Consider the following 215192-nt stretch of genomic DNA (forward strand, 5'->3'; position numbering starts at 1 on the left):
GGTGCGGGGGGGGGGAGGGAAGGAGGGGGGGGTGGGGGGGGAGGGGGGGGTTTGGCGGGGGGGGGGGGGGGGGGGGGGGGGGGGGGGGGAAACGCGGCGGAGCCGTACGCCGCCGGCGGCCGGCTTGCCGATCGGCGATTCGCCACCCTGGTTCAGCCGACCGTCCGAACGCCGCCACCGCACATTCACACCGATCTTCCAACGGTCCCGCCGATCCCGTTACGCTCGCCAACCAGAACTCCTGATCGATTTGCACCACGCGAGCGACGAGGAGCGACGAGAACGGCCTCCGGGCACTGGCGTTCATACGGTTAGACTCACGCGCGACCGCACTGGGAAGACAGGGGAGGAAGTGGCGGATGGGGCAAGCGAGAAAGATCGTGCTGTACGCGGTCGCCGTCTTCGTGCTGTACACGATCATCACGTCGCCTGCCAGGGCCGCCGATCTTGTCCAGGTAGGGTTCGAGGGCATATCGAGCGCCGCCCAGGGTGTGGGCGAGTTCATGTCCGAGCTCATCAACTGATCGACACTCGGCCACGGCCACGGCCCCGCACGCACCCCCTCTGTCTCTTCTCCGCGTCCCCCAAGGAGTGCCCGTGATCCGCCACCTGGTCCTCTTCAAGCTCAATGAGGGTGTCTCGCGTGAGGAGCCGCGCGTCGTCGCGGGGGTGAAGGCCTTCAAGGAGCTCGACGGGCAGGTGCCCGAGCTGGAGGTCTGGGAGTGCGCCTGGAACATCAGCGACCGCCCGATCGCCTATGACTTCGCCATCAACGCGGCGGTCGCCGACCACGCCGCGCTCCAGCGCTACCTGGACCACCCCGCGCACCAGGCGGGCGTCGCACAGTGGCGTGAATTCGCCACCTGGGTGATCGCCGACTACGAGTTCTGAGCCGTCCGCCTCCTCGCCCCACACCCATTCGGTGTGGGGTTTTTGGGTTTATTGCTCCATCTTGCCGTCAACACGGTTTTTTCAGGTGCTTGCACACAGTGGACATGTCTTGTGATGCTATGACCGCTTTTGACGGATGAGTTGACGTAGTCGACCGCAAAGGGGTGGCGTCACCGTGCCGGCCAGTACTACGCCTCAACTGCTGCCCCAGATCGAGACCGAGCCCCGCCCCGCGGCGCAGAGCCGCGGCGCGGACACCAGGGCACTGACCCAGGTCCTCTTCGCCGAGCTGAAGGGGCTGGAACCGGGCAGCGAGGAACACACCCGGGTACGCGGAGCGCTCATCGAGGCGAATCTGCCGCTGGTGCGCTACGCGGCGGCCCGGTTCCGCAGCCGTAACGAGCCCATGGAGGATGTCGTCCAGGTCGGCACGATCGGTCTGATCAACGCCATCGACCGGTTCGACCCGGACCGCGGGGTGCAGTTCCCGACCTTCGCGATGCCGACCGTCGTCGGCGAGATCAAACGCTACTTTCGGGACAATGTCCGGACGGTCCATGTCCCGCGGCGGCTGCACGAGCTGTGGGTACAGGTCACCGGCGCGACAGAGGACCTGACGACGGCCCACGGCCGCTCCCCCACCACCGCCGAGATCGCCGAGCGGCTGAAGATCTCCGAGGACGAGGTACTGGCCTGCATCGAGGCGGGGCGCTCGTACCACGCGACCTCGCTGGAGGCCGCCCAGGAGGGCGACGGACTGCCGGGCCTGCTGGACAGGCTCGGCTACGAGGACCCGGCGCTGGCCGGGGTCGAGCACCGCGATCTGGTGCGGCATCTGCTCGTACAGCTGCCCGAGAGGGAACAGCGGATCCTGATGCTGCGCTACTACAACAACCTGACGCAGTCGCAGATCAGTCAGGAATTGGGGGTTTCCCAGATGCACGTGTCAAGGCTTCTGGCCCGAAGCTTTGCACGACTGCGATCCGCAAATCGGATCGAGGCGTAACCCTCAGGGGTAGACCCACTTCGACTCCCCTTCACGGTCCGAAAAGCCCCACACCCCCTCTTTCCAGGGCGGATTCAGCGCTTACTTGTCGACATGTCACTACAGCGTGTTGCCGACATGTGACATTCTGCTGGAACCGCGTTTGCCGCAGTCCCGGCTCCGGTATTCAGGTGGAGGCTGCGTTCCACCGACGGGAGCGGCCGACGCGACCGTCCGCGACCTCAAGGGGGTGGCATGTCCGTAGAACAGGGCAGCTCGAAGGTGCTCACGCTCACAAAGAGCGCTCCCGCGCCCGATGCTCTCGACCACGTGGTCCAGCCGCGTGTGTCCCAGCCGGAAGCCATCGACACCCGCACTCTGTCCCGCTCCCTGTTCCTGCGGCTCGCCGTGCTCGATCAGGACAGCCCGGAGCGCACCTACGTACGTGACACCCTCATCGAGCTGAATCTGCCGCTGGTGCGTTACGCGGCGGCCCGGTTCCGCAGCCGTAACGAGCCGATGGAGGACATCGTCCAGGTCGGCACCATCGGCCTGATCAAGGCGATCGACCGGTTCGACTGCGAACGCGGCGTGGAATTCCCGACGTTCGCGATGCCGACCGTCGTCGGCGAGATCAAACGGTTCTTCCGGGACACCTCGTGGTCGGTGCGGGTGCCGCGCCGGCTCCAGGAGTTGCGGCTCGCGCTGACGAAGGCCAGCGACGAGCTGGCGCAGAAGCTCGACCGTTCGCCGACCGTCCCCGAACTCGCCACCGTACTGGGCGTGTCGGAGGAGGACGTGGTCGACGGCCTCGCGGTCGGCAACGCGTACACCGCTTCCTCGCTGGACTCGCCCTCTCCGGAGGACGACGGCGGGGAGGGCTCGCTCGCGGACCGGCTCGGCTACGAGGACATGGCGCTTGAGGGCGTCGAGTACCGCGAGTCGCTCAAGCCGCTCCTCGCCAAACTGCCGCCTCGCGAGCGGCAGATCATCATGCTCCGGTTCTTCGCGAACATGACCCAGTCGCAGATCGGCGAAGAGGTGGGCATCTCCCAGATGCATGTCTCGCGGCTGCTGACCCGTACGCTCGCGCAGCTGCGGGAAGGGCTGATCTCGGACTGAGGCCCGCGGACCCCGCCCCTCGCCCGTTCTCGGGCGATGTCGCGGGCGGGGTTCGGAGACGACCGTAGGTACGGGAACGACCCGACGTACGGGAACGACCTGGGAGCCGGGAATGACCCGGCACTCGGAGACGACCCGCGATGCGGAGACGAGGAAGCGTCAGGCGAAGGCCAGCCAGGCCACCACGGCCAGAACCACGACGGCCGCGACCACGCCGACGATCACTCCGACCTTCGGCCCGCTCTGCTGGGGCGGCGCCTGCCGGCGCTGCGGCTCGCCGTCGTCGACGAACGCACGGAACATCTGGGTGCTGCCCGCGGGGTCGGGATTGCCCTCGGGGCCCTGCGGGGCATGGGGGTTGTGTGCCATACGCCAGGACCCTAGCGAACGCGCGGATCCCGTCCAACGCCGGGCCCGCCGCTGACTGATCTGGCGCCGCCCCGTCCGCCGCCCGCCCGCCGTCCTGTCCACCGCGCCGGTCATTGACTTCGCCCATGCAAAGCCTTTTGGGTTCCTTTACTCCACTCGGCCCGATTTCGTTTGCCTGCAGCAACCAACGGCTTCTATGGTTCTATGGTTGCCCCAAGCAACAAGATGTCGGGAGGGCCCATGGCCGCAGCACACAGTCAGTACGCGGAGCTGGCCCGACAGATCAGTGCCATCGGCGCCGTCAAACGGGGGCTGGCGCGCATCCTGCCCGCCGAGTGCCCGGCCGGCACCGCCGCCGTACTGACCCTGCTCGACCGGCACGGCGAGATGCGGATGAGCCGCCTCGCCGAGCTGCTCGCCGTCGACATGTCGGTGACCAGCAGGCATGTCGCCCACGCCGCCGAGCGCGGCTGGATCGAACGGTCCCCCGACCCCGCGGACAAGCGCTCCCGCATCCTGCGGCTCACCCCGGCGGGCCAGGAGCTGATCGACGAGCTCGCCCGGCGGACGACGGAGATGTTCGCGCGCACGCTCGACGACTGGACCGACGACGAGGTCGGGCAGCTGGTCACGATGCTGGAGCGGCTGCGCAGCAGCTTCGGCGACTGCCGGGACTGGCGTTACCAAGATTCGTACACCCGTACACCCATGCGGCAAGAGACGTAAGACAAGGAATTCAATGGCTACGACCACACCAGCGGGTGTGCGGGGCGGCCACGCCAAGCACGGAGGCGGCGCCCCCGCCTCCGCGAGCGGCGCGCCGATGACACACCGTCAGATCATGGAGGCGCTCTCCGGGCTGCTTCTGGGCATGTTCGTCGCGATCCTGTCGTCGACGATCGTCTCCAACGCCCTGCCGGAGATCATCTCCGACCTGGGCGGCGGACAGAGCGCCTACACCTGGGTGGTGACCGCGTCGCTGCTGGCGATGACGGCGACCACCCCGCTGTGGGGCAAGCTCTCCGACCTCTTCAGCAAGAAGCTCCTGGTTCAGATAGCCCTGATCATCTATGTCTCGGGCTCGATCGTGGCCGGCCTCTCGCAGAACGCCGGGATGCTGATCGCCTGCCGGGTGTTCCAGGGCATCGGCGTCGGCGGTCTCTCCGCCCTCGCCCAGATCGTCATGGCCGCGATGATCGCCCCGCGCGAGCGCGGCCGGTACAGCGGCTACCTCGGCGCGACCTTCGCCGTCGCCACCGTCGGCGGTCCGCTGCTCGGCGGCGTCATCACCGACACCTCGTGGCTGGGCTGGCGCTGGTGCTTCTACGTCGGCGTCCCGTTCGCCGTCATCGCGCTGATCGTCCTCCAGAAGACCCTCAAGCTCCCGGTCGTCAAGCGCGAAGGAGTCAAGGTCGACTGGTTCGGCGCCTTCTTCATCAGCGCGGCCGTCTCGCTGCTGCTGGTCTGGGTCACCTTCGCGGGCAACAAGTACGACTGGATCTCGTGGCAGACGTACGCGATGGTCGGCGGATCGGTTCTGCTCGGCGCCGTGTTCATCCTCGTCGAGTCGAAGGCGCGCGAGCCGATCATCCCGCTGCGGCTCTTCCGCAACCGCACGATCACGCTGGCCTCGCTGGCCTCGCTCTTCGTCGGTATCGCGATGTTCGCCGGCACGGTCTTCTTCAGCCAGTACTTCCAGCTGGCCCGCGACAAGTCGCCGACGATGTCCGGTGTCATGACCATCCCGATGATCGGTGGTCTGTTCATCTCCTCCACCGTCTCCGGCATGATCATCACCAAGACGGGACGCTGGAAGATCTGGCTGGTCAGCGGTGGTGTGCTGGTGACGGCCGGGCTCGGGCTGCTGGGCACCCTGCGGTACGACACCCCGTACTGGCACATGGCGATCTACATGGCGCTGATGGGTCTCGGCGTCGGCATGATGATGCAGAACCTGGTCCTGTGCACACAGAACCAGGTCTCGCCCGAGGACCTCGGCGCCGCCAGCTCCACCGTCACCTTCTTCCGCTCGCTGGGCGGTGCGGTCGGTGTCTCGGCGCTGGGCGCGGTGCTGGGCAACCGGGTCACGCACTACGTCAAGGAGGGGCTGGCCGACCTCGGCCCGCAGGGCGCGGCCCTGGGCCATGGCGGCACCGGTGGCGGCGGCATCCCGAACCTGGACACGCTGCCCGCCCCGATGCGGCAGGTCATGGAGGTGGCGTACGGCCACGGCGTCGGCGATGTCTTCCTCTACTCGGCACCGGCCGCGCTGATCGCGCTGCTGCTGACGCTGTTCATCAAGGAGGTCGCGCTGAAGACGCGCGCCGGCGGGGAGACCGCGGAGGTGGCGGCTACCGCCGCGCCGACCGGGCCTGTCGCGACGACCGCCGAGATACCCGCGATATCCGCGATACCCGAGGTGGCGGCGGTACCCGCGGCGAGGGGGTCTGGAATGGCGGGGTCTGGAATGGCGGGCCCCGGAATGGCGGGCTCCGGAATGGCGGGCTCCGGGATGACAGCGGCTTCTGGAGGGACCATGGCAGCTGGACCGGCCGAATCGGCTGGATCACCGTTCGCGGCGGCATCCGCGCCGGGCACCGCCGTACAGGGTGTGGTGCTCGGTTCCGAGGGCACGCCGGTGCCCCGCGCCGCCGTCACCCTGATATCCCTGGCCGGGCGCCAGCTGGCCCGCTCGGTCGCCCAGTCCGACGGCGGCTATGTCCTGGACGCGCCGGGCGCCGGCTCGTACGTACTGATCGCCTCCGCCGACGGCTTCCAGCCGCAGGCGTCCACGGTGGTCGTCGGGGACGGACCGCTCTCGTACGACATCCTGCTCTCCGGTACGAGCGGCCTCACCGGGGTGGTGCGCGCCGCGGACGGCGGGTACCCGGTCGAGGGCGCGATGGTGATCGTGACCGATGTGCGCGGCGATGTGCTGGCCACCGGGAAGTCGTCCGAGCAGGGCGAGTTCGGCTTCAGTGAGCTGGTCCCCGGATATGTGACCGTCGCGGTGAACGCGACTGGCTACCGCCCGCTGGCCCTGCCGGTGGAGATAGGCGGCCAGGGCGTCACCCGTGTCGAGGCGGTCCTCCTCTCCGGCGCCCTGGTGCAGGGCACGGTCAGGGCGGGCGCGGCCCGCCGCCCGGCGCATGACGCCCGGGTGACGCTGGTCGACGCGGCCGGAAACGTGGTCGCGACGGCGACGACCGGCGAGGACGGGGCGTACGCCTTCGCCGACCTGGACTCCGGCGAGTACACGGTCATCGCGACCGGCTACCCGCCGGTGGCGGGCTCGCTGACGGTCACCGGCCGCGGGGTCGACGGCCACGACATCGAACTCGCCCACCCCGGCGAGTAGTCGAAACCCCCCGGACCGCGCGGCGCTTGTAGCGGGCGGCGCGCCGGTCGGGTGCGGAAACGGGCTCCGGTTGCGGGGGCGGCGGTGGGCAGGGGACGGCCTGTCGTCGCACCCCGGCCGGGGCCCGGCTCTTTGTGGGACTGACCGAGGGACGAGGGAGAGAGAAACGGGATGGGCGGGACGGGCGGAATGGGACTTCGCGGACAGGTACGGACGCGGGACGGCTGGGCCGTACAGCACGCGGTCGTGACCATGACCGATATGAGCGGTACGCAGGTGCTGCGGCAGGACGCCGACGAGAACGGCTCGGTACGGACCGACGCGGCGCTGGCGCCGGGCCCGTACACCGTCGTCGTGACGGCCGTCGGCTACGCGCCCGTCGCCTCCACGGCGCTGGTCACGGCGAGCGGGCGTGCCGAGCTGGGCACGGTCATCCTCGCCAGGCAGGGCGGGGTCGAACTGCCGCCACCGGGCGCCTGGAGCCTGGATCCGGCGCATTCCGCGGTGAGCGCGGTGGCCCAGCACCTGGGGATCTCCAGCGTGCGCGGGAGGTTCACGGAGTTCGGCGGACGGATCGAGATCGCGGAGGGTACGGCGGGTGCGGCGGGCACGGGGAGCGCGGGGAGCGCGGGTGCCTCGGGGGGCGCGGGCGGCGCGTTCGGAGTTGAGGCGTCGCGCGTCGACGCGGTCATCAGCGCGGCGAGCATCGACACCGGCAACGCGCTGCGGGACAAGCACCTCAAGTCGCCCGACTTCCTGGACGTGGAGCGCTTCCCGGAGATCACGTACAGCAGTACGGGGCTGACTCCGGCGGGCCCGGACCGCTGGACCGTGCACGGACAGCTGTCGCTGCACGGGGTCGTACGCGAAGTGGACCTGGACCTGAGCTACCTGGGCACCGGGCCCGACCCGTGGGGCGGGGTACGGGCGGCCTTCCGCGCGACCACGGAACTGCACCGGGAGGACTTCGCCATGAACTACAACCAGGTGGTGCAGGCGGGGATCTCCGCGATCGGGACGACGCTGCGGGTGGAGCTGGACATCCAGGCGGTACAGGGCGAGAGCCTGCCGGGTGTGTGATCGCGGGGCGGGGGGCAACTCGGGCGAGAGGGAGTGGGCAGTGGGTGGTTCGCGGCGGCTCGCGCGAGGGGCATGGTTCGTGGCGGGGGGTTCGTGGCGGGGGGTTCGCGGCGGGGGGTTCGCGGCGGGGGGTTCGCGGCGGGGGGTTCGCGGCGGGCGGGCTCCCAGGTCGTAGGCTGCGCGGCATGGCATCGAATATCGCAACGAATACGGCCGTTGACCTCGCCGGGCTGCTGGAGTTCGTACGCCCCAGGCACCGCGCGATCCTGCTGACCACCCGTTCCGACGGCCGGCCGCAGGGCTCGCCGCTCGCCTGTGGGGTCGACGACTCGGGCCGGATCGTCGTCTCCACGTACCCCGAGCGCGCCAAGACGCGGAACGCCAAGCGGGACGAGCGGGTGAGCGTGATCGTTCTGTCGGACGACTGGAACGGCCCGTGGGTCCAGGTCGACGGTACGGCCGAGGTGATCGACTCCCCGGAGTCGGTCGAGCCGCTGGTCGAGTACTACCGGAACATCGCGGGCGAGCACCCCGACTGGGACGAGTACCGGGAGGCGATGGTGAAGCAGGGGAAGTCCATCATCCGGATCACCCCGGAGCGCTGGAGTCCACTCGCCACCGGCGGCTTCCCGGCCCGTCTCGTCTCGTAGTCCCCGGGCATGGGGCTCCGTCCCGGGCCCCGTGCCCCTCGCGTCGCGGGCCCGTACCGGCTGTGCGTCCCGGGCCCGTGCCCCTCACTTCCCGGGCACCGTACCCGCTCGCGTCGCGGGCCTCGTACCCGCCCGCGTCCCGGAGTCGTCCGTGCCCGCCCGTGTCGCGGAGTCGTCCGTGCCCGCCTGCCTCCCGGGGGCTATGCCCGCTCGCGTCGCGGAGCCCGTCCTCCGGGCTCGGCGCCGGGTCCGTCCTCCGGCTCGGCGCCGGGTCCGTCCTCCGGAGCGGCACGGGGCGCGGCGGCGGCCCGGTCGCGATCCCGCATCGTCTCGATGCCCGCGATGAGCAGCTCGATCGCGAACGTGAAGTCGCGTTGGCGCATCTCCGCCACCGTATCGCCGCCACGCGCCTCCATCAGTTCGTCCGCGCTCTCGAACGATTCCTGGAACCGCGGCTGTTCGTTGATCGCGCCCATCGCCTGCCGGAAGTACTCGTCCTGGCTCAGCCCGGCGTCGGCGCAGCGCTGTACGAAGTGGCCCTCGATCGTGCCGAATCCGTAGACGAACTGGAAGACCGCGGACAGCCCGCCCATCCGGTCGTGCGGCGCCAGGCCCGTCCTGTCCATGACGGTCTGGACGGCCGCCGAGAAGGCCATCGAGTGCGGGCCGATGTTCAGATATCTGCCGACGAGCGGCGAGACCCAGTGGTGCCTGACCAGCACCGCCCGGTAGCTGGTGGCCAGTTCGCGCAGCTGGTCGCGCCAGTCGGCGTCCTCGTCCGTCATATCGGGGACCAGGACCTCGCCGAAGACGGAGTCCAGGGCGAGTTCGAGGAGGTCGTCCTTGGTGTCGACGTACCAGTAGAGGGACATGGCGGTCACCCCCAGCTCCGCGGCCAGCCGCCGCATGGAGAACTTCGCCGGGCCCTCCGCGTCGAGGAGCCGTACCGAGACTGCTGTTATGCGGTCGCGGTCCAGGCCGGCGGGATGGTCCGAGTTCTCGCTTCTGCGGCCGCGGCCCGCGGGCTTGCCCTCCAGCCATACGCTGGTACGGGTCGGCCGCTTGTCGCGATCGGCTTCCGGCACCATGGGTGAGCCTCCTCGGTTCCCGTCGGCCGGGCTTCGGCCGGACTCCGCTTTCTTGGCCGGCTCGGGCTCCCGGCCGGCCAAGCCCCGCCGGCGACGACCAGGTCATCGATAGCGGGAGCCCGGACGCCTGCCGCTCTTCCGATGCTATGCCGCTCCCGACACGGAGTCCGACGAGGCGCCGGACGCGGATCCGGCCGGAGACCCGGACGCGGACCCGGACGAAGACCCGGACGTGGACCTGGGCCGGGACCCGGACGGCGAGGCCGACGAAGCGCCCGGCGAAAAACCCGAGGCGCCAGCGGCTCCCGGGGCACCAGGGGCTCCCGGGCCCCCCGGCGTGGGCCTCGCGCGCTCGGCCCTGCGCAACAGCAGCGCGGCCAGCAGACCGCCCACCAGCACGGCCACGGCCCCGACCAGCTGGCTCGTCTCCAGGCTCGACGCGAACGCGTCGGAGATGCTCAGCCGCTCCCCCTCCCCGTCCGCCGCCGCGAGCGCGGCAGGCAGCGAGGCGCCCCCCACCGCCGCCGGGACGAGCGCGGCGAAGCGGGAGTTGAGCACGGCGCCCAGGACGGCGACCCCGAGACCGTTGCCGAACTCGCCCAGCGTGCCGTTGATGCCCGCGCCGACCCCCGCCTTCTCCGGCGGGATCGCGCTCATGATGGCGTTCGCCATGGCCGGCATGGAGAGGGCGACACCCGCGCCCATCACGACCAGGCCGAGAAGCATCCCGCCGTACCCATGGGCGCCGAGCACCGCGATCGCGGCGAGCCCGGCGGACACCAGGACCATGCCGAGCGCGATGGTGCCCGGGGTGCCCAGCTTGCGCACGGCCAGCGCGCCGACGCCCACGAGGTTCAGGACGACGACGCTGACCGCGAGCGGCGCGGTACGCAGACCGGCGTCCAACGGCCCGTAGCCCAGTACGAACTGAAGATGCTGGGTCAGCAGGAAGAGCGATCCGGTCATCCCGAAGGAGACCAGGATGGCCCCCGCAACCGCCCCGACGAAGCGCTGGTCGCGGAAGAAGTGCATGTCCAGCATCGGATACGGGACGCGCAGCTCCCAGAGGACGAACAGGCCGAGAACGAGCAGGCCGAGGGAGGCCGAGACCAGCACCTGACCGGAGTGCCAGCCGTGGTCGGGCCCCGAGATGATCGCGTAGACGACGGCGGTCATGCCGATGGTGGAGAGCAGCGCGCCGAGCAGATCAGGACGGTCGCCCTCCTTGCTCTTCGACTCCGGTACGAGCGCGACGACCGCGATCACTCCGAGCACCGCGACCGGGATGTTGATCAGGAAGATCGCTCCCCACCAGAAGTGGTCGAGCATGGCCCCGCCGATCAGCGGACCGGCGGCCCAGCCGACGGAGTTGACGGTCGACCAGATACCGATCGCCCTCACGCGCTCGGTGTCGTCGAACAGCTGGACCACGACGGCGAGGGTCGTGGTGATCAGCAGCGCGCCCCCGACGCCCATTCCGGCGCGGGCCGCGATCAACTGGCCGCTGGACTGGGCGAGTCCGGCGGCCAGCGAGCCGATCCCGAACAGTACGAGACCCACGATCAGCAGTTTCTTGCGGCCGTACCGGTCGGCGGCGTTGCCCGCGGTGAGCAGCAGGCCCGACTGGACCAGGGAGTAGGCGTTGATCATCCACTGGATGTCGGCGGTGGAGGCGTGCAGTTCACGGGTGAGGGACGGGATCGCGACACCGAGGACGGTGTTGTCGAGCAGCACGGTGAGCTGGGCGAGACAGATGACACCGAGGATCAGCCAGCGCTGCGGGTGTCGTGCGGGGGCGGTGTGGTGCTCGGCGGCTGTCGCCGTCATGAGGACTCCTTGTACGGTGTACAGGAACAGTCGCTGTACACCGTACAAGAGCCTCCTTTACGTCGTATAGCTTCTCTTTCCGCCAGCGGGTGCCGGCCCACCGAGTGCCGGCCTACCGGCGCCGGCCCACCGAGTGCCGACCTGCCGGGTGCCGGCCGGCTGGGGGCCTCGCCGAGACGGTTCCCTGCCCGCCGGGACCGTGCCGGACAGACCTGTCAGGCCTCCTGGGTCAGGTCGTAGAGGGTCGCGCCGTCCACGGTGACCTTCTTGAAGGTGGACTCCACCCAGGTGGAGATCGCGGAGTTGGAACCGCCGAAGCCGCCGCCTCGGCCGCCGCCACCGCCTCCCCCACCCTCGACTCCAGTGCCGCCACCGCTGCCGGCGCCACCGCTCTCGCCCTCGCCGCTCGACAGGAAGTAGTGGATCTTCCCGTCCGCGACGTACTGCTTGAACTGGTCGAGGGTCGGGGACGGATCGCTGCCATTGAAGCCGCCGATCGCCATGACGGGCTTCTCGGTGGCGAGTTGGTAGCTGGCCGCGTTCTGGGAGCCGATGGTCGCGGCGACCCAGGTGTAGTCGGACGCGTCCTTCTTGAGCGCGGCCTCGGCCTCGGAGCTGACGGACTGGCCGTTGAGGAGGCCGCCCATGCCGCCTCCACCACCTCCGCCGCCCCTGCCGCCCATACCGCCCTGGCCACCCTCAGGCAGCGCGCCGTTCGGAGGCAGCTGGGGCCCGCCGCCCGCGACCGGGGTTTGTCCCTGCCCCTGCGCCTGCCCCTGCGCCTGGCCCTGCCCCTGGCCCTGCCCTTGACGCTGCCTCTGGCCCTGGCCCTGGCCTTGTGCCTGCCCCTGTCCCTGGCCCTGTGGGGCCTGGCCCGCTGCCTGCTGGCCGGGAAGCACCGTCCCGGCCTCACCGGCACCACCGGCACCACCGGCGAAACGAGGCCCGCCGCCACCGCCGAAGCCGCCGCCACCCCGCGCGACGGCCGGTCCCGCCGTGATGATCGAGCCCCGGTACGCGGTGTTGACCGTGGTCAGCGTGTACGCGAGTGGCCCGGCGAGCGAGGCCGCGACCGCGAGACCCGCCGCCGCGAGCGCGAGCGGCCGGCCCAGCCTGCTCGCGCCGAGCAGTCCCACCGCCGCCAGCAGACCGCCGATCAGCACCGCCCAGCGCAGCCACGGCACATAGTCCGGAGTCCGGCCGAGCAGTACGTACGCCCACACCGCCGTCCCGGCCGCCGCGATCGCCAGCGTCGCCGACGCCGCGATCCCGGCGCGCTCCTCCCACAACACGGTGACGCCCATGCCGATGACAGCCGCGACGTACGGCGCCAGTGCCACGGTGTAGTACTCGTGGAAGATCCCGGCCATGAAGCTGAAGACCGCGAGGGTCACCAGCAGCGAGCCGCCCCACACCAGAAACGCCGCGCGGGCCGTGTCCGTACGCGCGCTCCGCCGGGTCACCACGAGTCCGACGACGAGCAGCAGCAGAGCGGCGGGGAGCAGCCAGGAGATCTGGCCGCCGATGGACTCGCTGAACATCCGGCCGATTCCGGTCGCGCCGCCGCGACCGCCTCCGCCCCCGCCTCCTCCGCCGACGCTGCCGGTCTCCTCGCCGTTGATCCGGCCGAGGCCGTTGTAGCCGAAGGTCAGTTCGAGGAAGGAGTTCGTCTGGGAGCCGCCGACGTACGGGCGTGAGGACGCGGGCCACAGCTCCACGATCGCGACCCACCAGCCGCCGGAGACGACGAGCGCGAGACCGGCCAGCGCGAGCTGGCCGAGCCGTCGCCGTACGGACGTGGGCGCGCACACCGCGTACACCAGCGCCAGCGCCGGCAGGATCAGAAACCCCTGGAGCGTCTTGGTCAGGAACGCGAAGCCGATCGCGATCCCCGCCCACACCAGCCACTTGGTCCGGCCGGCCTCCAGCGCGCGCAGCACGCAGTAGACGGCGGTGGTCATCAGCAGCGCGAGCAGCGCGTCCGGGTTGTTGAAGCGGAACATCATCACGGCGACGGGCGTGAGCGCCAGCACCACGGCCGCCGTCAGTCCGGCGACGGCGCTGAAGCGGCGGCGTACGGCGGCGTACAGCACCGCTACCGTCCCGAGCCCCATCAGTACCTCGGGCACCAGGATCTGCCAGGATCCGAGCCCGAAGAGCCGCACGGACAGGGCCATCGGCCAGAGCGCCGCCGGGGGCTTGTCGACGGTGATGGAGTTCCCCGCGTCGGACGAGCCGAAGAAGAACGCCTTCCAGCTCTCGCTGCCCGCCTGGACGGCGGCGGAATAGAAGGAGTTGGCGTAACCGGAATCGCTCAGATGCCACAACTGAAGCAGTCCGGCGACCAGCAGGACGGCGAGCAGGGCCGGGCGTACCCAACTGGCGTCCTCGGCCCTGCCCCGCCAGAAGCGGAGGGCGCGGCCGGCGGCGCGATGGCGCTGGTGACGCGCCGCCGCCGGAGGCCCGTCGGGCTGAAGGGTCATGGTCATCAGGCGGTCCTTGAGTCGTGGTCGGTGGTGTCGGCAGCAGCGAAGACCGGCGCGGAGCCCGTATCGGAGACGGGCGCGGAGGCCGGAACGGAGACGGGCGCCGAGGCGGAGACGGGCGCGGAGGCCGGAGCCGCGTCGCGGGCCGGGAGATCGTCCGTACGGCGCTCGGGGAAGACCCAGGCGCGCAGCAGGAGGAAACGCAGGACCGTCGCGGCGAGGTTGGCGGCGATCAGCACGGCCAGCTCGGTGGAGTGGGAGGGGGAGCCCGTGGCCGTGTCGAGCGCCGCCAGTGAACCGCTGGTCAGGGCGAGTCCGATGGCGAAGACGACCAGTCCCTGGGCCTGATGGCGTACGGCGCGCTCCCGGCCCCGCACCCCGAAGGTGAGCCTCCGGTTGGCGGCGGTGTTGGCGATCGCGGAGACCAGCAGGGCGCCGGCGTTGGCGAGTTGTGGACTCGCCGTTGCACGGAAGACGGAATAGAGCAGAAGATAGAAGAGCGTGGACAGGGCGCCCACGAAGCAGAAGCCGACCAGTTGCCGGGCGAGTCCGCCGGGCACCCCACCGATCCGGCGGTCTCTCGGGTCATCCCCGAATGGCCTGGCCAGCCGGTCCAGAGGCAGCGCGCCCACCGCCAGTGCCCGCCCCACCCGCCAGACGCCCTTGAGATCCTCGGCCGCGGTCTTGACGATATGGACCGTGCTGTCGGGGTCGTCGATCCAGTCCACCGGGACTTCATGGATCCGCAGTCCGGCGCGTTCGGCGAGCACGAGCATCTCTGTGTCGAAGAACCACCCGGTGTCCTCGACCATCGGCAGCAGCCGCTGGGCGACGTCACGCCGTATGGCCTTGAACCCACACTGCGCGTCGCTGAAGCGCGCGGAGAGAGAGGACTTGAGGATGAGGTTGTAGGCCCGCGAGATGAACTCGCGCTTGGGGCCGCGTACGACCCGTGACGAACGGGACAGCCGTGACCCGATCGCCAAATCGGAGTGGCCCGAGATCAGCGGCGCCACGAGCGGGAGGAGTGCGTTGAGATCCGTGGACAGGTCCACGTCCATATAGGCGAGGACGGGCGCGTCGGAGTGGGACCACACGGTACGGAGCGCCCTGCCCCGGCCCTTCTGCTCCAGGCGGTACGCCCGTACCTCCGGGATCTCGGTGTCGAGTCGGGCCGCGACCTGCGGGGTCCGGTCGGTACTGGCGTTGTCGGCGATCGTGATGCGAAAGCTGTACGGGAAGGTGCGGGCCAGGTGTTCGTGCAGGCGCCGCACACATGGTTCGAGGTCCTGCTCCTCGTTGTAGACGGGGATCGTCACGTCAAGTACGGGGGCTTCGGTCACCTCGACCGGGAGATGCTCCCGGGCCGGGAGTGTGCCCCATGAAGTGTCGGTTCGCATGACTCGACATTCGCGAGGCGCGCTGTCACGGCAGTGTGGTGAAGCTGTGCCCCGTCTGTGAGTCACGGCCGGTTCCCAACGGCAGCCGCAGGGACTGATGCTGCCGGTGTGAGGAGTGGACCTGCCCGTGTGAGGAGTGGACCTGCCCGTGCGTGGGCGGGCCGGGCAGGAGTACGGAGAACACGGTCCGGCCGGGGACGCTCTGTACGGCGACGGTCCCGCCATGCGCGGTGACGACGGCTTGGACGATCGCCAGGCCGAGGCCGGTGGAGCCGGCCGCGCGCGAGCGTGACGCGTCACCGCGTGCGAAGCGTTCGAAGACATGCGGCAGCAGGTCGGGCGGGATGCCGGGGCCGTCGTCCCGCACTTCGAGGACGACGGAGGATCCGCCGCCCGCCCCGGCGTCGCACGCCCCGGCGTCGCACGGCCCGTCGCCGCCACTCGGCCCGCCGTTTGGTCCGCCGTTTGGTCCGCACCCCGGCCCGCTCCACGGACCGCCCCACGGTCCGTCGACGCCCGCGTACCCGCCGTCGTTTCTGCGGACGCGCGCGGTGACGGTGGTGCCGGGCGGGGTGTGCGTACGGGCGTTGGCGAGGAGATTGACAAGCACTTGATGGAGACGGGAGGCATCGCCGTACACCGTGGCGGAGGGCTCATCCGGCTCGGGCAGTTCAAGGCGCCAGTGATGGTCCTGCCCGGCGGCATGAGCATCGCTCACCGCGTCCACGACCAGAGGGGAGAGATCAGTGCTCTCGTACGAGAGCGGGCGTCCGGCATCGAGCCGCGCCAGCAGCAGCAGGTCCTCGACCAGGCCGGTCATCCGTTCCGCCTCGGCCTCGATACGTCCGAGCGCGCGCCGGGTGTCGGGGCCGGTCTCCTCGCGCCCGCGCCGGGTCAGCTCGGCGTACCCCCGGATGGAGGCGAGCGGCGTACGGAGCTCATGACCGGCGTCGGCGACGAACTGCCGTACCCGCGTCTCGCTCTCCTGCCGGGCCGCGAGCGCGGAACCGACATGCCCCAGCATCCGGTTGAGCGCCGCACCGACCTGCCCGACCTCGGTGCGTGGATCCGCCTCGGCGTCGGGGACCCGTACGAGCGGGGCCACCTCACCGCTGTGCAGCGGCAGTTCGGAGACCCGGGTGGCGGTCGTGGCTACGCGCCTGAGCGGCCGCAGCGCGACGCCGACGAGCGCACTGCCCGCGATACCGGCGGCGACGAGCGCGGCGACGGTGACACAGATCTCCACGAGCACAAGGGTGTTGAGACTCTCCTGCACTTCGGCGGCCGGTATACCGACGAGGTAGGCGCCGTTGACGCCGTCGACGTACTGGACCCGGTAGTCGGCGCCCTCGGGCAGCGTGACGGTGTGGGCCGCGTCGTCCCGCGGTACGGCCGCGATGGCCGCCTTCTGCGCTTCGCTGAGCGGCGTCTCCCTGATCGGCGGCCAGGTGTTCTCGTTCTCCTGCAGGGCGCTCATCAGCCCCCGGCCGACGGAGCCGTCGGCCGACAGCTCGACACCGACCGTACCCACGGGCGCGCCGCCGCCCGTGACGATCTTCATCGGGTCCCTGCTCTCGGGGGCGGCGTCGGGCAGCCGGTCGCCCTCGCCCGTACCGTTCCCCGGCCCGTTCCCCGCTCCGCTCCCTGCTCCGCTGCCCGCCCCGCTCCCCGGCCCGTTCCCCGCGCCGCTCCTCGCGCCGTCCCCCTGCCTGTTCTCGGCGTTGTTCGCCGCCTTCCCCGGCGGCGGTCCCGAGGCCCGCTTGGCGATGGCCTGCACCTGCGCGTCCAACTGGCCGTACAGATACGAGCGGTACGCGATCGTCGTGACCGCCCCGATCACCGTCCCGACGATCGCGATCAGCGTGACCGCCGACACGACGAGCCGGTTCCGCAAGGACCGGGTCCGCTTCGTCGCCCCCCGCAAGCGTCCCTTCATCGCGGGGCGTCACCGGGCTCACCGGGCTCACCGGGCTCACCGGGCTTGATCAGATACCCGGCCCCGCGCCGCGTGTGGATCATCGGCGCGCGCCCCGCGTCGATCTTCCGCCGCAGATAGGAGATGTACAGCTCGACGACATTGGCCTGGCCGCCGAAGTCGTACGACCACACCCGGTCCAGGATCTGCGCCTTGCTCAGCACCCGGCGCGGATTACGCATCAGATAGCGCAGCAGCTCGAACTCGGTCGCGGTCAGATGGATGGACTGCCCGTCGCGGGTGACGTCATGACTGTCCTCGTCGAGCGTCAGATCCCCCACGACCAGGAGCGACTCACTGCGCACGGCCGCCGCGCCGGACCGCCGGATCAGCCCGCGCAGCCGCGCCACGACCTCCTCCAGGCTGAACGGCTTGGTGACATAGTCGTCACCGCCCGCGGTCAGCCCGGCGATCCGGTCCTCCACGGAGTCCTTCGCGGTGAGGAAGAGCACCGGCACCTGCGGCAGTTCGCGGCGCAGCCGCCCCAGGACCGCCAGCCCGTCCATGTCGGGCAGCATCACGTCCAGTACGACCGCGTCGGGCCGGAACTCCCGCGCCGAACGCATGGCGCCCATACCGTCACCGGCGCTGCGCACCTCCCACCCCTCGTACCGCAGGGCCATGGACAGCAGCTCGGTGAGCGAGGTCTCGTCGTCGACGACAAGCACGCGGACGGGGCTCCCGTCCGGCCTGAGCATTTCGGTGCGCCCCCGGGGCGAGGTGATGGTCATGCTGTTCACCCTGGGGACGGCCTCTGAGATTGGTCTTTCCGCTTCCTGTGAAATCCCTGAGAAACGGCCGCGGGCGAGGGCCTACGCCCTGTCCCCGATGTCTCGCCCGTCCGGATCGCCCGGTTTCCGGTCCTGGCGGCCCCGGGCGGCGCCGTCGATCCCGAAGAGCCGGGCCCCGTTCCCGTAACAGACCGCCCGCAGCCACGCGTCCCCCAGTCCGAGCCGCTCCAGGGCCTCCAGCTGATGGACGTACGGATAGGGGATGTTCGGGAAGTCCGTCCCCAGCAGGATCCGGTCCCCCAGATCCGCCAGCCGCGCCCTCGCCTCTCCGGGGAACGGCGCGAAGCCCTCGCTGAAGTCCGTGAACGCCATGGTCGTGTCCAGCCTGACCTCCGCGTAGCGCTCGGCGAGGTCCAGGAAGTCCACGTACTCCGGCATCCCGAGATGCGCGACGATCAGCCGCAGCCGGGGATGGCGCGCCAGCAGCCGCCCCACCGGCTCGGGCCCGGTGTACTTGCCGGGCGCGGGGCCGGAGCCGCAGTGCATCACCACCGGGACGGCGGCCTCGGCGAGCAGCCCCCAGACCCGGTCGAGCCGCTCGTCGTTCGGGTCGTACGCGCCCACCTGGAGATGCGACTTGAAGATCCGGGCGCCGCCGCCCCCCGCGCCCCCGACTCCCGCGCCGCCGGCCCCTTCACCGCCGGCTCCCGCGCCGCCCGCTCCCGCGCCGCCCTCGACGGCCTCACGTACGTACGCCTCGACGCCGTCCTCCGGGAAGAGCGTGGCCGTCCGCAGACAGTCCGGCGTACGGGCCGCGAACCCGGCGGCCCAGCCGTTCAGCCACTCCGCCATCCCCGGCTTGTGCGGATAGAGCATCGAGGTGTACGCCCGCACACCGAACGCGCGCAGCAGGGCGACGCGTTCGGCCTCCTCCCGCCGGTAGGAGATGGGCCACTCCCGCCCGATGAGCGGACCGGCGGCGTCGAAGTAGGCCCAGACCTTCCTGAGGACCCGCTCCGGCATGAAGTGCGTATGTACGTCGACGAGGCCCGGGAGCCCTGTCCGCTCCCGGAACCGCCGCACGGCCTCGATCTCGTCCTCGTGACCGCCCATACCACCCACACCATCCATTCCAGCCCACTCTCCCTTCAGAAGAGCCCGTCCTGCACACCCACATCGCCGCCGTGCACCTCCCGGACGGGCACGGTGACCGCGCCCGTACCCCCGCCACCGCTCCCGCCCTCACCCGTGCCGCCGCCCGCGACCGCGGTCAACTCCCACCCGCTCATCAGCCGGGTGTCCAGGACGATCACCCGGCCGTCCGGCGCGGCGAGATGCAGATCGGGCCCGGCGGCAGCGACCAGCCGCCCCGTGACACACCCGCCGTCCACCAGCTCCACCACCACGCCGACGGCCGGCGCCAGCCCGTCCAGGCCGAAGGCCCCGGCATGGTCGACGGCCACGAACGCCATCCGCTCCAGCGACTGCGGCCACCCTTCCAGCGCCACCGCACGTACGTACAGCCGCTCGATCTCGGCCACCCGCTCCGCCAGGACCGGCAGCGCGGCCCGTACGTCCCGCTTCCGCGCGTACGGGATACGGTCCGGCACCCCCAGCGCCCTGCGCAGCAGTTCCTCGGTCCGCCGCGCGGCCATCAGCGGCCCGCGCCCGAGCCAGCTGAACGCGACCGCCCCCTGCTCCAGAAGGCGCGCGGGCCCGCGTTGCTCCGCGGTGATCCCGACCTTCACCATCCCGGGCCCGAACCACGCGAGATAGACGCGGTACGTCCGCGGATCGTCGGCGATGGTGTCGGCGGCCACGGAGTGCGCCCGGTCCAGCCGCGCGCACTCGGCACACTGTCCGCCCGTACCGCGCCCGGCGATCACCGCCCCGAGGGGGCACACATTCCCCCGCGCCCCGACGCACGTACGCGCCCCGACGGCACAAAACCCCAGGTCACGCCCGTACTCCAGCACGCTCTCGCGCCGGTCGCCACCCCCGCCCCGCCGCCACCCGAGCGCGGGCACCCCCTCGCTCCAGCGAAGGCCCTGGCACTTCCACCTCATAGCGCTCAGGATGACAGGCACGGACGGACGACATGGGCGGGACGAGGCGCGGGGGGCTGTCGGGTGGAGATGACGTACGTACGGTTCCAGGGCACGGTCCGCAGCCCGCGCGGCCACTTCCCCGGCGTTTTCGCCCTGGCCAACGGCCTGGCCCGGCAGGGCGTCCTGACCGACGAACAGTGGAGCTTCTGGCGGGCCGGCAACGACTGGTACGACGCCAACTACCCCGACCCCTCCACCGTCGACCCGCAGGTCTACGACCCCGAACTCCACCCGGGCGCGGTCGCCTGGTTCAAGACCTCGGCCCCGGCCGCGGAACTGGTCAAACGCGTGGACGGCTACCTGAAGATCCTCACGGCCCACGGCGTCGAGTGCCACATGATCCGCTCGACGGACCCCGGCAAGGTCGTCTACGAGGACGAATACCAGGTGGTCGCGGTACCCCACACCCCCTCGCGCCCCACCCCAACGCCTCACCCGGCCTGAGACACCACCGACCGCCCCCACCAACTCCCGCGCGGCGCCCCGCCCATACGACACCCCCGGCCCGCACCCCGCGCCACCGTCCACCCTCCGTGCAACGCAGAAGGCCCCCGGATTTCTCCGGGGGCCTTCTGGCGTGCTGTGCACTCGGCAGGATTCGAACCTGCAACCTTCTGATCCGTAGCTCTAGCCGGATCGGTCGGTGGCGGTCATTCAGGCTTCTGCCGGGTTCCTGACGAACATCGCGAGACACGACGGGTTGCCGTGGTTGCTGTACTTCGCTGCTGTACCGCAACACAGCTCGCACCCAGGTTCCGTGAAGGCGGTGACGGGGTCCGGAGCACCCTGCGGTGTCCCGCGCGGATGAAGCGCCAACGAAGCTGCCAGCACAGCGCGGCGCTGGAGGACGGCGGCGCCACGGAGCAGAACCAAACCGGGCACGGCGCGCCAGCATCTGACCAAAGGTCCGATACCAAAGACCACTTTGAGAGATCAACCAGGATGGTCAGCTTGTCCGTATGGAGCTGGCAGATGGTTGACGATTCCCTTCCAACCTGCCTCAGCAAGTAGCTGAGCATCCTTCAATCCACGACCGCAAGTCATCGAACCTGATCAGTGCCACTGCACATACAGAGACCGCCTACGACGGTAGATACCTGATCTGCTCACTCAGCCCAACTCGGTCCACGTTCACAGCCAAACGAGAACGGAGGCCGGGCCGGCGGAAGTTTCATGATCACCGCATCTGCACGCTAAGGTGTCGCCGTGAACTCTAAGCTGCCTGTAGTGAGTCTATTTTCCGGGGCTGGCGGCCTCGACTGCGCTGTTGAACGCTGCGCTGAGACTCCCCTAAGCCACGACGGCACGGGATCACCTCTTCGCGTAGCTGTCGCAACAGACCAAGACGAAACCGCTCTTCAGACTCTCAGCCTAAACTTCCCCCACACTAAGACCTTGTGCGCAGACATTCAAACCACATCAACAGAAGAGATTCTTGATGTTGGCGGATTGCGAAAAGGGGAACCAACTCTTGTGGTGGGCGGACCACCATGTACACCGTTCAGCAAGTCGGGTTTTTGGATCGAAGAGAAAAGAAACAGTTCAGACCCGAACGCCTCACTACTCGATGATTATGTTCGAGTCGTACGCGAGAGCCAGCCAGAAGCCTTCATTCTCGAAAACGTTCAAGGACTCACATACAAGACCCACAAAAAGCAGTTCGACCGACTTATGGCAGGCCTTTCAGACGCAGGATACAACCCAACATATAAGGTTCTTCTCGCCGCAGAATACGGGGTGCCCCAACTTCGACGTCGGGTTTTTGTCGTCGGCCGACGTGACGGAAAAACCTATCGATTTCCCGAAACGACTCACTCCGGCGAGTCAGAAAGGGATCGATCTATTGATCACAGCAAACTTCCTTTTGTGGGAGTTAAGGAAGCTCTCGAAGGGCTAGCCGAATGCGCACCTGAGCCGGGTGAACTAGCCGAGGGAACTTTCGGCGAACTGGCTGCAGAAGTGCCACCGGGACAGAATTATTTGTGGCACACCGACCGTTACGGCGGGAGGAACGAGTTTCGTTGGCGAAGCCGATACTGGACATTCCTTTTGAGGGCCGATCCCGATAGGCCCTCTACAACTCTTCAGGCCCAGCCCGGCCCCTGGGTGGGCCCCTTCCATTGGGAAAACATCCCCAATCAAAATGGAGAGATGAGGGCACGCAGACTGCGAATTCCAGAGATGAAGCGCATCATGACTTTCCCCGACGAATTTCAATTCGTCGGGGGTCGACGCGAGATGATGCGACAGATCGGCAACGCCGTTCCCGTCGAACTAGGAAAGGTGGTCGTGCGCTCCTTGATGGAGCAGTTGGGGCACATTAAATCCGATACAGAAGAAAGCCCCACGCAAGAGCAACTCTCGTTCGGGTAGGAGGAATTGTGGGAATCACAATTGAAAAGAACAAGGCGCATCAAGTGGTCAAGGAGGCTCATTTCGCAGCGCTGAGCTATGCCGATTCTCCTAATGAATGGGCCGAGCTTGCCCGTACTCTCCGAGAGGACAAAGCTCCACGAACTTACACGGCTGCCCTAGGGGCATCGTTGCTGGCCCGAGCCTGTACACGGGAAGTCGACCCCCTTTCAATCAAAGAGAAACATAGCGATAGATCATTCTCACTTCGCACTCTATGCCACACAGTACTCGTGCCGGCCTCGGTTGAACTTGGCTTCGACATCGGCGCCACGGGGCGGGAGCCGATAAACAACCAACCATTCTTCAGATACGACCACTATGACGAAGTTGAGAGAATTAAGAGCAGTGCCCGACCGTACTTCAAGCGGCTACGTGATGCGCTCGCCAGTACGGAAATGTACTCAGAAAGGGAATCTTTTCACGCTCTGGTAGCGGTTCTTAGCGTCTGCATTGAGGCAGCCCAGAAGAAACAAAGAGCCGTTGCAGGCAGTTCGATAGTTGAATCTAGTCTCATCCGCCATACACAGAATTTTGTAACCTCTGGGCCAGACATCCCTCGCAAACTACAAGCTTGCGCGGCAGCTGGCCTCGACATGGCGTATGATCACGTCACCTCACGGAGAATCAATGATCCTTCACGGGACATCCCCGGTGACGTTCATGTTTTCTCAAATGATTCACCCACCTTGGCAGTGGAAGTTCGAGGGAAGGCTGTTACAGCATCCGAGCTAGAACAATTCGTACGTAACGTAGCCGCCGCGAATATCCCCAGGGCCGCCCTTTTGGTTGACAACAACCACCATGCCAAATTGCCATTGGACGACCTGGCAATTGACCTGGAGGATAGGTTCGACTGCCTAGTAAAAATTAACGAAAGCGTATCTTCGTTTTTGCGGGATGTGTTTGTTTGGTCAACTCAAGACACTGTGCACATTCTGGGCACCTTCCCTCAGCGCATGTTTGTCCGCATGTCGGAAATCGAAGTACGCCAATCAGAAATCGATCGCTGGGCAGACTATTTCCCTTCTGACGAGTAGGTCGGCGGAGGGGCTTTGGTCGGTGTCCTGCCTGGTTTGGGGTCGGGCATGATCAGGGGGCCGTACGCTGGCCGGCAACTCGGGCAGGCTGTGATCCTGCCCGGAATTTGAACGAGTGGCCCTCTGGTCTTGCTCGACGCGGGACCCGGACCGGGGAGGTGGCTAAAGCCGTGGAGTCGGCCGCCCCAGCCACAGAGGGTTTCTCCGCACCACTGGCGTTCGCTCTTGCCGCGCGACCGGCGGAGCCGGGGCCCGGAGCGGGGCGGAGACAGGAGCGGCGGGGCCCGGCGGGGAGCCGGGGAGCGCGCGGTGAGCGGAGCGAGTCGCCTTGAAGACGTAGAGAAAGTTGTTACTCAAGGCAGTTCGACGGGGTGGTAGTCGGTGAGGCGCAGGAGGAGTTGGCCGGCGCGGACCCAGTTGATGACGGGGTCGTCGAAGGAGATGCCCACCGCGTCGACCGCTACAGGCTTCGGTGTTGCGGGGCGGTAGAGGGCGCCGCGTACTCCGGCCCGTTCGACGTGGCGGACGCGCAGGGCTACGTACTGCTCGCGCAGGTGTGGGCATGCGCTGACCGAGATGCGGGCGCAGGGCAGGCAAAGGGGCGGGTGCGCGGTGAGTATGCCCTCGTGGTCGGTGGGGACAACGGGGTCCTGGGGGTCGTCGCCGAGGAGCCAGAAGGTGCCGTCCCGGTTGCGGTCGGCGGGGCCTCCGCAGACCTGGCAGAGGAGTCGTTCCATCGCGTTGCGCTGGCGGATGGGGTGGACCTGGCCGTACTCCGGTCTCCCCTGCCCGGCTGGGAAGGGGTCCTGGTCCACAGGACTCCGGTGCTGTCTCGGTCGTAGGGGCGTTCGTCGGCGAAAGCGAGGCGGCCCCGGCGCACGACCATGTCGCTGCGCGGTGCCCGTTCCCCGCTCCACTGCGTGATGTACGGAACGATCTGGGGCCGGCCTCCTCGCGGGACGTTCAGCACGGGGCCGCCTCCCGCGACGAGGTGGCGAGCTTGACCGCGACCGTGTGTCCGAGCAGTCCGCAGGTGATCCGGACGTGATCGGCGAGAAGGTGGACGATCGCCAGCCCTCGGCCGTGAGCGGCAGCGTCGTCCGGATGAACGACGCGAGGGTGCCCCGTACCGCCCCCTCGGTCGGTGACCGTGAGCGTCAGGTCGCGACCCTCCCGCCGGACGGTGAGACGGAAATCGGGGCTGGCCGCGTGGGTGACGGCGTTGGTGATCAGCTCGGTGACGATCAAGGCCGCGTCGTCCGCGCGGGGATGGCCGCTGAGCACGTCGCCGGTCCAGCGCCGGGCGCGGCCCACCGCTTCGGGGAGACCTGGGCCAAGGAGTTCCCAGACTTGTTGCGCTCTCATATACTCGTGCATACAAGTTCCTTTACGCTGATGGGCGGCCATGGACCGTTGTTCAGTGCTAGATGAGTTTCACGCCGTCGTGGGCACGCACGGCGGGCGGCGACATCGCGTCCAACGCGTCCTGGACGCGGATCGCGTACGCCTCGTCGGCGAGTTCGGCGACCTCTTCGCGGGTGACCCAGCGCAGCGCGCGGGTCTCGGGACCGGTGGTCAAGGTGCCGTCGGCCATCTCGCAGCGGAAGACCAGCGAGACGATCAGGCCCGTCATGTTCTTGTAGACGCCGGTGAGGGTCGCCGGGAGGGCGATCTTGATGCCCGTCTCCTCCAGAACCTCCCGCTGCAACGCGTCGAGCAGGGTCTCACCGGCCTCGACCACACCGCCCGGCGGCTCCCAGTGCCCGTTGTCGCGCCGCTTGATCAGCAGGGCTTGACCGTGGTCGTCCACGATCACCCCGGCGACGCTCACGGAGTGGGGGCGTTCGGCAAAGATCACGTTCGGCTGTCCTCGTCCGGTCGGCTGGCTAGGCTCTCACCGTAGCAACTGGACTCAGCCTCTTGTCTAGATATCCAAAGGAGTACACATGGCCGCGCTTGCCCCCGGTCTACTCGGCTCGCTGGACCCGACCAGCGACCGCGCCGTCTTCCGGCAGATCGCCGACCACCTGCGGGAAGCCATCGACAAGGGGCGCTTCGCCGAGAGTTCCAAGCTGCCCTCGGAATCGGAACTGGTCGAACACTTCGGCGTCTCACGCATGACCGTGCGCAACGCGCTCTCCATCCTCCAGAGCGAAGGGCTCGTCTCCTCCGAGCATGGCAAGGGGGTCTTCGTACGCCCCCGGCCCCCAGTGCGCCGTCTGGCTTCCGACCGATTCGCCCGACGCCACCGCGAGCAGGGGAAGTCGGCCTTCATCGTAGAGGCGGACGCCGCCGGCAGCCGTCCGGAGGTGGACAACCTGGAGGTCAGGGAGGAGCGTCCAAGCCCGGACATCTCCGCGCGGCTCGGCGCTCCCCGGCGCGTACTCGCCAGGCGCCGCCGATACCTGCTGGACGGGCGACCCGTCGAGTTCGCCGTCTCCTACCTGCCGCTCGACATCGCCCGGGACACCCCCATCGCTCAGCCCAACCCCGGCCCCGGCGGCATCTACGCCCGCCTCGAAGAACTCGGCCACCAGCTCGACCACTTCGAAGAAGAAATCCGGGCCCGGATGCCCTCCCCGGTGGAAGTGAAGACCCTCCGGCTCGCCTCCGGAGTCCCAGTGATCCATCTCGTCCGCACCGCGTACGACACCAAGGGCCGCGCCGTCGAAGTCTGCGACACCGTCATGGCCGCCGACGCCTACGTCCTCAACTACCAACTCCCCGCGACATGAAGGCGATTGGAGCGGCAGGCACACCCCCGGAACGGCGTCTCCTTGGGACTCGTACACATCGAGAAGCCAACTCGTATAGACGAGTGGCCAAGATGTATGGCACAGTGATCCGCGTTCCAGCAGTTCCCCGATCCACCACGCAACTTGTCTACACGACTAGGTGTATCGGATTGGGGGTGACCCCGAGGAGACAGATCACATGCGTTCCATCCGAGTTGAGACCTCCACCGCGACGATCCTGCTGACGGAGGCGCCCGAGCCGAAGGTGCGTGACCGGCAGACCGGGGAGATCGCCAAGGACGCCGTGAGCGGAGAGGCGCTGATGAAGATCGGCGTCGTCTACATCGATGAGGGCGAGTCGTCGCTCATCCACGTCACGGTTCCCGAGAGCGGAGTGACCAACGGCCTGGTCCTGGGTGCGCCGGTCTCGCTGCCGGGGCTGGTCGCCCGGCCCTGGGAGTCGGTGTTCAACGGGCAGCAGCGTCACGGCATCGCGTACCGGGCCGCCGCCGTGACCGCTGGTGCCATCCCCGCCATGGTCGGCACGGGAGCCTGACGTGTCCGACCTGCTGACGCTCGCGGTGCTGGGCGGTCTCCTCGTCGCACTCGGCGTCGGGGCCGCCTGGGCCAGCGCGCACCGACCCGTCTGGTACTGGTGGGCCTTCGGCCTGCCGCTCTCCGTCGTACGGCTGGTGACCTCGTACGTCTCCGTCATGAATGCCTGCGGACTGACCGTCCCTCCGTCGCGTCTGCGTGGCTTGGCGGTACGGGTCGCCACCCGGCGTGAGATCCGCCCCGTACCGCCCCGGCGTGGACTGATCCGGCCCACATCGACCGGGTTGCGGTTCAGGCTCCGGCTCGCCCCCGGGCAGGAACCGGCGGACGTCGCCTCATCCTGCGAGCGGCTGCGTCACGCGTGGGCCGTCCACGCTGTCCACGTCACCGCCGAAAAGCCGGGAGCGGTCGAAATCCGCCTGGTCGGCTTCGACGTGCTGGGCCGCGTCCGGATGCCAAGAGCCGCACCAACGGAGTCGCTGCGGGTGCCGGTGGCTCTGCGGGAGGATGCGCAGCCCTTCGTACGGGACTACCTGGTCGTCCCGCATCAACTCACCCTCGGGGCAACGCTGTCGGGCAAGTCGATGTACTTGCGCAACCTGATCAGCGGTCTTGCCCGGCAACCGGTGGCCCTGGTCGGCATCGACTGCAAACGCGGCGTCGAACTCGCACCCTTCGCGCCTCGTCTGTCCGCGCTCGCCACCAACCCCGACGAGGCGGCCGAACTGCTGCCCGTACTCGTCGCCGAGATGGAGAACCGGTACGACCTGATCAAGGCCCGTCAGGGCATCGCCTCCGGCACCCCGGACGAGGACATCACCTCGGACCTCTGGGGTCTGCCTGAGCACCAACGGCCCGTGCCTGTGGTGCTGTTCGTGCACGAGGTGGCCGAACTCTTCCTCATCGCGACCAAGAAGGACGAGGAACGGCGGGACGAGATGGTCACCCAGCTCATCCGGCTCGCCCAGCTCGGCCGCGCCGCCGGCATCTTCCTGGAGATCTGCGGGCAGCGCTTCGGCTTCTACCTCAGCGAAACCGTCCTCGCCCCCGCCATCGACTCGGGCACCCGCACCGGCGTCGACGTCGTCAACCGCACGCATCAACCCTGAGCGACCTGCCGGGGCGGCCTCGATACCGCCAAGCATCCGCCGCCCCCGGCAGGCCCATCCCCTTCGCCCGGACACACATGTCAGACAAAGGAGAAGCGCCATCATCCCCCGCGCCACCACCCCAGCACAGGCCGAACTACGTCGCCTGGCTCAAACCCGCCAGCTTCCCGGCCTCCTCCGGCAGCTCTCGCCCCTCGGCGGCTGCGCCCGTCCCATCCGCCTGACCGGGCACGGTACGGAACACCACGTCGACACCCGGACCGGTGAGATCGGCCCCGTCCTGCACCACCTCGACTCGGCCTCGCTCCCCGCCGGACAGCTCCTCGTACGGTGCAACAACCGGCGCGTCACCCGCTGCGCCTCCTGCGCGGAGACGTACCGCCGCGACACCTACCACCTGATCACCGCCGGACTGCGCGGCGGCAAGGGCACGGGCGAACAGGTAGCCACACACCCCCGCGTCTTCGCGACCTTCACGGCACCCAGCTTCGGCCCCGTCCACAACCGCCCCACCGGCCAACCCGCCTGCCGGTGCGGCACAGCCCACCCCGCCGACGATCCCGCCCTCGGGACACCGCTGCACCCCGACTCGTACGACTACGAAGCCGCGGTGCTCTGGAACGCCCACGCGGGCGCCCTGTGGCGGCGCTTCTCCATCTACCTCCGCCGCGAGATCGCCAAGCGCGCCGGACTCACCCAACGCGCCCTCCGACAGCACGCCCGCGTCTCCTTCGCCAAGGTCGCCGAGTACCAACGACGCGGCGCCCTCCACTTCCACGCCGTCATCCGACTCGACGGCCACGACGGCGGCAACACCCAACCCCCCCGGCCTGGGCCACCCCCGAACTCCTCACCGACGCCATCGAATCCGCCACCCGAACCACCGCCGTCACCGGCCCGACCCTCGACGGCCACGCGCACCGGTTCACCTTCGGCCGCCAGCTCGACGTACGCGTCATCCGGTCCGCCGACTTCGCGGACGGCACCGAACTCACCGACCGAGCCGTGGCCGGCTACATCGCCAAGTACGCCACCAAGGGCGCCGAAGCAGCGACGGGCACCCTCGACCACCGCATACGGCTCCTGGCCGAACTCGCCCACACCGACCACGCCCGCCGCCTCGTCCGCACCTGCTGGAACCTCGGCGCCCGCCCCGACCTTGGACACCTCCGGCTCCGCGCCTGGGCCCACATGCTCGGCTTCCGGGGCCACTTCTCCACCAAGACCCGCCGCTACTCCACCACCCTCTCCGCCCTCCGCCAGGCTCGCGCCGAATGGCAACGTCTCCAATCCGCCCTCACACGCGGCGAAGACGCCACCGCCCCGGCGCCCACCACCCTCGTGCTCTCCCGCTGGGACTACGCCGGAACCGGACTCACCAGCGGCGAAACCTGGCTCAACGACGTACTCCACACCGACCGCACGGAAGGAGATGCGTCCTCATGACCACTGTCGCCATCACACCGAAGTGGCACACGACCGCCGAGGTCGCCGCGATGCTCGGCTTCGGTCTGTCCAAGACCAAGCTGCTGGTGCTCACCGGAGAGATCCGCTCGGTGAAGGTCGGCCGCAACCGCCGCATCCTCCCGGCGTGGGTGGACGAGTACGTCCAGCGCATCGCTACCGACGCCGAAGGGCAGGCAGCATGAGCGGCAAGCGGAACAACGGCGAAGGCTCCATCTACCCCTACAAGAACGGCCATGCGGCCTATGTCTGGGTCACCAAGCCGGACGGCAAGCGCGCCCGGAAGTACGTCTACGGCAAGACCCGCGACAAGGTCCACGACAAGTGGATCAAGCTCCACACTGAGGCCAAGAAGGGACCCGTCGCCACGCGGCACCGCACTCTCGCGGCATTCCTGACGTACTGGCTCGACTCGATCGTCAAGCCCAACCTCGCCCCGCTGTCGTACGTCTCGTACGAGGGATACGTGCGGCTCTACATCGCTCCCCACCTCGGCGCCAAGCGGCTTGACAAGCTCACCGTGCGGGACGTGCGCGAGTGGCTGACCAAGCTGGCGACCATCTGCCAGTGCTGCGCCCAGGGCAAGGACAGCAACAGGGCTCGCGACCGTCAGAAGTGCTGCGCGATCGGGGAGTGCTGCGAGTCCTACCCGTCCCGCCGAGTGATCCAGGGCTCTCGCGACGCGCTCCGCGCCGCCCTGACCCACGCGGTCGGCGAAGAGGAGATCGGCAAGAACGTCGCCTCCCTCGTCAAGGTGCCCAAGCCACGCCGCCGCCGGATCAAGCCGTGGTCCGTGGCCGACGCCGGCCAGTTCCTCACGGATGCGGCGGCCCGGGACGACCACCTCTTCGCGGCCTGGGTCCTGGTGCTGACCCTCGGGCTCCGCCGTGGCGAGGTGCTGGGGCTGACCTGGAAGTCCATCGACTTCAAGACGGGCGAGCTGTACGTGGATCATCAGATCCAGCGGGCAGGACGCCAGATCCTCCACCGCGAGACCAAAACGGAGGAATCGGACGATTTCCTGCCCCTGCCCGAACTCTGCCTCAAGGCGCTACGGATGCGCCGCGCTCAGCAGACCGGCGACCGGAAGGCCGTGGGTGAACTCTGGCAGGACACGCACGGCCTGGTCTTCACCACGAAGCATGGAACTCCGATCGAGCCGGGGAACCTGACCCGCATGTTCGCCCTGCGGGCCCGCAGGGCCGGCCTTCGGGTGATCCCGCTGCGGAACACCCGGCACACGTGCAGCTCGCTCCTGGTCGCCCTCAAGGTGCATCCGAAGATCGCTCAGCGCATCCTTCGGCACTCTCAGATCGCCATGACGATGGAGGTCTACGCGGAGGCGAGCGAGGACGAGGTGCGTGCGGCCATCGGCAGGCTTTCCGAAGCGATGGGCGGCGCCGACTGACGTTCACCGGACGCGTTGCTGTACTTCGCTGCTGTACGGCCCAACGCGAGAGGCCCCCGGATTTCTCCGGGGGCCTCTCACCTGTGTGCACTCGGCAGGATTCGAACCTGCAACCTTCTGATCCGTAGTCAGATGCTCTATCCGTTAAGCTACGAGTGCTTGGCGTTCCGGGCTTTTCTTCCCGGTCGGCGTTGCGGGAACAACATTACATGACCTGTGGCGCCAGGTGAAATCCATTCGCCAGACCCCTGCTGACCTGCGAAAACGCCTCAGATTCGGCTCAGATTCGGTCTCGGGACCGCGCGTCGGTGACCGTGCGGACGATCACTCGTGGGGGCGGTCACTCGTACGGGCCATCGCTGCCGGAACGGCCGAAGCCCCGGCCGTGGGGCCGGGGCTTCGGTGGTTCACGCGCGGAGGCGGAGGGATTTGAACCCTCGATGGGCTTTAAGACCCAAACCGCATTAGCAGTGCGGCGCCATAGACCGGACTAGGCGACGCCTCCAGCACACCCGCGCGAGCGCGGATGGTGCGTGCAGATGATGACACAGGCAGGTGGGGTGTCACCAATCGCTTCTCACGGTACTAGGCGGGTGGCCCACAGAGCAAAGCGCTTCCGCGTCCGCAACGCCGGGGCTTGACGCGCGTTAGAGAGGGCGGGGCGTTGGCCCCGGATCCGTCACCCGTCAGGAGCTTCCATGCTGCGTCGCCTCGTCCTCACCGCCGCCGCTTCCGTCGCCGCGTCCGCCGCCATGCTGGGTGCCGTCGCGCCCGCCGCCTCCGCGGACGCCTCGGCCCGCGCCGACACCGGCGCCTTCGTCGAGTCCGCGGACTTCACGCTCACGCGGCTCGCGCCCGTACCGCTGCCCCTGCCGCTGCCGTCGGGCGAAGACGCCCCGGACGAGTTCACCGTCACCGTCGCGGACTCCGGGCTCCGGGGTGCCGACGGCACGTACCGGCTGAAGTGCCGGCCTGCCGGTGGGACGCACCAGCAGGCGCGGGCCGCGTGTGACCGGCTGGCGCAGCTGGCGAGCGAGCAGCGGGACCCGTTCGCGCCGGTGGCGAAGGACGCGCAGTGCACGATGCTCTACGGCGGTGACGCCACGGCGCGCATCACCGGCACCTGGCAGGGGCGCGCCGTCGACGCCACGTTCAACCGGAAGAACGGATGCGAGATCGCCCGCTGGCAGACGCTGGAGCCGGTGCTGCCGAGCACCCGGGCGTAAGCCGTCGCAAGCCGTCACCAAGCCACCGCCAAGCCGTCGTGAAGCCGTCGTGAAGCCGTCGCCAAGCCGTCGTGAGCCCTCGTGAAGCCGTCGCGGGCCGCGCAAGCCGCTCCCGGTCCTTACAGAGGCGACGGAGGCGTACGGATGCGTACGGATGCGTATGGCGGCGCACGGAGGCGTACGCGGCACCGGCCCTGCCTCTTGTCGGCTCGTACGCGCCTGCCCCGGGCCGTCTGGGCAGGCGCGTACGCCCGGCAGGCGCCGCCGGTCCGGCAGGCGCTCGACCGGGCGGTACGTTCCCCCATGAGGCAATTGCGAGGTGCGGAACGTCGCGTGAAAGACCAGTGGCACAGGCCATTCGCACACAACCCCTGCGAGAGCTCCCGCTCATCCGCCGTCGCGGCCGCCTCCCCAGCCTTTAGACTCCCTTCCGTGACATGCCGGAACCCGAGGGGCAAGATGGGTGCCGCGGTCCGCAAGGTGCAGTGGTTCAGGGAGGAAGCGTCGTCGTGAGCAGCAGGCCATCCCGAGGCGCTGCTCGCCTCGCGGCGATACTCGACGCACTCCCCGACGGCTTGGTGCTCGTCAACGCCAACGGCACGGTCGTCAACGCCAACACCATCGCGCTGGAGATGTTCGAGACCCCCGGCACCGCGCTGGTCGGTCGCGGGCTGCTCGATCTGCTGCCCGAGTTCGACTCCAAGCTGATCCCCGGTTCGATGCGCCGCCCGGAAGCGGCGGACGCGCGCGGCCGTACGAAGCCGACGCGGATGATCGCGCGGCGCACGGACGGCGGTGAGTTCCCGGCCGAGGTCACGAGCGCGAGCCTGGAGGACGGCCGGGACGCGTACAACGACTCGCACAGCTACACCGGCGACGAGCTGCTGATGCTGGTCGTCCGTGATCTCTCCGGCACGATGGACACGGAAGCCGAGCTGGCGCGCTCGCAGCGGCAGACCGAGATGATCCTGCGGGCCGCGTCGGAGGGTGTCGTCGGTACGGACACCGACGGCCGTGTCGTCCTCGTCAACCCCGCCGCCGCGCAGATCCTCGGCTTCCGTGCCAGCGATCTCGGCGGCCACCAGCTGCACCCGCTGATCCTGCACTCGCGCGCGGACGGCGAACCCTTCCCGTACGAGGACTCCCCGCTCGCGGACACGCTCAGGTCCGGCCGCAAGCACCGGGTGCGCGGGCAGGTGCTGTGGGCGAAGAGCGGCAAGAAGGTGCCGGTCGATCTGACGACGGCGCCCGTGCGGGACGGCGATCAGCTCGTCGGCGCCGTGATGACCTTCACCGACCGGCGTCCGTACGACGAACTCACCGAGCAGCACGCCGCCGAGCTGGCCGCCGCGGAGGAACAGCACGCCGCAGAGCTGACGGAGACGACCGAGCGCCTCACCACCGAGCTCACGGACACGACCGCACGCCTCCGCGCCGAGCTGGCGGAGACCACCGAGCGGCTGCGCGCCGAGCTGGACGAGGCGACCGAACGGCACGCGGCGGAGCTCGCGGACCGCAGCGACCGGTACGCGGCCGAGATCGAGGAGCTGACGGAGCGGTACGGCGAGACGTCCGGCCGGCACTCCCAGCTGACCGCGGTGCTCGGCGAATCGCTGCGCGGGCCGCTGGTCGAGCTGCGCGGCGAACTGACCACGCTCGCCGCCGACCCGGCCGGACAGCTCTGGCCCGAGGCCAACCAGATCCTGCACCATCTGGCCGCCGGCTACTCGCGGATGACGACGCTCGTCGACAACGTGCTCGGGTATCAGCGGCTCGACGCCGGTATGGAACAGCTGATCAAGACGAACACCCTGCTCGACGGGGTCGTGGCGGCCGGTGTGGAGGGCGCGGTCGAGCTGATCGGGCCGGGCCGCGCGCAGTTCGCGGTGCACGCCCCGCCGATCGAGGCAGAGGTGGACCCCGGCCGGCTGGCGACGGCGCTCGCGCATCTGATCGCCGATGTGGCCGGGGTCGACTCGACGGGCCGGGCCAGGCTGGTACCGGGCGGCGGATACGTCGACTCGACGATCGTGGTGGCCGCGGCGCAGCGCGGCGATGTCGTACGGATCGAGGTGCGCGGGCCGTTCGCCGGGGGTGATCCGGTGCACGAGCCGATCGTGCGCGGGATCGTACGGGCGCACGGCGGGGTGCTCCAGACGCACGAGATGCCGGGCATGGGCGGCAGCGCGTATGTGCTGGAACTGCCGCTCGGCGAGGGCGCGGGTACGGTCAAGCCGCCCGCCGGGATGCCGGGGTCCGCGCAGCCCGCCCTGCCCGCGCAGGCAACGGACACCGGAGCGGGCACGGGCACGGGTACGGGAGCGGGAGCGGGAGCAGATACGGGGACGGGCGCTTCGGCTTCGGGCGGCGGCGGCAGGCGACGCGCGCGGCGGTCGTCCACGGACGCGTTCCTGGCGTCCGCGACGGAGAACACCGGGGAACCTACGGGACGACGCCGGGCGCGCGCGGCCGAGCCGGGAGCGGAAGCCGGGACGGCCGGATCGGGGACTTCTGGATCGGGGACTCCTGGATCGGGGATTCCTGGGTCATCGGGGATTCCTGGATCGGGGACGGAGGGCGCCGGTTTCGGGGGGCCGGGAGTTCGGCAGGACCTGATCCCGGCGCAGGACTCCGGCGGGGGCAGCGGCACAGGCCGTCGGCGCGGGCGTCCGAGCCCCTCCGACGATGCGGCGGCGGCCGCGGGGCCGGGTACCGGCGGAGCGGGTGCCGCGGGGCCGAACCCGGGGTCCGCTGTCGCGCTGCCGGCCGCCCCGGCTTCCGAAGGGTCGGTCGTGACGGCCGCCGAAGGTGCGCATCCGACCGGACGGGCGGCGCTCGGGCAGGCCGTTCCGCCCCAGGGTGTGCCCGCGGAAGCCGCCGCCGGGACGGGGCGCCGGGCCCGGCACGGTGGTCAGGGCGGACAGGGGGCACAAGGTGGACCGGGCGGTCAGGCCGGTCAGGGAGGGCAGGGGCAGCGCGCGCTGCCGGCTCTGCCGGCCGGGCCCATGACACCCGCCGCTCCGATGGCGCCCGCCGGCCCCGTATCCGCGCCCGTACCGCCGACCGCTCCGGCGGGCGCCGCGTCACCGGGACCGGGACGAGGGCAGGGACCGGCGGGACAGGGAGCCGCTCCGGCCCAGGCCCCGGCCCCGGCCCCGGCTCAGGCGCCCATGCCGATGCCTTCCGCTCCCGCTCAGCCGACGCCGCCGGCCGGGCGCCGTGCCCGCCGCGCGCTCGCCCCCGCACAGGAGCGGCACATCCCCGTGCCCGCCGAGCCGGAGGGCGCGCGCAGTCCGTTCGCGCTCCCGCCCGCCGAGGCCGATCGCGCGCCCGGCCCGGGGCACGGTCCCGTCCCTCCCGCCGCCCCGCCCGCGCCGCGCCGCCCGATGCCGGGCCGCCATGACGCCGTACGGACGAATCCGGACGACGACCACACACCGCCGCAGCCCCACCCTCTGCCGTCCGGGCGCAGGGGGGCCTTCGCCGGAACCGGGGACGCCCCGAACGCGAACCCGAACGCGAACCCGAACACCTGGGGAAGCCCCGACCCGACTCCCCCCGGCCGGTCCGCCACCGACCATGAGTACGAGTACGGCCGTGGCGCGGGCACGGCGTCCCACCCCGGCCCTGCGTCCGGTACCGGCCCGGCGTCCGGTACTGGCCCGGCATCAGGTACCGGCCCGGCATCAGGTACCGGCCCGGCGTCCAACGGCCGGGGGATGCCCACGACTTCGGGCTTCGGCACGATGGCCCCGCCCCCGGGCTGGCCCGACGATCCCGCCACGGGCAACGCCACCGGCGGCGTGACCGTCCCGCCGACTGCCCGTACCTCCTCGGCGCCCGAGGCCGCACCCGAGGCCGCGCCCGAGGACTCTTCCGCGCAGCGCGCGTCCTCGTCCGCCGACATCGCCGTCGTACCGAACCCCCGGAGCGGCGCCCATCAGCCACTCCCGCCCGCGCAGCCACTGCCCGAAGAGGCTCCGGTCTCGCCGGACTCCACGCAGGGGCGGGCCTTCAGCGTCCGTACCCTCGGCCAGGGGGTCCCGTTCACGCAGCAGCCCCCCCACCACCAGAACCAGCCCCCGGGCCAGGTTCCGGTCCACATCCCGGGCCAGGCTCCCAATCAGTCCCCGAACCAGCCGCAGTCGCTCGGTTCCGGCCGTCGCCGCAAGCTGGGCACCCCGCCCGACGGCACCGAACGCCCCGACCTGACCGGTCCTGGCGCGGGGCCCGGTCACGGCACGGGGCCCGGTCACGGCACGGGAGCCGGTCACGGCACGGGCTCCGGCTCCGGGGCGCACCCCGGCGTCGGCGCGTCACAGCAGGGTGGCTCGCGTCTGCCCCACGCCCACCCCGAGGGACGCTCGTACGCGATAGGGGCGCCCGACGAGGGCGCCGAGGGCCCCGAGCCGCTGGACGGCCCCGGCGGCGCGGTCGAGGTGGCCAACCGCCCCCAGCCGCGGCCCGTCGACGACGAGCTTCCCCCGGAGCCGCTCGACAACCCGCGCCGGCTGCTCGTCTGGCCCGCGCCGGACGTCTCCACCCAGCAGGCGCTGAGCGACCGCGGCTACCGTCCGGTGGTCGTGCACTCCCGCGAGGAGGTCGACGCGCAGATCGCCGCGTTCCCGGCGGCGCTGTTCGTCGACCCGCTGACCGGACCGATCACCCGTACCGCGCTCCAGTCGCTGCGCCAGGCCGCGGTCGCCGCCGAGGTCCCCGTCCTGGTGACGGCGGGTCTCGGGCAGGCCACCCGCGAGGCGGCGTACGGCGCCGATCCGGCCGTACTCCTCAAGGCCCTGGCCCCGCGCGACAGCGAACAGCACCCCTCGCGCGTCCTGTTGATCGAGGAGAACCAGGAGATCGCGCTCGCTCTGACGGAGACGCTGGAGCGGCGCGGCATGCAGGTCGGGCGGGCGGCCACCGACAACGAAGCGGTCAGCCTCGCCACCCAGATGCGGCCGAACCTGGTGGTCATGGACCTGATGCAGGTACGCCGCCGACGTGCCGGGATCATCGACTGGCTGCGGGCGAACGGCCAGTTGAACCGGACGCCGCTGGTGATCTACACCTCGGCGGGAATCGACCGGACGGAGCTGCCGCGGCTCGCATCCGGGGAGACGGTGCTGTTCCTGGCCGAGCGCTCCACCAGCGACGAGGTGCAGTCCCGGATCGTGGACCTGCTCGCGAAGATCGGGACGAACTAGACAGGTATGTCCGGGTGCGGCGCCGGGATGGGGCCCCGCACCGGCCGGGGGTCCTCACCGGCCGGGGGCCCTCACCAGGGCCCACAGCCGGGGCGCGGCGCCACACCAGCCGGGTGGGGCGCCGCGCCGGCAGCAACCCCACCCCACCCCACCCCAGCGCCGAGCACCGCTCCCGGACGCACCACCACTCGTCCGTACGCGGCCCAGGTCCTGCCCGGTCGGACAGGACCTAGACGCGGGTGACGTCCAACTCCCCGTCCGCGTACTGCTTGCGGATCACCTTCTTGTCGAACTTCCCGACGCTCGTCTTCGGCACGGCGGACACCACCGTCCACCGCTCCGGGAGCTGCCACTTCGCGATCTTCCCCGCGAGGAACTCCTTCAGCGACGCGTAGTCGGCCGTCGCCCCGTCCTTGAGGACGACCGTCGCGAGCGGCCGCTCGCCCCACTTGTCGTCCGGTACGGCCACGACCGCCGCCTCCGCCACCTCCGGATGAGCCATCAGCGCGTTCTCCAGTTCGACGCTGGAGATCCACTCGCCCCCGGACTTGATGACGTCCTTCGCGCGGTCGGTGAGCGTGAGATAGCCGTCCGGGCTGATGGTCCCCACGTCGCCGGTCTTGAGCCAGCCGTCCTCGCTGAACTTGTCCGCGGGCTTGATGTGTTCACCGCCCGCGCCCCCGTAGTACGCCCCGGCGATCCAGGGTCCCCGTACCTCCAGCTCGCCGGCCGACTCACCGTCCCAGGGCAGGAAGTCGCCGCGGGGCCCGGCCAGCCGGGCCTCGACACCGGCCGGGAAGCGGCCCTGGGTGATGCGGTACGGCCACTCCTCCTCGACGGTGAGCCAGGCGGGCGGGTTGGACATCGTGCCCAGCGGCGAGGTCTCCGTCATGCCCCAGGCGTGGCAGAGCCGTACGCCGAGTTTGTCGTACGCCTCCATCAGCGACGGCGGACAGGCCGCGCCGCCGATGGTGACACGGGCCATCGAGGTCAGATCGCGCGGGCGGGCGGTGACCTCGGCCAGCAGCCCCTGCCAGATGGTGGGGACCGCGGCGGCGTGCGTGGGCTTCTCGCGCTCAATCATCTCGGCGAGCGGGGCGGGCTGGAGGAAGCGGTCGGGCATCAGCATGCCGACGCCGGTCATGAAGGTGGCGTGCGGCAGTCCCCAGGCGTTCACATGAAACTGCGGGACGACGACCAGCGTGATGTCCTTGTCCGTCAGCCCCATCGACTCGGACATGTTGACCTGCATGGAATGCAGATAGATGGAGCGGTGGGAGTAGACGACGCCCTTGGGATCGCCGGTGGTGCCGGAGGTGTAGCACATCGCCGCGGCGGACCGCTCGTCCAGCTCGGGCCAGTCGAACGTGGTGGGACGACCGGCGATCAGCTCGTCGTAGTCGTGCACCCGCGCGGTCGCTCCGTCGAGCAGGGCGCGGTCGCCGGGACCGGAGACGATGACGTGCTCGACGGTCGGCAGATGCGGGAGGAGCGGGGCGAGCAGCGGCAGCAGCGAACCGTTCGCGAGGATCACGCGGTCTTCCGCGTGCTGGACGATCCAGATCAACTGCTCCGGAGGGAGCCGGAGGTTGAGGGTGTGGAGGACCGCGCCCATCGAGGGGATCGCGAGATACGCCTCGACGTGCTCGGCGTTGTTCCACATCAACGTCCCCAGAACACTTCCCTCGGCCACTCCGAGTTCGTCGCGCAGGGCGTTGGCGAGCTGTGCGGCGCGGTCGCCGATCTCGGCGAAGGTACGGCGCTGGGGTTCCGCTTCGCCGGTCCAGGTGGTGACGGTCGACCGTCCGTGGATGGTCCGGCCGTGCTCCAGGATCCGGCTGATGGTGAGCGGTACATCCTGCATTGTGCTTCGCACAGCATCCTCCCGGTGGGCGCTGTCGCTCCGTCGCGACAAGTGGGAAGATTCTGCGCACATACCGCTCGGTATGTCACTACCCGAGAGTAGAAACCCTGGTCGGACGCCGGAACCTGCGACCGGCGCGGGAGACCGGTCCGGTCGAGCCCCGTCGAGTCTGATCCGGTCGAGCCCCGTCGAGCCCCGTCGAGCCCGATCCGGTCGAGTCGAGCCTGGTCCACCCCGGCCCAGTCCGGTCGAGCCCCGTCGAGCCCCGTCGAGCCCGATCCGGTCGAGTCGAGCCTGGTCCACCCCGGCCCAGTCCGGTCGAGTCCGGTCGAGTCCGGTCCTGCCAGGTGCGGCCCGGTCCAGCCGGCCGGTCATCAGTGGACGGGCGAGAGTTCCGGGTCCTCACGGAGCTTTCCGAGCGCGCGGGACACCGCGCTCTTGACCGTGCCGATCGAGACGCCGAGCACCTCGGCGGTCTGGGCCTCGCTGAGATCCTCGTAGTAGCGCAGGACCACCATGGCCCGCTGGCGGTCGGGAAGCCGCATCACCGCACGCCACATCGCGTCGTGCAGCACCTGCCGCTCGGCCGGATCGGGCTCCGGCTGACCGGCGGGCTCGGGCAGCTCCTCGCAGGCGAACTCGTCGACCTTGCGCTTGCGCCACTGGGAGGTCCGGGTGTTCAGCAGGGCGCGGCGGACGTAACCGTCCAGTGCCCGCTGGTCCTCGATCCGGTCCCAGGCGACATACGTCTTGGTGAGGGCCGTCTGCAGCAGGTCCTCGGCGTCGCACGGGTTGGAGGTGAGCGAGCGCGCCGTACGCAGCAGTACGGGCCCCCGCGCCCGTACGTACGAGGAGAACGACACGAAGGGCGGGTAGGGCGAGAAGCCCGCGGTGCCGGTGTGGCCGCTGTGTCCGGTGGCCGGCGGGTGACTCGGGCACGACGAGTGCGCGGCCGGCTTGGCGGCTTGAGAGGCGCTCGTGCAGACAGGCGTGGTCATGGCTCCACGCTAGGAGCGAGGCCACCTCGGGGGATCGGCCCCAGGTCCCGAAGCGGTCTCCGCCTCAGGGTGTAGTGATGGTGCCTCCTCCACCTCCTGTAGGTGGAGGAGGGGACGAGGAGATCATCAGGGTCATCCCCGGGAAGTACGGGTCCGCGACCGTACGGGAGCGACCAGTCGCGCGAGGCGATCGGCGCCGCGCGACCGTCCGGCGCGGGCGGGGCGCGGGGCGGGACATGGTTTGGGACGTGCGGCGGGATGCGGTTCGGGACGCGCGGCGGGATGCGGTTCGGGACACGGAGCCGGACGCAGGGCGGGACACGGAGCCGGACGCGGTTCGGATACCGGCGAGGCCGCTGGCGGCACCGCTGACGCGGCTCTCGGCGCGGTCGGCGCAGTCGGCGGAACCGCTGGTGAGCGGGACGCCGGTGAACGCGGAAAAACGCCCTGCGCGACGGCACCGGAGCACCGCCGCGCAGAACGTACCTCACCCCTCAGTCACGCCCCCCGTCGGGCCGTACTTCACCACCACAGGTTGTTGAAGGTCACCGAGACGTTCTCGTTGGACTGGTCGATCGCCGTGAAGCCCGAACCGATCACATTCGCGGTGTTGTTCTGATTGGACGCCCCGGCGCCGGTCGCCACCTGCTGCGTCGTCGTCGAGTTGCCGAGGTTGTGTCCGCCCACCCCACTGCCGCTGATCGTGGCCACGGTCGCGTTCGACCCGGCACCCGAGAAGGCGCCGTTGTCGGCCTGAGCAACTCCGGTGAAGAGCGCGGCGGCGAGGGGCAGCGCGGCGACAGCGGCGAAGGCACGGGCGGTACGGAAGTTTGCCATGACATTTCCTCCAGGAACCATGAAGTACGGCTTGTTTCCGAGGCAGTTGGCCGACTGTCTCGGTCGCGGTGACGACGTCGCGACCTCAGAATTGCCCACCGAATCCCCCGCGAACCACCCCGGAGAGCCTGATTCCCTCGCAAGCGTGAGGACATGTCGATAAACCCCCAATGCGCCCTCAAAGCCCTGGTCCGCCCTCGCCCGGCTGCCGCGATCCGCCTCACGAGCCTGTCCGCCACAAAGGAAGAAGCGTTTCTGCGCCCCCCCTCACCCTCGCCCTCGAACCACCCCCTCTTCCCTTCTTCGAACACCTGTACGAACATAGGCCCATGGCCATCACCGCCCGGCACACCGCCACCCTGGCCCTCGCGCACGCGCTGTCCGCCGCCGAGCGTGGGCTCCCCGTCTTCCCCCTGTCCCCCACCAAGCTCCCCGCACTGCGCTCACCGCACAGGGGGGAGCCCGAGCCGGTTCTCTGCCGGGGCGAGTGCGGGCGTCCGGGCCACGGGGTGCACGACGCCACCGCCAATCCCACCGGCGTACGCTCCCTGTTCGCCGCCGCGCCCTGGGCGACCGGCTACGGCATCGCCTGTGGCCGGCCGCCGCACCACCTCATCGGAATAGATCTGGACGTCACCCCGGGACCGGCGCCGGACTCACCGCTCGGCTCGCCCCCCGACTCACCGCTCGGCTCGCCCCCCGACTCGCCCCCCGACTCGGTGGCCGCGCTTCAGCAACTCGCTCTCCAGCACCTGTTCACGCTGCCGGAGACCGTGGTGATCCTCACCCCCAGCGGCGGCCGCCACATCTGGCTGACGGGCCCGCCGAACGTCGTCGTACCGAACTCCGCGGGCAGACTCGCCCCCGGCATCGACGTACGCGGCGCGGGCGGCTATCTCGTAGGCCCCGGCTCGGTCACGGCGCGTGGCGCCTACCGGCCGGCCCCCGGTACGGCCGACCTGGCGCCCGCTCCCTGCCCCCGCGCCCTGCTGCGTCTGCTCACACCCCCTGCGCCCCCTGCGCGCGGCCAGCACCACCGGCACCGCTCCGGCGCAGCCGAGGAACAGCCCGCGCGTGGCCACGGCCTGGTGCGGTTCGTACGCGCGGCGCACGCGGGCCAGCGCAACACCCGGCTGTTCTGGGCCGCCTGCCGCGCGTACGAACACGGCTTCGGCGAGACCCTGACGGAACCCCTCGTCGACGCCGCCCTGCACACCGGCCTGACCGAACAGGAAGCCCGCGCGACCATCGCCTCGGCCGCCCGCCTCACCGCTGGCCCCTGACCCGACGACACCGGAAGCCCGACCGACACCGGAGGGCGCCCTCGCGCGATGCGAGGACGCCCTCCAGGGGGTCGCAGCCGACGAAGGCAAGGTCTAGCCGCGGCTCTTGAACTCGGCCGCACCCAGCGTGGTGAACCAGCCGCGCATCTTGTCCACGTCATCGGTGGCCGCGAGGGAGAGCAGGAGCAGGATGCGCGCCTTCTGCGGGGTGAGGTCCGCCGCGCCGATCAGCGGGCCGTCCGCCGCGTCGTCGTAGACGGCCCCGTTGCCCGTACGAGTCGTGGAGGCGAACACCACGCCCTTCTTGACCGCTTCGGTACGCGCCTTGCTCATGGCCGGGGAGATGCCGCCCGCGCCCGTACCCGCCGTCACGACGCCGGCCACGCCGGAGTCCGCGAACGCCTTGACGGCCTCGCCGCCCGCGTCCTGGTAGCTGTAGGCGATCTCCACCTTCGGCAGGCTCTTCCCCTTGCCCGCGATCTTGTCGAGGTCGAACGGCGTCTTCCAGCTCGCCTTGCCGCACTTGTCCACCCGCGCGGGCGCCCGGTTGATCCGGACCCGGTCCTGGTCGACCACGCCCAGGACGCCGCCGGCACCGCTGTTGAACGTATCCATGCGCAGCGCGTCCGTCTTGCGGACCTCACGAGCGGCCTGGATCTCGTCGTTGAGCATGATGACGCTGCCGAAGCAGGTCGTCCTGCGGCCGGCGGCGAGCTGGATGGCGTTGTACAGGTTCGCCGGACCGTCGGTTCCGATGACGGTCCACGGGCGCATCGCTCCGGTGAGGATCACCGGCTTGTCGCTGCGTACGGTCAGGTCGAGCCAGTACGCGAACTCTTCCATCGTGTCCGTACCGGTGGTGACGACCGCGGCGTCGTTCGAGCGCAGCGCCTTGTCGACCGTTTGGGTCAGCTTGCGGTAGTCGGCTATGGAGTAGCCGCTCGAACCCTGGTTGCCGAACTGCACGGTGGAGACGTCCGCGACCCGGTTCACCTCGGGCTTGAGGTCACCCACCAGCTCGGATATGGGGATCTTGCCCGCCTGGTAGTCCTGGAAGTCCACCCGGCTCTCACTCACCCCGGCGATCGTCCCGCCGGTGCCGATGACGGCGACCTTGGGCCGCTTGACCGGCGCCTTGGTCTGCTCGGCGGCGGCGGCCGTACCGGCCGTCAGGGCCATCACGGCCGTCAGCAGGACGGTTCGACGCAGGATTCCTCGCATGCTGCACACCCCTTCTCCGGGATCGACAAGACTGGCTGGGCTGCCGGGATCGCCGGGAATGCCGGGAATGCTTGATGGGATGGATCAATCAGGGTCCGGGAGAAAAGGTGACCGAATCGCGTTTCGCGCCACGGCCCGCCCAGTTAATTCGGCGTTTCCCGATGCCGACGCCAGGAGGCCGCTCAGCGGCCGGGGACGGGACCATGGAGGCATGGAGGCATGGAGGCATGGAGGGATCGTGGACGGGACCATGCACGGGATCGTGCCCGGCGCCCTTCCCTTCCCTTCACTTCACTCGGACTGGGCGATCAGGTCCGCGATGTCGCGCGCGGTCCATCGGCCGGCCGCGCCCGGGCACGCCGCGAGATAGCGGGCGACGGTGTTCGCGTCCCAGGCGCCCGCCTCCAGCAGACCGGAGCCCAGGAGCCTGAGGTAGGACGCCGAAGGTTTGCTCCACTCCAGTTCGTCCACGCCCCACGGAGCGGTGAAGGTAAGCACCGGGATCCCGTCCATCGCCCCCAGGCAGACGAGCGTTTCGTACCGCCCGCCCCCGAGCACCGACCGCCCCTCGCCCAGCGCTTCCGCGAGGTCGAGATCAGCCCCCGGCTCCCGGTACATCTCCTGCGCGGCGATGTCCGAGAACTGCCCTACCGAGACCAGGTGCGCCCTCGCCAGCACCTTTCCGCTGACGCCGGGATCGTAGAACGCCCTGCCGCCTCCCCAGACGGGCGACTCGGTGGCGAAGTACATGACACCGCGGAGCTCCACGGGCACGGAGGCGCTCGGCGGTCGCTTGTCCCGGCATCCGGGATACGTCCGGGCGGCCCCCGGCGGCCGTCCGCCGGCGATGTAGCACGAGAGCCGCTCACGGCACGTATTGGAACCGTACGACGTGTACCAGACCTGACGCGGCGGGGCGCCGCCGGTCTCTCGCCGCTGAATGGCGCGGGGACTGATCATGCTCACCGCACCAGGGCGTGCCACTGAACGTGTATCTGAGCCTGCATCTGGGCCTCCCGCACGGCCGACCGCCACTTCGGCTGCGTCACTTCGGCTGCGTCACTTCGGCTGCGTCACGATCTGGATCAGGTTGCCGCAGGTGTCGTCGAAGACAGCGGTGGTGACGGCGCCCATCTCCAGGGGCTCCTGGGTGAAGCGGACGCCGAGGCCGAGCAGGCGCTCGTGCTCCGCCTTCACGTCGTCGACGGTGAACTGGGCGAGCGGGATGCCGTCCTTGACGAGCGCGTCGCGGTAGGGCTTGACGGCCGGGTGGCCGGCGGGCTCCAGGAGGAGTTCGATGCCGCCGGGCACGTCGGGCGAGACGACGGTCAGCCACCGGTCCTTCTCGCCGAGCGGGATGTCGTGCTTCTTCACGAAGCCGAGGATCTCGGTGTAGAAGCGCACGGCCTCGGCCTGGTCGTCGACGAAGACGCTCGTCAGATGGATCTTCATGGGGTGTTCTCCTCTCGTTCTGATGTCCCGGGCACGAGCCATCGCTCGACGATATGCCGCAGCGGGGCCGCGTTCAGGTCGTGGAACTTGTAGCGGCCCTCGCGCCTGGTCTCGACGATCCCCGCGGCCTCCAGCACCGCGAGATGCTGGGAGACCGCCTGGCGCGAGATGCCGAGCTGATGCTTCACGCTCAGGCGCGAGCAGATCTCGAACAGTGTCTGTCCGGACTTCTCCGCGAGCTCGTCGAGGATGGTACGGCGGGTGGGGTCGGCCAGGGCTTTGAAGAGATCGTCGGCCACGACCCCAGAATAGGCAAGCATTCACTTGCCTATCAAGACGGGCCACTTCCCCACCTGGTCGGTTCCCACCGTCCTGGGGGTCGAGGGCATTGGCCGGGTAGCGGCGGTGGGCGACGGAGTGCGCTACGCCGATCAGCCTGCGATCCCGGCGGCCTCCCTGGTGGAGGCGACGGCGAGGCCAGAGCGCACGCCGACCTGGAATCGAGCGGCGCGACCGGGAAACTACTGCTCCTGCCGTGACGGCGAGGGAAGGATGAGGGAAGGATAGGGAGTCCGGAAGAAGGCAAGGACGCTCCGGAGATCCCGGTGGAGCCGGCCTTCAAGGGAGTCCTTCCGCACACTTCACCGAACACCCGCCGCGCGGCACCATGCCCCACTTCCCCCTCGGTGGGACGCGTCGGCCTGCCGGTTGGCCGTCAGCCGCCGATCGGACCGGACCGCAGCCGCATGATCCCGACGTCGAGCGCGGCCCGTAGATGTGTGGACTGGCCCGTGGACAGCATGATTGACACGCCGCCCTGAATACCCGCCAGCAGCGCGGCCGCGGACTGCTCCACATCCAGGTCGGCTCCGACCAGACCCCGATCCTGCAGCGCGCGGATCCCCGCTGCGAGGTACTGCTGCCACTGGCGCATCAATTCGACCACGATCGCCCTGGCTCCGGGATTCGAGCGGCCGACCTGCAGGAACAGCGACCCCAGTGGGCACTGGTCGCCTTGCGCCTCGTAGCGCTCGACGACCGCGTCCCGCCACCGGTACCAGGTCTCCCAGGAATCCAGGCAGCCCAGATGGGGCTGCTGGTCGTCCAGGACACGGTCCGCCTCGTACTGCGCCACCGCCAGCAGCAATTGGTCTTTGCCGTCGGGAAAGTAGTGGAACAACTGGCTCTTGCTCGTGCCCGTCCGCGCCCGTACGTCATCCAACGTCGCGAGCGCCACACCGCGCTCGCGCAGCACCTGGGCGGCGCCCTCGATGATGCGCGCCCGGGTGGCCTGCCCCTTCGGCGTCAGCACGCCGCCCATCGACCCACCTCGCATACTGGACCAGCCAGTCCACCGTAGCGGAGGGCCGACTCACCCGGAACCAGGACCGGCTGGGCAGGCGCCCCACTCAGTGTCGTGGGCCGGCGAGGGGAGATCGAGTCCCCCGGAGCCGCTCACGGCGACCGAGGCCAACCCCTGCCGCAGCTCGCGGCGCTCGGCGCTCGGCGCTCGGACAGGGGCACCGCCGGATCCGTTACGAAGTACCTCGCACCCCTCCAAAAACCGCCCGCCACCCTGCCGACGCCACCGTCCGGCTCGCCTTCATCCGCTACGCGTCCCGCGCGAAAGCCCAGCGGCAACCAGTCCGGAGTCCGGCCGGCTCGGGTTCGTGTCCAGACTCCTGGCGAGTGGACGACCGAGCTGGCCCGGACCTGGGCGTGCGAATCATCGCTCAGGGGCGGCCCGAGGACGAGAAAATCCTCCGCGCTCGTGGCGCCACCTGGTTCGTATCGCGCGACAAGAACCTGAGCGACGCGGTGCGCCGGTTCGCATCGGAAGGCGTGAACGGCGTACTCGACGCGGCGGCACTCGACACCCCCGCGCTGGCGGCTGTCCGCGAGGGAGGCGTCTTCGCGTACTGGTGCCGTGAGCGCCGGGTCATCCACGGAGGACAGAGAGGGACCAGCGTTCGGATCGAGCGTGCTCTCAACGCTACGGGCGGCCAGGCCGGGGCCCTGATCCGGCCGGAATTGCTGCGGTGGGTGTGGGATTTGAACCCACGGTGACATCGCTGCCACGACGGTTTTCAAGACGGTGCGGATTGCGCGGTGCCCATGCCTTCTGACCTGTGCGAATGGTACTTGGCAACCTCCGAGGCAATGCCTCGGACCGCAAATGGACCGCTGACGAGCGTTCCCCTCAACAAGGCAATGGGCCTTAGCGATCGGGAGACCATCCCGCTGCAATAGCGGGCGGAGTCGCGCAAGGTCCCCCGTGCCCTTAGCGCTCAATTGCGCACACACGTGCAGTGGTTAGGCAGGCGCGTTGTGGATGTGGGCGCGGGGTCAGGCAGTTGTGTTGGGTGTCTGGTCGGGGGTGGGCGTGCCGGTCCAGCTGGCCAGGATGCTGATGGCTTCGGCGGCGGGTGAGGCCGGTTCCGGGGTGTAGATGACGAGAGTCTGCTCGGGGTCGCCTTCGACGGCCAGGACGATGTAGTCGAGGGTGAGGTCGCCGACGAGCGAGTGGTGCAGGCGTTTGGTGCCGGTGGTGTGGGCGAGGACGTCGTGGTCGGCCCACATGCGGCGGAAGGTGTCGCTGTGCAGGGACAGCTCGCCGATCAGTTCGGTGAGCTGCGGGTCGTCCGGGTGTCGTCCGGCGTAGAGGCGCAGGGTGGCGACGCAGTCGCCGGCCACCCGTTCCCAATCGCGGTACAGGACGCGGGCGGCTTCGTCGAGGAAGACGAAGCGAGCGGCGTTGCGGTCGTGGTGCGGCCGGGCTTCGAAGTCGGCGATGAGGGCGTAGCCGAGTCGGTTGGCCGCGAGGATGTCCATGCGCCGACCCTGGACAACCGCGGGAACGCTGAGCGCGTCCAAGGCGCGGTAGAGGGCGGGGCGGACCTTCTGCGGGGCGAGGGGCTTCTTACGGCGGGTCCGCCCGGTGGCGGGCTGGGCCAGGTCGAAGAGGTGGGCGCGTTCGGTGTCGTCGAGTCGCAGGGCGCGGGCGACGGCCTCCAGGACGGTTTCGGAGACGCCTTGGGTGCGTCCGCGTTCCAGCCGGATGTAGTAGTCGACGCTGACTCCGGCGAGCTGGGCGACTTCCTCGCGGCGCAGTCCCGGAACACGGCGAGCACCGGTGTGAGGGGCGAGGCCGGCCTGCTCGGGAGTGATGCGGGCCCGGCGGGTACGCAGGAACTCGCGGATCTCGCTGCTGCGGTCCATACGTCCACCGTACGGCGGGGTCCGGGTGCCTTTCAGGCGGCGTGGGAGGTACTGGCGGACCCCCGGTGGAGCGGTACTCCGTACGAGGGTCCGGACGACTCCGCCGGGTGATTGCCTGGATGGCGGGCCCACTGAGCCGCCGATCATGGCACTCGCAGGGTCCTCCCTCACCTGGCGTGACGACCTGCGGGCCGCGCCGTACATCCGGAGGAAAGGACTCCACCCCCCATGGCAACGAATCTGACCGGCACCGTCGCGCTCGTCACCGGCGCGAGCAGCGGTATGGGCGCCGCCACCGCCCGCCGGACAGGACCCGCGGCGGGTCGCCGACATCATCAACATCAGCTCGATCGCCGGCCGCCAGGCATGGGCGAACTACGGCGTCCGCAACCTCACCAAGTTCGGCGTGAACGGATTCACCGAGTCCCTGCGCCAGGAGCTGGCCCAGCGGCATGTGCGGGTGAGTGTCCTGGAGCCGGGCGCCGTCGACACCCAGCTCGGTTCACACAACAAGACTCCGTCCACACCCAGATCCTCGAACCGTTCAACGCGCGGCACGAGCGCCCCGCCCCCGCCGACATCGCCGACGGGATCACCTATATCGCGACCCGGCCCCGACATGCCTCGATCGCCGAACTCTGGGTCATGCCCACCGACCAAGCCTGACGGCCGTACGAGAAGGAGTATCCGATGAAGCACGTATCACTGGGCGGGCTCGATGTATCGCGCATCGGCCTGGGAGCCATGACCATGGCCGGCACCTACACGACGGGCGGCGGCCTCGATGACGACGAGTCCATCCGCACCATCCACCGGGCGCTGGACCTCGGGGTCACCCACATCGACACGGCCGAGATCTACGGCCCCTTCCACAGCGAGGAGGTCGTCGGCAAGGCCATCAAGGGCCGGCGTGACGACGTCGTCGTGGCGACGAAGTTCGGCATGGTCTCCCACTCCGGTGGCGGCCCCGGCGTGATCGACAGCAGCGCAGGCAACGTGAAGACCGCGGTCGAAGGCTCCCTCAAGCGCCTCGGCACCGACCACATCGATCTCTATTACCAGCACCGCGTCGACCCGAACACCCCCATCGAGGAGACCGCCGGCGCGCTGGCGGAACTGGTCGCCGCAGGCAAGGTCCGCCACATCGGGCTCTCCGAGGCCGGCCCCGCCACGATCCGCCGTGCCCATGCCGTGTACCCGGTCGCCGCGCTCCAGACGGAGTACTCGCTGTGGACCCGCGATGTCGAGGCGGAGATCCTCCCGCTCCTACGAGAGCTCGGCATCGGCTTCGTCCCGTACTCGCCGCTCGGGCACGGACTGCTGACCGGCCAGATCCGCAGCGTGGACGACTTCCCCGACGACGACTGGCGCAAGACCAACCCGCGCTTCACCGGGGAAAACTTCCAGCGCAACCTGCGCATCGTCGACGAAGTACAGGCCATCGGAGCCGAGATCGGAGCGACCCCGGCCCAGACCGCGCTGGCCTGGCTGCTGACCCGCGGCGACGACATCGCCCCCATCCCCGGGACCCGGCGGGTCTCCCGCGTCGAAGAGAACACCGCCGCCGACAACATCGAACTCAGCGCCACCCAACTCGACCGCCTGAACAACCTCACCCCCGCCTCGGGCGAGCGCCACAACGAGGCGAACATGGCCAGCATCGACCGCTGAGCGGCGCGGCACCGAGCGGCAGATCGGCTTGCGGCCGTCCAATGCGGCGGACGGGAGGTTCGGGCAACTCGCTTTCCTCATGTTCGCCTGAGGGTTCGAGGTGTGTGGGAGCGTCCTGACCTGCGGCCCGATAGGTGTGGGGGATGCTCCTATACCTCGTCAAACCCTTCACACTCAGCGTCCTGCTGGCACGGCCGCGCGCACACCTGCGCCGCAGACCGCCGACATCCGGCCGGCAGAAGCGACCGATCCGGCTCGGCGACCTGACCGTGGACACCACCGCCCGGCGCTGCTTGCTCGCTGGGCGGGACATCGCACTGCGCCCCAAGGAGTTCGAACTCCTCGCCGTCCTCGCCCGGCACGCGGGCGCCGCGGTGTCCCGCGAAGCCCTCATGGCCCAGGTCTGGGAGGAGAACTGGTTCGGCCCCACGAAGACGCTCTACGTCACCCTGGTCTCCCTGCGCCGCCGCCTCCACCAGGCAGAGTCCGACGCACCCGACACCACGCGACTCCCGACGATCACCACTCTGCGCGGCCACGGCTACCGGCTCGACCACGCGAGCCGGGCCCTGGGGCGGAGCACGAGGCGGGCGGCTGAGACTCGCGGGGCGGCATGCCACGCCGCGCACACCACCAGAGCTTCCCGCCCGCGCCGTCATTCGGTCGCTTCCCGCCCGCGCCGTCATCCGGTCGCAAGACGCACTCGATCAATCCGATGACAGTGGCCCGCTACTGCGAGCGGCGCACCGCGGTGCCCGCGCGAAGTCCGACCACGCTGACGCTGCCCAACATCCTGCGGACCGACGTCGGCGGGCAACGGCCGCTGCCCGCCGACTCCGAACTGGTCCGGGCGATTCGCGGTCCTCGCCCGCGCCCAGCAAGACACGGAGCGGAACCGTGCCCTCGTGCGAGTCGCCCTGCGCAGATCCGGACGTTAGCGGAACATTGAGCTCTCGGTGGACCGGCTACCGTCCGGCTGGGGACGAAGGTCACCAAGGGGGCAGCAGGGCCGACGCCTTGGCGATGGTCTTCAAGCTCGTCGAGTCCGCTGAGACCCGCCGGCGAGCCGTGAACGCACCCCGCCTCGTCGCCCCCGTCCGGGCCGGAGCCCGCTTCGAACGCGGCGAGTTCCTCGATGCCATCGAGTTCAACCGGTGGTGTGCGCGCCTAACGGTTGGCCCGCAGACCGTATTCAGCGGGTCTGGTCGGTCGGTCGGATCAGGATCTCGTTGACGGCGACATGCTCGGGCTGGGTGAGCGCGTACAGGACGGCGCCGGCGATGTCCTGGGACTGAAGAGTCCGCATGGAGTCGGCGTAGTTCTTGGCGAGGGCCTGCATGGCAGGGTCGGTGATATGGGTGGCCAGCTCGGTCGCGACCATTCCGGGCTCGATGACGATGACGCGTATGCCCTGCGCCGTGACTTCCTGCCGCAAGGCTTCCGAGAAGGCGGTGATGCCGAACTTTGTCGCGGCGTACACACCACCGCCGGCAGATGCGGTGCGCCCTGAAGTCGAAGAAATCTGCACCACGGCGCCCCTGCTCTCCAGCAGGTGAGGCAGGGCGGCATGGGCTGTGTACATCGATCCCAGGAGGTTGGTGTCAATCATGCGCGTCCACTCAGCGGTGTCCGCATTCAGGATCGGTCCGCTGAGCATGACGCCAGCGTTGTTCACAAGGGCGTCAAGGGTGCCGAAGTGCTCGACGGTCGCCGTAACCGCGTCCCGCACGGACTCGCGGTCGGTGACATCGAGCTCCAGGACCAGCATCTCGCCGGGGCCGTCCTGCGCGAGCGACTTCAGCCTTTTGGTCCGACGAGCCCCGACCGCCACCCGGGCGCCGGCTGTGGACAGGGCAAGTGCGGTGGCCTGTCCGATGCCCGAGGAGGCGCCGGTGACCAGGACGACCTTTCCGTCAAGGGTGTTGCTCATGTCTTCCTCCGATGGATACGTGGTGAGGGCGGTAGCCCGCCAGGTGTCTTGACGACAGTCGGCGGTTGATCCAGCAGAAAGTGACCGCTGGGTCATGTTGAGCGTACAGCAAACATGACTGCCCGGTCATGTTGCTGGTAGGCTCGTGCCTGTTCGATAGGGGGCGCGTATGAGTGAGACGACAGGCACCGCGGGCCGGCGGGCGGACATGCTGCGTAATCGCCGCCTTCTGCTCCAGGCCGCGACGGAGGCGTTCGCCGAGCTGGGGACGGACGTATCGATGGGCGAGATCGCCCAACGCGCCGGACTGGCCAAAGGCACTGTGTTCCGGCACTTCGCATCGAAGGAAGACCTGCTTGCCGCGATCATGCTGCAGCTTGTCGACCGTCTGATCGGCACAGCGGAGCGCCTTGCCGAGGCCGACGATGCAGATGCGGCGCTGGTTGAGTTCATGGCAGAGAGCATCGAGACCCTGGCCGCTGACCGGGCGTTCTGCGAAGTGATCGGGCGGCCGTCACTGGACCACGCCGGCGCCCGGGACGCGATCGGCCGCCTCTGCGGCGCCGCCGGGGCACTCACTGGCCGGGCACAGGAACAGGGAACCGTCCGTAGCGACGTCACGGGCACGGACATCGTGCTGCTACTCGCGGGCATCCATCAAACGGCAGCGCCTCTGCTGGCCGCACAGCCGCAGGCATGGCGCCGTTACCTCGAACTGGCTCTGGACGGGCTCCGCGCCACCGGGACCCGCGAACTGCCGCATCTGCCCGGTGACCTGCACCTCGGTGAGCATTCCGGGAAGAGCTGACCTGCGGACGCCGCCATGGCCCTTCGCCGCGCAGCAGTCCAGTGCGTCGTGCGGACGTCGGGGACAGGACCCGCCGCCGCGACGCACAGCCATCGATCCGTTCCGGAGGCACCGAGGTCTCCGGAGGCCGACAGTGCCACAAGCTTTCACGAAACTCGCGCGTCGTTGCACAATCCTCTCGCCGCTGGGCGATCGCCGCAGCTTCTGTGATGCACTCGTAGCATGTCTCTGGACGAGCTTCGCGTACTGCTGGACCGGCATGCGCGTCCCGATCTGACCACGGCGATCGACGGTGTCCGGATCTGCAAGGTCGACCACGCCGCCGCACCGGAGTCCTCGATGTCCGGGACAGTGCTGGCGGTGATCGCCCAGGGCGGCAAGCGTCTCGCCCTGGGCGACAGCTTCCACGACTACCGCGCCGGACAATATCTCGTCGCCTCCGTCGACGTCCCGGTGACCGGACACGTCATGGACACCGCTCCCGGCAGGCCCACACTCGGATTCGGGATGGCTCTCGAACCTGGCGTCATCGCGGACCTGCTGCTGCAGGCAGGGCCGGGAGATCTGCCGAAGTCTCCGGGCACCGCGCGGCCGGGGCTCGGGGTGAGTGACGCACCGGGCGAACTGCTCGACGCCGTCGTGAGACTGCTGCGCCTGCTCGACCGTCCACGGGACCGAAAGGCACTCGCCCCGCTGTGCGAGCGCGAGATCCTCTGGAGGCTGATGACCGGGGAACAGGGTGATGCCGTCCGCCAGCTCGGTGTGGCCGACAGCAGCCTCACACACGTCAGACGCGCCGTGCGGTGGATCCGGGACAACTACACCCAGCCGTTCCGGGTCGAGGAGGTGGCGCGGCTCTCGGGGATGAGCGTCTCCGCCTTCCACCGGAACTTTCAGGCGGTGACGGCGATGAGTCCGATCCAGTTCCAGAAGAACATCCGGCTGCAGGCCGCGAGACTGCTGCTGGCCAACCATCCGAGCGACGTCACCGGCGTCGGCCAGCGTGTCGGATACGACAGCCCGTCCCAGTTCAGCCGTGAGTACCGGCGCCAGTTCGGCGCCCCGCCCAGCGTCGATGCGGCGCGCCTGCGCGGCCGAGTGGAGTCCGCCGCGGCGCTGCCGTGATCCGCCCGTACGAAACGAGGATTGGGCAGATACGCGAGAGGATCTTGCTAGCCCCGGCGCCGCGCCTGCTGGTTTGCTGAACGTAGTGGAAATTTCCACGCATTCCGCGCAAGCCAACCCATGGCATGGGAGGCGGGTATGACGAACGACGCAGTCGTCCGCGCCCTCGACATCGGCCCGGAGTCCTCTGCGGCCGAACGCACCATCGACATCACCACGGTGGGCAGGCGCAGCGGCGCCCTCCGCCGCATTGAGGTCTGGTTCCACCACATCGACGGCCGCTGGTACCTGAGCGGCGTGCCCGGCCCTCGCAACTGGTACGCCAACTTGCGGGCCGATCCGCGCTTCGTCGTACACCTCAAACACAAGGTCATCGCCGACCTGCCCGCGACCGCGAAGCCAGTCGACGAGGCGACCCGGCGGCGGGTGATCACCGAGATCCTCGATCTGCGGAACCGGCCCCAGCTCGCAGCGCGGGTCGGCCGACGGCAGAACCTCGATGAGTGGCTCGCAGGCAGTCCGCTGGTCGAGATCGTGTTCGACGACGAGCAGCTGCGGACACGGACGTAGCGGCATCGCCGCTCACCGAACGCGCCACGCTCCGAAGGAGAGAGACATGAAGTACCGCACGCTGGGCCGGACCGGAATCCAGGTCAGCCCGTACGCACTGGGCACCATGATGTTCGGGACGGCGGGAAACCCCGACCATGACGACTCGATCCGGATCATCCATCGGGCCTTGGACGCGGGGATCAACTGCGTGGACACCGCCGACGTGTACTCCGACGGCGAATCCGAGGTCGTCGTCGGTAAGGCGCTCAAGGGCCGCCGCGACGACGTCGTGCTCGCCAGCAAGGTGCACTTTCCGATGGGCGACGATCCCAATCACCGGGGGAATTCCCGGCGCTGGATTATGACCTCGGTCGAGAACTCCCTGCGCCGCCTGCGGACCGATCACCTCGACCTCTACCAGATCCACCGCCCCGACCCGACGGTGGACGTGGAGGAGACATTGTCGGCGCTGTCGGATCTGGTCCACAGCGGCAAGGTGCGCGCGATCGGCGCGTCGACCTTCCCGGCCTCGGACATCGTTGAGGCGCAGTGGGTCGCTGAACGGCGTGGCCTGGAGCGTTTCCGTACAGAGCAGCCGCCGTACTCGATCATCAACCGGAGCATTGAGCGCGAGGTGCTGCCGGTCACCCAGCGCTACGGGATGGGCACGCTGGTTTGGAGCCCGCTCGGCCAGGGATTGCTCACGGGCCGCTACCGCAAGGGCAAGCAGACCGACAGCCACCGTGGCGGCACCATGCCGCAGCACTTCGGCGACGAGCGCAAGCTCGACGTGGTCGAACAGCTGATCCCGCTCGCCGAGAAGGCCGGCCTACCGATGACCCACCTCGCGATGGCCTTCGCGATCGCGCACCCGGGCGTCACCTCGGCGATCGTCGGACCGCGCACCATGGAGCAGCTCGACGACCTGCTGGCCGGCGCCGACGTCACCCTGGATGACGAGATCCTCGACCGGATCGACGAGATCGCTCCTCCCGGAACGGACGCCGGCCCCAACGACGTCGCCTACACTCCGCCGGCCGTAGCCGACGCGAGCCTGCGCCGGCGAGCGGTCACCCGGCGCTCCGCCGCCTGAACGATCGACCGGGGCCGGGGTCCGGGGGAGTCCGGCGGACTGAGTGCGTGTGCTGTCTCATGATCCGTATCTGCCGAATCCTGATGTGCGCCATTCGCGGCCGTCGGGCAGTACGGCGAGTGCCTCGTGGTCGTCCAGTGTCTCCAGCCAGTCCCGTGCGCCGTCGCCTCTGGCGAACGCCGCGGTGGCGTAGGCGTCGGTCGTGGTCAGGCGGGGCCCGACGAGGGTGAGGGAGGCGAACGCGGTGGCGGGTGTGCCGCTGTGCGGGTCGAGGATGTGGGCGCCGCGTTCGGCGGTGCCGGAGGTGGCGACGGCCAGGTCGTGGCCGGCGGTGATGACGGTGGCCAGTTCGCCGGGGCGCAGCGGGTGGGTGATGCCGATACGCCACGGGGTGCCGGCGGCTGCCCGGCCGCGGAGTTGGAGGTCGCCTCCGCCGTTGACGCAGGTGTGGTGCGCGCCTGCTTCGCTGAGCAGTTGGGACGCGGCTTCGGTGGCCCAGCCCTTGACGAGGCCCGAGGGATCGAGGGTTCCGCCGGGTCCGCCGGGGACGATGCTGAACCAGCCGTCGGTGACGTCGGCCACTCCCGCGCACAGGGAGAGGACTTCGTGGACTTCGGGAGGGCAGTCGTCCAGCCGGATGTCGCCCCGGCCGAGGCGGCTGATGTGGCTGTCGGGCCGGTAGGTGGAGAACACGGCATCGACGTCGTGCAGTTGGCGCACAGCTTCGGCGAGGGCGTCGTGGATGGCGGTGGTGGGCTTGTCGCGGATGTCGAAGGAGAAGACGGTGCCCATGACGTGTTCGACGTGGCGCAGTCCGTGTGCGGTGTCAGGCATGGGCTTGGTCCAAGGCGCTCTGCAGGGACTGGATGTAGCCCTGGCTGGTGTAGCTGGCTCCGGAGACGGCGTCGATGTGCGCGCTCTGGGCGCCGATCACCTCCTGGGTCAGGCGGGGCAGGGCGTAGGAACTGATCTGCTGGTCGCGGCCGTTCTGGTCCGGCGCCCGGACCACCTTGACGGCGGTGATCTTTCCCTGGGAGAGGGTGACGGCGACCTGCACGGTTCCGTACCGGGTGTCGATGGGATCCCCGGTGAACGTCCCCGTCCCCGTCCCCGTCCCCGCCGACGTGCCCGACGTGCCCGACGAGGAGGACGTGGGGGAACGTGGTGCGACCCCTGCGAGGGTGGGGAGTTGGTGGGGTTTGAGGGCGAGCAGCGCGACGATCAGGGCGCTGGTTCCGGTGGTGACGAGGATGGCTCGGCGCATGGCGGTTGTCCTCAGAACGCGAACGACTCGTGGTGGATGCGCCGTGCCGGGACGCCGGCTTCGCGCAGGGCCGGGACGGCGGTCTGTGTCATGCCGGCCGGGCCGCAGAGGTAGACGTCGTGTGCGGCCAGGTCCGGCACCAGGGTGGTCAGGCCCCGGGCGGTGAGGGGTGAGGAGTGTCCGGGGGGTTCGTCGACGACGTAGTGCACGGTGGCCTGCCGTCGGGCGGCTATGGCGTCGATCTCACCGCGCAGGGCGAGGTCGTCGGGGCGGCGGGCCCGGTAGACGAGGGTGACCTGGCCCGGCAGCGTCTCGAAGAGCGTGCGCAGGGGGGTGATGCCGACGCCACCGGCCAGGAGCAGGACCTTGGGGGCCGTGCGGCGGTTCGCGGTGAAGCCGCCGTACGGTCCCTCCGCCCACACCCGGGTGCCGGGCGCGAGGTGGGCGAGCGCGGCGCTGTGGCCACCGGCGGTTTTCACGGTGATACGCAGGTGGTGGGGGTGGGCGGGGGAGGAGAGGGAGTACGGGTTGGCGGTCCACCACAGGCCGCGAGTCAGGAACCGCCAGCGCAGGAACTGCCCCGGCTCGCCTCCCAGTTCGTCGAGACGTTCGCCGGTGAGGTGGACGGAGACCACGCCCGGTGCCTCGGGGTGGACCGCGGTGACGCGCAGGCGGTGGCGCACTCCGCGCCGGACGGGGACGGCGAAGCGGTACCAGGCGACCAGCGCGGCGACGCCGAGGAAGAGCGTGTACCAGGCCGCCTGGGCGGCGCCGTTGCCGACGAAGTCGGCTCCGTTGGAGAGCTGGTGTCCGAAGGTGAGGAAGACGGCCAGGTAGGTGGCGAAGTGCAGGTAGTGCCAGGTCTCGTAACTGAGCCTGCGGCGGGCCGCGCGGGCCGAGAGGACTCCGGTGGCCAGGAACAGCAGAAAGCCGGCGGTGCCCTTGAGGAGGTCGGGGTAGTTCAGGACGAGCGTGGAGGTCTGGCCCACCACGCCCGTGTGCGAGGCCAGTGAGTAGCCCCAGATGATCAGCAGGGTGTGGGCGAGGGCCAGGGAGACGGTGCAGCGGCCGCCCAGGGCGTGCCACCGGGCGAGCCGGTCCGTGCCGATCGTGTGGTCCAGGAGCGGCATGCGGGCCATCAGTGCCAGCAGGACCGCGCAGGCGTAGCCGGCCAGAAGCCCGGTGATGCGGCCCGCGCCGGTGAGCCAGCCCGCCGGTCCGATCACCGAGGTGGTGTCGCTCCACCACAGGGTGAGGACCCCCGCGGCGCCGGCCCAGATCACCAGCGGCGCCAGGAGGGGCACGGCACTTCGGCGCGGACGCCGGTGGCGCAGCCCGCGGCTCGCGTACGTGGTCGTCATGAGGCTCCTACGGATGAGCCGGACAGGAGACTGGCTCCGGCGACGGGCGGCCAGCCTCACAGCCCAACCTCTGCGTACCTTCTGAAACCACCCCGCCGGCCTGTCCCCGGGCCCGCCTCAGGGCCGATTCAGAGGAAACTCAGAGCTACGGGGCTCACCCGTCGCCCGCCCGCGGCGGGGGATGCTGAAGAAACCATGGACGAGCCGCGTACGACATCCCTTCCGCACCACCCCGACACCGCCCGTGCGGCCGAGGTGGCCGGGCTGCCGCTCGCCAGCGGCGAGATCGCCATGCCGGGACCACTGCCCGACACCGACCCCCGTACCGAGGTCGGCCAGGTCGGCACCGCCCTCAACCACATGCTCGGCCACGTTGAGGACGCCCTCACCCAGCGTCAGACAAGCGAGGAAAGGCTCCGGCACTTCGCCGCCGACGCCAGCCACGAACTGCGCACCCCCGTCGCCAACATCCGCGGCCACGCCGAACTCTCGCTGCGCCACCGCGGCCCCGTCCCCGCCGAAGTCCGCCATGCCCTGGAACGTATCGATGGCGAGTCGCAGCGCATGACCCTCCTCGTCGACGACCTCCTTTCTCCTCGCCCGCCTGGACGCGGGACGCCCCCTCGAACACGAGCCGGTCGATCTGACCCTGCTGATCCTGAACGCGACCGACGACGCACGCGCCGCCGGCCCCGGCCACCGCCGGCTCCTCGATCTCCCCGAAAAACCGGTCACCGTCACCGGCGACGCCCACAGGCTCCAGCAGGCCGTCGGCAACCTCCTCGCCAACGCCCGCACCCACACCCCGCCCGGCACCGAAGTGACCATCACGCTCACCACCGATCAGGCCGGCACCACCGTGAGCGTGAGCGACAACGGATCAGGCATCCCCGAAGAACTCCGGCCCGAAGTCTTCGGCCGCTTCGTCCGCGCCGACCACTCCCGCTCCCGAAGCACCGGAAGCACCAGTCTCGGCCTCGCCATCGTCCACGCCGTCATCACCGCCCACGGCGGAACCGTCACCGTCACCAGCAGCCCCGGACACACCACCTTCCGCCTGACACTCCCCGCCTGACACCGGCTTGCGGGACCAGGCGCGCCACCACCAGCGTGTTGCTGACGCATCGCCAGGCGGGCGACTGGCGGTCTTGGCGGGCGGACCCTGGCACCTTCGGACAGCACATTTCGCGCCGGGTTGTGTCAGGGGAGGCAGGTCTTCTGCCATTCCACCGATGTCATGTTCAACGCGGCTTCGGCCAGTTCTTGGGCGGATGCGGTCTTGAGCTTCTGGAGGCTGCTGTCGATCCATCCTTGGACGTTCGAGTAGCCCTGTTCCCGGTACTCGACGCCGTGGATGAGGCATTCGAGCTTGTCTGCGTCGTGGGCGCAGATCACTTCGAGTGAGTCGCGGCCTCGGCCGGCCCAAACGCCCCGCGCTGCCCGGTCTTGGACTCCTTCACCGGAAACGTCCTGCACGTCACCGACTACCGCACCCCCGAACCCTTCGCCGGGCAGCGCGTCGTAGTGGTGGGCGCAGGCAACTCCGCCGTGCAGATAGCGGCGGAACTCGCCCCGCGCTCACGCGTCACCCTCGCCAGTCGGACACCCGTGAAATGGTTCAAGCAGCGCCCGCCGGCGGGGAAGGACCTGCACTTCTGGCTCAGGGTCACCGGCCTGGACACCGCGCCGCTCGGCCGCTTCCAGAAAGCCCCGGCCACCATGGCCGTCATCGACGACGGCCGCTACCGCGCGGCCCTCGCATCCGGGGCCCCCGACCGGCGCCCGCTGTTCACCGGCATCAACGGCGCCGTACTGACCTGGCAGGACGGCATGACCGAGCACATCGACACGATCGTCCTGGCCACCGGATACCACCCTGATCTCACCTACCTCGCGCCACTGAGCGCCCTCGACGGACAGGACCGCCCCCGCCATCGCGACGGAGCCTCCCTCACCCATGGCGCTCTGGCGTACGTGGGACTGGAGTGGCAGCGCAGCCTCTCCTCCGCTTCCCTGCGCGGCGTCGGCCGCGACACGCAGCGCGCCGCCCGCCGGCTCGCGGCCCACCTGGCCCTCGCATAACCGCCCGGCGGCGGCAGCCCCTGGGCGCTTGGTTCGACGTGTGTCAACATAGACGTATGTCGAATGTGCAGGTGTTGCCGCTGCTGGAGCCCGAGGCCGACGTCGCGCCGTGCTGCCCGCCGCTGAACGAACGCCCCTTCAGCGCTGAAGAGGCCGAGGTGGCCGCCAAGATGTTCAAGGCGCTCGGCGACCCGGTCCGCCTCCGGCTGTTCTCCGCCGTCGCCTCTCACGAGGGCGGCGAGGCGTGCGTGTGTGACATCTCCGACGTCGGTGTCTCCCAGCCGACCGTCTCCCACCACCTGAAGAAGCTCAAGGACGCCGGACTGCTGACGTCCGAACGCCGCGGCACCTGGGTCTACTACCGGGTGGAGCCGAGCGTACTGAAGGCCATGGGCCTGCTGCTGACCACCGCGGCCGGCACCTGATCGTCGCCCCGGCCCAAGGAGCAACACCGTGTCCACCCCCGTCGGACGGGCGCCGGCCGTCATCGTGCCGCTCCGGGCCGCGCATGCCGACGCAGTGCTGGCGATCTACCGGGCCGGCATCGACGAGGGCAACGCGACCTTCGAGACCTCACCGCCGTCCTGGGAGTCCTTCGATACTGCGAAACTGCCCGAGCACCGCTTCGCCGCCCTCGACGATGACGGCACGGTGGTGGGCTGGGCGGCCGTAGTACCTGTATCGAACCGCCCTGCGTACGCGGGAGTTGTCGAGCACTCGGTCTACGTTCATCCCGGCGCCCGGGGGCGTGGTATCGCCTCTGCACTGCTCGGGGAGCTGATCGAATCCACCGAGGCCGCCGGCATCTGGACCATCCAGTCCGGCATCTTCCCCGAGAACACCGCCAGCCTCGCGCTTCACCGACGAGCCGGCTTCCGCGTCATCGGCACCCGCGAACGCGTCGGCCGCCACCACGGAGTCTGGCGCGACGTCCTGCTCATCGAACGCCGCAGCCCCGCCGTTCTCTGACGGCCGGCGATTCGGACGGTCAGCGCAACAAGGCGGCGATCTCGCGTGCCGCGTCTCGGGCGGGGCGGCCGACGCCGATGAGGGTGGCGGAGGCGGGGCCGGTCCAGTCGCCGTAGCCGAGCAGGTGGAGGCGGGGTTCGCCCACGGCCCGTGTGCCGTTCGTGGGGATGTGGCCGCGTGGCCCGCGCAGCGCGAGCGGGGCGAGGTGGGACAGGGCGGGGCGGAAGCCGGTGCACCAGATGACGGTGTCGGTCTGGGCCCGTGTGCCGTCGGACCACTCGGCGCTGTCGGAGGTGAGGCGGGTGAACCTGGGCTGGGCTTTGAGCAGTCCGGCGTCGCGTACCTCCCGTACGGGAGGTACGGCGACGATGTCGCCGAGCGAGGCGACGCCGCCTGTGTCCGTGCGGCCTTCGTCGAGGGCGCGGCAGCGGGCGGTCGCGGTGTCGAACAGGGCGCGGCCGTCGATGTCGTCGGCGAGGAAGCGCGGCGGGCGTGAAGTCACCCAGGTCAGCTCGGTGTTGTGGGCGAGGTCGGCCGCGATCTGGGCGCCGGAGTCGCCTCCGCCGACCACGACGACGCGCTGTCCGGCGAAGTCGGCCGGACTCCGGTAGCCGGCGGTGTGGAGCTGGCGGCCGGTGAAGGCGTTCATGCCGGGGACGGCGGGCAGGAACGGCCGCCACCAGGTGCCGGTCGCCGAGATCACGGCCCGTGCGGACCAGGCGCCGGAGTCCGTCTCCACCCGCAGCCAAGTTTCATCACGCCGTACGGTGTTCACCCGTACCGGCCGGTGTACGGGCAGGTCGTAGCGGTGTTCGTTATCGGTGAGGTAGTCCACGACGTGGGCGGCGTCCGGGTATTCCTGACCGGGTTGCGGGGGCATGAGGCGGCCGGGCAGTGAGGAGTACGCCGCCGGGGAGAACAGGCGCAGCGAGTCCCAGGCGTGCTGCCAGGCGCCGCCCGGCCTGGACCGGGCGTCGAGGACGACGAAGTCCAGGCCGAGTCGGCGCAGGTGGTAACCGGCGGCGAGCCCGGCCTGGCCGCCGGCGATCACCACCACATCGGCCGTCGCGGTCACGGGCCCGCCGGCCAGTTGCGAGGGCGCATCAGTTCGTCGTGTTCGTGGCCGTGCTGGTGGTGATCGCCGTGGGTGCGAACTTCCGCCGCCAGGCCAGGGAGACGTAGACGAGCCCGATGAGGACGGGGACTTCGATGAGGGGGCCGACGACGCCGGACAGTGCCTGGCCGGAGGTGACGCCGAAGGTGGCGATGGCGACCGCGATGGCGAGTTCGAAGTTGTTGCCCGCCGCGGTGAAGGCCAGGGTCGTGGTGCGGTCGTAGGCCAGGCCGATGGCCTTGCCGAGCGCGAAGGTGCCGAAGAACATGATCGCGAAGTACACGAGCAGCGGGAGCGCGATCCGGGCGACGTCCATGGGCTGTGAGGTGATCGTCTTTCCCTGGAGGGCGAAGAGGATGACGATCGTGAACAGCAGCCCGTACAGGGCCCAGGGGCCGATCTTCGGCAGGAACGTGGCTTCGTAGGACTCGCGGCCCGTCTTCTTCTCGCCCAGACGGCGGGTCAGGAAGCCGGCCAGCAGAGGGATGCCGAGGAAGATGACGACGTTCAGCGCGATCTTCCACATGGAGATGTCGAGCCTCTCGCCGTCGCCCAGGCCGAGCCAGCCGGGGAGCAGGTCGAGGTAGAGCCAGCCGAGCAGGCCGAAGGCGATGACCTGGAACACGGAGTTGAGGGCGACGAGGACGGCGGCTGCTTCGCGGTCGCCGCAGGCCAGGTCGTTCCAGATGATGACCATGGCGATGCAGCGGGCGAGGCCGACGATGATCAGGCCGGTGCGGTACTCGGGCAGGTCCGGCAGGAAGATCCAGGCCAGCGCGAACATGACGGCCGGGCCGACGATCCAGTTGACCGCCAGGGACGACGCCATGAGCTTGCGGTCGCCGGTTACGGCGTCCAGCTTGTCGTAACGCACCTTGGCCAGTACGGGATACATCATGATCAGCAGGCCGACGGCGATCGGCAGGGAGATGCCGCCGATCTCGACCTTGGCGAGCGCGTCGTTCAGTCCTGGGATCAGCCGGCCGAGTCCGAGGCCCAGGGCCATGGCGAGCAGGATCCAGACGGCCAGGAACCGGTCCAGCGTCGAGAGCTTGGCGACGACCGAGGCGTCCTCTCCGCTCTGCGGAGTTGTGGCGGCGGCGGTCGGTTCGGTGGTCACGGGCACGCCCTCTTGATGTCGGCGGCCTGGTTCACGCGGGCGGTCGAAGCCAGCGTGGCGAAGGAACCGGCGAGGCTTTCGATGACCTCCGGACGCAGCTTGTAGTACGTGAACCGCCCGCAGGGCTCGGTGTCCACGACCCCGGCCTCGCGCAGGACACGCAGGTGGTTGGAGAGGTTCGTCTGCTTGGCGCCGGTCTCCTCGACCAGGTGCGTGGTGCAGAGCGTCTCGCGCGCGAGCAGGGTCACGATCTGGAGTCTGAGCGGGTCCGCGAGAACGCGGATCAGATCAGTGTCGACTGACGTCATCATGGAGTGATACTTTCACATCAGTGGCGACTGACGCCACCAAGTACTGATATCACCGGTGCCTGACTTCATCGTGAACAAGAGAGATCTCGATGCCTGAGAAGCCTTCCGTCCTGTTCGTGTGTGTCCACAACGCCGGCCGTTCGCAGATGGCCGCCGCATGGCTGAGTCACCTCGCAGGGAACCGCGTCGAGGTCCGCTCGGCCGGATCGAACCCCGGCAACGCCGTAAACCCCGCCGCCGTCGAGGCGATGGCCGAGGTCGGCATCGACATCTCCGCGGAGACCCCGAAGATCCTCACCGTCGACGCGGTCAAGGAGTCGGACGTCTGCATCACCATGGGCTGCGGCGACACCTGCCCCGTCTTCCCCGGCAAGCGCTACCTCGACTGGACGCTCGACGACCCGGCCGGCCAGGGAGTCGAGGCCGTACGCCCCATCCGCGACGAGATCAAGAAGCGCGTCGAGGTCCTGATCCAGGAGATCGCGCCGGAGAAGACGGCGTGAGCGAGATACGCGACGTCATCGTCATCGGCTCCGGCCCCGCCGGCTACACCGCCGCCCTCTACACCGCCCGCGCCCAGCTGAAGCCTCTGCTGTTCGGCAGCTCGATCTTCGTCGGCGGCGCCCTGACCACGACCCGCGCACCGAACTCTTCACCGGCCGGCTGGAGCTGGACCACGAGGGCTACCTCAAGGTCGAGGCCCCCTCCACCCGCACCAACATCCCCGGAGTCTTCGCCGCCGGCGACGTCGTCGACCACGCCTACCGCCAGGCCATCACCGCAGCCGGAACCGGCTGCGCCGCCGCCCTGGACGCCGAGCGCTACCTCGCCGACCTCACCGACCTCGCCGCCCTCACCGACACCCAGGGCGAGCAGACTCCCGAGCCTGGTGTGGCCTGCACCAACGAACTGACCGCGTGAGCTCCGAGGTGCCGATTCGCGCTGGTTCCTGCTGGCCGGGGCGCTGTTGATCCTCTGCGTCGCCACCGGGGTACTCCTGGTCGCCCTCCCTGGGCGAACGCAGGCGACGCAGGCCCGTCCGGGCAGCTACTCGGCGAATGCGGGGTTCTCGCGGGACATGACGACCATGACGACCCGCGAGCAACTCGGCAGACTGCGAGCCGCCAAAGGGCGGAAGGCCGAAGTCCTGTACCTCCAGCTCATGATTCCGCACCACCAAGGTGGCGTGGCGATGGCGAAAGCGGCGATGAAACAGGCGAGGGGCCGTCAGGTAGTGGCCCTCGCTGACGGCATGGCTCGCGCCCAGCAGACCGATATCCGGCTGATGCGAGACATGCTCAACCAGCGAGGCGCGCCTCGGCCTGAAGCACCGGCGCCCGCCTTGACACATCACTGAGGGCAGGCGCAGCAGACACGGAATCTCCGGCCCCTTCCGCGCCCGCCTGCGCCGCTCTCTGCTGCAGCGGGCCACCCGTGGCCGACTGAAGTGGCCTTCTCAGATGAGAGAAGGCCACTGACACACCGCCCAAGCCTGCTGGACCGTGGGCCGACCTCACCGCGAGCCTGAACGGCGTCCTCGCTGACCCCGTAGTCCTGATCACTCCGCACGGACAGTGCGGGCCGACGCGACATGCCGCACGTGGAGTAACGAGCCACTCCGGCGGCTTCGCAGGTCACGTTGCGTCAGCTTCCCCCAGGGCATACGAACGTCCTGACCTCTTTATGCGGTCAGGGCCTTCGCTCTGCCGGGCGGTGTTCCGTTCGATCCGGGTGGCGGGGCTGCCGGACCGGGTTCCGACCAGGACGCAGCGCTGCCCGGGACGCCGGTGTTACGGGCAGCGTCAGGCCAAGGTCGTTGGGTTCCCCAGTCCGGCGCTGCGGCGGTGCTCGGCGTTGATGCGCTGGGCCTCTTCGAGCTGGTCTTCGAGGATGACGATGCGGCAGGCGGCCTCGATGGGGGTGCCCTGGTCGACGAGCTCACGGGCACGGGCGGCGATGCGCAACTGGTAGCGGGAGTAGCGCCGGTGGCCACCCTCGGAACGCAGCGGGGTGATGAGGCGGGCTTCGCCGATGGCGCGGAGGAAGCCCTGGGTTGTGCCGAGCATTTCGGCAGCGCGGCCCATGGTGTAGGCGGGGTAGTCGTCGTCATCGAGCCGGCTGAACGAGTCGTCTGCTGTCATTTGCACCTCTCTGTGGAACACGCTGGAGGGGCCTTGGTGCCATATGGCACCAAGGCCCCGAAGGAACTGCTACACCATCTGCCGGCCCTGGTACTGCGCCGGCCTTCTGTTTCCGCCGACCCGGCCTGGAAGTTGCCGGGGATGCGGGGATCGCGGTTGCTTGACCGGAGACCACCTCACTATCGATGTCCTGCGGTACCCGGGCTCAAAACTTCCGCCCGGGCGATCCTGATGGCGCTCAACTCCTCCGTTCTTCCCTCTTGATCAACACATGTGCACTGCTGCTACTGCGAACTGCTCGTGGCCTCGAACGGCGCCACTCTTTCGGCAGCCAGCCCCGTCGCCCGTCCTGCGTCTGCTCTGGCTTGGAACCCCACTGCCGAACTTCCCGGTGCGCGCGTCCGCAGCCGACGCCTTCACCGAGGTACCGCTCTGACTTCACTTCACTGCTGGGCACTGCTCACGGCGGCCCCTGATGACTGCGGGCCACCCGGTCCGGTCGTCAGCCCCGTCGCCGTCCTGCAACCGCTCTGGCTTCGGAACTCCACCACCGCACCGCCCTGCTGAACTGCAACCACTGTTCTGCGATGTTGCCGACCGGCAGTTCGTCTCTGCCAGGTCCTGTGCCTCTCTGCGTTACGAGAGAAACCATAACCACACCACCACCCAATGTCTACTCCAGCCGTCATAGATTTCCGAGTGTTCGACGGGTAAGTAATCGGCCTCGAACGCGGCGTGAGTCCGGGCGCAAGGCGGTTATCACCGGGTTGATCACGGCAGGGCCGGGGCATAAGCACCCGGCAGGCAAGCCCGGGCATGGGACGATCCAGAGACCAAGGTGGCCGTGATGGACATGATGAGCGTCAGCGTCGCTGCCCCCCGTTCGGCCGCCGGCGCACGCGAGAGCGCCCGGGACTTCCTCGGCGGTCTCGTCCACCCGGTCACGGATGAGGCCGCCGACACCGTGGTCCTGGTCGTCTCCGAACTCGTCACCAATGCTCTGCGCCACGGGGGCGGTACCTTCACCCTGGACCTGACCGCACATCCGGACGGCATCGAGGTTTCCGTACACGACCCCAGCTTGCGGGTGCCGCGCATGCGCACCCCCGACCTGAACGACGGCACCGGAGGCTTCGGCTGGCCCATGGTGAACCGCCTCGCCCGCACCACCGCGGTCACTCCCGGGCCCTCCGCCGGCAAGACCGTCACCGCCCTCCTCCCCCGCTAGCACCAAGGCGCCGGGCGGCCCTGTGGGGGCCGAAGCGGGACTGAATCTGTCCCGAAGTGCTTCGCGGGAGCCCGCTGTCTGCTGCGGCGGGAGGGCCGGCGGCGATTCGCCGGAGCATGAGCGTGATCGCGGCCCAGGTGATCAACGACTCCGAATGCCGGCAAGGGCGACGCCAAGATTCCGGTGAACTCCGTGGGCGCTGCTCAGGGCCCTGAAGTCAGAGGCGCGGGCGTGGCGTAGCTGCCGGGCGGACCCTGCGGGTGCGGACCCTACCGGTAGGTATCTCCCCATACACCCCGCCCGCAGGAAGGCCGGCCGGCCGCATTCCCAACTGACTCGCTCATCACGCCCTGCGCCGCTGATCGGCTCCGGACCGGTCGGTGACAGGGCGGGTTGTGCGTGAGTGCGGACCTGGGGTCGCGCTGGCCGCGATGGGCATCAGCTGTGTATCTGCGGGCAGGTCGGCGGTGCGGCGCAGCCGCCACACGAGTACGTCGCTGACGGAGTCGGCGGTGTCCAGCTCCCGGCGTCTGCTGGCGTCGGCGAGCAGCGTGGCGGGTTGGGTGCCCGGCGGCTTCGGCGCCGGCGAGAGTGGCGGCGAGGGCGTGCCAGCCGGGTTCGGCGAGGATCTGCTCGGCCAGCTCCGGCACCCCCGCGCGTAGGTGCGCGGTCTGTCGCTGGAGCCGGGGCTGGGTGAGGCCTTGGCCTCGCTGGTGGAGTACGGCCATCGCGTGCTGGGCGGCGGCCCGGTAGGCGGTGCGCAGGTGCTGGGCGCTCTGATGGGCGGCGGCAGCCTGCTGGGCGTGGTTCTTCCTGGCGTGCCAGTGGACGGCGGCGGTGACGAGGAAGAACGCCATGTCGATCACCATGGCCGTGGTCGCGCCGTCCTCCCCGTTCCCGAGGGCGGGTCCGTTGCGGACGAGGTCGCGGGCGGTCTGGCGAAGTGCCTGGTCGTGACCGTGAGCGGCTTGGGTGTGGGAGCGGGTGGGGCGCTCGAACAGGAAGGCCGCTTGGCACAGTTCGCTTCTGGTGGGGGCGGCGGAGGTGGTGGCGAGTGCGTCCAGGGCTTCCCCTGCCCCTGTGATGCGGGCGGCGATCTGCTCGTCGATGCCGTGATCGATGACCAGCAGCGCCTGCCACATGGCGGTCGCAGCCCGCCGCCTTGCCCCTGCGGGTCCGGGCCATCGGGCGCCTGTGGTCGCGTGACCTCCAGGTTCTGGCTGGCTGGTGATCCACCGCTCGCGGATCTTGGGGAGGGAGAGGTCGGAGGCGAGGGTGGACCCGGCGTAGTAGACGGGCTCACCAACCTGGTTGCGGTCGTCCGGCAGTGCGACCTGGTAGCCGAGGAGGTCGCCGGAGGGCGCGACACGTTGGTGAATCAGGAGGCCGGCGGCGGTGAGGCGGGTGAAGAACTCGGTCTCGTTCATGGTGCTGGCTGCCGCGTGGCGGACGGTTTCGCGTAGTTCCTCGCGTGGGGTCTGGGGGCGGTTCTCGCGTGCGGCTTTGTGGCGCTCCGCGCTGGTGGGGCGTTTCGCGGCGGTGCCGTCGCCGGGGTTGAGCTGTCGCAGGCCGTATTCGGCTTCGAGGACGCGTGCTTCGGCCTGGGCGCGGGCGGCGTCGTTGTTCAGCCGTGGTCTGCGGCCGTCCTCGCGGACGAGGGTGGCGACGATGTGGATGTGGTCGTCCGCGTGGCGTACGGCGGCCCAGCGGCAGGCCGTGTCGTCGCCGGTGGGGGCGATGCCGGTGGCGGCGACCATGCGGCGGGCGATGTCGGCCCACTGCTCGTCGGTGAGCAGCGGGTCCTCGGGGCTGTTGCGTACGGACAGGTGCCACACGTGCTGGTCGGGGCGGCGTGAGGGGGGCAGGGCGTCGACGGGCTGGTCCAGGAGTTGTGCGAGGTCGGCGTAGGTGGCGTCCGGGTGGCGGCCGGGGTCAGGGGCGAAGGCGTCCCAGGCGGCGACGAGGTGGGGGTCGGTGTGCTCCTCGCACCTGCCCGGCTCGTACAGGTAGAAGATCAGGCCGACCGTGCGGCTGCCGCGCTTGTGAACACGGGGAATCATCCGGACCGGTTCTCGCCGGTGAGGTACTGCTGGGTGAAGGCGTCCACCCGCCGTGCGGCGCGTTCGACGGCGTCCAGAACAGCGGTGGCGTGGCGTGCGTCGGCGCCGGAGTTGGCCGCTGCTGCGACTTGGTTGAGGTTGTTGCCGATCTGGCCGAGATGCCGGCGCAGCGCGAACAGCTCGCTCACCACTTCGCGTTCACCGGCCACCTCGGCGGCGGTGCGCTCCAGGTCTCGGGCGGCGTTGAGACCGGCGCGGGCGAGGAACGCGGCGATGCTCATACCGCAGGCGGCAGCGCCACGTGCCAGACGCTGGTACTCGGTGTCGTTCATACGGCAGCTCGGCTGGTGCATACGCTTGTCGTCGTCACGCAGACGCTCACGCTGCTTCACACGCGGCTTCAACGGCCGGCGCAGGCGTGCTCACACGACGAACGACGGCACGCGTGCTGCTGCTCCTGCTGTTCCGGATGGAGGCCGCCCTCGGCCCCATCCGGACCGGCCGGCGCCCCCTGGCGCCGACCGGCTCCCGCCACCCCCGGGGCGGGAGCCGCGTGAGCATTGCTGCCATCGGAAGCGATGCTCACGCGATAACGTGCTCCGCCTGAGGTCGAGTTGGAGTCCTCCTGACCGGACTGGTGGACGGGAGTGTTCCGCGGGTCTGTCATCGGATGAGGTTCCTCGTCGTGCGTGATTGTCGGATGTCAGATGGTGGTTTCGGTGCGCAGTTCGTGCAGGACGAGGCCGAGGCGCTCGTTCCGGCCGCCCTTGAGGCCCTCGTTGCGGAGGATCTCCCGCACCTGAACCCGGGTGACGGTCTCATTGCCGTCCCGCTCCAGCAGCGCCGGAACATGGGGCCGGACCCTCGTGACGAGTTGGTCCACCGATAGCACCGGTCCCCTCGACGGGTTTTTCGACTGCCCTCGGGACCGGTTCCGGTTGCCTTTCCCCTTCTGCTTTCGCCGCGCGGGTCCCGAGCCAACATGCCCCGGTCCCCGCCACGGCCGGTCCCCGACACGGTTCCGGTCCCGGTCCCGGAGCCGGTCCCGGTCCCCGTGTCGGTCCCGCTCGGTCCCCTTCCCCGTGTCGGTGCCGGTCCCCGGCTCGGTCCCCGCGTCCTGGCGTGGGTTTCCGGGGACCGGTCCCCTTCCGGTCCCCACGTCGGTCCCCGCAACGTGGTTCTCGGTCCCCACGCTGTGGTTCGCGTTCTCGGGGACCGGTCCCCGTTCGGTCCCGGTTGCCCGGTCCCCGACGGGTTCGGTATCCGTGTGGGGACCGTCGTCGGGGACCGTGGGGTTCCAGCCTTCTGGTGAGGGGACTGTGCCGGCCTGCCCGCTGTCGTGGTGTGGGGACCAGGGGGAGGGAAGGGCGACGGTGGCGAGATCGTATGCGTGCCGTCGGGCGGCGAGCTGGTCGAGCAGCTGCGTGCGCTGCGTCGGGTCGGTGCCGACCGAAGCTCGTCCTACGGCCTTCGACAGGCGGTGTGCGAGTCTCCTCCCGCGCCACCGTTGCCGCAGGGCGGGTGTGTGTTCGGCGAGACGGGTGGCGAGGGTGACGGCGCGGGTGGTGGCACGGTCACGGGTGATCTGCGCGGCGTCCCGGTCGCGGGCGGCGATACCCAGGCGGGACAGCAGCCGCTCGCGTGCTTCACGCCCGAGCGAGGCAAGCAGACCCTGCGAAGCGGCGTCCGGCTTGTGGAGGCGCAGTTCGATGCCCATGGCCAGGTGCCAGAGCATCGCGGCCATGACGGGGCCGACGAAGGCCCGCACCGTGCCGCCGACCGGACCGGACTCGGCGTACGCCGGGATGATCTGCACCCCGGTGATCACCCAGACCAGGCTCCCGGGCAGACCGGGTGTGCCCTGGGCGTTGAGGTTCTGCCGGGCCATCAGCGCGGTCGCGAACAGGGCCAGTTCCGCGGCGCCGAGCATCATCGCCCGCTCCACGGTCCCCGCCACGTCGAGATAGTCGGCGGCGAAGCGCCAGCTCGTGTCGGCGCTGTAGGCAGTGCAGCCGACCGCGGCGAGCGCCGCGACCTTTACCGCCGGCCTGCCCGACCGACGCTCGCTCTGTGTGGAACGCCGTTGGCGGGCCCATCCCGCTGCCGCGAGGGCGACCACGCCGGTGACCGCGATCCCTACCGCGAGAAGCGCGGGCAGGTCGGTGATCGAACCGGGTGACAGGAAGTTGTTCATGCGGCCTTTCCGATAGGGGAGTTCGCGGTGTCAGCCGAGGGCTGGCGGGTCACCGGCTCGTCCGTACCGGGTCCGTTGGGCGCGGGCTGGCTCCTGGTCGGACTCGGCCTCGGCCTTGCCTGCCGGAGGCCGTCGCGGGCTCCTGTGCCTGCCACGCGGCGGCGGATTCGAGGCGGCTCGGGTGGGGTGTGGTCCGTGGCGCGTTGCCTCTGGCTCCGCCATCGGGGCCGACCCGCCTGCTGCGGCAGGGCTTTCCCTCGGGAGCGTGGCACCAGTCGCAGCGGACCCCGAGGGCGTCCGGTCGGCCCTGTGCAATGGCCGTCTCGCGGGCCGCGCGGGCGGGCCGGTAGGTGGCCAGTTGCGTGCGGACGGCCGGGGGTATGCACGAGCCGACCGCTCGCAGCCGCGCCTCCAGTGCCCGGTCGATCCCGTCACGCCCGCTGGTGATGGCCCGGTGCTGGGCGGGCTCGGCGCTGCCGGTGGCCACGGCCCTTCGTGTACGGGCCAGTTCGGCGGTCCAGGCGACCTGGTCGTCCGGATCGGCGGACGGGGTGGGGTCCGTGTGCCGCTGGAGACGGTCCCGGCGGTAGCTGCTCCACCGGCGGGCGATGTCGGCGGGGAGGATCGGGTACGGCGAGTTGAGGATGTGCTCCCGGGCGACGAGGCGGGTGTCCCACCCGTGCCCGGTGTCCAGGGGCACGTCGCCGAGCAGGTGGTGCCACTGGGCTATCTGGTCGCGTGCTTCGCCGGTGTCGGTGCGGATGAGGCGCGGGTCGAGCCGGCCGAGATAGGCCAGTAGACCGCCGACTTCGTAGGGGGTCACCGGGGTGCTACTCCGTTCCGTTCCGTTCGGCTCGTCGAGCGCGGCGCGCAGGGCGGCGGTGTGGGCCTCGGTCCGGGTCAACCCTCCAGCGGGGGAAGGGCCTTGACCTGGCAAAGCGTAGGGGTTCGGGCGGCTGAGTGTGGGGTTGTGCTCGCGGGCGATCCAGGACCGCCAGTCGGCCGCCCACGCTCCTGCCGTGCGGGGCTGGAACTCGGCACGGTGTGCACGCCACTTCGCGTCGGCGGCGGCGAGGCCCTCCTCACCGAGCCGGTCGAGGTGGCCCTGTTGGCGGGTCCAGGTGTGGGTGTCCGGTTCGACCTGCCACGCGGTGGCCGGGATGAGGGCAGCAGCACCACTGCTGCTGTACCTACTTCGGTTCACCTGCGGTTCACTACGGTTCTGGGGGTCAGTTTCTGACCCTTCCGGGGGTCGGGATCCGACCCGTCGAGGGGTCGGATTCTGACGTGAGGGGGCAGATTCCGACCCGGTCGGAATCTGACGGCGGGGGTCGGATTCCGCCCCGCCCTTGGGCCAGATTCCGTGCTTCCGCAGCCGCTTCCCGTCCACCTCGGGCACTGGATCGGAGGCGGCCGGCGGCTCGACGTACGCGTCGAGGTCGTCCGTCGTGGCCGCGGCGACCTCGGCGAGCCACGCGGCGGTATGCGGCAGCCGGTACACCGTGCTGCGCTGCGGACCGGTGAACGTATCCAGCGTCTCCAGCTCACCGCTCTCCGCGAGGCCGGTCAGAGCGCCCCGCACGGCGTTACGGCTCGCGTTCGTCCGCTGCATGAGAGACGCGATCGAGGCCCAGGCGACGCACTGCTCGTCGGGCACCCGGTCGGCGATCGACAGCAGAACCAGGCGCGCGGTTCCCCGGCTGGAGCTGTGCTCCCACACCCATTCACGGGCGTCCTTGCTCATCGGCTGCCCCGGCGGGCTGCCGCGGAGGCCGGGACGTTCGGCCTATAACGCAGGGCAGAGGGAATAGAACGCTCCTCCTGTGGTGCAGCGGCACAGGTGTATACCCCGCGTGAAGGGCCGGTGCGGTGATACGGGTAAACCTCCAGCCCTTGCACGGGTGCGAGTGCCTGTGAGCATTCGGCGTCCGGGAGTTCACCTCCCGAGCGTCGGCGCCGTTTTCGGGTCGGATACCCGCCCCGATTCTCCGCTCCGCGCAACATTCACTCCCCACCATCGACCCTCGTCGGGCGAACTGCCCGGCGAGCGACGACGAACAGTAAATGCAAGGCGTGACTAAAGTCCAGACTTGGTTCTAGAACTCTCCACAAGTCGCAGCGCAGTACGCGCAATTTGACCTGAGAAACCTGCTGGTGCTGAAGAGAACGGGCCGGGTGGACCGCTCGCCCGGAGACCGAACTCGTCAAGGCCGGATCTCCGCAAGCGGGTTCAGCAGGGCCACCGGAGTCAGCGCATGGCGTACGCGCCGACGCCTCTCCTTCGCAAGGAGGTACTCGCTCTCATGGGGAAACCCGATGTCCGGCCCGACGGCACCGACTCTCTGCCGCCCATGGGCATTTCACATGGGTTCGCCCACGGCAGACAGGAAGAGAGGCGGAGGGACTGGAACGTTCTGCGAGACCATGTCAACGTACAACGTCCCCCGAAAACACCAGGTCGGAGCAGCCGTGAGGGACTGTGCAAGCGACCTCAGCACCTGTCGGGGTGCCAAGTGCGGCGGACCCTATGTAGCCGACGATCGCCGGTTGGCCAAACCGGCGATCCTGCAGACCATTGATGGAGTTCGCACCCAACACCTGCGGGTCGAACGGACAACACCCCCGGGCTCATTCATGGGCCCGGGCGTCGCACAACCGACTCTCCACCCTGGAAGGAACACGTCACTCGTCGGCTTCGCGTCACCTCGACTCAGGACGCGCATCTCTTCCAGGCCGTCCCTAAGGAATAACCCGTGCCGCATTCCCTCATCCTCCACGCCCGAAAACGGAGTTGCCCAACTCTGGCCGCCTGGAGAAACCGCGAAAGGACCACCTCCGACCTCAATCTCATCCTCACCGCCGAAGATCAGACGGCATACGCCGAAGCCGAAGAAGGAGTCTGACAGTGACCGCCTCATCTTCCAGTCGCAATCAGACTCTCACCCTGGCTGAGGTGCTGACCGAAATCCGGATGTCGCGCGCCGCTTTCTACCGGATGCGTGCTCTGGGCAAGGCACCGAAGTGCCTGAAACTGCCGAACGGTCAGATACGGGTACGCCGATCTGATCTCGATTCCTGGTGCGCCGACTGCGAGGAGATCGCTTGCTGACATACGACGTGCAGGTTTGGAGCGTTGACAAGCGGCCAGACCGCTCCAAGCTGTTTCGCCTCCGCTGGAGAGTCGGCTCGCAGACCTTCTCGAAGAGCTTCCGGCTCAAAGCTCATGCGGACGGGCGCCGTTCGGAGCTGATGGCCGCTCTGCGCAGCCGCGACCAGTTCGACACGGACACCGGTCTCCCCGGCTCGGAGGTTCGGGAACTCAACTCAGCTACCTGGTACGTCCACGCGCGCGCGTACGTGGCAATGAAGTGGCCCGACGTCTCGGCCAAGCACCGTGCGAGCATCGCCGACGCTCTGGCCACGGTTACCCCAGCCCTCGTGAGCGACAGCCGGGGCGCCCCCGCTCCCAACGTGCTCCGCCGGGCGCTCTACGCGTGGGCCTTCCGCCTGGCCAAGGACTCCAACGGTGTCTGGCAGTTCCGCACCGCAGTGGTGAAGCCTCCTGAGGACGTCGCGTCGGCGCTGACGTGGATCGAGCGGAAGTCGGTGAAGGTCGCAGAACTCGACTCTGCTCCGTTGCTGCGCCTGGCGCTCACCGCGCTGTCCCTCAAGACGGACGAGACAACGGCGGCGCCGAACACGGTTCGGCGGAAGCTGCCGGTGTTCAGTAACGCCCTTCGGTACGCGGTGGAGTGCGAACTCGTGACCGCCGTCCCTCTGAGCAAGGTCGACTGGAGCCCGCCGGAGACGGACGACGAGGTGGACTTCCGCTTCGTGCCCGGCCCCAGTCTCGCCAGAAGGCTCATCGCCTCAGTCGGCACTCAGGGCAGGCGCGGCGAACACCTGGAAGCCTTCTTCGGCTGCATGTACTACGCGGCCATGCGCCCGGCCGAGGTCACCGATCTGCACCTGAAGGACTGCACTCTGCCCGCAGAGGGCTGGGGCGAGTTGCTGCTCTCCGGCAGCAAACCCGTTGTCGGCTCCGGCTGGACGGACACCGGTGAGTCCTTCGACACCAGAGGCTTGAAGAAGCGCGCGAGGAAGACCACTCGCCCCGTGCCCATCCCGCCGGTCCTGGTGGCCATGCTGCGCGAGCACCTCAAGAAGTACGGCGCGGCCAAGGACGGCCGGCTGTTCCGTGCCAGCCGCGGTGGCCACGTGCTGTCCAAGGAGTACGGCGAGATCTGGCAGGCTGCCCGCCACGCTGTACTCGAAGAGTGGGAGGTGCCCACGCCGTTGGCCGGGTACCCGTACTTGCTCCGTGCCGCGTGCGTGTCCCTGTGGCTGGCGTCCGGGGTGGCGCCGGCGGAGGTTGCCCGTCGGGCCGGCCACAGCATCGCGGTCCTCTTCCGCTTCTACGCCAGGGTCATCCACGGCAGTCAGAGCAGTACCAACGCTCAGATCGAGCGTGCTCTCAACGCTGCCGACGACCAGGTCGAGGACCCTGGTCCAGCCTGAATCTGGAACACAAATGGACCACTGACGCTGGTCAGAGGTGGGATACAGGCAGAACAGAACGAGACAGACACAAACGGAAGGGGTGTCTCCAATTCGGAGGCACCCCTTCTGACCTGCACATACTCTGACCTGGGCGGTGGGTGTGGGATTTGAACCCACGGTGACATCGCTGCCACGACGGTTTTCAAGACCGTTCCCTTAGGCCGCTCGGGCAACCCACCCACGCCCCGCCCACCAGCGACGGAGCGGCTACAGCCTACCGGGCCCGACCGGTCTCGGGGGCCGTTGGTCCGTCCCCTGTTCCGTGCACCGGCTCAAGTGCTTCGTCGTAGGGCCGTTCCAGCGCCCGCGGTGCCTGCGTAGCGGCCGACGGCCCCGGCCGGTGATCATCAGGTGATCGGCGATCAACGCCGTTTCGCTCATCAGGTGCGAGGTCAGCAGCAGAGGCACCGGCCCGTCGTACGCCGTGCGTGCCCCTGAGGTCGCTGCTACGTGCTTGCGGGCTTCGGCTCGCTCATCCGTCGCGCTGCCTCGACGACTGCCGAGCGGTGCAGATCCAGCCGCTGCGGCGACCAGGACTGGCTGACCTCCTTGGGGTCCATTCCCTCGGCGGCCCAGAACCAGGCCTGGGCCGCGGCGAGAACCATGGTCAGGAGGTCAGCAGGCTCCATCCCCGCCGCGATCTCGCCGCGCCGCTGCGCGTCGGCCACCTCGGCGGTTTTGTGCTGGAACGCGTCCGGTTCGAGTCCGGTGGCGGAGGGGCGTTCCAGCAGTTTCCACAGGCGCAGGCGCATCAGGTCGGGCCGGGCGACGAGGTGGTCGAAGATCGCGCCCGCGTATCCGGGCAGATCCTCGACGTCGAACGGCACCGACTCGGCGCCCGCCGTCATCGCCCGTTCCAGAACCGCGTCGAACAGCTGTTCCTTGTTGCCGAAGTAGACATAGATCAGCCGCTTGTTCGCCCCCGCGGACTCCGCGATCCGGTCCACTCGGGCACCGGCGATGCCGTGGGCGGCGAATTCGGTGAAGGCGGCGTCGAGCAGCCGGGCCTTGGTGGCGCTGGAGTCCCGTGGCATGCCTGCCACTCTAGCAAGTAACTATCTAGTTATTGACACGAGCGCCCCGTCCGCCTACCGTATGAATCTATCCAGTTAGTTACTAAGTACGTCACGAAGCGAGTGAGGGAACCTCATGGATCAACGCGCACTGGGCGGCCAGGGCCTGACCGTCGGAGCCCAAGGCCTCGGCTGCATGGGCATGAGCGCGTTCTACGGCGCCGCCGACGAGAGCGAGTCGCTGGCCACCATCGACCGCGCGCTGGAGCTCGGCGTCACCCTGCTGGACACCGCCGAGAGCTACGGACCCTTCATCAACGAGCGGCTTCTCGGCAAGGCGCTGGCAGGGCGCCGGGAGGCTGCCGTGGTCGCGACCAAGACCGGCGTGGAGATCGCCGACGACGGCCGGGTGCTCGGTCTCAACGGCCGGCCCGAGTACGTACGCCGGGCCCTCGAACGCTCACTGCGGCACTTGGGCACCGACCACATCGACCTGTACTACGTGCACCGCATCGACCCCGGGACGCCCGTCGAGGAAACCGTCGGCGCCCTGGCCGAGTTGGTCGCCGAAGGCAAGATCCGCCACATCGGCCTCTGCGAGGCCTCCGCGCAGACCATCCGGCGTGCCCACGCCGTCCACCCGCTCACCGCCGTCCAGACCGAGTACTCGCTCTTCGAGCGCGGCATCGAGCACGACGGGGTGCGCGACACGCTGCGGGAGCTGGGGATCGGCCTGGTCGCCTACTCCCCGCTCGGGCGCGGCTTCCTGTCCGGCGCGATCACCAGCCCCGACGACTTCGCCGAGGACGACTGGCGCAGGACCGACCCCCGGTTCCAGGGCGAGAACTTCGACCGCAACCTGGACGTCGTCCGCGAGGTACGCCGCATCGCGTCCGGCAAGAACGTCACACCGTCGCAGCTGGCGCTCGCCTGGGTCCTGCACCAGGGCGCCGTCGCCATCCCCGGCACCAAACGCCGCCGCTACCTTGAGGAAAACGTCGCCGCGACCGGGACGACCCTGACCGGCGACGACATCGCCGCCATCGAAGCGGTCGCCCCGCACGGCGTGGTCACAGGCGACCGCTACGCACCCGAGCTGATGGGGACGCTCAACGGCTGAGAGCCGACCAGTTCCCCACCCAGACCCCCATCGCGGGGCCAGAACGTCCCGCCGAGGCGCCGAACGCGAGCGCGAACGCGAACGCGATCCACGCCTGAGCCACACACCTTGCCTGCGGCCCCCGGTCCTCTCACATCAGGAGACTCACCTCATGTCCGTACCTCAGACGCCCCACGTGTTCGGGGCAAGCACCACCGCCGCCGAGGTAATCGACGGCGTCGATCTGCACGGCCGCAAGGCCGTGGTGACCGGAGCCAGTTCCGGAATCGGGGTGGAGACGGCTCGCGCGCTCGCCGCGGCGGGCGCCGATGTCACCCTGGCCGTACGGGACACCGACGCGGGTGCCCGCGTGGCGGCGCGCCTGGAGGCTGAACTTCCCCCGGAAGCAGGGAAGTTGACAGTCGGACGGCTTGACCTGGCCGACCGGTCGACGGTCGCGGCGTTCGTGGCCGCCTGGCACGGCCCATTGCACATTCTGGTCGGCAACGCCGGAGTGATGGCCCCGCAGGAACTCATCCGCACGCCCGACGGCCGGGAGCTGCAGTTCGCCGTCAACCACCTGGGCCACTTCGCCCTCGCCGTCGGTCTCCACCCGGCACTCGCGGCGTCGGACGGCGCGCGGATCGTCTCGGTGAGTTCCATCGGTCATCTCTTCTCACCGGTCGTCTTCGACGACCTGGACTACCGCTTCCGCCCCTACGACCCGTGGACCTCCTACGGGCAGTCGAAGACCGCCAACGCCCTGTTCGCCGTCGGTGCCGCGGAGCGATGGGCCGACCACGGCATCACCGCCAACGCTCTGATGCCGGGCAACATCGGCGAGACGTCCCTGGCCCGGCACATGGACCCGCACCAGGTGGCCGACTTCATCGCCGCCGGCGAACTCGCGCTGCCGCCGCAGAAGACTGTGCGGCAGGGCGCCGCGACCTCGGTGCTGCTGGCCGCCTCGCCGACCGTGGAGGGCGTCACCGGGCGCTACTTCGAGGACTGCGCGCAGGCCGAGCCGGTAACCGAGCGGGCCGGTGCCGTCACGGGCGTCGCGCCGTACGCCCTGGACCGGGAGAACGCGGCACGGCTGTGGGCCCTGTCGGAGACCCTCGTCCGTTAGCGTTCCGGGGGATCGGGCTCCCGGGAATCAAGTTCCGGTGCATCGGGTTCCCAGGAATCGGGTTCCGGAGAATCAGATACCGGACCGGGCCGGGGACTCGGACGGCAGACCGTGGGACGAATCCGGGCCCACCTCCGGCGGGACCGGATTCGGGACTGAATTCGGGACCGGATTCGGGACCGGCTCGCCGTCGTGTCCGTACGGGTTTCGCCTTCTTCGTCGGTTCGCGTAACGGCGCGGCGGACGTTCGTAACGTCGCCCTCATGCCGTCGAATCCCACCTCCCTGAGAGTGATCTTCGCGGAAGGTTCATTCCGCATGCCAGAAGCGCTCAGGGGAGATGTTCGTGCTGATACGACGCGCAGGCTCGTTGCTGCGCACCTCACTGTTCACTCAGGTCGCCGTCGCCCTACTGCTCGGGGTGCTGGTCGGGAAGGTGTGGCCGGAGGCCGGCGCTGCCGTGCAGTGGGTCAGTGACGGCTTCATCCGCCTGATCAAGACGATGATCGCGCCGCTGGTCTTCTGCGTCGTGGTCACCGGGATCGCCAAGGCGGGGGACCTGCGGGCGTTCGGACGGATCGGGGTCAAGGCGCTGGTCTGGTTCGAGGTGGCCAGTACGATCGCGCTCGTCCTCGGGCTCGTCGCCGCCAATCTGGTGTCGCCGGGGGCCGGGATGAACGTCGATCCCGCCACCCTGGACCCCGACGCCATCGACGCCAAGACCGGCGGGGGCGAGCTGGCGTCCACCTCCGACTTCGTTCTGGAGTCCCTTCCCACCAGCTTCGTCGGCGCGTTCGCCGAGAACTCGATCCTGCAAGTGCTGGTCCTGGCCTGTCTGACCGGCGCCGCTCTGCTCCATCTCGGGCCCAAGGTGCCCGCCATCCTGCCCGCCGTCGCCCAGGTGGAGACCGTCGTCTTCACGCTCGTGGGATACGTCATGCGGCTGGCGCCCCTGGCCGTGTTCGCCGCCTCGGCCGGCCTGATCGGGCAGTACGGGCTGACGGTCATCACCACGTACGGCAAGCTGATCGCGGTCTGCTACCTGGTCGGGCTGCTGTTCCTCGGGCTGCTCGCGGTCGCGCTGCGGCTGCTCACCGGGATCAGCCTCTGGCACTTCGTCCGCTACACGCGCGCCGAGCTGCTGCTCGCGCTCGGCACCGCCTCCAGCGAGAGTGTGATGCCGCGCATGATGGACAAGCTGCGCAAGGCGGGCTGCCGGGACGACGCGGTGGGGCTCGTGCTGCCCACCGGCTACTCCTTCAACCTCGACGGCGCGTCCATCTATCTCTCCGTCGGCACGCTCTTCATCGCGCAGGCGGTCGGCGTGGACCTGAGCCTGGGCCAGCAGGTGACGGTCGTACTGGTGCTGATGCTCACCAGCAAGGGGATGGCGGGCGTGCCGGGCTCGGCCTTCCTCGCCCTGTCCGCCACCGCCTCGTCGCTGGGTGTCATCCCGGCGGGCGCGGTCGCGCTGCTGCTCGGCGCGGACCGGATCATGGACTCGATGCGGGTCGTGGTCAATCTGCTCGGCAACTGCGCGGCGGTGTTCGTGGTCTCGCGCTGGGACGGTGCCCTCGACCTGCCACTCGCCCGCCGGGTTCTGACCGCCCCGCCGGGTGCGTCGGTGACGGACAGGTCGGTGACGGACAAGTCGGTGACGAATGAGTCGGTGACGGACGAGTCGGTGACGGACGAGTCCGAGACCCGTACGTCCGAGGCCCGTACGTCCAAGGCCGGTACGTCCGTGACCCGTACGTGCGAAGCCGGTACGTCCGAGACCCGTACGTCGGAGACCCGTACGTCCGAGACCCGTACGTCCGAGACCCGTACGTCCGAGGCCGATAAGCCCTCGACCGCCGAGTCCGTGACCACCGACTCGGCCGGCGGTACCCCTGACCAGACCCCCGCCGACACGACGGCCGGCGGTTGAGCGCGCTCCACGCCCTACCGCCGGCCTCCGGACACAGGCCCGGTGTCGAGTACGGACCCGCCTGTCAGCTCTCGCCCTGGCGCTCGCCCAGGGTGACCTGGGCCGTGGCCTCCTTGCCGTCGCGCTTGTAGGTCAGGGTGACCTTGTCGCCGGGCCGGTGGGTCCAGATCTGGCCGATGAGGGTGGGGCCGCTGTCGATCGGGGTGCCGTTGAACTTGGTGATGACGTCCCCGGCCTTCAGCCCCGCCTTGGCGGCCGGGCCGTTCGGGACGACTGCCGGGCTGCCGCCCTCGCCCTGCGCCGAGATCGTGGCGCCTTCGCCGCCCTCGGCCATCGTGACCGTGGCGCCGATCACGGGGTAGACGGGCTTGCCCGTCTTGATGAGCTGGTCGGCCACGTTCTTCGCCTGGTTGATCGGGATGGCGAAGCCCAGCCCGATGGAGCCGGCCTGGGACTGCCCCATGCCGCCGCTGCCCGCCGACTGGATGGCCGAGTTGATGCCGATGACCGCGCCCCGCGAATCCAGCAGCGGGCCACCGGAGTTGCCCGGGTTGATGGAGGCGTCGGTCTGGAGGGCGCTCATGTACGAGTTGCTGGAGCCGGAGCCGTCACCCGACGCGACCGGGCGGTTCTTGGCACTGATGATGCCTGTGGTGACCGTGTTGGAGAGACCGAACGGTGCGCCGATCGCGATCGTAGAGTCCCCGACGGCCACCTGCTCCGAGTTGGCGAGCGGGAGCGGGGTCAGACCGGGGGGCGCCTCCTTCAGCTTCACCACCGCCACGTCGTAGCCCTCGGCCCGGCCGATGACCTCCGCGTCGTACTTCTTGCCGTTGGAGAAGGTCGCCGTGAGGTCACCTCCGTTCGCCGCGGAGGCCACCACGTGGTTGTTGGTGAGGATGTGGCCTTCCCTGTCGTAGACGAAGCCGGTGCCCGTACCGCCTTCGCCGTTACCGCCCTGCGCCTCGATGGTGACGACGCTCGGCAGCGACTTGGCGGCCACCGAGGCGACCGTACCGGCGTCTCGCTTGACCTCCTTCGGGGCGTCGGCCGCGGAGACCGTCGTCGAGCCGATCGAACCCTCGTCGTTTCTCTCGGCGGCCCAGTAGCCGACCCCGCCGCCCACGCCGCCCGCGATCAGCGCGGCCGCGAGCACGGCGGTGATCAGCCCGCTCGGGCGCTTGCGCGGCGGGCGCGGCTCGTGTCCCTGCACCGGCGCGCCCCAGCCCGGACCGCCGTTGCCCACTCCCTCGTCGCCCGCTCCGCCGTACGAGCCGTACGAGGGGAACTCGGGCGGCGGCGGGGGCCAGCCCGCGTCGGCCGCACGCGGCGGGGCGGCGGCGGCATGGTCCGGCGCGGGCCCGTACTGCGAATGAGGCTGAGGATGCGACCGCGGATGCGACTGCGACTGCGACTGCGACGACGGGTACTGGGGGTCTGACTCGGGGAAACGGCCCGCCTGATCGGCCCTCGGCGCCACCGGCTCATGCGGAGCCTGCTCATGCGGAGCCTGCTCATGCGGAGCCTGCTCATGCGGAGCCGACTCACGCGAAGCCGGCTCGTGCGCTGTCGGCTTGTGCGCCGTCGGCTCCGGCGCGGCCCCTCGCGGAGCGGACGCGGGCGTGCCCTCTGGAGCGGCATCCGGCACGGGAGGTACGGACGGGTCGGCGGGGACCGCGTTGCCCTCGTTCTCAGTGCTCACAGCTCTTTCTCCTCGGTTCCACGTCGTCTTCGGCAAGAGTCCGCTGTGCAAGTGTCCGCGGTCAGCTTTTCCCACAGCACGTCAGGCCACTGTAAGCAGGACCTGTGCATCTGTCCGTCATCCTTTACACCGGACAAAAAGAACGCACCTGGACCGACCGGCCATGAGACACCAACCGTTCACTCACGTACCCCCTCACGATGACACCATGACGCGGTGACTCAAGCACGCCAGCACAGCATCCAGGTCGTCGCCCATCGCGGAGCCTCGGAGGACGCCCCCGAGCACACCCTGGCCGCGTACACGAAAGCCATCGAGGACGGCGCCGACGCGCTTGAGTGCGATGTACGGCTCACCGCCGACGGCCATCTAGTCTGCGTCCACGACCGCCGGGTGAACCGCACCTCCAACGGCCGCGGTGCCGTCTCCGCCCTGGAACTCGCCGATCTCGCGACCCTCGACTTCGGCTCCTGGAAGGACAGCGAGGAGAGCCCGGACTGGCGCGACCCGGAGTTCACCTCCGTACTGACGCTGGAGCGCCTGCTCGAACTGGTCGCGGACGCCGGCCGCCCCATCCAGCTGGCCATCGAGACCAAGCACCCCACCCGGTGGGCCGGGCAGGTGGAGGAACGGCTGCTGCAACTGCTGAGGCGGTTCGGGCTGGTGGACGACTCCGCGCGCGGTGGCCGGACCCCGGGTGCCGGCACGCGGGGCGGCCGCTCCCCGGGCGGCACGTCGCCCGGCGAGCCCTTCCGGGGCCGGTCCGTGCCGGGCGGACCCGTTCCCGGCGAGTCGCCCGTACGGATCATGAGCTTCTCGGCGCGCTCCCTGCACCGGATCGCCTCCGCGGCGCCCCAGCTGCCGACCGTTTATCTGATGCAGTTCGTGTCACCCCGGCTGCGCGACGGACGGCTTCCCGCGGGGGCCAGGATCGCGGGCCCCGGGATGCGGATCGTCCGTAACCACCCCGGATATATCGCCCGACTGCACAGGGCGGGCCACCGTGTCCATGTCTGGACGGTGAATGAGCCGGAAGATGTCGATCTCTGTGTCCGCCTCGGAGTGGAGGCGATCATCACCAATCGCCCCAAACAGGTTCTCTCCCAGCTGGGCCGTCTCGGCTGACATTTCCTGACTCCGCCTCACGGACAGTGACGAAGAGCGCACCGGCGCGTTCGTTCCGTGTTCGAACGTCATGAGTGCGTCAATGGCCTTCCTCTGGCCGGTTTCCGGTCCAGGCCATTGGGGCATCCACACGGTGGCGTGGGGCAAAGGAGGTCTCGGGGGTGGCGTTTGTGGTGGCACAGAAAGTGCCCACGTCGTCGTGCATGGCCGTACCCCATGGCCCTGCGGGCGTGGGTGAAGCGCGACACCGGATGCGCGAGCAGTTGAGGCGCAGCGGAATGTCGGACTCGGTGGTGGACGACGCCGTACTGATCCTTTCCGAACTGCTCAGCAATGCCTGCCGGCATGGCAGACCGCTGGGGCGTACGGAGATCGGTGACGGTGATGTCCGTGCCGCCTGGCGCGTGGACAAGGCGGGCCGGCTGACCGTCGAGGTGACGGACGGCGGTGGTCCCACGCGGCCCATCCCCGCCACGCCCTCGGTCACGGCACGCGGCGGGCGCGGGCTCAACATCATCACGGCCCTCGCCCAGGAGTGGGGGGTACGGGACAGCGCCTCCGGAGAAGTCACGGTGTGGGTCATCGTCACGGAAACGGAAGGGCATCGTCACGACAATTTCGCTACGCGCGTCACATCGCCCCGCCAGGGGCTGGAGAGCCGTGACGGCCTGGAGGAACTGGACGGACGACTGGACGGGTTGGAGGGGCTGGACGGGTTGGAGGGGCTGGACGCGCTGGAGGGTCTCGACGGACTGAGCGGTCTGGACGGGCTGGACGGGCTGGAGAGGCTGGACGGACTGGGGCAGGGTCTGACGGAGGTCCTGGAGGACAGGGACTGACCGCCCCTCCGTCTCGTCACGCATCCCCGTGGGGCCTCGTCGCCTCGTCGGCGCATCGTCCGGCCGACCCGCCGCCTCGTCACGCATCGGCCGTGCCGCCTCGTCGGCGCGTCGACGTGCCACCCCTCCGCCTCGTCGGCGCATCGTCCGGCCGACCCGCCCTCTCGTCAACGCGTCGCCCGGCCGACGCGCCGTCTCGCCCGTTCGCGCGGGCGCATCGCACCCCCGGCAATCCCCGTACGGCTAGGCTCGCGCCGACACCGCATCGCCGCTACCGGGAGAAAGCCACACCATGGCCAAGAAGCGCCCCCAGACGAAGGCCGCGAAGGCTCAGCTCAAGGACGGACCTATTCCGGTGGTGGGGGCCCGTGAGCCCTGCCCGTGCGGGTCGGGCCGTCGCTACAAGGCCTGTCACGGCCGGGCCGCCGCGCACGCCGTGACCGAGTTGGTCCAGCGCCCCTTCGAGGGGCTCGCCGGGGAGTGCGACTGGGTCGCGCTGCGCGAGCTGGTGCCCGCCGCGACCGCCGAACTGACCCTGAAGGACGGACTGCCCGAGGGAGTTCCGTCCGTGACCCTCGCGACGGTCCTGCCGATGGCCTGGCCGGCGCTCCGCCGCGACGACGGCTCCGTACTGCTCGCGCTCCAGAACGACACCTCGTCCGGTGATCTGAGCCGCGATCTCGCCGACACGCTCCGGCGTGCGCTGACCGCGGAGCCCGGCAATCCGGTGGCCGCCGAGCGGGTGCCCGCCGACGGTCCGCGACTCCAGGACCTGCTCGACCCCGACGCCGCCTTCACACCGGTCGTCCACTCCGGATTCGAGTTCTGGGTGCCGGACGCGCAGAACGCCTCGGCCGAGGTGACCGCCTCCCTGGAGCGCGCCAACGCAGCCGCCATCCCCACCGCGCTGCTCTCGGGGACGGACGCCGCGTACTGGTGCGAGACACCGGAGAAGAACCACCTCCGTTGGGTCATGCCGTACCCCGAGGAGAAACTGCTCGACGCGCTGGCCCGGCTGCACGCCGCGGGCACATCAAGCCTCGGTGAGGGCACCCGGCTGGTCGGCTCCTTCCGGGCGCACGGGCTCACCGTGCCGGTGTGGGACCTGCCGAGCGCGATGGGCGCGGAGGAGTGCGAGAAGCCCGCGGCGGAATTCGCCGAGCGGCTCACCGCGGCGCTCGCCGTCGACGAGCCGCTGACCGGGGACGAACGCCGGGCGCGCGGCGGGCTCACCAACCGCCAGGTGACGCTGAGCTGACAGTCCCAACGGACTGTGACGCGTTCCACGGAAGTCGGTGACACCTGTCACAACTTCCTCTACCGGCAGGTAATTCATTGTCCGAATACACCGGATCGAATTTGCTAACCGCCGATCTCTTGTTACGGTTCTAGAAGCCCGGTCGCTGGTGCATCCCCCGTCGCCAGCGACCGGGCGTCTGCGTTCCCGGACGCCCCCGGCGTGTCAACGAGCCGCCGGAGCCGGTGAGTTGCTTCCCGACCTCAGCAGCAGCGGCTCGATCTCCGCGCTTTCGACGCCGTCTCCCACGGCCTCCCTGCCGTTCCTGTCGGTCCAGCCGTTCCCGCCGGTCCAGCCGTTCCCGTCGTTCCCACTGTTCGCGGGAGCGGAGAACTCCGCCACCGCCATGTAGGCGGTGTGTTCGCCCCGGGACGGCTCGCGCGGTGTCTCGCAGATCGCCGGTTCGTCGTCGGCGTCGATCGGGCAGTGGGTCTGTACGGTCCGCCCGTACGGCCCCATCAGGCTCAGTACGGCGAGCAGTTCACCGCCCGTCTCGTTGCGGTAGTAGGTACGCGCCCACGTGTCGAGACCGACGGACCTGCCAGACGTGCCAACCGCGCCAGACCTGCCGGGGCGGCCGGTGCTGCGGGGGTTGCCGGAGTTGCCGGGCTCGGCCGTCCTGTCGCGTGCCGCGGTCAGGACGCAGGTCTGCGCCTCGACTCCCTCGGGAGAGATGACCTCGGGACCGCATCGCTCGGTCGTTCGTCCCGCGGGGTACATACCATCCCTACCGGTGGTCCCAGCGATCTCAGCGCTCGCAGCCATGGCGGACCCTTTAATTCCGGACACAGACGAAAGTGCCGTCTTCGCATCCGCAAGGACCCTGGCCGCGCCGCTCGCCGTACCGCCCTCTCTGCCGCCCATCGCAGTCGTACCGCCCACCGCAGTCGTACCGCCCGTCGCAGTCGTGGCACGCGTCGCAGTCGTGCCGCTCGTCGCTCCCGCGTCGGACAGAGGGCCGTCCGACGGGCCGGCTGAGGCGGCGAGTGGCAGCAGTGCCGTGAACACCACGACGGCCGCGAGCCCGATCATGCGGAGATTCATGGTGGGGCCCACCTGTCACTGCCGGGGAATTGCGGACGGTGGGCCGAAGATATCGACGGAATGAGGCGCCCATGGACCCCGCGCGCCCAATTCCCCGGCAACTCGGCCCTACTCGCACCCATACGAGTGACAGAGCGTGAACGCGCCCCGGTCCGGGTCAGTCCGGACCGGGGCGCGAAGAGCTCTCAACAACGCCGCGGCGGTACACGCGCCGCCGTCAGCACGCGTGCCGGCGGTCGCCCGTACGCGGGACCGACTGTCGCCCCGTACGCGGGACCGACTCTCGTCAGCAGTCCCGTCAGTACGCGAGCCGGCTGCCGCCGTCCGGCGCGCTCGTGCTCGCCTCGACGAGCGCGTCCACGACCGCCTCCACATCCGGCAGCCAGGGCGCCGCGGAGCCCTCCAGAGGCGCCCGCTCCCAGCGGACCTGTCCGCCGGCCGCCTCGGACGGCGGCAGCATCAGATAGCCGCCCTCACCGTGGAATCGCAGCGAACTGGGCACCCAGTCCTTGCTGTAGAGCAGCTCACCGAGCTGTTCGAGGCTGTACGGGGCCACCAGCAGCGACCAGCGGGTCGGGGTCGCGACAACCGGCCCCAGCCGCATGCCCATCCGGTCCAGCTCCACCAGCGCACGCGCACCGGCGACCGCGGGGAGGCTCACCGCGCACGGCGCGCTGTCGCCCGTGGCCAGCACGATCGGGGCCGTGGGGCGGTTGCCCCACCACCAGCGCACCATGCGCTCGTCGGTGGTGGCGGCGAGCAGCCCGGGGTCGAAGGGGTGCGCGCCGGGCACGACGCATTCGAGGTCGGGGCAGGCGCACGCGTGGCCGCGCGTCCCGCGTCCGCCGGCCGACGTGAGTCCGGCGCCCGGCAGTACGGGCCATCTCCACGCAGTGGCGTAGGTGAGCGCCGCGTCGAGCTGAGCAGCCCTCCCCTTGCGCCGGAACCGGAGCCTGCGTCGCCTTCCGAGGATCTCGCGCATGAGCGCTCGTTCCTTTCCGTTGAACGCCGCCACATGACACTGACACCATGTGTGTGCATCACTTCACCGTGCGTACATTTCGACGCGTGGCCGCCCCTTGCCCGAGGCACGGACAGACCTTCTCGGCCGTGGTGCGTCGCACCGTCCCTGAACCGAACCCGGACTGTCTTCATTAAACGCGTGGCGAGGGGTGGCGTGCGCATGGCGCTTACTGTCCCGCTGCCGTACCGCTGTACTCTTCCCGCCACTCCGGGGGATGGGTGTGAGTTACGGCGGTTAAGACGCCGAAGCCCGTCGGCAGGTTCCGAGGCGGTCCCAACTGCCCCTGTCCGTCACCGTTTACGTACCCATCACGTTCGAAATGACGCTCCACCCGGGTCGTACTCGAACTCAGCCCTGAAGGACTCCCAGTTGAGCGCCCTCAGTCGACCGCAAAACCACATCACCAGGGTCATTTTTTAGCCAAGTTCAGCGTCTCATAGACACCTGCCGTTCCTCTAGGACAATGCTGGACATCACATCAGCTGTACGTGTAGATGTGGATCTATTGATAGCTGCGCAGAATGACATGGGGGTTTGCGATGCTATTGAGTGAAATGACCCGTCTCGGAAGTCGGCTGCTATGAGCGCTCCGCACATGCCGAAAGTGGCTGGAATCAACTCCACGGTCCCTGCCCCCACGCAAACTGCCTCGCCCCTCGACGCCCTACCGCCCGCGCCAGGCGCACCGATCCAGGACCGGTTGGCGGGCTGGGTCTCCGATCTCACCACCCTCCATGAACTCACCGAACGCCTGGCCAGGGCCCGTTTCCTGGACTGCGCGCTGCACGAACTGCTGCGCGCCGGCGCGGCCCTGGCCGGTGCGCGGCGGGGCCTGGTCCTGTTCGAACCGGCGGACGGCCTCGGTCCGGTCACCACCCTCGGGCTGGGACTCAGCCACGCCGATCTCGGCCACCTGGAGACCGTGCCGCGCCGCGCCACCTCGTACGGCAGGCTCCTCGACGGCGTCGGCGGACCGGCCGAACCGGTGGCTGTCCCCGATCTCCTCGCCGACACGGGTGCCGACACGGGGGCGAGTGCGAGTGCGGGTACGGGTACGGGTAGAGGAGCGGGAACGGATAGAGGTACGGGAACGGATAGAGGTACGGGAACGGATCCGCGCCAGCGCGAGGTGGCGGCACGGCTCGGCCTCGGCGCCAGTTACGCCGTACCGCTCCTGGTCAATGGCGCGGAGGGCCCGCCCGCAGAGCCCTCTCATGCCACGCAGGCCCCACATGCCCCTCTGCCCACTCACGCCCCTCAGGGCCCACATGCTCCTCTGCCCATTCAGGCCTCTCAGCGCGCACAGCTCGGTGCCGCCGTCTGGTGGTACGACGAACCCACCGAGCCGACCGAACGGCAACGCCATCTGATCGGTCTCTACGTCCGTTACGCCGGCGAACACCTCTCCCGTCTGCTTGAGCTGGAACGGGCCCGCACCCATGTGACCACCCTCACCCACGAGCTGCTGCCCGGCCGGCTGCCCCGGATGCCGGGCGTACAACTCGCCGCGCGCCACCGCGCCGCGCCGGACGGCGGAGGCGACTGGTACGACGCGCTGCCGCTGCCCGAGGGCGCCCTCAGCCTCGCCGTCGGCTCCGTCAGCGGCTCCGGTCCCGCCGCGCTGGCCGCGACGGGACAGCTGCGCGCCGCCCTGCGGGCGTACGCGGTGATGGAGGGCGAGGACCCCATCGCCGTCCTCTCCGATCTGGAGCTTCTGCTACGGCTGACCGAGCCCGCGCGTACGGCCACCGCGCTCTTCGCGTACGCCGAACCCGCCCGGCGCACGCTCGTCCTGGCCGGAGCCGGACACGCGCCCCCGCTGGTTGTCGGGGACCGGCGCACCGAGTTCGTCGAGACGTCGCTGTCGGCGCCGCTCGGAATGCTGTCCTGCTGGCAGGCGCCGAGCGTGGAGCTGGTGACCGCGCCCGGAGAAACGGTGCTGCTCTATACGGACGGCCTGCTGCGCCGTACGGGCGAGCCCATGGACCGGGCCTTCGCCCGGCTGCACGCGGCGGCCGCGAGTGTCCCCGCGACCGCCAGGGACGATCCGGGAGCGGTCGCCGACCACGTACTGCACGCCCTGCCGCCCGCCGGACCTGGGCCGGCCGGCCCCCCGGAACCGCACGAGGACTTCGTTCTGCTCGCCGCCCGGTTTGAGTGATCATGACGGATTCCTCATAGAGAGCCGGAGCCTTCCGCCCCTCGCACATACGATGGAAAAGATGGCCCAGATCCCCAGATGGTCCAGATCCGTAATCGGTACCCGTAGTCGGTATCGGTAGTCGTATGAGTCGTATGAGGAGAAGACGTGGCTGAGGAGCTCACCCCGGAGACCCCGGAGCCGGAGACCCCTGAAACAGATGAAGCATCGATCAAGCCGAGGAAGAACGGTCTGTACCCGGGCGTGTCCGACGAGCTCGCAGAGAACATGAAGTCAGGCTGGGCCGACACCGAGTTGCACGGCCTGGAGCCGATCGCGCAGGCGTCCGAGACCGCCGCCCGCCGCGCCGCGCTCTCCGCGCGCTTCCCCGGCGAGCGCCTGGTGATCCCCGCGGGCAACCTCAAGACCCGCTCCAACGACACCGAGTACGCCTTCCGCGCCTCCACCGAGTACACGTACCTGACCGGCGACCAGACCCAGGACGGCGTCCTCGTACTGGAGCCGAAGACCGGCCCGTCCGGCCAGGGCGGGCACGACGCGACCGTCTACCTGCTGCCGCGCTCCAACCGCGAGAACGGTGAGTTCTGGCTCGACGGCCAGGGCGAGCTGTGGGTCGGCCGTCGGCACTCCCTCACCGAGGCCGAGCAGCTGCTCGGCATCCCCGCCAAGGACGTACGGGAACTGCCCGCCGCCCTCAAGGACGCCACGGGCCCCGTCCGCAACGTCAGGGGACACGACGCGGGCATCGAGGCCGCGCTGACCGACAAGGTCACCGCCGAGCGCGACGAGGAACTGCGCGTCCACCTCTCCGAGGCACGCGCCGTGAAGGACGCGTTCGAGATCGGCGAGTTGCAGAAGGCCGTGGACTCCACCGTCCGCGGCTTCGAGGACGTCGTGAAGATCCTCGACAAGGCCGAGGCGACCAGCGAGCGCTATATCGAGGGCACGTTCTTCCTGCGCGCCCGCGTCGAGGGCAACGACATCGGGTACGGCTCGATCTGCGCGGCGGGACCGCACGCCACCACCCTGCACTGGGTGCGCAACGACGGTGACGTGCGCTCCGGCGACCTGCTGCTGCTCGACGCGGGCGTGGAGACCCACACCCTCTACACCGCCGATGTCACGCGCACCCTGCCGGTCAACGGCCGCTACAGCGAGATCCAGCGGAAGATCTACGACGCGGTGTACGACTCCCAGGAGGCCGGCATCGCGGCGGTGCGGCCGGGCGCGAAGTACCGCGACTTCCACGACGCCTCGCAGCGGGTCCTCGCCGAGAGGCTCGTCGAGTGGGGGCTGCTCGACGGACCGGTCGAGAAGGTCCTGGAGTTGGGCCTCCAGCGTCGCTGGACGCTGCACGGCACCGGCCACATGCTCGGTCTGGACGTCCACGACTGCGCGGCCGCGCGCCGCGAGGCGTACGCGGACGGAACGCTGGAGCCGGGGATGTGCCTCACCGTGGAGCCCGGTCTCTACTTCCAGGCCGACGATCTCACCGTGCCCGAGGAGTACCGCGGCATCGGCGTCCGGATCGAGGACGACATCCTCGTCACGGAGGACGGGAACCGGAACCTGTCGGCCGCGCTGCCGCGCCGGGCCGACGAGGTCGAGGCGTGGATGGCGGCGCTCAAGCAGGCCTGACCCCGGTCCCTGGTGGAGGGCGTTCCGCTCGGCCGTAGGGCGTTCCGCTCGGCGCTCACATGGCCCTGAGCAGGGCGCCCTCGCGCCATTTGAGGATCTTGTCGAAGCTGATCACCGCGCCGTGCCCAGGCCGGTTCCCGAACTGCACATGATCGGCGAGCTGCTCGATCAGCCCCAGCCCCCTGCCGTTCTCGGCCGTGAGCGCGGGCGCGGGGGCCGTACGCTGCACCACCCGCCGGGCGGGAAAGCCGGGGCCCGAGTCGGCCACTTCGATACGGCATCTCTCCCCGTCCAGATAGGCGGTCACCCGGTACGCCCCGGGTGGCTCGCCGGACGTCTCGCCCCCGCCATGCTCAACGGCGTTCGCACAGGCTTCACTGAGCGCGACCGACAGGTCGAAGGAGATGTCCGGGTCGACACCCACGGTGTCCATGGCGCCGAGCAGAAGGCGGCGGGCGAGCGGAACGCTCGCGGCTTCGCGCCGCAAGTGGAGAGACCACCAGATGCTCATGCTCCAGCCTCCAGGCTGCGGCTCGACATACCGGCGCTCGACATATCGAGGCTCGACATACCGATACGTATTGCCCCGGACCTCCGGTCGTAAGCACGAGGTTGACGTGATAACCCTCATTCGGCGGACGCGTCCGCGGCGCATCGCGGTGTATGGAACGGAGCCCGGCGGCGGATCGGAGACGGGCCAAAGGCGGGCCAAAGGCGGGTCGGAGACGGGGCATGGATGGGGCGGGGACGGGGCGGGGACGGGGCGGGGACGGGGCGGGGACGGGGCGGGGACGGGGCGGGGACGGGGCGGGGACGGGGCGGGGACGGGGCGGGAATCGGCACGAGGACGGCTCGGAGACGGGGCTGAGACGGCACGGAGGCGGGACGGAGATCGGACAGAGGGTGACCTTCCGGACCTGCCCTACGGCGCCCTGGGGCGCAGTGCGATGATGACCCGGCCATGTCCAGACCCGCCCGCATGTACGCCGGAGCCGCCCCGCGGCTGCTGAGGGCCGCGGTGTTCACCGCGGTCTGCGTCGTGCTGTCGGCGACCGGGCATGTACTGGCCGCCTGCGCGCCGGTCCCCTGGTGGACCTTGCTCCTCGGCTTCCTGGGAGTGTTCGCGGTCGCCGCGCCACTCGCCGGACGCGCGCGGTCGACCGGCTCGATCGTCGTCGCCCTGATGGGCGGTCAGCTCGGCCTGCACAGCCTGTTCGGCCTCGGCCAGCAGCACCTCAAGGTGCCGGCGGGCACGGACGACGCGTTGATCAGGATGGCCGCGAAGCTGGTCTGCGGAGCGGGTCCCGCCTCACTCAGCGCGGTCGACGCACAGCGGATCGTCGCCAACGCGGGTATCAGCCCGGTCGGTTCGACGACGGCCGCTCATCAGCACATGCCGGCCGCCTTCGGGCCCGCGGCCTCGAACGCCGCAGCGGCCACCGCCGCCGGTGAGGGGCTGCTGCCCTCCCTCCCCATGGTGCTCGGGCATCTGCTCGCCGCCCTGGCGACGGGCTGGCTGCTGCGCCGCGGGGATCTCGCGCTGCTCCGGCTCAGCCGGCTGTCGACGCAGGGCATCGGTGAAGTCACCGACAGTGCCGTGCTGCGCGCCCTGCGCGCGGCTCTCGCCCTCGTACGGGCGCTGCGCGCCGGGCTGCCCTGCGTACCCGCGCCGCGACCGCGCGCCTCTCACGGCTCGTACCGCACTCCGTCCCCACCGGCCGGGGAAACTCTCCAGCACACGGTGATCAGACGCGGGCCGCCGGCCGTATTCGCTCTCGCAGCCTGACGCGACACCCTCCGTGCTTCCGCGCGCCGATGGACATCGGACACGGACCGGGGTGAAGTCGCTGTGCCGTCGCGCACCCGCCGCCGCGGCACCCCCTTCTGATCACCTCTCTTTCTCTTTCTCTCGCACCGTGGAGTGTTCTGTGTTCTCAGCCAAGAACGTCACCCGCGTCTCCGTCGCCGGCGGTATCGCCGCGACCGCCCTTCTGCTGCTGGCCGGTCCCGCCTCCGCGCATGTCAGCGTGCAGCCGCAGGGCGAGGCCGCCAAGGGCGGTTACGCGACGATCAACTTCAAGGTCCCCAACGAGCGCGACGACGCCTCCACCACCAAGGTCGAGGTGAACTTCCCGGACGACCACCCGCTGGCGTCCGTGCTGCCGCAGCCCGTACCGGGCTGGAAGATCGAGGTCGCCAAGACCAAGCTCGCCAAGCCGCTGGAGATGCACGGCAACACCATCACCGAGGCTGTCTCCAAGGTCACCTGGACCGCGGACGGCGGCAAGATCGGACCGGGCCAGTTCCAGCAGTTCCCCCTCTCCGTCGGACAACTCCCCGAAGACGCCGACCAACTGGTGTTCAAGGCGATCCAGACGTACGACAACAACAACATCGTCCGCTGGATCGAGGAGCCCAAGTCGGACGGCACGGAGCCCCTGAGCCCCGCGCCCGTGCTGAAGCTCACCGCGGCCACCGGCGACGAGCACGGCGCCTCGGCCGGGAAGGACGCCGCCGGGGCCGACGCGAAGGCCGCGACGGCCTCCGCCGACACCAGTGACACGACCGCCCGTGCCCTCGGTCTCATCGGCATCCTCGTCGGCATCGCCGGGGTGACCTTCGCCGTGCTGGCCAGCCGTCGCCGTACCGCCTGACGCCCGCCTCCCCCCTCCTTTCCCTACGTCCTTACGCACCACGGCAGCGCGCACCACGGCGCCGCCCACCACGTACCCGAGGCACTGAGGCGCCGGAGACGCGCGGAGCCGGAAGACAACCCCGGCCCGCGTGTCCGGTGCCCGTACTCCACGACCAGGAAATTTCCCCATGCGCACGAAGACAGTGACCTCCCGCACGAAGACGGTGGCTTCCGCCGCCGCTCTCGTCGCGGCCCTGGCACTCACCCTGACCGCCTGCGGCGGTGGCGGCGACGACTCCGCGAAGCCCGTCGCCGATATCTCCGCCCAGCCGAAGACCCAAGCCGCGACCGTGCTCGACACACCGTTCAAGAAGCCGAACCTCGTCCTGAAGGACACCAAGGGGAAGTCGTACGACTTCCGTGAGGCGACCAAGGGCAAGCCGACGCTCATCTACTTCGGCTACACCAACTGCCCGGACGTCTGCCCGACGACCATCAGCAACATCGCCATCGCCCGTAAATCGCTGCCCAAGGCCGACCGGGACAAGCTCCAGGTCGTCTTCGTCACCACCGACCCCGAGCGGGACACCTCCGCCGAACTCGGCAAGTGGCTGGCCAGCGCGGGCGACGCGTCCTTCGTCGGACTCACCGGCGACTTCCCCACCATCCAGGCGGGCGCGCGTCAGCTCGGCATCGGCATCGACGCGCCCAAGAAGGAGAAGGACGGCACCGTCGTCTCGATGCACGGCGCGCAGGTCATCGCGTTCTCACCGAAGACCGACGGCGGATATGTCCTCTACGGCGAGGACGCCTCCTCGGACGACTACGCCAAGGACCTGCCGAAGCTCATCAGGGGTGAGAACCCGTGAACCGCCGTACCCTTCCCGCTCTCGCCGTCGGCCTGACCGCCGCGCTGACGCTGGCAGGCTGCTCCTCGGCGTCATCAGCTTCCTCCTCCACTTCCTCGTCCACTTCCTCGTCCGATTCCGGCTCTTCGTCCGACTCCTCCGCCAAACCCCCGGGCAACGCACCCCAGTTGAAGGTCAGCGGGGGCTATATGCCGCGCCCTGTCGGCGATCTCGCGGCGGGCTTCCTCGTCGTCACCAACAGCGGTGGCGCCGCCGACAAGCTCACCTCCGTCACCAGCGACATCTCCGACGACGTCACGATCCACAGCAGCGAGAACCAGAAAATGCGGAAGGTGAAGTACTTCGACATCCCGGCCGGCGGCGAACTGAACCTCGCGCGTGGTGGCAACCACATCATGTTCATGGGTCTCAAGGAGCAGCCGAAGCAGGGCCAGAAGATCGGCATCGAACTGCACTTCGAGAAGGCCGACCCCATCAAGGTCGAGCTTCCCGTGAAGGAGATCAACTACAACCCGGCCCAGCGATGAGGGACTGACACGCCATGACAGCCACCGCCCCGCGCTTCGGATCCGCACCCTTGGTGCGGCTACTGCTCGTTGCCACGGTGCTTCTCGGCACCGTCTTCACCGTGCTCTCCGGCACGGCGTCGGCGCATGCCGCACTGACCGGGAGCACCCCCGAGGACGGGGCGGTGGTCGCCACCGCTCCCAAGGACATCAGCCTCACCTTCTCCGAACAGGTCGCCATGGGCGACAACTCGATCCGTGTGCTCGATCCGGACAACAAGCGCGCGGACACCGGGAAGATCCGCGATCTGAGCAGCGGCGGCACCGTCGCCTACGGCATCGGCCTCCACGCGGGGCTGCCCGACGGCACCTACATCGTCGCCTGGCAGGCGGTCTCCGCCGACAGCCATCCCATCTCCGGCGCCTTCACCTTCTCCATCGGAGCGCCCTCGAAGACCACGGCCGCCGTGCCCAGCGAGGAAGCGGGCGGGGGACTCGTCGGGACCCTCTACGGCATCGCGCGCTATATCTCGTACGCCGGTTTCATCCTCCTCATCGGTGGCGCGGCCTTCATCCTCGGCTGCTGGCCGCGCGGCGCGTCCGTACGTCCCCTGCAACGGCTCGTCGTGCAGGGCTGGCTCACCCTCACCGCCGCCACGCTCGTCCTGCTCCTTCTGCGCTCCCCGTACACCGGCTCGGGCAAGCTGGGCGACGCCTTCGACCTCGGCGGACTCCAGGACGTCCTGGCCACCAAGACCGGAGCGGCACTCGTCTCCCGGCTGCTGCTGCTCGGCGCCGCCGCCCTGTTCGTCGCCGTCCTCTTCGGCGCGTACGCCAAGCGGGAGACGCCACAGGACGGGGAGGAGAACGAGGAGCAGAACAAGGAGAGGAAGGACCTCGCCTTCGGACTCGCCGTGGGCGGGGCGGTCGTCGCGGCAGGGATCGCCGGCACGTGGGCGCTCGCCGAGCACGCCTCGACCGGCATCCAGACCGGTCTCGCCATGCCGGTGGACGTCCTGCATCTGCTGGCGGTGGCGACCTGGCTCGGCGGGCTCACGGCGCTGCTCGTCGCCCTCTACCGGGCGCCGTCCCTCGGCAACGCGGCGGTGCGGCGCTTCTCCCGCGTCGCCTTCGTCAGCGTCGTCGTACTCGCCGCGACCGGGCTCTACCAGTCCTGGCGTCAGGTCGGATCGTGGTCGGCGCTCTGGGGCACGTCATATGGGCAACTCCTTCTGGTCAAGGTCGGGCTCGTCGCTGTACTGGTCGGTATCGCTTGGTTCTCCCGGAGGTGGACGGGACGGCTGGAGCAGCGGGCAGAAGCCGAGGCCGGGGCTGGGGCCGGGGCCGGGGCTGAGGCTGGGGCCGAAGCCGCGACGGGATCGGAGACCGGTGAGGAAACCGAGACCGCCGCGGCGACGACCGTCGTGGGTGACAGGACCGTCGTTGCTGACAGTGAGAGAGCTACCCAGCTCGCACGGCAGAGAGCGGCACTGGCGACAGCTCGCCAGAAGCGGATTCGCGATGCCGATCCGGGGCGAATCGGACTACGCCGTTCCGTACTCGCCGAAGCCGGAGTCGCCGTGGTGCTCCTCGCCGTCACGACCGTACTGACCTCCACGGAGCCGGGCCGTACGGCCGAGCAGGAAGCCGGCGCGACCGGTGGCACGGCCGCCGCCACCGCGCCCGCGACCGAAGGCCCCCTCGCCCTCACGCTGCCCTTCGACACCGGCGGCGAGAACGGCAAGGGCACCGTACGGCTCACCCTCGACCCCGGCCGCTCCGGCGCCAACGCGATGCACATCTACGTCGACGGTCCGGACGGACAGCCGCTGGACGTGCCCGAGGTGAAGGCCGCCTTCACTCTCACGGCCCAGAAGATCGGTCCGCTGCCGATCGTCCCCGAGCACTTCGCTCCCGGACACTGGAGCGCGGACGCCGTACAGATCCCGATGCCGGGCGAGTGGCAGCTCCAGCTGACCATTCGTACCTCCGACATCGACCAGACAACCGTCGACAAGAACGTGAAGATCGGCTGACCCATCGTGAGCGAGACGACCCGGCAGGACCACGACAACCGGAACGGCCGCGACGGCGGCCGCTCCCGGCACCTCCGCGATAATCCCGAGGACGGGACCCCCGCGAACGGGACCCCCGAGGAGGGATCCGGGCACGCCCCGCTCACCGGGATCTCCAGGCGGCGGCTGCTCGGCTCCGCGGGCGCCGCAGGTGCCACCGGACTCGCCCTCGGAGCGGTCGGCGGAGCCGGCGCGTACGCGGCGAGCCGCCCCGCGCCGGCGACCGCGCTGACCAGCGTCGGCACGGACTCCGTCCCCTTCCACGGCGCGCACCAGCCCGGCATCACCACTCCCCTGCACGCCCGTGGCCATCTGATCGCCTTCGACCTGGCCCCCGGCGCGGGACGGAGGGAGGCCGCCGCGATGCTGCGCCGCTGGTCGGACACGGCACGGACGCTGATGGCGGGCGAACCGGCCGCGGGGGGCGGCGCGGGAGCCGCGGGAGCGGACGGCGGCCACGACACCGGTATCGCCCTGGACGCCGGGCCCTCCTCCCTCACCGTGACCTTCGGATTCGGCCGCACCTTCTTCGGCCGTACGGGCCTGACCGCCCAGCGCCCGGCCGCCCTCGATCCGCTGCCCGCCTTCTCCTCCGACCATCTCGACGCCGCACGCAGCAACGGCGATCTCTGGATCCAGGTCGGCTCCAACGACGCGCTCGTCGCCTTCCACGCGCTGCGGGCGCTCCAGAAGGACGCGGGCACGGCGGCACGGGTGCGCTGGCAGATGAACGGCTTCAACCGTTCCCCCGGCGCCACCCCCCACCCCATGACCAGCCGGAACCTGATGGGCCAGATAGACGGCACCGGCAACCCCAAGCCGTCGGAGCCGGACTTCGACCGGCGGATCTTCGTCCCGGCGGCACCGCCGGCCGGCACCCCGTCCTGGATGGCGGGCGGCTCCTACGCGGTCGTACGGCGTATCCGCATGCTCCTGGACGACTGGGAGAAGCTCACGCTCGCCAAACAGGAGCAGGTCGTCGGCCGGCGCAAGTCCGACGGGGCCCCGCTCACGGGCGGTACGGAGACGACCGATCCGGACCTGGACCGGCTGGGACTGGACGGCAAGCCCGTCATCCCCGGCAACGCGCACGCCCGGATCTCGACGCCGGAGGCCAACGGCGGGGCCGCGATGCTGCGCCGTCCCTTCTCCTTCCACGACGGTATCGCGCCGGACGGGACACCGGACGCGGGGCTGCTCTTCATCTGCTGGCAGGCAGACCCGCTCAAGGGCTTCGTACCGGTGCAGCGCAAGCTCGACCGCGGGGACGCGCTCTCGGCGTTCATCCGCCACGAGACGAGCGGTCTCTTCGCGGTGCCCGGGGGCGCGCGGGAGGGGGAGTACGTGGGTCAGCGGCTCCTGGAGTCCTGAGCCCGCGCGCCCCCCACCTCGGGGTTTATCAGGCCGGATCCACAAGAGCCGTCGGCGCATTAGGGTGACCGTATGTCGGCCACGCGCTACACGTATCTCGGCCCTGAGGGCACCTTCACGGAAGCGGCCCTCCGTACGCTCCCGGAATCCGCCACGCGGGAACTCGTCCCCATGGTGTCCGTACCGGCGGCCCTCGACGCCGTACGGAACGGGGAGGCCGCGGCCGCACTGGTTCCGATCGAGAACTCGGTGGAGGGCGGGGTCACCGCGACCCTCGACGAGCTCGCTTCCGGCGAGCCGCTGATGATCTACCGCGAGGTGCTGCTGCCGATCACCTTCGCCCTGCTGGTACGGCCGGGGACGAACCTGTCGGATGTGAAGACGGTGACCGGTCATCCGGTCGCCCAGCCGCAGGTGAGAAACTGGCTGCGGACCCATCTGCCGGACGCGCTGTGGGAATCGGCCGCCTCGAACGCGGACGGGGCGCGGCTGGTGCAGGAAGGCCGGTTCGACGCGGCGTTCGCCGGTGAGTTCGCGGCGGCGACGTACGGCCTTGAGGCCCTGGTCACCGAGATCCATGACGCGGAGAACGCGGAGACGCGCTTCGTCCTGGTGGGACGCCCGGCCCGGCCGGCGGCGCCGACGGGTGCGGACAAGACGTCGGTGGTCATCTGGCTGGGCGAGGACCACCCGGGCGCGCTGCTCGAACTGCTCCAGGAGTTCGCGGTGCGCGGGGTCAACCTGATGCTGATCCAGTCGCGTCCGACAGGCGCGGGCATCGGTAATTACTGCTTCGCGGTCGACGCCGAGGGCCATATCTCGGACCGGCGGGTGGGTGAGGCGCTGATGGGGCTGAAGCGGATCTGCCCCAAGGTGCGGTTCCTCGGCTCGTACCCGCGGGCGGGGATGTCCGCGGCCGATGTGCCGCCGCTGCGGCCCGGGACCTCGGATACGGCGTTCATCGAGGCGTCGGACTGGCTGGCGCGCAGCCAGGACGGCCGCGCCTGAGGCCCTGTCCTGTGTGCCGGCCTCTGGTCGGGCCGTGGGGCCTGTGGATGTATCGCAGAGTTATCCACAGGCTCACCCCTCACCCTGGGGACAAGTCGACAACACCGGCCAGCACAGTCGACAAATCGCTCCTGCCACCCCCCGCCCGTCCACAGGATGCCGAGGAGTCCCGCGTCACCTCAATTCCCGTGATCAACTCGTTAGAGCGAGCAATTCCCACCCGAATGAGTGTGTAGAGCGGGTTTGGGGAGAGAATTCTCCGGGCCGGCCGTGACTTCCGAGACGACCACTCCACTGATCCACAGATCTCCCACACAGCCTGTGGATAACTCTGGAACCCTGTGCATTTCTGTGGACAACATGCGCCCTCATGCGACCCAAGTCCCGTGCCCCACAAGGGAAGTGAGTCAAGACGCCAACATCGGAATGCCTCGTTCCGGGGAATTGCATCCCCTTTATTGACGAACACCGAGCAACTGGCGAGGGTTTTCCCGACAGGTTTACCAATTCCGGCAATTAGGACAAAGAGGTACGCCTGTTGATATCGGGTGGGGCGGTGTCAGCCTGCACCGGTAGCCTGGTGGGGTGATTGACCTTCGCCTGCTCCGTGAGGACCCCGACCGTGTTCGCGCCTCCCAGCGCGCCCGTGGAGAGGACGTCGCCCTTGTCGACGCCCTGCTCTCCGCCGATGAGCGGCGCCGGTCGTCCGGCCTGCGCTTCGATGAGCTGCGCTCCGAGCAGAAGTCGCTCGGCAAGCTGATCCCCAAGGCGTCCCCGGAGGAGAAGGCGGAGCTTCTGAGGAAGGCGGAGCAGCTGAAGACGGACGTCAAGGCCGCCGACGCCGAGCAGCACGAAGCCGACGAGGACGCCAAGCGGCTGCTCCTCCAGATCGGCAACATCATCCACCCCGACGTCCCGGTGGGCGGCGAGGAGGACTTCGTCGTCCTGGAGACGCACGGCACGATCCGTGACTTCGCGGCGGAGGGCTTCGAGCCCAAGGACCATCTGGAGCTCGGCGAGGCGCTGGGCGCCATCGACGTCGAGCGGGGCGCCAAGGTGTCCGGCTCGCGCTTCTACTACCTGACGGGGGTCGGCGCGCTGCTGGAGCTCGCTCTCGTCAACGCGGCGATCGCGCAGGCCACCGAGGCCGGCTTCATCCCGATGCTCACGCCCGCGCTGGTCCGCCCGCGCGCCATGGAGGGCACGGGCTTCCTCGGCCAGGCCGCGGAGAACGTGTACCACCTGGAGAAGGACGACTACTACCTGGTCGGTACGTCCGAGGTGCCGCTCGCCGCGTACCACATGGACGAGATCATCGAGGCCGACAAGCTGCCCCTGCGGTACGCGGGCTTCTCACCGTGCTTCCGCCGCGAGGCCGGGACCTACGGCAAGGACACCCGGGGCATCTTCCGGGTCCACCAGTTCGACAAGGTCGAGATGTTCTCGTACGTCGACCCGGCCGAGGCGCAGTCCGAGCACCAGCGGCTGCTGGACTGGGAGAAGCAGTGGCTGACCGGCCTCGGGCTGCCCTTCCAGGTGATCGATGTGGCCACGGGCGATCTGGGTGCCTCGGCCTCGCGCAAGTTCGACTGCGAGGCATGGATCCCGACCCAGGGCAAGTACCGCGAGCTGACCTCGGCGTCCAACTGCGACGGCTTCCAGGCCCGTCGGCTCTCCGTCCGGATGCGGGACGGCAAGCAGGTCAAGCCGCTGGCGACGCTGAACGGCACGCTGTGCGCCGTCCCGCGCACGATCGTGGCGCTTCTGGAGAACCACCAGCAGTCGGACGGTTCGGTCTGGGTGCCCGAGGTGCTCCGCCCGTATCTGGGCGGCCGTGAGGTACTGGAACCGATCGCCAAGTGAGCACGGAACCCTCGGCAGCGCCCGCGCCGGTGCCCTCGCCGTCGCCGTCCTCCGCCGCGCTCTCCTCGGCGCCGTCGTTCCCGTACCGGCTGGTCGCGACCGATCTGGACGGCACGCTGCTCCGCGAGGACGGCACGGTCTCCGGGCGTACGCGCGAAGCGCTCGCCGCCGTCGCCGCGGCGGGCGCCGCGCACATCATCGTCACCGGCCGCGCCGTGCCGTGGACCCGGCACATACTGGACGACCTGGGATACGACGGTCTCGCGGTGTGCGGCCAGGGTGCGCAGGTCTATCACGCCGGTGAGCACAAGCTGCTGACGTCGCTGACGCTGGACCGTCAGCTGGCCGGGCTGGCGCTCGCCAAGATCGAGGGAGAGGTCGGCCCGCTGGCGCTGGCCGCGAGTCGGGACGGACTCGACGGCGATGTGCTGGTCGGCCCCGGCTACCGGGTGCAGGAAGGCCCGCTTCCGGCGGTCCTGGTCGACGATCCGGCGGAGCTGTGGTCGGCGCCGCTGAACAAGGTGTACATCCAGCATCCGGAGCTGGACGACGACGCGCTGGCACAGGCCGCGCGGGCGACCGTCGGGAGCCTCGTGGACGTGGTGATGGCGGGCCCCGGTGTCGTGGAGATCCTCCCGCTGGGCCTGAGCAAGGCCACCGGACTCTCGCTGGCGGCGCGCAGGCTGGGCGTCAAGGCGGCGGACACGATCGCCTTCGGCGACATGCCGAATGACATCCCGATGTTCGGCTGGGCGCGGCACGGCGTGGCGATGGCCAACGCGCACGAGGAGCTGAAGGCCGTGGCGGACGAGGTCACGGCGTCGAACGAGGACGACGGCATCGCGCTGGTGCTGGAGAAGCTGCTGAGCCGGAGCCGGGCCTGATCCGGAAGACGGCGCCAGGGGCTGTTGGTTCGGACGGGGACGAGGGCTTCGGCGGGACGCGGGGACGAGGCCAGAGGCAGGAACAGGGACGTCGGCGGAGGATGCGCGGATCGAACGCGCGCGGGCTTGCGCCCGGCTGCGGCTCAGCAAGCCGTTGCCTTACCACTCGGCCAATCCTCCGGGAAGGGGCGGCCCGCGCGGATGCGCGCTCGAAGCGGCCGCCCCTGGGCAGCGCCGGCGGCCGCACGGAGTGGTGATGAATACTCCGGTGCCTACGCGGTGCTGCCCCGGTGGGAACTCGACGGACTCGGCCTCCCGGTCATCGCCGCGTTCCGCTCCCGGTCTGTGGTGTGTGCCGTGACACAACTACTCTGACCGGCCGGGCGGTTCGGCGCCACCGAATATTCGCGGCCCGGCCCGGCCCGGCCTCCGCGCTCGGCCCGCGCCCGCCCGTGGGGGTGTGTTCACAGACGGACGCGGGCCGGCCCAGGAGGATCAGCGGCGCTTGCGCCCGCGCCGCAGATCCCTCAGCTGATGAACGACATCGTCCACCCGGGCGTCCACGCGGTGGATGTCCGCGGACATCTCGCACAGCCGGTTACTGATGGCGGCGACAACCCTGTTGGTGGCGTCGAGCCGCCGGTCCAGACTGTCGAGCCGATACGACATCCGGTTCAGGACCGGCCCCAACTCCCGCAGGGCGACCCCGACCCCACCGAGGCATGCCTCGACGTCGGTGACCCGCCGGTCGAGGTCCGCGTACCCCTTCCGCCAATCCTCCTCGGCGTCGAGAAGATAGGTGCGGACACATCGCGCAATGTCGCTGTCGCGCAGAAGCATCGCGATGTTGAGGACGGCGCGACGGGTGTAGAGCGTGAGGCTGGAACGCCTCTGTGGATAACTTCCCTCGGCCCCGGATGAGAGTGACATCTTGTCACTCTGATATTCCCGCAGGTCAGAGCCCCGCAGCACATGCATCCCGTTCTCGGACAGCTCCGCGCGATGCCTCGCGGTCAACTGCCTGATGACGTCTGTGGATACTTCGAAGTAGCGCGCGACGCCCTCGGTCGCGATGTGTACGCCGTCGTGCAGCAGCCGCAGCGCCTTGACCTTGTCGAGGGCCTCGACCCGCCCCCCAACGCTGTCGCGCATCGTGCGCGATTCGAGCAGAGCACCTTCAGGTGGCATGGAAATGCCTTCCCCTTGTAGAACCGATGATGGTCGGCCCTGTCCCCGGGCTTCAGGGGCGGAGGTCGGCTCACGGTGGCTACTCACTCAATGACCGGTGCGGCTTTCGAGCCGGCACCGGCAATCCCCAGTTTCACAAAGGCTCGACGCTACGAATCCCAGTTGCCTCCACGCACCCCGAACAACGAGCCGATAAGCGTACAGTTACGCCGCAACCCCCACCCATCGGGCAGGGGTTGCGGCATAACGACGGCGTACGTCAGAGGACGTGTTGGCAGGCGGAAGCCTTCGGCTCACTCCTCGCCCGCGAGCGTCAGCGTCCGCAGTTTCTGTCCCGCGTACCAGGTCGCGACCACCGAGACGCCCACCAACAGGACCACCGCCAGCGGCAGTCCGACGTCCGACGTGATGGTCGTCCCGTCGCCGATCTTCTGGGCGAGCGCCAGGGACCACTGCTGGACGCTGAGCGTGCGCGCGCCCGCCACCAGGCTGCCGAAGAGGGTTTCCCAGACCAGCGCGTAGACCAGTCCTATGACCACCGCGTGCCGGCTGACCGTACCGAGCAGCAGGAACAACGCGCTGTAGGCGATCGAGGCGACAAGCGCCGCGACCGTGTAGGCGATGGCGATCTGCTGGCCGTTGCCGTTCAGGATGTAGCCGGCGATGAAGGTGGGGATCGCGGAGAACGCCATGGTCACGGCTATCGCCACGATCAGTTTGGTGACGATGATCGTCGACCGTTTCACCGGCTTGGACAGCAGATAGACGATCGAGCCGTCATCGATCTCGGGCCCGATCGCGCCCGTCCCCGCGATCACGCCGATCAGGGGCACCATCGTGGCGAGGGCGAAGCCGCCCAGTACATCGGACGCGACTTGGTCGTCCAGTCCCCTGAAGCCGCGGACGGCCGCCGCGATGAGGATCAGCAGCGCGGGCAGTACGAAGAGGATCGCGGCCCGGCGCCTGCCGAGCAGGGCCCGGTAGGTGAGCCGGGCGACTGTGGGGTTGTACATGACGTCACAGCTCCTTTCAGGCCGCTCAGGCCGCTACGAGGTAGGAGAAGACCGATTCGAGGGACTCGTCCGAGGGCGAGACCGCGAGCAGCCGGATGGAGTGCTCGCGGGCGACCCGCGGCAGCAGTTCGGTGAAGCGGCCGAAGTCGACCGCCTGGATGCGCAGTGCGCCCTCGGCGACGTCGACCTCGATACCGGCCGTGGACGGGTCGGCGATCAGCGCGGCGGCGAGCGCGCGGTCGTCGCTGGACCGTACGAGATAGCGGTGCGGCCGGTCGGTCATGAGGCGGCGGATCTTGCGGAAGTCACCGGAGGCGGCATGGCGGCCGGCCACGATCACCTCGATGTGCGAGGCGAGTTGCTCGACCTCCTCCAGGATATGAGAGGAGAACAGGACTGTCCGGCCCGTGGCGCCCATACGCCGCAGCAGATCCATCAGCTGCATCCGCTGGCGCGGGTCCATCCCGTTGAACGGCTCGTCCAGGAGCAGCACCGACGGGTCGTGCACCAGCGCGGACGCCATCTTCACGCGCTGGCGCATGCCCTTGCTGTACGTCGCGATCTTGCGGTCCTGCGCGTACTCCATCTCGACCGTGGCGAGCGCCGCGCGGGCCGCTTTCGCGCCCAGTCCGTGCAGTTCGGCGTTTGCCACGACGAAGTCGAGACCGGTGAGGAAGTCGTACATCGACTCCCGCTCCGGCACGATGCCGATCTGCCGGTAGACGGACTCGTTGCGCCAGATCTGCTTCCCGTCGAGGGTGACGGTGCCCGTGGAGGGGGCGAGGAAGCCGGCCATCATGTTGATGAGGGTGGACTTTCCCGCGCCGTTGGGGCCGAGCAGGCCGGTGACGCCCGGACTGATCGTCATCGTGACGTCGTTGACGGCCACCACATTGCCGAACCAGCGCGAGGTGTGCTCGATATTGATGGTGGTCACAGCCCGACCTTCCGGTAACGGCGCATGAGAACGGCGTACGAGCCGAGGACGAGCGCGAGTACGACGAGCAGATAGATCACGCCGACGGCGGCCGAGGGCCCCGCCTCGCCGGGGAAGGCGGAGGTGGCGCCCAGGAAGGCGGTCTGTACGCCGTCGATGAGCGTGATCGGCGAGAAGAGGCCGAGCCACTTGACGGCGCCGAGCGCGTCCGTCTGCCAGGCGATCGCCTGGATGGTGGAGACCGCGCCGTAGGAGATCGTCAGGGTGGCGATGACCGCGGCGACACCGAAGCCGCGGCGCGGCGTGAGCGCGGCCATCACGAGGCCGATCCCGCCGAAGAGGAGCGAGAGCAGCGCGACCGAGATCACTCCCTGGCCGAACCCCTTGGTCTGGTCGACGAAGTCCATCTTGGCCAGCAGAGAGCCCACATAGAGGATGACGAGCGGCGCCGCGGTCAGTACGAAGAGCGCGGAGGCCATCGCCGCGTACTTCGCGACGACGTAGTCGACCCGCTCGATCGGCCGGGAGAAGTACAGCGGCACTGTCTTGAAGCGCAGATCCCGCGAGACGGACTGCGGGGCCTGGGCCGCGAGATAGAGGCCGATGACGGCCTGGGTGACGATCGCGTAGCGCGTGTAGTCGAGCGGCAGGGACTTCAGGTTGGTCGAGATGGCGACCGCGACGATGATCGCCGCGGGCAGGCACATCACCGCGAAGAGGATCATCGGCAGGACCTTGGACTTGGCCGAGCGGCCGAGCCCGTACGCGCCGCGCAGGGACTGCGAGTACAGGGAGCGTCGGGCGTAGGCGCGGCCGAGCCGCGGCCCGTCGTAGTTGCGGTACCCGATGTTGTGGATCCGGGTGGCTCCGGCGCCTGCCCCGGTGCCGGCCTCGGTCTCAGTGCTCATCGCGGGCGCCTCCCTTCTGCAGTGCGTGATCCGCCTCGTCGGCGCCCTGGCCCGGCTGGGCCCCTTCGGCGGACGATTGCGGGCGGAAGACCTCCGCTATGTGGTGGCGGCGCTGTTCCATCCGTACGAGCCCCAGGCCGAGCCCGGCGACAGTGTCGCGGACGACGTCGTACGTCTCCTCGCCCTTGGCCTCGATCAGCAGGATGTGGCCCGCTCCGGGCAGCCCTTCCTCCATGCCCTCGTGGAGCGTGAGTCCGGCGGCGGTGAGGGCCTCGCGCAGGGACTGGGTGCCGTCGGGGTGCGCGTCCGTGTCGGTGACCTCGACCGCGAGGGTGGTGGTCGTCTGCGTGAAGTCGCTGGTGGAACTGGAACGCAGAAGCGTTCCGCCGTCGATGACGACGACATGGTCACAGGTGCGTTCGAGCTCGCCCAGGAGGTGCGAGGTGACCAGGACGGAGATGCCGAAGTCGGTGTAGACGCGCCGGATGAGGCCGAGCATCTCGTCGCGGCCGACCGGGTCGAGACCGTTGGTCGGCTCGTCGAGGAGGACCAGTTGCGGGTCGTGGACCAGCGCCTGCGCGAGCTTGACGCGCTGCTTCATGCCCGTGGAGTAGCCGCCGATGGGGCGGTAGCGCTCCTCGTACAGGCCGACATGGCGCAGCGTGTCGGCGGTCCGCTCGCGGGCCGCGGTCGGTGGAAGTCCGGACATGCGCGCCATGTGGACGACGAACTCGGTGGCCGAGACGTCAGGCGGCAGGCAGTCGTGCTCGGGCATGTATCCGACGCGCTCGCGGATGGCGCCGCCGCTGGTGGCGACATCGAGCCCGAGCACCGTGGCCCGGCCTTCCGTGGCGGGGGACAGACCCAGCAGGATCTTGATCATGGTGGACTTGCCGGCCCCGTTGGCACCCACCAGACCGGTCACACCCGGTCCGATGTCCAAGGAGAGCCGGTCAAGCGCGGTTACCCGGGGGAACCGCTTGCTCAGGCTTTCTAGCGCGATCACAGTCACGGGTCGACGGTAGTGGCGCGGCCCGCGGTGAGCGTCAGACCAGGCGGCTGTATCCATGTCAGCCTCCAGACGTACGGAACCCGTAAGGGCACCGGGGCCGGGCGGTTATCCACAGGAACGCCCCGGCCCTTGACGTCGCCGTCAACCATTGTCACATTCATCAGTGTCACGTTACGGACACGTACCGCACACGGAAAGGGGTGGGGGGACGGGCGGGGAGCGTCGCGGGGGAAGCGTCGCGGTGACGGAGACGACGTGGCGAACGGAGAGCGGCGGAGTGACGGAGGGGACGCGATGACGGAGGGGACGCTGTGACGGAGGAGACGCTGTGACGGTGGTACGGCGGACCGCGGAGCTGCGGGGGTTCAGGGAGGTGCAGCGCCTGGCGTACGCGTGCGCGGAGGCGGTCGCCGCGCGGCTGCGGCCGGGGGTGACCGAGCGCGAGGCGGCGCGCATGCAGCGCGAGTGGCTCCGTGCCCGTGGTGTGCGCGACTGGTTCCATCTGCCCTTCGCGTGGTTCGGGGACCGTACGGCGTTCGCGGGCTTCCGGATACCGCTGCAGTTCTTTCCCACCGGCCGGCGGCTGGAGGCGGGCATGCCGTTCATCCTCGATCTGGCGCCGGTCCACCGCGGCTTCACGGCCGATGTCGGCTACTCGGGCTGTCTGGGACCGAACCGGCTGCACGGCAAACTGCTCACCGATCTTGAGGCGCACCGCGAGCTGATCCTGCGGGAGGTGCGCGAGCGGCGTCCGCTGCGGGAGATCTACCAGGACGTGGACCGGCTCATGGTGCGGCAGGGATACGCCAACCGGCATCGCGCGTACCCCTTCGGAGTCATCGCCCACAAGATCGACCGGGTGAAGGAGCGCCGCTGGTCGCCCCAGGTGTTCGGCTTCGGCACCCAGTCGCTCAAGGGGCTGGCGAGCGACGCACTGCACGGCCATCGGGACGGCTGGTCGCCGCTGTGGAGCCCGTACAGATTCTCCGACCACCCGCCGAAACCGGGGCTGTGGGCGGTCGAACCCCACCTCGGATTCCGGGGTACCGGCGCGAAGTTCGAGGAGATCCTGGTGGTCACCGACTCCCGGGACCCGGAGCAGAGCGCGTTCTGGCTGGATGACGATCTGCCGCATGTGCGGCGTTGGGCGGAGGCCGTATGAGTAGCCGCATGAGTAACGGTGCGGGTGACCGGAGCGGCGGCGATACGAACACGGGCCTGGGCCTGGCGGGCGCGCGGGAGCGCCGCGTACGTACGGGCGGGATCGAGCTGTGCGTCGCCGAGCTGGGCGATCCGGCGCGGCCGACCGTCCTGCTGGTGCATGGCTATCCGGACAGCAAGGAGGTCTGGTCGGAGGTCGCGGAACGGCTCGCGGGCCGCTTCCATGTGGTGCTGTACGACGTACGGGGTCACGGCAGGTCGACGGCGCCGGTCCCGCTGCGCGGAGGGTTCACGCTGGAGAAGCTGACGGACGACTTCCTGGCGGTCGCCGACGCGGTGAGCCCGGACAGGCCGGTCCATCTGGTCGGCCACGACTGGGGTTCCGTGCAGTCCTGGGAGTTCGTCACGGTCGCGCGGACCGAGGGCCGGATCGCCTCCTTCACCTCGATGTCGGGACCGTCCCTCGACCATCTGGGGCACTGGATCAAGCGGCGCGCCGCCCGGCCCACTCCGCGCCGGGCCGCCCAGCTCCTCGGGCAAGGCGCCAAGTCCTGGTACGTCTATCTGCTGCATACGCCCGTGCTGCCGGAGCTGGCCTGGCGCGGGCCGCTCGGCAGACGGTGGCCGAAGATCCTCCAGCGGGCCGAGAAGATCCCCGGCGGTAGGTACCCGACGTCCTCGCTGCCGCAGGACGCGGCGCACGGCGCGTGGCTCTACCGGGACAACGTCCGCGCCCGGCTGCGCAGGCCGCGCGCCGACGCCTACGCGCACGCCCCGGTGCAGCTGATCACGCCCACCGGCGACGCCTTCCTGTCGGAACGGCTCTACGACGATCTGGAGCAGTGGGCTCCGGGCCTCGTGCGGCGCACGCTGCCCGCGAAGCACTGGGTCCCCCGTACCCGCCCCGACCAACTGGCCTCATGGATCGGTGACTTCGTCATGGCCCACGAGGACGGCGGGCTTCCGGACCGTGGTTCGGTACCGCGCGGTCCGTACGCCGAGCGCTTCGGCGGGCAGCTGGTGCTGGTCACCGGCGCGGCCAGCGGCATCGGCCGGGCCACGGCCTTCGCGTTCGCCGAGGCGGGCGCGCGGGTCGTCGTGGTCGACCGGGACGCGGAGGGGGCGGCCAGGACCGCCGAGCTGGCACAGCTGATCGGCGCCCCGGAGGCCTGGGCCGAGCCGGCCGACGTCGGCGACGGGCAGGCGATGGAGGAACTCGCCGAGAAGGTCGCCGCGGAGTACGGCATCGTCGATGTGCTGGTGAACAACGCCGGGATCGGGCTGTCGGGAGCGTTCCTCGACACCACCGCCGAGGACTGGAAGAAGGTCCTGGACGTCAATCTGTGGGGCGTCATCCATGGCTGCCGGCTCTTCGGCAAGCAGATGGCCGAGCGCGGCCAGGGCGGTCATATCGTCAACACCGCTTCCGCGGCCGCGTATCAGCCCTCAAGGGCGCTGCCCGCGTACAGCACGTCCAAGGCGGCCGTGCTGATGCTCAGCGAGTGTCTCCGTGCCGAACTGGCCGGGCAGGGCATCGGGGTCTCCGCCATCTGCCCCGGCTTCGTCAACACCAACATCACCTCCACCGCGCGTTTCACAGGGGTCTCCGCCGAGGAGGAGGAACGGCGCAGGAAGAAGTCGTCCCGGCTGTACGGTCTGCGCGACTACCCGCCCGAGAAGGTCGCCGACGCCGTACTGCGCGCCGTCGTACGCAACCAGGCCGTGGTGCCGGTCACTCCGGAGGCCCGTGGTGCGCGGCTGCTGTCGCGGATCGCGCCGCGCGCGCTGCGTGCCCTCGCACGGGTGGAGCCGCCGCTGTGAGCGCCGAGTTGGACGGGCGTCGCCCCATCGCGCCGCGCCGGGTCTCATTCGACTGGCGCGGGACCCCTTTGCACTGGATACCGGACGAGCCGACCGCCACCCATGTCTTCAATGTGCTCCATCTGTTGCTGCCCGCGGGCGAGCGGTGGTTCGTGCGGGTCTTCAAGGAGGGCCTCCCGCTGGTCACCGACGCGCGACTGGCCGAGGACGTCAAGGGGTTCATGGGGCAGGAGGCCACGCACAGCGTGCAGCACTCCTATGTGCTGCACCACCTGGCGGAACAGCGGCTGGACACCGACGCGTACACGCGGCAGGTGGACTTCCTCTTCGAGCGGCTGCTCGGCGAGAAGCCGCCCTGGGGGATCCCTCTCCCGGCCAGGAAATGGCTCTGCTACCGGCTGGCGTTCGTCGCCGCGATCGAGCAGTTCACGGCGGTCCTCGGCGACTGGGTGCTGCGTGCGGAAGGGCTGGACCGCGCGGGCGCCGACGCGGTCATGCTCGATCTGCTGCGCTGGCACGGCGCGGAGGAGGTCGAGCACCGTGCGGTGGCGTTCGACATGTACCAGCACTGCGGCGGGTCCGGTCCTGCCCGGTACGCCCGGCGGATCGGGACGATGTGCGTCACCGCGCCGGTGCTGCTGTGGCTGTGGGCCAGGGGCACCACCTATCTGATCCGGCGCGACCCCCAGCTCACGGGCCGGCCGCGCTACACGCTGCGTGACCACAACAGGGCGATCGGCAAGGGGCTGCTGCCCACCTGGCGGGAGCTCGGCTCCGCGATACCCCGCTACTTCCGGCGCTCGTACCATCCCTCCCAGGAGGGCTCGTCACGGAAGGCCACCGACTATCTCGCGACCTCGCCGGCGGCGCGAGCGGCTGCCCGAGCGGCGACGGACGCGGCGCGGCGCGCGGCCCGGGGACGGAAGGAGTGAGCGTGTCAGGGTTCGTTCCGGAGTCCGCGCCCGGCGCCGAGTACCGGATCGACGGTCTGGCGCGGGCGAGCGGCGCCACGGTCCGTACGATCCGCGCTTACCAGGACCGCGGACTGCTGCCCAGGCCGGAGCGGCGCGGCCGGGCCAATGTGTACGACGGCGCCCATCTCGCCCGGCTGCGGCAGATCGCCGATCTGCTGGAGCGCGGCTACACCCTCGCGTCCATCAAGGAGTTGCTGGAGGCGTGGGACGCCGGGCGGGGTCTGGGCGGGGTGCTCGGGCTGGTCGCCGAGGTGCATGGGCCGTGGACCGACGAAGAGCCGGCCAGGATCTCCCGGGCGGAGCTGGTCGAACGGTTCGGCACACGCGATGACGCGGCCGTCGAGGAGGCCGTGGAGCTGGGGGTGCTGGAACGCATCCCGGACCGCGACGACGCCTTCCTCGTTCCCAGCCCTCAGGAGCTGGCCGTGGCGGTGGAGTTGCACGCGGCAGGGGTGCCGCTCCCGGCAATCTCCGGTCAGCTGCGGGAGCTTCGCGGCCAGGTCGAGCACATCGCCTCCCGTTTCCTGGAGTTCACCACCGAGCATGTCTTCGCCCGCTGTCTCGGCCACCGGCCGCCGACGGACGCGGAGGCGGCCGAGGCCGCCGCTCTGGTGCGCCGGATGCGACCGCTGGCGCGGCAGTCGGTCGATGCCGAACTGGCGCGTGCGATGCGGCTGTTCGCCACCCGTCACCTCCAGCGGCAGCTGGAGGCGGACCCGCCTCCCGTCGCCCGGTCCGCGACCCGGTCCGTCCAGTTGCCCGCCGACACGATCGGCGCTGTGGAAAGCCTGGTTGGCCGGGAGGGGGTGTCGGCCTTCGTCGCCGCTGCCACCGAACGCGAGCTGTGCGCAAGGACCTTGGACGACCTCACTTCAACCCATCGACAAAACAGTCAAATTAACCGAATAGGTTAAAACGCCAGCCAGTTGTCCACAGATTCGCCAAATAGCCTGTGGATAAACCGAATTGACTGTGGATCAAACCTTCGGACCGTCAGCATTTTGAAAGGAGTGGCGCCGAACGGCACCACCGGTCACGCTGTTGCGATGACCGGAGTATCCGATGAACGACGCATCGTGAAGGTGTCGAAGTACCTCGCCAAACATCTGCGCCACCAGCCCGAACGGATCGGCATCACGCTCGACGCGAACGGCTGGGTGCCGGTCGACGAACTGATCACCGCGGCCGCCGCGCACGGCTTCCGGCTGACCCGCCCCGAACTCGACCATGTGGTCGCCGTCAACGACAAACGGCGCTTCACGATCGACGGCGACCGGATCCGCGCCAACCAGGGCCACACCGTCAGCGTCGATCTGGAGCTGGCCCCGGCGCAACCGCCCGCGTACCTCTACCACGGCACGGTCGCCCGCAACCTGGACGCGATCCGGGACGAGGGACTGCGCCCCATGGACCGCCACCACGTCCATCTCTCGCCCGACCGCGAGACCGCGACCCGGGTGGGTGCGCGCCGCGGCCGGCCCGTCGTCCTCCCGGTGGACGCGGGAGCGATGCACCGCGACGGGCTGGTGTTCCACGTGAGCGCCAATGGAGTCTGGCTCACCGACTCCGTACCGCCGCGATACCTGCGCTTCCCCGGCTGACAGCCAGCAGCTGACAGCCGACGGCCGGCTGCTGACGCCGGACAGCTGACGGCCGACAGCTGACGCCGGACGGCCGATGGCTGACGGCTGACGGCTGACGGCCGACCGGCCGACCGGCCGACCGGCCGACCGGCCCCGGGCGGACGCTAACGCCGGAGCTGGGCCGGGGCCTCGGTGGCGATCCGTTCGTAGACCCGCTGGTCGGCGGCGAATTCCGAATCCGGGATGGGGGCGTGCACCGCGATCTCGGTGATACCCAGCTCGAAGTGCCTGCCCGCGAAGTCCACGAACGCGTCGAGCGACTCCATCGGTCCGCTCCGGTCCGGGGTGAAGCCCGTGAGCAGGATCTTCTCCACCTCTGACGCCTCCCGCCCGATCTCCGCACAGGCCTTGCTCAGCCGGTCGATCTGCCCGCTGACAGCGGCACGCGACTGCTCCGGCGTACCCGTCTCGAACAGCTTCGGATCCCCCGTCGTCACCCATGCCTGACCGTGCCGGGCGGCGAGCCTCATCCCGCGCGGCCCGGTGGCCGCCACCGCGAAGGGCAGCCGGGGCCGCTGCACACACCCGGGGATGTCACGCGCTTCGACCGCCGAGTAGTACGTCCCGTCGTACGTCACAGAGTCCTCGGTCAGCAGCCGGTCGAGCAGCGGCACGAACTCGGCGAACCGGTCCGCCCGCTCTTTCGGCGTCCATGGCTCCTGCCCCAGCACCGTCGCGTCGAAGCCGGTGCCGCCCGCGCCGATCCCGAGCGTGATCCGGCCGTCCGAGACATCGTCCAGCGAGATGAGGTCCTTGGCGAGCGTCACCGGATGCCGGAAGTTCGGCGAGGTGACGAGGGTCCCCAGCCGCAGCCGCTCGGTGACGGCGGCAGCCGCGGTGAGGGTCGGCACCGCCCCGAACCAGGGCCCGTCGCGGAAAGTCCGCCAGGACAGGTGGTCGTAGGTGTACGCGGTATGGAAACCGAGCCGCTCGGCTCGCAGCCATTCGTCACGGCCACCGTCGTGCCAGCGGCGGACGGGCAGGATCACGGTACTCAGGCGCATGCCCCCGACGATACGGGTGTGGCCGGCGCGGACGTCCGGCCGGGCATGGAGCCCCCCTGCGGCCAGGCATGGAGCCCACATCCGGCCGGGCGCGGAGCCCGTGGCCTGCCGGGCATGGAGCCCAGATACGGAGGGGCATGGAGCCCGTGTCCCGCCGGGCATCGGAGCCGCCGGCACCCGCCAGGCCCACTCAGATGTGCGCCCCTCCGCACGCTCGTGCGTATCCGTACGGGAGAATGGACGCGTGACCTCGCCCAATGGACCCGCGCCCGCGCCCGACGACTCCCCGCTCCCCGCCAGACCCCGGCTGATCGCCACCGACCTCGACGGCACACTGCTGCACGACGACAAGTACGTCTCGGACCGTACGATCGCCGCGCTCGCCGCCGCCGAGGAGGCCGGTATCGAGGTCTTCTTCGTCACCGGCCGGCCGGCCCGCTGGATGGATGTCGTCAGCGAGCATGTGCACGGCCACGGGCTGGCGATCTGCGCCAACGGCGCGGCGGTCGTCGATCTGCACGCGGGCGGAAAGCTGTTGCAGGTCCGCCCCCTGGAGCGCGATACGGCCCTGGCCGTCGTCCACGCGCTGCGCGACGCCGCGCCCGGCACGACCTTCGCCGTCGAGCAGAGCACCGGCATTCATTACGAGCCGACGTATCCGCCCTTCCACCAGGACCCGGGCGCGACCGTCGCCACCGCGGAGAAGCTCCTCCAGGTACAGGAACGGGTCCAGGAACAGGCACAGGGAGAGCAAGCGGAGGACGGGTCCGCCGCCCCCGTGCTGAAGCTGCTCGCCCACCACCCCGATCTGACGCCCGACAACTTCCTCGCCGTGGCCCGTACAGCGGTGGGCGACCGCGCCACCATCACCCGCTCCAGCCCGAGCGCGCTTCTTGAGGTCAGCGGCCCCGGAGTCAGCAAGGCCAGCACGCTCGCGCTCTGCTGCGCCCAGCGCGGCATCTCGTCCGACGAGGTCGTCGCCTTCGGCGACATGCCGAACGATCTGGAGATGCTGACCTGGGCCGGGACGTCGTACGCGATGGGCAACGCCCACCCGGACGTACTGGCCGCCGCCTCGGGACGTACGGTCACGAACAACGAGGACGGCGTCGCGATCGTCATCGAGCAGATCGTGGCCCGCCGCCTGGCAGACGGACGCTGAGCAGAGACGGACGCTGAGCCGGCGGGCACAAAGCCAACGGGCTCAGAACAGCCGGGCACACAGCAGCAGGACACACAACAGCCGGACACAGAACAGAGCGGCACAGAACAGCCGGGCACCGCACGACCGGCACGAGCGGCGGGGCGGTGGCCCGGCTCGCGAAGAAGAGCGCCCGCAGCACCCGCCCCCTACAACGGAACCTCCCACACCACCGTCGTGCCGCGCCCGCGCTCCCCGAGTCCCGGCTCGCATGTGCTCGATCCGCCCAGCGAATCCGCCCGTCGCCCGAGGTTGCGCAGCCCGCTGCGCCGCCCGCCCGCCGGGATTCCCACCCCGTCGTCGGCGACCGACAGCCGGACCGCGCGCCTGCCGTCGGGAAGCCGGGCGGTGGAGTCGACGACGACTTCGATCCGGGTGGCGTGCGCGTGCCGGAAGGCATTGGACAGGGCCTCCCGGAGCGCCGCAATCAGGTTCTTCCCGGCGAGTTCGCCGACGGAGTCGACCGGACCGACGAAGCGGTGGGCGGGCCGGAAGCCCAGGGGCACGGCCGCCATATTGATCTCCCGCAGCACCCGGGTGCGCATCCCGGGCGGGGCCTCTGCCGGTGTCTGCTGGAGCGCGAAGATCGCCGTACGGATCTCCTGGATCGTCACGTCCAGTTCCGCGACCGCCCTGTCGATCCCGTGGTGCACCTCCGGCGCCACCGTCTCTCCGCGCTGGGCCCGCTCCAGCGTCATGCCGGTGGCGAACAGCCGCTGGATGACCAGATCGTGGAGGTCACGGGCGATCCGGTCGCGGTCCTCCAGTACGGCCAGCCGCTCCCGGTCCCGCTGCGCCTCGGCCATCATCAGGGCCAGTGCCGCCTGCGCGGCGAACTGGGTGGCCAGCGCGCGTTCCCGCCGGCTGAACGGGCGCGCCCCCCGCGTGCGCGGCATCACCAGCGCGCCGAGCACCCGCCCGTCGGTCCGCAGCGGCAGCAGCATGAGAGGTCCGAACCCGGAGGCCAGCCCGGTCACCAGCCGCGGGTCGTTGGAGGCGTCGTCCATGAAGACGGATTCGCCGGCCAGCAGAGCCGCGACGGCGGGGGCCGCGGCCGGGACGCGGGAGCCCACGCGCAGCACCGGATGCTCCGCGGACACGGCCACGACCTCCAGGCTGCCGTTCCGCTCGCGCAGCAGCACCGCGCCCAGGGCCGAATCCGAGAGTCTGCGGCCCTGTTCCGCGACGACGGAGAGCGCGTCGTCGGCGTCACCACCGGAAAGGAGGGTGGTGGTGACGGCGACCGAGCCGTCGATCCACCGCTCACGCTGCCGGGCCGCCTCGTACAGCCGGGCGTTGCCGATGGCCACCCCGGCCTCGGTGGCGAGTACCCGCAACAGGCGCAGATCACTGTCGTTGAACTCGCCGCCGCCCGCCTTGTCCGCCAGATAGAAATTGCCGATCGTCCTGTCCCTCAAGCGGACGGGGACGCCGAGGAAGGTCCGCATCGGCGGGTGGCCCAGCGGGAATCCCACGGCGCGCGGATCGGTCGTCAGATCGGTGAGCGCGATCGGGCCGGGGTCCCGGAGCAGTGCGCCGAGGAGGCCGCTCCGTCCGTCCGGTCTGCGCCCGATCCGCCGGGCCACGTCCTCGCTCGCCCCGTAGGTCACGAAGTCCGAGAGGCCCTCGCCCTCCTCGTCGACCACACCGATCGCCGCGTACCGGGCGTCGGCGAGTTCGGCCGCGGTCTCACAGATCCGGTCGAGCGTGGAGTGCTGCCCGAGACCGGTGCCGGCCGAGCACATCGCCTCCAGCAGTTGCGGCACGCGCGCGGCGGTCTCGGCGGACAGGCCCTCAAGGCTGGTCGCCGCGCGGGCGGCGGCTTCGAGGGGGTCCTTGGGCTCGGGCACGTCCATGCCCATGAGCCTAATAAGTCCTATTTGACAAGGAAAGTCGACTTCTGGGCTTCCAGGAGGTCTCCGGCTCGTTCGCGTTCGAGCATCCGCCGCAGCGGCCCCTCGCCGGCGGCCAGTTCGGCGTAGGAGCCGCGCTGTACGGGGCGACCGCCGTCGAGGACGATCACCTCGTCAACCGCGTCAAGGCCCCGCAAACGGTGGGTGATGAGCAGCGTCGTCCGCCCCTCGGTCGCCGCCAGCAGATCGGTGGTCAGCGCGTCGGCCGTCGCCAGGTCCAGATGTTCGGCGGGCTCGTCGAGCAGCAGCACGGGGAAGTCGGCCAGGAGCGCGCGAGCCAGCGCGAGCCGCTGCCGCTGGCCCCCGGAGATCCGTGCGCCGTGCTCGCCCACAAGCGTGTCGAGCCCGGCGGGCAGGGCGTCGACCCAGTCGAGCAGCCGGGCCCGGCGCAGGGCGTCGCGCAGCTCGTCCTCGGTCGCGTCCGTACGGGCGAGCCGCAGGTTCTCCCGTACGGAGCTGTCGAAGAGATGCGCGTCCTGCGCGCACAGCCCCACGAAGCGCCGGACGGTGTCCCCGTCGAGCGTGGCCGTGTCCGTACCGCCGAGCCGACAGCCGCCCTCGCGCGCGTCCAGGAAGCGCAGCAGTACCTGAGCCAGCGTCGTCTTGCCCGAACCGGAAGGCCCGACGACGGCGACCCGCTTCCCAGCGGTCAGCGTCAGATCGAAGCCGCTGAGCGCGTCCCACCGCTGCCCCGGGTACCGCGCGGCAAGCCCGCGCACCTCCAGCGGGAACGGCGATACGGGAGCGGCGGCCGGCCGCTCGGGCTCCCGTACGGGTACGGGCGCGTCCAGCACCTCGCACACCCGCTCCGCGCTGCGCCGGGAACGCTGCCGGTACCGCACCGCGAGCGGCAGCCCCGCGACCGCCTCGAACGCGGCGAGCGGGGTCAGGACGACCACGGCCAGTTCGACGCCCGCGAGCCGTCCGTCCGCCAGGGCCCCGACCCCCACGTACGCGGCCGCCGCGACGGTCAGCCCGCAGACCAGGGCGGTGAGCCCGCCGCCCAGCGCGTTGGCGCTCGCGCCCCGCGAGGCGATGGCCGTCAGCGTCCTGTCCGCCTCGCGCATCCCGCGCATCCGGTTCGTCAGCGCGCCCGCGACGGTCAACTCCGCGAGACCGCTGAGCAGATCGGCGACGCGCGTGGCCAGCAGCCCCCGCGCCGGGGCGAGTTGCCGCTCGGTCCTGCGGGCGCCGGCACCGCTCAGGAGCGGTACGCCCACGCCGGCGACGAGCAGCCCACCGGCCAGTACGGCGCCCGCCTCGGGCAGCAGCCACGCGGTGAATCCGACGGCCCCCACCCCGACGAGCAGGGCGGAGCCGACCGGCAGCAGCCACCGCAGCCAGTAGTCCTGGAGTTCGTCCACATCGGCGACCAGCCGGGACAGCAGATCGCCGCGCCTCGTCTCGCGCAGTCCGGCCGGCGCGACGCGCTCCAGCCGCCGGTACACGGAGACCCTGAGGTCGGCGAGCATCCTGAGCACCGCGTCGTGCGACACGATCCGCTCGGCGTACCGGAAGACGGCCCGCCCGATGCCGAAGGCGCGGGTCGCCGTCACCGCGACCATCAGATAGAGAACGGGCGGCTGCTCGGAGGCGCGCGAGATGAGCCAGCCCGACACGGCCATGAGCCCGACGGCGGAGCCGAGCGCGCAGCTCCCGAGGACCAGCGCGAGGACGAAGCGGCCACGGAGCGCGCCGACGGCGGCCCGCATCCGCGCGAGCGGAGCCCGCGCCGCGGCGCTTCCCCCGTTCCTGCGGTTTCCGGCGCCCCCGCCGTCCCTGCCTCCGCCTCCGCCGTCCGGCGCGCCGAAGGCGGCGGGCACGGCGCGTTCTTCGTCGGCCGGAGGCAACGCGGGAAGGTCACCGAGGCCGAGACCCGGCCCGGCCTCCTCGATCGCCGACCCCACCGACGCCATGGACGCCACGGGGGTCGGCGGCGTCAGGGGCCGGGCCATGGATATCGGCGGCCCGGACAGCTCCGGCCCCGCGGATCCCGCCGTATGTTCGAAGGACCTCGCCCCCTCCGTGAGGAGCGGCCGCGCCCGCTCCGTGAGGGTCACCACCCGGTCCGCCACCGCGAGCAGCGCCGGCCGGTGGACGACCAGCAGCACCGTACGGCCCACCGCCAGGCGCCGTACCGCCTCGACGATGCCCTCCTCCGTCTCGCCGTCGAGCGCCGCCGTGGGCTCGTCGAGCAGCAGCAGCGGCCGGTCCGCGAGGAAGGCGCGGGCCAGCGCGAGCCGTTGCCGCTGGCCCGCGGAGAGCCCCGCCCCGTCCTCACCGAGCACGGTGTCCGGTCCGGCCGGGAGAGCCACCACGAAGTCGTACGCCCCCGCGTCCCGCAGCGCGTCCCGTACCGCCGCGTCGTCCGCGTCCGGCCGGGCCAGCCGTACGTTCTCCGCGACCGTCCCGGCGAAGAGATACGGCCGCTGCGGCACCCACGCGATCCGTTCGCGCCAGCGCTCCGGGTCGAGGGAGGCCAGCTCACGGCCGTCCACCCGCACCCGGCCCTCGTCGGGTACGGCGAAGCCGAGAACCACCTGGAGCAGGGTGGTCTTGCCGACACCGCTGGGGCCGACCAGAGCGACGGTCTCCCCCGGCTCGACGGTCAGCGTGGCCGCGTCCAACGAGGGCTCCGTACGGCCCTGATGGCGGACCGTCACCCCGTCCAGCTCCAGCCGCAGCGCGCCCGGCACCTCCCCCGTACCGCCCGCCGGAGGTTCGGTCTCCAGCACCGTGAAGATCTCCTCGGCCGCCGCAAGCCCTTCGGCCGCCGCGTGATACTGCGCCCCCACCTGCCGGATCGGGAGATATGCCTCGGGTGCGAGAACCAGCACCACCAGCCCGGTGTACAGGTCGAGTTCGCCGTGGACGAGCCGCATCCCGATGGTGACGGCGACCAGCGCCACCGACAGGGTCGCGAGCAGCTCCAGCGCGAACGACGACAGGAAGGCGATCCGCAGCGTACGCAGGGTGGCCTGCCGGTACTCCGAGGTGATCGTACGGATCGACTCGGCCTGTGCCTTGGCCCGGCCGAAGACCTTGAGGGTCGGCAGCCCGGCGACGACGTCCAGGAAGTGGCCCGACAGCCGGGAGAGCAGGCGCCACTGCCGGTCCATCCGGGCCTGGGTGACCCAGCCGATGAGCACCATGAACAGCGGAATCAGCGGCAGGGTGACCACGATGATGGCCGCCGAGACCCAGTCTTCCGTGACGATCCGGGCCAGGACCGCCACCGGCACCACCACGGCGAGCCCCAGTTGCGGCAGATAGCGCGCGAAGTAGTCGTCCAACGCGTCGACCCCGCGGGTGGCGAGCGCGACCAGCGAACCGATGCGCTGCCCGCTCAGCCACCCCGGGCCCAGCTCGGCGGCCCGCTCCAGCAGCCGTCCGCGCAGTTCCGACTTGACCGCGGCGCTCGCCCGGTGCGCGGCCAGCTCGGTCAGCCAGGAGACCAGAGCGCGCCCGGCGGCGACCGCCACCAGCAGCAGGAGAGGCGTACGCAGGTCGGAAGCGTCGAACCCGCGCTGGAACGCCCCGACCACCACCTCGGCGATGAGCATCGCCTGAGCGATGACCAGCCCCGCGCCGGCCACCCCGAGAACCACCACCGCCACCAGGAAGAAGCGGGTGTCCCGGGCATACCGGAGCAGACGAGGGTCGATTGGTTTCACGTGAAACACCTACTCCTACTGCTCTGCCGCTACTGCCCTGCCTGCGCCCCGGCGCCCTGTGGTCCGCCGGCTTACGGTCCGGCGCCGGGTGGTCCGGCGCCTTCACCACGGCTACTCGGCGATGTGCTGCGTACCGATCCGCTTGCGGAACACCCAGTACGTCCAGCCCTGATAGAGCAGCACGACCGGAGTCGCGATCCCCGCGCACCACGTCATGATCTTCAGCGTGTACGGGGTCGATGAGGCGTTCGTCACCGTGAGGCTCCACGCCTCGTTCAGCGAGGAGGGCATGACGTTCGGGAAGAGCGTCAGGAAGAGCATCGCGACCGCGGCCACGATCGTGACGCCGGAGAGCGCGAACGACCAGCCCTCACGCCCCGCCGCGATGGCCCCGATGGCGGCGACCAGCGCCGCCACGGCGACGACCATCGCGACCAGGCTCTTGCCGTCCCCGTTGTCCGCCTGGGTCCAGAGCAGAAAGCCGAGCGCCAGCACGGCGGTGACCGCTCCGAGACCGAGGGCCAGCTTCCGCGCCCTGAGCCGGATGTCCCCCACCGTCTTCAGCGCGGCGAACACCGTGCCATGGAAGGTGAAGAGCGCCAGGGTCACCAGCCCGCCGAGGATCGCGTACGGGTTGAGCAGATCGCCGAGGGTGCCGACGTACTCCTTCTGCGCGTCGATCTTCACGCCCCGCACGATGTTGCCGAAGGCGACGCCCCACAGGACCGCGGGGATCAGGGAGGTCCAGAAGATCGCGTTCTCCCAGTTGCGCTGCCAGTTCTCCTCGGGCCGCTTGGCCCGGTACTCGAAGGCGACACCGCGCACGATCAGACAGACCAGGATGAGCAGCAGCGGCAGATAGAAACCCGAGAAGAGCGTGGCGTACCAGTCGGGAAAGGCGGCGAAGGTGGCCCCTCCGGCGCTCAGCAGCCAGACCTCGTTACCGTCCCATACGGGCCCGATGGTGTTGATGAGGACCCGTCGCTCCTTGCGGTTCCGGGCCAGCAGCTTGGTCAGGACTCCGATACCGAAATCGAACCCCTCAAGGAAGAAGTAGCCGGTCCAGAGGACGGCGATCAGGACGAACCAGACGTCGTGGAGTTCCATCGTTCCTCAACTCCTCAGTACGAGAAGGCCATCGGCCGGTCGGCGTCCGTGGGGTCGCCGCCGATCTTGGTGGGCGGGTTGAGGTCGGCGTCCGTGAGCTGCGGCGGCCCGGCCTTGACGTACTTGACCATCAGCCTGACCTCCACGACCGCGAGGACCGCGTACAGCAGGGTGAAGACGATCATCGAGATGAGCACCTCGGCCTGGGAGACACTGGGGGAGACGGCGTCGGCGGTGCGCAGCACTCCGTACACCACCCACGGCTGGCGTCCCGTCTCGGTGAAGATCCAGCCCCAGGAGTTGGCGATCAGCGGGAAGAGCAGCGTCCAGAGCGCGGTGATCCAGTACCACTTGGCGAATCTGGGACTGAGCGCCTTCTTCCGGAAGAGCACGAGATTCGGCACTTCGTCCTCGCCGGTCCGCAGCGCGGGTGGCAGCAGGAACTTCTTGCGCGTCAGCCACAGCCCGACCATGCCGATGGCCAGGGACGCCATACCGAAGCCGATCATCCAGCGGAAGGCCCAGTAGGCGACCGGAATGTTCGGCCTGTAGTCGCCGGGACCGTACTTCTCCTGCTCGGCCTTGTTGATGTCGTTGATGCCGGGGACGTGCGAGCTGAAGTCGTTGTTGGCGAGGAAGGAGAGCATCCCGGGGATCTCGATGGCGACGTCGTTGTGTCCCTTGTCGACGTCCCCGTAGGCGAACACGGAGAACGGCGCGGGCGCCTCGCCCTCCCAGAGCGCCTCGGCCGCGGCCATCTTCATCGGCTGCTGCTTGAACATGACCTTGCCGAGGGTGTCGCCGCTGACGGCGGTGAGCAGTCCGGCCACCATGACGGTGATCAGACCGAGGCGCAGCGAGGTGCGCATCACCGGGATGTGGCGCTTGCGGGCCAGATGGAAGGCCGCGATACCGACCATGAAGGCACCGCCGACGAGGAAGGCGGCCGTGATCGTGTGGAAGAACTGCGTGAGCGCCGTGTCCTGGGTGAGCACCGCCCAGAAGTCGGTGAGTTCGGCCCGGCCGGCTTCCTTGTTGATCCGGTAGCCGGTCGGGTGCTGCATCCAGGAGTTGGCCGCCAGGATGAAGTACGCGGAGAGGATCGTGCCGATCGAGACCATCCATATACAGGCCAGATGGATCTTCTTCGGCAGCTTGTCCCAGCCGAAGATCCACAGCCCGATGAAGGTGGACTCGAAGAAGAAGGCGATCAGCGCCTCGAAGGCGAGCGGGGCTCCGAAGATGTCTCCGACGAACCGCGAGTAGTCGGACCAGTTCATCCCGAACTGGAACTCCTGCACGATGCCGGTGACGACACCCATCGCGATATTGATCAGAAAGAGCTTGCCCCAGAACTTCGTGGCCTTGAGGTACTTCGGGTTCTCCGTGCGTACCCACGCCGTCTCCAGCCCCGCGGTGAGCGCGGCGAGCGAGATCGTCAGGGGAACGAAGAGGAAGTGGTAGACGGTGGTGATGCCGAACTGCCATCGCGCCAGGGTCTCCGGCGCCAGAGCGAGGTCCACGTCATCTCTCCTTACATCGCGTCGCCATGGTCACAGCGGCGGCCTGCCCCATTTGCCCTGGACGTAACGCCAGGAACCGGGGCACGCTTGTGAACGCGTTCACATTCACAAGCATTATGTCGCACAGCTTTCCGGATCTTCGCGTGGGGGGTACCCCTCTACGGAGAGACCCAAGGGCCGCCTGCGAAGAGGGTCCCGGCAACGCCGAAGGGCGGTCCCGAAGAGACCGCCCTTCGCTCCAAGACTCCGGCTCCGGCCGCAGCCATAGCTCCGGAGCCGGAGCCGGAGCCGGCTTCAGCCGCAGCGACGCCTCCGCCTCCGGCCGGCCGGACTCCATGACTGCATCCCGGACTACATCTCCTTGCGGAAGGCCTCGGCGGTCCGCAGGAAGAGGTCATTGGCCTCATCCTCGCCGACCGTGACCCGTACGCCCTCGCCCGCGAACGGCCGTACGACCACGCCGGCCGCCTCGCAGGCCGCAGCGAAGTCCAGCGTCCGCGCGCCCAGCCGCAGCCACACGAAATTGGCCTGCGTCTCCGGCACGGTCCAGCCCTGCACGACCAGTCCCCGGTAGACCCGCTCCCGCTCGGCGACCAGCGAGCCGACCCGCCCCAGCAGCTCGTCCTCGGCACGCAGCGAGGCGACCGCCGCCTCCTGTGCGATCTGGCTCACACCGAAGGGGACCGCGGTCTTCCGCAGCGCGGCCGCCACCGGCTCATGGGCGACCGCGAAGCCGACCCGCAGGCCTGCCAGCCCGTACGCCTTGGAGAAGGTCCGCAGCACGGCCACATTCGGCCGGTCCCGGTAGATGTCGATCCCGTCCGGAATCGCACCGTCGTCGCCCTCGCCGGCCCGGATGAACTCGCGGTACGCCTCGTCGAGCACCACCAGCACGTCACCGGGCACCCGGTCCAGGAACCGTTCCAGCTCGGCCCTGCGCACCACCGTGCCGGTCGGGTTGTTCGGGTTGCAGACGAAGATCAGCCGCGTCCTGTCGGTGATCGCCTCTGCCATCGCGTCCAGATCGTGCGTCTCGCCCGCGGTCAGCGGCACCTTTATCGAGGTGGCGCCGGAGATCTGCGTGATGATCGGGTACGCCTCGAAGGAGCGCCAGGCGTAGATGACCTCGTCACCGGCGCCCGCGGTGGCCTGAAGCAGTTGCTGGGCGACGCCCACCGATCCGGTGCCGGTGGCCAGATGCGAGACGGGCACCCCGAAACGGTCGGCCAGCTCGTTCATCAGGCCGGTGCACGCCATGTCGGGGTAGCGGTTGAAGACGCCCGCGGCCGAGATCGCCTGCTCCATGACCCCGGGCAGCGGCGGATACGGGTTCTCGTTGGAGGACAGCTTGTACGCGGCCGGTCCGCCGGACGCCGCGGGCTTGCCCGGCTTGTACGTGGGGATGCCGTCCAGCTCGGCACGCAGCTTGGGGCTCGTCTCGCTCACCGCAGGTCCTCCTCGGCCGTTCACGGGTCCTTACCTCTTCAATACTGCTCACCCTATGAGGATTCGCGGCCCCTGCGAATGGCGGGCACCGGGAAAGCCCGCGAGAGTGGGGCGCGCTCGCCATCCTGGCGCGCGCCGGTGGCCCGCGCCGTGGCGCGCATCCCCCGTAGAGGTGAGTTGAGACCTCTTCGAAACATGGGCCCTTCGACAGGTCCATGCCGCTCCTCACATGCCAGACCAATGCGAAACCCACCAACGCCCTTATCTTCCAAGCTCGTTGATGATTTTGGATCATGCAGAAACGTGCCTGCTGCCGGGTGCATATGCGACCGGCCCCACCGCCCCTCAGCGCCCTACTATCGGCTCGCCATGACAGCAGCAGGGAAACACCAGGTGAGCCGGACGGACACAACCCGCCGGGGAAGCCGGCAAAGTCGGGCGGGCATCCGGGACGTAGCCGCCGCAGCCGGTGTCTCCATCACGACTGTCTCGGACGCGCTCAACGGCAAGGGGCGGTTACCCGACGCCACCCGACGCCATGTCCGAGAAGTCGCAGAGCGCCTCGGCTACCGGCCTTCCGCCGCGGCCCGAACCCTCCGTACCGGCAAGTCAGGACTCATCGGCCTGACCGTGACCACATACGGGGATGAACCTTTCACCTTCACCGAGTTCGCCTATTTCGCCGAGATGGCCAGGGCCGCGACCTCCGCCGCGCTCGCACGCGGCTACGCCCTCGTCATCCTCCCCGCCACCTCCCGCCATGACGTCTGGTCGAACGTCGCCCTCGACGGCACCGTCGTCATCGACCCCTCCGACCACGATCCGGTCGTCACCGAACTCGTCCGCCAGGGCCTTCCCGTCGTCTCCGACGGCCGGCCCGCGGGCACCCTCCCCGTCACCGCCTGGGTCGACAACGACCACGAGGCGGCCGTCCTCGAACTTCTCGACCATCTCGCCGCGGCCGGAGCACGCCGGATCGGCCTGCTCACCGGCACCACCACGGACACCTACACCCGGCTCTCCACCACCGCCTATCTGCACTGGTGCGAGCGCGTCGGCCAGGACCCGGTCTACGAGTCCTATCCCGCCCACGACCCGTGTGCCGGGGCAGTCGCCGCCGACCGGCTGCTGGCCCGCCCCGACCGCCCCGACGCCGTCTACGGGCTCTTCGACCCCAACGGCACCGATCTGCTCGCCGCGGCCCGGCGTTACGGGCTGCGCGTCCCCGAGGATCTGCTGCTGGTCTGCTGCAGCGAGTCCACGGTGTACGCCGCGACCGAACCGCCCATCACCACGCTCTCGCTCAAGCCTCGCCGGATCGGCACCGCCGTCATCCAGCTCCTCATCGACGCCATCGAGGGGATCGACACCGGCCGGCCGGTCGAGCAGGTGATACCGACCGAACTGATCATCCGGACCTCCTCCCAGCGGCGGCCGCCGCGCACCACGGTCAGCGCGCCCCGGTCCCCCGCGGGCGACTGACCGAAGGCGGAGGCAACGGACGATACGGTCCCCGGGTCCGTGGAGCTTCCCGGGGACCCGCGAACGGCCCCGGGGACACACCGGGCAGTCCCGGGGACACGTCGGGCGGCTCGGAGGATCCGTCAGGCGGGCCCGCGGGGCCGCCATACGGTCCCGACGACTCGCCGAGCGGCCCCCGGTACACCCGCAAGACGGTGCCGGACAGTGCCGGAGACTCGCCGCCCCAGGGGCCGAAAGAAGGACCAGACCTTTTCGCATTTCGGGCGATCGGCGCGAAAACAGCCGCTGAACCCGAGGTCCCGCCGAATTCTCCCCCCTGGTGCGTCACAGAGCGGGAGCGGCGTTCCTATGATGGGCGCACGACACCACGGACCTCGTCCTACCTGCGATGGCTCACCCCCATCCAGCCGGGCGGGCCCGAGAGGTGTACGGCGGCGCGACGGTGGTGGAGGGGTCGATGACACAGGGGGCCGGCGAGGGACCCGTGGTGCGGACGGCGACGTTGCGCGACTTCCGCGTACCGCCGTACGCGCAGGTTCCCGTGCAGTCCGGAGAGCCCGGACCGTCCGGACCGCCGGCCGACGGCCCGTCCGGGCATCCCGGCAACGCGGTCCCGGACCACGAACCACCCGAGGGCTACACCCCCACCGAACGCGACCTCCCGGTGATCAACCGGGGGGACACCGTCCAGGTGCGGGTCGACCCCGTGGAGCCGCCCGCGCCCGACGGCCGCGGCCCGCTCTACGTCGTCGGCGACGTCCACGGCTATCTCGACGAACTCCTCGCCGCGCTGGCCGCGCAGGACCTCATCGACGCCGACGGCCAATGGGCCGCGGGCAACGCCCGGCTCTGGTTCCTCGGCGACTTCACCGACCGCGGCCCCGACGGCATCGGTGTCATCGACCTCGTCATGCGGCTCTCCGCCGAGGCGGCGGCGGCCGGCGGCTACTGCAAGGCCCTGATGGGCAATCACGAACTGCTGCTCATCGGCGCCAAGCGATTCGGCGACACGCCCGTCAACTCGGGCGCCGGCACCGCCACTTTCCAGGCCGCCTGGCTGCTCAACGGTGGCCAGCGGACCGATATGGAGCGCCTCCAGGACGTCCATCTGCAGTGGATGTCCCGGCTCGACGCGGTCGTCGAGGAGGACGAGCATCTGCTGATGCACTCCGACACGACGGCCTATCTGGACTACGGATCCACCATCGAGGACGTCAACGACACCGTCCATCAGATCCTCACCCGCAATGACGCCGACGAATGCTGGGACCTCTTCCGCAAACTCACCAAACGCTTCGCGTTCCGTGACGACGGCGGACCGCAGGCCGTGCGCGAACTCCTCTCCCAGTACGGCGGAAAGCGGGTCGTCCACGGCCACAGCCCCATTCCCTATCTGCTCGGCGAAGTCGGCACAGAAGACGCTTCGGACGACGAAGGCGACACGGGCCCGGTAGTGGAAGGGCCACACGTATATGCCGACGCGCTTGCCATCGCCATGGACGGTGGCGTCACCATGGCGGGAAAGCTGCTGGTCGTACAGCTTCCACTGGAAAACTGAATCAATGTGTGACAGGTGATTTCCCCAAACCCCCTGTCACGCCCCGCCACAACGGCTCTACCATCGCCTTATCCGTAGCAGGCTCTCCTCCGTTTCCGCCAACTGCCCGTCCACACGGGCGGACCGGCCCTACGGAGCATCGGGGGATGCACATGAACAGCGCTCCACACCTGCTGAGCGAGGATCGCGCGGATTTCGAGCGGATCCTCGACGAGGCACTGCGCCAGGCACACGACCACGCGGAACTCTCCGCGGCCGGACAGCGGCTCAACAGCGAGCAGCTGCGCACGATGGCCCTCGGCGCCACGGCGCTCATCACCACATCCGCCGCCGCCGAGTACGCACACTTCGCGAAGATCCGCGAGGAATTCCGCTCACCGGCGCCCTCGTCCTCGTCCTCATCCTTGGCTTCGTCTTCGTCTTCGTCGGTGCGTGACACCGCCTCGCCCCCGTCGGGAAGCGAGACTCCGGAGGCCGGAGCGGGGCTCGCGGCCGTCATCGCCGTGCTGGCCCCGGTCCTCGGCGGCACCGCGGCGGTGATCTTCCTGCTCGTCGGCTACCTCCTCAAGGCGCTCAGCCCGCCGCCCGCCTTCGCCCGCAGCATGGTCGCGGTCGGCTGGTTCTTCGCCGCCGTCACCGTCGTCGGCCTCCTGGTCGCCGCGACAGGTCTGCTCGTCACGGCCCTGCGCAACACCGCGACCCAGCTTCCGGCCGAGGAAGGGTGGGGCGACGAGCTGCCCGAGGAGGTGGCCCGCGCACGGGACGCCTGGCGTCAGGCCCTGCTGGAGCGCGGCGTCCTGCCCTTCCTGCGGGCCGCGCTGGCCGACCCGAGCGCCACCCCGGCCGCCCCGCCGGCACCGCGCCCGGCGCAGCCTGCGAAGCATCTGCCCAAGATCGGCTACAGCCGCCCCGACTTCTCCAGCCCCGACGAGGGCTCGACCGGCGGCCGGCGCCCGACCTTCAGCAGCCCGGACTTCTCCAGCCCCGACTTCGGAGGCCCGGAACACCGGCCGGAGTAGCCCTCCGGCCGGTGCGCGAGGGTACGAGTGCCCGACGGTACGGGCCGGTGCGCGGCCCCGTTACGGAAGCACTGCGGAGGCGCCGGGGAGGCGCCGCGGAGGCAGACGCCCCCGCGACACCCCGCGCCCGCCCGCGACAGACGCTCACTCAGTCCACGAGCGGCAGATACACCCGGTTGCCCGCCGCGGCGAACTCCTTGGACTTCTCCGCCATGCCCGCCTCGATCTCGGCGGACCCCAGCTCGGCAGACCCCGTCGCCGCCGGCTCCGTACCGGCCGACTCCATCTCGCCGCCGTGCCTGCGCCTGATGTCCTGCGAGATCTTCATCGAGCAGAACTTGGGCCCGCACATCGAACAGAAATGCGCCGTCTTCGCCGGCTCGGCCGGCAGGGTCTCGTCATGGAACTCCCGTGCCGTGTCCGGGTCGAGTGCCAGATTGAACTGGTCCTCCCACCGGAACTCGAACCGGGCGTCCGACAGCGCGTCGTCCCACTCCTGCGCCCCCGGATGCCCCTTGGCGAGGTCCGCCGCATGGGCCGCGATCTTGTACGTGATGACACCGGTCTTCACGTCGTCGCGGTCCGGCAGACCGAGGTGCTCCTTGGGGGTGACGTAGCAGAGCATCGCGGTACCCCACCACGCGATCATCGCCGCGCCGATGCCGGAGGTGATGTGGTCGTACGCCGGGGCCACATCGGTCGTCAGCGGGCCGAGCGTGTAGAACGGCGCCTCCTCGCAGATCTCCTGCTGAAGGTCGATGTTCTCCTTGATCTTGTGCATCGGGACATGCCCCGGGCCCTCGATCATCGTCTGCACGCCCAGCCGCTTCGCGGTCGAGTTCAGCTCGCCCAGCGTGCGCAACTCGGCGAACTGCGCCTCGTCGTTGGCGTCCGCGATGGAACCGGGCCGCAGACCGTCACCCAGCGAGTACGTGACGTCGTAGGCCGCGAGGATCTCGCACAGCTCCTCGAAGTTCTCGTACAGGAACGACTCCTTGTGGTGCGCGAGACACCAGGCGGCCATGATCGAACCGCCGCGCGAGACGATGCCCGTCTTGCGACGGGCCGTCAGCGGCACGTACCGCAGCAGCACTCCGGCGTGCACCGTCATGTAGTCGACGCCCTGCTCGGCCTGCTCGATGACCGTGTCCTTGTAGATGTCCCAGGTCAGCTCCTCGGCCTTCCCGTCCACCTTTTCGAGCGCCTGGTACAGCGGGACGGTGCCGATGGGGACGGGGGAGTTGCGCAGCACCCACTCCCGGGTGGTGTGGATATTGCGGCCCGTGGAGAGGTCCATGACCGTGTCCGCGCCCCAGCGGGTCGCCCAGGTCATCTTCTCCACCTCCTCCTCGATGGAGGACGTGACGGCGGAGTTGCCGATATTGGCGTTGACCTTCACCAGGAACCGCTTGCCGATGATCATCGGCTCGATCTCCGGGTGATTGACGTTCGCCGGCAGTACGGCCCGCCCGGCGGCGATCTCCTCGCGGACGACCTCCGGGGGCACGTTCTCGCGGATCGCGACGTACTCCATCTCCGGGGTGATGTCCCCGCGCCGGGCATACGCGAGCTGGCTCACCGACTGCCCGTCCCGGCTCCGCCTGGGCTGACGCGGCCGGCCGGGGAAGACCGCGTCGAGACCGCGCAGATCGGTCGATCCGCTCCGGAGCAGTCCTCCGCGCGGTGAGGTGTGCTTGAGCCCGTCGTCCTCGGGGCGGACCGGCCGGCCCGCGTACTCCTCGGTGTCGCCGCGACCGATGATCCAGTTCTCGCGCAGCGGTGCGAGTCCGCGGCGTACGTCGGTTTCGACGCCGGGATCGGTGTACGGACCCGACGTGTCGTACAGCGTGACGTCCTTGCCGTTGGTGAGATGCACCTGACGGACGGGCACCTGGAGGTCCGGGCGTGAACCCTGGACGTATCCCTTGTGCCAGCCGATGGACTTTCCCGCCTCGCTCGGCTTCCCCGAATCGGAGGCAGACGGATGTGCGGCCTGAACGGTCATGAGACCTACTCCCTACGCCGGCATTACCCGGTAACAGGTTCAGCGGTCGGCGCAGCGCAGGTGTCCGGGGATGTGATCCCGGGCACACAGTCAGCGCCCTCTCAGCCCGGTGCTCCGAGCTCCCGCGTGTGCAAAGGTTGCCTCCACGCTAGCGTCATATCCGGCGTGCTGAACAGAGGGCCCCTTCCTTCTTGCGATGATCGGTCGGTGACCCCTCCCCAGCAGACTCACGAAGCGCACGGCCACTCGCACAGCCATGGCCCGGCCGCTCCGGTCTCCCAGCACCTCCGCAAGGTCATCGCGGCGGTGCTGATTCCGTTCGCGGCCGCCGTGGCTGTCGGACTCGCCGTGCTCTGGCCGGGCGGTACTCCGGCACACGAGCGCACCGGCGTGGGCTTCGACCGGCAGACGGAGCAGGGCCAGGTCGTACGGATCGAACGAGTCGACTGCAAGGACGTCAACGCCTCCCAGCTCCCGTCGACCGGCGACACCACAAAGCCCCAGGGCCGTGAGGCGCAGCAGGCGGAGACCGGGGAGTGCAAGAAGGCCACGGTCGAAGTCACGACCGGCAAGGAGAAGGGGCGGACCTTCGTCGAGGTCGTCCAGCCGGACGCGCCGCGGCAGTTTCACGTGAAACAGGGCGTCGTGGTGGCCTACGCCCCCGACGCGCCGCGGGATCTCCAGTACTCCGTGACGGATGTGGACCGTAAGTTCCCGCTGACGCTGCTGGCGGGGATCTTCGCGCTCGTGGTGGTCGTGGTGGGGCGGATGCGCGGCGTCATGGCGCTGGTCGCGCTCATCGCCTCGTTCGGCGTGCTGACGCTCTTCATCCTGCCCGCGATCCTCCAGGGATCGAATCCGCTGATCGTGGCGGTCGTCGGCGCCAGCGCGATCATGCTGATCGCCCTCTATCTCTGCCATGGTCTGACGGCACGCACCTCGGTCGCGGTGCTGGGCACACTGATCTCACTGCTGCTGATCGGACTGCTGGGGTCGGTCTTCATCGGCTGGGCGAGCCTGAGCGGCAACACCGACGACAACACCGGGCTGATCCACGGCCTGTATCCCGAGATCGATATGAGCGGTCTGCTCCTGGCGGGCGTGATCATCGGTTCGCTCGGCGTGCTCGACGATGTGACGGTGACCCAGACCTCGGCGGTCTGGGAGCTGCGTCAGGCGGATCCGACGATGGGCCCGCGCGCGCTCTACCGGGCGGCCATCCGGATCGGCCGGGACCATATCGCCTCGGTGGTCAATACGCTCGTGCTCGCTTACGCGGGCGCGGCGCTGCCGCTTCTACTGCTCTTCTCGATCGCGCAGTCGAGCATGGGAACGGTCGCGAACAGCGAGCTGGTGGCGGAGGAGATCGTCCGTACCCTGGTGGGTTCGATCGGACTGGTCGCCTCCGTACCGGTCACGACAGCGCTGGCGGCGCTGGTGGTCTCCGCCGACCGGCAGGCCCCGGAGGCGCCCGCCATGGCACCGTACCCGGCGCCCGCGGGACCGGGCCCCGGCCCGGGTTCGGGGCCCGCTTCCGGCCCGGGTTCAGCGCCCGGACGCGGTTCAGCGCTTGAACAGGGTTCTACGACGGCCACCTCGCTGCCGGCGCAGAACGCGCTGACCCGCAAGCTCGGTGGCAGGGGACGCCGGCGCAAGAAGTGACCGTGATGGCGCGCGGCCGGATGGGCGGTCAGCCGGCGTTCTCCTCGGCGAGGATGCGGCCGAGCGCCTCCTCCAGATTGCCCTCGAAGTCACTGAGCGTGCGCTCCTGACCGAGCGGGACCAGTCGGTCCGTACGGTCGAGGAAGGCCACCAGCGGCGCCGCGCTGACCCGGAAAAGGGCGTGATCGTCGCCGACCTGGAGCCGCATATGGACGTCGGAGAGGTCCTCCGGCGTGGTCGGCGCGATATGCACATCGCCGTCCCCACTGGGTGTGTTGATTCCGTCGAGCAGCAGTTCGCGGCCGAAAGTCCAGGTCACGGGGGCATCGCCGGGCAGATGGAAGGTCATCCGCACGGCGTAGGGATCCCGCATCTCGTAGTGGAGTTCCACCGGGATTCGGAACGAGAGCTCCTCGGAGACGAGGAAGCTCATCAGGACCTCGGCCTGGACCGACTCGCGCATCGTGTACTCCGGAGTAGATGAAGCAGTGGCTGGGAATGATCCCATGGACCCTCTTGACGCCATCGTGCTGTAAGCGCTAGCAGATCACAAGGAGTAATTTTTCAGATACTGATAGAGAGGGCGAGAGAGCTCGCCAGCGATTCGATCTCTCTGCGTAACCGCTCGACCGCCGGAAGCAGCCGCTCCTGCTGATGGAGTGGTATGGAAATGGCCACGGCGCCCGCGGCGGCTCCGGCCTCGATCGGTACGGCCGCGTAGACGGTGCCGAGCCGGTACTCCTGCCGCTCCACCACCGGCTCCGCGGGCCCCAGGGAGCCGAGGCGTTCCAGCAGCGTCCCGCGGTCCGGCACGGAATAGGGCGTGAGCGGGCGGACGGGGTGGCGATCCAGATGATCGCGGCGGGCTTCCTCGTCGAGCCGGCTGAGCAGACACTGCCCGAGCGCGTGCGCGTGCCCGCTCTCGCGGATGTCCGCACCGTCGGCAACGGCCGGGGCCTCGGGGCTGTCCGCCACGGAGACGAGATCGATCTCACCGTTGTCGTAGACCGCGAAGTACACCGGGGCCCCGGTCGCGTCGTGCCATCGGCCGAGCGATTCGATGATCTTGCTGCGACGATTCTGCGGGCCGACGCCGTGCGCCAGCCGCTGTACGGCGTCACCGAGGACGAAGACGCCCTTCTCGCGGCGGAGATAGCCCTCGTACGTGAGCGTGCGCAGCAGGTGGTAGGCGGTGGGGAGCGGAAGTCCGGCCTCGCGTGCGAGCTGCTTCGCGGGTGCCCCGTCCGGATGGGAGGCCGCCGACTCCAGCAGTCGCAGCGCTCGCTGTACCGAACCGATCAGAGTTGGGGCTGCGGTACGTGTAGCTGTGGCCAAAGGTCACCCCCAGGCGTGCTGACGGGCCAGAGCCCGCCCGCGGGGGCCGCCCCCGCGCGCCCGCCGCACTCCTGAGGGAACCGAGGGACCGAAGGAACCTTGAGGCGGACCCGAGGAACCTTGAGGCCCCGCCCAGAAAAATCGCACAAACCAATGGTCAGGGCGATCGTCGATGGTGTTTTCCCAGGGCGCGGCAGTGGTTTGCCACTCTAAGGGCAGGCCGGGGCGAGGGATGATTTCCCCTTCACCTTTCCCTCGCGCGGGCTAACGGCCGTTCGAGCGACGAGTTCTACCAGTCGCCGCGCGACGAGGAGGACGCGGAAGACATGAACTTCCGTACGAGATAGACCAGTCCGCCGACCAGAGCCACCAGGATCAGCACCTTGAAGAGCAGGCCGACCACGATCGAGATGACTGTCGTGATCAGTCCGCCGAACACGACGAGAACGATCACGGGAACCGCGATCCACTTCACCCACCAGGGAAGCCCTGTGAGTACGTCCCGAACCGCCATCGTCCTTACCTCGCTTCGCCGAAAGCCCGAGTATGCCTCTTGCTCCCTCGATGCTAGAGCCGAGGGAACGTGCACGGAGGCCCCGCGGCCCCCGATGTCCCCTGATCCGACCCTGAGGCGGACCTGAGGGTCGGACGGCGGACGGACGGGGACGGCGAGGCGGCGGGACGGACGGTGGGGGAAGCGGCGGGCGGATGGACGGGAGGGACAGGAAGGGAGGGGCGGGGAGGGGAGGAAGGGCGGGAACGGCGCGGGGGCGGCGGTCAGCCCTCGGGCGGCGAGAACACGACCATCACCCGCAGGTCCTCGCTGATGTGATGAAACTTATGCGCGGTTCCGGCCGGGACGTACACCACACTTCCCCGGCTGACCTGTGTGGTCTCCATCCCGACGGTGAGCGAGGCACGGCCGCTCACGACGAAGTACACCTCGTCCTGCCGGTGCGGCTGCTGCGGATCGCTCCCGCCGGCGTCCAGCGCGTACAGCCCCACGGACATGTTGCGTTCCCGCACAAACTGCAGATACGCCCCGTCATTGGCGGCACGTTCCGCCTCCAGCTCATCCAGTCGGAATGCCTTCATGCCACGATCAGACACATGAAGAATTTCCTCGTCAAGACGATCGCCAACGCGGGCGCCCTGGCAGTCGCGATCTGGCTGATCCAGAGCATCACCCTGACCGGCGACAGCACCGGCAAGAAGGCCCTGACGCTGGTGCTCGTCGCCCTGCTCTTCGGCCTGATCAACTTCATAGTCAAGCCGGTGGTGCAGTTGCTGACACTGCCGCTGTTCATTCTGACGCTCGGGCTGATCACGCTGGTGATCAACGCCCTGATGCTGCTGCTGACCTCGTGGCTCGCGGACACGCTCGACCTGGGCTTCCATGTCGAGGGCTTCTGGACAGCCGTACTCGGCGGCCTGATCATCTCGATCGTGTCGTGGGCGCTGAACATCGTGCTCCCCGACGGCAAGGACTGAGCGGCCCCATGACCTCTCCCTACCGCGTCTGCTTCGTCTGCACGGGCAATATCTGCCGCTCGCCCATCGCCGAGTCCGTCTTCCGCGCACGCCTGACGGAAGCCGGTCTCGACGGCCTGGTCGAAGTGGACAGCGCGGGCACCGACGGCTGGCACGAAGGTGACGGCGCGGACCCGCGCGCCGTCACCGTCCTCGACGCGCACGGCTACGGCAGTGACCACACCGCACGGCGGTTCCACGCCTCGTGGTTCCCGCGGCTCGACCTGGTGATCGCACTGGACGAAGGGCATCTGCGCGAGCTGCGGCGCCTCGCGCCGACGCCGGAGGACGCGGCGAAGGTACGCCTGCTGCGCTCCTACGACCTGTCCCTCGGTCCCGCCCCCGATCCTTCCCGCGGCCTTTCGGGCGAACCGTCCGGCGGCCTCGGCGTACCCGACCCGTACTACGGCGGGAGCGCCGGGTTCGAGGAGTGCCTGGAGATGGTGGAGGCGGCGAGCGAAGGGCTGCTCGCCACCGTACGGAACGCGATCGAGAAGGCGGCATGAGCGAGCGAGGAGACGGCATGAGCATCGGGGACGGCACCCGAGCGGTACGGGCCGGGCTGCCCGACCCCGTGAAGTACGAACCGACCCTGCCTGGACCGGTCTTCGCCGCCCACTACCATCTGCCGGGCGAGCCGACGGGACCGTACACCTACGGCCGGGACGAGAACCCGACCTGGACCCACCTCGAACGCGCCATCAGCGAGCTGGAGGCGCCGGGGGAGCCGGCCGAGACCGTCGTCTTCGCCTCCGGGATGGCCGCGATCTCGGCGGTGGCCTTCTCCCAGCTGCGGGCCGGTGACGTGATCGTTCTGCCGGACGACGGCTACCAGGCCCTGCCGCTGCTGCGGGAGCGCCTGGAGGCGTACGGCGTGACCGTACGGACCGCGCCGACCGGTGCGGACGCCCAGCTACGCGTTCTGGAGGGGGCGCGGCTGCTCTGGATCGAGACACCGTCCAACCCCGGCCTGGACGTCTGCGACATCCGGCGGCTGGTGAAGGCTGCGCACGCCGTGGGCGCGCTGGTCGCCGTCGACAACACCCTCGCCACCCCGCTCGGCCAGCGACCGCTGGAACTGGGCGCGGACTTCTCGGTGGCCAGCGACACCAAGGGCATGACCGGCCACGGCGACATCCTGCTCGGCCATGTCACCAGCGGGAATCCGGAACTGGCGGCGGGTGTACGGCGCTGGCGCAAGGTCGTCGGGGCGATCCCCGGGCCGATGGAGGCCTGGCTCGCGCACCGCTCACTGGCCACGCTCCAGCTGCGCGTCGACCGGCAGTGCGCCGGCGCGCTGGTACTGGCGCGAGCGCTGGAGGCGCGCGCCGACGTCGAAGGGCTGCGCTACCCCGGCCTGCCCGGCGACCCCTCGTACCGCGTCGCCTCCCAGCAGATGCGGCGCTTCGGCTCCGTGGTGTCGTTCGTGCTTCCCGACCGGGAGTGGGCCGAACGCTTCCTGGACGGACTGCGGCTGGTCGACGACGCGACGAGCTTCGGCGGCGTACGGTCCACGGCGGAACGGCGCGGACGATGGGGCGGCGACGCCGTACCGGAAGGCTTCATCCGCTTCTCCGTCGGAGCCGAGGATCCCGAAGACCTGGTCGCGGATGTACTGCGGGCGCTGGACGAGGCGGCTCCCTGAGCACAGCCCCTGTGGCATGCCCCCCACGCCACCCCGCGCGCTCTCCGGGTCCGCTGAGCCCGCTGGATTCCGCGCGTGACGCGCGCTCTCCGGGCCCTTCGGGTCCTCCGGGTCCTCCGGGCCCTTCGGGTCCTTCGGGTCCTCCGGGTCCTCCGGGTCCTCCGGGTCCTCCGGGCAGACGGTCCGAGCCTCCCCCCTCATGGCTCGGACCGTCCCAGGTTCCACGCGCGGAGAACCATTTGCCCAAGGCTAGTTGACTCTGCGTCAGTGTCCAATCACAGTAGCGACAGCGACCTATCGACTTATTTATAGTTGACTGTCCGGAGTTGCCGCGGGGGCCGGAGGCTCAAGACGGGAGAGCGGGAACATGGACCTGGCCCTGCTGCGCACCTTCGTCACCGTGCACCGCGCAGGCTCCTTCACCCGCGCCGCGGCCCTGCTCGGCCTCTCCCAGCCCGCGGTGACCGGCCAGATCAGAACCCTGGAACGACAGCTCGGCCGGCCCCTCTTCCTGCGCCAGGCGCGCGGCGTGACCCCCACCACCATCGGCGACGAACTAGCCCAGCGCGCCGCGCCCCATCTCGACGCGCTCGTCGAGATCGCCGAGACCGGACTCGACGAGGAATCCGGCGTACGGACACTCCACCTGGCCGGACCACCGGAGTTCACCTCCCTGCGAGCCCTGCCCGCGCTCACCCCGCTCACCACCCAGGGCCTCGCCCTGCGCACCTCGTTCTTCGGCAACCCCGAAGAGGCCCTGGAAGGGCTGGCCGCCGGACACCACGATCTGGCCATCACCACCACCCGGCCACGCGGCGGACTGCTCACCTCGACCCCGCTCTGCGACGAGGAGCACGTACTGATCGCCGCACCCCGCTGGGCCGCGCGGCTGGGCCACGACGTACTGCGCGAGGGCCAGGTGGTGCTGGAACAGCTGCCCGTGGTGGAAGTGCACGAGTCCCTCCCGCTCGTCTCCCGCTACTGGGCGAGCGTCTTCGAGTCCCAGCCGGCCGCCGCCGGCACCGTCATCGCCCCCGACCTGCGGGCCGTCCTCGAATGCACGGCGGCGGGCGCCGGACTGGCCGTACTGCCCCGCTACCTCTGCGAAGGAGCGCTGGAGCGCGGAGAAGTGGTCGCACTGCTCGATCCGCCCGTGCCCCCGCTGCGCACCTACTTCCTGGTCGTACGCACCGGCACCCTCACCCTGCCGCCCGTCGCACGGGCACACGAATGGCTGCTGCGCGCCGCGGAGGAGTGGTAAGGGAAGAACCGGCGGGAGTTTCAGAAGGCGAATCCCGGGCGAACCTCTTCCCATGACCGAAAGGCCCGTGGTCAAGCGCACCGCACGCGCCGTCCTGCTCGACGGCGACGAGCTGATTCTGATCAAACGCACCAAGCCGGGAGTCGATCCCTACTGGCTCACCCCCGGCGGCGGAGTGGAGCCGACGGACGCCACCGTCGTCGACGCACTCCACCGCGAAGTCCACGAAGAGCTCGGCGCCAAGGTCATGGATGTGGTGCCCTGCTTCGTCGACACCGTGGAACACATCGCCGACGGCGGCGTGACCGGCGTCAAAGTGCAGCACTTCTTCGTCTGCCGGCTGGCGTCGATGGACCCCTCGCAGCGGCACGGCCCCGAGATCGAGGAGCCCCACGGGGAGTACGAGATCGTCCGGGTGCCCTTCAGCCGCGTCGGGATCGCCGCCGTCCACCTCGTACCGCTGTCACTGCGGCACTACCTGGACGGCAATATCGAGGGCGTACGCGCGATGCACGCCCCCGACCTGGGCTGAGACCGGCGCGGCCGGCCCCAGGCCCCTCTCCCACCAGGCAGGACCTAGCCGATCGCCGCCACCAGCTCTTCGAGGGAGTCGTGACGGATCCGCTCCAGCGGGATCCCGGCTCCCTTGAGCGCGTCGAGACTGCTGCGGATCATCCCCGGCGGCCCCGACAGATACGCGTCGTACTCATGCCAGGGGCCGTAGTCGCGCACCGCCTCCGGAAGCCGCCCCGTAAGCCCCTGGCTGGGCCCCTCCGCGACCACCGGACGCACCGCCAGCCACGGATGCACGCTCTGGAGCCGCAGCATCGTCTCGATGTCGTACAGATCCTCGTCATGGCGCGCGCCGTAGAAGACCTCGACCGGGCGCCGGTGCCCGTGCTCGGCGACATCCTCGACGAGCGCCTTGATCGGCGCTATGCCCGTACCGCCGCCCAGACAGAGCAGACCGTTGTCCGTGCTGTGGTCGACCGTCATCGAACCGGCAGGCGGGCCGAGACGCAGAACGTCGCCGGGACGGGCGTGATGGACCAGCGCGTTGGAGACCCAGCCCGCCGGAACCGCCTTCACGTGGAAGGACAGCAGACCGTCCGGGCGAGGCGCGGAAGCGAACGAGTAGTGCCGCCAGACCCGCGGCCACCACGGCGTCTCCAGGCTCGTGTACTGCCCCGCCACAAACGGATACGGCTGGTCGGGGCGGACCGTGACGACAGCGATGTCGGACGTGCGCAGATCGTGCGAGACCACCTCGGCCTGCCACCACGCCGGCGCGTGCCGTTCGTTCTCAGCCGCCGCGTCGATCATGATCTGCGAAATCGTGGTGTACGTCCTGACCCAGGCGCCCTCGGTCTCGTCGTCCCAACTGGCGGAGGCATAACGGGACAGCGCGCCCAGCAGCGCCTCGCCGACGGCGGGATAGTGCGTGGCCTGTGTGCCGTACTTCCGGTGCCCCCGGCCCAGCTGCCGGAGATAGCCCGTCAGCACGTCCGGGGAGTCCATATGCTCGGCGGCGGTCAGCAGCGCCTTGAGGAGCCGGTCGCGCTGCGCGTCCATGGCGACGGGAAACAGCGCGCGCAGATCCGGGTGACGGACGAAGAGCAGCGAGTAGAAGTACGAGGTGACCTGGTCGGCGACCGGAGCGATCTCCGCCAGCGTACGGCGGACAAGGACCGCGTCCGGAGAAGCGTTCGGGTCGTCCGCGGGAGCGGAAGGGCCGGCGGAAGCGGAAGGCGTGGCCGGGGCCGGGGTGGACGGCTGTGGCGCCGGAACCTCGGGAGGCAGCGCGCCCGACACCGGTGCGCCCGACGCCGATGAGCCCGCCTCCACCGCTCCTGGCGGCACTTCTTCCGGCAGGGCCACGGAGGCCGGTTCAGCGCCGCTGCCGGCCGCCGTGACGGGATCGGTAGCGGCTACGGCGGAGTCTGCGACGGCCGTGACGGGATCGGCGGGCTCGGCGGGATCCTCGTGGACCGGCGGATGAGGAGCCGGTCCGTCCCCGCCGCGTACCCCCTTGCCGCGCGGCCGGAATGCCTCGGGCACATCATCCACGGGCCCCGGCTGCCGTCCGGCCGCCGTATCCGTCCGTGCCTCATGTCCCGTGGCGCGTTCACGCGAAGAAGGAGCGGAACGAGCCGCCCCGGAGCCCACCGGGCGTATGGAGGCAAGCGAGCGAATCGGGACGGGTATTCGCTCCCGGCCCGTTGCCTCCTCCGCGCCGCCCGTGGTCCCGGAGTCCGGCCGGCTCTCGCTCTTCGGCGCCCTACGGGGGGCGAACCAGCCGCCTCCTCCGCCGTCTCCAGAAGTGCCGTTGTCGGCCGACGTGGTGGTCGGAGCGTCCATGGTGTGCCTCGCCTCGAACATCTTTCGGTCGGTCTGCGCACTTCCGCTGGCCCGGAATACGCTAGCAATTCCCCGCTCTGACTAGGACTGTTGATACCTCACGTTAACCTCCCCCGAAGCCCCAATCCGGGCACAAGGTGAAGGAGTGCGACATTGTCCGCAACGCCTGCACACGCAGCATGACATGCGAACTCGCCACAGGGGACAAAGAGCGCGAAGTCCGGGCATCCACACCGGATTTACCGTTAGGCTGCATCGCTCCTGTGCTCATTCGCCGAATTCCGGCCGCGTTTCCCGCGGCACCTCCGGGTCAGAGTATTACTGCCGCCGCCGTACCGGTTCACTGGAGGCGGACCAGTTCGTAGACCTCACGCAGATCACCCCCCGTGTACGTGTGTGTGGCGAGCCCCGACAGATGGTGGTCCGCATTCACCGCCACCGCCCGGGGCACCGCGGCGAAGATCTCCGCGTCCGACATCGAATCACCGTAGGCGACACAGTCGTCCAGGCTCACCCCGAACTCTGCACACAGCCGGTTCGCGATCTTCACCTTGGCGGCGGGGTTCAAAATGCCCGCCCGGTCCACCGGCTCGGTGAAAGGCAGCACCGGCCAGCGGGAACCATACGCGGCATGGGCACCCCACTCCAACAGCCGCGCGACAAAGAAGTCGGGCGACAGGGAGATAACAGCGCAGTAATCCCCCCGCTTCCGGATATCCGCCCAGACCTCACGGATACCCAACAGCCAGGGCGCACCCTCGAAAGCCGCCGCCACCTGCACCGTAGTGAGTTCGGCCCACAGCTCCCGGGCCCGCACCGCGAACTCGTCCGGCGCCAGCCCGAGGGACAGGAACTCACGCTCCAGCTCCGCGATTTCGGCCCCCAGTCCCAGCTGCCGCGAAATCTCCACGGCCGCCGCCGAACCACGGATCAGCGTTCCATCGAGATCGAAGAGATGAAGTCTGCGCACGCTCGCCATGTACGCCGAGGTTAGTACGCACGGTTACTCCCACGGGCAGACGCCCCCAGGCCCCGCCGCCAGGCACCGTGTTTCACGTGAAACAACTCAAGCGGCGCCCGCGCCGGGCCCTCCTCGTCACGCATGTCGCCACATCCGTGAGCTGGCTGGGACTCACCCTCGGCCTCCTCGCCCTCGGCGTCACCGCCTTCATCACCGACGACGCGACCACCACACAGGCCGCCTACCGCGCCATGAAGATCTTCGCCGACTGGCTGATCATCCCCATCGCCCTGCTCGCCCTCCTCAGCGGAGTCCTGCTCTCACTCGGAACCCCCTGGGGCCTGGCCCGACACCGCTGGGTGTGGACCAAGTTCTGGCTCACCCTGATCACCCTCGCGGCAACCGTCTTCGCCCTGCGGCCGGGCATCAACGACGCCGCGGCCGCCGGACTCCCCGACAGCAGCCTCGTCGCCGCGCCCATAGTGGCGAGCTGCGCCTATTTCTTCATGACAGCGATCTCCGTCCTCAAGCCCTGGGGACTCACACGGCGTGGAAGGAGGCTGCAGCGCCCCGCTACATCCCGTCGGATCACTTCTCGTAAAGCGGTGGACGAACGATCATCTGCTCCGACAGCCTGACCCTTATGCCGACACCGCTCTCCGCACAGCCGATCCGCCGTCTGACCATGAGCGACCTCCAGTCCTGCGCAGACCTCGCCGAGGACCGCGACTGGGCACGCGAGGAGCGCAGATGGGGCCTGCTGCTCGCGGCGAGCACCGCGTACGGCATCGACGACCCGACGGGCAACGGACTGGCCGCCGTCTGCGTCGTCACCTCGTACGGCCCCGCGGACCGTCCGGAACTCGCGGCCATCGGCATGCTGCTCGTCGCCGGACGGCACGCCCGACAGGGGCTCGGGCGGCGCCTCATGAACCACGCGCTGCACGAGGCCGGAGACACCCCGCTCACGCTTTACGCCACCTCGTTCGGACGCCCGCTCTACGAGAAGCTCGGCTTCACCGACATCGGCGAGGCCGAGACGCTCCTCGGACACCTCCGGTCACCGGAGCACCCGCCACAGGTCGCCACTCGCCCCGCGTCCGCCGGCGACCTGCCGGCCCTTGTACGCCTGGATACCGAAGTCCTCGGAGCGGACCGCACCCATCTCATCGCGCGGCTCCCCGCCTTCGCCGACCGAATCAGAGTCGCGGAGGAAGGCTCCACCCTCATCGGATACGCGGCGATCTGGCCCACCCCGGCCGCCGATGTCATCGGCCCCGTGATCGCCCAGGACACCGAGACCGCGAAGGCGCTGATCTCCTCGCTCGCCACCGGCTCGGACCGACCCGTACGTACCGTCATCGACCTGCGCCACACAGAACTGCTGAACTGGCTCAAGGACCACGATCTGAAGCCGGTCACCCTCACCACACTCATGGCATACGGCGACCGGGGCCTGCCCGGCGACCGATCCCGGCGGTTCGCACCGCTGAACATGGCCACCGGCTGAGTCTGCCCGTCCTGCCCGTCCGGCCAGGACGCCCGGAAGCCACACGGCGCCATGGTGCAGGCCACCGGGCCGCAGACCGGTCACAGCCTCCGTCCGAGTCCTGCCGCCGACCCCAGGCGTACGCTGCGGATCATGAGCGATCTGAACATACGGCCTGCCCTCCCCGACGACATCCCCGCCATCGTGGCGATGCTCGCGGACGACCCTCTGGGTGCCCAGCGCGAATCACTCGACGACCTGGCCCCCTACACCGAGGCCTACGAACGACTCGCCCGCGACCCGAACCAGCACGTGGTGGTGGCGGAACGCGACGGCCAGGTCATCGGCACGCTCCAGCTCTCGATCATCCCTGGTCTCTCCCGGCGCGGCGCCACCCGCTCCATCATCGAAGCCGTACGCGTCCACGCCGACGAGCGCGGCAGCGGACTCGGCACCCGCTTCATCGAGTGGGCGGTCGATGAATCCCGCCGCCAGGGCTGCCAGCTGGTCCAGTTGACCTCCGACGCCAGCCGCACCGACGCCCACCGCTTCTACGAGCGGCTCGGCTTCACCGCCTCACATGTCGGTTTCAAGATGAATATCTGAGAACCGCATCCTTGCCGATGACACCTCGTCGCCTGCTGCGAAGCCGGCGAAACCGTCATCCGGGCGGTGATCCACGGTCACCGGAACGAACTCACGTCAATCCGAGCGTGCGGCTTTGAGCCGCACGCGCTCTACCGCCGACTGACCGGCACGCCCGGTTTCACGTGAAACATCGCGGTCGCCCTACTCCCCGAAATCCCCGAGGCCGAGCCAGCCCCTCGCGTCCACACCCCCGGGCACCGCGTCGCCCGGCTCATACGGCTGACGCGTAAAGACAAACGACCCGAGGTCGAGATGGCTCACCGAGCCGTCAGGGCGCCGCACCACCCGCAGGGTCTCCCCCGCGTAGTAGCCATCAAGCCCTCGCCAGTCGCCGTCCGGCCGCACCACGAAGCGGGAACCACGTCCGCCTCCGCGTAGCAGGGTCAGCTCCAGGCCCCGGTCCGACGACCACTTCAGCGCGTAGGGCTGCGTGCCCCAGTACCACGGCCCGGTGAGAGCCAGCAGCTCCGGCCGGGCCTCGGGCAGCGGACGCCACGGTTCGGGCATGCGAGGCTCCGCGTCCGCCACAATGCCGATGAGCTCGGCCGCGACCGCCCCGGCATACGGCCCCGAGGTGACATTGGCCAGCACCACCGCGGCCACGTCCTCCTCCACGCTGACCCACAGACCAGCGACAAAGCCGGGCAGCGAACCCGTATGCCCCACCAGCGTCCGGTCCTCTCGCCAGACAAGCTGCGTTCCGAGCCCGTAGCCGCCGTTCCGCTCCCCGGCCTCGGGCGGCACGGCCGGAGTCCGCAGCTCTCGTACGGATTCCGCGCTCAGGACCCTCTCGTCCCCCTCCGAGAGGAAGACCGCGAAGCGACAGAGATCGGCGGCCGTCGACCAGAGCTGACCGGCGGGGGCCATCAGCCCCAGATCCTCCACCGGCTCCGGCAGCATCACATCGGCCCAGGGATGCACGGCCCAGCCACCCGCGTGCGGAGCCACCGGCTGAGCGGACGTACGGCCCATGGACAACGGCTCAAGAACCTCGCGCCGCAGCACCTCCTCCCAGGACGCCCCCCGCACGGCCTCCACCAGCGAACCGAGCAGCGTGAAGCCCGGATTCGAGTAGTGGTGGCGCCGCCCCGCCGGGTGCACCACGGGCCGCTCACCGAGGACGTCCGCGAGCTCCGGACGGAGCGAACCCGGTGTCCGCTCCCACCAGGGCGCCGGAGCCTCCGCACGCAACCCCGCGCTATGCCCCAGGAGCTGAGCGATCGTGACCTCGCCCACCCCGGTACCCGGAAGGTGCTTCTCCAGCGGGTCATTCAGATCGAGCAGCCCCTCATCACGCAGCCGCAGCACCAGCACGGCGGTGAACGTCTTGGTGATCGACCCGATCCGGTACTGCGTATCCGCGTCCGGAGCATGCCCCTCCATGCAACTACGGGCCCCCGTCCACACCATCCGCCCTTCCCGCGCCACCGCGGCGACCAGCGACGGGGCGCGGCCCTCGGCCTGAGCTCGGGCGATGCGATGCGACAGAGCTCGACGCGTGCTGGGCAAGAGCTCTTCGGGAGATGAGGTCATGCTCCACATCTACCGGCGACAGCACGTCCAGTCGACTTCTTTTCGCACCACGGAATCATCTGGACAGAAACGGCCGGAATGATCAGAGTGACCGCATGACATCCCTGGTACGCCACATCACCATCGACTGTGCGGACGCCTACGCCCTGGGCGGCTTCTGGGGCAAGGTCCTCGACGCCTCCCTGGCGGACGACGACCAGCCCGGGGACCCGGAAGCACTGCTCGTGTCAGAGGGCGCCGCGTTGCTGTTCATCCAGGTGCCCGAGGGCAAGTCCGCCAAGAACAGGGTTCATTTGGACCTCCAGCCCCAGGACCGCACCCGCGACGAAGAGGTGGACCGTCTCCTCGCCCTCGGCGCCACCCTCGTGGGCGACCACCGCCGCCCCGACGGCAGGGGCTGGGTCACCCTCGCGGACCCGGAGGGCAACGAATTCTGCGTAGAACGCGGCGCCGCGGAACGAGCGGCCTGACCCACCATCCCGACCAACCATGACGTGAGGAGCACTGTGCACTACCGCGAGCTGGGACGCAGTGGACTGTCGGTGTCCGAGATCGGCTACGGAGCCTGGGGCATCGGCGAGTCCGGCTGGGTGGGCGCCACGGAGGACGAGTCCGTACGCGCGCTGCACCGCGCCATCGACCAGGGCGTGAATTTCATCGACACCGCGCGCGGTTACGGCGAGAGCGAGCGGATCGTGGGCCAGGTGGTCCGTGAGCGGGCCGGCGACCAGGTGTACGTGGCGACCAAGGTGCCACCGAAGAACCGCGTCTGGCCGGCCCCCGACGGGCTGGACCCCGCGGAGACCTTCCCCGGCGCGCATATCCGCGACAGCCTGGAGACCAGCCTGCGCGTCAGCGGCCTGGACCACTTCGACGTACTGCAGTTCCATGTCTGGAGCGACGAATGGGCCGGGCGCGGCGACTGGCTGGAGACCATCGCCGAGCTGAAGCAGCAGGGGAAGATCCGCCTGTTCGGCGTATCCATCAACGACCACCAGCCCGACAATGCCCTCGCCCTGGTCCGCAGCGGCGTGGTGGACACCGTCCAGGTCATCTACAACATCTTCGACCAGGCCCCGGCCGACACCCTGCTTCCCGCCTGCCAGGAACACGGAGTCGGCGTGATCGTCCGGGTGGCCCTGGACGAAGGAGGCCTGACGGGGCGCATCACGGCCGGAACCACCTTCCCCGACGGCGACTTCCGCGCCCGCTACTTCCGCGACGACCGTCCCGCCCAGGTCGAGCGGCATGTCAACGCCATCACGACCGAGATGGGCATCGCCCCCGATGAGATCGCGGAAACCGCGCTGCGGTACGTGCTCAGCGCACCCGCCGTCTCCACCGTCATCCCCGGCATGCGCACCGTACGGAACGTGGAGCGCAACACCGCCGTGAGCGACGGGCGCCTGCTCACCGACGACCAGCTCACCCTGCTCGCCAAGCACCGCTGGCAGCGCAACTTCTACGCCTGACCCCAGGGCCGCCTTGGCCCCAGCCGGACGGCTGCCCCGGTGGGGACGCGCAACGCGCGCCCCCCGGGGACATCGGACTCCCGGACCAGGGACACGCGATCCGGCCGCCCTTCCGTCGAAAGGTCCTCGATCGTCTTGACCAGGCCGTAGCGGCATGGTTTCCCATGGGTCCGTCGGCGCGTCCGCGTCGCCGGAAACCCGGGTCTGAGGGATGTCGTGGGATGAAGTACCAGTCAGCTCGCTGAACTCGCCGGCACGACGTTGCGCGCGATCCGCCACTACCACGAGGTCGGCCTGCTCGCCGAGCCCGAGCGCCGGGCCAACGGCTACAAGAGCCACGGCGTGGCCCACCTCGTCCGCGTGTCGCGGATCAAGCGCCTGACCCAGCTCGGGCTCTCGCTGAAGCAGATCGCCGAGCTGGGCGATGCCGACGAACTCCCCCGAGGACGCGCCGCGCGTGCTGGACGCCGAGCTGGCCGCGACCATCGAACGGCTGCGACGGATACGCGTCGAGCTCGCCCTGCTCCTGCGCGAGACCGCGCCGACCGATCTCCCGCCCCGGCTGGGCAGAGCCGTCGCCGACGCGGACATCTCGGCAACCGAACGTTCGCTGGCCGTCGTGCCGGCCCAGGTGCTCCCTCGCCCTCGCCGTCGCCGCGATGGCGGCGGCCGCGATCCCGGGGGTGTCGGCAGCCGCGACGCCCAACACCGTGCGATGGGGCCCGTGCCCGGCGGATGTCGCCTTGCCCGGTCTGGAGTGCTCGACACTCGACGTCCCGCTCGACTACCGGAACCCGGACGGGCGGAAGATCGCGATCGCGATCGCGATCGCGATCGCGATCTTCCGCGTGGCGAGCAAGAAGCCGGCGCAGCGCCGCGGCGTCCTGTTCACCAATCCGGGCGGGCCGGGCGGGACAGGGCTCAATTTCCCGGCCCTTGTCGCGGCAGCCGGTCTCCCGCAGAGCGTGCTGGACGCCTATGACGTGATCGGGTCCGACCCGCGCGGCGTCGGCCACAGCACACCGGTGACGTGTGATCTGACACCGGAGCAGAAGGCACGGGGCAACTTCCCGCCGTACGCGCACACCGCGGCCGACGTCGCGAAGCAGGCCTAGTATGCGAAGACCATCGCCGGGCAGTGCGCCAGTCGGGGACGGCGTGGATGCTGCCCTACACCACCACCGCGAGCACCGCGCGTGACATGGACCGGATACGGGCGGCGCTGGGCGAATCGAAGCTCTCGTACCACGGTGTCAGCGTGACGTCGCGGTCGACCGCGTCCGGTACCCGATGCTGGGCGGGTCAACGGCCGGCATCGGGCCGTGTGCGTACTGGCCCGACCCGATCGACGAGCCGCAGGTGACCATCGGTGACCGGGGCCCGTCGGACGTGCTCATGGTGCAGAATCTCCGCGACCCGGGGACACCGCTGGCCGGCGCCCAGAAGCTGCGGAGGGCATTCGGTGACCGGGCCAGGATGGTGACGGCCGACCAAGGCGGCCACGGTGTCCACCCGTTCGGCCGGAACACGTGCGCGAACAACGCGGTGACGGCATTCCTGACCACCGGACAACGCCCCGCGCGCGACCTCGCCTGCGCGGCAGAGCCCGGCCCGCGGGCTCAGGCGAGGGCGGCGGCCAGCAGGGCGAAGGCGGCGATGATGACGGCGACGCGGACGTAGTGGAAGCGGTCCCAGCGGTTCATCTGCTCCTTCCAGTCGGCCGGCAGGCCGTCGGCGGTCCACGTCTTGACCCGGTTGTTGATCGGGACGAGCAGCAGGAGCGACATGATCACGCTCAAGATCAGCAGCGCGGCGGCGGTGACGACGAGGCCGGCGCCATGGTGATGCCATCCGGCGACAGCCCAGATGGTGGCGAGGACGAGCGAGCCGATGTACCAGAACGGCATCACGGCGCCGAGCATCCGGGCCCCGTGGGTGCGGCCGCGCAAGCCGTTGTCACCGGGGAGTCCGTTGAGGATCCGGTTGATGACGAAGGCGACGGAGAACTCCACCCCCACCATCAGGCCGACGACCACGGTGGTGAAGACCCCGAGTGCGTTGAGCATGATGATCCCTCCTAGAATCTAGTGTTGCTAGATGATGAGGCAACGCTAGATCTACTGTCGCTCGATTGTCTAGCGATGCTAGGATCGCATCATGTCGGTACAGGAACGCAAGGAGCGCGAACGGGCGGGCCGCGAGCGCCTCATCGTGGCGACGGCCCGCGAACTCGCCGAGCAGCAGGGCTGGGACGCGGTCACGACCCGCCGGCTCGCCGAGCGCATCGAATACAGCCAGCCCGTCCTCTACAGCCATTTCCGCGGCAAGCGCGAGATCATCGGCGCCGTCGCCCTTGAGGGCGCCTCCGAGATGGCCGCGGCGCTGCGGGCCGCGACCTCCGCCGCGGACGGCCCTCGCGACCGGGTCACCGCCCTCGCTCGCGCTTACCTCGACTTCGCCGAGCACAACCCGGCGGTCTACGACGCCATGTTCCAGCTCGACGGCGGCCTGGCGTTCGCGCACGAGGACACCCCGGAGCAGCTGAAGGACGCCTTCGCCGCCCTGCTGGATAGCCTCGGCGAGGTCGCCGGGGACGGAGTCCACCCGGCACTCTTCACCGAGGTGTTCTGGGCGGCCCTGCACGGGCTGGCCACCCTGACCCGGGCGGGACGGCTGCCGCCGCCGGACGCCGAGCGGAGGATCTCGCTGCTGGTGGACCGGCTCGCCATGCTCTGACACACCGTCCGAACGGACAGGCAGCCGTAGGGTCTCGCCGCCGATGCCATGTCGATCTACTGTGACCTGCTGGTTCTCTGTTGTCTCACCGCGATGTCACTCAAGATCAGTCTCAGATCGATGCCATTTCCTCGGCGGAACGATGAGTCCGCGGCTGAGCCACCGAGCACGAGGACTACAGGTGAACTCAGGGCGCACCAATGAGTTTCCCGCGCCGCGCCGGTCTGTACGCGTGAGACCGACTCACGGAAGGCTGGCGCCATGCGGAAACTGATCTACGGCATGAACCTGTCCCTGGACGGCTACATCGCCGCGCCCGGCGACGACATCGGCTGGAGCGTGCCGAGCGACGAGCTGTTCCAGTTCTGGTCCGACCAGTTGCAGGCAACCGACCTGACGCTGTACGGGCGCAAGCTGTGGCAGACGATGAGCTCCTACTGGCCGACCGGCGACCAGCAGCCCGACGCCACCCCGGCGGAGATCGAGTTCGCGCGCCGCTGGCGGGACATGTCGAAGGTGGTGTTCTCCTCGACGGCCGACAAGGTCGACTGGAACACCCGCCTGGTCACCGGCGACGCGGTCGCCGAGATCACCCGGCTCAAGGCCGAGGACGGCGGCCCGATGGACATCGGCGGCGCGACGCTCGCCGGGGCGGCCATGCGGGCCGGGCTGATTGACGAGTACGTGCTGGCCACCGCGCCGGTCCTGGTGGGCGGCGGCACGCCGTTCTTCACCGCGTTGGACAGCTGGGTGAACCTGAACCTGGTGGAGACGCGGACGTTTCCCGGCGGCGTGGTCCTGACCAGGTACGAGACGAGGCGCTGAGCAGCTACCCGCTGTCTCACGGCTCGGATGGGTGTTTCCTCGGCTTCGTCGGCGGTGCGGAGGGCGGTGTGGTGGCTGGCTCCGCGCCGTGACGGGGATCCGCTCATGCTCCTGACTCACGAAGACGGCACAAGTGCCACCGATGTGCCATCGAGTCTGAGATTGTGCCGCGAAATTTGAGACCCTACACAGCCGGGGCTCAGGTCTGGGCCATGTCCACGAAGCGCGAGTAATGGCCCTGGAACGCCACCGTGATCGTCGCCGTCGGGCCATTACGGTGCTTGGCCACGATCAGGTCGGCCTCTCCCGCGCGCGGTGACTCCTTCTCGTACGCGTCCTCGCGGTGCAACAGGATCACCATGTCCGCGTCCTGTTCGATCGAACCCGACTCACGCAGGTCGGAGACCATCGGCTTCTTGTCCGTACGCTGCTCAGGACCACGGTTCAGCTGCGACAGCGCGATGACCGGCAGCTCCAGCTCCTTGGCCAGCAGCTTCAGGTTTCGCGACATGTCCGAGACCTCCTGCTGGCGGCTCTCGGCCCGCTTCGAGCCACCCGACTGCATCAGCTGCAGGTAGTCGATGATCACCAGCTTCAGCTCGTTCCGCTGCTTCAGCCGTCGGCACTTCGCCCGGATCTCCATCATCGAGAGGTTCGGCGAATCATCGATATAGAGCGGGGCCTGCGAGACATCCGGCATACGACGAGCCAACCGGGTCCAGTCCTCGTCCGTCATCGTGCCCGAGCGCATATGGTGCAGCGCCACCCGCGCCTCCGCCGACAGCAGACGCATCGCGATCTCATTGCGCCCCATTTCGAGCGAGAAGATCACACTCGGCAGATTGTTCTTGATCGACGCGGCCCGCGCGAAGTCCAGAGCCAGCGTGGACTTACCCATGGCGGGACGGGCCGCGATGACGATCATCTGGCCGGGATGCAGCCCGTTCGTGAGGGAGTCGAAGTCCGTGAAGCCGGTCGGCACGCCGGTCATCTCGCCGCTGCGTGAGCCGATCGCCTCGATCTCGTCGAGCGCGCCCTCCATGATGTCGCCGAGCGGCAGATAGTCCTCACTGGTCCGCTGCTCGGTGACGGCGTAGATCTCGGCCTGGGCGGAGTTGACGATCTCGTCCACATCGCCGTCGGCCGCGTATCCCATCTGCGTGATCTTCGTGCCGGCCTCGACAAGCCGCCGCAGCACCGCCCGCTCATGGACGATCTCCGCGTAGTACGAGGCGTTGGCCGCCGTGGGCACCGACTGGACCAGCGTGTGCAGATACGACGGCCCGCCGACACGGGTGATCTCGCCCCGCTTGGTCAGCTCGGCCGCCACCGTGATCGGGTCGGCCGGCTCCCCCTTCGCGTAGAGGTCGAGGATCGCCTGGAAGACGGTCTCGTGCGCGGGGCGGTAGAAGTCATGCCCCTTGATGATCTCCACCACGTCGGCGATGGCGTCCTTGGACAGCAGCATGCCGCCGAGAACCGACTGTTCGGCATCGAGATCCTGTGGCGGCACCCGCTCGAACCCAGGAGACCCGCCGTCCCAGGCGCCACCGTCCCGGCCGCGCTCGTGCTGCTCGTCGCGGCCCCGGCCCTCACCACGGCGCTGCCGGGAGACAGGCAGACGGTCGCTGGGACCGGCGTCGGTCCAGGGGTCGTCCAATGGCTCGGGAATGCTCACCGGCCACCTCCTCACGTCCGCTCAGCGGACCTCGCCGTGCCACTCTTTCTACGGCACGACACTGACAAAACGAGAGGCCTGACTCCGGTTCCGGCGCGTCGGACGCCGGTCCACGGTAGGCCCGCGGGCACCGTCAGCCAATCTGGTTATCCACAGGCCATGTGGACGACCGATCAGATGCTGTGGAGAACCCCGGCGAACCTGTGCACGGACCGGGGGACAGCACTGTGGACAAACTCATAACGACCCCGCCACACCCACTCTGAGCTGGGGTTTTTCCGTCCACCGGCTGTGGGGGAGAAAAACTTTCCCGACTGGACCAAGATCAGAACAAACGGCACACAGCCGAGCCTTCACCGGGCACCCCAGTAAGGATCCCTGACGCCTTGCAGCACTTACCTGTGGAAGATTAGATTGAGCGCATGACAAAGGCTCCCGCGATATCCAGGACTGCCCCACGACGCCACGATCGCGAGATCATCGCCCTCGCCGTTCCCGCCTTCGGCGCCCTCGTCGCCGAGCCGCTCTTCGTGATGGTGGACAGCGCGATCGTCGGCCATCTCGGCACTCCCCAACTCGCGGGCCTGGCGATCGCGGCGGCCCTGCTGACGACCGCGGTGAGCATCTTCGTCTTTCTCGCCTACGCCACCACCGCGGCCGTGGCCCGGCGCGTCGGCGCCGGCGATCTCCAGGCCGCCATACGCCAGGGCATGGACGGCATCTGGCTCGCCCTCCTGCTCGGTGCGGCGGTCATCGCCGTCACACTGCCCGCCGCGCCGTGGCTCGTCGGCCTGTTCGGGGCGTCGGACACGGCCGCCCCGTACGCGGTCACCTATCTGCGGATCTCCAGTCTCGGTATCCCCGCCATGCTGGTCGTGCTGGCGGCCACAGGTGTACTGCGCGGACTCCAGGACACCCGGACACCGCTGTATGTCGCCATCGGCGGGTTCGGTGCCAACGCGGTGCTCAATGTCGTGCTCGTCTACGGTGCCGGTCTCGGGATCGCCGGTTCCGCCTGGGGGACGGTGCTGGCCCAGTGCGCCATGGCCGCCGTCTATCTGATCGTGGTGGTCCGGGGAGCGCGCCGGCATGGCGCGTCGTTGCGACCCGACGCGGCGGGGATACGGGCGAGTGCTCAGGCCGGCGTGCCGCTGCTGGTTCGTACGCTGTCGCTGCGCGCGGTTCTGATGATCGCCACGGCGGTCGCCGCGCGTCTGGGAGACGCGGATGTCGCGGCCCACCAGATCATTCTGTCGCTGTGGAGCCTGATGGCTTTCGCGCTCGACGCGATCGCCATCGCGGGGCAGGCGATCATTGGCCGCTATCTGGGGGCAGGTGACACTCAGGGCGCCCGGGATGTCTGCCGTCGCATGGTTCAGTGGGGTGTCGCGGCGGGCGTGCTGCTCGGCGTACTGATCGTGGCGGCGCGTCCGCTGTTCATTCCGCTGTTCACCGGTGACCAGGTGGTGCAGGACACGCTGCTGCCGGCTCTGCTGGTGGTGGCCGTCACTCAGCCGGTCTCGGGGATCGTTTTCGTGCTCGACGGTGTACTGATGGGCGCCGGGGACGGCCCGTATCTGGCGGGAGCGATGCTGGTGACGCTGGCGGTCTTCGCCCCGGTCGCTCTGCTCGTTCCTGCCTGGGGCGGCGGACTGACGGCCCTGTGGTGGACGATGGGGCTGATGATGGGCGTCCGCATGCTGACGCTCTGGCTACGTACCCGGTCGGGTCGTTGGCTGGTCACGGGCGCCACCCGCTGACCGGAGAGCGCGATTCACGTTTCACGTGAAACGTCCATGTTTCACGTGAAACATGGATCGCAAACGCATACGCGCACAGTCCCGGATCTCGGGGCGACGGAAGCAACTGCGAGAGGGCCGCACCCCCAGGGGATGCGGCCCTCTCCTGTACTGCGTACTGCTGAGCGCGGTGCTCAGGCGGCGATGACCTCGACGCCGAGCTTCGCAGCGACCTCGGGGTGCAGCCGGACGGACACCTGGTGCGAGCCCAGGGTCTTGATCGGCGAACCGAGCTCGATACGACGCTTGTCGACCTCCGGGCCACCGGCGGACTTGATCGCCGAGGCGAGGTCGGCCGGGGTGACGGAGCCGAAGAGGCGGCCGGCGTCGCCGGAGCGAACAGCCAGACGCACCTTCACGCCTTCGAGCCGGGCCTTGATCTCGTTGGCCTGCTCGATGGTGGCGATCTCGTGGATCTTGCGGGCGCGGCGGATCTGCGCCACGTCCTTCTCGCCGCCCTTGGTCCAGCGGATCGCGAAACCGCGCGGGACCAGGTAGTTGCGAGCGTATCCGTCCTTGACGTCGACGACGTCGCCGGCGGCACCGAGGCCTGAGACCTCGTGGGTGAGGATGATCTTCATGATTCGGTCACCCTCCCCTTATCGCGCGGTGGACGTGTAGGGCAGCAGCGCCATCTCACGGCTGTTCTTGACTGCCGTGGCGACGTCACGCTGGTGCTGCGTGCAGTTGCCGGTGACGCGGCGGGCACGGATCTTGCCGCGGTCGGAAATGAACTTCCGCAGCATGTTCGTGTCCTTGTAGTCCACGTACTGGGTCTTGTCCTTGCAGAATGCGCAGACCTTCTTCTTAGGCTTGCGCACAGGCGGCTTCGCCATGGTGTTTCTCCTGTGTGATCAAGAAGTGGGGTGCGAGCCCGCCCTAGAAGGGCGGCTCATCCGAGTAGCCGCCGCCAGAGCTTCCGCCCCAGCCGCCTCCATTGCCCCCGCCGCTCTGCGGCTGCTGCTGACCGCCGCCGGCCGGCGCGCTGGTGGCCCACGGGTCGTCGGCGGGTGCTCCGCCGCCGCCCTGCTGGCCACCACCACCGGGGCCGCCGCCCCAGTTTCCGCCGCCCTGCTGGCCGCCGCCGTAGCCGCCCTGGCCACCACGGCCGGTGGTCTTGGTGACCTTGGCTGTGGCGTTCTTGAGACTGGGGCCGACTTCCTCGACGTCCAGCTCGTAGACCGTGCGCTTGACGCCCTCGCGGTCCTCGTAGGACCGCTGCTTCAGCCGGCCCTGCACGACAACGCGCATGCCTCGCTGGAGCGACTCGGCGACGTTCTCCGCCGCCTGACGCCAGACCGAGCAGGTCAGGAAGAGGCTTTCGCCGTCCTTCCACTCATTGGTCTGACGGTCGAAGGTGCGGGGAGTGGACGCGACGCGGAACTTCGCGACCGCCGCACCGGACGGGGTGAAGCGCAGCTCGGGGTCGTCGACGAGATTGCCGACGACCGTGATGACGGTCTCGCCTGCCATGGGTGAACCTCTCGGCGGGGATTGCTTCTGGCTGCTTGCTGCTGCTCGGACCCGATGACCTCTGAGCTAGGAGCTCAGTGGGTCTCGGGACGGAGGACCTTGGTCCGGAGGACCGACTCGTTCAGGTTCATCTGTCGGTCGAGCTCCTTGACGACTGCGGGCTCGGCCTGCAGGTCGATGACCGAGTAGATGCCCTCGGGCTTCTTCTTGATCTCGTAAGAGAGACGACGACGGCCCCAGGTGTCGACCTTCTCGACCTTTCCGTTGCCCTCGCGGACGACGGAGAGGAAGTTCTCGATCAGCGGGGAGACAGCGCGCTCCTCAAGATCGGGGTCGAGGATGACCATCACCTCGTAGTGACGCATGTGGAACCCACCTCCTTTGGACTCAGCGGCCACGGTCGTTCCGTGGCAGGAGGGTCGTGATGCGTAAGCAACGGTATCCGCCGCCACTGACAATCCTGCTCGCCGGGCGAGGGGATCGTTTTCTGGCGTGGGCAGACACCGGCGCAGACCGTACAGACTACTCACAGACCGGCTTCCGGTTGAAATCCGGCCGCCCTCGGACGCAATCTGTACACATCGGGTGTGCGCGGCGCTACGATGCGCCGCCTTCCGGCAAGGCCAGGAGGTGCCAGATGGCACAGGCAATGCGACCGAACTCCGCCACTTCTCTCTTCTCCACGGACGGCAAGCGCCATCCGCTCCAGGACACCCTGGTCGCGGTGACGCTGACGCTGGGCGTGCTCGCCTTCGTCTCGGCTTTCTTCCACGATCTGCATCTGCTCAGTTCATGGGCAGGGCTGGTGGGGATCCTGACGGGCGCGTACGGGCAGTTCATCTCCGTGACGACGCGTGAACGGTTCCTGACCATCATCGGACTCGGCGCCTCGGCGGTCGGGTTCTTCCTCGGAATGGCGCACGGCGGATTGTTCGGTGGAGTCCTCGGATAGCCGGACGCTCCGCCCACAGCCAGACGGGGCGCTCCATCGGCGCAGTAGGCTTCGGCGCGAGAGCCGGAGCCCCTGTATCGATGGGGACACACCTGCCGAGGAGCGCCCCGCATGAGCCTGACCCTGAGGACCATCAGTCGAGAGCAGCATCTGGCGTATATCCAGAGTCTGCCGGCGGCGAGTCACTGCCAGGTCCCGGCATGGGCTGACGTCAAGACGGAGTGGCGTTCGGAGAACCTGGGCTGGTTCGACAAGAACGACCAGTTGGTCGGCGCGGGTCTGGTGCTCTACCGTCAGCTGCCTAAGATCAAGCGGTATCTGGCGTATCTGCCCGAGGGGCCGGTGCTGAACTGGTACGCCCCGAATCTGGACGAGTGGCTGCAGCCGATGCTGGCGCATCTGAAGCATCAGGGCGCCTTCTCGGTGAAGATGGGTCCGCCCGTGGTGATCCGCCGGTGGAACGCGGGTGCGATCAAGTCGGGCATCCAGGATCCGGATGTGAAACGTCTGCGGGATGTCGAGGCGACACATATCGAGCCGCGCGCGTTCGAGGTGTCCGACCGGCTGCGCAAGATGGGCTGGCAGCAGGGGGAGGACGGCGGCGCGGGCTTCGGCGATGTGCAGCCGCGTTATGTCTTCCAGGTGCCGTTGGCGAACCGGTCCCTGGATGATGTCCTCAAGGGCTTCAACCAGTTGTGGCGCCGCAATATCAAGAAGGCCGAGAAGGCCGGCGTCGATGTGGTGCAGGGCGGTTACGAGGATCTCGGTGAGTGGCAGCGGCTGTACGAGATCACGGCTGAGCGGGATCATTTCCGGCCGCGCCCGCTGTCGTACTTCCAGCGCATGTGGACGGTGCTGAACACCGAGGATCCGAACCGTATGCGGCTGTATTTCGCCCGTCACGAGGGTGAGAACGTCGCGGCGGCGACGATGCTGATCGTCGGTGGTCATGTCTGGTACTCGTACGGCGCGTCGGCCAATCACAAGCGTGAGGTCCGGCCGTCGAACGCGATGCAGTGGCGGATGCTGCGTGACGCGTACGCGATGGGGGCGACGGTCTACGACCTGCGCGGGATCTCCGACTCGCTCGACGAGACGGATCACCTCTTCGGTCTGATCCAGTTCAAGGTGGGTACCGGCGGCGAGGCCGTCGAGTACATCGGTGAGTGGGACTTCCCGCTCAACAAGCTGCTGCACAAGGCGCTTGACATCTATATGTCGCGCCGCTGACGGCGGCCGCTCGTTTCTTTCTCCTCCCTTCTTTTCGTCTCCTCCCTCGTCCTTCCCCCTCGTTCATTCATCTCTTCGATTCACCGCAGCCGAGAGAAAGGTTCCGGACCGGCATGGCGCTCTCCCTCTACGTCGACACCGCGCGCTGGCGGGCGCACCAGAAGTCGGTCATCGAGCAGTTCCCGGGGGTTGTCCCGGTCTGCAAGGGCAATGGCTACGGCTTCGGGCATGAGCGTCTCGCGGACGAGACCACGCGCTTCGGCTCCGACATGCTGGCTGTCGGAACCATCTACGAGGCGGCCAGGATCAAGGACTGGTTCAGTGGTGATCTGCTGGTTCTCACGCCGTTCCGGCGGGGTGAGGAGCCGGTGCCGCTGCCCGACCGGGTGGTGCGTTCGGTCTCGTCCGTCGACGGTGTGTTCGCGCTGGTGGGCGCTCGTGTGGTCATCGAGTGCATGAGCTCCATGAAGCGGCATGGCGTGAAGGAGGAGGAGCTCGGCCAGTTGCACGCGGCCATAGAGGACGTGCGGCTGGAGGGCTTCGCCCTGCACCTTCCGCTGGACCGTACGGACGGTTCCGACGCGGTGGAGGAGGTCATCGCGTGGATGGACCGGCTGCGTGCGGCGCGGCTTCCGTTGCACTCGATGTTCGTGAGTCATCTGCGCGCCGCGGAGCTGGCCAGGTTGCAGCAGCAGTTCCCGCAGACCCGTTTCCGGGCTCGTATCGGTACGCGGCTGTGGCTGGGGGATCATGACGCGACCGAGTACCGGGGCTCTGTTCTGGATGTCACTCGCGTCTCCAAGGGAGACCGGTTCGGCTATCGCCAGCAGAAGGTCGCTTCCGATGGCTGGCTGGTGGTTGTCGCCGGAGGGACGTCCCATGGGGTGGGTCTGGAGGCTCCGAAGGCGCTGCACGGCGTGATGCCGCGTGCGAAGGGTGTCGCGCGGGCGGGTCTGGCCACGGTGAACCGCAATCTGTCGCCGTTCGTCTGGGACGGGAAGCAGCGCTGGTTCGCCGAGCCGCCGCATATGCAGGTGTCGATCCTGTTCGTGCCGTCGGACGCGCAGGAGCCCAAGGTCGGGGATGAGCTGGTGGCGCATCTGCGGCACACGACGACGCAGTTCGACCGTCTCGTCGACCGCTGAGCGAGACGTCACAGGAAAGGCCGCGGAGCGTCCCTTGGGGCGCTCCGCGGCCTTTTCCCGACAATGAACCCCGGGGGGTGGCGTCGCGGGCTCGCAGGCCGCTCAGGCGGCTCCTGGAGGCCGTACTCCCCATTCGACCCGGGGCGCCTCCACCGACTGCGCGGCGTGCTGTGTCGGCCGGGCCGCCCCGCCGAGTACGAATCTGTCCTCCGCGCGGTCCAGTACTCCGCCCGACGGGTCGTCGGAGCCGTCGGTGCGCACGCCGTCCTTCTCGGGCATCAGGATGTCCCGTACGACGAGCCCGCACAGGTACAGCGTCCCCAGCAGATGCAGGGCGATGGCGAGCTGGTAGCCCTCGGTGGGCAGTCCCTTGTGGGCGTCGCCGCTCGTCGTATAGGCGAGGTACATCCAGATGCCGAGGAAGTACATGACCTCGCAGGCCTGCCAGATGAGGAAGTCGCGCCAGCGCGGCCGGGCGAGGGCCGCCAGCGGGACGAGCCACAGGACGTACTGCGGTGAGTAGACCTTGTTGGTGAGGATGAAGGCGGCGACGACGAGGAAGGCGAGCTGGGCGAAGCGCGGCCGGCGCGGGGCTGTGAGGGCGAGCGTCGCGATGCCCGCGCACGCCAGGAGCATCAGCAGCATCGCGTAGTTGTTGACGGTGCCGACGTCCAGGGACTTGCCCGTGCGCTGGGTGATGATCAGCCAGAAGGAGCCGAAGTCGACCTGGCGCTCCTGACTGAAGGTGTAGAACTTCTTCCATCCTTCGGGGGCGAGCAGCATGACCGGCAGATTCACCGCCAGCCACGCGGCGGCCGCGCCGAGGACCGCCGTTCCGTACTCGCGGAATCTCCCGGCCCGCCAGCACAGCAGGAGGAGTGGCCCCAGGAGGAGCACGGGGTAGAGCTTGGCGGCGGTGGCGAGCCCGATGAGAATGCCGAAGGCCAGGGCGCGGCCCCGTGACCACATCAGCATCGCGGCGGCGGTGAGCGCCACGGCCAGCAGGTCCCAGTTGATGGTGGCGGTGAGCGCGAAGGCGGGCGCGAGGGCGACCAGCAGGGCGTCCCAGGGGCGGCGGCGGTGGGTGCGGGCGACGCAGACCGCGATGACCGCGGCGCAGATCATCAGCATTCCCGCGTTGACCATCCAGTACATCTGCTCGCGGTACTGCAGGGAGCCGCCCGGTGTGAGCCAGGAGGCGACCTCCATGAAGAGGCCTGTCAGTACGGGGTACTCCAGGTACTCCATGTCGCCGTTGAGCCGGTCGAAGTACGGCACCAGGTTGTCGGAGAAGCCTCGCCCCAGGAAGAGGTGCGGGATGTCCGAGTAGCAGGCGTGGGTGTACTGCGAGCTGGCGCCGCGGAACCAGGCCCAGTCGTAACAGGGCATCTTCTGCGCCATGCCCAGCGCAAACATGCCGAGCGCCACGAGTGCGACGACGCGTACGGGGGTGAGCCTGCTGCTGCCGGACCAGGCCCAGCGCCCGACCGGACCGCCGATCAGCTCGCTGCCGGCCGCGGCGATCTCGTCACGGCGCGTGGGCGGCACGTCCGGCCGGTCCTGCTCCACGGTTGTCTCTTCTGCGCTGGGCATGGCCCCATCCTGCCGTACGCCGTCCGGAACACGGCGAGGGCCGCCGCGCCGTACACGTACGCGAGTCGGTACGTGCTGGTGCGGCGGCCCTCGTGGCGGGTTCTCTGGGGGCGGTCGGCCTCCCGGGTCCGCGGCGGTCAGCCTCCGGGGCCTCCGAAGATGCCTCCGTTGTTGTCGTCGCTCTCGCCGGGGGAGGGGGGCGGCGAGTTGGTTTCTCCGCCTGACCCGCCATTGCCGCCTGGTCCGCCGTTGCCGCCGGGCCCGCCGTCGGTGCAGCCGAACGGAAGGTCGCAGGACTCCGAGGAGGACGGCGTGTCGGACGGCGTCTCGGACGGGGTCTCGCTCGGCGTCTCGGACGGGGTCTCGCTCGGCGTCTCGGACGGGGTCTCGCTCGGCGTCGGGGACGGGGACGTGCCTCCGCCGTACCAGGACTCACCGATGGGCTCGGGCTCGGGGAACTTCACAGGGGGCTGCCCCTTGAGCGCCTCCACCATGTAGTCGTGCCAGATCTCCGAGGGGAACGAGGCACCGTGGATCTTTGCCTGGTCACCCGTGCCGAACATCTTCAGGAACTCGCGGTTCTTGTTCGTCGCGTCGTCGTCCATCCGGTACATGTCGATGGCGGTCGACAGCTGCGGGGTGTAGCCCACGAACCAGGCCGACTTGTTCCCGTCGGTGGTGCCGGTCTTGCCGGCCACCTCGCGTCCCGGGAGCTGGGCGTTCGTACCGGTGCCCTTCTCCACGACGGTCTTCAGCACGTCCGTGACGTTGTCCGCGACGGGCTGGTCGAACACCCGCTTCTCCTTGTCCTCGTGCTTGTAGACGGTCTCGCCGCTCTTGAGCACCTTGGTGACGGAGAAGGGGTCGCGCTGCTTGCCGCTGGCGGCGAACGTGCCGTAGGCGCCGGCCATGCGGATGGCGCTGGGGTCGGAGATGCCGATCGAGAAGGACGGCACGTTCGACTGGGAGAGAGAGCTGTTCAGCAGCCCGGCGTCAATGGCGGCGTCACGCACCTGCGGGATGCCCACATCCATGCCCAGCTGGACGAACGGCGAGTTGGCCGACTCCTGCATGGCGTAGCGCAGGTCGATGGGTCCGTAGGACTTGTCGCCATCGTTGACCTGCAGCCACTCCTTGTCTTCCTCGTTCGTCCAGATCGAACCGTCATAGTTCTTGATCTTGAGCTTGTTGTCGCCGTTGTAGATGGTCTTGTCGGGCGAGATGGGTGTACGAGTGCCGTCGGCCGGATCGCGTACGCCGTCCCGCATCGCCGCGGCCAGGACGAACGGCTTGAAGGTCGATCCGACCTGTGCGCCGGTCTGGTCGGCGTTGTTGGTGAAGTGCTTGGTGGCGTCCTGGCCGCCGTAGATGGCGACGATCTTGCCGGTCTCGGGCTCGACGGAGGCGCCACCGAACTGGACGTGTGTGTCGGTCTTTGGGCGCTTCTTGGGGTCGATGTTGGCGTCGTAGACCTTCTTGACGGCCTTGTTCAGCTGCTCGACCTTCTTCTTGTTGAAGGTCGTGTGGATCTCGAAGCCGCCCCTGGAGAGATCGTCCGCCGTGTAGCCCTCGGTGTTGTTGTTGACGAAGTACGCCTTGGCGAGGTCGACCAGATAACCGATCTGTCCGCCCTGCTGGGTGTTCTTCTTGACTCCGTCCGGCGTCGGGAACTTGGTGTACTTGGCCCGCTCGGACTGCTCGAGGTGGCCGTCCTTCACCATCTCGTCGAGGATCCAGGACCAGCGCTTGGTAGCCCGCTCCGTGTTCGCCTCGGAGGTCGCCCTCGGGTCGATGGAGGTCTGGCCGGCCGGGTCGTAGTACGTCGCGCCCTTGAGGAGCGTGGCCAGGAGCGCGCACTCGCTGGCGTTCAGGTCTACGGCGTCCTTGCCGTAGTAGGTGCGGGCGGCGGCCTGGATACCGAAGGCGCCTCGCCCGTAGTAGGAGGTGTTGAGATAACCCTCCATGATCTCGGGCTTCTTCATCTTCGTGCCGACCTTCATGGAGATGAAGAGCTCTTTGAACTTGCGGCTCAGGGTCTGGCTCTGGTCGCCCAGCCGGGCGTTCTTGACGTACTGCTGGGTGATGGTGGAGCCACCCTGGGTGTTGCCGCCCTTGGCCATGTTGACCAGCGCCCGGCCGATCCCCATCGGGTCGACGCCCGAGTCGTCGTAGAACGACTTGTTCTCGGCGGAGACGACCGCCTTCTGCATCGCGTCCGGGATCTGGCTGATCCCGACGATCTGCCGGTTGACCTCGCCACCGGTGGCGATCATCTGGCTGCCGTCGTCCCAGTAGTAGACGTTGTTCTCCGCCTTGGACGCCTCTTGGACATTGGGGACACCGACCACGGCGTACGCGATGGTCCCGGCGGCCAGGATGGAGCCGACGAAGGCGATGCCGAGTCCGGTGGTCTGCTTCCAGGACGGCACCCAGCGCCGCCAGCCGTACTTGCCCTGGCGCGGGTAGTCGATCAGCCGCTTCTTGTACGGCTCACCGCGGCCGGATCCGCCACGTCGGGCGCCTCCGTCGTCCCCCCCACGTCTGCGGCCACCGCGCTGGGCGGCTCGTCTGGCCGCGGCGCGGCCGCCGTAGGGCTGCTCCTCCTCGTACGAGTCGGAGGGTGAGGCCGAAACGGCTTCTCGTGACGGGGCCGCGCGGCGGCCGGACGCCTGCTGGGCTGCACGCCTGGCCGCGGCACGACCGCCCCCCTGCGACTGCGGCGGTTTGCGACGGTGCTCGCTCATCGAACGACTACTCCTCGGGCAGGCGCGGGCGCCTGGAAGCGGCAGTTGAGTTCCGGTCCCCCGAAATGAATACGGACCGGCCCGGCATGGGGCTCATCCGATATGCATCCGGTAAGCCGACAGTCTTGACGCTTACCGACGTCAATCGGTTCCCGGTGGTCTGCATGCCGCACAGACTACGCACGGTCAAAACCCCCCGAGAGCTGAAGTTCACCCTAAATCAGGCAAGTTGCTTCCTGAGAATTGGTGATGTGACGCCGTTCACCATGACCCCTCTTGTCGCGACCTCCACTCCGTTCTATCGTCGGGATGTATCGAGTCGATACATCAGTACGGCATAAAAGTCCGGACAGCGCCGGACAGCGAAGGAGGCGACGGGTGAGCAGACGCTCGGGCATCCTTGAGTTCGCTGTCCTCGGTCTGCTCCGCGAGTCCCCCATGCACGGCTATGAGCTGCGGAAACGGCTCAATACATCGCTGGGGATCTTCCGCGCCTTCAGTTACGGAACGCTCTATCCCTGCCTCAAGACGCTGGTCGGCAACGGCTGGTTGATCGAGGAGCCGGGGAGCGCTCCGGAGGACGCGCTCGCCGCTTCGCTGGCGGGGCGCCGCGCCAAGATCGTCTATCGGCTGACGGCTGAAGGTAAGGAGCACTTCGAGGAGCTGCTGTCCCACACCGGTCCCGACGCCTGGGAGGACGAGCACTTCGCTGCTCGGTTCGCCTTCTTCGGGCAGACGGAGCGCGAAGTGCGGATGCGGGTGCTGGAGGGCCGCCGCAGCAGGCTGGAGGAGCGTCTGGAGAAGATGCGCGCCTCCCTGGCCCGTACCCGCGAGCGCCTCGACGACTACACGCTGGAGCTGCAGCGGCACGGCATGGAGTCCGTGGAGCGCGAGGTGCGCTGGCTGAACGAGCTCATCGAAAGCGAGCGGGCGGGACGGGATCAGAGACGGTCCGGTCCCGGGAGTCCCGCCGAGCAGGAAGGCACATCGGGAGAAGCGGACGGCCTGCCCCGGCACCGGGATGTCGCGTCTTCCGGGGGCACGCCCCCGGGACATCCCGGCCCGCCGGATCCGTCCGCGGACACCACCAAGTGAGGTCCTGCATCTCCGCAGGGTTTCATCACGAACACTGACATCACACAGGGAGCAACCGGAATGGGTTCGGTACGCGTAGCCATCGTCGGCGTGGGCAACTGCGCCGCCTCACTGGTGCAGGGCGTCGAGTACTACAAGGACGCCGACCCGGCGGGCAAGGTACCGGGGCTGATGCATGTCCAGTTCGGCGAGTACCACGTGCGGGACATCGAGTTCGTGGCCGCCTTCGACGTTGACGCGAAGAAGGTCGGCCTCGACCTCGCGGACGCCATCGGCGCCAGCGAGAACAACACCATCAAGATCTGCGACGTGCCGTCCTCGGGCGTCACCGTCCAGCGCGGCCACACCCTCGACGGTCTGGGCAAGTACTACCGCCAGACGATCGAGGAGTCACCCGAGGCGCCGGCGGACATCGTCCAGATCCTCAAGGACAAGCAGGTCGACGTCCTGGTCTGCTACCTGCCCGTGGGTTCCGACGACGCCGCGAAGTACTACGCGCAGTGCGCCATCGACGCCAAGGTCGCCTTCGTCAACGCCCTCCCGGTCTTCATCGCCGGCACGAAGGAGTGGGCGGACAAGTTCACCGAGGCCGGTGTCCCGATCGTCGGTGACGACATCAAGTCGCAGGTCGGCGCGACGATCACGCACCGCGTCATGGCGAAGCTCTTCGAGGACCGGGGCGTTGTCCTGGACCGCACGATGCAGCTGAACGTCGGCGGGAACATGGACTTCAAGAACATGCTGGAGCGTGAGCGCCTGGAGTCCAAGAAGATCTCGAAGACGCAGGCCGTCACCTCCCAGATCCCCGACCGTGATCTGGGTGCCGACAACGTCCACATCGGCCCGTCGGACTATGTCGCCTGGCTCGACGACCGCAAGTGGGCGTACGTCCGCCTTGAGGGCCGCGCCTTCGGTGACGTCCCGCTGAACCTGGAGTACAAGCTGGAGGTCTGGGACTCCCCGAACTCCGCGGGTGTCATCATCGACGCCGTCCGCGCCGCGAAGATCGCCAAGGACCGCGGCATCGGCGGCCCGATCCTCTCCGCGTCCTCGTACTTCATGAAGTCGCCGCCGGTCCAGTACTTCGACGACCAGGCCCGCGAGAACGTCGAGAAGTTCATCGCCGGCGAGGTCGAGCGCTAGAGCGCGGCCTCCCCGCCACCACGAGAAGGGTCGCCGGACCAGCGGTCCGGCGACCCTTCTCGTATGTGCCGGAGCCCGGTGTGTGACGCTGGCTCACATGCCTGTCGTGCGTGATCTGCGTGTGCTCCTGCGCCTCGGAAACTTCCGCCGACTGCTGGCGGTCCGGCTGCTCTCCCAGGCGGCCGACGGCGTCTTCCAGGTGGCGCTCGCCACCTATGTCGTCTTCTCCCCGGAGAAACAGACCTCGCCCGGCGCGATCGCCTCCGCGATGGCCGTCCTCCTGCTGCCGTATTCACTGGTCGGCCCGTTCGCCGGGGTGCTGCTGGACCGCTGGCAGCGCCGCCAGGTCTTTCTGTACGGGAATCTGCTGCGGGCTCTCCTCGCGGGCTGTACGGCGGTACTGATCGTCGCGTCCGTGCCCGACTGGCTCTTCTACCTCGCGGCGCTGTCCGTGACCGCCGTCAATCGGTTCGTTCTCGCCGGGCTCTCGGCCGCGCTGCCGCATGTGGTCGACGATGAGCGGCTCGTCCTCGCGAACTCTCTCTCCCCGACCGCCGGAACGCTCGCCGCGACCATGGGCGGCGGACTCGCCTTCGTCGTACGACTGACGATCGCCGACTCCGACGCCGCCGTGGTACTGCTGGGCGCCATGCTCTATCTCTGCGGGGCGCTCACCTCACTCCTGCTGGCGCGCGAGCTGCTGGGGCCCGGCGAGCCGTCACGGGACCGGCCGCGGCTGAGGACCGCCCTGTCCTCCAGTGCGCGCGGACTGGCGGACGGAGTGCGGCATCTCGCGGAGCGGCGGGCCGCGGCCGGCGCGCTGGCCGCCATGACGGTGATGCGCTTCTGCTACGGGGCGCTGACGGTGATGGTGCTGATGCTCTGCAGATACGCCTGGACGGAGCGGGAGGCCGACGGGCTCGCGCTGCTCGGACTGGCCGTCGCCATCTCCGGAGCGGGGTTCTTCGCCGCCGCGGTCCTCACGCCCTGGGCGGTGGGACGACTGGGCGCCTTCGGGTGGATGGCACTGTGCGCGGGAGCGGCGGCCGTACTGGAGCCGGCCTTGGGGCTGACCTTCGCACCCACGCCCGTCCTGGCCGCCGCCTTCGTCCTCGGCCTGATCACCCAGGGGGCGAAGATCGCCACGGACACAGTGGTGCAGACAGCGGTGGACGACGACTTCCGCGGCCGGGTCTTCTCCCTCTACGACGTCCTCTTCAATGTCGCCTTCGTCGGCGCGGCGGGGGTGGCCGCGCTGATGCTGCCGCAGGATGGCCGCTCCGTACCGCTTGTGGCAACGGTGGCCGTGCTCTATCTCGTCGTGGCCGCGACCCTGACGTACAGAGCACGGGGGCGATGTTTCACGTGAAACATCGCCCCCGGAGCATCACGCGCGGGTCATGTTTCACGTGAAACATGACCCGCGCCGGTTCAGTTCTGCGTGGCCCACCACTCCTTGAGGGCGGCGACGGCCGTGTCGTGCTCCATGGGGCCGTTCTCCAGCCGCAGCTCCAGGAGGAACGTGTACGCGGCGCCGATCACCGGTCCGGGGCCGACACCCAGGGTCTCCATGATCTGGTTGCCGTCCAGATCGGGCCTGATGGCGTCCAGCTCCTCCTTCTCCTGAAGCTGGACGATGCGCTCCTCCAGGCCGTCATAGGCGCGGGAGAGAGTGTTCGCCTTGCGCTTGTTACGCGTGGTGCAGTCCGACCGGGTCAGTTTGTGGAGCCGGTCGAGCAGGGGCCCGGCATCGCGTACGTAGCGTCGCACCGCCGAGTCGGTCCACTCGCCCGTTCCGTAGCCGTGGAAGCGCAGGTGCAGCTCCACCAGCCGGGAGACATCCCTCACCATCTCGTTGGAGTACTTGAGCGCGGTCATCCGCTTCTTGGTCAGCTTCGCGCCCACCACCTCGTGGTGGTGGAAGGAGACCCTGCCGTCCTTCTCGAAGCGGCGCGTCCGCGGCTTGCCGATATCGTGCAGCAGCGCGGCCAGCCGCAGCACCAGGTCCGGCCCGTTCTCCTCAAGGTCGATGGCCTGCTCCAGGACGGTCAGCGAGTGCTCATAGACGTCCTTGTGCCGGTGGTGCTCGTCGCTCTCCAGGCGCAGCGCCGGCAGCTCGGGCAGCACGCGGTCGGCGAGCCCGGTGTCGACGAGCAGCGCCAGACCCTTGCGCGGGTGACCGGAGAGGATCAGCTTGTTCAGCTCGTCCCGTACACGTTCGGCCGAGACGATCTCGATACGGCCGGACATGTCCTTCATGGCCTCGACCACTTCCGGGGCCACCTCGAAGTCCAGCTGCGCGGCGAACCGTGCGGCCCGCAGCATCCGCAGAGGATCGTCGGAGAAGGACTCCTGGGGGGTGCCGGGGGTCCGCAGCACCTGGGCGGAGAGATCTTCCAGCCCGCCGTGGGGATCGATGAACTCCTTCTGCGGCAGCGCGACGGCCATCGCGTTCACCGTGAAGTCCCGGCGCACGAGGTCTTGCTCGATGGAGTCGCCGTACGACACCTCGGGTTTGCGTGATGTCCGGTCGTAGGCCTCCGAGCGGTAGGTCGTGACCTCGATCTGGAAGCGCTGATCCACGTCTCCGACACGGGCATCCTTCTGGACACCGACCGTGCCGAAGGCGATCCCCACTTCCCACACCGAATCCGCCCAAGGCCTGACGATCTTCAGAACGTCCTCGGGCCGGGCATCGGTCGTGAAGTCCAGGTCGTTGCCGAGCCGGCCGAGAAGGGCGTCCCTGACCGAGCCGCCGACGAGGGCGAGGGTGAATCCGGCATCCTGGAACCGGCGGGCGAGGTCGTCGGCGACGGGGGACACCCGCAGCAGTTCGCTGACCGCGCGGCGCTGCACCTGACTGAGGGCACGGGGATTGTCTTCATTGGCTTTCGGCACAACAGAAAAGGGTACGTGCCGCGGCCCCCGCGGGCGCTCCCGTTTCGGCCCGCCCAGCCTCGATGCGGAGGTTTCCGGTGGCTCATGAGATTCTTCCGATCATGTGGAGCAGTCCCCAGCACTTCGCCACAGCGCACATCGTTACCATGCGTGGACGCGACAATTGACAACCACCAACGGCAACCGACGATGACGAGGGACGGGCGAGCGCGTGGCGGAGGCGGCAGACTTCCAGGGGATGGGTCATTCTCCTGCCCGCCGGTGGTTGCGGCGCACAGCCTCCGTGCTCGCCGGGGCGCCGCTCCTGGCAGGTCTGCTGGCCGGGACGGCAGCGCCCGCGGCCCAAGCCGCTCCGACGGCCACCGGCTCCCGTGCGGTCCATGTGTCGATCGACACACTGGCCCCCAGCGCGCCGGTGAAGGGCGACACGCTCACCGTCTCGGGGACGGTGACCAACGAGGGCAAGAACGCCATCAGCGACGCCCAGGTCGATCTGCGCGTCGGCCCGCGGATGTACGGCAGGACGGCCATCGATGACGCCGCCGAGCGCACCGGGACCTCGGGCGATGTGGCTCCGATCGGCGGCAAGTACAAAGTCACCATTCCGAAGCTCGACGTCGGCATCTCCCAGGATTTCTCGCTCTCGGTACCGGTCAGCAAGCTCGGGCTCGGCCAGGACGGCGTCTATCAGCTCGGTGTCTCATTGACCGGCAAGACCTCGTCCGCGCCGTACGACCAGGTGCTGGGCATCCAGCGCACGTTCCTGCCCTGGCAGCCGGACGCGACGGAGGAGAAGACACAGCTCAGCGTCCTCTGGCCGCTGATCTCGTCGACGCGCCTGTCCGCGGAGACCGGCTCGGACGATCAGCAGACCCCCGTCTTCGAGAACGACGACCTGGCCGCGGAGCTGGCCCCCGGCGAGCGGCTTGAGCAGATGGTCTCCCTCGGCAGTCAGCTTCCCGTCACCTGGGTGATCGACCCCGATCTGCTCGCCACGGCCGACGCCATGACCAAGAACTACCAGGTCAGAAGCGGGGACACGACGGTCCCCGGCAAGAACCAGGCCGTGGCCACCAAGTGGCTCGACTCCTTGGAGAAGGCGGTGAAGGGCGGCAAGGTGGTCGCACTGCCGTTCGCCGATCCGGACCTGGCGTCGCTGGCTCACCGCGGCAAGGACGTCTCCGGAGCGCTCAGTCATCTGCAGCCCGCCACGGATGTGGCCGGGAAGACCGTGGAGACCATCCTCCATGTGAAGCCGTCCGTCGACTTCGCCTGGCCCGTGGACGGTGCGATCGATCCCTCGATCGTCGATGTCGCGACCTCGGCGGGTGCCCACGAGATCATCACCCGCAGCGACAGCCTCCAGGACAACCTGCCGTACACCCCCACCGCGGCACGGCCGATCGGCGGAGGCACGACAGCCGTCGTCGCCGACACCCGGCTCTCCACGGCCTTCCAGGGGGATATGTCGACGGCCGGCGCGTCCACCCTCGCCGTCCAGAGGTTCCTCGCCCAGTCGCTGGCCGTGACGCTGCAGAACCCGGAGAACGAGCGCAGTATCGTCGTCGCTCCCCAGCGGATGCCGAGCGCCGCCCAGGCACAGTCGATGGCGCGCGCGCTACGGGGCCTGGACTCCGAGCGCTGGACCGAGCCGTCCGATCTGATCGCGGCGGCAGCGGCCACCCCCGACGCGGACGCCACCACCAAGGTGCCCGGCTCCTCGCGTTACCCGAAGAAGCTGCGGGACCAGGAGCTGTCGACCGAGGTCTTCCTGGACATCAAGGAGACGCAGGAGCGACTCGACAACTTCAAGGCCATCCTCAGCGCTCCGGACCGGGTGGCCGCGCCCTTCGGCAACGCGATCGGCCGGGCGATGTCGACCTCGTGGCGCGGGGAGCCGGAAGAGGCCGAGCAGTACCGCAACACAGTGGACGACTATCTGGTGGGCCTCACCACCGAGGTGCAGCTCATCCCGAAGTCCGTGCTGACCCTGTCGGGACGCAGTGCGACGATCCCCGTGACCGTCCAGAACCAGCTGTTGCAGGGCGTCCAGAATCTGGTGCTGCGCCTGCAATCCGACAACCCGACGCGGCTCAAACTGGACGGTGACCGAGCGGTCGCGGAGCGGCCGATCAAGATCGACGGCGGGCACAGCCAGTCGGTCAAGTTCACCGGGGCCGGCAACGCCAACGGGCCGGTGCAGGTGACCGCCCAGCTCTACACGGTGGACGGCACGCCGTACGGCAGCCCGATGACGTTCCAGGTCAAGGTCTCCGAGATCACCCCCACCGTGATGCTCGTCATCGCCGGCGGTGTGCTGCTTCTCGTCCTCGCAGGGGTCAAGATGTACAGCCAGCGCAAGCGCGCGGTGGCCCGTAAGGCGGCCGCCGAGGACACGGACAGCGGCGACGACAGCGCGGACGGCACCGACGCGGACGGGACGGCGCGGGACACGCGGAGCACGGACGGCGCGCGGGCCCCTGAGGACACAGATCCCGGGCAGCCGAGTGACCCGACACCGGACACCGGTCCGGAAAGCGCGGACGCGTCGGGCGCGGGTGAGAAAGTGGACCGTTGAGCGATGTCGTGGCCGGTCGGCCGGGGACGATGAGGTGGGGTAACCATGAACGCGCCGTACGACGGTGACCGTGGGCAGGGCGCGGGTGGCGACCCGGCGGGCCGGATTCCGCCCACTCCGCCGTCTGCCCAGGATCCCTATGTCCAGGATGCCTACAGCCGGGACCCCTACTGGTCACAGGACCTCTCCGCACAGGATCCGGTGACGGAGGCGCTGTACGACCGCGCCTCACATCCGCCGCCGCCTCCCGGCACCTATCCGGAGGCCCACCAGCTCTACCAGCAGCCGCCCACCCCGCAGAACGCGCCCGATCCCCGGGTCTGGGCCCAGACCCCGCCGCCCGAGCCCTCCGGCCCGACGCGCCATCTCCCGTACGGGGACGACCCGAGGACCACCCAGTTCACCGGTCTCGACGACCTGGTCTCCCGGGCCGGTGACGAGGACTCCCATCCGGACGCGTTCGCTCACCTCTACCGCGACCAGCAGGGCACGGGCCAGGTACTGACCGCGCCGGAGCCCGAGGCAGCGCCCGCGCCGCCGCCCCCCAAGAAGTCGGGAGGCAAGGCCGCCGGTCTGCTCAAGTCCAGCGCCCTGATGGCCGCGGGCACGCTGGTCTCCCGGCTCACCGGCTTCGTACGCAGCCTGGTGATCACCGCCGCACTGGGCGCGGCCCTGCTCGGTGACTCCTTCACCGTCGCGTACACACTGCCGACGATGATCTACATCCTCACCGTCGGAGGCGGCCTCAACTCCGTGTTCGTCCCGCAGCTCGTGCGGGCGATGAAGAACGACGACGACGGTGGCGTGGCCTATGCCAACCGGCTGCTGACCCTCGTCATGGTGGCACTCGGCGCGATCGTGGCCCTCGCCGTGTTCGGGGCGCCATGGCTGGTGCGTCTGATGTCCGACCCGATCGCCAGTGACGCGTCCGCGAACAACGTCGCCGTCACCTTCGCCCGCTACTGCCTGCCCACGATCTTCTTCATGGGTGTGCATGTGGTGATGGGCCAGATCCTCAACGCGCGCGGGAAGTTCGGCGCGATGATGTGGACTCCGGTCCTCAACAACATCGTCATGATCACCACGTTCGGTCTGTTCATCTGGGTGTACGGCACCGCAGCCGACTCGGGTATGACCGTGAAGACGATCCCGGCGGACGGTGTGCGGCTGCTGGGCATCGGTACGCTGCTCGGTCTGGTCGTCCAGGCGCTCGCGATGATCCCCTACCTCCGGGAGACCGGTTTCCGGTTCCGCCCGCGCTTCGACTGGAAGGGCCACGGCCTCGGCAAGACGGTCAAGCTGGCCAAGTGGACGGTTCTGTTCGTCCTCGCCAACCAGGCCGGGGTCCTGGTCGTCACCCAGCTCGCCACCGCCGCCGGCGTCGCCTCCGGCAAGGACGGCACGGGCATCCTCGCCTACAGCAACGCCCAGCTGATCTGGGGCATGCCGCAGGCCATCATCACCGTCTCCGTGATGGCCGCCCTGCTGCCCAGGATCTCCCGCGCCGCCCACGACGGCGACCCCGGGGCCGTACGCGACGACATCTCCCAGGGACTGCGCAACTCGGCGGTCGCCATCGTGCCGATCGCCTTCGGGTTCCTCGCGCTGGGTGTCCCGCTGTCGATCCTGATGTTCTCGTCCAGCGGCCTGGAATCGGCGCGCTCCATGGGCTTCATCCTGATGGCGTTCGCCCTCGGACTCATCCCGTACTCCGTGCAGTACGTCGTCCTGCGCGGCTTCTATGCCTACGAGGACACCCGGACGCCCTTCTACAACACGGTCATCGTCGCCGCGGTCAACGCCGCCGCCTCCGGCGTCTCGTATGTGGTTCTGCCCTCACGCTGGGCCGTGGTCGGCATGGCCGCCTCCTACGGGCTCGCCTACGCGGTCGGGGTCGGTGTCGCCTGGCGCAGGCTGCGGAACCGGCTGGGCGGCGATCTGGACGGTGGCCGCGTCCTGCGTACGTACGCCCGGCTCTGCCTGGCGGCCGTCCCCGGGGCCCTCGCGGCCGGTGCGATCGCCTACGCCGTCCTGAACGCTCTGGGCAGCAGCGCCCTCAGCTCGCTGGCGGCACTGCTCGGCGGCGGTCTCGCCCTGCTGGCCCTCTTCTTCGTCGCGGCGAAGAAGATGCGGATCGAAGAGATGAACGCCATGGTCGGCATGGTGCGCGGACGCCTCGGACGGTAAACGCGGCGGCGTCCAGCACAACCATCACCGGCTGCCGCGTGTCGTGCATAGCGTCCAACTGTGGGCACAATTGGCTTGGCTGTTGGATAGTGCGCAACGGATGGGGAGGCAGGAGCGACGGTGGCGGAACGTAGCACGGCTGCCGTCGACGTGGCCGACAACAGCGGTGATGAGCCGCTGGCCGCCAAGGCGGGCAAGGCCACGACCGACGGGTTGGCGGAAGCCCGGGACGAGGCGGAGAAGTCCGCCTCGGACACGGGCAGCGAACGGCAGAACACCGAGCCGGGCATCTCTGCGCCCGAGCTGCACAGCGGCCATAAACTCGCCAGACGCTACCGTCTGGAGGAGTGCGTCACCCGTCTGGACGGTTTCAGCAGCTGGCGGGCGGTCGACGAGAAGCTCCGCCGCGCCGTCGGCGTGCATCTCCTCCCGGCCGACCATCCGCGGGCCCGTTCCGTACTGGCGGCGGCCCGGTCCTCCGCCCTGCTCGGCGACCCCCGCTTCGTGCAGGTCCTGGACGCCGTCGAGGAGAACGACCTCGTCTATGTCGTTCACGAGTGGCTGCCCGACGCCATCGAGCTGACCGCGCTCCTCGCCGCGGGGCCGCTGGAGGCCCACGAGGCGTACCAGCTCGTCAGCCAGGTCTCCCAGGCCATGGCGGCGGCCCACCGTGAGGGCCTCGCCCATCTGCGGCTGACTCCCGGGGCGGTGCTGCGTACGTCCACCGGGCAGTACCGCATCCGCGGCCTCGCCGTGAACGCCGCTCTGCGCGGGATCAGCGCGGACCGGCCGCAGCGCACCGACACGGAGGCGATCGGCGCGCTCCTCTACGCGGCGCTGACCCAGCGCTGGCCCTACGAAGCCGACGCGTACGGACTCTCGGGCCTTCCCAAGGGCGTCGGGCTCATCGCCCCCGACCAGGTCCGTGCCGGGATCCACCGCGGTCTCTCCGAGCTCGCCATGCGCGCCCTGGTCAATGACGGCGCCACCGCCTCCCGGCAGGAACCGCCGTGCACGACCCCCGACGAGCTGGCCGCGGCCGTCGCGGAGATGCCTCGCATCAGGCCGCCCGAGCCCACGTTCACGGCTCCGCCGGAGTACCAGCGCACCACCTACCAGCAGGGCACCTACGGACGCTCACAGCCGGGCCTCGGCACCCCGCCCCTGCCGCCGGTGACACCCCCGCCGCCCCCGCTCCAGAGCCGTACCGGCAAGGCGCTCAAGTGGACCGTCGCCGCGCTCCTCATCGCCGCGCTGGGGCTCGGCAGCTGGCAGGTCGCCGACCGCCTCCTCGACCAGGGCAGCGAGAACGACCCCACGCCCACCCAGCCGGCCACCGGCGACGACAAGGCGGCCAATCCCCCCAAGCCGCTGCGGATCGCCGATGCGGCGGAGTTCATGCCCAGCGGGTCCGGGATAAAGCCGGCCCTTGTGCCGAACGCCATCGACGGCAAGCCCGGAACAGCGTGGATCACGCTCCAGTATCAGAACTACCCGAACTTCGGGAATCTGCCGGACCGCAAGCAAGGCAGCGGAATCATCGTCGATCTGGGCAGTGTGCGGAACGTGTCCGGTATCGACATCGACATGTATCGCAGCGGCCAGAAGGCCGAGGTACTCGCGGCGGACGCGGACGCGTCGGACCCGTCGGCGCTCGCGGACTTCTCTCAGCGCCTCACGAAGCTGGAGACAGTGGGCGGAACTCTCAAGACCACTCTCGACAAGCCCGTGCGAACCCGGTACGTATTGATCCACATCACCGAACTGCCCACGGACAGGTCTGCCGACCGCTTCCGCGGGGGAATCTCCGAGATCACGTTCACCGGCTGAGGGATCAGGGGAGGGGGGCTCACTGTTGGACGATGCCGCACTCGGCGACTCAAGCGACCAGGACCTGCTGAGCGCTCATGTCGCGGGCCACCCTCATGCCTTCGGCGAGCTGGTACGCCGCCACCGGGACCGGCTCTGGGCGGTAGCCCTGCGGACGCTGGGCGACAGGGAGGAAGCCGCCGACGCGGTCCAGGACGCACTGGTCTCCGCTTTCCGGGCGGCCCACACCTTCCGCGGGCAGTCCGCCGTGACCACCTGGCTGCACCGCATCACCGTCAACGCCTGTCTCGACCGGGCTCGCAAGGCCGCCTCACGCAGGACCTCCCCCGTGGACGACACCGAGCGGCTGGAGCAGCTGCTTGAGCCCCACGAGTCGGCGGAGGCCCCCGCGGAGCGCCAGGATCTCCACCGTGAGCTGCTGGCGGCGCTGGCCAAACTCCCCGTCGACCAGCGGGCGGCCCTGGTACTCGTCGACATGCAGGGCTACCCAGTGGCAGAGGCCGCCGCGGTGCTGGGTGTGCCCACCGGAACGGTGAAGAGCCGCTGCGCACGCGGTCGGGCCAGACTGCTGCCCATGCTCACGCATCTACGCGGGGCCACCAGGGATAACAGCGGTCTCGTCCGGGGAAGGAACCGGACGCCGGGGGCATCCGTCCCACCGGCAGCGGAACCAACAGACTCAGGACCGAGTGATCCTGCTGGAGTGAAGGGCGGAGGTGGGCGCGCGTGACATCTACGACCGACACGGCTCAGCACCCGGATGTCTCGGAGATCTCCGACCTCGCGGAGGGACTGCTCTCGCCGTCCCGCAGCGCCGCTGTACGAAGCCATCTCGACGGCTGCGCTCTGTGCGCGGATGTCCATGACTCACTCGAAGAGATCCGGGGACTGCTGGGCACGCTGCCCGGACCACCTCGGATGCCGGCCGATGTCGCCGAACGTATCGATGCCGCTCTGGCGGCGGAAGCGCTCCTGAACGCCACTGCCCCTGATGAGACCGTGGATGTTTCACGTGAAACATCGCCGTCGCCCCGGACCTCCTCGCCCCCCACGCCCGCGACGCCGTCCGTTGCCACCCCGACCGGACCGCCGGCCCCCGCGGAGTCCCCCTCGGCGGACTCAGGACGAACGGACCGGCCCGCCAGCCGTCCGAGGGCGGCCACCGGTCCCGGCCGCGGTGGGCACCTGCGCCGGCGCCGCCGCAACGCCGTCCTGGGGGCCGTCTTCGGCACGGCGGCCGTGGGTGTCAGCGTCCTTCTGATCCAGTCGCTCGGGGTGTCGAACAGCACCAGCGGCTCCAAGGCCGATTCCGCGGTCAGCGCCCCGAGGAACGGCAAGGAGTTCTCGGAAGCCCACCTCCAGAGCCGCGTGGACGCGCTGCTTGACCCGGGCGCCCCGGTCAAGGAATCCAAGAGTCCGCAAGCCGAGGAGCCTCGCGATGCCGGGGGTGACCGGAGCACGGCGAATTCGCCACTGCTCCAGCCCGAGCCCGAGATCCCGCCCTGCATCCGACAGGGCACGGGCAGCACCGCGCCTGCCCTCGCCGCCGAGCCGGGTACGTACCGGGGCAGCAGCGCCTACCTCGTCGTGCTGCCGCACGCCACCGACAGCACTCAGGTGCAGGCTTATGTGATCGACGCGGCCTGCGTCGACAGCGATCCTTCGGGCAAGGGGCAAGTCCTCCTGGAGCACGCCTACCTCCGCCGCTGACGAACCCCCTTCGTGGAGCCGGGACGCCTCGGGAATGCAGGACCCGTAGGATCCGTTGGATGGGGTGAAAGTCGTTGATCCGGCCCCAGTAGGCAGTCTGCAGAGACGAGGAAGAACCCGTGAGCGACGTCCGTAATGTGATCATCATCGGCTCCGGGCCCGCCGGCTATACGGCCGCGCTGTACACCGCGCGTGCATCGCTGAAGCCGCTGGTCTTCGAGGGCGCCGTCACCGCCGGTGGTGCGCTGATGAACACCACCGATGTGGAGAACTTCCCGGGCTTCCGGGACGGCATCATGGGCCCGGACCTGATGGACAACATGCGGGCACAGGCGGAACGCTTCGGCGCCGAGCTCGTCCCGGACGATGTCGTCGCGGTCGACCTCAGCGGTGACATCAAGACGGTCACCGACACGGCCGGCACCGTGCACCGGGCCAAGGCCGTGATCGTCACGACCGGCTCCCAGCACCGCAAGCTCGGCCTGGCCAACGAGGACGCGCTCTCGGGCCGCGGTGTCTCCTGGTGCGCCACCTGCGACGGCTTCTTCTTCAAGGACCAGGACATCGCTGTGGTGGGTGGCGGCGACACCGCGATGGAGGAAGCCACCTTCCTGTCGCGCTTCGCCAAGTCCGTCACGATCGTCCACCGCCGGGACACGCTGCGTGCCTCCAAGGCGATGCAGGACCGCGCCTTCGCCGACCCCAAGATCAAGTTCGCCTGGAACAGTGAGGTCGCCGAGATCCACGGCGAGCAGAAGCTCTCCGGTCTGACCCTGCGCAACACCAAGACCGGCGAGACCTCCGCGCTCCCCGTGACCGGTCTGTTCATCGCGGTGGGCCACGACCCGCGGACCGAGCTGTTCAAGGGCCAGCTCGATCTGGACGCCGAGGGCTACCTGACCGTCGCCGCCCCGTCGACACGGACGAACCTGTCCGGTGTCTTCGGCGCCGGTGATGTCGTCGACCACACCTACCGCCAGGCGATCACCGCTGCGGGCACCGGTTGCTCCGCCGCTCTCGACGCCGAGCGTTTCCTCGCCGCGCTGAGCGACAGCGAGAACGCCGAGCCGGAGAAGACCGCCACCGTCTGACCAGCTGTACCGACCCACACCCCGCGAATCTAAGGAGGCCGCCGTGGCCGGCGACCTGAAGCATGTGACCGACGCGTCGTTCGACGACGACGTACTCAAGAGCGACAAGCCCGTACTGGTGGACTTCTGGGCCGCCTGGTGCGGACCGTGCCGCCAGATCGCCCCGTCGCTTGAGGCGATCGCGGCCGAGCACGGCGACAAGATCGAGATCGTCAAGCTCAACATCGACGAGAACCCGGCCACGGCAGCCAAGTACGGCGTCATGTCCATTCCTACGCTGAACGTCTACAAGAACGGCGAGGTCGCCAAGACCATCGTCGGGGCCAAGCCCAAGGCCGCGCTCGTCCGTGACCTTGAGGACTTCATCGGCCAGTGAGTCGGCGGCCCCGGGCCCTCGATGTTTCACGTGAAACGGGCCGACTCCCCCACGGGGGGAGTCGGCCCGTTCCTCTTTCCGTAGGCGCTGCCCGGCTCAGAGCGGCCGTAGCGCGGGTTCCTTCTTGACGGCTCCCAGCAGCCGGTCCAGCGCCAGCTCCACGTCTTCCTTCCAGGAGAGCGTGGTCCGCAGCTCCAGCCTCAGCCGTGGATACGTCGGATGCGGACGTACGGTCTTGAAACCCACCGCCAGCAGATGATCCGCGGGGAGCACACAGGCCGGTTCCTTCCAGCGGGCGTTACCGAAGGCTTCGATCGCCTTGAACTCCCGCCGCAGCAGATCCTTCACCACGGTCTGCACCATCACCCGGCCGAGCCCCTGCCCCTGGTACCCCGGCATCATCCACGCGGTCATCAGCTGGACGGCATCCGGGGAGACCGGGCTCGTCGGGAAAGCCATGGACCGCGGCACGTACGCCGGAGGCGCGTACAGCACAAAGCCGACCGGCACATCGTCGATATACACAACGCGGCCGCAGGATCCCCACTCCAGCAGAACGGCGGAGATCCAAGCCTCCTTCTCCGCCTCGGCCCTGCCTGCCCCTACCGCTGCTTCCCCGCTGACCGGATCAAGCTCCCAGAAGACACACGCTCGGCAGCGCTTGGGGAGGTCGGAAAGATTGTCCAGCGTGAGCGGTACGAGCCGACGCCCCATGGAGGCTGTTCCTCACTTCCTTCGCCTGCCGCGCCGCGGGCGGCCGTCAGCGCGCTCCGCTCCCGAAGCAGGCTGCCGACGAAACCGCCGAGCACTCCAAGACCCAGTCCAGCCGATACCAGCCGACTGCGGCTCACCGATCGCATGGCCCCCGTGCTCCTTCCGGGATGGGTCAAGGTGGATGCGCCATACCAGAACGCATCGTATCCACCCGTAGATGTCCGGCACACTGCGAGACAGCAAAGGGCGGGCCGTGTTCCGGTAAGTGTGGAACACGGCCCGCCCAAGGGCTGTTTGAGAGCCTCAGCTCTCGTCGTCTTCCCCGGCTTCCTCAGCGAGTCCCTTGTCCAGGACGCGCCCCTCGCCGGGGGCGAGGGTGCCGAGAATCCGGTCCAGATCGTCTATCGAAGCGAACTCGACGACGATCTTTCCCTTCTTCTGGCCCAGGTCGACCTTTACGCGGGTCTCGAAACGGTCCGAGAGACGTGACGCGAGATCAGTCAGCGCCGGGGACAGCCGGGCGCCGGCCCGCGGACCCTTCGACTTGGAGGAGTTCTGCGGACGCGAACCCATCAGGGTCACGATCTCCTCGACCGCGCGCACCGAGAGCCCCTCGGCCACGATGCGATGCGCCAGCCGGTCCTGTTCCTCGGAGTCGTCCAGCGCGAGCAGCGCCCTCGCATGACCGGCCGAGAGCACACCGGCGGCGACCCTGCGCTGCACCGGGGGAGAGAGGCGCAGCAGCCGGAGCGTGTTGGAGACCTGCGGACGTGAGCGGCCGATCCGGTCGGCCAGCTGGTCATGCGTGCAGTTGAAGTCCTTGAGCAACTGGTCGTAGGCCGCGGCTTCTTCCAGCGGATTCAGCTGGGCACGGTGCAGGTTCTCCAGCAGCGCGTCGAGCAGCAGCTTCTCGTCGTCGGTCGCGCGGACGATCGCCGGAATGCGCTCCAGTCCGGCTTCCCGGCAAGCCCGCCAGCGCCGCTCGCCCATGATGAGCTCGTAGCGCTCCGACCCCACCTGCCGTACGACCACGGGCTGGAGGAGACCGACTTCTTTGATGGAGGTGATCAGCTCGGCGAGGGCGTCCTCGTCGAACACCTCGCGCGGCTGGCGGGGGTTCGGCGTGATGGAGTCGATCGGCACTTCGGCGAAGTGCGCTCCTGCCGTCGCCGCCGGCTCGGGCGCTGCCTCGAACTCCGGCGCGACCGTCTCGGCCTCCGGCGCCGTGGAGGCCTGTGGCAGCGATGTCACCTTCGCTGCGGCCACCCCCCTCTCCGCGGTCAGTACGGGAGCCGCCCCCGGAGTGGCGTCGGCCGCTCCTGGAGAGGTCACCTGCTTCTCCTGCGGAGCAGCAGGGATCAGCGCACCGAGCCCACGTCCCAATCCCCTGCGTCGCTCGCTCACTGGATCCCCTCCGACATACTCTGCTGACTGTTCTGACTGTCCACATGGGCCTGCTGGGCGTCGTAGTGGACCCCGACCCCCCGTAGCGCGATCTCACGGGCGGCTTCGAGATACGACAGGGATCCACTGGACCCCGGATCGTAGGTCAGCACCGTCTGCCCATAGCTCGGTGCCTCGGAGATACGTACGGACCGAGGGATGCTCGTCCGCAGCACCTCCTTGCCGAAGTGGCTCCGTACCTCCTCCGCTACCTGCGAGGCGAGCCGCGTCCTGCCGTCGTACATGGTGAGCAGGATCGTCGAGACATGCAGCGTGGGGTTGAGATGCCCCCGCACCAGGTCGACGTTCCTCAGCAGCTGCCCCAGCCCCTCCAGCGCGTAGTACTCGCACTGAATGGGGATCAGCACCTCCGCGCCGGCGACCATCGCATTGACGGTCAGCAGGCCGAGCGAGGGCGGGCAGTCGATGAGGATGTAGTCCAACGGCTGCTCGTACGCTTCGATCGCCCGCTGCAGTCGGCTCTCCCGTGCCACCAGCGAGACCAGCTCGATCTCCGCACCGGCGAGATCGATGGTGGCCGGGGCACAGAAGAGACCTTCGACGTCCGGGACGGGCTGGACCACTTCCGAGAGTGGCTTGCTCTCCACCAGGACGTCATAGATCGAGGGAACTTCGGCGTGATGGTCGATCCCGAGCGCCGTGGAGGCGTTGCCCTGAGGGTCGAGGTCGACCACCAGCACGCGCGCGCCATGGAGCGCGAGCGAGGCGGCGAGATTGACCGTGGTGGTGGTCTTCCCTACGCCGCCCTTCTGGTTGGCGACGACCATGACACGCGTCTGCTCTGGGCGGGGCAGACCCTCACCGGCGCGGCCCAGTGCCTCCACCGCCAGTTGGGCAGCACGGCCAATGGGGGTGTCGTCCATCGGGGGCGGTGTTTCACGTGAAACATCCTCCCCCGCCGACTCGGTACGGGGACCGGGGACCGGATCGGTCATCGGTCCCGCGATGTTGGCGTCGGACCGCAAGGATTCACTCTCCTCGACTTCAGACTCGCAATGGACAGAGCCTGCCATGCTTTCGGGGTCGTGAACCAGCGAGGCCCGTGGTTCTGTGGAGGAATCCATCACTGTGGACAACTCCGTCCCCCTTGCGAGGGGCTTTCGGCCGCGCGGTGTAGCAGCAGCGCGGCCCCGGCCGATGATTCCCTGCAGCAGTGAGCGACGTTTCACGTGAAACACGATGCACGGGCCGCAGAGCTACACCGTCACGACACTCCGCGTTGCATAGGTATGGCAGCTTGTATGGAGCATCACTGATAGGCAGTACGGACTGTACGGCTCAGCGGCGCCGCCGCGCTCGGCCGGCCCGCGCGGCCTTGGCTCGCTTCGTGGCGAACCGCACACCGCCGGGGCTCTCCCCGACCTCCACCCGCACCACGGTGGCCAGCGGGTCGACGACACCCTCGCCGACATGCAGGACCGAGGTCTCCACCACACCGAGCCTGCTCAGTGCCGCGCGGGCCCCGTTGATCTCCTCCTCGGCGGTGTCGCCCTTGAGGGCCAGCATCTCCCCGTACGGCCGCAGCAGGGGCACCCCCCAGCCCGCCAGCCTGTCCAGCGGAGCCACCGCGCGCGCCGTCACCACATGGACCGGCTGCAGGGTGCCGAGGACCTCCTCGGCACGGCCACGCACCACCGTCACATGCTCCAGACCGAGCAGCTCGACGACTTCCTGAAGAAAGTTCGTCCGCCGCAGGAGCGGTTCCAGCAGCGTGATCTTCAGATCGGGCCGTACCAGCGCCAGCGGGATCCCGGGAAGCCCCGCGCCCGAACCGACATCGCAGACCGTCACGCCCTCGGACACGACCTCGGAGAGCACCGCGCAGTTCAGCAGGTGCCGCTCCCACAGCCGCGGGACCTCACGCGGGCCGATCAGGCCACGCTTGACCCCCGCGTCCGCCAGTAGTTCCGCGTAGCGGACAGCCTCCGGAAAGAACTCACCGAAAACAGTGCGCGCCTCATCCGGTGCGGGGGGAAGCTCTGCTGCCTCCGTCACGGGAACCGTCCTTCCATACCGAACCACCGGCCGGTGGCTGACTATCAGGCTGACAAAACTCGGCCCCGTCTGCGCAACAGACGGGGCCGAAAAGAATGGACCACTCAGGCAGGGAGCACCACGACGAAGCGCTGCGGCTCCTCGCCCTCGGACTCACTCCGCAGCCCTGCGGCGGCGACCGCGTCATGCACGACCTTCCGCTCGAAGGGCGTCATGGGCTTCAGCTTCACCGGCTCACCGGTGCTCTTCACCTCGTCCGCGGCCTTGGCGCCCAGCTGGGCCAGCTCGGTGCGCTTCTTGGCCCGGAAGCCGGCGATGTCCAGCATCAGCCGGCTGCGGTCGCCGGTCTCCCGGTGCACGGCGAGCCGAGTCAGCTCCTGAAGTGCCTCCAGCACCTCACCGTCGCGTCCGACAAGCTTCTGCAGATCCCGCGCCGAGTCGCTGATGATCGAGACCGCGGCCCGGTCGGCCTCGACGTCCATGTCGATATCGCCGTCGAGATCAGCGATATCGAGCAGACCTTCGAGGTAGTCGGCCGCGATCTCCCCTTCCTGCTCCAGGCGGGTCAGGGTGTCGCCCCCCTCGTCGGCGGACTCGGCGGCGGAGATGGTGCCTTCCGTCACGGATGGACTCCTTCTTACTTCTTGGACGGGTGCTTGGGCCGCTGCTGGCCCTTACGCTGCCCCGACTTGGCTTGGCGTGCGGAACCGGCGGCGGGCTTGCCCGACGGCGTGGACTTGGTGTCCTGCGGCTCGCCCTTCTGCAACGAAGTCTTCGCCGGCTCACCAGCGGCCGCGGAGTCCTTGGGCTGGTCGGGCTTGTCCGTACCCGACTGGGCGGAGGCGGCCTGCCGCTTCGCCTTGGTCTGGCGCTTGGGCTGGTGCCGCCTCGCCGCGGCACCGGACTCGGCCTCGGCGGCTGCGGTGTCGCTCTTGAGTACCGTTCCGTCGGGCTGCGCGGCCAGCCCCGCCTTGGCCAGGCTCGTGACGAACTTGCGCTCGTTGTCATTGCGGTCCGGTCCCTTGGCCACGATCGCCTGGACGATCGTGCGCTTACGGCGGGACCGCACCTCACTGTGCGCGGTGATGGTCTTCAGCAGACGCTGCAGGTACTGGTCCTGGGCCTTGCTGCCCGGGGTCGGGTTCTGGTTGATCACATACATCTGCTGGCCCATGGTCCACACGTTGGTGGTCAGCCAGTAGACGAGCACACCGACGGGGAAGTTGACACCCGTGACGGCGAAGATCAGCGGGAAGATGTACATCAGCATCTTCTGCTGCTGCATGTACGGCGTCTTGACCGTCAGGTCGACGTTCTTCGTCATCAGCTGGCGCTGCGTGTAGAACTGCGACGCCGACATCATCACGATCATGATCGCGGTGACGATCCGCACATCGGTCAGCGAGGCGTTCAGGGACGCGACCTTGTCGGCGCTGTCCATGAACTTGGCGGCCAGCGGGGCACCGAAGATATGCGCCTGACGCGCGCTGTCCAGCAGCCTCTGGTCATCGATGACGCCGACGGTCTTGCCGCTCGCGATGCTGGAGAGCACGTGGTAGAGGGCGAAGAAGAACGGCGACTGCGCCAGGATGGGAAGACAGGAGGAGAGCGGGTTGGTACCCGTCTCCTTGTACAGCTTCATCATCTCTTCGGACTGACGCTGTTTGTCGTTCTTGTAGCGCTCCTGGATCGCCTTCATCTTGGGCTGGAGCACCTGCATGTTCCGGGTCGACTTGATCTGCTTGACGAACAGCGGGATCAGACAGATCCGGATCAGTACCACCAGGGACACGATGGACAGTCCCCAGGCCCAGCCCGTGTCGGGGCCGAAAATCATCCCGTACAGCGAGTGAAACTGGACGATGACCCATGAAACAGGTGTGGTAATAAAACTGAAGAAACTGGCAATCGTGTCCACTAATCAGGCTCCTTGAGCTTTGGGCGAGGTCTCTGCGGCCGGACTCGGGGCGTCGGGGGCCGATCCCCCGGAGGGCACGCCAGCGGCGGAGTGTCCGCCCTTATCGCCGCGCCAGGCATTGCGCAGCGATTCATGCCACCGTGGCCGTTTGCGCGGCGGGACATGGTCCACACCACCCGGCGACCACGGATTGCACCGCAGAATGCGCCAGGCGGTCAGCGCCGTGCCCTTCACCGCGCCATGCCGGTCGATGGCCGTGTATCCGTAGTGCGAACACGACGGGTAGTAGCGGCAGACGGGCCCGAGAAGCGGGCTGATCGTCCACTGGTACAGCTTGATCAGAGCCAGCAGCGGGTATTTCATCGCATGCCCCCTCCCAGCAGCCGCTGAAAAGCGGCGTCCAGGTCTCGGGCCAGGTGTGCGTATTCGGCGTCGCCTGCACCGGGCAGCGCCCGTACGACAACCAGGCTACCGGGGGGCAGCTCGGACAGTCGTTCGCGTATCAGATGACGCAGTCTCCGCTTCACCTGGTTACGGACGACGGCTCCACCCACGGCCTTGCTCACGACGAAACCCGCACGCGTCGGGGAGGCGCTCTCCCCAGGCGCGTGCGGGTCCGTTGCACCGCTGCGTAGATGGACGACGAGAAGCGGGCGTCCGGCCCGGCGTCCCCGGCGTACCGCGGTCGCGAAGTCCTCGCGCCGCCTCAGCCGATTCTCGGTAGGCAGCACGTCATGACCTGTTGGCGATCAGGCGATCAGGCCGACAGACGGGCGCGACCCTTGCCACGGCGGGTCGCGAGAATCGCGCGGCCGGCACGGGTACGCATCCGCAGCCGGAACCCGTGGGTCTTGGCGCGACGACGGTTGTTCGGCTGGAAGGTGCGCTTGCTCACTCGGGGGCTCCAGAAAATGATGTGTGGACGGCGGGACATCGCCTGGCTGTCACCGTGCGCCCACGAGAACCTGAGAAGCTCGCGATCACGCTCGATTGCACCGCTTCATAACCACAGATCGTGATCTTTGCCCATCGGAGGCAGGCGGCAGCAGCCATCGACAACTCGACCTGGTCACGGTACGCGCGGCTACGCCATCCGGTCAAACCAGTTCCAGGCCGCGTTCCATTGTGCACAGGCTGTGGACAACAACTTGAACCGCGCGGGTCGCCCTGACTACCGTGGCTGAACTCCGGCTTCATTTCCTGCCGGTCTTCCCATCCCGTCCCGAGAACCACACATTCGTGGGACCTGGACCTGCGAGAGAGCGTGCCTTGTGGCTGATGTACCTGCCGATCTTGCCGCAGTGTGGCCACGAGTGCTGGAGCAGCTCCTCAGGGAGGGCCAGCAGGGCGTAGAGCCCAAGGACAAACAGTGGATCGAACGCTGTCAGCCTCTCGCACTGGTCGCCGACACCGCACTGCTCGCCGTCCCCAATGAATGGGGCAAGAGGGTCCTGGAGGGCCGGCTCGCCCCTCTCATCAGCGAGACGCTCAGCCATGAGTGCGGCCGGCCCATCCGGATCGCCATCACCGTCGACGACTCGGCCGCCGAGCCCACGCCGCCGGCCCCGCCCGTGCCCCAGCAGCACCGCTACCAGGGGCCGTCCCACGACGAGCAGCGGCAGGGCGATACATACGACGGCGGCTACGGGCACCGCCCGTCGGACGACGGCATGCCGTCCGTACGGCCCGCGTACCCGGACTATCAGCAGCAGCGCCCCGATCCCGGCGCCTGGCCGCGGACCCAGGAGGACCTGTCCTGGCAGCAGCAGCGGCTCGGCGGCTACCAGGACCGTGATCCGTACGCCACCGCCCATCAGCAGCAGCCGCAGCACGACTACCGGCAGCCGCAGGGGCCCGAGCACTCCCCGTACGAGCAGCGCCCCGAACGGCACGATCTCCAGGAGCCGCCGTCACCGCGCCACGGCGGCGGGCCCAATGTCGGCCGCGGGGGTCCGCGCGGCGGACCGCTGGGGCCGCTGGGCGCCCAGCCCGCCCCGGCGCCCGGTCCGGGCGAGCCGCACGCGCGGCTGAATCCGAAGTACCTCTTCGACACGTTCGTCATCGGGGCGTCCAACCGGTTCGCGCACGCGGCCGCGGTCGCGGTCGCCGAGGCCCCGGCGAAGGCGTACAACCCGCTCTTCATCTACGGGGAGTCCGGGCTCGGCAAGACGCATCTGCTCCACGCCATCGGGCACTACGCGCGCAGCCTCTACCCCGGTACGCGTGTGCGGTATGTGAGTTCCGAGGAGTTCACGAACGAGTTCATCAACTCGATCCGCGACGGCAAGGGCGACACCTTCCGCAAGCGGTACCGGGATGTCGACATTCTGCTGGTCGACGACATCCAGTTCCTGGCGAGCAAGGAGTCGACGCAGGAGGAGTTCTTCCACACCTTCAACACGCTCCACAACGCCAACAAGCAGATCGTGCTCTCCTCGGACCGGCCGCCCAAGCAGCTGATCACTCTGGAGGACCGGCTCCGCAACCGCTTCGAGTGGGGCCTGACCACCGACGTCCAGCCGCCTGAGCTGGAGACGCGTATCGCGATCCTCCGTAAGAAGGCGGTGCAGGAGCAGCTCAACGCCCCTCCCGAGGTACTGGAGTTCATCGCTTCCCGGATCTCGCGGAACATCCGCGAGCTGGAGGGCGCGCTGATCCGGGTGACGGCGTTCGCCTCGCTCAACCGGCAGCCGGTGGACCTCGGGCTCACCGAGATCGTGCTCAAGGATCTGATCCCGGGCGGTGAGGACTCGGCCCCGGAGATCACCGCGAGCGCCATCATGGCGGCGACCGCCGACTACTTCGGGCTGACGGTGGAGGACCTCTGCGGCTCGTCGAGGAGCCGGGTGCTGGTGACCGCCCGGCAGATCGCGATGTACCTCTGCCGTGAGCTGACGGATCTCTCCCTGCCCAAGATCGGCGCGCAGTTCGGAGGCAGGGACCATACGACCGTGATGCACGCGGACCGGAAGATCCGCGCGCTGATGGCCGAGCGGCGCTCGATCTACAACCAGGTCACGGAGCTCACCAACCGCATCAAGAACGGCTGACAGCCGGCTCTCCGCCCGCCGCCGAGGCGCTCAGGGACACCGTCCGGGACGGTCTCTGGGCGCCTTTTCGCGTGTGCGGACCCCGCGGCGGCCGGGTCCGCGTGTCGCCGCCCGGCACTGGCTGTTCGAATACCTGGCGGTGGAAGGCTCTTCTCCACAGATCGGGTCGCGATCTTCCGTCCACAGCCTGGGGACCGGGAAGTTGTCCAGATCGCGTCCACAGGCGCATCGACCGGAAGCGTATCTGCCCAGGTCAGAGCCCTGTGGATTTGTGGCCGACGCCGCTCCACAGACTGTGGACGAAAAATTCGTCCACAGGGCGTCGGCGCTGTTGTCCACTGGCGGCCCACAGGCTGGCCTCCCTTTCCCACAGCTTCTCCACACCCCTGTCCACTGTTCGGCAACGAAACGCCCGGGATCGCTGAGTCGAGTGAAAGGCATCACACCAAGGAGGTCGATTGGGCTGTGGGGAACGTGGGTAAAACTGGGGACGCGGCTGGGGAGAAGTCCCTGTGCCCTGTGCATCGGTTGTGCAGAACTTTCGCCCGTCCACAGAACGACCGAGTTGTCCACGGACTGCGCCCACAGGGTCGGTGGACAAAAAAACGGGTCTGACCTGCGCGGATGACGTTATCCACGGTTTCCACAGGCCCTACTACTACTCCCACTCAGAGTTAACGGGGAATCCGCTTCGAAGAAGGCCCTGTGCACAACTCGGCCCCGGAGCCTCCGACACCCGTCGCCCCGACTTGACCCGCAGCCGCACCGACTGTCGGCGCCGTACGTCAGACTGGTCCCCGGCATCACAGCCGACGACGAAGGCCAGCAGGGCGAGCCAGCAACAGCAGGAGGCGGTTCCGGTGAAGATCCGGGTGGAGCGCGATGTACTCGCGGAGGCGGTGGCCTGGGTGGCCCGTAGCCTTCCGGCCCGTCCGCCGGCGCCCGTACTCGCAGGCCTTCTGCTGAAGGCCGAGGACGGCGCTCTCAGCTTCTCCAGCTTCGACTACGAGGTCTCGGCGCGGGTCTCGGTGGACGCCGAGGTCGAGGAGGACGGCACCGTCCTCGTCTCCGGCCGGCTCCTCGCCGACATCTGCCGCGCGCTGCCGAACCGGCCGGTGGAGATTTCCACAGACGGTGTACGGGCGACCGTGGTCTGCGGCTCCTCCCGCTTCACGCTCCACACCCTCCCGGTGGACGAGTACCCCGCGCTGCCGCAGATGCCGACCGCGACGGGCACCGTCCCCGGTGAGGTCTTCGCCTCGGCCGCCTCCCAGGTCGCCATCGCCGCGGGCCGTGACGACACGCTGCCGGTGCTGACCGGTGTACGGATCGAGATCGAGGGCGACACGGTCACCCTGGCCTCGACCGACCGCTACCGCTTCGCGGTCCGTGAGTTCCTGTGGAAGCCGGAAGCACCCGACGTGTCCGCGGTCGCGCTGGTGCCCGCCAAGACGCTGCTGGACACCGCCAAGGCCCTCACCAGCGGTGACACGGTCACGCTGGCGCTCTCCGGGGCCGGCGCCGGAGAGGGGCTCATCGGTTTCGAGGGCGCCGGGCGGCGTACGACCACCCGGCTGCTCGAAGGTGATCTGCCGAAGTACCGCACGCTCTTCCCGACCGAGTTCAACTCGGTCGCGGTGATCGAGACCGCCCCGTTCGTCGAGGCCGTCAAGCGTGTGGCACTGGTCGCCGAGCGCAACACCCCGGTACGGCTCAGCTTCGAGCAGGGCGTACTGATCCTGGAGGCCGGTTCCAGCGACGACGCACAGGCTGTGGAGCGTGTCGACGCGCAGCTGGAGGGCGACGACATCTCGATCGCCTTCAACCCGACCTTCCTGCTCGACGGGCTGAGCGCGATCGACTCGCCGGTCGCACAGCTCTCCTTCACGACGTCCACGAAGCCGGCGCTGCTCAGCGGCCGCCCGGCCGTCGACGCGGAGGCGGACGAGGCGTACAAGTACCTGATCATGCCGGTACGCCTGAGCGGCTGACCCCACAGGTGAGTGGCCGGGTCCGGGCGTAGGCTCGGATCCGGGTACGAACCCGGGTACGAATCGCCTCAACGCTTAAGGAACACCTGATGGAGCTCGGTCTCGTCGGTCTCGGCAAGATGGGCGGCAACATGCGCGAGCGAATCCGCCGCGCAGGCCACACCGTCATCGGATATGACCGCAATCCGGACCTCGCCGACGTCCACAGCCTCCAGGAGCTGGTCAGCAAGCTCAAGGGTCCGCGAGTGGTGTGGGTGATGGTTCCGGCCGGTGCCGCGACGCAGGCCACGATCGACGAGCTGGCCGAGCTGCTGTCGCCCGGCGACGTGGTGGTGGACGGCGGGAATTCCCGCTGGACGGACGACGAGAAGCACGCGGTCGAGCTGGGCATCAAGGGCATCGGCTTCGTCGACTGCGGTGTCTCCGGCGGCGTCTGGGGCTTGGACAACGGCTACGCGCTGATGTACGGCGGCACCCCGGAGAACGTGGCGAAGGTCGAGCCGGTCTTCGACGCGCTCAAGCCCGAGGGCAACTTCGGTTCCGTGCACGCCGGCAAGGTCGGCGCGGGCCATTTCGCCAAGATGGTCCACAACGGCATCGAGTACGCCATGATGCAGGCCTATGCCGAGGGCTGGGAGCTGCTGGAGAGCGTCGACTCGGTCACCGATGTCCGTGAGGTCTTCCGCTCCTGGCAGGAGGGCACGGTCATCCGTTCCTGGCTGCTGGACCTGGCGGTCAACGCCCTGGACGCGGATGAGCACCTGGAGCAGCTGAAGGGCTACGCGGAGGACTCCGGCGAGGGCCGGTGGACGGTCGAGGCGGCCATCAACCACGCGGTGCCGCTGCCCGCGATCACCGCGTCGCTGTTCGCGCGGTTCGCGTCCCGGCAGGACGACTCGCCGCAGATGAAGATGGTCTCGGCGCTGCGCAATCAGTTCGGCGGCCACGCGGTCGAGACGAACAAGCCGAAGAAGTAGAGCCCTGAGCCGGGGGAGGCCCGCGTACATCCATGCACGTCACGCATCTGTCGCTGGCCGACTTCCGGTCCTACGCCCGGGTCGAGGTACCGCTCGATCCGGGCGTCACCGCGTTCGTGGGGGCGAACGGGCAGGGGAAGACCAATCTGGTCGAGGCGGTCGGCTATCTCGCGACCCTCGGCAGTCACCGGGTGTCGTCGGACGCCCCGCTGGTACGGATGGGCGCGGACCGTGCGGTGATCCGGGCCGCTGTCACCCAGGGCGAGCGTTCGCAGCTGGTGGAGCTCGAACTCAATCCCGGCCGCGCGAACAGGGCGCGTATCAACCGGTCTTCGCAGGTCAGGCCGCGCGATGTGCTGGGGATCGTACGGACCGTGCTGTTCGCGCCGGAGGATCTCGCGCTGGTGAAGGGCGATCCGGGTGAGCGGCGCAGGTTCCTCGACGAGCTGATCACGGCGCGCTCGCCCCGGATGGCCGGGGTGCGCTCGGACTACGACCGGGTGCTCAGGCAGCGCAACACGCTGCTGAAGTCGGCGGCGATGGCGCGGCGGCACGGCGGGCGCGGCATGGATCTGTCGACGCTGGATGTGTGGGACCAGCATCTGGCGCGCGCGGGGGCCGAGCTGCTGGCGCAGCGGGTCGATCTGGTCGCGACGCTCCAGTCGTTGGCGGACAAGGCGTATGAGCAACTGGCGCCCGGCGGCGGTCCGGTGGCGCTGGAGTACCGTTCCTCCGCCGGTGATCCTGGCGATCCGGGGGCGCCTGGCGCCTCCGGCGACGACGCTTCGGGGCCCGGTGCGGCGGACGGGCTCGTGGCCCCGGGAGTGACGTCGCGCGACGAGCTGTACGGGTATCTGCTGGCGGCTCTTGCCGGGGTGCGCAAGCAGGAGATCGAGCGGGGGGTGACGCTGGTCGGCCCGCACCGCGACGACCTGGTGCTGAAGCTGGGCCGGCTGCCCGCGAAGGGGTACGCCAGCCACGGCGAGTGCTGGTCCTTCGCGCTGGCGCTCCGGCTGGCCTCGTACGATCTGCTGCGCGCCGAGGGCAATGAGCCGGTGCTGGTGCTGGACGACGTGTTCGCGGAGCTGGACGCGCGGCGCCGGGAGCGGCTCGCGGAGCTGGTGCTTCCGGGGGAGCAGGTGCTGGTGACGGCGGCCGTGGACGACGATGTGCCGGGAGTGCTGGCCGGGGCGCGGTTCGCGGTGGCCGACGGTGCGGTGGAGCGCGTATGAGCACCTCACGCAGGCCGACCGGCGCGTCCGGGCTGTCCGGGCCGTCCGGGGCCGACGGATCCAGGGGAGCCGCCGAGCTGCCGGGCTCCGCTCCCCCTGGGGTCCCGGGTGCTTCCGGGGACTCCGGAGCGCCGGGTGCGCCGTTGCCCCCGGAGTCGTCGGGGGTGGATCTCGCGCGGGTGGCGCTGCGCGCGGCGAAGGAGCAGGCGCGGGCGCGGGGCGCCGCCGTACAGCAGAAGAGGCAGGCGGGGCGTGGCGGCGGGCTGCGCTCGGGAGCGCGGGCGGACGGCCGTGATCCGCTGCCGCTGGGTGCGGCGATCAACCGGCTGATCACGGAGCGGGGCTGGGAGACGCCGGCCGCCGTGGGCGGGGTCATGGGCCGGTGGCCGCAGATCGTCGGCGAGGACGTGGCGAAGCACTGTGTGCCGCAGCGGTACGACGACGGCAATGACGAGCGGGTGCTGACGGTGCAGTGCGACTCGACGGCGTGGGCGACGCAGCTGCGGCTGCTGGCGCCGCGGCTGGTGGCGCGGCTGAACGAGGACCTGGGGCATGGCACCGTACGGATGATCAAGGTGCTGGGCCCGGGTGGTCCGCCGCAGCGGTTCGGTCGGCTGCGGGCGCCGGGCAGCAAGGGCCCGGGTGACACGTACGGCTGATGGCGCCGGTTCCGCCTTGACAGCTGGAAGAAGGCTCTGACCAGGCCTTTCGGCTTCGGCGGGACGCGGCTGCCGATCCCCGTCCGCTCCGCGGCGGCGGGTCCGGCGTGCCCTCGCGTGGCCCGCCGCGGGCCGGTCGCCCGGCCGCCGCGGCCCTCTCTCCGAGTCCGGGATGTCCTGATGGGACGCCTGTGGAGATTGAGGTGTCCCTCACCGTAGTGGGAGGTTGACAGGCCGAAGCGCTCAATGCCGGTGTGAGCCTCTTGGAGCCCCTTCCCGAATATGGGGAGTCGGTGGGCGCTCATTCAGGGCGGCACATGCGGACTCAGGTACCGGCAAACCCCCATTCGGGTCGGCGCTACCGGTAGACTGGTGGAAAATCCCGCTCTGCTTGCGGGACCCGTCGATACAAGCCGAACGACGCAGCCGCTCCCGCTCGCCGGAGAACGGCCTGTGCTGTGCCAGAAAGGGCGCTTCGTGGCCGATTCCGGCAACTCCAATGAGAAGACTCCGTCCACCGCCACTGGAGAGAACGGCGAGGTCACCGCCTCGTACGACGCCAGTGCCATCACCGTGCTCGAGGGCTTGGACGCGGTCCGCAAGCGGCCCGGTATGTACATCGGCTCCACCGGTGAACGTGGGCTGCATCACTTGGTGTACGAGGTCGTCGACAACTCCGTCGACGAGGCCCTGGCCGGCCACGCGGACACCATCGACGTGACGATCCTGGCCGATGGCGGGGTACGCGTGGTCGACAACGGCCGCGGTATCCCGGTGGGCATCGTTCCGTCCGAGAACAAGCCGGCCGTCGAGGTCGTGATGACGGTGCTGCACGCGGGCGGCAAGTTCGGCGGCGGCGGTTACGCCGTCTCCGGCGGTCTGCACGGCGTGGGCGTCTCCGTCGTCAACGCGCTCTCGACGAAGGTCTCGGTCGAGGTCAAGACCGACGGCTACCGCTGGACGCAGGACTACAAGCTCGGTGTGCCGACGGCTCCGCTGGTCCGTAACGAGGAGACCTCGGACTCCGGTACGACGGTGACGTTCTGGGCCGACCCGGACATCTTCGAGACGACGGTGTACTCCTTCGAGACGCTGTCCCGGCGTTTTCAGGAGATGGCCTTCCTCAACAAGGGCCTGACGCTGACGCTGACCGACGAGCGCGAGTCGGCCAAGGCCGTCGTGGGCGCCGATGTCGCGGGCACGGACGCGACGGAGGGCACGAGCGAGGAGCCCGTCCGTACGGTCACGTACTTCTACGAGGGCGGCATCGTCGACTTCGTGAAGTACCTGAACTCGCGCAAGGGCGAGCTGATCCATCCGACGGTCATCGACATCGAGGCCGAGGACAAGGAGCGGCTGCTCTCGGTCGAGATCGCGATGCAGTGGAACGCGCAGTACAGCGAGGGCGTGTACTCGTTCGCGAACACGATCCACACGCATGAGGGCGGTACGCACGAGGAGGGCTTCCGCGCGGCGATGACCGGTCTGGTCAACCGCTACGCGCGCGAGAAGAAGTTCCTGCGCGAGAAGGACGACAACCTGGCGGGCGAGGACATCCGCGAGGGTCTGACCGCGATCATCTCGGTGAAGCTGGGCGAGCCGCAGTTCGAGGGTCAGACGAAGACGAAGCTCGGCAACACCGAGGCGAAGACCTTCGTCCAGAAGATCGTGCACGAGCACCTCACGGACTGGTTCGACCGGAACCCGAACGAGGCGGCGGACATCATCCGCAAGTCGATCCAGGCCGCCACGGCCCGGGTCGCCGCCCGTAAGGCGCGGGACCTCACCCGGCGCAAGGGTCTGCTGGAGAGCGCGTCGCTGCCGGGCAAGCTGAGCGACTGCCAGTCGAACGACCCGTCGAAGTGCGAGATCTTCATCGTCGAGGGTGACTCCGCCGGCGGTTCCGCGAAGTCGGGCCGTAACCCGATGTACCAGGCGATCCTGCCGATCCGGGGCAAGATCCTGAACGTCGAGAAGGCGCGGATCGACAAGATCCTCCAGAACACCGAGGTGCAGGCGCTGATCTCGGCGTTCGGCACCGGTGTGCACGAGGACTTCGACATCGAGAAGCTCCGCTATCACAAGATCATCCTGATGGCGGACGCCGACGTCGACGGCCAGCACATCAACACGCTGCTGCTGACGTTCCTCTTCCGCTTCATGCGCCCCCTGGTCGAGGCCGGGCACGTCTATCTGTCGCGCCCGCCGCTCTACAAGATCAAGTGGGGCCGGGACGACTTCGAGTACGCCTACTCCGACCGGGAGCGCGACGCCCTGGTGGAGCTGGGCAAGCAGAACGGCAAGCGCATCCGCGAGGACTCGATCCAGCGCTTCAAGGGTCTGGGCGAGATGAACGCCGAGGAGCTGCGGGTCACCACGATGGACATCGACCACCGGGTGCTCGGCCAGGTCACGCTGGACGACGCGGCCCAGGCCGACGATCTGTTCTCGGTGCTGATGGGCGAGGACGTCGAGGCACGGCGGTCGTTCATCCAGCGCAATGCCAAGGACGTCCGCTTCCTCGACATCTGAGTCGGTCTCAGCTGACGGATTCGACAAGGCCGAAAGGAACACTGACCAGCAATGGCCGACGAGAACACCCCTGACACCCCTGATATCCCCGAGAGCTCCGGCGCGCCCGGCACCCCTGGTACCCCTGTGGTCCAGGAGGCCGTCGAGGCGGCCGAGGGTCTCGCGATGCGCGTAGAGCCGGTCGGGCTCGAAACGGAGATGCAGCGCTCGTATCTGGACTACGCGATGTCCGTCATCGTGTCGCGCGCGCTGCCGGACGTACGGGACGGTCTCAAGCCCGTCCACCGGCGTGTGCTCTACGCGATGTACGACGGCGGCTACCGGCCCGAGAAGGGCTTCTACAAGTGCGCCCGCGTCGTCGGTGACGTCATGGGTACGTACCACCCGCACGGCGACTCCTCGATCTATGACGCGCTGGTCCGGCTGGCGCAGCCGTGGTCGATGCGGATGCCGCTGGTGGACTCCAACGGCAACTTCGGTTCTCCGGGCAACGACCCGGCCGCGGCGATGCGGTACACCGAGTGCAAGATGATGCCGCTGTCGATGGAGATGCTCCGGGACATCGACGAGGAGACCGTCGACTTCACGGACAACTACGACGGCCGTAACCAGGAGCCGACGGTTCTGCCGGCGCGGTTCCCGAATCTGCTGATCAACGGCTCCGCCGGGATCGCCGTCGGGATGGCCACGAACATCCCGCCGCACAATCTGCGGGAGGTGGCGGCCGGCGCGATGTGGGCGCTGGAGCACCCCGAGGCGAGCCACGAGGAGCTGCTCGACGCGCTGATCGAGCGGATCAAGGGCCCGGACTTCCCGACCGGCGCGCTGGTCGTGGGGCGCAAGGGCATCGAGGAGGCGTACCGCACGGGCCGTGGCTCGATCACGATGCGCGCGGTGGTCGAGGTCGAGGAGATCCAGAACCGCCAGTGCCTGGTGGTCACGGAGCTGCCGTACCAGACCAACCCGGACAATCTCGCTCAGAAGATTGCCGACCTGGTCAAGGACGGCAAGATCGGCGGCATCGCGGATGTCCGCGACGAGACGTCCTCGCGTACGGGCCAGCGGCTGGTCGTGGTCCTGAAGCGGGACGCGGTCGCCAAGGTCGTCCTGAACAACCTGTACAAGCACACCGATCTGCAGAGCAACTTCAGCGCGAACATGCTGGCGCTGGTGGACGGCGTGCCGCGCACGCTCTCGCTGGACGCGTTCATCCGGCACTGGGTGACGCACCAGATCGAGGTCATCGTCCGGCGTACGAGGTTCCGGCTGCGCAAGGCCGAGGAACGCGCACACATCCTGCGCGGTCTGCTCAAGGCACTCGACGCGATCGACGAGGTCATCGCGCTGATCCGGCGCAGTGACACGGTCGAGATCGCGCGTGAGGGCCTGATGGGGCTGCTCACGATCGACGAGATCCAGGCGAACGCGATCCTGGAGATGCAGCTGCGCCGGCTGGCGGCCCTGGAGCGGCAGAAGATCGTCGCGGAACACGACGAGCTCCAGCAGAAGATCAATGAGTACAACGCGATCCTGGCCTCGCCGGAGAAGCAGCGCCAGATCGTCCATGACGAACTGACCGTCATCGTCGACAAGTTCGGCGACGACCGGCGTTCGAAGCTGGTGCCCTTCGACGGCGACATGTCCATGGAGGACCTGATCGCCGAGGAGGACATCGTCGTCACGATCACGCGTGGCGGCTATGTGAAGCGCACCAAGACCGACGACTACCGCTCGCAGAAGCGCGGCGGCAAGGGCGTACGCGGTACGAAGCTCAAGGAAGACGACATCGTCGACCACTTCTTCGTCTCGACGACCCACCACTGGCTGCTGTTCTTCACGAACAAGGGCCGGGTCTACCGGGCGAAGGCGTACGAGCTGCCGGACGCCGGGCGCGACGCGCGGGGCCAGCATGTGGCCAATCTGCTCGCCTTCCAGCCGGACGAGCAGATCGCGGAGATCCTGGCGATCCGTGACTACGAGGCCGTGCCGTATCTGGTGCTGGCCACGAAGGCGGGTCTGGTGAAGAAGACCCCGCTCAAGGACTACGACTCACCCCGCTCGGGCGGTGTCATCGCGATCAATCTCCGGGAGACGGACGACGGCGCGGACGACGAGCTGATCGGCGCGGAGCTGGTGTCGGCGGAGGACGATCTGCTACTCATCAGCCGGAAGGCGCAGTCGATCCGGTTCACCGCGACGGACGACGCGCTGCGGCCGATGGGGCGTGCCACCTCGGGCGTGAAGGGCATGAGTTTCCGCGAGGGCGACGAACTGCTCTCGATGAATGTCGTCAGGCCCGGTACGTTCGTCTTCACTGCTACAGATGGCGGATACGCGAAGCGGACCGGTGTCGACGAGTATCGCGTCCAGGGTCGTGGCGGTCTGGGTATCAAGGCCGCCAAGATTGTGGAGGATCGGGGTTCTCTCGTCGGTGCGTTGGTGGTGGAGGAAACGGATGAGATCCTTGCCATCACTCTCGGCGGCGGTGTGATTCGCACGCGAGTCAACGAAGTCAGGGAGACCGGCCGTGACACGATGGGTGTCCAACTGATCAACCTGGGCAAGCGGGATGCCGTCGTCGGTATCGCGCGCAATGCCGAGGCGGGACGTGAAGCCGAAGAGGTCGACGGGACCGATGACCCGGGGACCGACGAGGCTGGTACGGCCGAGGTCGTCGCCGAGGGCACTCAGCCCTCGGCCGGGGAGCACGAGGAGTAGAGCGTGAGTGGAGCCACGGGCGCCGGATCGGCCGCTTCCGGAGCGAACGGTGCCCGTGGCCCTGCCACGGACTCCCAGGGGGTAACGGTGACCGACACCCGGGGGCAGAAGCCCCCTTACGAGACGTACGGCCCCGAGCAGCCGCAGCCGGCCGCTCAGCCGTACCACCCGCCGCAGGCGTATCCCTCGCCACAGGGCGGCGGGCCGAGTCAGGGCGGACAGCAGATCCAGCAAGGGGCTCCCGTGACATCTGCCGTTTCCGGTGGGACCGGTCCTTCGGCGGCTTCGTCCGCTTCCGCGGTGCGCCGGCCGCGGACGGGCGCGCGGACGACTCCGCGTACCCGCAAGGCACGGCTGCGGGTGGCGAAGGCCGATCCGTGGTCGGTGATGAAGGTCAGTTTCCTGCTCTCCATCGCGCTGGGTCTGTGCACCATCGTCGCGGCCGCCGTGCTGTGGATGGTCATGGACGCGATGGGCGTCTTCTCGACAGTGGGCGGGACGATCAGTGAGGCCACGGGCTCGAACGAGAGCAACGGCTTCGACCTTCAGTCGTTCCTGTCGCTGCCGCGAGTGATCATCTTCACGTCGGTCATCGCGGTGATCGACGTGGTGCTCGCGACGGCGCTGGCGACGCTCGGCGCCTTCATCTACAACCTGTCCGCGGGCTTTGTGGGCGGTGTTGAGCTCACGCTCGCCGAGGACGAGTGAGGGCCGGGTATCGATTTTGGGGCTGGCCCTGAAGTGCGCTAATCTTCAGGGGCAGCGCGGGGCTATAGCTCAGTTGGTTAGAGCGCATCCCTGATAAGGATGAGGCCACAGGTTCAAATCCTGTTAGCCCCACCAGGATCGCGTAGCAGGGTCAGAAGCCCGGCAGACGGAAATCGTCTACCGGGCTTCTGCGTGTGTTGGCCTGCTCTCCCGCTACTGCCCGTAACTTCCCTCGCGGGGCCGGGGGCTCTCGTCAGATCCCGATCGAGGCCGGCGGTGGTGCCTACTCTGGGCCCCATGACAGTTCGGCGAGGGTTGCTCTGGTGCGGTGTGGCGGGATCGGGATTGTTCATCTTGATCTTCCTGATCAATGATGTGGTCAAGCCCGATTACGACCCCGTTCGCGACGCAGTCAGCGAGGCCGGGATCGGCAGCGGCGGATGGCTGCAGATCGCTAACTTCACCGTATCCGGGCTACTCATCACCGCCTCCTCCGTGGCGATATCGCAGGTGGTGAACCGCTGGACGGGCATGCTGGTCGGCCTGGTCGGAGCCGGATTGGCGCTTGCCGGCGTTTTCGTGTCCGATCCGGTACCGACCGACGATGCGACCTGGCACGGGATGATCCACAACGTGGTGGGGTCGCTCAGCTCCGCAGCCCTCGTAGCCGCCTGTTTCGTGGCCGCACGGTGGCGGACCACCGCTCTCTGGCGCTGGTACTCCCTCGTGGTCGGCGTCGCCATGCCATTGACCTTCGTCGTCGCCACCGGGGCGACCGAGACCCTCGGCATCTGGCAGCGCCTGACCAACGTGATCGGATGGACCTGGCTCATCGTTCTGGCACTGCGCGCGATGCGCGCATCGGCGACCAGCGAGGGTGATCAGGGACGGCGTGTCGACGTGACCTCTGTATCCGCGTGACCTCTTTATCTGATGGAGCTGCACGACGATCGTGAGGTACCTGCGGCGGCCCCGCGTCGCGTTGCGGGCAGGTCACCGATCGGTATCGGTCGGTGTGTATAGTCGGGCGCCAGAAGTCCCCTACGTCAAGGAAAGACGAGGTCGCGCGGTGAAGAAGCTTCTCTTGGTCGCACTGGCCGCCATCGGCGGGCTCCTCGTGTACCGCCAGATCCAGGCGGACCGCGCCGAGCAGGATCTGTGGACGGAGGAGACCGACTCCGTGCCCGCAGGTTCGGGTGTGTGAGACGCAGTAGTCCTGATACGAGCCCCGGCCGCCGAGCGGTCGGGGCTCTGTGCTGTCCGGACCCGGTGGCGTCCGGACCCGGTGGCGTCCGGAAGCGTGCCGTCCGGAATCGATACCGTCGGGACCCGGCGCTGCCCGCTTCGTGCGCCCACCGGGAGGGTTCACTTACGTGAATCTTTGACTTGCTTGCGCAAAGAATTGGGTGGGTAGACCGGGAGTGATCCGGCTGACCGCGCGGACCCCGCAGACAGCGGAGGGAGCACCGGGGCAGGATGGACCGACCGGACGGGGGCCAGGCGGGCCGAGAGGGCGAGGGGAAGCGCGTGAAGTGGCAGCGCAGCAGGGGGCGGGCGGCGTCGGCCAGGGGGGCGGCGGTGGGCGCGGCGGTGTGCGTGCTGGCGGCGCTGCCGGGCCAGGCCAGGGCGGACGGTGAGCCGAGCCCGTACGTCTTCGATCCCGGCGCGAAGCGGATCAGCGGAGCGGCGACCACGAGCGAGGCCAAGCAGCTCGACGCCGAGGGCACTTACCGCGATTCGATCGAGCCCGGGGGCACGCTCGTCTACCGGCTGAACCTCGACGCGCGGACGAACGCCTATGTCTCGGCCGTCGCCGTGCCCGGACCGGCGACGACGGTCGCCTATGGAGACAAGATCAAGATCTCGCTGCAGAACAGCCGGGGCAGCGACTGCAGCTCCAACGACGCGCAGTTCGGCACGGCGAGCAAATACCCCCGGCCGCTCGCGGCCTACGCCTACCGGCTGGTCGAGAAGGGGGCGTACTCCTGCCAGGAGGCCGGCCCGTACTACGTCGTCATCGAGCGGACCGGCGAGGACACCTCCACCCCCGAGCCGTGGGAGCTGGAGATCCGCCATGTCTCGGAGCCGGAGCTCACGAGTCCCGGGCCGTCCGAGGCGCCCTCGGGGTGGCCCAGCGCCTCGCCGGAGCCGGTCGGCGGCGAGCCTCGGGCACAGGCGGGCGGTACGGGCTTCTACGACGCGGCGGAGCTGGGGAAGGGCGAGTGGACGACGGAGATCGAGCCGGGTGCCTCGCTCTTCTACCGGGTGCCGGTGGACTGGGGGCAGCAGATCTTCGCCGGCGCGGACCTGGGCAGCGCGGCGGGATCGGGATCCGGGCCGGGGTTTGTGAGCGGCGCGTTCTCCATGGCCCTCTACAACCCGGCGAGAGGTCTCGTCGACACCAGCAACTCGCTCTCGTACAACGGCAAGCAGAAGACGACGGCCCTTGACCCGCTGCCTCCGGTGGCGTACGAGAACCGCTTCGGCTCACGGAGCGGCGACAAGGAGATGAGGTTCGCGGGCTGGTACTACCTGCGCGTCAGCCTCAGCCCGCTGGTGGGCCAGGAGTTCGGCCCGGGGCCGTACGGACTGACGCTGCGGGTCGACGTCACGGGCGACCCGAAGGGCGCTCCGGCGTACGCGGGGCCCGCCGGCGACTTCACCGTGGACCCGGGCGCCCGGCAGGCGGCGACGGGCGACGGCACGTCCCGGACCGCCGCGGCGGACAGCGGCACGATGACGCTGGTCGCGGCGGGCGGGATCGGCATGGGCACCGTGCTGGTGGTGGGCCTGGGGGTATGGACGCTGCTCGCGCGGCGGCGCGCGGCACCGGGACCCGGCTGAGGGGCCGGGCCCTCAGCTCTGGATCTGGGTGAGGGCCCAGATGCCCACGGCGAAACAGGTCAGCGCCAGCAGCAGGACCGGGACCGTCACCTTCGGGGGCGGTCCCGGGCGTTTGCCGGGGCCGTGGTGGGCCGGTGTCCGCGGCTGGGGAACCGCGGGCTGCTGATAGGGGATCCGCGGGCTCTGAGCGGTGTAGGGGCGGGTGTGGGGCTGTTCCTCGTGCCGCACCGCCGCCGTCTCCGCGTGGGAGAGGTCGGCCGGGGTTCCGTAGCCGTAGTGAGGGGGGACGTGCTGCGCCGGGTACGGCGGGACGTAGGCCTGTCGCGGGGCGGGCTGAGGCTGCGGGGGGTGCTGAGCCTGCTGGGTCTGCGGAATCTGCGGGGTCTGCGGGGTCTGCTGGGACACGTGGTCCCGGCCGGGCGGTGGGGGGAGGTGGAAGCTGCCGGTCTCCGACATGGAGGCGGGCCCTGGCGCCGGGGTGGGGGACGGCGTGGGCGGCGGTGTGGGCGGCGGTGTGACGGACGACGCGGCCGTCGCCGGTCCGGCGGGCGGGGCGGGCGGGGCGGGCGGCTGAGCCCCGCGCGGATCGGTGTACGGGCCGCCGGTGGCGTCGGTGTACGGAGCACCGGTGTACGGAGCGCCGGTGTGGCCGCTGGTGTGGCCGCCGGTGTGGGGATCCGTGGCGGGACCGGCGAGGCTCGCGGGACCGGCGGGGCTTACAGGGCCGACGCGGCCTTCGGGGCCTTCGGGACCGAACGCCGAGGGGAGCGGACCGATCTGGTCGAAGACCTCGACGATCTCGTCGTCGATGTCGGGTTCGGGCAGCAGCTCCGCGGCCGTTGTCAGCGCCTTGCGGGCGCCCGTGGCCGTACGGAACCTCGCGTGCGGGTCGGGCTGCAGCAGGCCCGCCAGGACCTGCCACAGCGGCTCGGGGATGCCCTGGGGCGCCCCGGGGGTGCCGTGCGCGGTGAAGTGCTCGACCAGGGCCTTGGCGTCCGGCTTCTGACCCTGCAGCAGATAGAGCGCGACGAGACCGACCGCGAAGAGATCGGCGGGGAAGTCCGGCTCGGCGCCCATCATCTGCTCGGGCGCGAAGTAACCGGGCGTTCCCACCACGTAGTTGGTCTCCGTCAGGCGCGGCTCGCCCTTGCGCATGGAGATGCCGAAGTCGGACAGCCGCAGATGCGGCCTCCCCGTTCCGGTGGCCTCCAGCAGGACGTTGGCCGGTTTGATGTCGCGGTGCACGACCCCCTCCGCGTGCACCGCGGCCAGACCCGCGAGCAACTGGTCGAGCAGAGTACAGACGAAGCGCGGCGGCAGCGGCCCGTAGTCGCCGATGAGATGCGCCAGCGAGCCGCCGCTCACCAGATCCATGGTGAACAGGACCTTGTCGTCGTCCGCGGCCCAGCTGGCCGGGGCGAGGACATGCGGGTGATCGATCCGCATCGCCTGCTCCCGTACGAAGCGCAGCAGGGTGTGGGCGTCGCTCTGCTGGAGGACCTTCGCCGCCACATAGCGCCGGCGCCGGTGGTCCCAGGCGCGCCAGACGGCGCCGACACCACCGCGTCCGATCGGGTCGATCAGCTCGTACCGTCCCGCGAAGACCTCACCCATGCGCCGCGCTCGCTCCCCGTCGTCCCGTACGCCGTCAGCTCTGATGCGCCTCGTAGTGGGCGACCGCCTCAGCGGTGCGCCCGGCGCCGTAGACCCTGAGGAACTCTGCCAGTTCGGGCTGGGTCGGGGCGAGGGAGTCCGCGGCGTCGATGATGTCGCCGGCCGCCGCGACCGAGCGCAGCAGGGACTGGATCTCGCGGACCACCCGGCGCACGGTCGGCGCGCCCGAGCTGTTCGTCGTCTGGCTCGTACCGGTGAGGACGGAGCCGCCCTGCGACTTCTTGATCTCCTCCATCCGGTCCGTGGCCTCCCCGGCGCTGACGCTTCCGTCGGCCACCTGCCCCGCCAGATCCTGCAGGGCCTGGACCCGCTGGACCACGGCCGGGTTGCCGATCTTCGCGCGTTGACCGCTCATCAGCTGGGAGAGCATCGGCGCGGAGAGTCCGAGGACCGCCGCGAGCCGGGCCTGGTTCAGGCCCAGGTCATCTATGAGACGACGGAAGAGCGCCCCCAATGGCTCTCCGTACCAGCTCCGCTGAAGTTCTCTGGCTCTGGCAGTCGATTCCTGCTGTGCGGCGTCCATACGCGTCTCCCCATCGCTTCCCCAATGCGGCAGCTTCGCTGCTGCGAACCTCGTGGGGCATCTTACGGAGCGTGGTCGTGCACGGGGAGTCCCAATCCTTTTGCGGGATCACGCGGTACACCCGGTACCCTGGTCCCGGCGATGGACGAGCGCTCTCGCGAGGCTCGGTCGTTCCATCCCGTCGAGGGGCCTTAGCTCAGTTGGTAGAGCGCTGTCTTTGCATGGCAGATGTCAGGGGTTCGACTCCCCTAGGCTCCACAATGAGACGCCCTCTGACCTGCGGAAACGCAGTTTCGGAGGGCGTTTTTCGTGCCCGTCGGTGGGTACGTCGGTGCCCATCGATGAGGGGTGAGCCCCGGGGGAGTCCGCCTTCCGCCGCTCCCGGTCGTCGCGGGTTCCCGTCCGGTCGGAGAAAGGCCTTGAGGTCCGGGCCCGCCCGGTCCCGCCCGGGCCGTCGCCGGGCTTGGTCCGGTTCAGGCCGCCCGGTGTCGGCCCGCCGACGGCTGGGGTTGGCGAGGGATGGCCCGCGTCACCACAGTTCGACCGGGGTGCCGGGGACGGGGGAGCCGCTTTGGGCCAGGAAAGCGATCGGAATGATGTAGAGCAAAAAGCACGCGTTGACGAGGCCTATCCCGGCCAGAACCCTGGACCAGGGCTGGGCGCGCGTCGGGAGACGGTCGGTGCCACGTAGTGCGGCAACCTCTGTGCCACGGTCGCGGGCGATTCGATCCATGACGACCATGGGAAGCATGGCAAGTCCGTAGAGCACGTCTCCGAGGACGCTCATTCGGTACCAGTGCCCCTCGAAGAGGGTTGGCCCAGGGTAGGTCGCTATCCACGCCCATGCGTGCGCCCCACGGATGTAGTACATCTCCACCGCGATACACGCGATGACGCAGAGGATGAACGCGGCAGGGATCAGGGTATGCAGTTTCCATTGCCGTCGGGGATTGCATACCAGGTCCAGGATCGCCCGCACTCCTAAAATCGCGAATATGGTAATGCCATACCCAAATCCCGTGCTGCCGACTACTTCCTGGATCTGGCTCTGCGGGTCAGGGCCGTGAAAACCCGGAATGGATGGTCCCCAGGTCGAGACATTGATGAAGGAGTGATTGAGGATGGCCACTTTCGTCCTGTAGTAGGCGATGGGGTCCTGCCAGAATGTGAATATCCAGCCGATGTACACCGCCGCCATGAAGGTGACTTTCCGGTTCTTCCGGCAATGGTGCAGGAAGTATGCTGCGATACCCAGAAATGCTACCGACATCACCGCTTGATGGACCCATGAGTAGACGCGGCGGGAGGTCGCGATCTCATGGCCGACGTATGGTGCGGGGCGGATGTCGGATTCCATGAGCCAGTGTCCGAAAATAAACGCTTGGACGACCAGGAAGAGCAGGCCGAGAATGGCCCATGCCATGACGGGTGTTTTCCAGCGCGATCCGCCGGCGCTGTTGCTGTCGGAGCCCGCCGGAGTGCTGCTGGTGGATTTGTCGGTATTCACTGTTTGCCTCCGTCTGGAAGTTGATTCCTTGTGGCCATGCAGACGCCGGACGTGAGAGCGGGGATGCTCATCGGTGCTCCTCGCCGGACAGGGGACCGACGGGGTCGTTCCGAGTAAGACGGACCGGGAGGCTTTTGAAGCCCCCGGTGAAGGTTGTCGCTATGAGTCGGGGTGCGCCGATGACTTCGATGGTCCTGATCCTGGGAAGGAGTTCGGCGTAGAACGCGCAGATTTCCATGTGAGCCAACCTGGCGCCCAAACAGGCGTGGACTCCATGGCCGAAGGACAGATGCGGATTCGGGTTGCGGGTGGCATCGAAGGTTTCGGGCTCGTCGAAGACCGCCTCGTCATGATTGGCCGAGACGTAGGAGAGGAATACCGCGTCGCCTTGGCGGATGGTTGTGCCGTGCAGCTCGTAGTCGCGGGCGGCGGTGCGCATGAACCCCTTGAAAGGGGCTGTGACGCGGATCATCTCCTGAGCGGCGTGCGGGAGCAGGTCGGGCCGGGACCGCAGAAGGCGGAGCTGCTCGGGGTGGCGGGCCAGGGCGAGCAGGCCGCCGGCGATGCCGGCGGAGGTGGTGTCATGACCGCCGGTGGAGATCACGGCGTAGTAGGAGAGGGTGTCACCCCAGGACAGAGGTCGACCGTCGATGCGGGCGTTGGCGATCACGGAGGCCAGGTCGTCGGTGGGGTGGGCGCGCCGGTCCCTGGCGATTTTGCGGAAATACGTGAACAGGTCGAACAGGACCGCCGGCTGGGCGAAGGGGCCGGCGTTGCGCTGCTGTTCCGGGTCGTCGGTCCCCAGGAGTTGCTGAGTCAGGGACAGCAGGCGGGGTGAATCACCCTGGGGCAAGCCGAGCATGGACAGGAGGACCGCCAGCGGGAAGCGGGCAGCCGGGTGCTGGGCGAAGTCCCCCGTGAATCCCCTGAATCCGGTGAATCCAATGTCTTCGCCGGGGCCGATGAGCGCGTCGATATGGTGCCTGGCGAGGGAAGCGATGTCAGCTTCCAGTTGATGCATCATCTTCGGCCGGAACCAGTCGGCGCTGATCTTACGGAAGGCCAGGTGGCGGGGGCCGTCCATCTGAACCAGCATGTTGAGCCCCAGGAGACGCCGGGTCCATTGGGTGGTCCGGTCACGCGCCGAGGACATCAGCATGGCCCGGGGGGAATTGAGAAATACGTCGTGGCGGTGCTCGATCTCCCGGATGTCGGCGTGGCGGGTGATGGCCCAGAACGGCCGGTAGCCCGGTGCGGCGCACCAGTGAACCGGGTCCTTGTGGCGCAGCAGGGCCAGCGCCTCGTACAGGGACGGCTCGTCGGTGTAGGCAGCCGGGTCCGTCAGTGCCAGACCCGCCTGTCGCAGAGTGATGGTCACGGAATTCCTCCTCGGTTCGAACGAGCGAATGCACAGGGAGTGAAGGGCGGAGCGCGCGGCCGGGAGGCGGGAACAGGAACTCCGGCCGGGAGCCCGGAGCAGGGGCTTCCGCGGTGCCCGGCGAGCGGATGGCGCCGCAGGCCGCGGGGTGCGAGGCGGTTGTTTCTCCGCGGCTCGCGGAAGCCAACTGCTCGTCGGGGGCGGGGGCGGGGGCGGGGGTGTGAGCGAGGGCGTGAGCGAGCGGACTGTGTGCTTTTACTTCGCTTCGGCGGGCCCTGTGAGGCCCATATGGTCGAGGAGCCAGTCGGTGAGTGCCGCCGCGCTCGGTTTGACCCAGATCACTCCGGGTTTCATTTCTGTCTTCAGGGCTCGTTGGAGGTGTTGTTGGAGCTGTACCGCTCCGAGGGAGTCGAGGCCCAGAGCGACCAAGCTGCTGTGCGGGCCGATATGGCGGTCAGTGCCGCCCAGGAGGTCGCGTACGGCCGTCATGATGAGGGTCTCCAGGATTTCGCGGCGTCCCTGTTCCCCTTCGGCCGCCAGGAGCTGTTCGCGTACTGCGGAGGCGTCATCCTGATCCGGGTCGGATTCGGTGAGCAGGGAGGCGAACAGGGTGGAGCCGCGCAGCGCCGGATAGGGAGCGATCCACTGGGCGATGTCCAACGGGGAGTAGCCGATGTGCTGGTAGCCGGCGGTCAGGATGCGTTCCAGCGCGTCGATGCCGTTTGCCGGGGTGATGGTGAGAAAGCCACGCTCGGCAAGATGCTGTCCGCGACCGACCTCGCTCCACGCCCCCCAATGGATTCCGGTGGCGGGCAGGCCGAGGGCGACGCGATGGGCGACCAGCCCGTCGAGAAAGCCGTTGGCGGCGGCGTAGGCGCTTTGGCCGGGCGAACCGGTCAGGGAGGCGATGGAGGAGTAAAGAACGAAGAAGTCGAGTGCGAGGTCTTGGGTCGCACGGTGCAGAGACCAGGCTCCCGCGGCTTTGCCCTGCCAGACGCGCTCCAGCAGGCGGGGGTCGAGGCCGGCGAGGGTGGTGTCCTCGACGACACCTGCGGCGTGCAGGACTCCGCGCAGTTCGAGCCCGCCGGCCTGTGCCGCGGTCACCGCTCGTGCGGCGGTGACGGGGGCGGAGATATCTCCCTGGATCAGGTCGATCGAGGTGTGCGGGGTACGCAGTGCGTTCAGTGTCGCTCGGGTCCGGGCGCTGGGTGCGGAGCGGCCGCTGATGACGATCCGGCCCGCGCCGCGTCGCGCGAGCCATTGGACGGTGAGCAGGCCGAGTCCGCCCAGACCTCCGGTGACCAGATAGGCGGCTCCGGGACGTATGAGGGGTTCGGGGCGGGTCCTCGGCGGCTCCTTGAGGTCCGGGCCGGGAGTGATCCGGGCGACGGAGCGTTCACCGGGCCGCAGTGCGATTTCCGTGACCGGCTGCGCCGTATCGAGGAGTTCCGCCAGGAGTTCCCCGTACGGAGTCTCGTGAGTGAACTCCAATACGCTGGGGGCCAGTTCGGGATGCTCGTACGCCACCGACCGTATGAGGCCCCGGATCGCGCCCGCGGCCGGAGCGCTCGGTGTGGGCATCACCGCCCACACCCGCGGTGGCCGCTCCAGCCGGGTCAGGCTCTGGATGAGCCTGACGGTATGGGCTACCAGATCGCGTGCCTGCTCAGCGGCCCCGGCGCGGGCCTCTTCCAGGTCAAGGGCGAGGATGATGCCGGTTGAACCCGCCAGGACCGTCTCGTCGGTCAGCGCGGTGGTCATCGGCAGCAGGCGACAGTCGGCGCTCTGGTCCTTGAGTTCCTGAGCCAGCTCCGCGGGCCAGGCGGCCTGCTGGTGCGTGAGGACCTGCCACCGGCCGTCCGTCGCACGGTGGCGGTCGCCGGCCGCCTCCTGTGGTTGCCGGCCAAGGTGGCACAGGCGGGTGGCGAACCGTTCGGCGGGCGGGGTGATGTTGCTGACGCGCAGGCCGCGGATCTCGGCCAGGACCGTGCCATCGGCGGCGGCCAGCCGGGCGGACGCGGCACAGCCGAGGTCGTCGGCCCGGTGCAGGCGGATGGCGGCAAGACGGGTGTGCGCGGTGTTGCCGTGGACCCGTACCTCGTCGATGCCGGCGACCACCACCGGGCCCGGCGTCAGGACGTAATGGGCCAGCCACGCCGAGACGGCACTCTGCACCACCTGGTCCGCCAGCGCGGGGTGCAGCAGCATCGTCCAGGCCGACACCCGGGCGGACTCGTGCGTTCGCATCATGGCCAGAGCCAGGTCCTGGGTGGGGTGCACCAGAACGCGGTCGATCGCGGCGAAGGCCGGGCCGTGGAAGACGTTGTGCCGTTCGCGGAAGGTACGGTGCAGCGCGGAGGGGTCGCTGTCCTGCCAGTCCTCAGGGTTGCGCTCGGCGCGGGTCAGCGGGGCGGGGCGGTCACCCTCCGGCAGCGGACGCACTGTGCCACGGGCGTGCACGGTCACCTCGCCGTCGGTCACCGAGACAATCTCGACCCGTGCGTCGTCGCGGCGGCCGTCGCGGACGAACCGGGTGGTGACCACGGGTTCCGGTTCCAGGACCAGCGGGCTCACGACGTTCACGTCGCGGACGGCGACGGCATCCGTGCCGAATGCCTGCCTGGCAGCTCCGAGCATCATCTCCACTGCCCCGGTACCGGGCAGCACGGGCACGCCGGCCACCTTGTGATCGGCCAGCCAGGGGAGCCGTTCCGGACCGATGGGGCTCTGCCACAGATGGCGCTCCGGGTCCTCTGGATCATGTACGTGTCCGCCGAGCAAGGGGTGCTGGCCGGCCGCGGGAAGCTGCGGAGCGACGAGTTGGTACGGCCGTTCGTCCCCACCATGGCGGGTGCGGTGCCAGGCGGTGGTGGGCAGTTCGACCAACTCGCCCTGGTCGTAGCGGGTGGCGAACCGGGTCCCGTCATACCCGGCGCAGTGCACGGCTGCCAGATGGGTCAGGAAGGCGTCCATGTCGTCGGTGCCCTGGCGCAGGGTACCGACCGCTACGGCGTCGGTGACGCCGTCCGCGCGGGCGGTGTCCAGGACGGGGCGGACCGCGAGCGGGTGGGCTGTGCACTCGATGAACAACCGGTGCCCGGCGGCGAGCGCCGCGGAGACCGAGGCCTGAAAGCGCACCGTCCCACGCTGGTTGTTCGCCCAGTACGTGGCATCCAGCGGACCGGGCACGGACGGGTTCTCGCTCACCGTGGAGAAGAAGCCGCGGCCCGGCTCGGTGGCGGGCAGATCGCGCAGTACGGTGCGCAGCTCTGCCAGAATGGGGTCGACCTGCGGCGAGTGCGAGGCCACATCGACGTCGATCATCCTGGCGGGGATGCCGGCCGCCTCCCACGCCCGGACGAGTCCGGCGATCTGCGCGGCGTCCCCGGAGACGACGGTGCTCCGCGGCGAGGTGAGCACACCCAGCGCCACCCCCTCGGCGCCGGCGGTCGTGATCGCGGCCTGGACCTCGGCCGCGCCCAGCATCACCGAGGCCATCGCCCCGCCGGAGATCGTGGCCAGCAGCGCGGAGCGGCGGCAGATGACCTTCGCCCCGTCCTCGGGACTGAGTGCTTTGGACACGACCGCGGCGGCCACCTCGCCCAGGGACTGGCCGATCACCGCGGCGGGTTCGATACCCCAGGACCGCCACAGCGCCGCGAGTGCGACCTGGACCGCGAAGAGCACCGGCTGAATCCTGTCGATGCCGACGGGCTGTTCGGGCTTGGTGATCATCTCCCGGAGCGAGAAGCCGGCTTCGGCTTGGATCAGCGGCTCCAGTTCGTCGAGTGCGGCCGCGAATACCGGTTCGGTGGCCAGCAGCCCCCGGCACATACCGGGGCGCTGGGAGCCCTGGCCGGTGAACACGAACACCGGTCCGGCATGTTCCGGTGGCAGCACCGGTACCCCGGTGGTCACCCCATCGGTATGTTCCCCGGCGGCGACAGCCCGGACCCGCGTGGCCAATTCCTGGTGATCACGGGCGACCACACCGGCCCGGTGGTCCGCGTGCGAGCGGTGCAGGGCGAGGGTGTGCGCCACATCCTTCAGCGCGAGGGACCGGCCCTCCTCGCTCTCCGCCCAAGCTCCCAGGCGTACGGCACCAGCGGTCAGCGACGGGGAGGAGTTGGCCGAGAGCAGAAACAGCCTGGCCTGATCCTCCCGCTGCCGGGCAGCGTGTGTGGTGCGGCGTTGTGGAGTCCTCGGTGCGGACTCGACAACGGCATGCACGTTCGTACCCGTCACCCCGTAGGAACAGACCGCCGCCAGCCGTGGCGCGTCCCGCACCGGCCACTTCGTCAGCTCGGTCGGCACGAACAGCCGTGAGTCCTCGTCCCGGGGGATGGAGGGATTCCACTCTTGGAAGTCGTGGTTGGGCGGAATGGCGCCGCGCCTCAGGCACTCCACCACCTTGATCATTCCCGCGATCCCCGATACCGGCTCGCTGTGACCGATGTTGGTCTTGATCGACCCCAGCGCGCACCGTCCCCGGCCCCGTCCGTAGACCGCGTTGATCGACGTGTACTCAATGGGGTCACCTACCGCTGTGCCCGGCCCGTGCGCCTCGACCAGGCCCACGTCCCCCGGATCGATCCCGGCCTTGTCCACCGCCCGGCGGAACACTTCCTGCTGCATCTGTGTGGACGGGGCGGTCAGCCGGCTGGCCTGCCCGTCGTTGTTGACCGCGCTGCCCCTGATCACCGCCAGCACCCGGTCACCGTCCCGCTGTGCATCGCTCAACCGCCTCAACAGCAGCACGCCCGCGCCCTCTCCGCGCACATAGCCGTCCGCACGTGCGTCGAAGGCGTGGCATGCCCCGCGCTCGGAAAGCAGCAGCGGTGCCTCGTAGAAGTGCGTCTCCGGTGAGAGCATCAGCAGCACACCGCCCGCCAGCGCCGCATCGCACTCGCCCAGGGCCAGCGCCCCGCACGCCGTGTCCAGTGCGACCAGTCCTGAGGAGCAGTGCGTACTGACCACCATCACCGGGCCGCGCAGATCCATCGCGAACGCCACTCGTCCCGCCGCCCCGGCGGTGAAATTCCCGAACAAGTACGGGCTGTTCGGAGCGTCCTGGACCGGCCGCGCCTCACGGAAGAGATTGTCCGGGGCGTAGGTGCCCATATAGACCCCGGTCCGCGAGCCGCGCATCCGGTCCATCGGAATGCCCGCGTGTTCCACCGCTTCCCACGCCACTTCCATCAGCAGCCGGAACTGCGGGTCCACCCATCGACGCTCCACCGGGGCCACCGAGAACGCCTCCGGCTCCCAGGCCCACACATCACCGTCCAGGAAGCATCCGTACCCGGCCCGGGCGGCCAGGCCCGGATCGTGAATCGCCGCCAGACCCGCGGCTTCCCAGCGGCCGGCGGGTACCGGGCCTGCCATCTGCCGTCCCTCGGCGGCCAGCCTCCACAGCCCTCCCGACGACTCCACGCCCCCGGGAAAGCGGCAGCCCATACCCACAATTGCGACCGGTTCTGCGTTCGATGCCGACATGGCACATTCTCCTTTCTGTTCCGCGCTATTCCGCGATCGCGGTGCTGTAGACGAACCGGAAGACCGGCACCTGCTGCCCGTTCACCAGCTCTGTCTCCGCGGTGGCCTCAAAGCGCTGGTGCTGCCCGTAAAAGGCCACAACGACCCTCGAAGCGTCAGCGGCGTCAGCAGCGTCATCCGGCAGCCGGTACAGACGGGGCAGCTCCGGCGGGCCACCCCGCAACGCCACCATCCGCCCCGGGCGTATCCCGGTCTCGCGAGCCATGTGCCCGCCTGTGTCGGTACACATCTCACCGGCCTCCAGTGCCGACTTCTGCACGGACAAACGGGGCGGGAAAGACCGCCATGTGAAGGCCGGGCACCGGTACGGCACCGACACGTGAAACCGGGGGCATCAGCAGTTCCTCACTGTCGAGGGACACCGCGCGAACCCGGGCCGCCCCGGTGGTGCACCGGGATTGAGCGGCCGATCCGAGCGGGTAACCATTTGTCAGTAGATCCCCCAGATCGGCCCCGTAGTAAGGGCTTTGGCGCCCGGGTGTGCTGCGCGTGCTCCCCCTATGCGCCCTTGTGAAAGGCGCGGCTCCCAGGCGAGCCTGGCCGGGCTGAGAGTGGGGAAGAGGTGTCCCGGCAACGCAACACACAGCTCGCGCGGCTTCTTGAGGAGGCGGGCTGGAACACGGCCCAACTCGCTCACGCCATCTCGTCAGTGGCCTCCGAACACGGCCACGACCTGCTCGTATACCGCTCGACAGTGACGCGATGGCTTGCCGGAAGCCATCCTCGTCCCCCTGCGCCCGCATACATCTTGGAGGCGTTGGCGCGCCGCCTGGGCAGACCACTCGCCAGCGAAGACGCCGGCCTGACCCGAGCTCCCCCACGTATTCCGGACTGGTCCTGGGAGGCGAACCCCGTGCACCATCTGGCCAAGCTCACCAACAGTCAGCTGGACCCCGGCCGAGGAAAACTCCTGGGGGTTGATGTCTACAGCCTCGCCGCACTCACGGTTCCACCATGGGAGGAGTTGCTCTCACGTCGCACGCCCCACCGTGCCGGCATCGTGCCGGGACGCCGTGTCGGCCGCGTAGAGGTTGAGGCCCTGCGGAGCATGACGGCCTTCTTCGCGGCCTCGATCGGATCCTTCGGCGGCGGGCACGCCCGCACCGCACTCACCACCTACCTGGCCGACGACGTCACCCCCTGGCTGCTCTCCGGCGCTGGCGAGCGGATCCACGGACAACTGCTCACGCACGCGGCACAGCTCACCATCCTCCTGGGCAACATGTCCGCCGACGACGGCGCCGTCGCCCTCGCCCAGCATTACCACCGCACCGCCGCCCATCTGGCCGCCGAAGCCGAGGACCCGCACACCCACACCATCGCCCTTCGAGCCCTCGCCTCCCACGCACTGGAACTTGGCCACCAGCGGCCCGCACTCACGCTGGCGCAGCAAGCCGCCGGCACAGCGGCCCGGTACTCCTCAGAACTGACCCAGTCCTTCACGCAGACCCAACTGGCCCTGGCCCACGCACACGCCGGCGACCGCCCCCGGGCACTTCTTGCCCTCCACAGCGCTGAACTCCTCCACAGCCGCGCCGATCAGGACCCAGCCGATCCCTTCGACAGCTACCCGACCGCGGCTCTGCACCACCAGCGGGCCCGAACACTGACCGCCCTCGGGGACCACCGGGCGGCCGGCCACGCCTTCCAAGCCTCGCTACGCGCCCGCGCCCCACAGGCACGGCGGGGCAGGGCACTGACCACAGCCCTCTTGGCCACATCACAACTTCGCCAAGGCAACCTGGAAGAGTCCCTCACCACCTGGAAACGGTTCCTCGGCGACTACCCAGGTCTCCGCTCGGCCCGTGCCACGGACTCCCTCACCACCATGCGCCAGGTGCTGCGCCCCTACAGGGACCGCCCCGGCGTAGCACTCCTGATCGAGGAAGCCGCGTCCCTGTAAGGCAGGGGCACAGCGGCCGGAGCCGCGTATCCGGTCTGCCGGCGCGCCGGCAGACCGACGAACCGGATCGGGCTGTTGAAGCAGTCCAGAGGCGTCGCGTCGCGACGCGGTACGGCAAAACGCCGTCCGATACGAAGCCGCCATCCGGCTCACCTTGATCCGACAGGCGCTGCGACTCCATGACGGGCCCGGGAATCAGGCCGGTCACCTCTGTCCGGTCACCTCTGTCCGGTCACCCCTGTCCGGTCATCCCGGCCCGGTCCCTCACAGCCATGCGTCCCTTCGGCAAGGAGCCGATGTGCACACTGCTTACATCGGCGGGCATCAGGACTCGCCGGCGGGCGGCGGCGGTCGAGTACGGCCGGTTCGGCGATCAGGCGCGGGCGGCGGGAATCAGCGCTGCGGGACCAGGTTGGCGATCTTCCAGAGCGAGCCCGTGCCGGTCACCTGGGTCGTGTAGGCGTTGCCGTTCCGGTCCAGCTCGAAGGCGAAGAAGTTGAGGCCGCGCACACTGGCTACCTGCGTGCCCACGCCCGTGTCCGGGTTGAGGCGCGTGACCTCGTTGCCGACGGCGAAGTAGACCTGGCCGTCCGCCGCCACGGAGATGGACGTGGGCTCGTAGAACTGGGTGGCGACAGTTCTCGTCGCCCCGGTGGTGAGGTCCGTCCGCAGGATCCGGCCCGTGAACATGTCGGCGGTGTAGGCGCCGCCGCGTCCGTCCAGCGCGATGCCCTGGGACAGGCCGAGGCCGGACGCGACGACACGTACAGTGCCGCTCTCCTGCACCTCGTACAGCTTGCCGCTGCCACCGGTCGCGTAGATGGTGGTGCCGCTGTGGGCGATGGCGTGCAGCGCGCCGAGCCCGGAGGCGAGTAGGCGCTGTCGGCCGGTGGCCAGATCGACCTCGCGCAGATTGCCGTCGAAGTCTCCGACGTACGCGCTGCCGGTGCCGTCGAGGGCGATGCCGCGCAGATTGCCCAGGCCCGCGGCGACCGTGGAGCGCGCGCCGGTCACGAGATTCACCGTGCGCAGTTCGCCGTTCTGGTACGTGAGGTAGGCGTTGTCGCCTGTGCCGTACGCGGCGTCGACGGGCTCGCCGAGGCCGGTCACCAGGCTCGTGCAGGAGGACGAGGGGCAGGTGATCACGGGCACGGCGGCCGCCGAAGCGGATGTTCCCGCCAAGCCCGCGACGGTCAGCGCCGTCAGGAGTACGGCTGCGGTACGGGTGCGCCAGGAGGCGGCAGAAGTCACGGCGAGTTCTCCCATCGAGTACGGACGGATCCGGCCCGGGCCCGCCCCGGCCCCGAGGGGGGCCGGGATACTTCTCGTCAAGAAACACGGCAGGCGTCCCTTTCCCCGCCAAAAACCCCGTCTAAACACCCCCCCCACCGT

Annotated in this window: 179 protein-coding genes, 6 tRNA genes and 12 pseudogenes; 109 read left to right on the forward strand and 88 right to left on the reverse strand. The window is 69.3% G+C overall.

Features of this window, described 5'->3' with window-relative positions:
- The first annotated feature begins 359 nt into the window (after positions 1–359).
- The 4 genes from ACZ7LS_RS23430 (at position 360) to ACZ7LS_RS23445 (ending at position 2998) form a co-directional block, all read left to right on the forward strand.
- Entirely contained in the window at positions 360–524 is a 165-nt protein-coding gene (locus tag ACZ7LS_RS23430) for a hypothetical protein (RefSeq protein ID WP_165371796.1), read from the forward strand.
- Positions 525–597: 73 nt separating this feature from the next.
- Positions 598–891, forward strand: a complete 294-nt coding sequence (locus ACZ7LS_RS23435) for a Dabb family protein (protein ID WP_382522677.1) — start codon at positions 598–600, stop codon at positions 889–891.
- 175 nt (positions 892–1066) lie between these two features.
- Positions 1067–1897 carry an RNA polymerase sigma factor SigF gene (locus ACZ7LS_RS23440; RefSeq protein WP_382522674.1) on the forward strand — a complete coding sequence of 277 codons (831 nt, stop codon included), beginning with the start codon at positions 1067–1069 and terminating at the stop codon, positions 1895–1897.
- Between the two features lie 234 nt (positions 1898–2131).
- Positions 2132–2998 (forward strand): RNA polymerase sigma factor SigF, encoded by an 867-nt coding sequence (locus tag ACZ7LS_RS23445; protein WP_382522671.1) that lies wholly within the window; start codon positions 2132–2134, stop codon positions 2996–2998.
- A 159-nt stretch (positions 2999–3157) separates the two neighbouring features.
- Here ACZ7LS_RS23445 and ACZ7LS_RS23450 read toward each other — a convergent pair whose 3' ends face one another.
- The gene (locus tag ACZ7LS_RS23450; protein WP_129767389.1) at positions 3158–3367 is read right to left on the reverse strand and encodes a hypothetical protein; all 210 of its coding nucleotides are present in this window, start codon (positions 3365–3367) and stop codon (positions 3158–3160) included.
- A 240-nt stretch (positions 3368–3607) separates the two neighbouring features.
- Between ACZ7LS_RS23450 and ACZ7LS_RS23455 the strand changes: the two genes are divergently transcribed.
- From ACZ7LS_RS23455 to ACZ7LS_RS23470, 4 genes are all read left to right on the forward strand, one after another.
- The gene (locus ACZ7LS_RS23455; RefSeq protein WP_382522667.1) at positions 3608–4093 is read left to right on the forward strand and encodes a MarR family winged helix-turn-helix transcriptional regulator; all 486 of its coding nucleotides are present in this window, start codon (positions 3608–3610) and stop codon (positions 4091–4093) included.
- A gap of 97 nt (positions 4094–4190) precedes the next feature.
- Positions 4191–6725 carry an MFS transporter gene (locus tag ACZ7LS_RS23460; protein WP_469448899.1) on the forward strand — a complete coding sequence of 845 codons (2535 nt, stop codon included), beginning with the start codon at positions 4191–4193 and terminating at the stop codon, positions 6723–6725.
- A 189-nt stretch (positions 6726–6914) separates the two neighbouring features.
- On the forward strand, positions 6915–7805 hold the full coding sequence (locus ACZ7LS_RS23465) for a YceI family protein (protein WP_385130763.1): 891 nt from the start codon (positions 6915–6917) through the stop codon (positions 7803–7805).
- Positions 7806–7990: 185 nt separating this feature from the next.
- A complete protein-coding gene (locus ACZ7LS_RS23470) occupies positions 7991–8455 on the forward strand; it encodes a PPOX class F420-dependent oxidoreductase (RefSeq protein WP_382522658.1) in 465 nt (154 codons plus the stop codon).
- A 200-nt stretch (positions 8456–8655) separates the two neighbouring features.
- Here ACZ7LS_RS23470 and ACZ7LS_RS23475 read toward each other — a convergent pair whose 3' ends face one another.
- The 8 genes from ACZ7LS_RS23475 to ACZ7LS_RS23510 form a co-directional block, all read right to left on the reverse strand.
- Positions 8656–9543 (reverse strand): TetR/AcrR family transcriptional regulator, encoded by an 888-nt coding sequence (locus tag ACZ7LS_RS23475; protein ID WP_382522655.1) that lies wholly within the window; start codon positions 9541–9543, stop codon positions 8656–8658.
- 144 nt (positions 9544–9687) lie between these two features.
- Positions 9688–11370 (reverse strand): MFS transporter, encoded by a 1683-nt coding sequence (locus ACZ7LS_RS23480; RefSeq protein WP_385130766.1) that lies wholly within the window; start codon positions 11368–11370, stop codon positions 9688–9690.
- 215 nt (positions 11371–11585) lie between these two features.
- Positions 11586–13859, reverse strand: a complete 2274-nt coding sequence (locus ACZ7LS_RS23485; RefSeq protein ID WP_385130769.1) for an ArnT family glycosyltransferase — start codon at positions 13857–13859, stop codon at positions 11586–11588.
- Positions 13859–15256: a bifunctional glycosyltransferase family 2/GtrA family protein gene (locus tag ACZ7LS_RS23490; RefSeq protein WP_385130771.1), complete on the reverse strand. Its 1398-nt coding sequence runs from the start codon at positions 15254–15256 to the stop codon at positions 13859–13861. The genes ACZ7LS_RS23485 and ACZ7LS_RS23490 overlap by 1 nt, the downstream gene beginning before the upstream one ends.
- Before the next feature lie 25 nt (positions 15257–15281).
- A complete protein-coding gene (locus ACZ7LS_RS23495) occupies positions 15282–17192 on the reverse strand; it encodes a sensor histidine kinase (protein ID WP_385130774.1) in 1911 nt (636 codons plus the stop codon).
- On the reverse strand, positions 17189–17962 hold the full coding sequence (locus ACZ7LS_RS23500) for a response regulator transcription factor (RefSeq protein ID WP_385130777.1): 774 nt from the start codon (positions 17960–17962) through the stop codon (positions 17189–17191). Before ACZ7LS_RS23500 ends, ACZ7LS_RS23495 begins: the two co-directional genes overlap by 4 nt.
- Before the next feature lie 81 nt (positions 17963–18043).
- Positions 18044–19075, reverse strand: a complete 1032-nt coding sequence (locus ACZ7LS_RS23505) for an amidohydrolase family protein (protein ID WP_385130983.1) — start codon at positions 19073–19075, stop codon at positions 18044–18046.
- Positions 19076–19110: 35 nt separating this feature from the next.
- Positions 19111–20028, reverse strand: a complete 918-nt coding sequence (locus tag ACZ7LS_RS23510) for a DUF2797 domain-containing protein (RefSeq protein WP_385130780.1) — start codon at positions 20026–20028, stop codon at positions 19111–19113.
- Between the two features lie 69 nt (positions 20029–20097).
- Between ACZ7LS_RS23510 and ACZ7LS_RS23515 the strand changes: the two genes are divergently transcribed.
- From ACZ7LS_RS23515 to ACZ7LS_RS23525, 3 genes are all read left to right on the forward strand, one after another.
- Positions 20098–20514 carry a hypothetical protein gene (locus ACZ7LS_RS23515; RefSeq protein ID WP_385130782.1) on the forward strand — a complete coding sequence of 139 codons (417 nt, stop codon included), beginning with the start codon at positions 20098–20100 and terminating at the stop codon, positions 20512–20514.
- Positions 20515–21276: 762 nt separating this feature from the next.
- Positions 21277–22443, forward strand: a complete 1167-nt coding sequence (locus tag ACZ7LS_RS23520) for a DNA cytosine methyltransferase (RefSeq protein WP_385130785.1) — start codon at positions 21277–21279, stop codon at positions 22441–22443.
- A gap of 8 nt (positions 22444–22451) precedes the next feature.
- A complete protein-coding gene (locus ACZ7LS_RS23525) occupies positions 22452–23522 on the forward strand; it encodes a restriction endonuclease, SacI family (RefSeq protein WP_385130788.1) in 1071 nt (356 codons plus the stop codon).
- A gap of 353 nt (positions 23523–23875) precedes the next feature.
- Here ACZ7LS_RS23525 and ACZ7LS_RS23530 read toward each other — a convergent pair whose 3' ends face one another.
- The 3 genes from ACZ7LS_RS23530 to ACZ7LS_RS23540 all read right to left on the reverse strand — a co-directional run bounded on the left by ACZ7LS_RS23530 (position 23876) and on the right by ACZ7LS_RS23540 (position 25353).
- Positions 23876–24337 carry a hypothetical protein gene (locus ACZ7LS_RS23530; protein ID WP_385130790.1) on the reverse strand — a complete coding sequence of 154 codons (462 nt, stop codon included), beginning with the start codon at positions 24335–24337 and terminating at the stop codon, positions 23876–23878.
- Between the two features lie 148 nt (positions 24338–24485).
- Positions 24486–24887 carry an ATP-binding protein gene (locus ACZ7LS_RS23535; protein ID WP_385130792.1) on the reverse strand — a complete coding sequence of 134 codons (402 nt, stop codon included), beginning with the start codon at positions 24885–24887 and terminating at the stop codon, positions 24486–24488.
- Between the two features lie 58 nt (positions 24888–24945).
- Positions 24946–25353: an NUDIX hydrolase gene (locus tag ACZ7LS_RS23540; RefSeq protein WP_385130985.1), complete on the reverse strand. Its 408-nt coding sequence runs from the start codon at positions 25351–25353 to the stop codon at positions 24946–24948.
- A 115-nt stretch (positions 25354–25468) separates the two neighbouring features.
- Here ACZ7LS_RS23540 and ACZ7LS_RS23545 point away from each other — a divergent pair, with 115 nt between their 5' ends.
- The 6 genes and pseudogenes from ACZ7LS_RS23545 (at position 25469) to ACZ7LS_RS23570 (ending at position 30793) form a co-directional block, all read left to right on the forward strand.
- Positions 25469–26257: a GntR family transcriptional regulator gene (locus ACZ7LS_RS23545; RefSeq protein WP_385130795.1), complete on the forward strand. Its 789-nt coding sequence runs from the start codon at positions 25469–25471 to the stop codon at positions 26255–26257.
- 199 nt (positions 26258–26456) lie between these two features.
- The gene (locus ACZ7LS_RS23550) at positions 26457–26813 is read left to right on the forward strand and encodes an SCO3933 family regulatory protein (protein WP_385130798.1); all 357 of its coding nucleotides are present in this window, start codon (positions 26457–26459) and stop codon (positions 26811–26813) included.
- A 1-nt stretch (position 26814) separates the two neighbouring features.
- A pseudogene (locus ACZ7LS_RS23555) lies at positions 26815–27846 on the forward strand (FtsK/SpoIIIE domain-containing protein); the annotation flags it as partial.
- 220 nt (positions 27847–28066) lie between these two features.
- Positions 28067–29367: pseudogene (locus tag ACZ7LS_RS23560) on the forward strand (replication initiator).
- Complete coding sequence (locus ACZ7LS_RS23565; RefSeq protein ID WP_385130801.1) at positions 29364–29570, forward strand: helix-turn-helix domain-containing protein; 207 nt, start codon at positions 29364–29366, stop codon at positions 29568–29570. Before ACZ7LS_RS23560 ends, ACZ7LS_RS23565 begins: the two are co-directional and overlap by 4 nt.
- Positions 29567–30793 (forward strand): site-specific integrase, encoded by a 1227-nt coding sequence (locus ACZ7LS_RS23570; RefSeq protein WP_385130804.1) that lies wholly within the window; start codon positions 29567–29569, stop codon positions 30791–30793. Before ACZ7LS_RS23565 ends, ACZ7LS_RS23570 begins: the two co-directional genes overlap by 4 nt.
- 86 nt (positions 30794–30879) lie before the next feature.
- Here ACZ7LS_RS23570 and ACZ7LS_RS23575 read toward each other — a convergent pair.
- Together ACZ7LS_RS23575 and ACZ7LS_RS23580 are read right to left on the reverse strand one after the other, a co-directional pair.
- A tRNA-Arg gene (locus tag ACZ7LS_RS23575) sits at positions 30880–30952 on the reverse strand.
- A 255-nt stretch (positions 30953–31207) separates the two neighbouring features.
- Positions 31208–31298, reverse strand: a tRNA-Ser gene (locus ACZ7LS_RS23580).
- Positions 31299–31491: 193 nt separating this feature from the next.
- On the opposite strand from ACZ7LS_RS23580, the gene ACZ7LS_RS23585 reads away from it, so the two are divergent.
- Together ACZ7LS_RS23585 and ACZ7LS_RS23590 are read left to right on the forward strand one after the other, a co-directional pair.
- Positions 31492–32019: an SSI family serine proteinase inhibitor gene (locus ACZ7LS_RS23585; RefSeq protein WP_382522632.1), complete on the forward strand. Its 528-nt coding sequence runs from the start codon at positions 31492–31494 to the stop codon at positions 32017–32019.
- A gap of 509 nt (positions 32020–32528) precedes the next feature.
- A complete protein-coding gene (locus tag ACZ7LS_RS23590; RefSeq protein ID WP_385130807.1) occupies positions 32529–37223 on the forward strand; it encodes a PAS domain-containing protein in 4695 nt (1564 codons plus the stop codon).
- A gap of 229 nt (positions 37224–37452) precedes the next feature.
- Here ACZ7LS_RS23590 and ACZ7LS_RS23595 read toward each other — a convergent pair whose 3' ends face one another.
- From ACZ7LS_RS23595 to ACZ7LS_RS23605, 3 genes are all read right to left on the reverse strand, one after another.
- Positions 37453–39099 carry a long-chain fatty acid--CoA ligase gene (locus ACZ7LS_RS23595; RefSeq protein WP_385130810.1) on the reverse strand — a complete coding sequence of 549 codons (1647 nt, stop codon included), beginning with the start codon at positions 39097–39099 and terminating at the stop codon, positions 37453–37455.
- A 362-nt stretch (positions 39100–39461) separates the two neighbouring features.
- A complete protein-coding gene (locus tag ACZ7LS_RS23600; protein WP_382522625.1) occupies positions 39462–40085 on the reverse strand; it encodes a SigE family RNA polymerase sigma factor in 624 nt (207 codons plus the stop codon).
- Between the two features lie 522 nt (positions 40086–40607).
- On the reverse strand, positions 40608–40922 hold the full coding sequence (locus ACZ7LS_RS23605) for a hypothetical protein (RefSeq protein ID WP_382522622.1): 315 nt from the start codon (positions 40920–40922) through the stop codon (positions 40608–40610).
- A 329-nt stretch (positions 40923–41251) separates the two neighbouring features.
- Here ACZ7LS_RS23605 and ACZ7LS_RS23610 point away from each other — a divergent pair, with 329 nt between their 5' ends.
- Positions 41252–42205 carry a bifunctional DNA primase/polymerase gene (locus ACZ7LS_RS23610; protein WP_385130813.1) on the forward strand — a complete coding sequence of 318 codons (954 nt, stop codon included), beginning with the start codon at positions 41252–41254 and terminating at the stop codon, positions 42203–42205.
- 93 nt (positions 42206–42298) lie between these two features.
- Here ACZ7LS_RS23610 and ACZ7LS_RS23615 read toward each other — a convergent pair whose 3' ends face one another.
- From ACZ7LS_RS23615 to ACZ7LS_RS23635, 5 genes are all read right to left on the reverse strand, one after another.
- The gene (locus ACZ7LS_RS23615; protein ID WP_385130816.1) at positions 42299–43426 is read right to left on the reverse strand and encodes an asparaginase; all 1128 of its coding nucleotides are present in this window, start codon (positions 43424–43426) and stop codon (positions 42299–42301) included.
- Positions 43427–43717: 291 nt separating this feature from the next.
- Positions 43718–44176 (reverse strand): histone deacetylase, encoded by a 459-nt coding sequence (locus ACZ7LS_RS23620; protein ID WP_385130819.1) that lies wholly within the window; start codon positions 44174–44176, stop codon positions 43718–43720.
- 309 nt (positions 44177–44485) lie between these two features.
- Positions 44486–44878 (reverse strand): VOC family protein, encoded by a 393-nt coding sequence (locus tag ACZ7LS_RS23625; RefSeq protein WP_385130821.1) that lies wholly within the window; start codon positions 44876–44878, stop codon positions 44486–44488.
- The gene (locus tag ACZ7LS_RS23630; RefSeq protein ID WP_382522607.1) at positions 44875–45177 is read right to left on the reverse strand and encodes an ArsR/SmtB family transcription factor; all 303 of its coding nucleotides are present in this window, start codon (positions 45175–45177) and stop codon (positions 44875–44877) included. The genes ACZ7LS_RS23625 and ACZ7LS_RS23630 overlap by 4 nt, the downstream gene beginning before the upstream one ends.
- Before the next feature lie 416 nt (positions 45178–45593).
- Positions 45594–46199, reverse strand: a complete 606-nt coding sequence (locus ACZ7LS_RS23635) for a TetR/AcrR family transcriptional regulator (RefSeq protein WP_382522604.1) — start codon at positions 46197–46199, stop codon at positions 45594–45596.
- Positions 46200–46567: 368 nt separating this feature from the next.
- On the opposite strand from ACZ7LS_RS23635, the gene ACZ7LS_RS23640 reads away from it, so the two are divergent.
- Positions 46568–46945: a hypothetical protein gene (locus tag ACZ7LS_RS23640; protein ID WP_385130826.1), complete on the forward strand. Its 378-nt coding sequence runs from the start codon at positions 46568–46570 to the stop codon at positions 46943–46945.
- A gap of 279 nt (positions 46946–47224) precedes the next feature.
- Here the strand turns inward: ACZ7LS_RS23640 and ACZ7LS_RS23645 are convergent, their stop codons facing one another.
- On the reverse strand, positions 47225–48097 hold the full coding sequence (locus ACZ7LS_RS23645) for a helix-turn-helix transcriptional regulator (protein ID WP_382666352.1): 873 nt from the start codon (positions 48095–48097) through the stop codon (positions 47225–47227).
- A gap of 331 nt (positions 48098–48428) precedes the next feature.
- Between ACZ7LS_RS23645 and ACZ7LS_RS23650 the strand changes: the two genes are divergently transcribed.
- From ACZ7LS_RS23650 to ACZ7LS_RS23665, 4 genes and pseudogenes are all read left to right on the forward strand, one after another.
- Positions 48429–48791, forward strand: coding sequence for an SDR family NAD(P)-dependent oxidoreductase (locus ACZ7LS_RS23650; RefSeq protein WP_385130988.1), 363 nt, complete (start codon positions 48429–48431; stop codon positions 48789–48791).
- Positions 48788–49768, forward strand: a complete 981-nt coding sequence (locus tag ACZ7LS_RS23655; protein ID WP_382522598.1) for an aldo/keto reductase — start codon at positions 48788–48790, stop codon at positions 49766–49768. The genes ACZ7LS_RS23650 and ACZ7LS_RS23655 overlap by 4 nt, the downstream gene beginning before the upstream one ends.
- Before the next feature lie 143 nt (positions 49769–49911).
- Positions 49912–50487, forward strand: a complete 576-nt coding sequence (locus ACZ7LS_RS23660; protein ID WP_385130830.1) for a response regulator transcription factor — start codon at positions 49912–49914, stop codon at positions 50485–50487.
- A gap of 245 nt (positions 50488–50732) precedes the next feature.
- A pseudogene (locus tag ACZ7LS_RS23665) lies at positions 50733–51001 on the forward strand (hypothetical protein); the annotation flags it as partial.
- On the opposite strand, the gene ACZ7LS_RS23670 reads toward ACZ7LS_RS23665, so the two are convergent.
- The gene (locus ACZ7LS_RS23670) at positions 50961–51698 is read right to left on the reverse strand and encodes an SDR family NAD(P)-dependent oxidoreductase (RefSeq protein ID WP_385130833.1); all 738 of its coding nucleotides are present in this window, start codon (positions 51696–51698) and stop codon (positions 50961–50963) included. The pseudogene ACZ7LS_RS23665 and the gene ACZ7LS_RS23670 overlap by 41 nt on opposite strands.
- 169 nt (positions 51699–51867) lie before the next feature.
- Between ACZ7LS_RS23670 and ACZ7LS_RS23675 the strand changes: the two genes are divergently transcribed.
- From ACZ7LS_RS23675 to ACZ7LS_RS23690, 4 genes are all read left to right on the forward strand, one after another.
- Positions 51868–52506 carry a TetR/AcrR family transcriptional regulator gene (locus tag ACZ7LS_RS23675; protein WP_385130836.1) on the forward strand — a complete coding sequence of 213 codons (639 nt, stop codon included), beginning with the start codon at positions 51868–51870 and terminating at the stop codon, positions 52504–52506.
- A 222-nt stretch (positions 52507–52728) separates the two neighbouring features.
- A complete protein-coding gene (locus ACZ7LS_RS23680; RefSeq protein ID WP_382522587.1) occupies positions 52729–53631 on the forward strand; it encodes an AraC family transcriptional regulator in 903 nt (300 codons plus the stop codon).
- A gap of 138 nt (positions 53632–53769) precedes the next feature.
- Positions 53770–54201, forward strand: coding sequence for a nitroreductase/quinone reductase family protein (locus tag ACZ7LS_RS23685; protein WP_382522584.1), 432 nt, complete (start codon positions 53770–53772; stop codon positions 54199–54201).
- Between the two features lie 46 nt (positions 54202–54247).
- Positions 54248–55276 carry an aldo/keto reductase gene (locus ACZ7LS_RS23690; protein ID WP_382522582.1) on the forward strand — a complete coding sequence of 343 codons (1029 nt, stop codon included), beginning with the start codon at positions 54248–54250 and terminating at the stop codon, positions 55274–55276.
- Between the two features lie 57 nt (positions 55277–55333).
- Here ACZ7LS_RS23690 and ACZ7LS_RS23695 read toward each other — a convergent pair whose 3' ends face one another.
- The 3 genes from ACZ7LS_RS23695 to ACZ7LS_RS23705 are packed head-to-tail and all read right to left on the reverse strand — an operon-like array spanning position 55334 to position 57901.
- Positions 55334–56110 (reverse strand): FAD:protein FMN transferase, encoded by a 777-nt coding sequence (locus ACZ7LS_RS23695; protein ID WP_385130839.1) that lies wholly within the window; start codon positions 56108–56110, stop codon positions 55334–55336.
- The gene (locus ACZ7LS_RS23700) at positions 56103–56540 is read right to left on the reverse strand and encodes an FMN-binding protein (protein ID WP_385130842.1); all 438 of its coding nucleotides are present in this window, start codon (positions 56538–56540) and stop codon (positions 56103–56105) included. The genes ACZ7LS_RS23695 and ACZ7LS_RS23700 overlap by 8 nt, the downstream gene beginning before the upstream one ends.
- Positions 56541–56551: 11 nt before the next feature.
- Positions 56552–57901 (reverse strand): ferredoxin reductase family protein, encoded by a 1350-nt coding sequence (locus ACZ7LS_RS23705; protein ID WP_382522574.1) that lies wholly within the window; start codon positions 57899–57901, stop codon positions 56552–56554.
- Positions 57902–58138: 237 nt separating this feature from the next.
- Between ACZ7LS_RS23705 and ACZ7LS_RS23710 the strand changes: the two are divergent.
- Positions 58139–58976 (forward strand): annotated as a pseudogene (locus ACZ7LS_RS23710) (sensor histidine kinase); the annotation flags it as partial.
- A 125-nt stretch (positions 58977–59101) separates the two neighbouring features.
- Here ACZ7LS_RS23710 and ACZ7LS_RS23715 read toward each other — a convergent pair.
- Positions 59102–59296: a hypothetical protein gene (locus ACZ7LS_RS23715; protein ID WP_385130845.1), complete on the reverse strand. Its 195-nt coding sequence runs from the start codon at positions 59294–59296 to the stop codon at positions 59102–59104.
- A gap of 51 nt (positions 59297–59347) precedes the next feature.
- On the opposite strand from ACZ7LS_RS23715, the gene ACZ7LS_RS23720 reads away from it, so the two are divergent.
- Genes ACZ7LS_RS23720 through ACZ7LS_RS23730 form a run of 3 tightly spaced genes read left to right on the forward strand, consistent with a single transcriptional unit; the run spans position 59348 to position 60952 of the window.
- The gene (locus ACZ7LS_RS23720; protein WP_385130848.1) at positions 59348–59983 is read left to right on the forward strand and encodes an NAD(P)/FAD-dependent oxidoreductase; all 636 of its coding nucleotides are present in this window, start codon (positions 59348–59350) and stop codon (positions 59981–59983) included.
- 56 nt (positions 59984–60039) lie between these two features.
- Complete coding sequence (locus ACZ7LS_RS23725; protein ID WP_382522566.1) at positions 60040–60408, forward strand: ArsR/SmtB family transcription factor; 369 nt, start codon at positions 60040–60042, stop codon at positions 60406–60408.
- Between the two features lie 28 nt (positions 60409–60436).
- Positions 60437–60952 carry a GNAT family N-acetyltransferase gene (locus tag ACZ7LS_RS23730; protein ID WP_385130851.1) on the forward strand — a complete coding sequence of 172 codons (516 nt, stop codon included), beginning with the start codon at positions 60437–60439 and terminating at the stop codon, positions 60950–60952.
- 19 nt (positions 60953–60971) lie between these two features.
- Here ACZ7LS_RS23730 and ACZ7LS_RS23735 read toward each other — a convergent pair whose 3' ends face one another.
- From ACZ7LS_RS23735 to ACZ7LS_RS23745, 3 genes are read right to left on the reverse strand one after another with little or no spacing between them, the layout of a single operon-like run.
- Positions 60972–62027, reverse strand: a complete 1056-nt coding sequence (locus tag ACZ7LS_RS23735) for an ArsO family NAD(P)H-dependent flavin-containing monooxygenase (RefSeq protein ID WP_385130854.1) — start codon at positions 62025–62027, stop codon at positions 60972–60974.
- 28 nt (positions 62028–62055) lie between these two features.
- Positions 62056–63186 (reverse strand): ACR3 family arsenite efflux transporter, encoded by a 1131-nt coding sequence (gene arsB / locus ACZ7LS_RS23740; protein WP_382666375.1) that lies wholly within the window; start codon positions 63184–63186, stop codon positions 62056–62058.
- Entirely contained in the window at positions 63183–63497 is a 315-nt protein-coding gene (locus ACZ7LS_RS23745) for an ArsR/SmtB family transcription factor (RefSeq protein WP_381956476.1), read from the reverse strand. Before ACZ7LS_RS23745 ends, arsB begins: the two co-directional genes overlap by 4 nt.
- An 89-nt stretch (positions 63498–63586) precedes the next feature.
- Between ACZ7LS_RS23745 and ACZ7LS_RS23750 the strand changes: the two genes are divergently transcribed.
- From ACZ7LS_RS23750 to ACZ7LS_RS23765, 4 genes and pseudogenes are all read left to right on the forward strand, one after another.
- The gene (locus ACZ7LS_RS23750) at positions 63587–64000 is read left to right on the forward strand and encodes an arsenate reductase ArsC (protein WP_385130858.1); all 414 of its coding nucleotides are present in this window, start codon (positions 63587–63589) and stop codon (positions 63998–64000) included.
- Positions 63997–64074, forward strand: a pseudogene (locus ACZ7LS_RS23755) (FAD-binding protein); the annotation flags it as partial. The gene ACZ7LS_RS23750 and the pseudogene ACZ7LS_RS23755, both read left to right, overlap by 4 nt.
- Positions 64075–64127: 53 nt before the next feature.
- Positions 64128–64418, forward strand: a pseudogene (locus ACZ7LS_RS23760) (FAD-dependent oxidoreductase); the annotation flags it as partial.
- Positions 64419–64464: 46 nt separating this feature from the next.
- Positions 64465–64854 (forward strand): DUF305 domain-containing protein, encoded by a 390-nt coding sequence (locus tag ACZ7LS_RS23765; protein ID WP_385130860.1) that lies wholly within the window; start codon positions 64465–64467, stop codon positions 64852–64854.
- Positions 64855–65299: 445 nt separating this feature from the next.
- On the opposite strand, the gene ACZ7LS_RS23770 is transcribed toward ACZ7LS_RS23765, so the two are convergent.
- Positions 65300–65638: a MerR family transcriptional regulator gene (locus tag ACZ7LS_RS23770; RefSeq protein ID WP_382522542.1), complete on the reverse strand. Its 339-nt coding sequence runs from the start codon at positions 65636–65638 to the stop codon at positions 65300–65302.
- A gap of 847 nt (positions 65639–66485) precedes the next feature.
- Here ACZ7LS_RS23770 and ACZ7LS_RS23775 point away from each other — a divergent pair.
- Positions 66486–66866: an ATP-binding protein gene (locus ACZ7LS_RS23775; RefSeq protein WP_385130863.1), complete on the forward strand. Its 381-nt coding sequence runs from the start codon at positions 66486–66488 to the stop codon at positions 66864–66866.
- 343 nt (positions 66867–67209) lie between these two features.
- Here the strand turns inward: ACZ7LS_RS23775 and ACZ7LS_RS23780 are convergent.
- From ACZ7LS_RS23780 to ACZ7LS_RS23800, 5 genes and pseudogenes are all read right to left on the reverse strand, one after another.
- Positions 67210–68926, reverse strand: a pseudogene (locus tag ACZ7LS_RS23780) (relaxase/mobilization nuclease domain-containing protein).
- Positions 68923–69318, reverse strand: coding sequence for a plasmid mobilization protein (locus tag ACZ7LS_RS23785; RefSeq protein ID WP_385130866.1), 396 nt, complete (start codon positions 69316–69318; stop codon positions 68923–68925). Before ACZ7LS_RS23785 ends, ACZ7LS_RS23780 begins: the two are co-directional and overlap by 4 nt.
- Before the next feature lie 311 nt (positions 69319–69629).
- A complete protein-coding gene (locus ACZ7LS_RS23790) occupies positions 69630–71120 on the reverse strand; it encodes a hypothetical protein (protein ID WP_385130869.1) in 1491 nt (496 codons plus the stop codon).
- A gap of 133 nt (positions 71121–71253) precedes the next feature.
- A pseudogene (locus ACZ7LS_RS23795) lies at positions 71254–71943 on the reverse strand (zinc finger domain-containing protein); the annotation flags it as partial.
- A 15-nt stretch (positions 71944–71958) separates the two neighbouring features.
- Positions 71959–72864 (reverse strand): annotated as a pseudogene (locus ACZ7LS_RS23800) (helix-turn-helix domain-containing protein); the annotation flags it as partial.
- Between the two features lie 1227 nt (positions 72865–74091).
- On the opposite strand from ACZ7LS_RS23800, the gene ACZ7LS_RS23805 reads away from it, so the two are divergent.
- Both ACZ7LS_RS23805 and ACZ7LS_RS23810 read left to right on the forward strand, forming a co-directional pair.
- The gene (locus ACZ7LS_RS23805) at positions 74092–74229 is read left to right on the forward strand and encodes a helix-turn-helix transcriptional regulator (protein ID WP_469448903.1); all 138 of its coding nucleotides are present in this window, start codon (positions 74092–74094) and stop codon (positions 74227–74229) included.
- Between the two features lie 140 nt (positions 74230–74369).
- Positions 74370–75638, forward strand: a complete 1269-nt coding sequence (locus ACZ7LS_RS23810) for a tyrosine-type recombinase/integrase (protein WP_385130875.1) — start codon at positions 74370–74372, stop codon at positions 75636–75638.
- A 134-nt stretch (positions 75639–75772) separates the two neighbouring features.
- On the opposite strand, the gene ACZ7LS_RS23815 is transcribed toward ACZ7LS_RS23810, so the two are convergent.
- Together ACZ7LS_RS23815 and ACZ7LS_RS23820 are read right to left on the reverse strand one after the other, a co-directional pair.
- Positions 75773–75859, reverse strand: a tRNA-Ser gene (locus tag ACZ7LS_RS23815).
- 267 nt (positions 75860–76126) lie between these two features.
- Entirely contained in the window at positions 76127–76714 is a 588-nt protein-coding gene (locus ACZ7LS_RS23820) for a TetR/AcrR family transcriptional regulator (RefSeq protein ID WP_382522498.1), read from the reverse strand.
- Positions 76715–76829: 115 nt separating this feature from the next.
- On the opposite strand from ACZ7LS_RS23820, the gene ACZ7LS_RS23825 reads away from it, so the two are divergent.
- The 3 genes from ACZ7LS_RS23825 (at position 76830) to ACZ7LS_RS23835 (ending at position 80850) form a co-directional block, all read left to right on the forward strand.
- Entirely contained in the window at positions 76830–77813 is a 984-nt protein-coding gene (locus ACZ7LS_RS23825) for an aldo/keto reductase (protein ID WP_382871495.1), read from the forward strand.
- Between the two features lie 151 nt (positions 77814–77964).
- Positions 77965–78921, forward strand: coding sequence for an SDR family NAD(P)-dependent oxidoreductase (locus ACZ7LS_RS23830; RefSeq protein WP_385130880.1), 957 nt, complete (start codon positions 77965–77967; stop codon positions 78919–78921).
- A gap of 369 nt (positions 78922–79290) precedes the next feature.
- Complete coding sequence (locus tag ACZ7LS_RS23835; protein ID WP_385130991.1) at positions 79291–80850, forward strand: cation:dicarboxylate symporter family transporter; 1560 nt, start codon at positions 79291–79293, stop codon at positions 80848–80850.
- Positions 80851–80914: 64 nt separating this feature from the next.
- On the opposite strand, the gene ACZ7LS_RS23840 is transcribed toward ACZ7LS_RS23835, so the two are convergent.
- Positions 80915–82552: a S1C family serine protease gene (locus ACZ7LS_RS23840; protein ID WP_385130883.1), complete on the reverse strand. Its 1638-nt coding sequence runs from the start codon at positions 82550–82552 to the stop codon at positions 80915–80917.
- 216 nt (positions 82553–82768) lie between these two features.
- Here ACZ7LS_RS23840 and ACZ7LS_RS23845 point away from each other — a divergent pair, with 216 nt between their 5' ends.
- The 3 genes from ACZ7LS_RS23845 to ACZ7LS_RS23855 all read left to right on the forward strand — a co-directional run bounded on the left by ACZ7LS_RS23845 (position 82769) and on the right by ACZ7LS_RS23855 (position 85774).
- Complete coding sequence (locus tag ACZ7LS_RS23845) at positions 82769–83677, forward strand: glycerophosphodiester phosphodiesterase (RefSeq protein WP_382522486.1); 909 nt, start codon at positions 82769–82771, stop codon at positions 83675–83677.
- 251 nt (positions 83678–83928) lie between these two features.
- Complete coding sequence (locus ACZ7LS_RS23850) at positions 83929–84516, forward strand: ATP-binding protein (protein WP_385130994.1); 588 nt, start codon at positions 83929–83931, stop codon at positions 84514–84516.
- A 292-nt stretch (positions 84517–84808) separates the two neighbouring features.
- Positions 84809–85774 carry a DUF5926 family protein gene (locus ACZ7LS_RS23855; RefSeq protein ID WP_382522483.1) on the forward strand — a complete coding sequence of 322 codons (966 nt, stop codon included), beginning with the start codon at positions 84809–84811 and terminating at the stop codon, positions 85772–85774.
- A gap of 204 nt (positions 85775–85978) precedes the next feature.
- Here ACZ7LS_RS23855 and ACZ7LS_RS23860 read toward each other — a convergent pair whose 3' ends face one another.
- Entirely contained in the window at positions 85979–86533 is a 555-nt protein-coding gene (locus ACZ7LS_RS23860) for a hypothetical protein (RefSeq protein ID WP_385130886.1), read from the reverse strand.
- Between the two features lie 622 nt (positions 86534–87155).
- Positions 87156–87839 carry a bifunctional DNA primase/polymerase gene (locus tag ACZ7LS_RS23865; RefSeq protein ID WP_356509045.1) on the reverse strand — a complete coding sequence of 228 codons (684 nt, stop codon included), beginning with the start codon at positions 87837–87839 and terminating at the stop codon, positions 87156–87158.
- A 622-nt stretch (positions 87840–88461) separates the two neighbouring features.
- Between ACZ7LS_RS23865 and ACZ7LS_RS23870 the strand changes: the two genes are divergently transcribed.
- Positions 88462–90042 carry a PP2C family protein-serine/threonine phosphatase gene (locus tag ACZ7LS_RS23870; RefSeq protein WP_385130889.1) on the forward strand — a complete coding sequence of 527 codons (1581 nt, stop codon included), beginning with the start codon at positions 88462–88464 and terminating at the stop codon, positions 90040–90042.
- A 147-nt stretch (positions 90043–90189) separates the two neighbouring features.
- A complete protein-coding gene (locus ACZ7LS_RS23875) occupies positions 90190–91680 on the forward strand; it encodes an aminopeptidase P family protein (RefSeq protein ID WP_385130892.1) in 1491 nt (496 codons plus the stop codon).
- Positions 91681–91735: 55 nt separating this feature from the next.
- Here ACZ7LS_RS23875 and ACZ7LS_RS23880 read toward each other — a convergent pair whose 3' ends face one another.
- A complete protein-coding gene (locus ACZ7LS_RS23880; protein ID WP_382522470.1) occupies positions 91736–92191 on the reverse strand; it encodes an ATP-binding protein in 456 nt (151 codons plus the stop codon).
- 450 nt (positions 92192–92641) lie between these two features.
- Here ACZ7LS_RS23880 and ACZ7LS_RS23885 point away from each other — a divergent pair, with 450 nt between their 5' ends.
- The 9 genes from ACZ7LS_RS23885 (at position 92642) to ACZ7LS_RS23925 (ending at position 102891) form a co-directional block, all read left to right on the forward strand.
- Positions 92642–93466 (forward strand): hypothetical protein, encoded by an 825-nt coding sequence (locus ACZ7LS_RS23885; protein ID WP_385130895.1) that lies wholly within the window; start codon positions 92642–92644, stop codon positions 93464–93466.
- 142 nt (positions 93467–93608) lie between these two features.
- A complete protein-coding gene (locus ACZ7LS_RS23890; protein ID WP_382522464.1) occupies positions 93609–94334 on the forward strand; it encodes a YcnI family protein in 726 nt (241 codons plus the stop codon).
- A gap of 169 nt (positions 94335–94503) precedes the next feature.
- Entirely contained in the window at positions 94504–95184 is a 681-nt protein-coding gene (locus ACZ7LS_RS23895; RefSeq protein WP_382522461.1) for an SCO family protein, read from the forward strand.
- On the forward strand, positions 95181–95711 hold the full coding sequence (locus ACZ7LS_RS23900; RefSeq protein WP_385130898.1) for a copper chaperone PCu(A)C: 531 nt from the start codon (positions 95181–95183) through the stop codon (positions 95709–95711). The genes ACZ7LS_RS23895 and ACZ7LS_RS23900 overlap by 4 nt, the downstream gene beginning before the upstream one ends.
- Positions 95712–95725: 14 nt before the next feature.
- Positions 95726–97726, forward strand: coding sequence for a copper resistance protein CopC (locus tag ACZ7LS_RS23905; RefSeq protein ID WP_385130901.1), 2001 nt, complete (start codon positions 95726–95728; stop codon positions 97724–97726).
- A 150-nt stretch (positions 97727–97876) separates the two neighbouring features.
- Positions 97877–99136: an iron uptake transporter deferrochelatase/peroxidase subunit gene (gene efeB, locus ACZ7LS_RS23910; protein ID WP_385130996.1), complete on the forward strand. Its 1260-nt coding sequence runs from the start codon at positions 97877–97879 to the stop codon at positions 99134–99136.
- 72 nt (positions 99137–99208) lie between these two features.
- On the forward strand, positions 99209–100144 hold the full coding sequence (gene pheA, locus ACZ7LS_RS23915) for a prephenate dehydratase (protein WP_382522452.1): 936 nt from the start codon (positions 99209–99211) through the stop codon (positions 100142–100144).
- A gap of 585 nt (positions 100145–100729) precedes the next feature.
- Complete coding sequence (gene serS / locus ACZ7LS_RS23920; protein WP_382522449.1) at positions 100730–102007, forward strand: serine--tRNA ligase; 1278 nt, start codon at positions 100730–100732, stop codon at positions 102005–102007.
- A 29-nt stretch (positions 102008–102036) separates the two neighbouring features.
- Positions 102037–102891, forward strand: a complete 855-nt coding sequence (locus ACZ7LS_RS23925; RefSeq protein WP_385131000.1) for an HAD family hydrolase — start codon at positions 102037–102039, stop codon at positions 102889–102891.
- Positions 102892–102986: 95 nt separating this feature from the next.
- On the opposite strand, the gene ACZ7LS_RS23930 is transcribed toward ACZ7LS_RS23925, so the two are convergent.
- The 6 genes from ACZ7LS_RS23930 to ACZ7LS_RS23955 form a co-directional block, all read right to left on the reverse strand.
- Positions 102987–103071: transfer RNA gene (locus ACZ7LS_RS23930), tRNA-Ser, on the reverse strand.
- 315 nt (positions 103072–103386) lie between these two features.
- Complete coding sequence (locus ACZ7LS_RS23935; protein WP_385130905.1) at positions 103387–104079, reverse strand: hypothetical protein; 693 nt, start codon at positions 104077–104079, stop codon at positions 103387–103389.
- Positions 104080–104372: 293 nt separating this feature from the next.
- Positions 104373–105092, reverse strand: coding sequence for an ABC transporter permease (locus ACZ7LS_RS23940; protein WP_382666461.1), 720 nt, complete (start codon positions 105090–105092; stop codon positions 104373–104375).
- 25 nt (positions 105093–105117) lie between these two features.
- Entirely contained in the window at positions 105118–106029 is a 912-nt protein-coding gene (locus tag ACZ7LS_RS23945) for an ABC transporter ATP-binding protein (protein WP_382522440.1), read from the reverse strand.
- Positions 106026–106937 (reverse strand): ABC transporter permease, encoded by a 912-nt coding sequence (locus ACZ7LS_RS23950; RefSeq protein WP_382522437.1) that lies wholly within the window; start codon positions 106935–106937, stop codon positions 106026–106028. Before ACZ7LS_RS23950 ends, ACZ7LS_RS23945 begins: the two co-directional genes overlap by 4 nt.
- Positions 106927–107943 carry an ABC transporter ATP-binding protein gene (locus tag ACZ7LS_RS23955; protein ID WP_382666627.1) on the reverse strand — a complete coding sequence of 339 codons (1017 nt, stop codon included), beginning with the start codon at positions 107941–107943 and terminating at the stop codon, positions 106927–106929. The genes ACZ7LS_RS23950 and ACZ7LS_RS23955 overlap by 11 nt, the downstream gene beginning before the upstream one ends.
- A 340-nt stretch (positions 107944–108283) precedes the next feature.
- Between ACZ7LS_RS23955 and ACZ7LS_RS23960 the strand changes: the two genes are divergently transcribed.
- The 5 genes from ACZ7LS_RS23960 (at position 108284) to ACZ7LS_RS23980 (ending at position 113506) form a co-directional block, all read left to right on the forward strand.
- Complete coding sequence (locus ACZ7LS_RS23960; protein WP_385131003.1) at positions 108284–109111, forward strand: M24 family metallopeptidase; 828 nt, start codon at positions 108284–108286, stop codon at positions 109109–109111.
- Positions 109112–109119: 8 nt separating this feature from the next.
- The gene (locus ACZ7LS_RS23965) at positions 109120–110931 is read left to right on the forward strand and encodes an SDR family oxidoreductase (RefSeq protein WP_385130910.1); all 1812 of its coding nucleotides are present in this window, start codon (positions 109120–109122) and stop codon (positions 110929–110931) included.
- Entirely contained in the window at positions 110928–111863 is a 936-nt protein-coding gene (locus ACZ7LS_RS23970) for a metal-dependent hydrolase (RefSeq protein WP_382666469.1), read from the forward strand. The genes ACZ7LS_RS23965 and ACZ7LS_RS23970 overlap by 4 nt, the downstream gene beginning before the upstream one ends.
- On the forward strand, positions 111860–112819 hold the full coding sequence (locus tag ACZ7LS_RS23975) for a MerR family transcriptional regulator (RefSeq protein ID WP_385130913.1): 960 nt from the start codon (positions 111860–111862) through the stop codon (positions 112817–112819). The genes ACZ7LS_RS23970 and ACZ7LS_RS23975 overlap by 4 nt, the downstream gene beginning before the upstream one ends.
- Positions 112820–112951: 132 nt before the next feature.
- Positions 112952–113506, forward strand: a complete 555-nt coding sequence (locus ACZ7LS_RS23980) for an RNA 2'-phosphotransferase (RefSeq protein WP_382522426.1) — start codon at positions 112952–112954, stop codon at positions 113504–113506.
- Positions 113507–113652: 146 nt separating this feature from the next.
- Here the strand turns inward: ACZ7LS_RS23980 and ACZ7LS_RS23985 are convergent, their stop codons facing one another.
- On the reverse strand, positions 113653–114552 hold the full coding sequence (locus ACZ7LS_RS23985; protein ID WP_382522423.1) for an LLM class flavin-dependent oxidoreductase: 900 nt from the start codon (positions 114550–114552) through the stop codon (positions 113653–113655).
- 244 nt (positions 114553–114796) lie between these two features.
- Between ACZ7LS_RS23985 and ACZ7LS_RS23990 the strand changes: the two genes are divergently transcribed.
- On the forward strand, positions 114797–115714 hold the full coding sequence (locus tag ACZ7LS_RS23990) for a Cof-type HAD-IIB family hydrolase (RefSeq protein ID WP_385130918.1): 918 nt from the start codon (positions 114797–114799) through the stop codon (positions 115712–115714).
- A gap of 188 nt (positions 115715–115902) precedes the next feature.
- On the opposite strand, the gene ACZ7LS_RS23995 is transcribed toward ACZ7LS_RS23990, so the two are convergent.
- From ACZ7LS_RS23995 to hisC, 5 genes are all read right to left on the reverse strand, one after another.
- Complete coding sequence (locus ACZ7LS_RS23995; RefSeq protein ID WP_382873044.1) at positions 115903–117609, reverse strand: sensor histidine kinase; 1707 nt, start codon at positions 117607–117609, stop codon at positions 115903–115905.
- A gap of 20 nt (positions 117610–117629) precedes the next feature.
- On the reverse strand, positions 117630–121340 hold the full coding sequence (gene cydD, locus ACZ7LS_RS24000; protein ID WP_385130920.1) for a thiol reductant ABC exporter subunit CydD: 3711 nt from the start codon (positions 121338–121340) through the stop codon (positions 117630–117632).
- 111 nt (positions 121341–121451) lie between these two features.
- Positions 121452–122447, reverse strand: a complete 996-nt coding sequence (cydB, locus tag ACZ7LS_RS24005) for a cytochrome d ubiquinol oxidase subunit II (protein ID WP_382522410.1) — start codon at positions 122445–122447, stop codon at positions 121452–121454.
- A 14-nt stretch (positions 122448–122461) separates the two neighbouring features.
- Positions 122462–123970, reverse strand: a complete 1509-nt coding sequence (locus ACZ7LS_RS24010) for a cytochrome ubiquinol oxidase subunit I (RefSeq protein WP_382876423.1) — start codon at positions 123968–123970, stop codon at positions 122462–122464.
- Between the two features lie 351 nt (positions 123971–124321).
- Positions 124322–125416 (reverse strand): histidinol-phosphate transaminase, encoded by a 1095-nt coding sequence (hisC, locus tag ACZ7LS_RS24015; protein ID WP_385130924.1) that lies wholly within the window; start codon positions 125414–125416, stop codon positions 124322–124324.
- Between the two features lie 369 nt (positions 125417–125785).
- Between hisC and ACZ7LS_RS24020 the strand changes: the two genes are divergently transcribed.
- From ACZ7LS_RS24020 to ACZ7LS_RS24030, 3 genes are all read left to right on the forward strand, one after another.
- A complete protein-coding gene (locus ACZ7LS_RS24020) occupies positions 125786–126898 on the forward strand; it encodes a LacI family DNA-binding transcriptional regulator (RefSeq protein WP_030349867.1) in 1113 nt (370 codons plus the stop codon).
- Between the two features lie 442 nt (positions 126899–127340).
- Positions 127341–128456: a metallophosphoesterase gene (locus ACZ7LS_RS24025; protein ID WP_382522789.1), complete on the forward strand. Its 1116-nt coding sequence runs from the start codon at positions 127341–127343 to the stop codon at positions 128454–128456.
- Positions 128457–128602: 146 nt separating this feature from the next.
- Positions 128603–129475 (forward strand): hypothetical protein, encoded by an 873-nt coding sequence (locus ACZ7LS_RS24030; RefSeq protein ID WP_382522400.1) that lies wholly within the window; start codon positions 128603–128605, stop codon positions 129473–129475.
- A 148-nt stretch (positions 129476–129623) separates the two neighbouring features.
- Here the strand turns inward: ACZ7LS_RS24030 and thiC are convergent, their stop codons facing one another.
- Positions 129624–131480 (reverse strand): phosphomethylpyrimidine synthase ThiC, encoded by a 1857-nt coding sequence (gene thiC, locus ACZ7LS_RS24035; protein ID WP_385130927.1) that lies wholly within the window; start codon positions 131478–131480, stop codon positions 129624–129626.
- Positions 131481–131687: 207 nt separating this feature from the next.
- On the opposite strand from thiC, the gene ACZ7LS_RS24040 reads away from it, so the two are divergent.
- Positions 131688–133142, forward strand: coding sequence for a YibE/F family protein (locus ACZ7LS_RS24040; protein ID WP_382666501.1), 1455 nt, complete (start codon positions 131688–131690; stop codon positions 133140–133142).
- Between the two features lie 28 nt (positions 133143–133170).
- Here ACZ7LS_RS24040 and ACZ7LS_RS24045 read toward each other — a convergent pair whose 3' ends face one another.
- The 4 genes from ACZ7LS_RS24045 to ACZ7LS_RS24060 all read right to left on the reverse strand — a co-directional run bounded on the left by ACZ7LS_RS24045 (position 133171) and on the right by ACZ7LS_RS24060 (position 135572).
- Positions 133171–133605, reverse strand: a complete 435-nt coding sequence (locus ACZ7LS_RS24045) for an SsgA family sporulation/cell division regulator (RefSeq protein WP_129767327.1) — start codon at positions 133603–133605, stop codon at positions 133171–133173.
- Positions 133606–133706: 101 nt separating this feature from the next.
- On the reverse strand, positions 133707–134477 hold the full coding sequence (locus ACZ7LS_RS24050; protein ID WP_385130932.1) for an IclR family transcriptional regulator: 771 nt from the start codon (positions 134475–134477) through the stop codon (positions 133707–133709).
- A gap of 289 nt (positions 134478–134766) precedes the next feature.
- A complete protein-coding gene (locus ACZ7LS_RS24055) occupies positions 134767–134991 on the reverse strand; it encodes a DUF5326 family protein (RefSeq protein WP_385130935.1) in 225 nt (74 codons plus the stop codon).
- 263 nt (positions 134992–135254) lie between these two features.
- Complete coding sequence (locus ACZ7LS_RS24060; protein ID WP_382666510.1) at positions 135255–135572, reverse strand: cupin domain-containing protein; 318 nt, start codon at positions 135570–135572, stop codon at positions 135255–135257.
- 15 nt (positions 135573–135587) lie between these two features.
- Here ACZ7LS_RS24060 and ACZ7LS_RS24065 point away from each other — a divergent pair, with 15 nt between their 5' ends.
- From ACZ7LS_RS24065 to ACZ7LS_RS24085, 5 genes are all read left to right on the forward strand, one after another.
- Positions 135588–135968, forward strand: coding sequence for a phage holin family protein (locus ACZ7LS_RS24065; protein WP_382666513.1), 381 nt, complete (start codon positions 135588–135590; stop codon positions 135966–135968).
- Positions 135969–135976: 8 nt separating this feature from the next.
- Entirely contained in the window at positions 135977–136513 is a 537-nt protein-coding gene (locus tag ACZ7LS_RS24070; protein WP_382522380.1) for a low molecular weight protein-tyrosine-phosphatase, read from the forward strand.
- The gene (locus tag ACZ7LS_RS24075; protein WP_382522377.1) at positions 136510–137652 is read left to right on the forward strand and encodes a cystathionine gamma-lyase; all 1143 of its coding nucleotides are present in this window, start codon (positions 136510–136512) and stop codon (positions 137650–137652) included. Before ACZ7LS_RS24070 ends, ACZ7LS_RS24075 begins: the two co-directional genes overlap by 4 nt.
- A gap of 367 nt (positions 137653–138019) precedes the next feature.
- On the forward strand, positions 138020–138913 hold the full coding sequence (locus ACZ7LS_RS24080; protein WP_129767320.1) for a LysR family transcriptional regulator: 894 nt from the start codon (positions 138020–138022) through the stop codon (positions 138911–138913).
- Positions 138914–138965: 52 nt separating this feature from the next.
- Positions 138966–139445 (forward strand): NUDIX domain-containing protein, encoded by a 480-nt coding sequence (locus tag ACZ7LS_RS24085; protein WP_382522374.1) that lies wholly within the window; start codon positions 138966–138968, stop codon positions 139443–139445.
- A gap of 44 nt (positions 139446–139489) precedes the next feature.
- Here the strand turns inward: ACZ7LS_RS24085 and ACZ7LS_RS24090 are convergent, their stop codons facing one another.
- Positions 139490–141292 (reverse strand): globin domain-containing protein, encoded by a 1803-nt coding sequence (locus ACZ7LS_RS24090; protein ID WP_469448868.1) that lies wholly within the window; start codon positions 141290–141292, stop codon positions 139490–139492.
- Positions 141293–141611: 319 nt separating this feature from the next.
- Positions 141612–142250, reverse strand: coding sequence for an HAD family hydrolase (locus ACZ7LS_RS24095; RefSeq protein WP_382522369.1), 639 nt, complete (start codon positions 142248–142250; stop codon positions 141612–141614).
- Between the two features lie 77 nt (positions 142251–142327).
- On the opposite strand from ACZ7LS_RS24095, the gene ACZ7LS_RS24100 reads away from it, so the two are divergent.
- From ACZ7LS_RS24100 to ACZ7LS_RS24110, 3 genes are all read left to right on the forward strand, one after another.
- Positions 142328–142870 (forward strand): DUF2269 domain-containing protein, encoded by a 543-nt coding sequence (locus ACZ7LS_RS24100; protein WP_385130943.1) that lies wholly within the window; start codon positions 142328–142330, stop codon positions 142868–142870.
- 5 nt (positions 142871–142875) lie between these two features.
- Positions 142876–143742, forward strand: a complete 867-nt coding sequence (locus tag ACZ7LS_RS24105; RefSeq protein WP_382522363.1) for a GNAT family N-acetyltransferase — start codon at positions 142876–142878, stop codon at positions 143740–143742.
- 132 nt (positions 143743–143874) lie between these two features.
- Positions 143875–144327, forward strand: a complete 453-nt coding sequence (locus tag ACZ7LS_RS24110; protein ID WP_382666529.1) for a GNAT family N-acetyltransferase — start codon at positions 143875–143877, stop codon at positions 144325–144327.
- A 183-nt stretch (positions 144328–144510) separates the two neighbouring features.
- Here the strand turns inward: ACZ7LS_RS24110 and ACZ7LS_RS24115 are convergent, their stop codons facing one another.
- Positions 144511–145902, reverse strand: a complete 1392-nt coding sequence (locus tag ACZ7LS_RS24115; protein WP_385130948.1) for a serine hydrolase domain-containing protein — start codon at positions 145900–145902, stop codon at positions 144511–144513.
- 95 nt (positions 145903–145997) lie between these two features.
- Here ACZ7LS_RS24115 and ACZ7LS_RS24120 point away from each other — a divergent pair.
- From ACZ7LS_RS24120 to ACZ7LS_RS24135, 4 genes and pseudogenes are all read left to right on the forward strand, one after another.
- A pseudogene (locus ACZ7LS_RS24120) lies at positions 145998–146369 on the forward strand (VOC family protein); the annotation flags it as partial.
- A gap of 39 nt (positions 146370–146408) precedes the next feature.
- The gene (locus ACZ7LS_RS24125) at positions 146409–147374 is read left to right on the forward strand and encodes an aldo/keto reductase (protein WP_382666632.1); all 966 of its coding nucleotides are present in this window, start codon (positions 146409–146411) and stop codon (positions 147372–147374) included.
- Positions 147375–147635: 261 nt separating this feature from the next.
- Positions 147636–147734 (forward strand): annotated as a pseudogene (locus tag ACZ7LS_RS24130) (MerR family DNA-binding transcriptional regulator); the annotation flags it as partial.
- 299 nt (positions 147735–148033) lie between these two features.
- A pseudogene (locus tag ACZ7LS_RS24135) lies at positions 148034–148988 on the forward strand (alpha/beta hydrolase); the annotation flags it as partial.
- 5 nt (positions 148989–148993) lie between these two features.
- Here ACZ7LS_RS24135 and ACZ7LS_RS24140 read toward each other — a convergent pair.
- Positions 148994–149440, reverse strand: a complete 447-nt coding sequence (locus ACZ7LS_RS24140; protein ID WP_385130949.1) for an anthrone oxygenase family protein — start codon at positions 149438–149440, stop codon at positions 148994–148996.
- Between the two features lie 91 nt (positions 149441–149531).
- On the opposite strand from ACZ7LS_RS24140, the gene ACZ7LS_RS24145 reads away from it, so the two are divergent.
- Positions 149532–150110 (forward strand): TetR/AcrR family transcriptional regulator, encoded by a 579-nt coding sequence (locus ACZ7LS_RS24145; protein WP_382666538.1) that lies wholly within the window; start codon positions 149532–149534, stop codon positions 150108–150110.
- Positions 150111–150371: 261 nt separating this feature from the next.
- Complete coding sequence (locus tag ACZ7LS_RS24150; RefSeq protein ID WP_385130952.1) at positions 150372–150935, forward strand: dihydrofolate reductase family protein; 564 nt, start codon at positions 150372–150374, stop codon at positions 150933–150935.
- Positions 150936–151134: 199 nt separating this feature from the next.
- Here ACZ7LS_RS24150 and dnaB read toward each other — a convergent pair whose 3' ends face one another.
- The gene (dnaB, locus tag ACZ7LS_RS24155; protein ID WP_382522317.1) at positions 151135–152613 is read right to left on the reverse strand and encodes a replicative DNA helicase; all 1479 of its coding nucleotides are present in this window, start codon (positions 152611–152613) and stop codon (positions 151135–151137) included.
- Positions 152614–153035: 422 nt separating this feature from the next.
- On the opposite strand from dnaB, the gene ACZ7LS_RS24160 reads away from it, so the two are divergent.
- Positions 153036–154373, forward strand: coding sequence for an MATE family efflux transporter (locus ACZ7LS_RS24160; RefSeq protein ID WP_385130955.1), 1338 nt, complete (start codon positions 153036–153038; stop codon positions 154371–154373).
- Positions 154374–154546: 173 nt separating this feature from the next.
- Here ACZ7LS_RS24160 and rplI read toward each other — a convergent pair whose 3' ends face one another.
- From rplI to rpsF, 4 genes are all read right to left on the reverse strand, one after another.
- Positions 154547–154993 (reverse strand): 50S ribosomal protein L9, encoded by a 447-nt coding sequence (gene rplI / locus ACZ7LS_RS24165; RefSeq protein ID WP_030354350.1) that lies wholly within the window; start codon positions 154991–154993, stop codon positions 154547–154549.
- Between the two features lie 18 nt (positions 154994–155011).
- Positions 155012–155248 (reverse strand): 30S ribosomal protein S18, encoded by a 237-nt coding sequence (gene rpsR, locus ACZ7LS_RS24170; protein WP_003967857.1) that lies wholly within the window; start codon positions 155246–155248, stop codon positions 155012–155014.
- Positions 155249–155291: 43 nt separating this feature from the next.
- Positions 155292–155885: a single-stranded DNA-binding protein gene (locus ACZ7LS_RS24175; RefSeq protein WP_249951482.1), complete on the reverse strand. Its 594-nt coding sequence runs from the start codon at positions 155883–155885 to the stop codon at positions 155292–155294.
- 74 nt (positions 155886–155959) lie between these two features.
- Positions 155960–156250: a 30S ribosomal protein S6 gene (gene rpsF / locus ACZ7LS_RS24180; RefSeq protein ID WP_006604399.1), complete on the reverse strand. Its 291-nt coding sequence runs from the start codon at positions 156248–156250 to the stop codon at positions 155960–155962.
- A 272-nt stretch (positions 156251–156522) separates the two neighbouring features.
- Here rpsF and ACZ7LS_RS24185 point away from each other — a divergent pair, with 272 nt between their 5' ends.
- From ACZ7LS_RS24185 to ACZ7LS_RS24195, 3 genes are all read left to right on the forward strand, one after another.
- Positions 156523–156837 (forward strand): hypothetical protein, encoded by a 315-nt coding sequence (locus ACZ7LS_RS24185; protein ID WP_129767306.1) that lies wholly within the window; start codon positions 156523–156525, stop codon positions 156835–156837.
- A 111-nt stretch (positions 156838–156948) separates the two neighbouring features.
- Positions 156949–158067 (forward strand): lipid II:glycine glycyltransferase FemX, encoded by a 1119-nt coding sequence (locus ACZ7LS_RS24190; protein ID WP_382874208.1) that lies wholly within the window; start codon positions 156949–156951, stop codon positions 158065–158067.
- A gap of 113 nt (positions 158068–158180) precedes the next feature.
- Entirely contained in the window at positions 158181–159212 is a 1032-nt protein-coding gene (locus tag ACZ7LS_RS24195; RefSeq protein WP_382522305.1) for an alanine racemase, read from the forward strand.
- 102 nt (positions 159213–159314) lie between these two features.
- Here ACZ7LS_RS24195 and ACZ7LS_RS24200 read toward each other — a convergent pair whose 3' ends face one another.
- Positions 159315–160805, reverse strand: a complete 1491-nt coding sequence (locus ACZ7LS_RS24200) for a glycosyltransferase family 87 protein (RefSeq protein WP_385130960.1) — start codon at positions 160803–160805, stop codon at positions 159315–159317.
- A 137-nt stretch (positions 160806–160942) separates the two neighbouring features.
- A complete protein-coding gene (locus tag ACZ7LS_RS24205) occupies positions 160943–163549 on the reverse strand; it encodes a transglycosylase domain-containing protein (protein ID WP_385130963.1) in 2607 nt (868 codons plus the stop codon).
- Positions 163550–163927: 378 nt separating this feature from the next.
- Here ACZ7LS_RS24205 and ACZ7LS_RS24210 point away from each other — a divergent pair, with 378 nt between their 5' ends.
- The 3 genes from ACZ7LS_RS24210 (at position 163928) to ACZ7LS_RS24220 (ending at position 167156) form a co-directional block, all read left to right on the forward strand.
- A complete protein-coding gene (locus ACZ7LS_RS24210; RefSeq protein WP_382522293.1) occupies positions 163928–164644 on the forward strand; it encodes a PadR family transcriptional regulator in 717 nt (238 codons plus the stop codon).
- A 60-nt stretch (positions 164645–164704) separates the two neighbouring features.
- Positions 164705–165787, forward strand: a complete 1083-nt coding sequence (locus ACZ7LS_RS24215) for an inositol-3-phosphate synthase (RefSeq protein ID WP_382522291.1) — start codon at positions 164705–164707, stop codon at positions 165785–165787.
- A gap of 97 nt (positions 165788–165884) precedes the next feature.
- A complete protein-coding gene (locus ACZ7LS_RS24220) occupies positions 165885–167156 on the forward strand; it encodes an MFS transporter (protein WP_382525330.1) in 1272 nt (423 codons plus the stop codon).
- Positions 167157–167218: 62 nt separating this feature from the next.
- Here ACZ7LS_RS24220 and ACZ7LS_RS24225 read toward each other — a convergent pair whose 3' ends face one another.
- Positions 167219–168685, reverse strand: coding sequence for a CCA tRNA nucleotidyltransferase (locus ACZ7LS_RS24225; RefSeq protein ID WP_382674864.1), 1467 nt, complete (start codon positions 168683–168685; stop codon positions 167219–167221).
- Between the two features lie 211 nt (positions 168686–168896).
- Here ACZ7LS_RS24225 and ACZ7LS_RS24230 point away from each other — a divergent pair, with 211 nt between their 5' ends.
- The 7 genes from ACZ7LS_RS24230 (at position 168897) to trxA (ending at position 178457) form a co-directional block, all read left to right on the forward strand.
- Complete coding sequence (locus ACZ7LS_RS24230) at positions 168897–171263, forward strand: DUF6049 family protein (protein ID WP_385136157.1); 2367 nt, start codon at positions 168897–168899, stop codon at positions 171261–171263.
- A gap of 45 nt (positions 171264–171308) precedes the next feature.
- A complete protein-coding gene (murJ, locus tag ACZ7LS_RS24235; protein ID WP_382674858.1) occupies positions 171309–173450 on the forward strand; it encodes a murein biosynthesis integral membrane protein MurJ in 2142 nt (713 codons plus the stop codon).
- Between the two features lie 120 nt (positions 173451–173570).
- A complete protein-coding gene (locus ACZ7LS_RS24240; RefSeq protein WP_385136154.1) occupies positions 173571–175280 on the forward strand; it encodes a protein kinase family protein in 1710 nt (569 codons plus the stop codon).
- 25 nt (positions 175281–175305) lie between these two features.
- Positions 175306–176010 (forward strand): RNA polymerase sigma factor SigM, encoded by a 705-nt coding sequence (sigM, locus tag ACZ7LS_RS24245; RefSeq protein ID WP_385136151.1) that lies wholly within the window; start codon positions 175306–175308, stop codon positions 176008–176010.
- Positions 176007–176990 carry an anti-sigma factor family protein gene (locus tag ACZ7LS_RS24250; RefSeq protein WP_385136148.1) on the forward strand — a complete coding sequence of 328 codons (984 nt, stop codon included), beginning with the start codon at positions 176007–176009 and terminating at the stop codon, positions 176988–176990. The genes sigM and ACZ7LS_RS24250 overlap by 4 nt, the downstream gene beginning before the upstream one ends.
- A 119-nt stretch (positions 176991–177109) precedes the next feature.
- Positions 177110–178081, forward strand: a complete 972-nt coding sequence (gene trxB, locus ACZ7LS_RS24255; protein ID WP_382525317.1) for a thioredoxin-disulfide reductase — start codon at positions 177110–177112, stop codon at positions 178079–178081.
- 43 nt (positions 178082–178124) lie between these two features.
- The gene (gene trxA / locus ACZ7LS_RS24260; protein WP_382525315.1) at positions 178125–178457 is read left to right on the forward strand and encodes a thioredoxin; all 333 of its coding nucleotides are present in this window, start codon (positions 178125–178127) and stop codon (positions 178455–178457) included.
- Positions 178458–178553: 96 nt separating this feature from the next.
- Here trxA and ACZ7LS_RS24265 read toward each other — a convergent pair whose 3' ends face one another.
- The 9 genes from ACZ7LS_RS24265 to rpmH all read right to left on the reverse strand — a co-directional run bounded on the left by ACZ7LS_RS24265 (position 178554) and on the right by rpmH (position 185443).
- Positions 178554–179171, reverse strand: a complete 618-nt coding sequence (locus ACZ7LS_RS24265; protein ID WP_129767292.1) for a GNAT family N-acetyltransferase — start codon at positions 179169–179171, stop codon at positions 178554–178556.
- A 303-nt stretch (positions 179172–179474) separates the two neighbouring features.
- A complete protein-coding gene (locus ACZ7LS_RS24270) occupies positions 179475–180575 on the reverse strand; it encodes a ParB/RepB/Spo0J family partition protein (protein WP_382881584.1) in 1101 nt (366 codons plus the stop codon).
- Positions 180572–181648: a ParA family protein gene (locus tag ACZ7LS_RS24275; RefSeq protein WP_382525312.1), complete on the reverse strand. Its 1077-nt coding sequence runs from the start codon at positions 181646–181648 to the stop codon at positions 180572–180574. The genes ACZ7LS_RS24270 and ACZ7LS_RS24275 overlap by 4 nt, the downstream gene beginning before the upstream one ends.
- 265 nt (positions 181649–181913) lie before the next feature.
- Positions 181914–182630, reverse strand: coding sequence for a 16S rRNA (guanine(527)-N(7))-methyltransferase RsmG (gene rsmG / locus ACZ7LS_RS24280; protein WP_382674843.1), 717 nt, complete (start codon positions 182628–182630; stop codon positions 181914–181916).
- 104 nt (positions 182631–182734) lie between these two features.
- Positions 182735–183253, reverse strand: a complete 519-nt coding sequence (locus tag ACZ7LS_RS24285) for a Jag family protein (RefSeq protein WP_129767288.1) — start codon at positions 183251–183253, stop codon at positions 182735–182737.
- A 14-nt stretch (positions 183254–183267) separates the two neighbouring features.
- Entirely contained in the window at positions 183268–184548 is a 1281-nt protein-coding gene (yidC, locus tag ACZ7LS_RS24290) for a membrane protein insertase YidC (protein ID WP_385136144.1), read from the reverse strand.
- A 3-nt stretch (positions 184549–184551) separates the two neighbouring features.
- Positions 184552–184911 (reverse strand): membrane protein insertion efficiency factor YidD, encoded by a 360-nt coding sequence (yidD, locus tag ACZ7LS_RS24295; protein WP_129767286.1) that lies wholly within the window; start codon positions 184909–184911, stop codon positions 184552–184554.
- Positions 184908–185279, reverse strand: coding sequence for a ribonuclease P protein component (gene rnpA / locus ACZ7LS_RS24300; protein ID WP_382674839.1), 372 nt, complete (start codon positions 185277–185279; stop codon positions 184908–184910). The genes yidD and rnpA overlap by 4 nt, the downstream gene beginning before the upstream one ends.
- Before the next feature lie 26 nt (positions 185280–185305).
- Positions 185306–185443, reverse strand: a complete 138-nt coding sequence (gene rpmH / locus ACZ7LS_RS24305) for a 50S ribosomal protein L34 (protein WP_030354375.1) — start codon at positions 185441–185443, stop codon at positions 185306–185308.
- A gap of 376 nt (positions 185444–185819) precedes the next feature.
- On the opposite strand from rpmH, the gene dnaA reads away from it, so the two are divergent.
- The 12 genes from dnaA to ACZ7LS_RS24365 all read left to right on the forward strand — a co-directional run bounded on the left by dnaA (position 185820) and on the right by ACZ7LS_RS24365 (position 201259).
- Entirely contained in the window at positions 185820–187598 is a 1779-nt protein-coding gene (gene dnaA, locus ACZ7LS_RS24310; RefSeq protein ID WP_382674835.1) for a chromosomal replication initiator protein DnaA, read from the forward strand.
- 860 nt (positions 187599–188458) lie between these two features.
- A complete protein-coding gene (gene dnaN / locus ACZ7LS_RS24315) occupies positions 188459–189589 on the forward strand; it encodes a DNA polymerase III subunit beta (protein WP_030354377.1) in 1131 nt (376 codons plus the stop codon).
- Positions 189590–189678: 89 nt separating this feature from the next.
- Complete coding sequence (gnd, locus tag ACZ7LS_RS24320; RefSeq protein WP_129767283.1) at positions 189679–190566, forward strand: phosphogluconate dehydrogenase (NAD(+)-dependent, decarboxylating); 888 nt, start codon at positions 189679–189681, stop codon at positions 190564–190566.
- 32 nt (positions 190567–190598) lie between these two features.
- On the forward strand, positions 190599–191798 hold the full coding sequence (gene recF, locus ACZ7LS_RS24325; protein WP_385136138.1) for a DNA replication/repair protein RecF: 1200 nt from the start codon (positions 190599–190601) through the stop codon (positions 191796–191798).
- Entirely contained in the window at positions 191795–192457 is a 663-nt protein-coding gene (locus tag ACZ7LS_RS24330) for a DciA family protein (protein WP_385136135.1), read from the forward strand. The genes recF and ACZ7LS_RS24330 overlap by 4 nt, the downstream gene beginning before the upstream one ends.
- A 453-nt stretch (positions 192458–192910) precedes the next feature.
- Positions 192911–194989: a DNA topoisomerase (ATP-hydrolyzing) subunit B gene (gyrB, locus tag ACZ7LS_RS24335; RefSeq protein WP_382525293.1), complete on the forward strand. Its 2079-nt coding sequence runs from the start codon at positions 192911–192913 to the stop codon at positions 194987–194989.
- A 51-nt stretch (positions 194990–195040) separates the two neighbouring features.
- Positions 195041–197707 (forward strand): DNA gyrase subunit A, encoded by a 2667-nt coding sequence (gene gyrA / locus ACZ7LS_RS24340; RefSeq protein WP_382525292.1) that lies wholly within the window; start codon positions 195041–195043, stop codon positions 197705–197707.
- 87 nt (positions 197708–197794) lie between these two features.
- Entirely contained in the window at positions 197795–198415 is a 621-nt protein-coding gene (locus ACZ7LS_RS24345; RefSeq protein ID WP_382525290.1) for a DUF3566 domain-containing protein, read from the forward strand.
- Between the two features lie 58 nt (positions 198416–198473).
- Positions 198474–198550 (forward strand) — tRNA-Ile (locus tag ACZ7LS_RS24350).
- Positions 198551–198712: 162 nt separating this feature from the next.
- The gene (locus ACZ7LS_RS24355; protein WP_382969426.1) at positions 198713–199336 is read left to right on the forward strand and encodes a DUF998 domain-containing protein; all 624 of its coding nucleotides are present in this window, start codon (positions 198713–198715) and stop codon (positions 199334–199336) included.
- Between the two features lie 148 nt (positions 199337–199484).
- A complete protein-coding gene (locus tag ACZ7LS_RS24360; protein ID WP_211266759.1) occupies positions 199485–199619 on the forward strand; it encodes a DLW-39 family protein in 135 nt (44 codons plus the stop codon).
- A gap of 323 nt (positions 199620–199942) precedes the next feature.
- Positions 199943–201259, forward strand: coding sequence for a hypothetical protein (locus ACZ7LS_RS24365; protein WP_382674822.1), 1317 nt, complete (start codon positions 199943–199945; stop codon positions 201257–201259).
- 12 nt (positions 201260–201271) lie between these two features.
- Here the strand turns inward: ACZ7LS_RS24365 and ACZ7LS_RS24370 are convergent, their stop codons facing one another.
- Entirely contained in the window at positions 201272–202873 is a 1602-nt protein-coding gene (locus tag ACZ7LS_RS24370; RefSeq protein ID WP_385136128.1) for a serine/threonine-protein kinase, read from the reverse strand.
- A 34-nt stretch (positions 202874–202907) separates the two neighbouring features.
- Complete coding sequence (locus tag ACZ7LS_RS24375; RefSeq protein ID WP_030354386.1) at positions 202908–203456, reverse strand: helix-turn-helix domain-containing protein; 549 nt, start codon at positions 203454–203456, stop codon at positions 202908–202910.
- 185 nt (positions 203457–203641) lie between these two features.
- Between ACZ7LS_RS24375 and ACZ7LS_RS24380 the strand changes: the two genes are divergently transcribed.
- Positions 203642–203714: transfer RNA gene (locus tag ACZ7LS_RS24380), tRNA-Ala, on the forward strand.
- A gap of 271 nt (positions 203715–203985) precedes the next feature.
- Here ACZ7LS_RS24380 and ACZ7LS_RS24385 read toward each other — a convergent pair.
- From ACZ7LS_RS24385 to ACZ7LS_RS24400, 4 genes are all read right to left on the reverse strand, one after another.
- Entirely contained in the window at positions 203986–204963 is a 978-nt protein-coding gene (locus tag ACZ7LS_RS24385; RefSeq protein ID WP_385136125.1) for a spirocyclase AveC family protein, read from the reverse strand.
- Positions 204964–205030: 67 nt separating this feature from the next.
- Positions 205031–206341, reverse strand: coding sequence for a cytochrome P450 (locus ACZ7LS_RS24390; protein WP_385136122.1), 1311 nt, complete (start codon positions 206339–206341; stop codon positions 205031–205033).
- Between the two features lie 255 nt (positions 206342–206596).
- The gene (locus ACZ7LS_RS24395; RefSeq protein ID WP_382525279.1) at positions 206597–211837 is read right to left on the reverse strand and encodes a type I polyketide synthase; all 5241 of its coding nucleotides are present in this window, start codon (positions 211835–211837) and stop codon (positions 206597–206599) included.
- A gap of 25 nt (positions 211838–211862) precedes the next feature.
- Complete coding sequence (locus ACZ7LS_RS24400) at positions 211863–212126, reverse strand: DUF5988 family protein (protein WP_385319441.1); 264 nt, start codon at positions 212124–212126, stop codon at positions 211863–211865.
- Positions 212127–212945: 819 nt separating this feature from the next.
- Between ACZ7LS_RS24400 and ACZ7LS_RS24405 the strand changes: the two genes are divergently transcribed.
- Positions 212946–213800: a hypothetical protein gene (locus tag ACZ7LS_RS24405; RefSeq protein WP_385136119.1), complete on the forward strand. Its 855-nt coding sequence runs from the start codon at positions 212946–212948 to the stop codon at positions 213798–213800.
- A gap of 393 nt (positions 213801–214193) precedes the next feature.
- Here the strand turns inward: ACZ7LS_RS24405 and ACZ7LS_RS24410 are convergent, their stop codons facing one another.
- Entirely contained in the window at positions 214194–215051 is an 858-nt protein-coding gene (locus ACZ7LS_RS24410; protein ID WP_385136117.1) for a Vgb family protein, read from the reverse strand.
- Between the last annotated feature and the right edge of the window lie 141 nt (positions 215052–215192).

Source organism: Streptomyces sp. NPDC039430 (assembly GCF_055639435.1).

Coding starts and splice junctions, on each gene's coding strand:
- ACZ7LS_RS24205 (WP_385130963.1), bottom strand. CDS start 163,549: ATGAGCGAGCACCGTCGCAAACCGCCGCAGTCGCAGGGGGGCGGTCGT.
- ACZ7LS_RS24175 (WP_249951482.1), bottom strand. CDS start 155,885: ATGGCAGGCGAGACCGTCATCACGGTCGTCGGCAATCTCGTCGACGAC.
- rpsF (WP_006604399.1), bottom strand. CDS start 156,250: ATGCGTCACTACGAGGTGATGGTCATCCTCGACCCCGATCTTGAGGAG.
- ACZ7LS_RS23980 (WP_382522426.1), top strand. CDS start 112,952: ATGACCGGAGTATCCGATGAACGACGCATCGTGAAGGTGTCGAAGTAC.
- ACZ7LS_RS24190 (WP_382874208.1), top strand. CDS start 156,949: ATGAGCCTGACCCTGAGGACCATCAGTCGAGAGCAGCATCTGGCGTAT.
- ACZ7LS_RS24020 (WP_030349867.1), top strand. CDS start 125,786: ATGACAGCAGCAGGGAAACACCAGGTGAGCCGGACGGACACAACCCGC.
- ACZ7LS_RS23615 (WP_385130816.1), bottom strand. CDS start 43,426: ATGCGAGGAATCCTGCGTCGAACCGTCCTGCTGACGGCCGTGATGGCC.
- ACZ7LS_RS23905 (WP_385130901.1), top strand. CDS start 95,726: ATGACAGCCACCGCCCCGCGCTTCGGATCCGCACCCTTGGTGCGGCTA.
- ACZ7LS_RS23620 (WP_385130819.1), bottom strand. CDS start 44,176: ATGTACTTCGCCACCGAGTCGCCCGTCTGGGGAGGCGGCAGGGCGTTC.
- ACZ7LS_RS24370 (WP_385136128.1), bottom strand. CDS start 202,873: ATGGGTGAGGTCTTCGCGGGACGGTACGAGCTGATCGACCCGATCGGA.
- ACZ7LS_RS23810 (WP_385130875.1), top strand. CDS start 74,370: ATGGCCGCTCTGCGCAGCCGCGACCAGTTCGACACGGACACCGGTCTC.
- ACZ7LS_RS24095 (WP_382522369.1), bottom strand. CDS start 142,250: ATGGCGAGCGTGCGCAGACTTCATCTCTTCGATCTCGATGGAACGCTG.
- ACZ7LS_RS23870 (WP_385130889.1), top strand. CDS start 88,462: ATGAGCGCTCCGCACATGCCGAAAGTGGCTGGAATCAACTCCACGGTC.
- ACZ7LS_RS23645 (WP_382666352.1), bottom strand. CDS start 48,097: ATGGACCGCAGCAGCGAGATCCGCGAGTTCCTGCGTACCCGCCGGGCC.
- ACZ7LS_RS24110 (WP_382666529.1), top strand. CDS start 143,875: ATGAGCGATCTGAACATACGGCCTGCCCTCCCCGACGACATCCCCGCC.
- ACZ7LS_RS24395 (WP_382525279.1), bottom strand. CDS start 211,837: ATGTCGGCATCGAACGCAGAACCGGTCGCAATTGTGGGTATGGGCTGC.
- gnd (WP_129767283.1), top strand. CDS start 189,679: ATGGAGCTCGGTCTCGTCGGTCTCGGCAAGATGGGCGGCAACATGCGC.
- ACZ7LS_RS24275 (WP_382525312.1), bottom strand. CDS start 181,648: ATGGCAGGCTCTGTCCATTGCGAGTCTGAAGTCGAGGAGAGTGAATCC.
- ACZ7LS_RS23570 (WP_385130804.1), top strand. CDS start 29,567: ATGAGCGGCAAGCGGAACAACGGCGAAGGCTCCATCTACCCCTACAAG.
- ACZ7LS_RS23850 (WP_385130994.1), top strand. CDS start 83,929: ATGCGCGAGCAGTTGAGGCGCAGCGGAATGTCGGACTCGGTGGTGGAC.
- ACZ7LS_RS24075 (WP_382522377.1), top strand. CDS start 136,510: ATGAGCGAGCGAGGAGACGGCATGAGCATCGGGGACGGCACCCGAGCG.
- ACZ7LS_RS24265 (WP_129767292.1), bottom strand. CDS start 179,171: ATGGGGCGTCGGCTCGTACCGCTCACGCTGGACAATCTTTCCGACCTC.
- ACZ7LS_RS23820 (WP_382522498.1), bottom strand. CDS start 76,714: ATGCCACGGGACTCCAGCGCCACCAAGGCCCGGCTGCTCGACGCCGCC.
- ACZ7LS_RS24065 (WP_382666513.1), top strand. CDS start 135,588: ATGAAGAATTTCCTCGTCAAGACGATCGCCAACGCGGGCGCCCTGGCA.
- ACZ7LS_RS24150 (WP_385130952.1), top strand. CDS start 150,372: ATGCGGAAACTGATCTACGGCATGAACCTGTCCCTGGACGGCTACATC.
- ACZ7LS_RS23535 (WP_385130792.1), bottom strand. CDS start 24,887: ATGAGAGCGCAACAAGTCTGGGAACTCCTTGGCCCAGGTCTCCCCGAA.
- cydB (WP_382522410.1), bottom strand. CDS start 122,447: ATGGAACTCCACGACGTCTGGTTCGTCCTGATCGCCGTCCTCTGGACC.
- ACZ7LS_RS24115 (WP_385130948.1), bottom strand. CDS start 145,902: ATGACCTCATCTCCCGAAGAGCTCTTGCCCAGCACGCGTCGAGCTCTG.
- ACZ7LS_RS23485 (WP_385130769.1), bottom strand. CDS start 13,859: ATGACCATGACCCTTCAGCCCGACGGGCCTCCGGCGGCGGCGCGTCAC.
- ACZ7LS_RS23940 (WP_382666461.1), bottom strand. CDS start 105,092: ATGTACAACCCCACAGTCGCCCGGCTCACCTACCGGGCCCTGCTCGGC.
- rpsR (WP_003967857.1), bottom strand. CDS start 155,248: ATGGCGAAGCCGCCTGTGCGCAAGCCTAAGAAGAAGGTCTGCGCATTC.
- ACZ7LS_RS23600 (WP_382522625.1), bottom strand. CDS start 40,085: ATGACCACGCCTGTCTGCACGAGCGCCTCTCAAGCCGCCAAGCCGGCC.
- ACZ7LS_RS23705 (WP_382522574.1), bottom strand. CDS start 57,901: ATGACGACCACGTACGCGAGCCGCGGGCTGCGCCACCGGCGTCCGCGC.
- ACZ7LS_RS23455 (WP_382522667.1), top strand. CDS start 3,608: ATGGCCGCAGCACACAGTCAGTACGCGGAGCTGGCCCGACAGATCAGT.
- ACZ7LS_RS23790 (WP_385130869.1), bottom strand. CDS start 71,120: ATGAACAACTTCCTGTCACCCGGTTCGATCACCGACCTGCCCGCGCTT.
- ACZ7LS_RS23965 (WP_385130910.1), top strand. CDS start 109,120: ATGAGTAACGGTGCGGGTGACCGGAGCGGCGGCGATACGAACACGGGC.
- ACZ7LS_RS23855 (WP_382522483.1), top strand. CDS start 84,809: ATGGCCAAGAAGCGCCCCCAGACGAAGGCCGCGAAGGCTCAGCTCAAG.
- ACZ7LS_RS24405 (WP_385136119.1), top strand. CDS start 212,946: ATGACGGCCTTCTTCGCGGCCTCGATCGGATCCTTCGGCGGCGGGCAC.
- ACZ7LS_RS23465 (WP_385130763.1), top strand. CDS start 6,915: ATGGGACTTCGCGGACAGGTACGGACGCGGGACGGCTGGGCCGTACAG.
- ACZ7LS_RS23865 (WP_356509045.1), bottom strand. CDS start 87,839: ATGCGCGAGATCCTCGGAAGGCGACGCAGGCTCCGGTTCCGGCGCAAG.
- ACZ7LS_RS23725 (WP_382522566.1), top strand. CDS start 60,040: ATGTCGAATGTGCAGGTGTTGCCGCTGCTGGAGCCCGAGGCCGACGTC.
- ACZ7LS_RS24330 (WP_385136135.1), top strand. CDS start 191,795: ATGAGCACCTCACGCAGGCCGACCGGCGCGTCCGGGCTGTCCGGGCCG.
- ACZ7LS_RS23685 (WP_382522584.1), top strand. CDS start 53,770: ATGACGAACGACGCAGTCGTCCGCGCCCTCGACATCGGCCCGGAGTCC.
- ACZ7LS_RS24070 (WP_382522380.1), top strand. CDS start 135,977: ATGACCTCTCCCTACCGCGTCTGCTTCGTCTGCACGGGCAATATCTGC.
- ACZ7LS_RS24080 (WP_129767320.1), top strand. CDS start 138,020: ATGGACCTGGCCCTGCTGCGCACCTTCGTCACCGTGCACCGCGCAGGC.
- ACZ7LS_RS24030 (WP_382522400.1), top strand. CDS start 128,603: ATGCACATGAACAGCGCTCCACACCTGCTGAGCGAGGATCGCGCGGAT.
- ACZ7LS_RS23670 (WP_385130833.1), bottom strand. CDS start 51,698: ATGAGCAACACCCTTGACGGAAAGGTCGTCCTGGTCACCGGCGCCTCC.
- ACZ7LS_RS23950 (WP_382522437.1), bottom strand. CDS start 106,937: ATGAGCACTGAGACCGAGGCCGGCACCGGGGCAGGCGCCGGAGCCACC.
- ACZ7LS_RS23480 (WP_385130766.1), bottom strand. CDS start 11,370: ATGACGGCGACAGCCGCCGAGCACCACACCGCCCCCGCACGACACCCG.
- ACZ7LS_RS23470 (WP_382522658.1), top strand. CDS start 7,991: ATGGCATCGAATATCGCAACGAATACGGCCGTTGACCTCGCCGGGCTG.
- ACZ7LS_RS23745 (WP_381956476.1), bottom strand. CDS start 63,497: ATGATGACGTCAGTCGACACTGATCTGATCCGCGTTCTCGCGGACCCG.
- ACZ7LS_RS23610 (WP_385130813.1), top strand. CDS start 41,252: ATGGCCATCACCGCCCGGCACACCGCCACCCTGGCCCTCGCGCACGCG.
- ACZ7LS_RS23490 (WP_385130771.1), bottom strand. CDS start 15,256: ATGCGAACCGACACTTCATGGGGCACACTCCCGGCCCGGGAGCATCTC.
- yidD (WP_129767286.1), bottom strand. CDS start 184,911: ATGAAATACCCGCTGCTGGCTCTGATCAAGCTGTACCAGTGGACGATC.
- ACZ7LS_RS24160 (WP_385130955.1), top strand. CDS start 153,036: ATGACAAAGGCTCCCGCGATATCCAGGACTGCCCCACGACGCCACGAT.
- ACZ7LS_RS23825 (WP_382871495.1), top strand. CDS start 76,830: ATGGATCAACGCGCACTGGGCGGCCAGGGCCTGACCGTCGGAGCCCAA.
- ACZ7LS_RS24200 (WP_385130960.1), bottom strand. CDS start 160,805: ATGCCCAGCGCAGAAGAGACAACCGTGGAGCAGGACCGGCCGGACGTG.
- ACZ7LS_RS23495 (WP_385130774.1), bottom strand. CDS start 17,192: ATGAAGGGACGCTTGCGGGGGGCGACGAAGCGGACCCGGTCCTTGCGG.
- ACZ7LS_RS24105 (WP_382522363.1), top strand. CDS start 142,876: ATGCCGACACCGCTCTCCGCACAGCCGATCCGCCGTCTGACCATGAGC.
- ACZ7LS_RS23510 (WP_385130780.1), bottom strand. CDS start 20,028: ATGAGGTGGAAGTGCCAGGGCCTTCGCTGGAGCGAGGGGGTGCCCGCG.
- ACZ7LS_RS23695 (WP_385130839.1), bottom strand. CDS start 56,110: ATGCCTGACACCGCACACGGACTGCGCCACGTCGAACACGTCATGGGC.
- gyrA (WP_382525292.1), top strand. CDS start 195,041: ATGGCCGACGAGAACACCCCTGACACCCCTGATATCCCCGAGAGCTCC.
- ACZ7LS_RS23450 (WP_129767389.1), bottom strand. CDS start 3,367: ATGGCACACAACCCCCATGCCCCGCAGGGCCCCGAGGGCAATCCCGAC.
- ACZ7LS_RS24400 (WP_385319441.1), bottom strand. CDS start 212,126: ATGTGTACCGACACAGGCGGGCACATGGCTCGCGAGACCGGGATACGC.
- rplI (WP_030354350.1), bottom strand. CDS start 154,993: ATGAAGATCATCCTCACCCACGAGGTCTCAGGCCTCGGTGCCGCCGGC.
- ACZ7LS_RS24185 (WP_129767306.1), top strand. CDS start 156,523: ATGGCACAGGCAATGCGACCGAACTCCGCCACTTCTCTCTTCTCCACG.
- ACZ7LS_RS24195 (WP_382522305.1), top strand. CDS start 158,181: ATGGCGCTCTCCCTCTACGTCGACACCGCGCGCTGGCGGGCGCACCAG.
- ACZ7LS_RS24055 (WP_385130935.1), bottom strand. CDS start 134,991: ATGGCGGTTCGGGACGTACTCACAGGGCTTCCCTGGTGGGTGAAGTGG.
- ACZ7LS_RS23830 (WP_385130880.1), top strand. CDS start 77,965: ATGTCCGTACCTCAGACGCCCCACGTGTTCGGGGCAAGCACCACCGCC.
- ACZ7LS_RS23995 (WP_382873044.1), bottom strand. CDS start 117,609: ATGGACGTGCCCGAGCCCAAGGACCCCCTCGAAGCCGCCGCCCGCGCG.
- ACZ7LS_RS23675 (WP_385130836.1), top strand. CDS start 51,868: ATGAGTGAGACGACAGGCACCGCGGGCCGGCGGGCGGACATGCTGCGT.
- pheA (WP_382522452.1), top strand. CDS start 99,209: ATGTCGGCCACGCGCTACACGTATCTCGGCCCTGAGGGCACCTTCACG.
- ACZ7LS_RS23655 (WP_382522598.1), top strand. CDS start 48,788: ATGAAGCACGTATCACTGGGCGGGCTCGATGTATCGCGCATCGGCCTG.
- recF (WP_385136138.1), top strand. CDS start 190,599: ATGCACGTCACGCATCTGTCGCTGGCCGACTTCCGGTCCTACGCCCGG.
- ACZ7LS_RS23565 (WP_385130801.1), top strand. CDS start 29,364: ATGACCACTGTCGCCATCACACCGAAGTGGCACACGACCGCCGAGGTC.
- ACZ7LS_RS23635 (WP_382522604.1), bottom strand. CDS start 46,199: ATGGGCGGCGTGCTGACGCCGAAGGGGCAGGCCACCCGGGCGCGCATC.
- ACZ7LS_RS23680 (WP_382522587.1), top strand. CDS start 52,729: ATGTCTCTGGACGAGCTTCGCGTACTGCTGGACCGGCATGCGCGTCCC.
- ACZ7LS_RS24355 (WP_382969426.1), top strand. CDS start 198,713: ATGACAGTTCGGCGAGGGTTGCTCTGGTGCGGTGTGGCGGGATCGGGA.
- ACZ7LS_RS23605 (WP_382522622.1), bottom strand. CDS start 40,922: ATGGCAAACTTCCGTACCGCCCGTGCCTTCGCCGCTGTCGCCGCGCTG.
- ACZ7LS_RS24140 (WP_385130949.1), bottom strand. CDS start 149,440: ATGCTCAACGCACTCGGGGTCTTCACCACCGTGGTCGTCGGCCTGATG.
- ACZ7LS_RS23545 (WP_385130795.1), top strand. CDS start 25,469: ATGGCCGCGCTTGCCCCCGGTCTACTCGGCTCGCTGGACCCGACCAGC.
- ACZ7LS_RS23515 (WP_385130782.1), top strand. CDS start 20,098: ATGACGTACGTACGGTTCCAGGGCACGGTCCGCAGCCCGCGCGGCCAC.
- ACZ7LS_RS24090 (WP_469448868.1), bottom strand. CDS start 141,292: ATGTTCGAGGCGAGGCACACCATGGACGCTCCGACCACCACGTCGGCC.
- ACZ7LS_RS23885 (WP_385130895.1), top strand. CDS start 92,642: ATGTCCAGACCCGCCCGCATGTACGCCGGAGCCGCCCCGCGGCTGCTG.
- ACZ7LS_RS23445 (WP_382522671.1), top strand. CDS start 2,132: ATGTCCGTAGAACAGGGCAGCTCGAAGGTGCTCACGCTCACAAAGAGC.
- ACZ7LS_RS24145 (WP_382666538.1), top strand. CDS start 149,532: ATGTCGGTACAGGAACGCAAGGAGCGCGAACGGGCGGGCCGCGAGCGC.
- ACZ7LS_RS23935 (WP_385130905.1), bottom strand. CDS start 104,079: ATGCCACCTGAAGGTGCTCTGCTCGAATCGCGCACGATGCGCGACAGC.
- murJ (WP_382674858.1), top strand. CDS start 171,309: ATGAACGCGCCGTACGACGGTGACCGTGGGCAGGGCGCGGGTGGCGAC.
- ACZ7LS_RS23460 (WP_469448899.1), top strand. CDS start 4,191: ATGACACACCGTCAGATCATGGAGGCGCTCTCCGGGCTGCTTCTGGGC.
- ACZ7LS_RS24045 (WP_129767327.1), bottom strand. CDS start 133,605: ATGCGCGAGTCGGTCCAGGCCGAGGTCCTGATGAGCTTCCTCGTCTCC.
- ACZ7LS_RS23700 (WP_385130842.1), bottom strand. CDS start 56,540: ATGCGCCGAGCCATCCTCGTCACCACCGGAACCAGCGCCCTGATCGTC.
- thiC (WP_385130927.1), bottom strand. CDS start 131,480: ATGACCGTTCAGGCCGCACATCCGTCTGCCTCCGATTCGGGGAAGCCG.
- ACZ7LS_RS23505 (WP_385130983.1), bottom strand. CDS start 19,075: ATGGGCGGTCACGAGGACGAGATCGAGGCCGTGCGGCGGTTCCGGGAG.
- ACZ7LS_RS23625 (WP_385130821.1), bottom strand. CDS start 44,878: ATGAAGATCCATCTGACGAGCGTCTTCGTCGACGACCAGGCCGAGGCC.
- ACZ7LS_RS23690 (WP_382522582.1), top strand. CDS start 54,248: ATGAAGTACCGCACGCTGGGCCGGACCGGAATCCAGGTCAGCCCGTAC.
- ACZ7LS_RS24060 (WP_382666510.1), bottom strand. CDS start 135,572: ATGAAGGCATTCCGACTGGATGAGCTGGAGGCGGAACGTGCCGCCAAT.
- ACZ7LS_RS23895 (WP_382522461.1), top strand. CDS start 94,504: ATGCGCACGAAGACAGTGACCTCCCGCACGAAGACGGTGGCTTCCGCC.
- ACZ7LS_RS23880 (WP_382522470.1), bottom strand. CDS start 92,191: ATGAGCATCTGGTGGTCTCTCCACTTGCGGCGCGAAGCCGCGAGCGTT.
- ACZ7LS_RS24375 (WP_030354386.1), bottom strand. CDS start 203,456: ATGGACGCCGCACAGCAGGAATCGACTGCCAGAGCCAGAGAACTTCAG.
- ACZ7LS_RS23750 (WP_385130858.1), top strand. CDS start 63,587: ATGCCTGAGAAGCCTTCCGTCCTGTTCGTGTGTGTCCACAACGCCGGC.
- ACZ7LS_RS23805 (WP_469448903.1), top strand. CDS start 74,092: ATGTCGCGCGCCGCTTTCTACCGGATGCGTGCTCTGGGCAAGGCACCG.
- ACZ7LS_RS23550 (WP_385130798.1), top strand. CDS start 26,457: ATGCGTTCCATCCGAGTTGAGACCTCCACCGCGACGATCCTGCTGACG.
- ACZ7LS_RS23660 (WP_385130830.1), top strand. CDS start 49,912: ATGCTCCTATACCTCGTCAAACCCTTCACACTCAGCGTCCTGCTGGCA.
- ACZ7LS_RS24085 (WP_382522374.1), top strand. CDS start 138,966: ATGACCGAAAGGCCCGTGGTCAAGCGCACCGCACGCGCCGTCCTGCTC.
- ACZ7LS_RS23775 (WP_385130863.1), top strand. CDS start 66,486: ATGGACATGATGAGCGTCAGCGTCGCTGCCCCCCGTTCGGCCGCCGGC.
- ACZ7LS_RS24215 (WP_382522291.1), top strand. CDS start 164,705: ATGGGTTCGGTACGCGTAGCCATCGTCGGCGTGGGCAACTGCGCCGCC.
- ACZ7LS_RS23430 (WP_165371796.1), top strand. CDS start 360: ATGGGGCAAGCGAGAAAGATCGTGCTGTACGCGGTCGCCGTCTTCGTG.
- ACZ7LS_RS23500 (WP_385130777.1), bottom strand. CDS start 17,962: ATGACCATCACCTCGCCCCGGGGGCGCACCGAAATGCTCAGGCCGGAC.
- ACZ7LS_RS23860 (WP_385130886.1), bottom strand. CDS start 86,533: ATGTACCCCGCGGGACGAACGACCGAGCGATGCGGTCCCGAGGTCATC.
- ACZ7LS_RS23475 (WP_382522655.1), bottom strand. CDS start 9,543: ATGGTGCCGGAAGCCGATCGCGACAAGCGGCCGACCCGTACCAGCGTA.
- ACZ7LS_RS23585 (WP_382522632.1), top strand. CDS start 31,492: ATGCTGCGTCGCCTCGTCCTCACCGCCGCCGCTTCCGTCGCCGCGTCC.
- ACZ7LS_RS24220 (WP_382525330.1), top strand. CDS start 165,885: ATGCCTGTCGTGCGTGATCTGCGTGTGCTCCTGCGCCTCGGAAACTTC.
- ACZ7LS_RS23985 (WP_382522423.1), bottom strand. CDS start 114,552: ATGCGCCTGAGTACCGTGATCCTGCCCGTCCGCCGCTGGCACGACGGT.
- ACZ7LS_RS23770 (WP_382522542.1), bottom strand. CDS start 65,638: ATGACAGCAGACGACTCGTTCAGCCGGCTCGATGACGACGACTACCCC.